Origin of the sequence: Schaalia vaccimaxillae DSM 15804 (genome assembly GCF_000420425.1) — a bacterium.
GTDB lineage: Bacteria > Actinomycetota > Actinomycetes > Actinomycetales > Actinomycetaceae > Pauljensenia > Pauljensenia vaccimaxillae.
On sequence record NZ_ATUX01000009.1, the window covers coordinates 1 to 206,018 of the forward strand.

Genomic DNA, 206,018 nt, shown 5'->3' on the forward strand with positions numbered 1-206,018 from the left:
GGGGCCGCAACCCGTCAACACAATGAACGACAAGTTGCGACCCCCCCTTGCTTTTGTTTCCAAAACACCCACAACAAACAACACAAAGCACACGAGCAGCCAGACACAGACAACCAACATCAACACGGGTGGGGGCGGGCGAAGGCGCGCCGACGTAGGCGGAGGGTTTCCAAGCGTACAACGCGCACAGAGTGTGGTAGGCAGATGCGCTCCCATTCGTATCAATGTGAATGTGTCCGTGTATAGGATTTACTTGTTGAATCCGTTCCATTGAAAGGAATAGATCATGGATCTCAATTCGCTCAAGCAGCAGGCCGAAGGTTTGCTCAAGGATGAAGCAAAAACGGACGCGGTCCTCGATGCTGCTGCCGATGCGGCTAAGAAGGCTACCGGCGGCAAGTATGACGACAAGATTGTCTCGGTGCGCGACGCAATTGACGGAAAAGTCGGCGAGGAATAATCGCTCTGGCAGCTCCGCGCTGAATGTCGAAGGAAAGGCTCGCTCAACTTGAGTGAGCCTTTCGTCATATGTGGTGTGCTGGAATGTGCAGCCCTGCCTATTTGCTATTGGGACTAATTGCCCATATAGTAGTTGATAATTCAACAAACCTACTTGAGGAGTTCCTATGACTCGCATTGCTGTTGTTCTTGGTTCCGTTCGCCCGAATCGCATTGGCGCCGACGTTGCTCAGTGGGTCGTTTCCGAGGCGAACACTGTTGAGGGTGTTCAGGCGGAACTCGTCGACCTTGCCGACTTTAAGCTGCCACTGTTTGCGGAGCCGATGTCGCCGGCTATGGCTGAACCTAAGGATCCGGAAGGTGCGCGTTTCAATAGCACCATCAAGGGCTTCGATGGGGTCGTGTTTGTTACTCCCGAATATAACCATGCAATTCCTGGAGCTCTTAAGAACGCCACTGATTTCCTCCAACCCCAGGCACTTGCGCACAAGGGTGTTGGAATCGTGTCTTACGGTTTCGCCTCCGGCGTGCGCGCAGCAGAGAATCTGCGGCTCGTTCTGGCTAACTTCGAGGCTGCCATCGTTAATTCCCAGGTCATGCTCTCGATTCCCGTTGACTTTGAGGATATGAGTATCTTTAATCCTGCCTCACATCATGATGGCGAGGTTTCCGCAATGGTTGAGGCGATCGTTGCTCGTAGTGAGGCCTTGGCTGATCTTCGCTGACTGATCTCTGCACTAGCCTTTTTGGGCCCTGGGTCGTAACGATCCAGGGCCCTTCGTGTGTTCAGTCCTCGGTGTGTTCAGCCAAACCGTGTGACTGTGTGGGTGTGATGTGTGGGAGTTTGACTGCTTGAGTGAGCCGCGATTCGTGTGTCGTCGGTGGCTTGCGGCTGGTGGGCTAGGGGTTATTGGGCGTTTAGGTCGCAGGTGAGGGCAACCTCAGAATTGAAAAGTATTCTCAATTCGCTTATAGTTTCGGGTGCCCGAAAAATTGCGAGAATGAAGAAGAAATGATGAGGACAATCCACACTCACGACCAATTCCTACGCAGCGCCACGGCCGCAACTATCGCCATGGGTGTCATCGGTGCGATGGGATTGGCCGCATGTGCTCCTAGCCAGAATGCAGACCAGTCGAACTCCGCAGGTGCGGGCTCACAAGTCAACGTCGTAGCCACAACCACCCAGATCTGCGACTATGTCACCCAGATCGCCACAGACAACGCCGAAGGCGCCACTCTCGCCCTCGACAAGACAGCAGCGGACGGAACCCGCACTACGGCCGGCGCTGCGGCTGACCAAGCAGAAACGACGCTGGCACTCACGTGCCTCCTTGCGCCCAATGCTTCCGCACACGAACACGAAATGACTCCCGCCCAAACCAAGGCGCTAGCCAACGCCGACATTCTCTTCGTCAACGGCATTGACCTCGAACACTTCCTTGACGATGCGATTGAATCCTCGGGCTTCAAGGGCACCATGACCGTAACAACAGGTGTCCTATCGAGCGCCGACATAGACGATCTTGCCGCTCAAAAGGACAAAGAGAAGGGGCTGCCTTACAAGGTTTCACGCGGCAGCCAAGCTGTTGATGTTGCCGAATGGCCCTTCCCGCCAGAGGATGGAGAAGAAGCAGAGTTCCGCTTCGATCCTCACGTGTGGACCAGCCCCAAGAACGCTGCGATCCAGGTCGCCAATATCGGTGAAGCTCTGTCTGCGGCCGCTCCAGATAATGCTGAGCTCTTTAATACTCGCGTCAAGGCCTATCAGGATCAGCTCACGGCTCTAGACCAGTGGACCGCAGACTCCCTGGCCTCAATCTCTGATGAGCACCGTGTTCTCTTTACCTCCCACGACGCGTTCGGCTACTTCTCGGCTTCGTACGGCATCACCTTCATTGGAGCGGCACTGTCCGACTTCTCTGAACAACAGGATGCAACCGCCGAGCACATTCGACAGGCTGCGCAAACCGTCAAAGAATCCGGCGCCACAGCGCTCTTCGCGGAAAACTCCAACAACTCCAAATCCATCGAAGCAATTGCCAAAGCCGCAGGAGTCAAAGCAGTCATCGGCGACGACGCTCTGTACGGTGACTCCCTTGGCCCTGCTGGATCGCAAGGAGAGACCTACACTGGGTCTATCATCCACAATGTCACCACGCTTGTAACCGCTTGGGATGGTACTCTGGCGCCGCTGCCAGACGTCATCAAGTGAGGACCCGCCGATGACCACCCCGATACTCCACTTCGACTCGGTGAGTCTCGGTTATACTCGAAAACCCGTCGTCACCGGTGTGAGCTTGCAGCTTTATCGTGGCCAAGCAACAGCCCTCATCGGTCCAAACGGTTCAGGTAAAACCACGGTATTGCGCGGCATTCTTGGCGACGTCAATATCCTTGCCGGTCAAGTGGAGGTCGGGGCTCAAGTCATCGGCCTCGTCCCACAATCCGCAGACCTCGACCTCGAATTTCCCATCACTGCACGTGAAGTCGTCACCATGGGCACATACGCGGAACTCGGATGGTTTCACGCGCCCAACCGCGGCCACAAACAACGCGTCGACGAAGCCCTTGAACGGGTCGACATGCTCGACCGTGGCCACATGCGTTTCGGTGCTCTGTCGGGAGGCCAGCGCCAACGCATCTTGCTGGCTAGGGCCCTCGTTGCGCGTCCGCAACTCGTGCTCCTGGACGAACCGTTTAACGGCCTCGACCAACCCAATAGGGACGCCCTCGTGCGCATCATCGACGAAATGACAGACGAGGGCGTGGCCGTCGCCGTTACCACCCATGACCTGTCCCTGGCGACTCGGACCTGCGACACAGCTTTGCTGCTTGCTGGACACCAAGTCGCCTACGGACCTATCGATGAGGTGCTCCGTCCCGAATTGCTTGCCCTCGCCTACGGCGGAGATTCCGACGCGCTGGTTGAAGCTCAGAACGCCCTGGCGCAATGATTGCTGAGCTCCTTTCCGCGCCATATCTTCTGCGTCCGCTGATCCTCTTGACAGTTCTGGCAGTCGTCGCAGGGCCAGTGTCAACCCTGGTCAATCTGCGGCGCCTGGAATTTAACGCCGAAGCAATGGTCCACTCAGTGTTCCCCGGCATCGTTGTCGGAGCCATCGTCGGCGGCACCGACATGATCATTCCGGGAGCCGCCGTAGTTGCCGCTTTCGTGGTTGTCGCCCTGATTTGGAGCTCGCGGCGAGCTAAAGCCTCCGAAGGATTTACCGCCGTCATCCTGGCCGCATTTTTCTCTCTCGGTGTTGTCATCTCGCTCAAAAAGTCCGATATGTCAGGACAACTTGAAGCGCTGATGTTTGGCAGGCTTTTAGAGGTCACTGACCGGCGCCTCCTTCAGGCCCTGATCGTCTGCGTCATCGCGTTGATCATCATTGCTGCGACGTGGAAAGAACAGGTTTTCGTTGCCCACGACCGCCAAGGAGCCAAAGCAGCCGGAATGAACTTGCTGGTGGTCGATATTGTCATTAACGCTGCCATTGGCGCGGTGGTGGTGTCGGCAGCTTCCGCGGTGGGCATGCTGCTCGTTGTGGGATACCTGGTGATTCCGGGAGCTGCAGGTAGGTTGCTGGCCTCCAATGTCCAGGTGATGGCTCTCATTGCTACGTTTGTTGCAATTGCCGGTGGCTGGCTTGGAATGGTGTGGATGCTGGCCCCCAGCCCCAGGCCCGTGTCTCCGCAAGCAGCCGTCGCCCTCGCTATGCTCGCAGTCTTTGCGCTTTGCCTTCTTGTGCGCCTGGCGTGGAAGACGGGGCATGACGGTCCCCAGCTTCGCGATGCCCGGGAGGGTAAGCGGTGACCGGTTTGATGCAGATTTTGACCCTGCCGATCCTCGAAGTGATCCTTGTGGGCGCCCTGGCAGGCCTCGTAGGCGTCCTCGCCGTGCTCAATCAGCGTGTTTTCTTCGCTGAATCCGTCACCCACGGTACCTTCCCTGGCGCCGTCCTGGGCGTGGTCATCGCTTCCACCCTCGGCGGGGGACACGAGGCTGTCTCGGCGGCGCTTTTTGCTGGAGCCTTCATCATGTGTGCGCCACTCGCATGGGTCATGCGTGCCCTGGCCAAGATTCCTGGCATTTCTTCCCAGGCCGCCGCAGGCATTGTGCTGACACTTGGATTCGCCCTCGGTTATTTTCTGGCGACATGGTTTGCCCCGCTGCCACTGCAGGTGGGCTCTTTCCTGACCGGGTCTGTGCTGACCGTCAGTACGACCGATGTGGTGTTGGCTGGGCTCTGCCTTACTGGTGCCCTCATCATTGCCCGAGGACGAGGTCGCACCCTCCTTCAGCACTGTTTCGACCCCACGTCGTTGCCGCCCAAGGTTCGCGCTCGAAGCGAAGCCACAATCCTGGCTGCCATCATGGTGACAGTGGTGGTCCTCATCCCAGCTGTGGGAACTATTTTGTCGATCGCTTTGCTGGCGGCCCCTGCTGCCGGTCTCAAAGACCTCATGCCAACCTTGCGTTCCTATGTGATTGCTGCTCCCATCGCGGGGGCAGGAATCGGATTGGTTGGACTGGCTGCGGCTGTGGCTGGAGACTTTTCAGCCGGAGGATGCATCGGTCTAGCGTCCGGTCTCTTTGTGGTGGTTTGCCGGGCTGTGCGCGCTGTGCGAGGAAGGCAATAAACCGCGCTAATACGCCCACCACAACAATTCGATTTGGTAGCCAAACTCATTGATATGACGCGGCAGCCCCGCAGATGAGACGATGAACCCGTGAGCCCCAAATCTCAGCCGGTCCAACGACCCGCTTCTATCCTGCTTGCTGCCACACCCATCGGCGACATTGCGGACGCATCCGACAGATTCATTCGCGCCCTCGGTGAAGCAGAGGTCGTGGCCGCCGAAGACACACGCAAGCTCCTCGCGCTGGCTTCACGTCTCGAGGTGCGCATCAACGGCAAGCTCATGAGCCTGCACGATCATAACGAGGCCGAACGCGCAGCCTCCGTTGTTGAGTTGGCCCGCGACGGGGCCAGGGTCTTGCTGGTGTCAGACGCAGGAATGCCGACGGTATCCGATCCGGGCTTTCGTGTGGTGCGCGAGGCAGTGGCCCGCGGGGTCTCAGTCTCAGCTTTGCCTGGCCCCTCAGCAGCTCTGACAGCACTGGCCGTGTCAGGACTGCCTTCCAATCGCTTTAGTTTCGAAGGGTTCCTGCCCCGCAAAGACGGGGAAGTCAAGCGTTACTTGAAGGATCTAGCCACCGACCCACACACCATGATCTTCTTCGAATCCCCTAAGAGGGTGAACGAAACTCTGGTGCGCATGGCCGACGCTTTTGGCGGTGGACGCCAGGCGGTGGTGTGTCGCGAACTGACCAAGACACACGAAGAAATCCTGCGCGGGGACCTCAATGCTTTGATCGCCCGCACAGCCGGTGAAGTCTTAGGCGAAATTACGATCGTCGTCGAAGGACACCGCGGTGAAGGCAATGCCGAAGACCACGTCGAGGCCGTCCTCGCCCTCGCGAGCGAAGGCATGCGCCTCAAGGAAGCGGCCGCCGAAGTTGCTGAAGCAACCGGATTGCGTAAAAACGACCTTTACAAGGCTGCGCTGCGACGCAGAGACAAGCCGAAGAAGAAGTAGGGGGCACTCGCTTTTAGAATGCGAGCAGGGAGTCGACCTGGTCGATGCCCGCTTGATCGAGCCTTTCGGTGGCAGCCACTGCCGTTTCTGGCGACACGGGCTCGGTCAGATCTGACAGGATGCGGGCGGTGAAACCCTCTTTCTTGGCGTCAAGGGCGGTCTCGCACACGCAATGAGACTGAGCCAAACCCACCACGTCGACGTCGGTGATTTCGGCGTCGCGCAGAATCTGAGCCAAACTGCGACCGGCCTCGTCCACTCCTTCAAAACCGGAATAGGCCGCGCTGTACTGGCCTTTCTTAACTGCTGCGTCGGCTTTGATCTGGTTGAGCGCCGGATGCAGGCGGGCCTCGTCGCTGTCAGCTACGCCGTGGACAGGCCAGGTGTCAACGAAGTCAGGTTCGTCAGAAAAGTGTGCGCCTGGGTCAATGTGCCAATCCTGAGTTGTGGCAATGAAAGTGTATTCGTTGCGGTGATGAGCAACGAACTCGGCAATACGCTGTGCGCAAGCATTTCCGCCTTCGACCCCAAGGGCCCCGCCCTCGCAGAAAGTGGGCTGAACATCAACAACGATCAGAGCGCGACGCATAAGAATTCCTCCGGCTCGGCGAAGAACAGTGGGCTGTACGCTCAACCGTAGTCGACGATGGCACTTGGGACACGACAATCGAGTGCAGGTAGTCCCGTGTAGCAGTGTTTTCGACGAGGACGGGGCTCAGTGGCTAGTCTTGCCCTATGAGTCGTATTCTGTCTGCCGTCGCATGGCCTTACGCCAACGGCCCTCGCCATATCGGTCACGTCGCTGGATTCGGAGTCCCCTCCGACGTCTTCTCCCGCTACATGCGAATGGCCGGGCACGACGTCCTCATGGTGTCGGGCACCGACGAACATGGCACTCCGATCCTGGTTGCCGCAGACTCTGAAGGTATTAGCGCCCGCGAACTAGCAGACCGCAATAACCGACTCATCGTTGAAGACTTGGTTGCGTTGGGCTTGTCCTACGACCTTTTTACCCGCACCACCGCTGGAAACCACTATCACGTTGTCCAAGACATGTTCACAGTGGTGCGCGACAACGGCTACATGATCGAACAGGTCACCCGTTCGGCAATCTCACCTTCTACCGGACGCACCTTGCCCGACCGCTACATTGAGGGCACCTGTCCGATCTGCGGCACCGAAGGCGCTCGCGGCGACCAGTGCGATGCCTGCGGCAACCAACTCGACCCCACCGAACTCATCGACCCGCATTCGCGTATTAACGGCGAGGTTCCTGAATTTGTTGAATCAGCTCACTGGTTCCTTGACCTTCCGGCGTTAGCCCAAGCTCTGTCCGCGTGGCTTGATGAGCGTGAACAGTCTGGAACCTGGCGCCCCAACGTCATTAAGTTCTCCAAGAACTTCCTTGAAGACATCCGCCCACGCGCAATGACCCGTGACATCGACTGGGGAATTCCGATTCCAGGGTGGGAAGATCAGCCCAATAAGCGCCTCTACGTGTGGTTTGACGCCGTCATCGGCTACCTTTCGGCCTCCATCGAGTGGGCGCGCAGAACCGGAGATCCCGAGGCGTGGAAGAAGTGGTGGACAGACCCCGAAGCCTTGTCCTACTACTTCATGGGCAAGGACAATATTGTCTTCCACTCCCAGATCTGGCCGGCCGAACTTTTGGGCTACAACGGCCAAGGCTCCAAGGGCGGTGAGTCCGGCCAGATGGGCGTGCTCAACCTGCCAACCGAAGTAGTGTCGTCAGAATTTTTGACGATGGAAGGCAAGAAGTTTTCTTCCAGCCATGGCATCGTCATCTACGTGCGTGACATGCTGGAGCGCTACCAGGCGGACGCTCTGCGCTACTTCATTTCTGCAGCAGGCCCCGAAACCTCTGACGCTGATTTCACGTGGGCGGAGTTTGTGCGTCGCACCAATGGCGAGCTTGTTGCCGGGTGGGGCAACCTGGTGAACCGGACGGCATCCATGATCGCTAAGAAATTCGGCGAGATTCCAGCCCCCGGCGAGTTGGAAGAAATTGATCGCAACCTGCTCGATGCCGTTGAAGCCGGTTTTGCCACTGTCGGTAATTTGATTCGTCATCATCGTCAAAAGGCGGCATTGGCTGAGGCGATGCGGCTGGTGGGAGAAGCCAATAAGTACGTCACCGACACTGAACCCTTTAAGCTCAAAGCCCCTGAGCAGCAGGAACGCCTGGGAACGGTTCTTCATACTCTGGCTCAGGTGGTGGCTGACTTGAACCTCATGCTGTCGCCCTTCTTGCCTCACTCCGCTAACGACGTTGACAAGGTGTTTGGTGGCGAAGGCCAGATTGCGCCCATGCCGCATATTGAAGAGGTCGAAGAGCTCGATCCGCAGGTTTTGCCCGAGATTTTTGCAGGCCGAACCACTTACCCGATTATCACCGGCGACTACACGCAGGTTCCGACCTGGCAGCGCCACGTAATCACTGTGGGAACGCCTATCGCCAAGCCGACCCCAGTATTCGTCAAGCTCGACGAGTCAATCGTTGAAGAAGAACTGTCACGGTATGCCGATTCGGTTCCAGACGATGTGACTGGCGCATAAACCTTCAGAGCTGCATCGCAACGCAAGGTTTCAAAGACGGTGGGGTGGTGACCGCTTTCGCGGTCGCCACCCCATTTTCGGATCCCCAGCCAGCACATGAACTGGGGGAGTATGTGGAATTACTTGCGGGTTTCAGCCGTTGAGGGCTGCTCCTTCTTCTTTGAGTGTCCGCCCACGAAGAGAGCCGAGACCACTAGCGTCAACCCCAACAACGCAACCAAGCTGATGAGCAGCAGCGGAATGTCAATTTGTTCCAGAACTGCTAGGGCGATGAGGAAGATACCGGCTAGGCAGACGATGCCTGCCCAGATCATCTGACCAACTCGGACGCCGTTCGCTTCGGCTTCTGGGCGCTCACTCACACTGGGGATTGAGTTAGCTGCCGTCCATACCTTGGCAGGGGAATCGCTTGGGGTTGGATTCGGCGCAGAAAGAGGATCCGTTTGTCTTTCAGACACCCCTGACTGCGGTTGAGAACGAAAGGGCGCATCAGCCTCGTCCATTGACGTGCCCTGGGTGGGCACTGCTTTTGTTTGATCTTGCCCGGCAGGCATAGTCAGTGTCGGATCCGAGGCCGGCGTTGGCATGGTCGACCCGCTACTGAGCACTGACGTGGTCGGGTCACTAGCGGGCATAGGTGTGGTCTGGTCATCCTGCGGCTGACCCTCGACCGGCAGGGACTGGGTCGGATCAATGTGATTGTTGGTAGTCATGATCTTTGATCACTCCTTGTTCTGCTGGGTCGAAGCGGACTGCGAAGAATCCTTGGGAGCCGTAGCGGCACCCGACTGGGTGCTTGGGGGTGCCCCCGATTGGGAAGCTGATTGAGAATCATCCGTGGTTGCGGCTTCTGGCTCCACTGCTGGTGAGGTTGCGAAGTAAAGTTCGTCTAGAGAGACATCTGAACCAATGACCAAAGTGATTCCGTTCTTCTTAGTCCACGTTGGGGACTGAACGATCGCTGTAGTGGCTTGACCATCTTCCAATTCTGTTGAGGAGAGGCAGGGGGCTAGATCATCAATCCAGTCATCTGCGTCTTCGTTTGATGATGAGGTTGTCAGGTTCCCAATGCTTCCGCGGCACACCACTCGCAAGGGCTGGCCCTCGTAGGTCCATATGTCCAGGCCTCTCCAAACGGTCCAGTCCACATTGATGCTCTTTGTGGTTCCTGCGGGAGCCCCAGTCAGGTCGATACTGGCGTATCCGTCCATGTCAGCGGTGATCTTGTCATCTTGCCAAGTGAAAGTGGAGGCTTCGCTAGAGGCAGTTTCCCACATGGAATCCACGTAGCTGGTGGCTGCCGCACCCAAGCCTGCGACGGGTAAAGCGAACATCATTCCTAAGACGGTCATAGTGATCAGCCACCCGGCGCTGCGATCTCGTAGTGAAGCTGAGATGAGCGCAATACCCGCGATGAGCAGGCAGATGCCGCCTCCAATGAGGCCTGTAACAATGACGCGGCCAGTCCAACCGTCACGGCCAAATAGGTACATGAGGTAGAAGGTCACGGCCATAGCCAGCACGACGAAACCGGTCACAACGAGGTTCTCGCGAGCTGAAACCACACGAGGACGAGGTGCCAGCGGGCCAGTCCACACGGCTGGGCGCGGAACCACTGGTGTTGGCGCGTAAGGGTGTTGTGGCCACTGCGCAGGTCCCGGCTGCTGCGGGGACTGGTAGGCGTTGGAGGGCATCTGGGGGGACTGACTGACCGCAGGTCCGTTGTAGCCAAGCCCCTGAGTTGGGTTTTCAGTGAAACCGGCAGCGGGAGACTGGCCTGGGAAATCCTGGGGAGCCTGCGGCATAGGCTGCTGAGAGTGCCCGTATTGGGGCGGAGATGAATTGGTTTTGTCTCGGTTAGAAGCCATGATTGCGACGATCACCAGGCCCGCAACAACTATGAAACCAAAACCGCCAAGTCCCAGTTGGATCGAGGAACCATCAAAGCCGAGGGTCAGGGGGATAACGCCACCTAGGCCGATGATGAAAAGAAAGAATCCACCCAACTGCGCAATGTCGAATCGTCCATTGAACAACTCTTCAAGGTGAATGCGTCCATCACGCTGTTCAGGCAGCAGCAGCCAAGCTGCTGCGTATAGAGCAAGGACTGGCCCAGCCAGAATCATCAGAATGATGGCTAAGCCTCGTACCAGGATCGGATCCCAGCCGTAACGGGCAGCAATCCCCGAGCAGACGCCACCAATGAATCGCGGTTCAGCGCGGTACCAACCTGATTGACGCACCGAGTCGAAGAAACTTCGATTCGAGGTGGGTTGGTAAGGCTGCTGGTTGCGCATCGGTGGGGTCTGTTGATGCCAAGTGTGCTGCTCGCCGGGCCCAGGTTGCTGACCTGGGCCGGGCTGCTGGCTGGGCCCCGCCTGGAAATTCTCGCTCATGATGGGCTCCTTCAATGGGGTGATGAACCGTATGACATCAACTTTGGCCTAACCCGGCAGCAAATGAAATTGGGGGACTCCCTGAAAAGCCCCTGAAAACACTGCCTCAGGGGAAAACCGGACGGCTAAAGATGCGAAGATTTAGGGGTGACGATTCCATCCAACCCCGTAGGGTCTCTGGGGCTGGCCACCAATGGCCAGACACGGCAGTGGGTGCCTCCCACTCCGCGACAACCTGTAGTGCCGCTACGGCGCTCGACCTCTCACTCGCCGGCCATGCCTGCGACGTGGATGGCAGGGGTGTGTGCGGGACTGGCAGTCCACCTGGGCGTGAAAGTCTCATGGGTTCGCATTGGGCTCATCGTTCTGACGATCATGACGCTCGGCCTGGGCGTGCTGCTGTATCTATGGCTGTGGGTGATGGTGCCCAAAGACGGTGCACAGACCGAAACCACAATAGGACGCGGAATAAGTTCCGGGCTTCAGGCTGTGCGCCAAGACCGGCGAGCATCAACCTCGCGTAACCAACTGCTGATCTCCGGCATCCTCATGTTGGCCGTATCATTCATGGCCATTGTCTTGGCGAATGCCGGGGTTGTGGAAGTACGCGACGTTCTCTCCATGGTTATGGTCGTGGCTGGCATCGGACTGATCTGGAGCCAAAGCGGCGACAAAGCCCAATGGGGCAATGGCAAATTCCTAGCGATGGTCTCCGCAGGGGCAACCCTGATGATTATCGGCATCGTCATGATCTTTGGACGCAATGATCCTCCCATCATCCTCCTACGAGGAGGCCTCATCGGATCGGCCGTTGTAGCCGGAGCCCTGTTTGCCTTCGCCCCACTGTGGCTACGAACCAACAAAGACTTGACGGCTGCCAAAGAACAACAGGTTCGTGACGCTGAACGAGCTGACATTGCCGCTCACCTCCACGACTCCGTCTTACAGACGTTGACGCTCATTCGAGCAAGCGCCGACGATCCGACCCGAGTACGCGCTATTGCTTTGTCAGAGGAGCGAGAACTTCGATCCTGGCTCTACACGGGACACGAGGAAGCCGCAGACTCGTTGGCCCAACTCGTGTCAGAAGCCGCAGGCCAAATCGAATCACGCTACGGCATCCCCGTTGACGTCGTCACGGTTGGCGACTTCAAACCCGGCCCAGAAGAAATGGCTCTAGTGGCTGCCCTCAGCGAAGCCGCTGCAAACGCAGTCAGGCACGGAAAACCACCCGTATCCGTCTACGTTGAAGCACGCTCTACAGTCACAGAAGCCTTCATTAAAGACGCGGGAACTGGATTCGACCTCGATAGCATTCCCGCTGACCGCCACGGAGTACGCGACTCCATCATTGGCCGTATGGAACGCAGCGGCGGCACCGCCACGATTACCAAACGGGCCGGAGGAACCGAGGTCGCCCTCGTCATGCCCAGGACCCCCGAATCTTCTAACTAAACGTACGACCGACTTCGACCCACAACCCTAGGATCAACTCATGACTATCCGACTTATTGTTATCGACGATCACGCGATGGTACGCGCCGGAGTGCGAGCAGAACTCGAAGCGTCGGGTGCAGACCTTGAAGTCCTTGGCGAAGCAGCTGACGTTGAAGGAGGCATCGCTGCCTGCCATGAACTCAAACCCGATGTTGCTTTGCTCGACGTCCACCTGCCCGGTGGAAATGGGGGTGGGGGAGCCGAGGTCGCGGCCTCGTGCCAAAACGTCGAAGGCCTGCGTTTCCTTGCCCTATCCGTATCGGATGCACCCGAGGACGTCGTCCAGGTGATCCGTGCGGGCGCTCGCGGTTACGTCACCAAGTCAATCTCGACGCCAGACCTGGTCGAAGCAATCAAGCGTGTCGCTGGGGGAGATGCCGCTTTTAGCCCACGCCTAGCCGGGTTTGTCCTCGACGCTTTCGGTACCGGTGAAGTTTCAATTGCTGACGACGAATTGGACTTGCTGAGCGCCCGCGAACAGGAAGTGATGCGTCTGATCGCCCGCGGATTCAGCTACAAGGAAGTTGCCAACGAACTTTTCATTTCCATTAAGACCGTGGAGACCCACGTGTCGTCGGTGCTACGTAAACTCCAGCTGTCCAACCGCAATGAGTTGACGAGGTGGGCAGTTAAACGCCACATCGTGTGAGTGAATCTGTGCAAGTAACGTCGCTGAGTGTGCGCGGATAGACGCCGTGGTGGGGTGCGAGGAAAGTTCAAGTCGGAGTAAAGTGGTTGTGCGTTGGACTGAGCAGGGCTAAAGCCCACACGACTTGGAGGAACGCATGCATCGAATCGGATTTGACCGAGACAAATACCTCAAGCTTCAATCCGATCACATCGCCGAAAGACGCGCCCAATTCGGCGGCAAACTTTACCTAGAGTTCGGCGGCAAACTCGTCGACGATATGCACGCCTCCCGCGTTCTGCCAGGATTTACTCCCGACAACAAAATCGTCATGCTCACCGAGCTGGCCGACGACGTCGAAATCATCGTGGCCGTCAACGCCAAAGACTTCCAACGTCGCAAAGTCCGCGCAGACTTGGGGACCTCCTACGAGGACGAAATCCTGCGTCACATTGATGCCTTCCGCGACTACGGCCTCTACGTTGGTTCCGTTGTTATCACCCAGTGGACCGACGACAACCGCGAAGCCAAAGCCGTCAAACGCAAGCTAGAAAAGCTCGGTATTAAGGTCTACCGCCACTTCATCATCCCCGGATACCCCAACGACGTGTCGCGTATCGTGTCCGAGCAGGGCTTAGGAAAGAACGAATACGTGGAAACGCAGCGAGACCTCATCGTGGTCACGGCGCCCGGCCCAGGTTCTGGCAAGATGGCGACTTGCCTGTCCCAGCTTTACCACGACCACCAGCGTGGAATTTCCTCCGGCTATGCCAAGTGGGAAACCTTTCCGATCTGGAATATTTCCCTGGATCACCCGGTCAATGTTGCCTACGAAGCGGCGACGGCTGATCTCGACGACGTCAATATGATTGATCCTTTCCACTTGGATGCTTACGGTGTCCAGACCGTCAATTACAACCGCGACGTAGAAATCTTCCCGGTCCTTAACCGCCTCTTCGAACAGATCCTGGGCGAATCGCCCTACAAGTCGCCCACAGATATGGGCGTCAATATGGCAGGCCGGTCAATCAGTGACGACGACGCATGTCGCCAGGCCTCTGAACAGGAAGTGATTCGCCGCTACTACAAGGCATTGGTCACTGAGAAGAAAGAGATGACCGATTCTGTTCAGTCGGATCGGATCGCCCTTTTGATGACCAAACTTGGTATTACCCGCGAAGATCGGCCAGTCGTCAAGCCTGCCCTCAAGGTAGCGAAAGCAACAAAGGCGCCGGCTTCGGCCATTGAACTGCCTGATGGCCGCATCGTCACAGGTAAGACATCTGAGCTTCTCGGTAATTCCTCAGCGATGCTGCTCAACGCCCTCAAACTCCTGGCAGGCATCGACGAAGAAATCGACCTGTTGGCTCCCGAGTCAATCGAACCCATCCAAGCGCTCAAGATCGGACACCTGGGTTCGCGTAACCCGCGCCTACACACGGATGAGGTGCTCATCGCCTTGGCAGTGTCAGCTAACGGTGATGACAACGCTAAGCGTGCTTTGGATGAGTTAGGTAACTTGCGCGGATGTGATGTGCATGCGTCGACGATCCTCGGGCCGGTTGATGAGGGGATCTTCCGATCTCTTGGCATCCAGGTCACCAGTGAGCCCGTTTACGCCACGAAGTTCCTGTACCGCAAGAAGTAAGTCGGTTCGGATTCTTTACTGTGGTCATTCGGACGCACGGTGGTGACGTCAGATGCGCATGTCCTGACCTAGGCTTAGACGGCGATGACTGATTTCACTGCTCTTCCTGACCTTGGCCCCGCAGACCTTCCCACGTGGGACGTCGACGGATATGTGCCGCCCGAAGTGCCCGTCTACGACATTGACGAGGGCGCTTCAGACAGCCTGCCCGAATACAACGGTTCTGCCGGCACCCAAGCGTGGCCGACTGTGGCGGCGCCTGGGGGAGCGGGGAGCAACGAAAGGGCGTCGTCCTCGTGGTCGATGTGGGACGGTGGACAAGGTGGGGCAGAACCTCGGCTACAGGCTGACGACCTGGTTGACGGACTTAACGAGCGGCAGCACGAGGCCGTTATCCACCAGGGAGCGCCGCTACTCATTATGGCTGGTGCCGGCTCAGGCAAAACCCGAGTCCTGACCCACAGGATCGGCTACCTGCTAGCCACCCGGCGGGCCACACCCGGCCAGATTCTGGCCATCACCTTCACCAACAAGGCCGCAGCTGAGATGCGTGAACGGGTCTCAGAACTTGTCGGTGGCCAGGCCCGACGCATGTGGGTATCCACTTTCCACTCGGCGTGCGTAAGAATCTTGCGTTCTGAGCACGAGGCCGCGCGCCTATCGTCCTCGTTCACCATCTACGACGCGCAAGATGCTCAGCGTCTCATCCAGATGATCCTCAAATCCATGAACGTGGACATCAAGCGTTTTACGCCCAAGATGATCGCCGCGAAAATTTCGGACTTGAAGAATGAACTGGTGGGGCCGGGGCGCTACGCCGACACTGCTGGCAAGGATCCCATCTCTAAGATTGTGTCCGAAGCCTACGTTGAGTACGACAAGCGGATGCGCCAGTCGAACGCTTTAGACTTTGACGACCTCATTATGAGGACCGTGGAGGTGTTGGAGAAGAACCCGGCGATCGCCGAGCACTACCACCGACGCTTCCGACACATCCTGGTGGACGAGTATCAGGACACCAACCACGCGCAATACATGCTGGTTCGGGCCCTGGTGGGCACGGGCCAGGACGGCGTGGCTCCGGCGGAGCTGACCGTGGTGGGTGACTCCGACCAGTCGATTTATGCGTTCCGAGGCGCCACAATCCGCAATATTGAAGAGTTCGAGCGCGATTTCCCAGGTGCCCGCACCATCATGCTGGAACAGAATTACCGTTCGACACAAAATATTTTGTCTGCCGCCAACGCTGTGATCGCCCGCAATGAGGGGCGACGCCCCAAGAACTTGTGGACAGCTTCAGGCGACGGGGCCCTCATCACCATGGACGCAGCCGACTCTGAACACGATGAAGCGCGCTTCGTTATTGCCGAGATCGACAAACTCCACGACGATGACCACGACTGGGGCGACATTGCGATCTTTTATCGCACAAACTCCCAGTCACGAGCCCTTGAAGAACTCCTCGTACGCCAAGGCATCCCATATCGGGTAGTTGGTGGCACGCGCTTTTACGAACGGCGCGAAATTAAGGACGCTTTGGCCTACCTGCAGGTGATTTCCAACCCTGACGACACGGTTGCTGTGCGCCGCGTCCTTAACGTTCCTCGCCGTGGAATCGGCGCAAAAGCTGAAGAAGCGATTGTTGCGCACGCCAACCACTACGGGATCTCCTTTGGTGCGGCCCTGCGTCACCTGTGGCTCAACCACGGCAAACCCGTGGGCGAGGCCGAAGGTATCGACGTCCAAGCCTTGGCGTCCAAGCGGGGATCCGCGGTCGAAAGTCTCAGCGACGACACCGCAGGCGAAACTTCCACCGATGCAGGCGAGCCTGGTAGCGAAACGGAGGCGGCGGCCTCGTCCTCGAAGGAAAACGAAGAGACGATCCCTGAAGTTGTTGGCATGACGGCTAGGGCTGCGAACGCTGCAGCAGGATTCTGGGGCCTCATCGAAACCCTGCGCAGCGCAGACCAACAGGGAGCTAACCCTGGCGACATCCTTGAAGAAGTCCTGGATCGCACCGGATATTTGGCTGAACTGCGTCGTTCTGAAGACCCTCAGGATGCGTCGCGCGTAGAAAACCTGGCCGAATTGCATTCGGTGGCTCAAGATTTTGCCCAAGCAGCCCCCCAAGGAGTCCTCGCAGACTTCCTCGAAAGGGTGGCTCTGGTGGCGGACTCTGATCAGGTTCCAGCCGAAGACCAGCGCAGCGGACAAGTTACCCTCATGACTGTGCACACCGCGAAAGGCCTAGAATTCCCTACCGTCTTTGTCACCGGCATGGAGGACGGGACCTTCCCGCATCAACGCTCCTTGGGTGAACAAAGCGAGTTGGAAGAGGAGCGGCGCCTGGCGTATGTGGCCATCACACGGGCCCGCCAACGCCTCTATCTGACGCGCGCCGCTGTACGTTCAGCTTGGGGAACACCTCAGGAGATGCCGCCTTCGCGATTCTTGGATGACATTCCCCCTGAGCTTGTCGACGTGCGCAGATCTACGTCCTCGTCGGAACGCTTGCGCCTGGGCAGATCAGCCTGGGGAGACGGCTGGGGTGGTCCGGCTTCGCGTAGCGCATACAAGCATCGGGGCACCGACCCGTGGGGTGATGACGAGGGCGGCGCTGTCATAGGCGCGGGCGGAGGCAGTCCCCTCGGCAAAATGACGGGTTCGCGTATTGGGACGACAGTTCGGATGAGCGTGAGCCAGCCACAGAGCCAAGAATCTTCTGACGACAAGCCCGTGTTATCGCTCAAGGTGGGAGACCAAGTCAAACACGCCACCTTGGGCAATGGCACCGTTATTGGCTTGGAAGGCCAAGGAGCCAGGACCGTTGCCAAGGTGAAGTTTGGGATGGCGGAAAAGAGGCTCCTGCTGCGTATGGCTCCGATGGAAAAGATCTGAAGGCTGTGTTGTGCAGGTCAAAAGACCGTCCATTCGGCGGTGCATAGTCTGCTTGGCGCAACACATGCGAGACGATAAACCCAATGAGTGACAATACGAATCCGACCGAAGAGACTCGGACCTCGACAACGACCTACGTTGCATCCAGGCCGACGATCCGCATCTCTATGCCCGACGGCTGGGCTCGCGCCGCCCTGTCAGGTATCGAGGTGGCTTTCCTCGGGTGGGCTTTCGTCACTCTCAGCGGTTTTGCGGCTTACGCGTCAGTATCAACCAATCCTTGGCTTGGGTCGGCAACCTGGGAGGGAGTCTTAGGGATCTGTGCAGACGTCTATGCTGCCGTTTTGGGTGGGACCGTCACGGTTGGTGACGTCGGCTATCGGGCGATTCCCACCTTGCTGGGCTTGCTCCTCATCTGTGTGTTGAGGATCCTGCTGCGCTCCAATCTGCGTTTTCCGCTGTCTGCCGTCTGGTTTGCTGTGCCAGGTTTTGCGATCCCGTCACTCATAGTGGTGGCGGCCTCGGCCACTCACACTCACTGGTGGACCGCGATTTTGGGCGCTGTGCTCATCCCCGTTTTGGCGTGCTCGTGGCTCATCATCAGCCATATGGAAGAACCTCCACGGTGGTTGCGCCTGCATCGTTGGGCAAGCGTGGGGTTACGGATGGCGGTGCTTTATACGGCTGCTCTGGTGGTGGTTGGGCTAATCTTCGCGGTCACCGCCATAGTGGTCGGTTGGGAACGAGTCACTGGGATTCACGAACTCTTACTGACCACGTCACTATTCGAGGACGTGCTTGCTGTTGGCGGGCAAGTGTTCTTTTTGCCGACCATTATTGCGTGGGTCCTCGCATGGCTTGCAGGTCCAGGTTTCTTTGTCGGAGCGGATGCGCTTCACTCGCCCTCACACCTCGTCGAAAACGCGATCCCCGGTATTCCGGTACTCGGCATGATGCCGGAAAGTACCCCCGGGTCGTGGGTTGCACTGACGATATTGGCTGTCGGAATTGCTTTGGGCGTGTGGCTGGCGAAAAAGCATCCGTTTGACGACATTCGCCATCAAGCAACTATGGGTGCAGTGGCCGCCGCGGGGATGACAGTTGTGGTGGCCGCCTGGATGTGGTCAGCCACCATGGTGCTGGGCTCAGCCAGGCTCGCCGTCTTTGGTCCCAGGGTTGGGTGGGTGACATTCTGGCTATTCCTCGAGGTCGGTGTCGCAGCTCTCTTGACTAGCGTTGCCCTGCATCCCACCTCTATCGAATTCTTCAAAGAACAGTGGAGGATTTCGCTGACTCCCACTGGGCAACCTGTACCACAACCCGCCGCTTCAGAAAAACCTCTAGCTCAAGCTGTGCTCGTGTCGGATGAAGAACTGCAATCAGCAGACGATGACAATTCGGTGCGAGACCTTGTGTTGGCCCAAAACTGCCAGACCACAGCCGATGAAGATGAAGCCGACGTGGAGGTTTTGAGCGAAGTTGAGGAGCGCAGCCCAGACGACGCCCTGGCCGGCAATAGTGATGAAGCCGTAACTGAGGCAATGATTGTGGTTGATTCAGAAGAAAACTCAACCGTTCGCGATGACGCTGATCGCGATGCGCCAACTCAATCCCTGGAGATCCCATGACGCCCACACTCCAGACCCCGATCCACGCAGCGCGCGTCCTCGTCCTCGTGTCCGGCGAGGGAAGCAATATGCGTGCTTTGGTTGAAGCTGCTGACGAACCCGCGTGGGGCGGCAGTGTCGTCGCGGTGGGCGCAGACCGCGCGTGCGCTGGAATCGACTGGGCGCGCCAGCGTGGGATCCCCGTTTTTGTCCACCCGTATTCGCGCGGAGACGACCGTGCCCAATGGGACGAGCATCTAGCTGGCCTCATGGCCGAATATCAACCAGACCTGATTGTCTGCGCCGGATACCTCAAACTCTTGGGGCCGGCTGTATTGGATAGTTTTGAGGGCCGTATCCTCAACACCCATAATTCCTTGCTGCCAGCATTCCCAGGGGTCCACGGCCCAGCCGACGCCATCGACGCAGGCGTCAAAGTGTCAGGAGCCACCCTCTTCTTCGTTGACCCCGGAGTCGATACTGGACGTATCGTCGCTCAGACCGCTGTTCCTGTCCTGGACGAGGACGACGCCGACAGCCTGCTCAACCGAATTAAAGTTGCTGAACGCGTGCAGCTTGTCGAAGCCGTCGGCAGGCTGATCCGCGAAGGCTGGACCACAGACGGTCGACGGGTGCGCTTTGGGGAATTCTGATTCGCCTAAATCAAGTCCACTGCCACTTGTCCAAGCCCACACCTCAACCTCTGGGGGAGGAGACCCTAGCGGACTACCATTTGAGGTAGTCGCAACTGGCGAGGGTGGGGTACCACCGGGGAGCGGCTGGGATGATCCCGCAAGGCGTCGCCCGCCTGGGCGCCTGGGCATGACACCAACACCGACCATCGGAGGAAACATGTCCGTCCGCCTGGACAACCTCGAAGCCATCGACGTACGCCCCATTAAAAGGGCGCTGATCTCCGTCTACGACAAAACCGGCCTAGAAGACCTCGCCCAAGCGCTGCACGCTGGCGGTGTCGAAATTGTCTCCACAGGCTCCACGGCCTCGTGTATCGCAGACGCAGGTATTCCCGTGACTCCGGTTGACGACGTCACGGGATTCCCCGAATGCCTCGAAGGTCGCGTCAAAACCCTCCACCCCAAGGTCCATGCAGGTATCCTGGCCGATCAACGCAAGGCCGACCATCGTAACCAACTAGTTGAGCTTGGAATCGAAGCTTTCGACCTGGTGGTGTGCAACCTCTACCCCTTCCAAGACACCGTCGCTGGCGGCGGATCTTTCGATGAGTGCGTCGAGCAGATCGACATTGGTGGCCCCTCGATGGTTCGCGCCGCTGCGAAGAACCATCCTGCCGTTGCGATCGTCACCTCGCCCGAACGCTACGAGGACGTCGCCCGCGCAGTCGCGGGCGAAGGTTTCACCCTGGCCCAACGCCAGAACCTCGCGGCTGAGGCCTTTGCTCACACCGCGGCCTACGACCTGGCTATTGCCGGGTGGTTCGCCAACCAGCTGGAACGCGATGACCTGCGTGACCAGCTTGACGAAGCCTGCGAAGAACACCTGGACGCTTCGGATGCTGCGTTCCTGGAATCCTTGGGTTATGTAGCCGACGAATCTGGCGAATATGTTGTTGAAGACGGCGAAGATGCAGACGCTATGCCTGTCTACGTTGCGGATGCTTTCGAACGTGTTGAATCGTTGCGTTACGGTGAAAACCCGCATCAAAATGCCGCCGTCTACCGCGCAATTTCTGCTCAGGAGGAGGCCGCCCTCGACAATAACGAGGACGAGGTGACCCAGGCTCCCGGCATTGCCAACGCCCGCCAATTGCACGGCAAAGCCATGAGCTACAACAACTACACGGACGGCGATGCCGCCCTGCGAGCCGCATACGATCACGACAAGCCGTGCGTCGCCATCATCAAGCACGCCAACCCCTGCGGTATTGCCGTGGCCGACGACGTAGCTGAAGCCCATCGCAAAGCCCACGCCTGCGACCCGGTGTCCGCATTTGGCGGTGTCATTGCTGTCAACCGTCCTGTCACAGTCGAGTTAGCCCAGCAGATTGTCCCGATCTTTACCGAGGTCGTCCTGGCACCCGGGTACGAGGACGGAGCCCTGGAAGTTCTGTCTGCGAAGAAGAACCTTCGCGTCCTGGAAGTTGTTCCCCCGCAGCGTGGCTCCTACGAGTTCAAGCAAATCAGCGGTGGCCTGCTTATTCAAGAAGGTGACGACGTGGACGCTGAGGGCGACGATCCGAAGAACTGGACCCTGGCAGCAGGCCAGGCAGCCGACGCTGCAACCTTGGCTGACCTCGAGTTCGCGTGGCGCACGGTGCGCGCTGTGCGCTCCAACGCGATCCTGCTGGTCAAAGACGAAGCCTCGGTTGGCGTGGGCATGGGCCAGGTCAATCGCGTGGACTCGTGCAAGCTGGCCGTTGAACGCGCCAACACTTTGGGTGGCCGTTCCACAGGAGATGCCGCGAAGGACGCTGCGGGTATTGATTCTGCTGGTGGAGCGCGAGCCGAAGACATGGTCTCGGATGCGCCCGAGCAGCGATCACTGGGAGCAGTTGCCGCCTCCGACGCGTTCTTCCCCTTCGCTGACGGCCTGCAGGTCCTCATTGATGCCGGAGTCAAGGCTGTGGTCCAGCCCGGCGGTTCGGTGCGCGACGCCGAATCCATCGAGGCGGCAAATGCTGCGGGTATCACGATGTATCTGACGGGAACCCGTCACTTCGCTCACTGAGCACCGGTGGGCCGCCTCCCAAGCGAGGCGGCCCGCGTCGCTTAGGACAGCTGTAGTGCTGAGCGAAGGTGTAGCCCTGCGTGAAGCTGCGGTGCGCGAGCGACATGGGTCGGCGCAACGGCGCGAGACAAACAAGCGGTTCCCCGAGCTGTCAGTTATGGTGAATCCGCTATGATCAGATCCCCGCAGCATCCAGTGCAGTCGGCCCCAGATAACCCGTATCGCGCCCTCGCACACGAGCACGGTGTTACCTTGCCGCGTCTGGGTCCAATGCCGCGCAGATGGCTTACTCCCTGGCAGACCTTGCGCGGCCCCGCATGGGAGCTTCCCGCAACGCCGCGTGGTTTCCTGACTGGACTACTGACACGCAGGTGGCTGGCCATTGGACTTGGAATCTGCACAACATCGCTGGGGACCATTTGTTCCGCGCTGGTTCCGTGGGCCATGGGCCATGCTTTGGATGCCGGTTTAACGTCCGGACTGGGAAGCGACCTAGCCTTGTGGATTGGAATCTTCGCAGCCATTATCGTGGGCGTCGCTGTGGGAGATTCGTTGGGGCAGATCACCGAAATCACTACATGGATGGGATCATCCGTTGGCTCGGCACGCTCGGTTGGTATGCGAGGCGGTTTACGAGCTAGGGCTTTCCAACGCGAATCAACCACGGGCGACGTGGTGACTGCCGTGACCTCGGACGCGGTGGGCTTGGGCCGGGCCACAGCCCTCATCCCAGACCTCTTCGCCTCCACCGTATCCACAGCTCTCGTGGCTGTTCTCATGCTGCGCACATCACTCATCCTGGGGCTGATTGTGCTGATCGGCATGCCGCTGCTGGTTGCAGGTCTTGCCCTAGTCGCTCGCCCCCTGCAACGTCAACAAAACCTCGTCAGGGAAGAACAAGGGAAACTGACAACGATCTCCACTGACGCGGTCAAGGGCCTGCGAATCCTGCGCGGAATCGGCGGCGAGGACGGGTACTCAGCGGCCTACAAGAACCAGTCCGCTCGCGTGCGAGCCGCCGGAATCTCCGTTGCGCCAACCGCCGCCATTTTGCGGGCCGTCCGTTCTGCCGCACCTATGCTCTTCTCGGTGGCAGTCATCGCCCAGGGTGCGATCCTCATTGCCGAGGGCGAGATGAGCGTCGGCCAACTCCTAGCCTTCTACGGGTACACGACCTTCCTGCGCCACCCCATTTGGATCATCGGTGACTCCGTTGAAAACCTGACACGCGCGTGGGTGGGCGCCAAGCGCGATGCCAAGCTTATGGGCATCGATGACATTGTGGACGACAAGCCCAAGGCCTGCGAACCGCTCAATTGGGCTGAGGCCGGCCTCGTTGACCCCGTGAGCTCGCTCGAGCTCGCACCGGGACTGACCACCGCGCTGCTCGCGCCCTCGCCACAGGTAGCGCACGCTATTGCGCACAGGCTTGCCCGAGTCGACGACTCCCAGCAATCCGCGCAGGTCACCACTGCGCAGGGCAGCCGCCTGAACTTGCAAGACCTGCCTATTGACCAGGTGCGAGAAGCAATCCTCCTGAGCGAAGAAACGCCCCAACTCTTTGCCGGAAGCTTGCGTGAGAACCTTCTTGCGTCGCGAGCCAGGCCAGCAGCCGACCTTGATGTTGCCGACCTCGTTAATCGGGACGCCCTGATGACGGCCCTGGGAGAAGATGGCGTCGTCACTCCAAGTAGCGATGGAGATCTGGAAGAAGACCACGCCCTCGAAGAAGCTTTGAATGTTGCAGTCGGAGCAGACATCCTTTCGTCCCTGCCCTCTGGCCTAGACGGTGTTCTGACCGAATCGGGACGCAACCTATCGGGCGGCCAACGTCAACGCGTCAGCTTGGCCAGGGCCATTACCCAAGACCCCGCAATCTTGATCCTCATGGAACCGACTTCGGCCCTGGACTCGCACACCGAAGCGATGATCGCAAGCAAGCTTGCTCAGGCACGACGAGGCAAAACCACCCTGCTCATCACCGAATCCCCACTGCTACTCAACCAAGTTGACATGGTTATAGCCGTCGACTCCCACGGCCAAGTCGTCATGCGCGGATCCCTCGAAGAACTCAAATTGCGAGCGACTGGCAACTCTGACATTGCTGGCCTGGTGCCACTGGTGCGTCGAGGAGGCGACAACGCATGAGACTGCCCATCGCCAGCCCTTCGGCCACAACCCGCCGCACCCTCGCACTGCTCAAACACCACGGATGGGCCCTCGCGTGGATTCTTCTCCTCCAACTGGCCGCCTCAGTCACCATCGTCGCCCTGCCGTGGATCATTGGCGACATTGTTGACGGCATTGCGCAAGGCCAACCCATGGAATGGGTGCGCACCCGCATCATCATCGCCGTGGTCATGGCCGGAGTGAACTTTGCCCTCGTATGGCTGGCGGATAGTCAAGCCCGCATCCTGGGAGAAAAAATCTTCGCTGATCTGCGAGAAAAACTCGTCGACTCGGTGGTCCACCTGCCACTGTCGGCCGTCGAATCCGCCGGATCAGGAGACCTGGTTGGCCGCACCACCCATGACATTGACCGCGTCCAAGTGATGATCCGACAGGGCCTATCAGCGGTCCTTGTCCTACTGACAACGACGCTGGTGACACTCATTGCCGCAGTTCTGGTGGAAGTGCGCCTCGCGTGGATTCTATTCGCTGAAATTCCTCTGGTTGTCGCGGTGGCCTCCTACTACATGCCGCGCACCGTGCCCGCCTACCGAGCGTCCTCGGCTGTGGTTGCCGAATTCTCTGGTGTCATGACGGAAACCGTCAGCCACGCCCAAAGCGTTGACGCCCTCAACCTGGGGGAGCTGAGAGGCCGCAAGTTTGATGCTCTACTGGCCGGCATGTGGAGGTTGGAACGCTACGGCGCCCTCATGCGCACCATCCTCTACATCGGAATGATTGGCGTGACCCTGGGGCCAATCCTCCTCATCATTGTGCTCGGAGCTGCGTGGGTACCCGACGGGATCGTGACGGCTGGCGCCGTGACCACCATGGTCATGTACTGCTACCAGCTGCGTAATCCCCTGTGGGAAGCCACCTACTGGGTGGATGAACTGCAATTCGCTTTCACGTCGCTCCAAAGGATCTTCGGTGTTGCCGACGTGCCGGCCGACCGCACCGCAAGTGACGAATCGCCAAGTGAAGGCGAGATTCATGTTGAGGCAGTGGACTACGAATATCGCGCCGGCAAACCCGTTCTGCATGATGTTTCTTTGAGCCTGCGCCCCGGTGAAACCCTTGCAATCGTTGGCCCGTCTGGAGCCGGAAAATCCACTCTTGGCCGCATGATCGCAGGCATCCACCCGCCCACACGAGGACGAGTTACGGTAGACGGCGTTGACCTCGTGAACCTGCCAGAAGACGAACTACACCGCCGCGTCGTCCTGGTCACCCAAGAACACCACGTCTTCGTGGGCACTATTGCCGACAATCTGCGCTTGGCAGTGGCAGACGCTGACGAAGAAAGCCTATGGGCAGCGTTGGAATCCGTGGGAGCCGCGCAGTGGGTGCGTGACGAGGGCGGCCTCGATATGCGAGTAGGGGAGGGCGGGGCCGAATTAGCGCCCTCGCGCGCTCAACAGATTGCCTTGGCTCGCATCGTCCTCATGGATCCACACACCTTGGTTTTAGACGAGGCCACGTCGTTGCTCGACCCGGCTTCTGCAAAATCCGTTGAACGCTCCCTTGCTCAGGTTCTTCGAGGGCGCACGGTGGTTGCCATTGCCCACAGGCTGCACACGGCCCATGATGCTGACCGTGTTGCTGTCATGGTCGATGGGCAGATTGCCGAACTGGGTGCCCACGATGAGTTGGTTGCGCTGGGCGGGCACTATTCCAAGCTGTGGGAAGCGTGGCAAAAGCACTAGGGGAGAAGTCGTGGCGTGTGAGGGGTCGGGGCGACCGGGGTATTCTCCTGGCTCACTTAACTAGGCTTGGCTCACTCAGCCTGCTGGGTTGTCGCGATACGTACGGCAGTGCCCGCGATGATGACGTCAAGTGCGGCAGCAAATGTGATGTCAGGGTCTGCTTGGTCTGCGACGCCCACCCCGGCTGCGACTGCTAACTCGTGCTGTTGCTGGTGGAAAGCGTGACCCAAGATGAAATGCCCCAGAGTTCGGGCCGCAATATCGACTGTTTCAACATCTGCGCCGGCTCGGGTCAGCGGGTCAAAAAGCATCGCGGCCAGGGGAATTGAGGTCAGCCCCAGGGCGGCGGAACTGGAAACCAGTTCGGCTCCGTCGCGGTGGGCCAACAGGCGCTCGCGGATGGTGGATGCGCTGGCCCGCATGGCCTCTTCCCACGAGGATGTCTGTGTAAGGGCAGGCGCGTTGTTTTCAGTCAGGATCTTTTCAGCAAGGCCGGCGAGAAGCGTTTGTTTGTCTGCGAAGTGCCAATACAGGGCCGATGGCTGGACATCGAGGACGGTGGCAAGCCTGCGCATTGATAGGTCGGGGAGGCCTCGCTCATCGAGCAATGCTAGTGCGGCGTCGAGGATGGATTCGCGACTATGGCGCTCCTGAGTTTTCGACTGGCTTGCCTTGGTATTGCGCTTGGTATTTTGCTTGGCGGCTGCAGGCTGGACTTTTGGCACGATGCCACTATAGTGAACACCGTTCACCTGAACACTGTTCAGGAATAAGTTGTGAGTTGATGAAAGGCCACCCAATGAGCTCCCTTGCAATCCCCGCAGCAACCACGCGTACCGCTACGCAGGGCCGCGTCCTGGCAGACCGCTTCGGGGGAACCCTCACCCGCGACATTGCCCTCACCGCTGCCGGAACGGCAGTACTCACCCTCTTTGCCCAAATCGTGGTCCCGCTGCCCTTCACGCCGGTGCCGGTTTCTCTGGCCACCCTGGGCGCCCTCGTCGTTGGCACCACGTTGGGGATGCGCCGCGGTGCTCTAGCCGCACTGGGATACCTGCTGCTCGGCGTGGTCGGAGCCCCTGTCTTCTCCGGAGACAACCAAGGCTGGGCTTTCGCATCCTTCGGCTACATCGTCGGTTACATCGCAGTAGCAGCCGTGTCAGGTCGCCTGGCTGAACGAGGAGCCGACCGCAATATTGTCACAATGCTAGGGTCGGCCCTTGTTGCCTCGGCAAGCGTCTACGTATTCGGCCTGGCTTGGATGATTCCCTTTGCTGAAATGACGCTGACGGAAGGGCTTTCCAAAGGTCTGGTCCCATTCCTGATCGGTGATGCCGTCAAGATTGCAGTGGCTGCTGGCGTATTCCCCGCACTCAACGCCCTCATCGGTCGACGCTGACACAACCGACCTTGCGGCCCGTCGGCAACCAGTCCCTACAAGCCGGCGTCTAGACGTTCGGCTGGGAAAGCGGGCCAAACCCCAGGGATGTGGCTATGAGCCGTCAACTTATTCGTTGGAATCTCAAAAGCCACATGCAAGAACGGGCGGATCTTTTCAGCTAGCTCCTCAGGCTCCTCATCGGACACAAAAATCACCTGAGGGTGGAGCTTCTCGGACTCGACCAGATCCAAAATGGGGCGCGAATCCTCCCACTCTGATTCAACCCAGTACACCGTCCAATCCGGCCCCAAAGGGCCGTCAGCAGAGACGATCAAACGCCGAACTCGACACCCCGGCGGCAAAGCCGTCACCACGTCCTCGTCTAAGTCGATCATCACGTCAGGCCCAGTGACCGCACGCAAAAGCTGATCGGGCACCTGCACAGGCGACCTCGCATAGCGAATCGAACGCGGCACATTCACCAATGCATTGTGGCGTGGAACCTCGCCGAGGCGTCTCATCCAATCTACAAACTTCCACGACAACAGCTCGGGGCGCACATCCAAAGCCGCGGGAGCCTCCCAACGGAATCGGCACACCGCCAAGAACCATTCCAAAGGATCCACAGGATCCAGTAGCAATCCTTCGCGCAAGAACAACGCGCGCTCCATAATGCGATCCCGAATCGGATCGTCAGCCAACTTCCGTGACTTCTTGAGCCTGCGATGGAAACGTTTTTGAGCCAGCGCGTAGTCGTCGCCCTCGAACCACTGGTCGCCCGGCCAATTGTTCAGACGCACAACCTCTTCTCGCAGCGAGAACTGTTCGCCCGAGTGGCCGCGGTGATCCAAGATTTCGTCCCACTCCATGACGCGCTCGAGCGCCTGAGCAAATTGGTTGGGCATTGGCATACTTGGGATGACCTGCAGATCAAATGCAGCCATAGATTCACGCCACTTCCGATAGCCCGCCAAAGTCACGGGTCTGCCCTCAACCTGCTTCCATCGAAGGTCTTGAGCTCGATCCTCAAATGCAGCCGTCCACGCATCTAAAGCTACTGTGAGCTTCTTACGAGGCTCGCGCCGCGCATCAGCTGAAGAAGGACCAACGCCCTCGGCCACGTCCTCGATCCTGGCAATCGCAGCCAAGAGAATTTCGCGGTCTGGCAAAGCGACTTTCTTGCGGCGACACAGCAGCATCGGATCAAGGAATTGGCCCACCACCCATGCCGTGTCAGCAGTGCGCGCCACCTGAGCAACGGCATTGGTCGCTTCGCGCACGCCCTCGTTAATGTCGTCGAGCAACGGCAAACATTCGCGTTCTTGCACAGTGAGTTTGCGTCCATCGGGGGCACGCTTGTGGGCGCCATGCAAACCGAACTCTGTGACGAAAGACGGTGGTGATGTCGGGGGCGACTGAGGGCTCATGGCCGCATTGTCACCCAGTTGGGTAAACGGTGGACGACGTTGCAGTGGCGTGGCCGGAATCAAAGTCTTTTCGCCCACCTGGCGGTTAGGGGACAGCCAAGGAGCGCGTAGAATTAGGTGAGTGAATACTGCTGAACTTCGTCCCGTCCTCGTTGTCGATTTCGGTGCCCAGTACGCCCAGCTCATCGCCCGGCGCGTGCGCGAGGCCTCCGTGTACTCCGAGATCGTCCCCCACACCATGAGCGTGGCAGACATGCTCGCCAAGGATCCGGCCGCCATCATCTTGTCCGGCGGCCCCTCATCCGTGTACGAGGACGGCGCCCCCTCCATCGATCCTGCGGTCTTCGAGGCCGGCGTACCGGTCCTGGGCATCTGCTACGGCTTCCAAACCATGGCCAATGCGCTCGGTGGAACCGTGGGTCGCACAGGCACCCGCGAATACGGACACACCGACGCTTCAGTGGCCGGAGCCTCCTGCCTTTTCGACGGCACCCCCGCTGACCAGGTCGTGTGGATGAGCCACGGTGACGCGGTCCAGGCTGCCCCCGACGGCTTCACTGTGACAGCATCGACCTCGCAAACCCCTGTTGCTGCGTTTGAAGACCGTTCGCGCCGCCTCTTTGGGATGCAGTGGCACCCCGAGGTCGCCCACTCCAAGCATGGCCAGGATGCGCTCAAGAATTTCCTCTACGAGGGTGCGGGCATCGAGCCAAAGTGGACGACCGGCTCCATCGTCGATGAGCAGGTCGCCAAGATTCGCGCCCAGGTTGGCAACGCCCAGGTGATCTGCGCACTGTCGGGAGGCGTGGACTCATCTGTGGCCGCGGCCCTGGTACACAAGGCGGTTGGCGACCAGCTCACCTGCTTCTTTATTGACCATGGTCTGCTGCGCGCCGGTGAACGTGAGCAAGTTGAGAATGACTATGCGCGCGGTATGGGAATCAAGGTCATCACCTGCGACGAAACCGACCGCTTCCTGACTGCGCTGGCCGGAGTGTCCGAGCCTGAAGCCAAGCGCAAGATCATTGGCCGCGAATTCATCCGCAGTTTCGAAGCCGCCCAAAAGCAAGTAATTGAAGCTGTGGGCGCCGAGGGTGGGGAAGTGAAGTTCTTAGTCCAGGGCACTTTGTACCCCGACGTTGTCGAGTCGGGTGGAGGCGAGGGCGCCGCCAACATTAAGAGCCACCACAATGTGGGCGGCCTGCCCGAGGATATGAGTTTCGAGCTTGTTGAGCCTTTGCGCGCCCTGTTCAAGGATGAGGTCCGGGCTGTGGGCCGCGAACTGGGCTTGCCGGACTATTTGGTCAATCGTCAGCCGTTCCCCGGGCCGGGTCTGGGCATTCGAGTGGTGGGTGAAGTGACGCGTGAGCGCCTCGATATTCTGCGCGCTGCCGACCTGATTGTGCGTGAAGAACTCACTGCTGCTGGGCTGGACTTGGAGATCTGGCAGTGCCCTGTGGTGCTGTTGGCTGATGTTCGTTCTGTGGGCGTGCAGGGCGACGGGCGTACCTACGGACATCCCGTGGTGCTGCGGCCAGTGTCTTCCGAGGACGCGATGACGGCGGACTGGACGCGCCTGCCGTACGACGTACTGGCTCGTATTTCCAACCGCATCACGAATTCGGTGCCCGAGGTGAACCGCGTGGTCTTGGATGTGACGAGTAAGCCGCCGGCCACGATTGAGTGGGAGTAATGGGAACGGATTTCTCCCCAGCTAAACATACTAAACTCCCCTACCTAGCTACGCTCGGCAGGGGATTCTTAAAGTCTGTATAAACTTTTCTAAGAGATTTTTTGTTAGTGGAGGAAGGCGGGGCCTCGCTGCTTTTGCCTTAAGTACGCTTAGATGAACTTGCCGAGCGCGTAGGTCTTCTGGGGGGAAGCTCGACCATGCGCACGGAATGCCCATAGCAACGAGAGTGTCGCAACATCAACCTCGAGGGAGCCGAATCCGGCGGCGAGAAACTCTGTCGAGCAGTTCACGTTGGGATTCCCTGCAAGACGAGAATGTTCATTTCGTCCATCCTTGATCGGGTTTCGCGGGGACAGTTGCTATTTCCTCACGAATGTATTGTCGTCCGCGTTTCCGCCATCTGCATTGGTGAACCGCTCAACGTTCATGTGCAGGTCATACTTGTCGCGGAGCTTCGCTATTCGCGTCATCATCGGCGATGCATGGTGCGCGTCGAGCGCATCCTGGTCGGCCCACTGGTCAACGAGTAGAACTATATCGGGGTCGGCCAGCGCCTGGAAATACTCATAGCGCAAGTTGCCCTCCTCGGCACGAACGGCGTCGGCTACGCCGCCGGACTCCATCTCGCGCGCGAAGGCGATCGCAGCGCCAGGCGCGCCCGTGTGGCGTATGTTGATAGTCAGTGTCATCATGTCCTCGTTTTTTCGAAATGCCATCTTACCGGCTGTTTTCCGCCCACTCCTTAAGCTTTGTTTGCGAATCGTGGACTATCGAATTCTTAGCGAGTCCGCCCATGCAGCGACCTCGCCATCCGAAGCTCCGACTGCGAATCGCTTCACACCGATCCACTTAGCATCAGCGCTAATTTCCTTGAGTTCATCTGCTGCCCCCTCGACGCCGCTGCTTTCCGAGGTGCAGAACTCGGCGAGCCTCTTGCCCGACACATCGACGCTTTCTAGAAACGTGCACATCAGGCGCGGTGCCTTGCCCCACCAAATGGGGTGCCCCAACACGACAATGTCGTATGGGGAAAGGTCCGGGATAACGGCCAGTGCAGGCCGCGCCGACACATCGCTCTGCTCGGCTGTCGCCCTGCTAGTCTCATCGCCGTAATCCAGTCCCTTAGCGGTATAGCGGTCCACGGGCTCTATCCCGAAATAATCCGCCTCCAAGTGCGCCGCCAATACTTCGGCAACGGCCTGCGTGTTACCCGTCGCCGAAAAGCATGCCACCAGTACCTTGCCCGTATCGATTTTACTGGAAGCGTTTTTGAATCCTTCGGGCACCGTCGTAGGCGAATTCGACGGATGCGAAGGGGAGGCAGGCCAAGCGGATGCCATGTTTCCTGCTTCCGAATGTTTGGCTTCCGTTGCGTGTTGTCCTTTGTTGCACGAACATCCAAAGAGCGCAAGATCACCGCTCGTCGCCCTCGACGCAGAAACGAAACTTTTCCTGGTATTAGTCATCTCTTCCGCGTCCATCCTCTGCTACCTTTCACCACTGCCTGCTTCTTAGGGAGTTAAGCCAGTTTGCCGTATTCTTCGTCGGAAACGGGTTCGAGCCATTCGGTCGAGGCATCCTTTCCTTCGACCTCTATCGCTAGATGGGAGAACCACGAGTCCTTCGCCGCACCGTGCCAATGCTCCACATTCGCGGGGATGTTCACCACCGTCCCTGGCGACATATCCACTGTCTTTCCGTCGCGCTCCTGGTAGTGTCCGCGGCCGCCGACGCAGACGAGGATCTGTCCGCCGCCGCTTGTCGCATGATGAATATGCCAGAAATTGCGGCACCCGGGTTCGAAAGTCACATTAAATAGAGACACTTGCTCGGTTGAGATCGGCGCGAGGTAGCTTCGGCCTGTGAAATACTGTCCGTAAGGGTTCGGCTCGCCTATGGGGAAGAAGAGGGAGGCCTCGTAGGCTGCCTTGGAGTCTGCCGACGTATCCACATCGTCTGTCCCTTCCCAGACGCTCTTGGCCAGATTGAATACTGCCCACGCCTTCGGCCACCCAGCGTAGAATGCAACGTGCGTCACCACTGCTGCGATCTCGGCACGGGTCACCCCGCGGGCTTTAGCATTCTGCAAGTGATATACCAACGAGTTGTCGGTGACTCCGGACGCCGTGAGCGCCACCACCGTAACGATGCAGCGCGTCTTGATGTCTATGTCTGCGTTGTTCCAGTTCTCGCCGAATAGTACGTCGTCGTTGAAATGCGCGAATTCCGGGGCGAACTGTCCCAGGGCATCGCGCCCTGCCGTCTGAACGATTCTCTCTGTCATTGCTCCTCTTAATACCTGTTGATCCTGCACTTCGCCTTGATTCGCCTGATGCTGTCGGGAAGCTCCTCTAGGGGCATATTGCGCGGCGTGTCGCATGTGCCCGACTCTGCAGCCACGTCGTAGAACCAGCACTTGTACTCGATGAAGTCGCGTGCCAATTTCAGATCCTTGAGCTGCGCGTCAATGGCGGCGTGCCGCTTGTAGACGATGCGCCGACGCTCCTCGATGGTCGAGTCGCCCTCGATATAGAGCTTTATATACTTGCGGATCTCCTTGATGGGCATGCCCGACACCTTCAGGCGTTCCACGAAGCGCATCCACTCCAGATCGTCCTCGTTGAACAGACGACGCCCGTCGTTTGATCGCTTCTGGTTGGGGATGAGTCCGTTTTTCTCGTAGAAGCGTATGGTCGAAGCCGGCATTCCTAGCTCTACCGCGGCGTCGCCTATCGTGTACATCTTGTCCATAGCTATGACCCTTCAATCAGGACGTCAACCTTTCGCCTATGTCCACCAATTCGTATGTTCGGCCGCCTATACCGAGGAGTTCTGCCCGGCTTCAATACGTGGAAATTGATCTTGCTTTTTCGTTAACCACGGCCTCGTCGGCATATACCAAAGAGAGCCTTGCAGATAAAGTTGTCGAACGTCTCCAGCTCGTCAATGCCATTCACCATGGCACCACCAGGATGACGGATGAGAGGGATGGTGCGAGCGTCATGCCGATGCTTTTTCTTCGTTATTTCATCTCCTTTTCCCAGAAGCGGATCGCGTTTATACCAAGTGAGTCCGCAAGTTCCTCGAGCTCGGCGATTTCGATTCCGGTGAGCTGGACAGCGGCCGCAGCAGCAGCGTCGACAACGTGGAACTCCTTCGTGACTCCCACGATAGGAAGGGTGCCCTTCGCGATGGCCCACGCCACCGGCACCTGCGCGAGTCCCACGTCGTGCGCCTCGGCGACCTCGGTGAGCTTGGCATTGAGCACCTCAAGCTTGTCGAGTACGGGATTGTACATTGCCGCGCGCGCCGACCCCTCGGGCATGGGGCGTGCGGTGTCGTATTTACCAGACAGAGCACCCTGCTCGAGCACCATGTACGAGAAGAACACGACGTCGTTGGCCTTGCACCACTCCAGGATGCCCGAGTCGATGGAGCTGCGATTGATGAGGCTCAGGTGGTTCTGCACGGCCCCGAGCTTGAGCCCGTGCTCACGAAGTATCGCGTCGGCCTCTTTGATTTCGGCCAGGTTGTGGTTGGACACGCCGATCATGGGTGCGATGTCGCAGCCCTCGAAGAACTCAGCGAGCGCATGCGTCCATTTGGGTGCCTCGGAGGTGTTGTGCACCCAGTAGACGTCGAAGCGGTCGAGGTCCATGAGGTCAAGCTGCATGCTATGCATCGCGGACACGGGATCTGGTGCCGAGGTGTCCACGCACTGCGGCGTAAGTTTGTCTGACACGAGGTAACTTTCGCGAGGAAGGCCCTTCAGGAAGGCTGCGAGCACTTTCTCGGAGGCCCCCATTCCGTAGGCGTAGGCCGTGTCCCATAGGTTGAGCCCTGCGGACATTGCCGCGTCAAAGACGGGCTTGAGTTCGGTCGGGTCGACGCTGCTTCCGAACGTGCCGTCATTGCCCCAGGCCCACGCGCCCAGTGCGATCTTGGGAAGTTTGATGTTGTCCATGACAAGGTCCTTTGGATTATGTTATGCACTTGTTTGCGACGTCGTTGGATGCATTGTGGGACTTAAACCATGGTTTAAGTCAAGAGATAGTCTTGATCATTTTGGAGATTTGCAAAATACGTTTTTGGAACCGGTAGAGACTTCGCGTTTTCTTGGAACTGGCTACCAACTGTTTTCGTAGGTTGAAGCGTTCACTGCCTGATCGTGTGGCATCAGATGGGTGAGGGAGCATGAGCTGGAAAACTGGGAACTATTGAGTGGGAGTGCGTTCCTAGTTCATTTGCCTATTGCGTTGCGCTGATCTTTCTTTGACAGCTCGAGGCGACGTTTTGGATGAGGGGTTTGAACACTGTAGGCGCAGCTCGGGAGTGCCATGGCAGACGAACCGCCGTTCGAACGCAGCGACATAATATAGATTCTCTCTGCATGTAGATCGACGAGCTGGCCCCTACTGCTGTAGACAGCAGACTGAGCACCACCGCACGATAACGGATAGTCTCGTCCACGAGGCGGTTTTGAATTCTGACATCCTTTTTCAGATGGCAACGGGGGTGGAAGATTGTAGCACACGTTGCTGTGGTCGAAATGCAGACCTATCCTCGCATGACCGCCCATTGAGACCGATATCAAGCAACCCCCGGGTCCGCTATTACAGCGCGGTCGAATTCTTCAGGAGGAACGCGTAAGGAAATATCTCCAGACTTGCGGAACTCAAGGAAGACGGTGTGCCCTCACGGCAAGGAAGCGCAAGATCTGGTATCTGGATCGTTCGAGATTAGTCGCGAAAATACGTAGGGAAGAGGGCGGGAGTCTTCAGAAGAACTATCGAGTTAGACGTATTAAACAAAGCAAATACACGCTGTCTGATGATTTTTCTTCATGAAGCGATTGTTATCGCCGAGGGTTTGTGGAATATACCCTGCGCTGTGTCTCTACGAGCGACTCGGATTTAGAGCTGTTGACGAACGACCTGATGGCAGTGACCGACTCATGGTGCTTGGACTGAGGGATAAACCTCCGCTTCCGTCAGATTCCAGAAGGATGTGGGCAAGGGCGTATGGCCCGATCTCAGCTTGTTCTAGCTTCCGGTTGAGGACTAAGTGGTGCGTCAGAGGTGTTCGTCCTCGTTGATGGCAGCTGACATAGTAAGTCGTGCGCTCTACGAGGGCGGCGCAGGGGGGCTATGGCCAGCAACTCCGCCTGATCAGACCCAGTGACGCGCGCTGATTGGCTGGGCGGCAGCCTCAGACATCACATCCCCATATTCCTTGCCAGCAAGGTGTTGGACAAGGGCTGACGTGCATGATCTGCGGGCAGTAGAGTGAAGGGTAGAGCCGATCAACGATCTAGGAGACTCTCGTGGATTTCACCTCGAATAAGCGCCCCGACGACATGGAGCGCATCACCACCCCCGAACTGGCTGACGCTTTTATTGACGAGGCCGTCCAAGCCGTGCGCGCCCAGGTCGGTGACGGCAAGGTTCTACTCGCCCTATCGGGCGGCGTGGACTCATCCGTAGTCGCCGCGCTACTCATCAAAGCAATCGGCAAGCAGCTGACCAACGTTCACGTCAACCACGGCCTGATGCGCAAGGGTGAATCCGAGGAAGTCGTGGAGGTCTTTGAAAAGGGCATGGATGCCAACCTCGTCTATGTTGAAGCCTCTGACCGCTTCCTCGCGCTGCTTGACGGCGTTGAAGAACCCGAAACGAAACGCAAGATCATCGGCAACGAGTTCGTCAACGTCTTTGCTGAAGAGGCCGCCAAGCTTGAAGGTATTGGTTTCCTCGGCCAGGGCACGATCTACCCGGACATCCTCGAATCCGAAGAGGGAGTCAAGGCTCACCACAACGTTGGCGGACTCCCCGAGGATCTCCAGTTTGAACTGGTTGAGCCCGTCAAGCTGCTCTACAAAGACGAGGTCCGCGTCGTCGGCAAGCAACTGGGCTTGCCCGCGTCAATGGTGGACCGCCAGCCCTTCCCCGGTCCCGGACTTGGGGTCCGTTGCCTGGGCGCAATCACTCGTGACCGCCTGGAAGCTCTGCGCGAGGCCGACGCCATCGTTCGTGAAGAGATCGAGGCCGCGGGCTTGGACATTTGGCAGTACTTCTGCGTGGTTCCCGACGTGCGTGCCACCGGTGTGCGTGATGGCAAGCGTGCCTTCGACTGGCCGGTCATCATCCGCTGCGTCAACACGGTTGACGCCATGACAGCTGAGGTTCCGGAACTGGAATGGCCGCTGATGAAGAAGATCACCGCGCGCGTCCTCGACGAAGTGCCCGGGGTGTGCCGCGTCGCCTACGACCTGACTCCTAAGCCGATTGGCACCATTGAGTGGGAGTGAAGTAGCCCAGACCTTTTAACGGTGGGGTTCGGACGCTGTCGTGTCCGAACCCCACGGTTTTTAAGACTTATTGCGCAGAGCCTTGACCTGGTTGAGACGCTCGGACATCCGTGACTCGTGACCTTCAAGGGTGGGGGAGTAATACTCGGCGTCCACCAGAGAATCAGGCAGACACTGCATGTCTGTGGCAACCTTGTCGTCCTCGTAATGAGCCAAGCGATATCCCTGGCCGTAACCGAGCTCCTTCATGAGGCGAGTCGGAGCGTTGCGTATCACCAGGGGAACGGGTTCAGCCCTGGAATGCAACGCATCTTTCTTCGCGCGCTCATAAGCGATGTAAGAGGAATTCGACTTGGGAGCCAAAGACAGATAAATCACCGCTTGTGATAAGTGAACTGAACATTCGGGCATCCCAAGGAAATGGCAGGCTTGGAACGCGTTGATCGCAACATTTAGGGCATTCGTGTCCGCCAAGCCAATATTCTCGGACGCAAAACGGGTGATCCGCCTGGCCACGTAAAGAGGGTCTTCACCGGACTCCAACATTCTGGTCAGCCAGTACACGGCGGCATCGGGGTCAGAATTGCGCATGGACTTATGCAGAGCCGAAATAATGTTGAAGTGTTCTTCCCCGTCCTTGTCGTAGAGTAAAGACCTTTGAGACGTGCATTGACTGACGATCTTCTCAGTGACGGTGATGATGTTCCCTTCGCTGTTAGCGTTAAGGACCACCATCTCAAGTGTCGTCAGGGCTGAACGTGCGTCCCCGTTGGAAAAGACCGCAATCGCTTCAAGCAGTTCCTCTTCAATCAATACCTCTTGATCGCCAAATCCGCGGGGATCATGCAAGGCCCGGGTCAAAAGAGCGACGATTTCGTCCAGAGACAATTCTTTGAGAACGAATATCTTGCAGCGAGATAGAAGCGCACCATTGACCTCAAAAGACGGATTCTCTGTGGTGGCACCGATCAGCGTGATGGCGTCCTTTTCAACGAAGGGTAAGAAAGCGTCCTGCTGGGCCTTGTTGAATCGGTGAATCTCGTCAATGAAGAGGATCGTCCGAGTGCCAACCTGTGCTGACACGTCTGCGCGCCGCATGATTTCGCGGATTTCCTTGATGCCGCTATTGACCGCTGAAAAGTTAATGAAGTGAGCGCTGGTCTGCTCGGCGATAACCCGGGCCAGAGTGGTCTTCCCGACCCCAGGTGGTCCCCAGAACACCATCGAAGGAGTGTGATCAGCCTCGATCATCCGCCGAAGAACTTTCCCCTCGCCAATGAGGTGGCTTTGGCCGACGACTTCCTCTAATCGACGAGGGCGCATCCGATCGGCAAGTGGGCGGTTGGGGTCAGAAATGGTTTCGAAAAGCGAATCTTGAGAGTTCATGAGAACCTCTTAACTGGTGGCGGCGCGGCGACTCAAACACTACAATATAGAACACTTGTTCGATTTTCTATTTTTGGTGTCGGGAGTTCTGATGAACGGCAAGGAACTGCTGGATCGAGCGGCCCAGCGCGCCCAGGAATTACCCACCTCGACTCTGTCCCAGCCCTTCGGGGAAGACTGGGATGTCTGGAAGGTCGGCGGCAAGGTCTTCATGCTGTGCACCGAGGTCAAGGGGCCGGCGATGATCACAGTCAAAGCGCGGCCATCAGACGGGCGCCAATTGTGCGACGCCTACGCAGACATTAACCCGGGCTATCACATGAACAAGAAACACTGGATCACCATCACCCCCAATGGAACAGTGGACCCTGAACTCCTTGATGACCTCATCGCTGAGTCCTATCTGCTTGTCGTTGAGGGTCTGCCCCGAAGGGCGCGACCAGTCAATCCCGACACTTTCGGCAGCTAGAACACTCAAACGTTTCTGTGGCTCATGCTCCAGCGCAACCGTTCATCGATGGCAAAGCGGAAAATCATGCGTAATTCCGCCAGTCACAGGGTCTTCAAGACTTTAGCTGGCACTCCGCCAACAACCGTCCTAGCTGCAACATCTTTGGTAACAACCGCTCCTGCTGCCACAACCGCGCCCTCGCCAATAGTCACCCCGGGAAGAACAGTGACGTTGGCTCCCAGCCACGCGCCCTCGCCGATTCGCACTGGTGCCGGCAATAAATTTGCGCGCCGAGCCGGTTCCAACTGGTGATTGAGGGTGGCGATGACGCAGTTGTGGCCGATTAGCGTCCTGTCTCCAATGAAAATGCCGCCTTGGTCTTGGAATCTACAGCCAGCATTGATGAACACCCCGTTACCCAGATGAGTATTGAGTCCGCAGTCCGTGGTGAAAGGTGGGAACAGTCCCACGTCCGCAGGGACCGGTCGCATGAAGAGGCGCTCAAGTTGGGCGCGAGTATCAGAAAGACTGAGGAACTGAGCGTTCATGCGTGAGGTAAGGCGCATAGCGCGTTCAGAAGCAGCTGTCACGAGCTGTTGAATCCTAGAGCCTGCTTCAACCTCGCGACCAGAATTCAAGTATTCCAGGAGTTCGCTGATTTGATCAGGGGTGAGCTCGCTGCTGTCTTCGTACATGCTGTGCTCCTTAGGGGTCTTTCGAGTCGCTGAGCAATTGGCGTGAATCTACTTGAGGTTCTCAGCGAAGAATGATTCAAGTTTCGCAAAAGGAATCGCGTCTTTGCCGCCGCCGTCGTAGAGGTCGGTGTGGGTGGCTCCCGGAATGATCATTAATTCCTTATTGTCGCCCGTGAGCAATTCGTATGCGCCCTCGCTGAAGTAGAGCGAGTGAGCGTCAGAGCCGTGGATCAACAACACGGGGGTGTCGATCTCGCTGGCCATTGATAGCAGCGGCTGATTCATCAGAGACATTGTTCCAACAACCGTCCAGCCCTCATTCGAATTGCCGGAGCGTTCGTGGTATCCGCGCTCAGTCTTGTAATAGTCGTAGTAATCCTTGACGAAGAAGGGTGCGTCCTCGGGAAGTGGATCAACAACGCCGCCTGCGCGCGCGTATTGGCCGGCCGCGAAGTCTGCTGTGCGTTGAGTGGCCCAAATCTGTCGAAGCTTGTCGCGCTCCTCCTTAGAGTCGGTGCTGGCGAAATATCCTTCCCTGGCTGATCGGCTAAGGTCGTACATGGTTGAGGCGACGGTGGCTTTGATTCGAGGGTCGAGGGCGGCCGCGTTGATTGCCATTCCACCAAAACCGCAGATTCCCAGAATGCCGATCTGTTGGGGATTGACGAGGTCGGAGTTGGAAAGCCAGTCGACTGCGGCAAGAAAATCTTCGGTGTTGATGTCAGGAGAAGCCGTGAAACGAGGCTGTCCACCCGATTCGCCTGTATAAGACGGGTCGAATGCGAGCGTGACGAATCCTGCTTCGGCTAGGCGCTGGGCGTATAGGCCTGAGCTTTGCTCTTTGACAGCTCCGAAGGGGCCGGAAATAGCGATGCCAGGCAGTTTGGTATTGGCGTCTTGAGGTACGTAGAGGTCGGCTGCCAAGGTAATGCCATAGCGATTGACGAAGGTGATTTTTGAATGGGAAACCAGGTCGCTCTTCGGGAAGGTTTTGTCCCATTCGGATGTGAGGTTGAGTTGTTCGGGAGTGAACATTGAGATTCTCCTGATGGTCGAGACCGCAATTTTCGAGGTCGTTTGCGGTCATGTAGTCTCAGGTCTAGTACCTCAAGCTAACTTCAGGTCAAGGGGAAATGGGGGCTCTATGTATTCCATCGGCGAAGTATCCGAAATGTTCAACCTGCCGGTGTCCACGCTGCGCTACTACGACAAAGAAGGACTCTTCCCAAGCCTGGAACGCAGAGCTGGAAACAGACGCTTTTCTGAAGAAAACCTCGATGCGTTGCGAGTCATCGAGTGCCTCAAATCCTCCGGGGTCCAAATCAAAGAGATCAAAGAATTTATGAGATGGTGCCAGCAAGGACCCGCCACCTATCAGCAGCGCAAAGCGCTCTTTGAGGCCAGGCGCGACCTCGTCCGCAAGGAGATTGCTCAACTACAAGCAACCTTGGCGACCCTCGAATACAAATGCTGGTACTACGACCAAGCCCTCAAGGACGGTAACGAAGAACGGCTAGCAACCATGACGCCGACTGACCTTCCGAAAGACGTTAAAGCACTATACGAGGCGAGCCGATTAGCGCCGTCCACCACGACCAGTTAACTGCCCGGCCGCGCGCCTGACCGCAATGACTCTGCAACTAACAGCTGGACACTGCTTCTCTAGAGGAGTGGATGCTCTCGTGATCGAGTAGCCACCTTTTGCGGTCGATTCCACCCGAATATCCAGTCAGCGCCCCCGAAGAGGAAACCACCCGGTGGCAAGGAACGATGATCGATAGAGGATTGCGCCCTACCGCGCCTCCAACAGCCTGTGCCGACATGCGAGGCGTCCCCAGCTTCGCTGCAACCCTGGCGCCCAATTGTCCATAGGTTGTCGTCTCTCCAACGGGGATTTTCTTGAGTTCGGCCCAAACTAACTGCTGGAAGTCTGTGCCTACCGGAGATAAGGGCAAATCGTTGGGGGAGGGGGTCCCACCTGAAAAATAATCGTCAAGCCAAGCCGCGGCCTCGTTGAAAACAGTCAGGCTCTGCGTTGGCGTGGATTCGTTCACGAGGCCAGAGCCGAAGTGCTTTTGATCGTTGAACCAGCAGCCCACCAGCGCGTCCTCATCACCAGCCAAGGTCAATGGGCCCAGAGGGGAATCAGGATAAAACGTACGAACAATGGGCATACCGGCAATACCTCCATTTCTGACGCGCTAGGGCAAAGCGAGTCCACATTTCAATAACGTTTCATGAGCCGTCTCAAACACGCTATACCCATGGCGCGGCACCGACCAGCCGGTAACCTTATATAACCGATCAGTCTCCATCGAGGAAGAGCAGTGCTGGATAAGATTGCCGGATTCATCGTCGACAGGCGCGGCCTCGTCGTCTCCGTCATGGCGTTCCTGACAATTGTCGCCAGCATTTTCATTCCTCGCGTCGGTGTTATCACTGACCAAGCAGAATTCTTACCCTCAGATTCCCAGATGCGGCGTGGCCTCGACCTGATGGACCAGCAGTGGCCCAACGACATTCAACCGCGAACCGTTCGCGTCATGTTCACCGGCCTCGACGAGGACGAAGAACAAGACATCCACGACGAACTTGCCGAAATCCCAGGAGTGAGCCAGGTTGAATGGGAGGCGGGCGCTCCTCAGTTTCACTCCGGTGAGCACACTCTTTACATCGTCAATACCGAGTATGACTACGACTCGCCACAAGAGCTTGCCATTGAGCAAGCGATCCACGATCGTTACGGCGACGACAACATGGTCATGCGCAATGACAACCCATCTCCAGCCAGCGAGCTACCTACATGGATCCTCATTGCCGCCATCGGCATGGGCGTCATCATCCTCTTTGTCATGTGTGCTTCGTGGCTCGAACCCATACTTTTCCTAGCCGCCATCGGCATGGCCGTGTTACTCAACCTTGGAACCAACATTTTCCGAGGCTCAATCGCGGAAGTCACCTTCACCATCGGTGCAATCCTGCAATTAGTCCTGTCGATGGACTACTCGATTATTTTGATGAACCGCTACCGGCAAGAAAAAGCGGCGGTTCAGGGGCGCGCCAACGCTATGAAGAAAGCGCTGCGCCACTCCTTCTCAGCGATCTCATCAGCATCGGTGACTACTGTCGTCGGACTGCTCATGCTGTGCTTCATGTCGATGACTATCGGCGCAGACCTGGGTATCGCACTTGCCAAAGGCGTCTTCATCTCGATGATTTGCGTCTTCACAGTTCTACCCGCGCTCATCTTGTGGAGCGACAAACTCATCGACAGGACAACCAAGCCTTTCTTCGAACCCAATCTCAAGAAACTTGCCGGATTCGAATACCGCTTCCGTTGGCCACTCACCGCAATCTTTGCTGTCCTTTTCGTCGGCTCCTACATTCTGTCCAGCCAAACACCCGTCGTCTATACGCTGGCCAAAGAAGACCCGGTCGCCGAAGTTTTTCCCGTCGAAAATGAGATGGTCTTCCTCTACAAAAATGACGCACACGACAGCGCCGCAAAATTAGCTGACGACATCGAGGACGAGGACGAAGTCAGGGCCGTAGCGTCCTATCCGTCGACGCTCGGGCGCCAACGCACCATAAGCGAAATGACCGACATGCTCGACACCATGGGCGCGCGCGGGCAATTCGACGCAACCACCCTCGGCCTCGTCTACTACTTCGCTCATGACGGTGCTGGAGTCGAGTCGATGACGGTACCGGCATTCGTCTCCTTCTTGACCGATGACGTTGCTAAGAATAGGACTCTGTCGCGGTCCTTTGACAAGAGCAACTTCAGTCAGATTGAAAAGCTCAAGAAATTTACTAACCCCACCGAGCTGACGGCCCGAAAAAACGCCACCGAGCTCGCACAATTTCTTGGCCTTGGACAGGATGAAGCCACACAGATCCTGCTGGCTTACTACATTGCTCATGGAGTCGCCGACCCTGGCACAATGAGTTTGCCAGGCTTCGTATCCTTCGTCACCGGTGAGGTCGCCCGCGATCCCGAATACGGCCAAATGTTCGACAGGGCATCGCTGCGCCAGCTCCGGCAACTATCCACCTACACCGATGCTGCCCAAATGACGAGGCAAGCAGATGTTTACGACCTCGCCGAGTTGATGAGAATGGACCCGCAGGATGCGGCGTACGTCCTCATGTACCGTGAAGCGATCCAAGGAAACTACGCCGGCGAGACGATGACACTACCCACCTTCGTCTCCCTCGTACGAAACGATGTCGCAACAAATCCTGAATTCTTCGAACAGATCAACGCTGAACAAGTTCAAGCTCTCGACCAGCTAGCCCCACTGACCGAAAAAACGCGCCTCACTACGCCACTGAACGCACAAGCTCTAGCTTCTGCGCAGTCCATGGACCCCGCCCTCGTTGGCCAAATCTTCGCTCTCAAAGCCATGAGTGAAGGACGTGATCCGGCATCGGTGACCACCATGTCCGTTCACGACTTCACCACGTTCCTGGTTGACTCCGTCCTCGCCGACCCCAGTTCGCCAGCCGCCGCAGCCATCCCATCTGCCGAAGCTGCCCGCCTCAAAGAGGCCAAGAAAATCATGGATCTGACGGTGAGCGAAACGCAGATGACTCCTGTGCAAATGGCAGGGCTGACCGGTATGGATCCCGCGCAGCTTGGACTGCTTTACGCCTACGGAGCAATGGAAGAAGATGCGGAATCCTGGAGTGCCAGCCCGCACGAGTTCATCCACTTCCTGCTCGACCAGCAAGATACTTTCGGTGATCGAATTGCTGATCAGGCAGACCAGCTGCAAAGCCTGGCCGCCATCATCGACACATCCATTGCTTCCACGCAACTGACACCATCAGAACTGGCTGGATTGCTTGGAACAGACGCAGATCAAGCTCGACAGCTCTATCTTCTCCACATCTCGCGTCACGGTGACACCACATCCTGGGGAATGAACGTCCAAAACTTCCTTGGTTTCATCGTCGATGAGCTTTTGACCAATCCTGATCGTGCGAAGGCTTTTAGTGCCAGCGAAGCTAACCAGTTGCGGGGCATTCGTGCATTGGTTGACGCAGTCGTTGGGGGTAAGTCCCTTCCTTCCGCGGAAATGGCAGGGCTTTTTTCCGGCCTTGAACGTAGCGTCGATGCGCAGACGGTTGAACTGCTCTACCTGCTACGCGCAGTGATGACCGAGGCCGATCCATCCTGGACGCTCTCTCTTGATGAACTCTTCGATCACCTGCAGTCTGACGTGTTGGCTGATCCGCGTTTCGACGGCCTGATTGACGAGGGGACGCGCGACACAATCGCTCAAGCTGAAACCCAGATCAACGAGGGGCTTGAGCAGCTTGTTGGCCCGCAATGGTCCCGACTGGTCATCACCACCATCTTCGAAGCCGAATCGCCCGAGACCAGCCAGTTCGTTGACATGCTCTTCAAGCGTTGTCGGTCAGACTTTGGCGGCGATTGCTACCTCGTTGGTAACTCCATCATGACCTACGAGATGAGTGAATCTTTCGGGTCCGAAAACCTGATGATCACTCTTTTGACGGCGTTGGCGATCTTCATTGTCGTTGCCCTGACCTTCCGGTCGTTGTCGGTGCCGCTTCTGCTCGTGCTCTTGGTTCAATGCGGTGTGTTCATAACTGTGACAACCATTGGCTTGCAGGGCTATGACAACTACTACCTCGCGCAGCTCATGGTCCAGTGCATCCTTATGGGGGCCACGATCGACTATGGCATCGTATTGACGACGTACTACCGGCGAAGCCGCAAGACCATGGGGATTGCGCACGCGTTGTCGGCCTCGTACGACGGGTCAATCCACACGATCTTGACGTCGGGTTCCATCATGATTTTCGTGACCGGCATCTTGGGGTATCTTTTCGAGAACCCCACCATTGCTCAGATTTGCCGGACGATTTCCATTGGCGCATTGGCAGCAACGTTGCTGATCATCGTGATCTTGCCGGGGCTGTTGGCTGCCTTTGACTCTGCGGTGGCAGGCAAGGGGAGGCTACGAGGGCGGCATTAGGCGGTCTGCGTGTCAGTGAGCACATCGGAGCCGGTATGGATGCGCTGGCTATTTCGGTGAATCAGTCAACGGTGACGACCTGTGAACGTACGATCCACAGGCCGAAACGGTCGAGGGCGCGTTGCAACTGGTCTTGGCTCGCCTGACCGTTGCGAGTGAGTACGCAGTAGCGTTCTTTGGCTTCGTGGCTTTCAAGGTTCGTCTCTTGGAAACCATTGCGTTTGTAAAACGCTAGGCGGCGAACACGTTGTTCGTAGTTGTCAAAGCCTTCTTCGACTGGCTCGATTTCAAGGACTTGAGTGTGGTCGTCATAGCGTTCGCCGAAGGCGTCGAGGATGCGGGACCCGTAGCCGCGTGAACGCCTAGTGTCATCAACGGCTAGGAATGCCAGATAGGCCAGGTTGTCGGTTGCCATGGAGTAGGTCAATCCTGCAACTTTGTCTGGTTCAGCCGGATCGAACCAGGCGAGGAAGTCGCACGAGGGGCGCAGTGCGTTCAAGCGTAAGAGAGGCAAGGGCACTTGTTCCGAGGGCGGAAAAGCTCGCTTATACAGGTCGCGGACTTGCTGACTCGTCGAACCAAAGCTTGGGACAGGCCGACAAATGAGCGAGGGCGAAGCAGGCGTGGTCATGGGTAGAGGATAAACATAGCCGCGGTTGAGTGCCTGGTTGGGGCACTAGTGATGCTTATGGACGTCCCTCGGGGAACTTTTGTGCGTCCTTCGCGGGAGTTTTGTGCGTCCCTCGCGGGGGAGGGGAAGAGTCACACGATCTTGATCAGGGTCCTTTCAGGGCAGTGGGGTAGGGTTTTTGACGGCACGATTCAGGAACCTGAAAAATCGAAGGGTGCTTCATGCTTGAGCTGCGCAACATTACGAAGGCATACACCACCGCTTCTTTAACGCAGGTCGCCCTCGACAACATTTCCGTCGCCTTTAGAGACAACGAATTCGTTGCAATCCTTGGCCAATCCGGCTCAGGAAAAACCACCATGCTGAACATCGTCGGCGGGCTCGACCACTTCGATAGCGGCGACCTCGTCATCGATGGAATCTCAACGAAAGACTATCGGGACCGCGACTGGGACTCCTACCGCAATAACCGCATTGGCTTCGTCTTCCAGTCCTACAACCTCATCCCGCACCAAAGCGTCCTCGCCAACGTCGAACTGGCCCTGACACTGTCGGGAGTCTCTCGCAAAGAACGACGCGCACGCGCCCTCGACGCCCTCAAAGAAGTCGGACTCAGCGACCACATCTACAAGCGTCCTTCCCAAATGTCGGGCGGTCAGATGCAGCGAGTAGCCATCGCGCGCGCCCTCGTCAACGACCCAGAGATCCTGCTCGCAGACGAACCAACCGGCGCCCTCGATTCCAAAACCTCCGTGCAAGTCATGGACCTGCTACGAGACGTCGCCAAAGACCGCCTCGTCATTATGGTCACGCACAACCCTGAGCTGGCTCGCCAATATGCCACTCGCATCGTCGAACTTGCCGACGGGCAAATTGTTGCCGACTCAGCGCCCTTCATTCCGGGCACCGAAACTATCCGTCAGGCCAAAGCTCCCAGGAAAACCTCAATGTCCCTGTTGACGGCGCTATCGCTGTCTGCCAATAACCTCATGACGAAAAAAGGACGAACCGTCATGACGTCTTTCGCTGGATCCATTGGCATTATTGGGATCGCAGCCATTCTCGCCCTCGCCAATGGAGCCAACGACTACATTGCGCGCACGGAAGAAGAAGCACTGACCTCCTACCCGCTAACCATCCAGAAAACGGCCATGGACATGGAAGGGATGCTCGCTGGCCCAGCCAGCCAAGACCAAGACGACAGTGAACAAAGCGGCGAAACATCCACCGACAGCGGCACGCAAACAAAAGCTCGAGTCAAGGTTAGTAAAGGCTTCACCGAAACAATGAACTCGGCCAAAACCAACGACCTGAAGACCCTCAAATCATTCTTCGACGCTAATGGTGGCAAGATCAACGACTACGTCGAAACAATCGAATACTCTTATAACGTCACCCCTCAGATCTACCTCGAAGACACCACAAAAGGCGTCGTCCAGGTCAGTCCAGAACAGGCCTTCGCCACGCTGTCCTCCGCCTACGGATCGGGGGCATTTCGAGGCTTCGTCTCGACAGAGGCCTTCGGGCAACTCCCAGCGTCAAAGTCCCTCTACGAAAATAAGTACGAAGTCGTAGCAGGGCAGTGGCCCGACGATGCAGACGAACTCGTCCTCGTCCTTGATTCAAACGGATCAATGCAAGACCTGTTCGAATACGCCCTGGGACTACGCGACCACGCCGAACTCGACAAAATGATGGAGGACTACTACTCGGGGCAGATGGGCACACGCCCCGGTGGCTCTCAGCTAGATGCCTCTCAGTCAGCCCAATCGGGTAGCACCGCCGACGCGGATAACGCAGCGACGTCTAGTCGTAGTAGGAACGACAGCTACACCTACGATGACATCCTTGGCATCACCTACAAACGGATCAACCCAGCAGAGAAGTATGTCTACGACGACACCTACAAGGTGTGGACTGATAAATCTAACGACCTGGCCTTCATCAAAGACAAGATCGCTCACGGCCAAAACCTGCGCATCACGGGGATCGTCAAAGCCACAGATGATGACGTCACCACTCTTCGCCAGGGCATCTTGTACACGCCCGAGCTCACCGAACAGATGATCCAAGAAGCCCAGTCTTCCCAAATCGTCAAGGAACAGCTCGATCAACCACAAAGGGACGTCTTCACAGGGAAAACCTTTGACCAGTTAGCTCAAGAAGCTAAAGAAGGCGCCCAATCTGACTTTGACATGACCTCGCTGTTCAGCATTGACGAAGCGAAAATTCAGGCTGCATTCCAGGTTGACCCGAATGCTTTGCAAATGGACCTGTCTGGTTTGGACTTGTCGGGTATGGATACCTCGGCGCTGGATATGAGTGATTTCCAGATGGACTTGGCTGACATGGACTTGTCCGGCATGGATTTGTCACAGGCTATTGATCCCGACGCTTTTGACCTGTCAAAAGTCAACTTGGGGGACTTGTCGCAGATATACCCGCAGCTTGCTCAGGTCGACTATGTGACCATCATTCAGTCCGCCTTGGCTGACGGCGCCGTGGGAGATACGGCTGGTGAAGAACTGGGACGGGTCGCAACCCAAATTGCCGACGGTTACGCCGCTTATGCAGCCACCAACTCTGATTCAGACGGAGACGGAACACCAGATGTTGATGCGGCTCAACTGGTCACTGATTATCTCCAGACCCAGGAGGTTTCAACCCTCTTACAAAACACCGCCTCGTCTGACCGAGTGATCGATTCCGAGAAGCTGACGGCAAACTTGGCTCAAGCACTTGGGGAAGATCCAGCGATCGAAGGGATCGCTCAGACAGTGGGCCAACGTCTGGCCACCAGCATCGGAACCCAGATTGCCGCCCAGCTGGGCTCGGCGTTGTCTTCGGGTGTGAGCGACATGATCTCGACCTATATGACGTCGGCGATGACGTCAGCCATGTCGGGCATCATGCAGGCCGTCCAAACACAGTTGACCAGCCAAATCGAAACGGCAATGGCAGGTTTTGCGCAGTCCATGGCCAATGCAATGAGCTTTGACCAGAAAGCTTTTGCTGACGCCTTCCAAGTGAACATGGATGAAGACGACCTCGCTGCCCTCATGTCAACGATGATGCGCACGACCGTCAGCTCCTACGAATCGAACTTGGCCAAGCTGGGGTGGGGCGACCTGAATGAACCCAATGACATCAGCATCTATCCCACGTCTTTTGAAGATAAAGACCAAGTGAAGAAGATCCTCGACGACTATTCACAGGCGAAAATCGCTGCCGGCCAGAACGCGCAGGCGATTACATACACAGACATGGTCGGCATGCTCATGTCCTCTGTGACGCGCATTATCGACATTATTTCGTGGATGCTCATCGCATTCGTGTCGATCTCCCTGGTGGTGTCCTCCATCATGATTGCGATCATCACCTACATTTCGGTGCTCGAACGCAAGAAAGAGATCGGCGTTTTGCGATCAATTGGGGCTTCGAAGAAAGACATCAGTCATGTTTTCAATGCTGAAACTGTGATCGAGGGCTTGCTCGCAGGAATTATGGGAGTGGGGATCACTTTGATGCTGTGCGTGATAGCCAACGTCATTGTGTCCCAGACACTCGGCGTGGACAATATCGCCCAACTACCTGTCAGCGCCGCGATGGTGCTCATTTTGATCTCTGTGCTGCTGACTTTGGTGGCGGGTCTTTTGCCGGCTCGTAAAGCGGCGCGCGAAGATCCGGTGGAAGCGCTACGGTCAGAGTGACGTCGCTGTCTAATGGGAGGAACCAGTTATGCCTACGCCTGCAAAGCTTGCCACCGATCGTCGTGTTGCTGTTCTGATTGCCGATGGCCTGGAAGAAGTTGAAGCCCTTGCCGTCGTCGATATTTTGTTCCGCGCTGGGATCCGCGCCGATATGTTGGCGGTGGGGGAGTCGCTGCAGGTGACGTCCTCGCATCTCATTTCTTTCACCTGTGACGAGCTACTGAGTAATGTTCAGCTGTCTGACTATGAGCTGGTGTTCCTGCCCGGAGGAATCCCTGGGACGCCGAACCTCAAAGCCTGCCCTGCTGTTGTTTCCGAGGTCGAGCGCCGAGGAGCCTCGGGGCAGTGGCTTGCTGCGATTTGTGCGGCGCCCTCAATTCTTGCCGAGGTCGGAGTTTTACAGGGGCGTCGGGCTACGGCGAATCCTGGGTTCATGGATGCTATTGATGAGGGCGGTGCCACGTCATGTGAGGACGCTATTGTTGTTGACGGGCACATCATCACGAGCCGCGGCATGGGAACCGCGATTGACCTGGGCTTGCAGATTGTCCGAGTTTTGCTCGGCGAGGACGCGGTTGAGGCTGTCAAGAAGGGCATTGTGTATCAAGGCTGAGCGAGGGGTGCATTTTGTGCGTCCTTCGCGGAACTTTTGTGCGTCCCTCGTGGAACTTTTGTGCGTCCCTCGGGGGAAGGGAGTGGGGATAAGACACGAGCGGAAAGGAAGACGAGGCGGGGTTAGGGTAGAGACGTGAATCCTCAAGACTTTTCCGCACTCGCGGCCTCGCGCCACTCTGTGCGTGACTTCCAAGCCACTCCTGTGCCCCAAGAAATTTTGGACCGCATCCTCGCCGATGCTGCCCAAGCTCCTTCCTGGTCGAACACTCGCCCCTACATGATTGCCTTAGCGCAAGGCGAACAGGCCGAGCGTCTACGCGCCGCTTACGTTGCCGAGTTCAATAAGACCCTCGATGTTCAGCACGGACAGCGCGGAGCCAAAACAAAAATGGTGCTTTCGGGCAACGTCCCCGACGGCGACTACAAAGTCTGGGCACCCTACCCGCCAGACCTGCGCGTTCACAGCGTCCAAGTCGGCAAGAGCCTCTACCGACACATGAATATCGGGCGCGAAGACCGTGAGGCACGCGATCAAGCCAGCCGCAGGAACTGTGAAGCTTTCGGAGCCCCAGTGATCGGCTTTGTCTTCATCCATAGTGGTCTCATGCCCTTTGCTGCGCAGGACGCCGGGCTTATGCTTCAAACGCTGTTCCTGTCTGCCAAAGCCAACGGCGTTGACTCATGTCCTATTGGAATCCTTGCCACCTGGCGAGGTCCCGTAGATGCCGAGTTTGAAATCCCCGAGGATTACAAACTCATCACCGGATTCGCCCTCGGCTACGCATCCGACGCGCCAGTCAATGACTTCCGGGCCGAACGCCGGCCGATCAACCTGGTGCCTGCAAAAACCCACTGAAGCTATACCCGCTCGCATGCAAGTGGAACCAACAAGCTGGTGAGTAGCTGAAACTCAAGGAATATGAGCAAGAAGAAAACGCGTACCTGGCCGCAAGAACCTGAACCGCTGACACGGGCAGTCATGGACAATCACACTCATCTACCCGTCCATGAATTAGAGATCCCCAAAGCGGACGGCATCCGATTGAGCTTGCCCGATCAGATTCAACGGGCCCGAGCGGCCGGCGTCACTCACCAGATTTCTTCAGCTTGTGAGCTACCTGACTTTGATCCGATGCTCGACATTGCCCGCCAACACGAGGGCATTCGCGTCGCCCTCGCTATCCATCCCAACGAATCGGCACTGCACGCCGGACACGCAGAACCGTCTCCCGATGGACTGACTCCGGAACAAAAGGACTACCACATCCCCCTCGTGGAAGCACTCGTCGAGGTCGAGCGACGCCTCGCCGACCCAATGGTCGTAGCAGTCGGAGAAACCGGCCTCGACTTTTTCCGAACAGGCCCCCAAGGACGTCAAGCACAGGCTGACTCTTTCAGAGCCCACCTAGAGATGGCGAGAAACGCAGGACTCCCACTGCAGATCCACGACCGTGATGCCCACGAGGAAACCCTTCAGATCCTCGCCGAGTCAGCAGGTCCGGATCAGCAGATCGTATTCCACTGTTACTCCGGCGACGCCGAGATGGCCCAAAGCCTCAAAGACAACGGCTGGTACGCCTCATTCTCGGGAACCATTACCTACCCGGCCAACGAACACCTACGCCAGGCGCTCGCGGTCCTTCCTCGTGAATTGGTCCTGGTTGAAACCGATGCGCCTTACCTGACTCCGGCACCTCATCGAGGTAACCCAAATTCGTCCTACGTCATGGTTCACACTGTTCGTTTCATTGCTGACCTGTGGGGTGTGTCAGAAGACCAGGCTTGCGATCAACTCATGGCTAATTCGCAACGCGTTTACGGCATTTGGTGAGCACAGGCAGGGGCTGGAGCTACACCTATGCCTTGGTGAGGTATTGGCGAACTCCCTATCTGTGGACAACCTGTGAAGTGGTGAGACCGCACACGAAGGTTCGCCATTGTGGTCACGGATTGGTTACGGTAGTTCAGTTAAGTCCGGTCCCGGACGACCGAGGCGCGAACCGCCTCGTCGTTTGATTCCGGAAAGTACGAACTCTGGAGCCACGTGATTTCGCATCCTTCCCGCCGCACTGTCATCGCGACCGCATCTGTCCTCGCTCTGCTAGTGACGGGTACGGCCGGAGCCTCTATGGCAGCATCACATCGCGATGTCACGATTGAGGTCGATGGAGTGGCGGCTCCTGTCTCAGGGTTCTTTGCGGACGTTGAAGGTGCTCTGCGAGCTGGTGGTGTCCAGGTTAGTGAGCACGACTTGGTAGCTCCCCAAGCCACTGCTGCTCTGAGTGACGGTGAAACCGTTGTGGTGCGCACAGCCAATCAATACATGCTCAAAGTCGACGGTGAACCCATCACAGCCTGGTCCACCGCGCAAAGTATCGATGGAGTCCTCGACTCTGTCGAAGCTGACGGATCGATTGTTATGGCGGCGGATCGTTCGGTGACACGCGACACCTTGCCTGCTTCAAGTCAGGCATCTACCCTTGCCGTCGAAGCGGACGGCAAATCCATCGAGGTCGAAATGACACCGTCGGACACGGCTGACTCGTTGCTTGCCAAGGCCCAGATCGCCACCTCACCTTTGGATCGCGTCGAATTCGTGTCAGAAAATGGCGCGATGCTTTTGCGCGTCCAGCGAGTGACGCGAGGTCACGTCACAGAAACTGAAGCAGTGGCGTTTACAACTGAGGAACGCTCCGACGATACGATCTACGAGGGCGAAACCCAGGTTCTGCAAGAAGGAGCCGATGGCTCGGTGACAACAACCCGTTATCGCGAGACGGTGGGCTCAACGGTTCTCGTTGATGTGGTGGTGTCCCAGGATAAGAAAGAACCAACGAACAAAGTTGTTGCCGTGGGCACCAAGAAACGTCCTGTTGCTGCCGCATCGACGTCTTCTTCAACCAGTTCGTCAGCGAGTTCGTCCTCCAGCGCCGCGTCAGGCTCCTCAGCGGTGTCCGGTGACGTGTGGGCAGCGCTTGCTCAATGTGAATCCGGTGGTAATCCGGCCACGAACACCGGTAACGGCTACTACGGTATGTATCAGTTCTCTCTGAGCACCTGGCAGGCAATGGGCGGTTCGGGTCTACCTTCCAATGCTTCTGCCGCTGAACAGACCGCACGAGCTCAGGCGCTTCAAGCCCGGGCTGGGTGGGGCCAGTGGCCTGGCTGTGCCTCACGACTGGGACTGCTGTGACTTCGAGGTGCTTGGGGCTTGACGTGGCTGAAATGAGAAGGGGAGGCGCGCAACTTTGAGTGGCTTCTTATCCCAGCTGTTAGCTCGCGTCGCCTCGGCCGGCAGACGCATCATCGCTTTCAACCCTTCTCGACGTTGGGTTTCTTCAGCGGCACTGAGCGCCGCAACGGCAGTGATCTTGACCGCGGGTGTGAGTACAGGTGTTTCTCGCACTGAAGTGACCCTGGAAGTCAATGGCGTTAGCCAACCCATCGTTATTTGGGGTGGCGGGGTCGACGAAGTCCTACGAGTCAGTGGCGTTGAACTGGGCGACCATGACCTGGTTCAACCATCCTTGGGAACACCCTTAGCCAAAAATGACACGGTGATTGTGCGCACCGCCAACGAATACACCATCACAGTTGATGGGCGTGCACGGACAGTCTGGTCCACTTCAAAATCTGCTGACGCAATCCTCGCGGACTCCGTTGGTCTCGGTGGCGACGTAACTCTTGCAGCAGATCGATCAAATAGTCGCGCTGCTCTGACTTCTCTCGTGTCACGTCCTCGAACAATCCAAATCGCGGCAGATGGGATCATCCAGGAAGTCCTGGCGCAGCCCGGCGCCGATGCGCATGCAGTGCTGGCATCTTCGGGGATCGACGTGCGACCTTTGGATCGCGTGAAGATCTCACATTCTGAAGAAGGCTCCCTCAAGATCGACGTGACCCGCGTTGATCGAGGACAAGCAACCCAAACGATTGAGATTCCTTTCGACGAAACAACGAAAGAAGATGGAGCCTACTTCAAGGGCGAATCCGTTGTGACATCCAAGGGCGAAAAAGGCTCAGCCGAACAGGTTGTGTGGAGTGAAACTCTCGGAGGCGAGGCCACACACTCTGTGATCGTTTCTGAGCACGTCACCAAGGAACCGCAAGCTCAGATTCGTGCGCAAGGCACCAAAGAAGTAACGCCTGAAGCGCTGATCACTGCTGGCCTAGATCCCAAGGCAACTTTGGAAGAGGGGACCGAGGCCGACGGAACAACCTCGGTTCGCTATCGCGCAAAACTGGGCACCCTTTCCAGCGATGCGGAGATCAATGCAATCGTCGGCGGACTGGATTCTACACAGGCAGCTGCAGCCGCGGCGGCGGCACAGTCGGCGGGGGTTCCACTCGTGTACTCGGGAGAGGACCCCAAGGCCATCGCCCGAACAATGGTGGCTGCCCGTGGCTGGTCTGATTCTGAGTTCCAATGCTTAGTCACACTGTGGAACCGCGAGTCCCATTGGAACCCGTATGCTGAAAATGCGTCCTCCGGCGCCTACGGTATTCCTCAGTCTTTGCCCGGATCGAAGATGGCTTCAGCTGGAGCCGATTGGAAGACTAACCCCGCCACCCAAATCACCTGGGGCTTGGGCTACATCGCCGGCCGCTACGGAACTCCGTGCAGCGCCCTGGGACACTCGAACTCGGTGGGTTGGTACTGAGTTCAGCAGGTTGTGTTTGCGAGGGATAGCCCCGCATCCTAGAAACGCGGCGGGTGTTTCCCAAATAGGTGCATTCTTGGTCACAACCTGTTAAGGTGTGATCCACACATCAAGTGCTAGAGCTTAGAGAAGGGCACGGTCAAGCTGACCGTGCCCTTTTTCGTGCCCTGATCCCGAAGGAGTGATCAATTGTGTCCACGTTTCGTACAGCGAAATGGGTCCGACTGGTTGTCTTGGCCCTAGGAGTTGGAGTAATTTTCCAACTCCCATACATCCGTGAAACTTTTTATGTCCCGCTGCAGAATGCCCTGCAAGTTAACGATGCGCAGATGGGCGCTCTTAATGCAGGATTTGCTATGACCGCGACAGTCTCCTACTTTTTGGGTGGATTTGTTGCAGACCGCTTCTCCTCAAGAAAACTCATCGCATTTTCACTTATTAGCACGGGCCTACTCGGGCTATGGTTCGCTTCTTTCCCAGGCTATGACATCAGCCGACTTATTTATGTCCTCTGGGGCGTGACAACAATCGTTACGTACTTCCCAGCGCTCATTAAAGCAACCCGCAATTTAGGTGGTAGTGACGAGCAAGGTCGAATGTTCGGCTTCCAGGAAGGACTCCGAGGTCTGGCAAACACTCTTCTTGTGTTCGGAATGCTCGCGGTATTCAATGCATTCGGGGGAGGTGTTACTGGAGTCTCATGGGCCATTTCTGTGTGTGCCATCTCGAATATCGTTATCGGAGTACTGTCCTATATTTTCCTTGCGGATGACCTGCCGGCTGAAAATAGAGAAACCGTAAAAGAGCTGGCCTCTGGAATCGTTGAGGTATTGAAGAATCCGCGAATATGGCTAATTACCGCGGTCGTCTTCACTACCTACACGGCCTACGGTCTGATTGCCTACGCCAGTCCTTACATAGTTCGATTCGCTGGTGCTTCCGAAGAACTGTCGGTGACGATTGGTGGAACCCGGTATATTATTCAATTCTTCGGCGGAGTTCTCGGTGGAATACTGGCCGATAGGATTGGTTCCAGGCTGAAGGTCATTATTGCTGGATATGTAGGAATCATTTTAACTTACGGTCTCTACTTTGTTATTCCTGCAACTCAGGCGGCTATTCCATTCCTGATTGCTAACTTCATGTTGGGTATGTTCGTCATCTATGTCATGAGATCTCTATATTTTGCGATTATCGACGAATCTCGAGTGCCTGTCCGCATTACCGGACGAGCGTCGGGTGTTATTACTGCGCTTGGCTATACGCCCGATCTCTTCACTTTTATCATGGTCGGTTCATGGATGGACTCGTTCGGTCGAATGGGCTTCCAAATGACTTTCGGTTACGCGATGGCGATGGCAGCAGTAGGCATGGTGCTGGCCATTATTCTTTTCCGCTCTATTCAACGAGGCGCACAAGGAGCGCCAGATCCCAATGAGACAATGGAGGTCGTCAAATGAACATCAAAGATTTTTCCCTTGATTTCTTCAAGCTCGCAGGTAAGAAAGCAATTGTCACTGGCGGAAACACGGGTCTAGGCAGTGCTTTTACCCTCGCATTAGCGAAGGCTGGGGCTGACGTCTACATCCCATCCATTGCACCTGATGACGGTGTCATTCGGCAACTAGTCGAAGATGAAGGCCGAACTATGGTCTACCGGGAAATAGATATTACTGCTGAGGGAGCAGCAAAGACCATCGTTGATGATTGTGTGCAGCAGTTAGGGGGAATAGATATTCTGGTCAACAGTGCAGGAATGTGCAATCTTGCAACTGTTGAGGAATTTGATCGTGCTCAATGGGATCCGATGATTCAGCTTAACTTGACGGCTGCTTTCGATCTCAGTCACGAAGCTATACGGTTCATGATCCCGCAAAGATCCGGGAAGATTATCAATATCTGCTCTCTGTTCTCATTCTTAGGTGGGCAGTGGTCGCCAGCCTATGCTGCAACTAAGCATGCCCTGGCGGGCTTTACCAAGGCATACTGTGATGAACTGGGTCAATACAATATCCAGGTTAACGGTATCGCTCCAGGTTATTACGCTACCGCGATCACGGAGACTACTCGCTCTAATCCAGAAACAAATCAGAGGGTGCTCGATCATATTCCCGCAGGGCGTTGGGGGGAGCCACAGGATCTCATGGGAGCGACGGTATTTCTGGCATCGCAGGCATCGAACTACGTTAATGGGCAACTTCTTGTCGTAGATGGTGGTTATCTTGTCCGCTAAGAAAGAGCCATTGATCCTTGCGATTGACGGAGGTTCGCAGAGCACTAAAGTCTCACTGTTCAGTCTTCAAGGTGAACTCATATGTCAGTATTCGGAGAAATTGCAGCCAATGAGGCTAGCACCAGATGGAGTTGTCGAACATCCCGACGATGACTTGTGGACTTCACTTATAGCTGCATGTCGTGGGCTTTGGGAGATTTTTGATGGCGACCGAAATGACATTATCGGTGTAGGCCTCTGCACCATTCGGTTCTGTAGAGCCTTATTGAAGTCAGATGGAACGCTTGCACAGCCTGTTCTTAGCTGGATGGATCAGCGAGTGTCACGTCCTTATGAGCATGTGAATCCAAAAGTAGCCTGGGTGACAACAAGTAGTGGTTATATCACCCACCGGTTGACTGGGGAGTTTAAAGACACTGCAGCCAACTACGCAGGGCAGTGGCCTCTGGATCCCCACTCTTGGAAGTGGTCAGAAGATTCGAAGGTCTGGAAGACTCATGCTGGGTTGAACCGATCGATGCTATTTGAACTAGTTCAGCCCGGTGCGGTCGCCGGTCAAATCACCGAGCGAGCATCGCAAGATACAGGTATCCCCGCGGGTCTTCCTGTGGTCGTAACCGCAAATGACAAGGCCGTCGAAGGACTGGGAGGAGGCCTCCTCGAAGACAATGAAGCATTGGTATCTCTGGGGACCTACATCACAGGAATGATGCTGGGCCGTGACTACGTTGATGACTCAAAAACGTACTGGTCGAACTACTCAGCGTTAGCAGGTAAATACCTCTATGAGAGCGACGGTATTCGTAGAGGAATGTGGACCGTAAGCTGGTTGGTCAGTCTTCTAGGCCCGGAGTTTGCTGATTCGTGCGGAGCACAAGGAATCTTACCTGAGGCAAAGCTGGATAAAGAGGCGAGCCTAGTCAGCGTGGGTAGTGATGGCTTAATAGTTGGATTAGATTTCCTTGCACCTGCGGATCGGCCGCATCTCAAGGGGACCTTCATCGGGCTAGATGCACGTCATACGCGCGCGCACATGCATCGCTCAATTATTGAAGGCATTGCGATGACCATGTCGAGAAATGTGAGCAAGATGGCTGCAGAAAGAGGGATTTCACTTGAACGGCTAATTCTCAGTGGTGGAGGCGCGAACAGCGAATTGATGTGCCAGATATTTGCTGACTGTTCTGGTCTTCCGGTGGTGCGAAATGTGAACAGTGGAGGGGTGGGGCTAGGAAGCGCCATGCTCGTAGGGATAGCACTGGGCTACTTCGCAGATGCTGCTTCCGCTGCTACGGCATTCGCCCGTCGTGGGGATGAGTTTTATCCAAATGCAGAGGCTCACAAAACCTATCAGAAAGTTATAAGTTCCATTCAACCACAAATTTCAGCCACACTCGACCCTATTTATAAAAATACATACAAGATCTTTGGATAGGAGATATTATGGAACGCCAAATGATTGTTGACATGTTAAGGCAAATGCTGCCTGAGAATCGCGTCATTACTGACAAAAAGACGCTTGAGAAAAATTCGATTGACAGATTCCGAAAATATGAAGACATTAAAGGGGTTTATACGCAGCCGCTGCCGGCAGCTGTGGTTAAAGTAGCTGATGCGGACGAAGTCTCTAAGGTCTTGTCATTTGCGAACCAGCACGGAATTAACGTTGTTCCTCGGACAGGTGGATCAGCCACTGAAGGCGGACTAGAGACTGCGGTAAAAGATTCCATCGTAGTCGATGGATCGTTAATGTCGAAGATTCTGTCAATTGATCCCACCGATATGCAGGTAACTGCACAGTGTGGAGTTGTGCTCGAAACTTTAGAAAATATTTTGCGGGAGCAGGGATTCACAACTGGACATTCTCCTCAATCTAAGCCCTTAGCTATGATGGGAGGACTTGTCGCTACTCGAAGCATTGGCCAATTCTCAACTTTATATGGTGGCATCGAAGATATGGTCGTTGGCCTTGAGGCTGTACTACCGGATGGGACCGTCACAAGGATTAAGAATGTTCCTAGACGTGCTGCAGGTCCCGATATTAGGCATATTCTAATTGGTAATGAAGGGTCTTTAGCTTTCATTACAGAAGTTACAGTCAAAATCTTCAAGTATCGTCCCGAAAATAACATATTCCTTGGGTATGTGATCGACGATATGAAGACTGGATTAGAAATCTTGAGAGAAGTCATGGTAGAGGGTCTGAGGCCTTCTGTTGCACGTCTTTATGATCCAGAGGATGGGCATTACTACTTCTCGCATTTCGCGAATAATAGGTGTGTTTTAGTCTTTATGACAGAGGGTGAAAAACAGATCTCAAAGTACACAGCAGAAGCGATCGATACGATCGTCCGCGCGAACAGTGGCGCTGCTCAAGTGGAGTCAAAGCTTATCGAGGACTGGTTCAATAATTTGAATTGGGACGTCAGTAAAGTTGAAGATGAGCGCCAGCAAATTCTTGAGACTGACAATATCGGTTTTACGACTGAGGTGTCCGGCTCATGGAGCGTTATCCATGATATTTACGTCGCCTGCATGGAAAGAGTGCGCAAGGAGATTCCTGACATCACGATGCTGGGTGGGCATTCATCTCATAGCTACATCAATGGCACAAATATCTACTTCATGTATTACTACGACTTGGTGGATATCGAGCCGGAAGAAGAGATTGAGAAGTATCACGACCCGATCAATAAGATTATCGTGGAAGAAACTTTGAAGCTTGGTGGTTCCATGGTTCACCATCATGGAATTGGTAAGCATCGAACCGCGTGGGTTGAGCAGGAGCATGGGTCTGCCTACGTGTATCTGACGAAACTGAAGGAGGCTTTCGATCCGAACGGCATCATGAATGCTGGGACGGTCTACCCGCTCGAAAAATAGTCGAATAGCTGGCTCTTGGGATTCCCTGTTTTGGGATATCCATGGCTCCGCAGCGCTGTGCCATCTGTGGTGTGTCACAGCGCTGCGGGCTGCATGGTTTACTGAGCACAACCTTTTGGTTCGGCAGTCAGGGGTCATATGAGGAGGATTAATGAGCGTCGAAGCTGGATCGGACTCAACGCGTGGTTCGCAGACCAAGATGGGCATCAGTCCGGCAGTTTTTGGGATTCCGTGGCTGTTGCTTGCCACCATCGCTGTAGTTGCCCTCGTGAGTGGAGAGGTGTTTCTGCGAGGCCTCAATCTATCTACCAGCTTCATACTTGGTAATTTTGCGTGGCTCTTTAACTGGACCGCATTGGCCTGTCTGATTGTAGTAATCTTTGCCTATTTCTCTCCGTTTGGCCGCCTGCGAATAGGTGGTTCTCGTGCCCGAGCAAAAATTTCTTTCCGCTCATTAATTTGGATCGTTCTCTGTACGATGATCGCAGCAGGCCTGCTATTTTGGGCGGCAGCAGAACCGATATATCATTTGTCGACTCCGGCATTGTCAAGTAGGGCAGTTCCGGGGAGTCCAGAGGCGATATTATTTGCAATGAGGACGATGTTCCTCGAATGGACATGGGCGCCTTTTGCGATATACACTGCATTTTCGCTGATTTGTGCGTACGTGTTTTTCAATCTTGGTGAGAGAATATCGGTAGGGTCGATACTTGTTCCCCTATTTGGGCCAAATGTTCAACGCGTCAGTAGAATTGTGGATATCGTTTGTTTATTTTCCCTCGGCGCTGGAATGGCTGCAAGTCTAGGGACTGGTACCATTACTATTGCTGGTGGCATATCCAGTCAATTTGATATCCCGTCGAGTCCGTTGCTCTGGGGCATCATTATTTTTCTAATCGTTTTAATATTTGTTTTCTCTTCAATTACTGGTGTTATGAAAGGCATTCGCCTACTCTCTTCCTTTAACTCGAAGATATTTTTTGGTATTTTAGTATTTTTTGCTCTTTTTGGCCCAACTGTCTACTCGTTATCGATTGGCACTGAACGCTTTGGTTCTTACTTGTCAAACTTTTTCTTCGATATTCTAAATACGGGGACTGCATTTGAAGACGGGTGGAATCAATCGTGGCCGGTTTTCTACTGGTGTAATTGGCTGGCATGGACTCCTGTTACCGCAACTTTTATTGCCTCGATTTCTCGCGGCTTTACCATGAGGCAACTTATTTCCGCAGGCTTAATTGTTCCGTCCGTGTTCTCTATGCTTTGGATTACCCTGGTTTCCGGAGCCTCAATATACTACGAGACACAAGGTGTTGATATATCCGGATATATGGCAGCCAACGGACCTGAGTCCGCGATTTACATCATCTTTCAACAGCTTCCCTTTTCTAGAGTCGTGATTCCGATTTATCTGTTCATCGTTTTTATTTCGCTCGTTACGGCGTCGGATTCAAACACCACAGCCGTCGCCGAGATATCTACGCGAGGGACATCGTTGATGGAAGACAAGAAGAACATGCCCGCTTTGTTCGTCAAGATCATCTGGGGTGTAACGATAGGCCTAGTTGCATGGTTGGTGATATCCTACGGAGGGGTTGAAGGGATTAAAGCCGCTTCAAACCTTGGCGGGTTCCCAAGTATGTTCCTAGTGATTTTGGGGCTCATCTCCCTCGTTGTCGTAATGTCGCGCATCGGCGGTAGATCTTCCAAGAATCTGGAGACTGTTGATCCTGCTGGATTTTGGTGATAGTAGTGGCGCAGGAGCCTTGGTGCATGCAGAAGTGTCGACCGCAAAATTAAATCTAAAGGGGGAGCGTGGAAAAGAGCACTGAACAACTATTAAGTCTACTCAAGTCGTACCCTCTCATTCTGGGAATTGACTCAGAGGACAGTTTGGAAGCTGCTTTGCTTCACGAGGCACCTGTCGTGCTTACTTTGGGTGGAACTGTTGGCGGGATCGCTGAAGATGTCGCGCGCCTCAAGTTGGCTGGGAAATATGTCATTGTGGATATTGATTTAATTGATGGGTTAGCCTCGAGGCCATCCGCTGTGGATTTTCTCATGCGGCAAAATGGCTTTGATTCTGTGCTGAGCACTAAATCAACACTCCTAAAATATGCGTCAAATTTTAATGTCACGACAATACATCGCATGTTTGTAGTGGACTCTGCTGCTTTTCGTTCCACCGAAGGGCAGTGGCAAAATAGTGGTGCAGATCTTATAAATATCCAGCCAGGTTGGCCTAAAGTGATTGATTGGATTCGTGGACGAAATATCGGTCCGATTATCGCCTCCGGGCTCGTGTGTGACTGGAAGTCAGTTACGGGATGCTTGGACGCGGGGGCAGTAGGATTTTGCACCACAGACAAGGAAATCTGGGCAGGAGCTTCTGCTTTCTGGAAAAGGTAATTCCTGACCCCTTAGAACACATCGCTTGGCGTGATGGGTGGAATGTTCGTATTAGTTAGATCATCCGAAAATTAAGAACACTTTCTATCGACTAGACTCTCCCCGTGACCCAACGCCGAAATCGCCGTTCTTCCGCGCCTCAGCGCCGTACCGATCCGACATTGCCTTCAGGAGTACAACCATCGGATTCGGGTCTGCTTGGCCCCCTGGAGGTTCGGGCAATCGCCGAAGCTCTGGGGATCCGACCGACGAAGGTGCTGGGCCAAAACTTTGTCCATGACGCGGGTACAGTGCGCCGCATTGTGCGCGCCGGTGGAGTCGAAGCCGGCGACGAGGTTATTGAGGTGGGTCCGGGCCTTGGCTCGTTGACCCTGGCCCTCCTTGAGACTGGAGCTCGGGTGCGAGCTGTCGAGATTGACCCGCCTTTGGCTTCAGCTCTGCCGGAAACGATCCGTGCCCGCATGCCCGAGGCATCTGACCGCTTCCACGTGGTCAATCTGGACGCCACCAAGATTTCAGGTGTTGAGGACTTCGGTGTTGACTGGCCTGCCCCCACCAAGCTCGTCGCCAACTTGCCGTACAACGTCGCAGTTCCCGTTCTTCTCGCCATGCTTGAGTCTTTGCCTTCGCTGACTGATGTCCTGGTGATGGTCCAGTCCGAGGTTGCTGATCGGCTTGCCGCAGGTCCCGGTTCGCGCACCTACGGGGTTCCGTCCGTCAAGGCTGCCTGGTATGGCGAGGTCGAACGTGCTGGCACAATTGGCCGGACGGTGTTTTGGCCTGTTCCCAACGTCGATTCTGCCCTCGTGCGTTTACGCCGTTCGGGTAGCTCGCGCGGCGATGGTGCGCTGCGCAGGGCCACCTTCGAAGTCTGCGATGTGGCTTTTGGTCAGCGTCGCAAAACGTTGCGCGCAGCCTTGAAAACGTGGGCTGGCACTGCTGAAGCCGCTGAGGCCCTTTTAGACCATGCTGGCGTCGATCACACCGCCAGGGGAGAAACCTTGAGTATTGACGACTTTGTGCGCCTGGGACGCGGGGTCAATGAGCTGCGTGCCTCGGGGATACTCGCGCCACGGGTTGATCCGCGAACCGGCCAGTCCAGCGCTGCGGCTGGCACACTCCCTGGAGCTCGAGATGCGTGATGTCGTCGCCTCCGCACCCATCCTTGGTGTGGACGGGTCGACCAAGAAAGAGGTCGTCAGGGTACGCACCTCGCGAACCCCTGGCGTTCGGGTTTTTCTTTCGTCGATGAACGAGGGCGAGCCGCTCGCCCTCGTCACACAGGCCGTCAAAATAATGCAGCGCCTGGCAATGGCAGGACCGTGGGCGCAAACAGCTGCCGGAGTGCACGTCGAGGTCGAGCAAGCCTACGAAGGGACTGGCCTTGCTGCAGACCTGATTCAGACCGTTGAGGCTGCGGACGCAGCGGCCGCCCTCGTAGCATGCAATGCACTGTGGAACCTCGCATTGCGTGAAGCCCAGCTTTTGGCGTTGGCTCAAACGCTTAACGACCGAGTTGCGTCAGTTCTTTCCACCGTCCAAATCGAATCGAACGAGGCTCTTTAATGGCACACCTGCTCGGAACCCAATACGTGGCGGCAATGGCAGGCTCACGCAAGCTCCTTGAAGACGTCACTGTTGGCCTCGAAGACGGCTCCCGTGTGGGCATCCTTGGGCCAAACGGCGCGGGCAAGTCCACTTTGCTGCGCCTCGTTGCTGGCATCCAGAGCCCCGACGGGGGAGGCATCACTCGGCGCGAGGGCGTGCGGGTCGTCGTCCTAGACCAGGCGGATTCCCTTGACCCACACGCAGGCGTGCTCGACGTCGTTCACCCGGGGCTTGCAGAATACGAATGGGCTTCGGATGCGCGCATTCGTGATATTCATGCGGGTCTGCTGGCTGACATTGATCTGCGAGCTCAGGTGGGAACACTGTCGGGTGGGCAGCGTCGACGCGTGGCCCTGGCTCGCGTGCTGGCCGCCGAATCGGAAATTGTCTGTCTGGACGAGCCGACGAACCATCTGGACGTTGAGGGCGTCGCATGGCTGGCCGAACACCTCAATGCTCGCTTCGCTAAACCCGGAGCTACGGGCTCCCTTCTAGCTGTCACCCACGACCGTTGGTTCCTTGATGCTGTGTGCGAACACATCTGGGAGGTTGTCCCTGGCGTTGATCCCGGTGGAGACCGCCCCCAAACAGCCGGACATGTTGAAATCTATGACGGGTCGTATGCCGCCTATACGCTGGCTCGAGCAGAACGCATGCGCCAAGCCGATGTTGCCGCGCAAAAGCGAGCCAACCTCTTAACCAAAGAATTGGCGTGGCTGCGCCGAGGTGCCCCTGCGCGCACATCAAAACCAAAATTCCATATCGCGACCGCAGAAGCCTTAATCGCGGACGTACCACCGCCTCGTGACCAGGTCGAATTGGTGAAGATGGCGACGGCGCGCCTCGGCAAAGACGTCCTCGACATTGAAAACGTCACCGTAGAGTTCACACGCCCTGACGGCACAACAAACCGGATTTTTGACGACATCACCTGGCGCTTAGCCCCCGCTGAACGCGTTGGCATTGTCGGCGTCAACGGCGCTGGCAAGACGACACTGCTCAACCTTTTGCGCGGCAATCTCGAACCAACAACTGGCCGAGTCAAGCGCGGTAAAACGGTTGAAGTTGCCACCTTGTCCCAAGACACCCGTGAGCTCGATGACCTGGCAGATATGCGGGTCGTTGACGCGGTGGCAGACGTTGCCCAGGTTGTCGTTGCCGGCGGGCGTGAGATCACGGCAACGCAGATGACTGAACGTATGGGATTCACCAGGCAGCGGGCATACACCCGTATCTCAGAGATTTCTGGTGGGGAACGTCGCCGGCTCCAACTCATGCGCTTGCTTATGGCTGAACCGAATGTGTTGCTATTGGATGAACCAACCAACGACCTTGACACGGATACGTTGGCAGCAATGGAGGATCTTCTCGATTCCTTCCCGGGGACTCTGGTGGTTGTGTCCCATGATCGGTATTTGCTTGAGCGTGTGACTGACCACCAGATGGCATTGCTCGGCGACGGTCAGGTGCGGGCGTTGCCAGGTGGCGTGGAGCAATACCTTCAGTTGCGTAAAGGTGCCAACGAGGCCGAGGCGCGCACCCCCACTGTTTCAGCGTCTGAAGTCTCCTCCAGAACACAGGGGGCAGCTGCGCCTCAGTCCTCTCAGACCGACTCTGCTACCCGCCGGGCAGCCAAGAAGGAAGCTGATCGTATCGAGCGGCAACTGGGCAAGCTGCGTGGCCAGGCAGAGAAGTTAGAAAAGCAACTGGCGCTTTTGTCTGAGCAGATTGCAACTGATCCTTCGAAGGTTAATGAGCTCACTGCTGTTTCAACCGAGCATTCGGCGGTTGCGGGCCAGATCGATGAGCTGGAAGAGGCGTGGTTGGAAGCGGCGGAGCTATTGGACTGACCTGTCGGCCTCGATCGACATGCATTGCGTGGGCTTAGTGGGCAAGATCAGGCAAACCTACTCGATTTACGCAACTAAAGCGCCTTAAAATGTTGTGTAATTAGTGATGTGAGTCGTGTTTATTAATTCCTAATCGCCCTATTTGCTAATCCGCTCTGACCTGCGAAAACATTGATGTTCTGGACTCTTGCAAAAATCGGCGTTCCAATGGATTTAACGCACAGGCCTACCGCCAGTGCTCCGTTGATCACGAACACCAATTTCAAGGAGAGACCGACATGGATACCACGCAGATGCCTCGAGTTCTCGACTGCTCCGTCGAGAGCTGCTCCTACAACAAGACCAAGAGCTGCGGCGCAGCAGCCATCACCGTTGGCTACGCTCAGACCTGCACCACTTTCATCCCGCTATCCATCAAGGGTGGACTGGACACAGTCACCTCAGTGGTTGGCGCATGTCAGAAGGCAGACTGCCTGCACAACTCTGCCCTGGAATGCACGGCTGACCACATCCGCGTAGGTGCAACCACCGCCGACTGCCTGTCCTTCCAGACGGCTGACGTCTGATCCACTGACTTCTGCCAAGCAGAATTCGTCTGCCAGGATTTCAGCCACAATAACGGCGCCCAGAACCATCTGGGCGCCGTTTTCTACGCCAGGAGAAGACGCGAGAGTGAATAAATCGCTGGATGAGAGCGGGCGCATGTCAGAACTGTTGGCGTACCCGAAGAGTGGGCTCCTGGCGCAAATTCCGAACGCCATTCCACACCAGGTTGACCACGTGGGCGGCGACCTCGTCCTTCTTCATGCGCCGGTCATCAAGCCACCACTGACCCACCTGAGCGATTAGACCGACGAGCATCTGGGCGTACAAGGGTGCCCATCCGGCATCCATTTTGGAACGGTCGAATTGCTCGGCAAGTAGGTGCTCAACTTTCGTTGCCACATCGCCCAGCACCGAAGAGAAAGACCCCTGAGTTCGATCAGTAGGTGCATCGCGGACCAAAACGCGGAACCCATCAGTGTTTGACTCGATGTAATCCAATAGCGCCAACGTGGCATTCTCAAGCACCATACGGGGGCGATCAGAAGACTCCAAAGAACGATGCAAAGAATTAACCAGAGACTGCACTTCGCGATCAACAACCACCGCATACAGCCCCTCTTTGCCGCCGAAATGCTCGTAGACAACGGGCTTCGAAACCTTGGCTTTCGATGCGATCTCTTCCACGCTTGTCGCATCAAAACCCTTTGACGCGAAAAGGGAACGCCCCACTGCCACTAATTGTTCGCGGCGGGCAACACCGCTCATCCTCGTTCGCTTCTCAGCCATGGCGTAAGTATTCCATTACACGTTTGGTGACCCGTGATTCAGGAAGAAAAATACAGCAGAGAGCGCATGGTCACATTCCTCGAATCGGGATTTGGGCCACTCATGTGGCACAATCGTCTCAGCGTTCCGCCCTGGTGTAACGGCAGCACATGGGTTTTTGGTGCCTTTGGTCCGGGTTCGAGTCCTGGGGGCGGAGCTGACGCCGGGAGCGGCCCGGCAACTATCGGGAGGAACCCGTGACTCTTCCTGCTGCTGTCATCGTCCTGGCTGCCGGCCAGGGAACCCGCATGAAGTCCTCTCTCCCCAAAGTTGTTCACCCCGTTGCAGGCCTATCTATGATCGGCCACGCGCTTCGGGCTGCAGATGGGCTGAGTCCCAAGCATCTCGTTGCGGTCGTACGTCATCAACGCGATGTGGTTGCCGCAGAAATCACCAAGGTCATGCCACACACTGTTATTGCCGACCAGGACGAAATCCCCGGTACAGGCCGAGCTGTCCAGTGCGGCCTAGAGACCCTTGAAGAACAAGTCGGACAGGTCCACGGCACCCTCGTCGTGACATATGGCGACGTCCCCATGCTGTCGACTACCACCTTGGCTGAACTTGTGGCCGTCCATGAAGGCTCCAATCATGCGGTGACAGTCCTAACGAGCCGCATAGACGACCCCACCGGATACGGGCGAATCATTAGGGACGAGGCCGGAATCGTCACCGCCATCGTCGAGCAGAAAGACGCGACCGAAGAGCAAGCAGCCGTTAATGAAATCAACGCTGGTATCTATGCCTTTGATGCAGACTTCCTACGTGAATCCTTAGCCAACGTTGGGACAGCTAACGCCCAAGGCGAGGTCTATCTGACCGATGTGCTCGCCGCGGCGGCACCCGCCGGACGCACCGCGGGCGCCCTCGAACTTGCCGATTTCTGGCAAGCTCAGGGCTGCAATGACCGCGTACAACTGGCTGAACTTGGCGCAGAATTCAACCGTCGCATCTGCGAAGCCCACATGCGCCAGGGTGTTTCCATCATTGACCCCGTATCCACGCGGATCGACGTCGATGTTCGTATTGGTTCGGACACGACGATCCTTCCGGGAAGCTATCTCACGGGGCATACCACGATCGGATCTGAATGTGAGATCGGTCCCGCTGCGATCCTGAAAGCCGCAGAAGTGGGCGATCGGACAGTTCTTCCATCCTCATGGGTGGAAAACGCCAGCATCCCAGCCGATACGATGGTCGAACCATTCAGCGTCATCGGACGGGCCTGAGGGCTCTACCGACCACTGGAACTGCGCCTTAGGGGAGGAACGTCGCATGAGCGGATTGGTTGCAACTGGCGAGAAGAGCCTTGTCCTCGTGTCAGGACGCGCTCACATGGATCTAGCGAACCGAGTGGGTGAAGAAATCGGCTGCGGTGTTTCGCCGTTGACGGCCTACGACTTTGCTTCCGGTGAGATCTACGTGCGCTTCAATGAGTCAATGCGTGGAGCCGATGTCTTTGTCCTCCAGTCTCACGCAGGTGACATTAACAAGTGGCTCATGGAGCAACTACTGATGATCGATGCCGCCAAGCGTGCATCAGCTAAGCGCATCACTGTTGTTTCGCCCTTCTATCCGTACTCGCGTCAGGATAAGAAACACCAGGGCCGCGAACCTATCTCGGCCAGGCTCATCGCGGACTTGTATAAAACCGCAGGTGCGGACCGCATTATGAGCATCGACCTGCACGCCTCCCAGGAGCAGGGCTTCTTCGATGGCCCGGTGGATCACCTCTTCGCGATGGACGTGCTGGTCGACTACGTGCGAGGACGCCTCGACCTGAACAACACGGTGATGGTGTCCCCTGATGCTGGCCGCATTCGCGTTGCCGAGAAGTGGTCGCGCAAACTGGGTGGTTGCCCCCTTGCCTTTGTCCACAAGACCCGTGATACCACTAGACCCAACGTGGCGGTCGCTAACCGAGTCGTTGGCGATGTTGATGGCAAAGAATGCATCCTCGTCGATGACATGATTGACACCGCTGGCACAATCACCGAGGCCGTCAAGGTCCTCACTGATGCAGGTGCCAAGAAAGTCATCATTGCTGCAACCCATGGCATCTTGTCTGATCCGGCTGCTCGCCGACTCTCCGAATGCGGAGCAGACGAAGTCGTGGTCACAGACTCTTTGCCGATCGCTGCAGAAAAGCGTTTCGACAAGCTGACGATCCTGTCGGTTGCGCCTCTGCTGGCCCGTGCCATTAAAGAGGTCTTCGAAGACGGATCGGTCACATCCCTCTTCGACTGATTTCAACCTGAGGCCACCATCGGGTAGCCTGAACGCGTTGCTCCGGCGAGGGCGGATCCGATCCGCCGTTATCGACAGAGTTTTCCGGGCCTTGCGGCTCACGGATCTTCTTCGACGCGTCGGTGCGTTGAAAACCAAGAAGAACCTGGAGGAAACTCATGAGCGATAACCCTGTACTCGTCGCCACGACCCGCACCGAATTCGGTAAGGGTGCTGCCCGTCGTGCTCGCCGCGCCAAGCTGGTCCCCGCCGTTCTCTACGGCCACGGCGCAGAGTCCGTCCACGTTGACGTTCCCGAACACGACCTGTTCCTCATCGTTCGTGGTACCAAGAACGCCCTCGTTGAGCTCAAGATCGACGGTGACACCCAGCTCGCCATCGTCAAGGACGTTCAGCGTCACCCCGTCAAGCGCAACCTCCTGCACGCTGACTTCCTGGCCGTCAAGGCTGGCGAAAAGGTCGACGTTGAGGTTCAGCTGGTCGTCGTGGGCGAGCCCGCCCCCGGTACCGCCTACAACACCGAAGTTTTCGCGATCGCAGTGAAGGCTCCCGCCACCTCGATCCCGGAGACCATCGAAGTGTCTGTCGAGGGTCTTGAAGCTGGCTCCGTTGTGCGCGCCGGTGACCTCGATCTGCCCAAGGGCGTTGAGTGCGAGCTTGATCCCGAGGCCGACATTGTCACCGTTTCTGAGATCGTCGACCAGACCGAGGATGAGGGCGAAGCTGAAGCTGGCGACGATGCCGAAGCTCCTGCCGCTGAGTGAGCGAAACATTGAGCTGAACTGTTAACCAGCTGTGAAAGAGGGGCCGCGCAGGACGTGGCCCCTCTTCCTATTGGATAATTTCGAGCATGTTTGAACAATTACACGTCATTATTCCGGCTGGGGGAGCTGGAACTCGGCTTTGGCCTCTTTCGCGTCGCAGTCGGCCAAAGTTTCTGCTGGACCTAGATGGATCTGGACGATCCTTGTTGCAGGCAACCGTTGAACGCCTCGAACCTGTCGCCGCTTCAATCTCCATCGTCACCGGTGGTACTCACCGAGATGGCGTGCTCGAACAGCTTCCTGACTTTTCGACGCATGCCCAGGGGGAGAGGACCGTGGTGATCGAACCGTCTGGCCGTGACTCTATGGCTGCCATCGGTTTGGCCGCTTATGTGATCCGTGGGCGCTTTGGGGACGACGCAATCATTGGTTCTTTCGCTGCAGATCATTTGATTGCTCGACCAGAGCTTCTTCTTCAGGCGGTTGATGCTGCGGCCTCTGCTGCAGCTGAAGGCTTTGTGACAACAATAGGCATTACTCCCACCGGCCCTTCGATGGCCTATGGGTATATTCAGCCCTCCCTTCCTTTGACGGCGTCGCCCGGTGCTGAAAGGGTCTTAACTTTCGTTGAAAAACCTGATGCGCAAACAGCCGCGCGGTATGTTGATGAAGGTTTTGTCTGGAATGCCGGAATTTTCATTATGAAAGCCGGGACGTTGGTTTCGCATCTGGCGCGCCTCATGCCTGACATGCACAAGCGTCTGAGCGATATCGCTCATGCGTGGGGTAGCGATGACTATGAGGACGTATTAGCTGAGAACTGGCCACATTTGACCAAGATCGCGATCGATCATGCGATAGCGGAGCCGGTGGCGGCTGATGGTCGAGTGGCAGTTGTGCGAGCTCACCCAGACCTGGGATGGACTGATTTGGGGGACTTTGCGGCTCTTGCTTCATTGTCCTCACAGATGGGTGATGCCACGCGCATTGATGCACATCGTGCATATGTCTTCAATCGAACGAGCCAAAGCGTTGCGGTGGTGGGAGTGTCTGACGTTGCAATAGCGCTGACTCAAGACGCTGTCCTCGTTACTCGTCTTGACCGCGCTCAAGACGTCAAGAAGGTTGTTGACGACCTCAATGATTCGGGGCAACAGCTCCTTCTCTGACCCGAATCTATGTCTAGCTCGTGTGTTCGGTTTGAAACTTTCGTGGGGCCAAGCGCACAACCCACACAAGTGCGACCACTGGTAGCGTGGAAGCTTGAACAAGCAACCCTTGGAGGGGATTTCGTGAAGAAGTCGTACATGGCAGCAGTCTGCGCTTTCGCAGCATCTGCAGCAGTTTCTGGCTGCTCCGGCGAGCCACAGCTCAGCTCAGCTGAATATGGGACTGCCGAGGCGAAAGTATGCGTGGCCGCGTCAAACTCGGAAACCGAACTTCTGGGCGGCGCTCGCTTCGTGCAAGCAATCGAGAGCGGCGTCGAAGAACTTGGTGGGCGCGCCACCGACGTTACGGTCGATAACGATGCGCAGACTCTGATCAGTAGCGGCTGCACTGTCATTGTCGGTACGGATCCTTCACAGCTCTCCCAAGCTGCACGAGCCAATGAAAATATTTCCTTTGTCTTGGTGGGATCATCTTTCCTCGATGAAGAGGGTGCCAAGACAGAGCTCGACAATGGTTTAGCCGTCGATTTTCGGATGGATGAGGCCTCATATCTGGCTGGCTATGCGGCCGCAGGGATGACAACCACCGGCAAGATCGGCGTCGTTGGAGGAGAAAATACTCCGTTGACGTGGGCGACCATGGATGCGTTCACCCAGGGGGTTGACGCCTATAACCTGGCTAACGGTACGTCGATCATCGTGTCTGGATGGGACAGCGTGTCTCAGAAGGGCTCAATTTCATCAACTCCCGAGGCGGCCAAAGAGCAAGCCCAAGTCATGATCGCTGACGGCGTGGACATTATTTTGGCAGCAGCTGGTGATGCCAACACGGGTGTTTCCGAAGCTGCAGCCGAATCTGACCAACCCATGATGCGTGTTATTACGACACAGGCCAGCATTGGAGACACCACGTCGGCACCGGCTGATTCTGGCCAATCAGCAGACTCAACGCAATCTGGCCAGGAAGCCCAGTCCGGCCAAGAGCCACAATCCGGTAGGGCTTCGACAGGAGACAAAACCGAGTCAGCTCAGTCCGCATTACAATCAGGGAATACGACTCAGTCGTTGTCCTCGTCGCAGGCAAAGACGATGCTGGCCCACCCGTATGAGTTCTCCGACGAGTACCTCAAGTCGGTCGGTGCCAATGTCTTAACCGGCGTCGTCACGGATTTCGAAACGGTGATCGCTGACGTGCTGGCCGCCGCAGTTGACGGCAAGACCGGCCAGACCACGCAGCCTTACGACCTAGCATCCGGCACGGTCGCCCTCGCAGGCTTTGGGGCCTATGACCCGCTTATTTCTGACGACCTGCGTAATGCGCTCGCGCAACAGTATACGCAGATCGTCGGCGGGCAAGTCACCGTCACCACGGCCTTCGACGTGACGGACAGGGACGAGGACTAAGCGGCGTTCGTCATGAAACCAGCCTCGTCCTATCCTCGCCAGGTTGACGCGACAACCTGCGGCATCGCTTCCTTGGCGGTAGTGGCTGCTCGGGCAGGGAAAGACTCGGATTATCTGCGCGGTGATAGGCAACGCATCGCGCGCACTCAGGTGGCGTTGCACGAGGTGGCAGCCCGAGTGGGCTTGCCATGGCCGAAAAGTTTAGGAACCTCACCGTGGGCACTGGCCCGTTTAGCTAGGCGTGCCACAGGGCTGCGTTACAAGGTGGTGACCGGGGAAAAAATGGGCCCGGCGATTGATGAGAGCTTACGCAACGGCCTGGATGTTTTCGGCTACACGGGTGGGTCAGACAAACCTTTCGACGATCTGATTCCCAGGCATGTGATTGCGATTCTGGCCGGAGATGATGGTGACGCCGCAGGTGTTTATTCGGTTTTTGAGCCGTCGAGCGGGCAGGTCTTTAAGGTGAGGGCGCGGGCAGTGTTGGAAAGCCAGGAAGAAGCCCGCCCAGCCTTGGGATATTGGCATCGCATACTTTTTGCCCTGACTCCTGTTCAAGAACGCTAAGATTCACGCGAAGCGCTGGGTGCTGCTACAGCCCTCCAGGCTGCGATTTTCACGTCGGGCATCATCGAAAGTCGCAGCCAACATGACGGCGGCAGAAATCCCGTCGCTATCGCGGACAAACGCAGGGTCTGTGCAATATCCGTGTTCACCGTCGTAGCCGAAAACCATGCCTCGTGTTCTTGCAATGTTTTTCATCCCCGCTTCGGTGCGAGTTGAAGACACCTGATGAATCTTCGCAACGTCATCTAAAACGTCAGAACAATCAGTTGTTGAAACTAAGACCGCGTCCTCATCCATCGCGCGGGCTCGCGCAATTCGGTCGCCCAATATCCGTGCGACCTCGTCACTGGAGAGCCGGTGCCAACGCCCGGGCGTCGAAGAGTTGGGGATGGCCGCCCAGAGTCGTTCCCCGTGCGGATCTGTGACGAGGACGAGGCCAGCTTCGTCGGTTCCAACTGCTTGCAATGCTGCATTGATGTCGGCGTGGGCTTCGACTTGAAGAACATTGAAGCCTGCTCGCTCAAGGACACCACTGAGGAGCCCATCCACGCTGTCTGTTGTCGGCGCATAAGCGATCTTGAGGCTGCGGTCCTTGGCACCGTGGTTGGAGATGATTCGGTCAATGTAGGCGCCGATCATGCCTTCACCGACCTGTTCCCAACCAGATTCGGCTAACTGTACTGTCTGCGCGGAAGCTGCGGTCTCAATGGCACTGAGGAGTTCAGTTTCGTTGACACCCGCCACGCGCACGCCCTCGGAAATAGGGTCGGCGACCCGCCCTCCAAAGAAGACAGTGCATTCGTGGCCAATGGAAGGACTAGGTCCTGCGCAGATCATGACCGCCGCATCCGCTAAGAGCATCCGGACGGTGAAAGCAATGATCGGTGTGGGCAAGGGCCTGGGCATGAGGATCGTGTGACCGCCGGCGCCCTCGATTACTGCAGCCGCGTCGAGGGCCAGGGACTCGGACCCAGAATCGAAACCAACAACGACCCTGAAACGCCCTCCGGCTGTGTTCGTTAGGAAAGTTGAAACACCAGCGGCCATAGAGATTGCGGCATTGCGGTTGTGCAGAGGCAGCGTTGTTGACATGCCTTAAGGCTAGCGGGTGGAGCGAACTCAACGAAGCTGTCGCTATTCTGACGGTACGCTTGCATGCGATTGATGAAGCACCGACCTCGTCTGGAGGACCAATGAGCGGCGAAGCCCGGCGTAAGAGTTACCACCGTGGACCAGTGATCCTGCGTGGAGAAAAAATCCCGACGCAGACCTCAGACACTAGGCTATTGGACTCCCAGCATTCCTCGGACTGGCTGCATGAGGATCCGTGGCGAGTCCTGAGAATCCAATCGGAGTTTGTCGAAGGCTTCGGCGCGCTTGCCGAGGTCGGTCCCGCAGTATCGGTGTTTGGTTCGGCTCGCACCGGCGAAGGCACCGAAGTTTGGGATAAGTCCTACGAGGTAGGTCGGCTCCTGGTGGACGAAGGCTATGCGGTCATTACGGGCGGCGGCCCTGGGGCGATGGAGGCTGCGAACAAGGGGGCGTGGGACGCCAAGGGCACGTCGATTGGACTGGGGATTGAGCTGCCACATGAACAGTCGATGAACCCCTGGATCAACATCGGAATCAACTTCCGTTACTTCTTTGCCCGCAAAACCATGTTTATGAAGTATTCGACGGGCTTCATTGTCATGCCCGGTGGGTTTGGAACCATGGATGAGCTTTTTGAAGCATTGACTTTGGTCCAGACCGGAAAAATCGAATACTTCCCCATTGTTCTCGTAGGGTCCGACTATTGGACAGGCCTAAAAGAATGGATCGTTCAAACGATGGTTGAAGAAGGAACGATTAGCGCTGGTGACATTGACTTGATGCCCATTGTTGATGATCCTGCCGAAGCTGTGCGTCTTGCGACGCGCGGCTGAGAGTCCTTGTGGAGGGGCCTGAGCGCCCCTTTTGACCAGGATGAACACCCAGAAATGTGAGCCTGGTCGACTTTGCAGCGTCTCTCGCCCACTTTACGGGTAAAATAGGTGAGTCCGCTGCGGCATGAAGTAAGCCGCCAGCCCAGCACAAGAGGAGTGCATCAATGGCAGCCATGAAGCCTAGGACCGGAGACGGACCACTGGAGGCTACGAAAGAGGGGCGCGGCATCGTCATGCGCATCCCGAGCGAAGGCGGCGGCCGTCTAGTCATCGAGCTGACCCCGGATGAAGCCACAGAGCTCTCCGCAGCTTTGAGCGAAGCGGTCTGAACCTGTCTTTCCTCGCAGTGGCGAGGACGAAGCCCCCGACACCATCGGTGCCGGGGGCTTGCGTTTGGAAACTTGTCATCGGCTACCGTTTAACTGCAACCGTCAGGCCATCGCCTACGGGCAGCATGCATGCCACAAAATCTTCTGAGTCGCGCAGGAAGTGGACAACCTCGCGGGCCACCACCGTTTGAGCATCCCTGCGTGCAGGATCAGCCACTTGGTCATGCCAGAGCGAATGAACGAAAGCGATCAAACCACCGGGACGCAGAACCCGCACTGCGTGATCAAGATATTCGGGAGTTTCTGAAATGTCGGCGTCCAGCACCATCATGTCGTAGCCGCGAGCAGCCATTCGTGGCAGCACATCCAAGGCGCGGCCTGCAATCAGGCGCGTGCGTTGGGCTGACACTCCAACAGCAGTGAACGCCTTACGCGCGTGCTTATGGAACTCGACCTCTTGATCAATGGTGGTCAACACGCCGTCGGCGGCCATGCCGTCGAGCAGCCACAGGCCAGACACGCCGGTACCGGTTCCCACTTCGAGGACGGCACGAGCCCCCGACACTGCGGCCAACATGCGCAGGGCGGCACCCGTTCCGGTAGAGACCGGTTCAGCTCCCAGCTCAACGCCGGTGGCTCGGGCGTCAGCGACGACATCGCTTTCGGGAATGTAATCCTCTGCGTACACCCAGGTCTGGGCCTTATCAGCCATCGTGACCGCCTTTCGAATCGGTGATACGTCAACACCCTAGCGCCCGCAGCGCCCAAGTGGTGTCAGGCTCTCAGTGAAGAATTGGAGAAACTCCCAAGGGGCGTCCAGCAAGTCCGCGTTCGCGGGCGCCGAGCTTGCCCGCGAGCGATGCCAGGACCTCGGCGGCAGGGCCGTCAGAGATGGAGACAGGCTTGCCCTGGTCCCCGCCCTCTCGCAACTTGATGTCGAGCGGCACCTCGGCCAACAGCGGAACCTCGTAACCCAGGTGAGCGGTCAGACGCGATGCGACAGACTTGCCGCCTCCCGCACCGAAGATCTCCAATCGCGAGCCGTCTTCTTGTGGCAGGAAGGACATATTTTCGATGACGCCAACAACCTTTTGTTCAGTCTGGGATGCGATGGATCCAGAGCGCTCAGCAACTTCGGCTGCGGCAATCTGAGGCGTGGTGACCACGAGGATTTCTGAGTTGGGCAGCAGCTGGGCAATAGAAATCGGAACGTCACCAGTACCCGGAGGCATGTCGATGAGGAGCACATCCAGGTCACCCCAGAACACGTCTGCGAGGAATTGCTGAAGGGCGCGGTGCAACATGGGCCCACGCCAAATGACGGCCTGGCCGTCGGGCACGAACATGCCAATAGAAATGACCTTGACGTCGGCAGCGCCAACTGGCGGAATGATCATGCCGTCGATCACCTGAGGTTCGTGGTCAACGCCGAGCATGCGCGGGATAGAGAAACCGTAGATGTCGGCATCCATGACGCCCACTTTGAGTCCCGACTGAGCCATTGCTGCAGCAAGGTTGGCAGTCATTGAAGACTTGCCCACCCCACCTTTACCTGAGGTCACAGCGATGACACGCGTCAGTGAGCCTGGCTGAGCAAAGGGAATGTCGCGTTCAGCTTTGCCGCCGTTGAGTTTTTCGCGCAGCGCCTTCTTCTGTTCGTCGTTCATCACGCCCATGGTGACGTTGACAGTTTCAACTCCATCGAGGGCTTGAACAGCTTGGGTGACGTCGGCGGTAATAGTGCCTCGCAGCGGGCAACCGGCCGTAGTTAATAAGACCTCGACGTTGACGGTTGCACCGTCAACGGACAGGAGCTCGGGCGAGACCATATCGAGGTCGGTGATGGGGCGGCGGATCTCTGGATCAATGACGCTTTCAAGTGCGGTCATGACCTGTTCAACGGTGACAGACATGGTCTTATCCTACGTGCCTGGCGCAGGCGTTGCTTTCAGGAGTTGGGGTGCTGATCTTCGCCACTTGTGTTTGTATCAGCCTCCGCAGCGGCCTGTTCTGCGGCCAACTCCGCTAAGGTTTTGCCTTCTGCTGTCGCAGAAGTCACCTGCTCTGCGGTGTCTTCAACTTTGGCAGAGAGCTCTTCGCGCAGATCGTCAAGCATGTCGCGCAACTCTGAGCGCACGAAGTCACGGGTGGCCACGTCTTGGAGGGCGAGGCGCAGGCCAGCAATTTCGCGCGTCAGATATTCGGTGTCCGTCAGGTTGCGTTCGGCTCGTTGACGGTCCTGTTGAGCTTGGACTCGGTCGCGATCATCCTGGCGATTTTGAGCCAAAAGAATCAGAGGAGCGGCATACGAGGCCTGCAAGGACAGCATCAGGGTCAAAGCTGTGAAGCCCAGGTCGGCGCGGTCAAATTGCCATGCTTTTGGAGCCAGGGTGTTCCAGGCAAGCCAGATGGCAACGAAGATCGTCAGGTAGATGAGGAATTGTGGGGTGCCTGAAAAACGGGCGATGCCTTCTGCTCCGCGTCCCACACCCTCGGATTCCAAGTTGATCCGAGGAAGGCGGAAAGAGCGCTCTTTGGGGGTGTCAAGACGATCAGCCATCGATGCTCCTTGCCATAAGTCGGTCGGTTACCTCGTCGTCGAAGTCTCGCCAGTCCTCAGGTAGGAGGGCGTCGAGGACGTCGTCGACAGACACTGCGCCGAGCAGGTGCTCGTCCTCGTCGACAACAGGTAGGACGGTGAGGTTGTAGGTTGCCAGAAGTCGAGTGACTGTGGCGATGTGAGCTTCCGGAGACACCGCCTCAATGTCACGATCAAGAATCGTACCGAGCAATGTCTGGGGGGGCTCGCGTAAGGCACGCTGGATGTGAACCATGCCGAGGTACATGCCGGTAGGGGTTTCCTGCGGCGGCCTCGTAATGAACGCAACCATAGCCAAGGACGCAGGCAGGTCCTCTCTGCGCACGTCAGCCAGCATCTGGGCCACAGTCGCATCAGGCCCGAGGATTACTGGTTCGGTGGTCATGAGGGAGCCTGCCGTGGATTCCTCGTAGCTGAGCAGCCTGCGCACGTCCTTAGCTTCCTCAGGTTCCATGAGGGACAGCAGTGTTTGCGCTTGGGCTTCGGGAAGTTCAGACACGAGGTCGGCCGCATCGTCAGGCTGCATGACGTCGAGGACGTCGGCGGCGCGGTTGGCTTCCAAACCGGACACGATGGCCACGCGGTCATCGTCACCCAGTTCCTCAAGAACGTCAGCTAGGCGAGAGTCCGGCAGCTGTTGCGCAATGGCCATCTGCCGTTCGATGGGTAGGTCGTGCAAGAAGTCAGCTAAGTCCGCGGGCCGCATGTCTTCTGTGTGCTGGAGCAATGCGGTTGCCGCCTGGTTCGAGTCGGCTTTGAGCAGGCCCGAAACTTCGGAAGCGCTGACTGTGAGGGTTTCGCCTCCGCGAGAGAAAATGGACGCCGACTTTTGGCGCTGAACGTGCAGTTTAGAGATCACCCAGTCACGAGGGCGGCGCCGTTCCATTGCGACGTCGAGGATCTTGACCTGTCCGGAGCCGTCATTCATTGTCACGACTCGGTCGAAGAGTTCAGACAGCACCATGGTTTCCAGAGGGCGTTGTTTGAAGGTGCGGATGTTGAGCAGGCCCGTGGTGATGACTGAGCCCGCCTCAATAGAGGTGACGCGGGTCAGCGGCATAAAGACGCGTTTGCGCGGGCCGACCTCGACAACAAAGCCGATAACGTTGGCGGGGGAGTTCAGTCGGAAGGTGACGACGACATCGTGGATTTTTCCCACTCGATCCCCCAGAGGATCGAATACGGAGGTGCCAGCGAGCTTGCCAATGTAGACGCGACGCCCTGCGGTTCCAAGTTCCAATGCTGCGCTGCTCATAGGAACAGCTTAGGCTTTTAAGTGGAACATCCTCATGAACGGATGGAAAACGGGTCCGGTCTCACGTTGAAGGAAGAACACATGGCTCCTAACGCTTCCGCTTTACGCGCAGGTATGCCGACGATGCCCTCGGGAACAGAGGTGGCCTCATATAAGACCTACGCAGAAGCCCAAGCTGGTGTGGACTTCCTATCTGACAACGAGTTTGACGTCAAAGTCATCACGATTGTCGGAACCGACCTTCACCTGGTTGAACGCATTACGGGGCGTTTGACGATGGCGCGTTCTGCGCTGTCGGGGGCCACCTCTGGCGCAATGTGGGGAGGTTTCATGGGACTGATGATGTCCTTTGCCTCGCAAAACCAGACCGCACTCATGTGGGTGTTCTTCGGCATCCTGGGCGGTGCCCTCATCGGCACTGTGATGGCAGCCCTGTCCTACGCAATGTCTGGCGGTCAGCGCGACTTCACTTCGCAGTCCCAAGTGGTCGCGTCACGTTATGCGGTACTAGCTTCTGGAGACGTCGATCAAGCCTTCACTTTGCTGCAGCGCACTCCCGGCAACCAGATGCGCCCCCGGCCTGCGCGCGTGCGCCCTCAGTCCGATGGACCCACCGAATACGGTTCACGCCCAGACGAGCAACCCCGCTTTGGTGTGCGGACCGGAGGCACAACCTCTCCTGCTGCACAAGCCGTAACAGCAGACGACACACCCCAAACAGATGCGGAAGTGGCTAGCTCCCAAACCGTTGAAGCGCCGAATACGTCAGAACCATCCGACGCATCGTCAGATCAGACTGGTTCGTAAGCTCAAATTCAGCGGCCCTGAACCTGAGCGATCCACCTCTCCACATCCGCAATGGTGCGAGGAATGTCCTCCGAGATGCGTGTAACTGAACCATCCTCATTTACCATGACGTCGTCCTCGATACGCACGCCAATACCTCGGTATTCCTCAGGGACAGCAAGATCATCGGAGCGGAAGTACAAGCCCGGCTCAATGGTGAAGGTCATTCCCGGTTCCAGTAAGGCGTCCTGGTACATTTCGCGACGCGCTTGAGCGCAGTCATGAACGTCCAGACCCAAGTGGTGGCAGGTGCCGTGGGGCATCCACCGGCGATGCTGCTGGCCCGAAGCCGACAGGGACTCTGCCGCTGAAACGGGCAACAATCCCCACTTTTCCAGCCGATCTGCGATCACCTGCATGGCTGCGTCGTGGACGTCGCGGAAACGGCAACCCGGTTCGTTGGCGCGTGCCAAAGCTGCCTCGCAGGCATCCAATACAGCCTGGTAGACGCGCCCCTGAACCTGGCTGAAAGTCCCGTTAACGGGCAGGGTTCGAGTGATGTCAGCGGTGTAGAGCGAATCGACTTCGACACCCGCATCAACGAGCACCAGGTCGCCCTCGTGAACCGGACCATCATTGTCAATCCAGTGCAACGTGTTCGCATGGTTGCCTGACGCCGCGATGGTGTCATAACCCAAGCCATTACCTTCTTCGCGAGCCACCGCACCAAAGGCGCCCTCGATCACGCGCTCTCCGCGCCGGTGCCCCACAGCCCGCGGCAACACCCTAATAATGTCGTCGAATCCGGCCTTCGTGACCTCAACGGCCCGACGCAATTCTGCTAATTCGTATGCGTCCTTGCACAGTCGGATTTCAGAGAGACGTTCTTCGAACTTCTCGTCGTCTTCGCGCGCGTCCTCGCCAAAGGGCAGATCAGACTGGATGCGGATATCCGTGACCATCTCTTCGATGGCCTGGTCGACCCCGCGCACAATACGCAGATTAATCTGGCCGGCGTCCTTTGACAGAGCGTCGCGCAGGTTGTCAATGTGTTCGCAGCGCAGGCCCGTAGCCGCAGACATTTCCTCTAACGAGGGACGGGCTCCCACCCAGAACTCCCCGTACCGGGCGTCAGAGTAGAACTCCTGGCTTGAACGCGAGGACCGCGGTTTGAAGTAGAGCACAGGCTCATGGGCTTGGCCCTCGTGCGGTTCAAGGACGAGGACGGCGTCGGGTTCTTTCTCTCCACCCAAGCCGGTCAGGTGCGCGAAAGCCGAGTGTGCGCGGAAACGGTAATCGCAGTCGTTGTTACGCACCTTGTATGTGCCAGCGGGAACAACTAGACGATCGGTTCCAAATGGGGATCCGGCGGCTGCGGCTCGGTCAGCCAGATAGTCGGCTACCTCGGCGCGTTCAGGCAGGTCGGCCGGACGAGGGCCCCAACTTGAAGCCATGAACTCACGGAATGCCTCAGTATCAGGGCGCCGCGAGCGGCCCTCAACGCGTTCAGCCATGGACGCGGGGGCCTCGTCTGGGGAAGAAGTGATGTTCTGCGAATCAGTCATGCCTCCATCATGCATCATGAGACGGCCCGCGACTTGACGGCTGCTCGACCCAAACCCACGTGTCGACCAGAATCCAGCGTGATGGCGCACAGGATTGGTGCGGCGGGGAGCGGATGGATACCCTCGAAGCATGGAGCGCATCGATCCCCACACTCACTCTGCGTGCTCTGACGGAACAGACACCCCCACTGAACTCATGCAAGCCGCCGCCAACGCTGGCCTGAGCATGATCGGACTGACCGACCACGACACATTTGCAGGGTGGGAGGAGGGCGCTGACGCCGTCGAAACCACGGGGGTTGGCCTACTACGAGGCGTTGAAATGAGTTGCTCAGCCGACGGGATCACCGTTCACCTGCTCGGCTACCTACCAGATCCGACAAACTCCCAACTGCTTGAAACCTACGCCCAAGCCAAGGAATCACGCGAAACGCGTGCCCAGCGAATGGTTGAAAACCTCTCCGCGGACTATCCGATCACCTGGGAACAGGTGCTCGCCCTCGCCCCAGATGGAGGCCCGATCGGACGCCCCCACATTGCTGACGCCCTCGTAGCCGTCGGAGCATTCCCCGACCGCAGCGGCGCATTCGAATACGTCCTGCATCCGCGTGGCCCGTACTTTGCGCACCATTGGGCGCCGCACCCGGTAGAAGCCGTCCGTCAAGTCATTGAAGCCGGGGGAGTGGCTGTTCTGGCTCACCCGCGAGCGCGCAAACGCCAAAAGCTTCTAGCAGAAGACGTCATTGACGCTATGGCTGAGGCCGGGCTTTTCGGGATTGAACGTGACCACCGAGACCATGCGCAGACTGACCGAGAAGACGTAGACCGGATTGCTGGGCGGCTAGGATTGCGGATCTTCGGGTCCTCGGACTACCACGGGACTGGAAAACAGAATCGGCTGGGAGAAAATCTCACAGACCCTGTAGTCATCCACGAGATTATTGAGAGGGGCAGCCAGGAGGTGTTGCGTCCATGAATATCGAAGATTTCTTCAATGTCACCCTATTTACAACAACATTTGCAACGCTTTTCGTCATTCTTGACCCGCTAGGTAGCGTTCCGGTATTTCTTGGGCTCACGTCGCGCCTATCTTCGGCTGCTCAGCGTAAAGCCGCTGCGCAAGCAACTTTTGTGTCCATCAGTGTGATCTTGGCATTTGCAGTTTTAGGCCAGCAGATCCTGTCCCTGCTGCAGATTTCCATGGAAGCATTGCAGTTGTCCGGCGGTGTTTTGCTCTTCCTGGTTGCAATGGAATTGCTCACGGATAAAGGTTCGGAAGAACCTGACACCGGAGATGACCGAGTCAACGTCGCCCTCGTCCCTTTGGGGACACCTTTGCTGGCAGGACCTGGATCAATCGTGGCAGTCATGGTGTCGGTGGCGCACGCGAATTCATCAGCCCCCGGGTGGGTTGCCGTCATCACCGCAGTTGTCTTAGCTCACCTGATCCTGTGGGCAACCATGCGTTTTTCCCTTGAGCTTTCAAAGCTCTTAGGGCCGGGCGGCATCATGTTGCTGACGAAGATATCCGGTCTGCTTCTGGCAGCAATTGCCACGCAGCTTGTGATGGAGGCAATTTTTGCGTTCATCACATCGTCGAACATCGTGTGACGAGGGCGAGATCTGCACGAAAGTTGGCGAAAAGGCGAATATTCATCCAATGTGTGTGAAAACGTTTGGCATACGGCCTCTATGGCGCCAACCAAAGTCGTGAGATTACTCAAATAGCCGAATCGCCTTATAAACAGGATCTTCGGTAGTCTGCAAAGGGACAGTTCAGCCAAGTGTGCCGCGACCGCGGTACCGACCGAATATGCCATAACAGGGGATGACTATGACTCTGAAAGACACTTTCGCCTCCCAGGTCCGCTCGACCTCGGGCCGACCGGTCGTCGAATCAACATCGATGGAGGTCTGGCAAGGACTGTCAGCCGCCATCGTCGACCGCATCGCCGACAACTGGGATGCCACATCCAAGAAATACTCGGCTGGACGCCAAGAACACTACTTCTCCGCCGAGTTCCTCATGGGACGAGCCCTGCTCAACAACCTGTCCAACCTCGGCCTCGTTGAAGAAGCACGCGAAACCCTGGCCGCATACGGCCAAGACCTCAGCATCGTCCTCGAAGAAGAACCCGACGCAGCACTGGGCAACGGCGGTCTGGGCCGTCTGGCAGCATGCTTCCTTGACTCTTGTGCCACCCTGAACCTTCCGGTCACCGGGTACGGCATTCTCTACCGCTACGGACTGTTCAAGCAGCTCTTCGACAACGGATTCCAAACCGAACACCCCGACCCCTGGATGGAAGAGGGGTACCCCTTCATTATCCGCCGCGAAGAACAAGCACGCATCGTCACCTATGCCGACCTCGTGGTGCGTGCCGTCCCCTACGACATGCCGATCACTGGCTACGGCACTAAGAACGTTGGAACGCTTCGTCTGTGGCGAGCCGAACCCATCGAAGAATTCGACTACGACGCCTTCAACTCGCAGCGCTTCACCGACGCCATCGTTGACCGCGAACGCACCAACGACATCTCCCGCGTCCTCTACCCCAACGACACCACCTTCGAAGGCAAGGTCCTGCGCGTACGCCAGCAGTACTTCTTCTGCTCTGCATCCCTGCAGTCCATCATCGACACCTACCGCGCAGAACACGGCGACGACCTCGCAGGCTTCGCAGACTTCAACGCCATCCAGCTCAACGACACCCACCCGGTGCTCGCCATCCCTGAACTTATGCGCCTGCTCATGGACGAACACGGCATGGGCTGGGAAGACGCGTGGGAGGTTGTCACCAAGACCTTCGCCTACACCAACCATACGGTGCTGGCTGAAGCCCTCGAAACCTGGGAAATGACGATCTTCGACCGCCTATTCCCCCGCATCGCTGAAATCGTGCGCGAAATCGACCGTCGATTCCGCCTCGATATGGCTGAGCATGGCCTGGAGCAGGGAACCATCGACTACATGGCTCCGGTTGCCGGCAACACCGTGCGAATGGCGTGGATTGCCTGCTACGCCTCCTACTCGATCAATGGTGTCGCGGCCTTGCACACCGAGATTATCAAACGCGAAACCCTGGGCGAATGGCATGCCCTGTGGCCCCAGAAATTCAACAACAAGACCAATGGTGTCACGCCGCGTCGCTGGCTCAAGCAATGCAACCCGCGTTTGGCCCAGCTTCTTGACGACGTCACCGGTTCGGACGCATGGGTGACCGACCTGTCCTCACTAGCCCAATATGCGGCAGCTGCGGAAGACGACACGGTTTTGGATCGTCTCACCGCCATTAAGCATGAGAACAAGGTCGACTTCGCGGCGTGGATCAAGGAACACGAAGGCATCGATATTGACCCAGACGCGATCTTTGACGTTCAGATTAAGCGCCTGCACGAGTACAAGCGTCAGCTCCTGAACGCCTTCTACGTCCTCGACCTGTACTTCCGTATTAAGGACGATCCGAGCCTGGATCTGCCCAAGCGGGTCTTCGTGTTCGGTGCCAAGGCTGCTCCCGGATACATCCGAGCCAAGGCCATTATCAAGCTTATTAATGCCATTGCAGAGCTGGTCAACAATGACGAGGATATCGACGGCCGCATCAAGGTTGTGTTCGTCCACAACTACAACGTGTCGCCCGCCGAGCACATCATTCCCGCTGCCGACGTCTCCGAACAGATTTCAACAGCGGGCAAGGAAGCGTCGGGCACATCCAACATGAAGTTCATGATGAACGGCGCGCTGACTCTGGGTACGCTCGATGGCGCAAACGTTGAGATCCTTGACGCTGTGGGTGACGACAACGCCTATATCTTTGGCGCCACCGAGGACGAGCTTCCTGAACTACGTCAAAGCTACGATCCGCGCTGGCATTACGAGAATGTCCCCGGCTTGCGTCGCGTCCTCGATGCCATGGTTGACGGAACCCTGGACGACAACGGTTCGGGTTGGTTCCATGATCTGCGCAACTCGCTGCTTGAATACGGCTACGAACCTGCAGATGTCTACTACGTCCTGGGAGACTTCGAGGCTTACCGCGAGACCAAGGACCGCATGGCTGCTGACTATGCGGATGCGCGCGGCTGGGCGCGCAAGGTCTGGGCGAATATCACCGCTTCGGGGCGTTTCTCTTCTGACCGCACAATCCGCGACTACGCCGACGAGGTGTGGAAGCTGGAATCCAGCCCCATCGACTGATTCGCTGGAGCTTATGGGCTGACTGGTCCTAGGTTAAACGACGAGCCCGCTGCGCAAGTGATGCGTGGTGGGCTTCGTTGTGCCTTAGTCTGTGCTTGCCCGGCAACGCTTGGGGCTGTGTGTGTAGCATGCAAACCCCATGCCAGTGTGCGCCCACGTTCGGGGGCGAATCAGTGTCCGTTCACGTGTTTTCATCTCGGCACGCCTTTTGCGTGTGGCGGACCCACGTCAAGGGTACGTCCTGCTCAGGCGGGCTGGACTGCAGCCTCCCAAGAGTCGTAGCTGCCGCCCTCGTCCTCGGCGAGCTTCGTCAACAGTTCACGTGTGCTACGAACCGAATCCCAATCGACGCACAAGTCTGACCGGCTCAGGATCACCACTTGTCGTCCGGAGAGTTCATCTGTGTGGATTTGGCGCATGAGCGGCCAGCCGAGTTGCCGAGCTTCTCGTACGGCCTCGCGCGCGGCCTCGGTGGTTGAGAAGGACAGGTAGTGGATCCATCTGCGCGGCAAGGTGAGATCAGAGCGTTCGGCGATGAAACGGATTTGTGCATCATCGTCCTCGTTACCGGAGCTGGGAGGAGGTTCTGGCGTAATCGGCTCTTCGATTGGCGAGGCAGATGGCTTGTCTTTAGCGTTGCCGTGACGTCGGGTCGAGATGAAGTCGAAGATACCCATGGGGTGACGCTAGCACCTGCAAGTCTTCGGGGCGGGCCGGGGTTTAGTGCACGAAGTGGTGCGTGAGAGGAGGGGTGGGCGCGTGGTGGTCGTCTTGCGTAGTACTTGGTGCGCGAGGGCGGGGAGGTTTGTGGCCTGTTGCGCGAGGATGGAGTTGTGCGAGAGAGGTGTGTGCGCGTAGCTAGCGCAAGTCGGGCCCAGGACCGTCCTCGTGAAAAGAGAAGACCGGAACTCAACGCCGACTATGCAACTTAACCTGGCGAATCAACTGTCGAACCTTGCTCAACAACACCTCCGGCTCCGCAAGATCTGCCCAATGCACACGCATCACCGTCCAACCGCGGTCCTCCAGGAACTCCTGACGTTCAAATTGATCACCCCACGCGATGGCCCGGTCCTCTTGAGTCCAGCCATACTTGCCGTCACCATCAAACTCGAGAGCAATCTTGAGCTGAGGAATCGCAAAGTCCAGGTAGAAGCGATAATCCCTGTTCGCTACCAAATGCTGAACCTCAACACCTTTGATGCCGCCCGAACGCAGCAACCACAGCAGCCGCGCCTCCGGCACAGACTCACAGCGAGCTTCCGCATTACTGACAGCCCACAAAGCCTGCGCCCTCCGTGGGGTATGCGCGGGCAATTCCGCCAGGATCTGCGAGAGTTTACGTTTCGTCGCTTGTTCCAGTTGGAAATGGTACCGACGTCTAGCGCCACCGGGAACTGCTAAGCGGCGCAAAGCTGAGCAAATCGCGACAAATCCCTCCTGGTTGGGGTGCAAGCAGCTACAGGACAAAATTACTGCTTCTAAGGCTTGAATATTGTCCTGAATGGGGTTTGCAGGAAAATCCACGGGCCAGGTGAGCGGACTGTGAAACAGCGTTGTTGTCTCGGGTGCAATGACTTGACCGTCGAGGAGGACGGGCGGCAGTCTGGTCGGCTTGGATGTGCGGCGGGCCGAGGATGTCAGGTGAATGCGAGCCGGGGGAGTGGCGAGCGGAAGATCCAAAATGAGTGCGGCGCTCAAGCCTGTAGCGCGGCACGTCTTGCGTGTTGAAAGCACCGCCCACGTTCTGGCTATTGCCACGACTTGGCGACGCTGCCAGTCAGTGCGTAGGGAACGGAGCAGATCGGTGGGCAGCCAAATTCCAACATGGATGAGGATGGCATCGCGAGGGCGTTTACGCGCAGAACGCGTCGAGTGGATGAGGGAATTGCGTATCAAGGTAGAGGAGGGAGTGTCCATACGTCCTTCCTGGTGAATGTGTTTGCGTTTCGGTTTCGAGGAGGAGCTTGCAGGGAAGTGTGCGGAGCGTGGTTGCGGGGATGGCGCGGGAGGATGTGCTTCGTCCTGGCTTGGCAAGGATGCGTTCGCGAGAGCACTACTCATCACCGTACGGTGCGCAGACTGCTCCACGGAAGTTATCCACAGGCTGCAGTGCGGCTAGGAGTGACGGGCAAGATGGCCCGGGGTCCGGTGCACGAAGTGGTGCGTCAGAGGATGGTTTGGGCACGTGGTGGTCGTCTTGCGTAGTACTTGGTGTACGAGGTCGGGCCCAGGCCCAGCGCTTGACGTAGGACCTTATTTTGCGAGAGTGGATTGACTGTGCGGAACCTGAGTGAGACGAGGGTGCGCCTCATCTGTATTAAGAGATTGACACAGTTGGCAAACTGTGTCACTGTATTACTGTATTAATACAGCAAGTGAGGGGACTGCCGATGCGCATCGACGATACCCGCCCAATCTGGGTCCAACTCGCACAAGAATTCGCAGGCAAAATCGCCTCCGGACTTTGGGCCAGCGGAACCCGGATCTCCAGCGTGAGAGAACTCGCCGGCGAAATGGGTGTTAATCCCAATACCGTGCAGCGAGCACTCGGACAACTGGATGCCGATGGCCTCACCGTCACTGAACGGACCGCCGGACGCTACGTAACAACAGATCAAAACACCATCGCTCAGGCGCGCCACCAACTCGCCTCGAACACCACAGACGCCTACATCGCAACTATCGCCAGCCTCGGCCTCGAACTTGACGAAGCCACAAAACTGCTGGCAGCGCGATGGGTTGAATACCCACAAGGAGACGCATCATGACCAGCGAATCCCTCTCCCGTCATCGAGACACCAGCTCAGGAGAACCGTACAGTTCTCCACTGATCGACATCGCCGCGCTGTCAAAAAACTACAAAGGACAGCCAGCGCTCCAAGACTTCAATCTCACCCTCTCAGCAGGTCACATCGTCGGGCTGCTTGGAGCCAATGGCTCGGGCAAAACCACGCTGCTGAAAATCCTGGCGGGCGTCCTCGCTGACTGGACAGGCAACGTACGCATCGCAGGGCACAAACCCGCACCCGCAACCAAAGCCATCGTCTCCTACTTGCCCGATGCTGACTTCCTCAATCCGGACCTGACCCCTTCTGCTGCCATCGCCTACTACCAGCGATTCTTCGCAGACTTTGATGCGCAAAAGGCCGCAAAGCTTGTCGAATACTTCGCGTTGCCGGCTAATCGGACTCTCAAAGAAATGTCGAGGGGAATGGGGCAAAAACTCCAGATCGCCCTCGTTATGTCCCGTAACGCCAAGGTCTATCTTCTGGACGAACCTCTGTCCGGCGTCGATCCTGCTGCCCGAGATGTCATCCTCCAAGGCATCCTCACCGACTTCAATCCTGAATCGCTCATGCTCATGTCCACGCACCTGATCGCCGACGTCGAAGCCATCATCGACACCGCGGTATTCGTCAAAGAAGGCAAGGTCTTGCTGCATGCAGACGCCGATGATCTACGCAGCGAATCGGGACTATCTTTGGACGCTTTCTTCCGACAGGAGTACCGCTGATGCTTGCTGCACTAATTAAGCAGGAATACCGAGACAACACTAAGCACGTCTTCAAAATCATCGCAGCCATCACGGTGATGCTTGTGCTTGCCTGGGTGGTGTCTATGACAGAGCTACCCGTGATCTCAGGTTTGGCTGGTTCCTTCGTGCCGCTGGTCTCAATAGCGTTGCCAGCTGCTGTTATTGTGCAGCTTGCAGGATCTTATTGGCAATCAATGTATGGGCCGCGAGGCTATGCCACCCACTCCTTGCCAGTACCGGGACGTCAGTTGTACTGGTCCAAGACCATTGTCGCTATTAGCTTCGGGCTTGTTGCGACGATCCTGGCTGGAGTGGGGATGGGACTGTCTCTGCTGGCCGGGGCCATTCGCGGCGGCGCGTCCCTAAATGATGCCGTTTCGGCGGCCTTCGACCAGATCGGGGCAATACCCACAACGTTCCTTTGGTTTGCGGTTTTGAGTATGGTTGGATCTTTGAGTTTCGCAATCTTGTCGATCTGGGCGATCATGAGCATCGGTGCCCAAGCAAAGTGGAACCACATGGGGTTTGGAGCTCCGCTGGTCGGTCTGATTCTTTACTATGTGGTGTCCCAGGTCATCAACATGTTTGGGATACTGGTGATCCCTGGCGGTATCAATATGACGACGGGGGAGTTCTCCGGTGAAACGATGTTGACGGGCCTGCTGGAGAGTTTCCCTGACAGCGGCGCGGTAACAACGCTTGGGTTAGGTTTTGTGCCACTACAGATTGCGTTGACGACATTCCTGGTGTGGTGGGGAATCCGGTCGATCGAGAGGCACACGTCCTTGCGTTGACACGAGTCACTTCCCCTCCCGATCATCAACTTGGGCGTCCCTCGCGAGACTTATGGGCGTCCCTCGCGAAAAGTGTTCGGGGGAGGTGGAACAGGATGACGAGGGCGAGACTGAGCCAGCGTGAGCAATAGCCCCACAAAAATACAGACGAGGGCGGAACCGGTTCATGGTCCCGCCCTCGTTTGCTTACATTTAGCCGCGGCGCTGTGGCCGCAAGCAACTCATCCTTCTGAAGAAGCTCCCGAGCCAGCCGCCCCCTTACGACGGCGAATCCGCTTACGAGCAGGCTTGGCCGCATCTGCACTGCTGCGCGGTTCAGCCGAATGCTCGCCGCGCCCTCGGCCTCGCGTGCCGCGATCAGAACGGCCCTGCTTACCGGGATTAATCACCTTGTCGCCGTCGCGTGACTTGCGGTTACGATCCCCCGAGTGGACGCGGCCCATGCCACCCTTGGGCGCTCCGCGGCCACCTCGGCCACGGCCTCGACCGCCGTCACGAGGGCGTGACGACGGACCGCCCAAATCTTCTAACTTCTCTGCGCTCAAACCCGCAAGAGTGCGCTTAGCGCGCGGCAGGCGGCCAGTCGTACCTTCAGGAATATCAAGGTCAGTAAAGAGATGCTCAGAGGTGTGGTAGGTCTCCAAAGGATCGGGCACACCCAAGCCCAGGGCCTTCGAAATGAGCGACCAACGAGGTGTGTCATCCCAGTCCACGAAGGTTACGGCAGTGCCGGAGTTACCTGCGCGGCCCGTGCGGCCAATGCGGTGGATGTAGATCTTCTCGTCCTCGGGGCACTGGTAGTTGATGACGTGGGTGACGTCGTCAACGTCAATACCGCGGGCAGCCACGTCGGTGGCAACCAGGACATCAACCTTGCCATTGCGGAAAGCACGCAAAGCCTGTTCGCGCGCGCCTTGGCCAAGATCGCCATGCAGCGAACCCACGGCAAATCCGCGATCCGTCAAATCCTCTCCCAGACGAGCAGCTGTGCGCTTCGTGCGGCAGAAGATTATGGAGCGACCTCGCCCTTTCGACTGTAGGATGCGGGCCACGACCTCAACCTTGTTCATCGCGTGAACTCGGTAGATCACCTGCTTAACGGAGTTCACCGTCTGATTTTGATCCTCGGGGTCCTGAGCGCGGATGTGCGTGGGGTGTTCCATGAACTTACGAGCCAAAGCTACAACAGGCCCAGGCATGGTGGCTGAGAACAGCATGGTGTGGCGGTTCGACGGTACACGCGACAGGAGAGTCTCAACGTCTGGCAAGAAGCCGAGGTCGAGCATTTCGTCGGCCTCGTCCAATACGACAGTTTCACAGCCAGACAGGTGTAGATGCCCCTTGCGCAGTAGGTCGATGAGGCGCCCGGGCGTTCCCACAACAATGTCGGCGCCCTTTTCCAGCGCTTCGATCTGAGACTCGAAAGCGACGCCGCCGTAAATTTCAACAATACGAGTATCGAGGTAGGCGCCAGCGGTGCGCAGGTCCGAAGCCACCTGCTTGGTCAGCTCTCGCGTCGGCAAAATGATGAGCGCCTGCGGTGCCCCGGGGTTAAGGAGTTCGTCGTAGCCAGGCTCGCCGGGGGCAATGACATCTTCGAGGACGGGAATACCAAAGCCCAGGGTCTTGCCCGTGCCGGTCTTGGCTTGGCCGATGATGTCGTGACGTTCAAGCGCAGGAGGAAGAGTCAGAGCTTGAATGGGGAAGGGGTGAGTGATCCCCTTATCTTCGAGGGCGTCAACAATGGGGTCAGTGACGCCGAAGTCAGCGAAAGACTTATGTTCAAGGTCCTCCTCGCCAGAATCAATGACATCGGGGGTGGCTTCTTCAATTTCAGGAAGAGCAACCTTAATGTCGCCCAGGCGCACGACTCCAGCGGAGTATTCGGCGGCCGTAGTCTTGGCGGTAGTGGGGGCAGTGTTCTCAGCTTGAGGTGTGTTTTCGGGCGCGGACGTTTCGGGTACATCGGTCCCGTCATGCTTCGTGGCAGTCACGATCAGCCTTGTCTCCCGGGTCAATCTCCGGGGATCGGGGTGGCAGCCGATCGCGCATTTTCTCAGCACCTGCAGGCGCGCATTCTCATTCGCATAACAAGCGACCGGTCAGCCGTGGTCCCTGCCATTGTAGGAGGAAAACCGAGGCTGACCGGTCGAATAGACGATCTATGACCAAACGCTCGTCATGAAATCAGGGCGAAGATGGCCCAGGTCAGAAGGAACCCAACGAGGGAACAAACAGTAGACAGTACTGTCCATGTCCTTAAACCGTCTTTGACTGACAGACCCATATATTTCGTCACAATCCAGAAGCCTGAATCATTGATATGGGACAGGCCCAGCCCCCCAAAACCAATGGCCAAGGTCATGAGGACGATTTGCACAGGCGAATAACCAGCATCAGCGATGGGTTGAGCCATTAGGCCGGCGCTGGTCAAGATAGCCACTGTTGCGGAACCTTGTGAGGCGCGCAATGCCAGACAGATGAGGAAGCCCGCCAGAACGAGCGGCATCTGGAGAGCGACGAGCGCTTTAGACAGAGCATCGCCGATTCCTGAAGCAACGAGTACAGAGGCGAAAACCCCTCCAGCTCCAGTCACGAACACAATGACAGCCACATCCGGTAAAGCTGAATCCATCACAGATCCGCGTTTTTGGAGATCCCATCGTTGTTGATGTCCGACAACAATCGAGGCGACGATGACAGCAACTAACAGGGCGACTAGGGAGGATCCAATGAGACTCAACCACCTTTGGGCAGTGCTTCCCTTTTCGAGCACCATATTCGATACAGTTCCGCCCATGATTTGAAGGATTGGCAAGAGGATCAGGATGACAACTGTTCCTGCTCCGAGAGACCTGTGCTTTGGTGTTAGAACTGCGTCGGCACCAACTGATCCAACTGATCCCACGTGTTTGAGTGCTGGCGAACCCTCGAGAGTGTATTGATCGACGCGGAATAGTTTGGCGACGAAATGGCCGACAAGGACTGTTACTGCACACAGGGGAAGGCCGATGAGGATCATCATCCCTGTGTCTGCACCTGTGATACCAGCTGCTGCCACGGGACCTGGGTGTGGAGGTAATGCGACGTGAACCGTGAGCATTGCAGCGGCAACAGGAAGGCCAATCTTTAACGGATTAATACCTGCGATGCGCGCAAATCCAAACACGATCGGGGCAAGAATGATGAAACCGACATCGAAGAACACTGGGATACCGAGAATGAACGAGGCCGCGACTACACCGCCGATAACTCGTTTTTCACCGAGTTTCTGAGTGAATGTTAGGGCTAGTCTGTCCGCTCCGCCAGATATTTCGATAATGCGCCCGAGCATTGCGCCAAGTCCGACGACAATCATGACTGAGCCGAGGGTTTTACCCATCCCCTCCTGCAGAGTAGACACGATCTCTTCCGGCGCAATTCCTGTCACTAGGGCAGTCCCGAGGGACACGAGGAGCATTGCTACGAAGGCCGACATTTTGACATTGATGACCAGTAGTAGCAGAACGATGATCGCACCAATGGCGATTCCTAAGAGCAAACCGGTTGACATGGGAATCACCTCGATGGCGCGACAACTCGAATGATCGTCGAATCATCGTCCCCGTCGCGTCCCTGCGCTGCTCCCAAGAGGTAGAGCTGTTCGGCCGCTGCGGCAAGAGGGACGGAAATACCGGCTTTCTTTGCTGCTGCGGTGACAATCCCCATGTCCTTGGTGAAGATATCGAGTCGTGACAAGACCTCAGGATCGTGTCCTTCGTAGGCTTCAATGGCTCGTGGACCGCGGTTGCCGAGCATGAACGAGGCGGCTGCTCCAGCCATGAGAGCTTCAAGAGCCTTCCGTTGATCCAGTCCCAGCCGACCGGCGAGGGCGAGGGCTTCTCCTGCTGCGGCAATGTGGACACCACACAGTAACTGGTTGACGGTTTTCATAGCTTGCCCTTTGCCTGGTGTATCGCCAACGAGCACCAGAGTTCCGGCCATTGTATTAAGCACAGGTTGTGCTTTTTCCCAGACGTCGGCAGAGGCTCCGCATGTGACGAGGAGGTCGCCTTCCCCGGCCCGAACTGGACCGCCTGATACGGGTGCGTCGACTAGACCGATGCCCGCGTCGGCCAACTTTCTTGCGACCTCTTCGACGGCATCAACGCCGACAGTCGATGTCAAGATGATGACTGATCCTTTGGCGAGTACGGTGACAATGCCGGATTCTCCATACAGGACGTCTTCGAGCTGTTCACTGTTGCGTACTGCGATCAGAACGACATCTGCATCGCGGCAGGCATCCTGCGGGTCCAATGCGATGGTGATCCCTGCAGTGGCAGCGGCATCACGTCTGGCCTCGAAGACATCAAAGCCAGTCACAGGGAACGATTGGGCGAGATTAGTTGCCATTGGTAGCCCCATAGCTCCTAGTCCGAGGACTGTTACTGAGGTGGACATAGTGGGCTCCTAGAAGTATTAGAGAAGTATCGGAGTAACGTAATTGGGGTAAAGGGTGCGGCTTTTATTGCAGGAGTTTCTCGACGACATCGGCGAGGGACTGATCGGTGCCGACGTTGCCAGCGAACACGATGTAGGGAATACCTTGCGCAAGGCCGTCCTGGGACGACCACATGGACACGATGCCGGGAAGCATTGGTCCGATGACACGGGCTCGGCGGATCTCAAGTGCTTTTGATGCTACGTCTGAGGAGGTGATGCCACCCTTAGCGACGACGAAACGAGGCGAAGTGCGTCGGGCAATGCCGTTGACAACCTCGACGATGGCGCTTGAGATTTTACGAGCATGAGCCAGTGCTGTTTGCGCATCGAATCCCGAAAGCAGCGCGCGTGAGGTGCGCAAGATGACGCTGGAGGTGTCTAGAGCGTTTGCGCCTTCGTTGATGAGTTCATTGATGTGGGTCTGGGCATCTTCATCGTTGATGATCCGAGCGGAATCGATCACCAATGTGCGGGCGTCGAGTCTCTGCGTCAGATGGTCAAGTTGGCGGGCTGTGACGCCGACATGAGAACCGACGACGACGAGTCCTCCGACTGTAGCTTCTCGGCCACAGCGAGATGCGTGGATTTCTTCCGGGGTCAATGGTGGGTGGATTTCCTGACCGATGCGTTCGCGGCCGAAAGGCGGGCCAACGCGGTAGATAAAACGTGAGCCCAGGTCTTCGGCTCGTATGAGTGCCAGTGCGAGGGCGCGCATGTCTTCCAGCTCGACGATATCGACTGCGATGGGCTGGGCCCCGTGGGCGGAACGTAGGAGGTCGACGGTTGCATCCGGGTCTGTGCGTAGCGTTTCGATGTCAATGAGGATGACATCGGTGGCGTCAAATTGTCCTTGGCTTTTTTCTTCGACCCAGCTTCTGAAATCCGAGTGCGCATATCCGAATGTGTTGTCCTGGGCGAATTCCGACTCAGCTGCAGGCAGATATCCAGATTGAGCATTTCCGGCGTAGTGAATGCCGTGCACGCTGATTCTTCCCGCCTCGGGGAATGCGGGGACGAGGATGACGCCGTCGATCGTCGTACCTGTGGCGTGCCGCAGGACGTCGGCAATGGTGTTGGTTTCTAGTGGGAAGTGGCCCCGCAGAGTCGAATCTGATCGGGAAATAAACGTGATGTCGATGCTGAGGATTTGGCTTGCTTCAAGTGCAGCCTTAACGACTTCACGGTTGACGCGTTCGGCGTCAGTTGGACTCAAGGAACGTGAGTTCGTCATCACGTAAACGCTGGGTTTGCCGGTCTCAAGGGCCCAGACGAAGTCGTGAACCTCCCACGAGGTTAAGACGGGTAGGTCGCAGACGGATTGAGTGCCGGTCGGGTCGTCATCGAGAACGATATTGACTGGGTTACGCCTGGCGTTGCTTTGGGCTTCGCGAACTTGCTGAGCAGTGATCGGACGCACCGGGGCAGACTTTCAAGAAGGGCTTGACGTGAAATCAATGGCATATTCACTCCTTTGTGACGCCTTACTTCAAGTCCTCAGACCTCTGAGGACTTGAAGGTAATTTACGCGCAATCGTAAATATCGGCAACTACTTGGAGAAAAGCTCTTTGAAATGCGCCAAATTTGGGCACAGCAGTGCCTAACAGATCCACCTGGTTCTACAAAAGAGGATGTTCTGTGTGCTCTTCGGAAGTGCTTGCCAGTAGATCAAGACGAGTTTGAGTCATGTGCGCCCTCATTGCATCCTTTGCGCCTTCTTCGTCCTGAGAGCGAATCGCTTTGAGAATCAACCGATGGTGCTCCTGCGCGCGTGACCGGACCTTCGGATGAGAAGCAGTGACGACTCTAGAACCTCTCAGAGCGCCCTCTAGGGGTGCGAAAGCCGCGGGGATGAATGGATTTGCCGACGCAAGGAGAATTTGACGATGAAACTCAAGGTCGAATTTAACCACAGCATCGACGTCGTTGATATCGCCAGCCTCCTGCATCGCATTGAAAGCCTCGTCTAACGCTGATAGATGAGCATCCGTCCTATTTCGAGCGGCCAATCCGGCTGCCCCGACTTCAATCATTCGACGTAGTTCAACGAGGCGAAGTCCCACTGTGCGGTCCGATGACTCGGCGGCGGTCAAGTAGACGAGGGACTCTAAATCAGTCCACCTATGACGCGGTGCTACAAAGGTTCCACGCCCTTGAATGACGTTGAGAACGCCCCTGTCGCGCAGAATCTTGACGGCCTCACGCACCGTGAGCCTGGATACTTCGAGATCCTGGGACAGATCCACTTCGCCTGGCAACGCGTCACCCTCAAGATACGTTCCTGTGGCTATTCGGTCGATAATCACATCAACGACCTGTCCAACTAGATCTGTACGCATTCTTCCTCCTGAGCGGATTTTGCCACAGTCGAGTAGTTAATGGTTCGTGACATGGCGCCGCTGAGGGTCTAAGGAGTTTTAGCTTCGTAGGAACTCCAAAGGGATTACCCTGGGGGCATGGCTGATGAATACGAACCCGTATCGGGCGCCGACGCAGACGTCGTTGGCCTTTTGGCGTTCTCCGCGCTCGCGGTAATGACAAGGCTCGCCAAGGATGGTGACCAGTCGCCCACGATTGCAGCGCATATCGAACACGCTCGTATGTCTAAGCGCGCCTTTGAAATCTTTGAGGAGCTTGAAGTGTGGTCGGCGCACCGCGGCGTCGATCTGCCAGCAGTGGCAAGCGAATATTCGGGCCTCTATGACGATTTGGATGCCCGTACTCGCCCCACGACGTGGGCAGAGCGTTCAACCAAGACCTATGTGACGGTTGGAATTATCGGCGACATGCTGGCAGAGATCTCTCGCAGACATGAGCTTTTTGGTGTCGCAGATGGCCTGTGGGATTTGGGTCAGGGAGAGTGGGTGCGCACGCACCTCGGGCCGCGCATTCTGGCTGACCAGCAGCTGGCAGCGCGTTTGTCCCTGTGGGCTCGTCGCGTTGCAGGCGAAGTGATCGGCCTCGTGCGTGCGACTCTCTTCACTCACCCGGATTTGGCAATGACTCCCGAGGCGATGGACGAGATTGCCGAGTTTGTGACGACTCGCCATGGCGAGCGTATGAAGGAATTACACCTCAAGCCGTGATGGCAGGCAGGCACAATGACGCGGGTGTGCGCAGCCAAATTGGTGGCGCACACCCGCGTCTTTGTGTTGTTAGGCGGAAGGTTGACTAGGAATCAGATCGTGATCAGGAATCAGATCGCAAAGCCTACTCGGCGTTCTTGCTGGTCAGTGACTTGAATGTAGGCGACAGCTCGGCCGGGGATGAGGGTGCGCTGTCCCTTAGTGTCCGTCAGTTCCAGGACAGTGTTTTGGTTGACAGCCTCAGTCAGTCGTGAAGCGAGGGCGTCCTCGTCGATGGGCAGTTCGAGGGTGATTTCGCGGGCGCTACCGACCAATCCCACAGTGACGTTCATTCGAATCTCCTTGAAATAGAAGTGACTCCTTAATGCTAAGTGCCGCAGATGCCCATGCACTCTGCAAGTATTCAGTCATGAGCGAAATTGATGTGCAGCTACGTGCCCGACCCGCGCGCTGGGCGACGCTACCGACTCCAGATGCCAGCCAACAAGCTGTGCTCGACGCGGCAGCCACATCCTCTGTTGTTGTGCGGGGGGCTGCGTCCTCGGGCAGGACGACGACGGCCCTCATGGTGCTGCGCGCCGCAGCCCAAGCTGGACAACAGGCCATGCTTTTGGTTCCTGATCGTGTACGCGCGGACTATTTGACGCCCAAGGTGCAGGCAATTTTGCCTCATAGTGTCAGGCCGGTTAGAACCCCTGCATCACTGGCGTATCTGATTGTGTCGACGTGGCGCACGCACAGACGTGAACCGTTGGGAGGAGTCGAACTCATTACCGGGGCTCAACACGATCAGCTTTTAGCCGATTTAATAGCACGCACGCCGGCTCCGTGGCCAGAGTCGATAAATGAACAGATGCGTGCCATGCCGGGCTTTCGCGCTGAACTTCGTGACCTCTTCGCCCGCGCGGGTGAGGCGGGTCTTGATGGTCAGGATTTGATCCGTGCAGGCCACGAGTTTGGCCAAGAGCAATGGGTGGGCAGTGGTCATCTGCTCGTCGAGTATCTTCAGGGTGAAGCAGCAGATATTGAGTATGAGAATGTCTTGTCTGTAGACCTATCGAGGATTCAAGGGCTGGCCGCGTCGACCATCGATTCGTGGGCTGACCTGGCACCCCAGCGCGGGGTGAGTGCAAGCGTTCCAATTCCTGATGTGCTAGTCGTTGATGATCTTCAGGACTGCACTGCTTCTACCGTGTCCTTGCTGGAAGCTGCTGCACGTCAAGGTACTCGAATCGTGGCGTTGGGCGACTCCGATGTGGCAATCGCTGGCTACCGCGGGGGCGAACCCCACCTGGACTTGCGGTTAGCCCGCGCCCTCGGCGTCCCGATCATGACGTTGGCGCAAATCCATGACCAACCCGTTCTGGTTCGCGACCTGGTCACGGGCATTGCGGGAAGAATTACCCAATCCGGACCGATAGACCGGCGCTTAGCAAAGGCATCCGCAGAAGAAGGTCTACCCGAGGCCGTAATTGATGCGCACCTGACGGCCTCAAACCCACAACTTGGTGCTCTTTTAGCTCGTATTTTGCGGGCTCATCATCTTCACGATGGTGTTGCCTGGGCAGACCAGGCCGTCATTGTCAGATCGGCGTCCATGGCTGAGGAATTCACGCGGTATCTGCGCCGTGGGGGAGTGCCGATTGCTGGGGGTAGCCAAGCCTTCGACTTTGCATCCCAGCCTGTGACTCGTACGCTGCTCGAACTTGTTCGGATGCCTGACAGCCAAGACAAACGCGATGACGAGAAGTCTGCGAATGCGTTGGTGACCTCGGCCTTTGTTGGCCTTGATCAGCTTCAAATCCAGCGGCTTTTGCGTTCAGCCAGGGCGCGCACTGAGGGAAACACTGCGATCGGACTGACCGACCTCTTAAACAACGACGAACTATGGAACAGGTGGGCAGGGACGGAGCGCGCATCGAAACTGTCCCGAGCATCGGCAATGTGGGAACTGCGTTCTCAGGTATGGTCAATGCGGCCACGCGCAGCCCTGTGGCAGATGTGGAATGCAGCATCAGTCGCGGATGAATGGAAAGACAAAGCCATCGTGGGGGATGCGGAATCAGCCTGGTATGACGACCAGCTTGATGCCGTTGTCGCGCTCATGCGGGTGGCTGATATTTGGGAGCAACGCAACGTGGTCGGCAGTGCGCACGATTTTGCTCTCCAATTACTGTCGGGCGCCGTCCCCGTGGACACGATTTCGCAGGTCGGAGTCAGGCCCGAGGGCGTCCATGTGCTCACTCCCGCTCAGGCTGTCGGCAGACGCTGGCCCGTCGTCTGCATTGCTGGCCTTCAAGACGGAGTTTGGCCAAATCTTCGTTTACGTAGCAGAATGCTTCGCGCCGATCTTCTGGCCGATTTAGATGCCGGGCGGTTCTCGGTTGCCGTCGATGGAAAACGCGAACTCATCGACGATCCTAGGAGCGCCCGCCGCGCCGTCCTCGACGATGAATTACGAATGCTTGCATTGTCACTGTCCAGAGCGACCCAGCACATCCACCTCGGTGCGGTCCGTACGCAAGATGCTGCGCCTTCTGCTTTCTTCGACATCCTGGCTCGCTACTGCGACGTCGAACGCAACGAAGATGATGTCATCGTCTTGGAAGAGGTGCCCGCTCCTCTTGACTTGTCGGGCCAGGTCGCTCAGCTGCGCCGCGACGCCGCTCAACCAGAAAGGGGAGCGGACAAGGAATCAGCAGTGCGACTACTCGCCTTACTGGCTCACGAGGGCGTCCCCGCAGCGCAGCCGCAGCGTTGGCTGGGATCTGGCGGGGCGTTGTCAACCGAAGAACCTGTTGCCGGAGACGTTGTTTTATCCCCATCAGCTTTCGAGACTGCGATCCAATGCCCGCTCAAATGGTTCTTCTCGCGAAAAGTCAATGCTGAACCCAAGGCGGATGCGTCCCAGCAGTTGGGAACGTTGATCCATGACATCGCTGAAGCAATGCCGCATGGTACAGCTGAAGAGATTCTTACCGAACTTGAGAACCGCATCGGCGAACTAGAAATCGATGGAGAAACGTGGTTGGGTGGCCAATCCCTCAACCGTGCGCAGTCCATCGCCCTGGCACTGGCAGACTATATGGCGGGTGTTCCTGGTGAGGTTGATGTCGAGACTGCGATAAGTGCCCAGGTTGAAGGAATTACCATTCGAGGGCGCATTGACCGCATCGAACACGTTGATGATGGTGTCAGAGTCACTGACATTAAAACTGGAAAGAAAAAGCCAACGAAGAATGAAGTCATTGCCAATCCTCAGTTGGCTGCCTATCAACTGGCTTTGCAAGCTCAAGGTTACGACGTTCGCGGCGCAAGAATCGCCCATGTAGGAGAAGGGAAGAATTCGACTCTGGTTCAACCTGAACTCCAAGGAGAAGAACGCGAAGAATGGTTGAAGAAGATTCGCCACATCAAAGACTTCGCAGCCGGCCCAAGCTACTTGGCGACGCCATCGGCTCAAGCCTGTCAATTCTGTTCCTTCACGGCTTTGTGTCCAGCGAAGCAAACGAGTACTCGAGCAGTTGAGTGAGGATGTCGAAAACTATGGAACTTTCAGCTCTTCAGATTCAAGAACTCGTTGATCCAAGCAAAACCCCGACGCCCGAGCAGATTCAGATCATTGAATCGCCCACGCGTCCTCTGCTGGTGGTCGCCGGCGCTGGATCGGGTAAGACCGAGACCATGTCTATGCGTGTCCTGTGGCTCGTTGCGAACCATCCAGAAATTGAGCCCGACGCTGTTCTTGGACTGACGTTTACCCGCAAAGCCGCCGGCGAACTAGGGGATCGGCTACGCGAACGATTGCGTTTGCTTGGCCCCAGGTTGGGGTGGGAACAAGAGGACGAGGCCGAACCTACATCCTCCACTTACAACTCTTTTGCGGAACGCATTGTTTCTGAGCATGGGCTCAGGATCGGGGTCGATCCCGACTTCACAGTCTTGGGGCAAGCAGCCGCCGTACAGATGATGACCGACATCATCTCCACGTGGAAGGGCGATTTACATTCGGATAAAAGCCTGGCCACACTGGTTCAAGCTGCGATTAAACTCGCCGGACAAATCGGCGAGCACAGGTATTCAATCGAAGAAGCGCGTCTGGCGTTGGAACACTTCGGGCACGAATTAAGCATTGTTGGCCATGGCAACGGCGACGCGCGTTGTGCGCGTGGCGCTAATGACACGCGCATCAGTCTTCTGGGACCAATCGAAGAATTTGCTCGCCGTAAACGCGACGCGGGATACGTGGATTTTTCGGACCAACTAGTCCTCGCACACAGAATCGTTCAAGAAGCACCGGCTGTGCGCGAGTTGATCCGCAAAGAATACAAGGCCGTCCTGCTCGACGAATTTCAGGACACTTCGGTCATTCAGATGGAACTGTTGGCAGCACTGTTCCATGATCATCCAGTCACGGCCGTCGGAGACCCGAATCAAGCTATTTACGGGTGGCGTGGAGCATCTGCTTCGTCATTGGAAACCTTCCTGGAACGCTTCCAAACCGAAGCTGAGCCGGAGCCCGAACAGACCCTGACGCTTTCGACGGCGTGGCGCAATGATCAGCAGATCCTTGTGGCTGCTAACGAGATTGCTACGCCGCTGAGGGAGCACTCGCGGCGGGCAAAATCTCCTATTCTCAACGCCAGGCCGGGGGCGGACAGGGGACAAGTTGAGGTTGCCTACGTTGAGAACTACCAAGCCCAACTCAAAAGGGTGGTCGATTTCGTAGAAACACACAGGGTAGGTATCGGCAAGAAGCGCCCGAGCGTTGCAGTATTGAGCCGCAGGAGAGCCCCTTTCAAAGATATTGAACGTGCACTTAAAGAGCGAGGCATACCGACCCAAGTGGTTGGGCTTGGTGGCCTATTGGATCAGCCTGTCATTGTCGATCTGCGAGCAGTCCTCCAATTGTCTAATGATCCACGCCAGTCCCCCTCTCTCATGAGACTGCTGGCCAATCTCGACCTGGGTGCTTCAGATTTGGTTGCTCTGGCAGATTGGGCGGCGTATCGGGCTCGGCAAGAGGGAAACGATCCGTATACGGCGATCCTGCTTGATGCGGTGGACAGTCCACCCCAGCCTGGTTGGTCGGCTGGGCAGGGGCGCCCAGCCTTGTCTCAGATCGGATGGGAACGTATTTCCCTGCTGGGAAGACGGCTGGCAGCTATCCGCGAAGGAGCAGGGCGTGGGCTGACAGAACAAGTTGAACGAGCCATGACCATCATGGGGATTGTCGATGACGCGATTGCTGATCCTCTGACTGCAGGTGGGCGCGAGTCCCTCGATGCATTCGTTGACGTGGTGGTCAACTACGAGGCTGAGACGCCGGGAGCAAGTCTTTCGTCGTTCCTCACGTGGTTGGCTGCTGTTGAGGAAGAAGAGTCCGGGTTAGACATGGCAACCGCCGAACCGGATCCTGATGCCGTTCAGATCATGACAATCCACGCGGCTAAAGGCCTGGAATGGGACTCTGTTGTTGTCTTTGGCATGTCTGATGGCTCTTTCCCCAAGCACTCCGGCAAGTCCGTTGACTGGCTTGAAGAACCGCCAGGCGATGTGGGATGGGTGAATGCGATTTCAGAGCTGCCGCATCCTCTACGAGGAGACTCGAAGGATCTGCCCCCATTTGCCATTGAGCTAACGGAGGGCAGAACGCCGTCTGCACAATTCAGCAACTGGTTGAAGGACCACTACAAGCCATCGATGGGCGCTCACCTGGAAAGGGAAGAACGCCGCCTGGCATATGTTGCTATGACCAGGGCGCGTCACAACCAGCTCCTCATTGGCTCGTGGGTGAATACCGCAAAGACTCCGCGAGATCCTTCCCGCTACCTGATGGAAGGCCGCCGCGCTCTCATGCGCGTCCTGCAGGCGGATATTGATGCCGAGAACCAGGCAGCTGCGTCGATGGATACTTCGTTGGCAATTGGGGACGCTGCGATGTCACCCGCGGCTACTTGCGGCTCGCCCATAGACCAGCCGGTGGGGGCCACCAGTGCTCAAGACGAGTTGGCACAACTTCAATCAGCCATTGTCGAGTGTCCGCCAAGGGATGAAGCAGAGATGCTTTTACCCGCTGAAGAACCGGCGCTCTTCCCGCAGACTCCGGGGCCATCAAGGCTTCGGATGGCCGAAGCTGCCTCGTCTGTATGCGCAGAACTCGCTCAAATGACAAGCGACCAGGACATCTTCGAGATGCTGGCGCAGATCGAAGATGAGCCGTCAGTGCGTGACGTGACAGCGCTGCTCGAGGAACGAAGAACTGCTCACGAAAAGTGCGTTCTCACGATTTGGCAAGACGCGATCCCCGCAACATCGGTGGCGGCTCTACTTGAAGACCCCCAGCAATTCGCATCTGACCTTCGTCGGCCTATGCCGGTTGAACCCTCCGCCTACTCGGAGTTGGGGACAATTTTCCACGCTTGGGTAGAACGTCAATTACGCAGGGGAGCCGAGGAACCGCCAATAGACCCTCTGATTGATGAGTCAGCGTTAGACGAGGAGACGCGCCTGCGCTTAGACAAGCTCAAAGACAACTTTATGTCTTTGGATTTGTCGAGTCTGACTCCGATTGCTTTGGAAGAACCTTTCGCTGTCACCGTTGGTGGAATCAGTGTCCAAGGACGAATCGATGCCGTATTCCAAGAAAAGAGCGGTCGATACGTCGTGGTCGACTGGAAATCGGGACGAACACCGGGAGCTCACACGTCAGCCAAGCAGATGCGCTACTACCTCACACAGTTGCGGCTATACAAGAAAGCTTGGGCGGAGAGGATGAATATTGACCCGGACGAGGTCGACGCCAAGGTCGTATTTATGAACGAGCCGAACATTCTCAACCTGAAACAGGTTGAGTCTATGTGTGGTGACTACGCCTCCCAAGACCTGGCAGATCTAGTGACGGTAGCGATGAATTAAAAAGGACGACAACACAAGGCATCCGCGGGGTCAGACCAGAGGATAGCCATTCGAATCAAGTCGAAGCTTTTCCGTTGCAGGCTCTCCTGCGTCTAATCCCCTCGCCGACTCGTCAAGAGACGGTTGCCTTTCTTGCGTTGTCTCGTCGGCGCTTGGTTCTTCGACCGTGTGTCCTGATTCCTCGTGCCGAGGCTCTGCCGTGTCAGGCTTTAATGGGGCGATCGGTGCTTGAGGTGTCACGAGCTGATCCTCGCCTAGGTCTTGCGACAGCTCACTGAGCATCTGGCGTGCTTCTTCAACGATCGATCGATCTTCGGCATGTAGGCCGTGGACCAGCCAACGTACGATAGCGAGTTCGGATAGGAGCTGAGCGCGGACGAAAAGCTGGAGGTCGACGCCGTTGCGGTCTCGCGTGTAGGCGTTGCTGAAACCCTCGAGGAACTCTTCGGTAGAACGAGCCAAGATCCATGCGATGTCTTGGGCTGGATCACCCACATGTGCTGACGAGAACCCTGTCATTGCTGTCACGGCACCGTTGTCAACGATGATCGCTTTGTCTTGAAGGTCTGCGTGGACGGGTACGGATTGAAAACGCCACAGGGATAAATCCTCAAGAGCAGCTTCCCAACGGTCCCATAGGTTTGCTGGGATCAAGACCTGGGCTGCGGCCTCGTCAAGGAGTGCCAATTGACGTTCGCGACATTCACTGGCCGAATAGGAGGGCAGGTCCAGCAGGGTGTAGACGGATTTGGGCAGATTGTGCAGTGCAGCCAAAGCTCGCCCCAAGGATGCTGGCAATACGTGGTGATCCTCGAAGTCGAAGTCTTGCATGTTACGTCCACCCAGATCTTGGTGGACGATGACACGGTCGCCCTCGGGCGTGCGCGTACTGCCGTGGATACGCGGAACATCGAAAGGAATGCGTTTGGCGTCCCGTGCTTTGGCCAGATGGTCAAGGACTCCCGACTGAGCATCGATATCGAGGCCGCCCACAGTGTCGTGAGGACAAGAAACCGTCCAACGATTGCCTTGACGGTCGATGAGGCCTGTTACCGACATGACTTCGTCGCAGTACTGGGGTGGCTTCAATCCAGCGACTTGCAGACCGGGGACGGCTGCAGTGGCAAGGGCTGCCAATTCGAGGGGAGTCTTCGCGCGATTCACCCCATCACGGTACATGCGCTTGGCGCGCCTGATTGGGAATCTCGTCGGGGTTTTCCACAGCTTGAGGCAAAGTCTTGTTCTTTATAGGGAGACACTGCTAACTTTCAACCGATCGGTCAGCAAGTTGGTGTTCGTGCAAGAGAAGGGATCTGAGCATGCAGGCACACGCCTTAAAAAACCACGTGCAGTGGATCCGCGAACGGCTTGCGCGCCGCGGAATTGATCCAAATACGCACACTGATGCGACGCTCGCCCTCGTCGAAGAAGCCATTGACCAGCTGTCTGAACCATTGACACCAGTCGAACGTGATGAGCGCATACGCGAAATCATGTCCGAAGTTGCCGGACTTGGCCCCATCCAAGGTCTGCTCGATGACCCCGAGGTTGAAGAAATCTGGATCAACTCTGCTTCTAGAGTCTTTGCCGCTCGAGCTGGTGTTGCTGAATTGACCACCGTGATCTTGTCCGATCAAGACGTTCGTGAACTCGTTGAACGAATGCTAGTGCACTCAGGGCGACGACTGGACCTGTCTCAGCCTTTTGTTGACGCCACGCTCAGGGGCGGCGAACGACTCCACGTGGTGATTCCACCCGTAACCGGACGGCACTGGTCAGTCAATATTCGCAAGCATGTGCAATGGGCGCGCAGCCTCAATGACTTGGTCAGTGTCGGCATGGTGCCCCAGCCGATGGCCCAATTCCTTAAAGCAGCTGTGGCCTCTGGCCTATCAATCTTGGTTTCCGGTGCAACCCAGGCTGGTAAGACCACCCTACTGCGGGCGCTAGCAGGCGAACTTCCTCGGTCGAGGAGAGTCATCTCCTGCGAGGAAGTATTTGAACTTGGGCTGGCCAACTGGGACTGCGTTGCCATGCAGACTCGCCCAGGCAATATCGAAAATCGCGGAGAAATCACGCTGCGCGACCTGGTCCGAGAGTCACTCAGAATGAGACCAGAGTGCATTATCGTCGGTGAAGTTCGAGGTCCTGAAGCACTCGATCTGCTCCTCGCTCTTAACGCCGGAGTACCGGGCATGGCAACCGTTCACGCCAACTCGGCGCGCGAAGCCCTCGACAAATTGACGGTTCTGCCCCTGCTAGCTGGGGAAAACGTGACCACCGGATTCGTTGTTCCCACATTGGCGTCCAGCGTCGACCTCGTGTGTCAGGTAGAACGCGATGCCACCGGCAAACGCAGACTGAGCGAAATCGTGGCAATACCAGGCAGAACTGAGGGCACGCGCATTGAGGCATCGGAATTGTGGCGCTTCAACGGAACGACACTTGAACGCGGCGCGGGAGGCCTAGACATGCACGACCGCTTCGCAGCGGCAGGCTTCGACCTCGCCGCCCTCCTGGCAGGACGAGCCTCATGATTGCCGTCATCCTCGGACTCACTTTAGGGATCGGACTCGTCCTCGTCGCTTCAGTGTGGGTGGGAGCACCGCACCTGCACATCGCCCGTCCTCAATGGCTCATCCGTTGGGATGATCAGTTGGTGCGCGCGAGCGTCCAGGGATTGACGGTTCGTCGGCTGGTGGGATTATCCCTGGGTGCTGGACTCGCAGTCTTCTTCCTGGTATTCGCATGGACCGGAGTAATTGCAGTATCTGCAGTTATCGGGATTATCGTTGTCCCTCTGCCGCAAATGTATCTCTCGTCTGTTGCCAGGCGGCGGCTGCGCCAGATGCGCGAAGGATGGCCCGATGTCATTGATACCCTCGTCGCGGGAGTGCGCTCAGGGGCTGGACTTGCCGAATTGCTCTCGGACTTAGGGACGTCCGGTCCGGTAGCTCTTCAACCTGCTTTCCGGGCTTTTGCAAGTGACTATCGGGCGGAGGGTCGTTTTGATATAGCTCTTGACCGACTCAAAGCCAGACTTGCTGATCCGGTAGCAGACCGGATTGTTGAAGCTCTTCGCCTGGCGCGCGAGGTCGGAGGTTCAGACCTGTCAATCCTCCTGCGAGATCTGGGAACTTTATTGCGAGAGGACGCCCGAGTCAGGGGAGAATTGGAAGCCCGTCAGTCCTGGACTGTCAATGCTGCGCGATTGGCGGTGGTGGCGCCGTGGCTCGTCCTCGTCATGATCTCCGCTCAGCCTCAGGCCGCGGCCGCTTGGAACTCCGCGCAGGGTGTCGGGGTGCTGGCGGCTGGAGCCGCATTATGCGTGGTTGCGTATCTGCTCATGCAATACGTTGGTCGCCTGTCCTCTGATCCGAGGACGATGCGATGAATGCTCTGATGTCATCACTCGTAGTCCCAGCGATCGTTGGAATCGTCGGCGCTTCTGGGATTTTCTGGCTCATTGGTGCCGTCGATGCGCGCCGACCGAATTTAGCTCGGCGTGTTGCCCAAGGAGCCGTTCAACCTGGCAGGACGGTAGCTAGAGATTCCACCGACACGGTGGCATGGATCAACGGCGTCTTAGAGGCGCTCGGTTCGACAACATCTTCTGTTCAACGCAGGCTGCAGCTTCTTGGACAGAATGAAGACGTCGGGCCGTTCCGCCTTCAGCAACTCATTTGCAGTGTGACATGCATGGCTGTCACCGTCGCCGCCTTGATCCCTGTCCTTGCATCGCGAGGACTGTCGGGCATGCCCGTCGTTATTGTGTCTGGGGCAATTGGAGCTCTTGCAGGATGTGCTCTATGGGATCGTGTTTTGACCTGGAGGGCCACGTCCCGCCAGAAGCGGATCGAGTTGCAAGTACCCGACGCTTCCGAATTGTTGTCACTAGCTGTGGGAGCCGGCGAATCGATTCCCAACGCTTTGGAGCGCGTCGCAAGCATCTCTACTTTCGATCTGGCCACTGAACTCAGTCAGGCAGTCGCAGACATGAAGACGGGGTCGCCCTCGACACGCGTTTTGGCGGAATTGTCCGCCCGCAATAATTCTGCGGCCCTGGACCGGCTCTGCCAGACACTCATTACGTCGATTGAGCGGGGAGCTCCCTTAGCCCAGGTACTGCATGACCAGGCTCGCGACATCCGAGAATCGTCACGCCAAGCACTCATGGAAGAGGGCGGTAAACGCGAGATCGCCATGCTTTTCCCCGTGATTTTCCTGATCCTGCCAGTCACGATCCTCTTCGCTCTCTATCCGGGCTTGATGGCTCTGGATATTTCCCCCTGAAGCCGCACGACCCATTTCAACCAGTCCCCAAGGAAAACCAAGAACCAGGAGTGAATAATGGACCTGTTCCATTCAAAAATCTTTTTGCTCAAAGCATTCATCGCGTCGTTCTTCGTCAGTGACGACGATGAGCGCGGTGATGTGCCCGGCTGGGTGCTCATTACATTGATGACGGCGGCTCTTGTCGTTCTCATCTGGGGCGTTGCTTCGGATCGTCTGATCGAGATCTTTAATCGTGCATTGGACTCCGTCTCAGGAATCTGACCGGGGAAACATCTGGCGAGGCGAATCTTGGTGCGAATACGGCAGTGGATTGCACTGATGCGGTCAGGGGACTTTAAGCGATCCTTGGGTGACGATCGAGGCTCTGAGGTTGTTTCAACGGTGCTGCTCCAAGGCCTAGTTATGCTGATCGTGTTGGCATTGCTTCAAATGGGGTTTGCTTTACATACCCGCAATATGGCGATCAGCGCGGCAGGTGAGGGAGCCCGACGTGGAGGTCTGTTGGGCGGCAACTCCCAAGAAGCTATTGCTCGCACAGATGAAATCTATTCATCTGTAGTGGGAGCGTCGTCGCAGCGTCAGATTTCGGCCTCGTATTCGACCCAAGCAGGGCGCGAAGTGATCGTTGTCGAGCTGACAGCCGCTCTGCCTATCCTGCTCAATCTGGGCCCTCAATGGCTGACGGTGCGCGGAACCTCAATTGTTGAGGGTAACGATGAACGTTGATCGGGCTCGCCGCCAGAAGAAAGGTTCGATTGTGAGCGCTGTTCACAAGTCGATTCTTCACCGCCGTCTGAGTGACCTCTACAAACGATCTGTGCGAGACGAGGGCGAGGCCACTGTCGAGTTCGTCGCATTGATGGTGATTGTCGTCGTCCCGGTGCTGTACCTCATCCTGGCTCTCGCACAGGTGCAGGCCAGTGTTTTGGCGTGCGAGGCCGCCTCCCGAGAGGCCGTGCGGATCTTGGCGCAGGATCCGGCCGAAGAAGCGGTTGCGAGAGCTCAGGTTTCTCTGGCTTTCCAGGACTTCGGCGTCGACGAGGGGGTTGATACAACCATTGGATGCCAAGTGTGTTCGGGTGCGAATCGGAATGTGACCGTCAGCGTGCGCACCAGTGTTCGTTTGCCGTTGATGCCAGATTGGGTCAATGACCGCGCGTGGATCCCGGTGACTTCAACAGCGAGTGCCCCAGTTGAAGGAGTAGTAATCCAATGAGGGGAATGCGCAGCCGATTGATGACAAGAAAAGGGCTGGCCGATGATGACGGGCGCATTGGGATGCTGCTCGTGGCTTGCGTTGGCGTTGTTGTAGTTTTCGTTCTGATTTCGATGGCCGTCACCTCCGTTGCCATTCAAGACCGCAGGTTGATTGCCTGTGCAGACAGGGCTTCAAGCGCGGCTGCTGGTGCGATCGATGGGGACAGTTTCTACATTATGGGCGCGGACGAGCTGGTGCTTTCTGAAAGCGGGGCGGTGGCCAGCGCTACGAGTGCCGTAGAAATAATGTCTGATTCGTCATGTTCAGTAGGGGCCGGCGTTGAAATTATCGACACGGTGATCGTAGGTAACGAGGTCTTTGTGACTCTTCGTGCACAGTCTGTACTGCCGGGACTTCCGAGGGGATTTTCCGGTGTTGCGGCGCCGATTCTAGAGCGCACATCATCGTCGATTATTCGGTGAATTATGTGGGAGAGAGCCTTAAAGAGGTGAGGCCGTTATTGATTTTCCTCCTCGTGAGCCCCCGCTGAAAAGTCCGCGCCAGAATATGGAAACTTGTTTTCATGACAAGGTAAAGACTGTCAAAATTTTGGCTATGGGAAATCTTGACATCAATCGTCTGTCCGAATCGCTTCGTCCCGTCTATCAGTCCGTCGTGGATCGGGACCCCTCGCAGCCCGAATTCCACCAGGCTGTCTTCGAGGTCCTGCTGACCATTGCCCCTCTTGCTGAGCGCAAGCCGGAATACGCTGATGCTTCGATCTACGAACGCATCGTTGAGCCCGAGCGCCAGATCCTCTTCCGTATCCCGTGGACCGATGACGCAGGAAACGTCCACGTCAATCGCGGCTACCGCGTCCAATTCAACTCCGCCATCGGCCCCTACAAGGGCGGCCTGCGTCTGCATCCCTCGGTGAACCTGTCGATTATTAAGTTCCTGGGCTTTGAGCAGATCTTCAAGAACTCACTGACCGGTCTGCCTATTGGCGGCGGCAAGGGCGGCTCCGACTTCGATCCGAAGGGCAAGTCTGATGCCGAAATCATGCGTTTCTGCCAATCCTTTATGACCGAGCTACACCGCCACATCGGCCCCGACACCGACGTTCCCGCCGGCGATATTGGTACGGGCGCTCGCGAAATTGGCTACATGTTCGGCCAGTACAAGCGCCTGACCAATCGCTTCGACGCGGGCGTTTTGACCGGCAAGGGCTTGGCATGGGGCGGCTCCCTCGCCCGTACCGAAGCCACCGGTTACGGTCTGGTGTACTTCGCTGAAGAAATGCTCAAGACGAGGTCTGATTCCTTCGAAGGCAAGAAGGTCGTCGTTTCCGGTTCTGGCAACGTGGCAATCTACGCCACCGAGAAGGTCCAGCAGCTTGGCGGCACCGTCATCGCTCTGTCTGACTCCTCCGGTTACATCGTTGATGAGGCCGGTATTGACCTCGACCTCATCAAGGACATTAAAGAGGTGCGTCGCGGACGTGTCTCCGACTACGCCAACGAGCGTTCCAGCGCCAAGTTCATTTCCGATGGTTCCATTTGGGATGTTCCCTGCGACATCGCTCTTCCTTGCGCCACCCAGAACGAGCTTCCGCTGTCGGGCGCGCAGGCGCTGATCAAGAATGGCGTCCAACTGGTCGCCGAGGGCGCGAACATGCCCACTACTCCCGAAGCAATCGAGGCTCTCCAGGAGGCGGGCGTGGCTTACGCACCCGGCAAGGCTTCTAACGCTGGTGGCGTGGCTACTTCGGCTTTGGAAATGCAGCAGAACTCGGGCCGCACCCAGTGGCCTTTCGAGGAAACTGACTCAAAGCTCCACCAGATCATGGTGAACATCCATGCGGCTTCGGTTGAGACTGCCGAAGAGTATGGCGTGCCCGGCGACTATGTTGCGGGCGCGAACTTGGCTGGTTTCGTCAAGATCGCTGACACGATGCTTGCCCACGGAGTCATCTGATTTAGCGTGGTCGAGGGCTGATAGTTCAGCTGTTCGAGTGGGGGCCGACATCCTTGCGGATGCCGGCCCCCACTGAGTTTGCGATGCGCTGAGCCGCGGTCGTCCTCGTTACCCCTGTCTTCACTCTTGCAGCGAATCGATTAGGCTAGACGGGTGGCCACTGAATTTGCTGAAGAAATCCAAAACCTGCGCACCACGATGGACAACGTCATCGCGGTCGTCCAGCCCGACAAGCTGCGCGCCCAGATCGAAGAGTTTTCATCCCAGGCAACCGCTCCCGATCTGTGGGACGATCCGGCCCATGCTCAGGAAGTGACTTCAGCGCTGAGCCACCGCCAATCGGAGCTTGACCGGGTCACCAAGATGGTGGACAGAATCGACGATCTTGAAGCCATGGTTGAGATGGCAGGGGAGGATCCTGACGAGGCCGAACTCATCCTTGAAGAAGCGCAAAACGACCTCGATTCGCTCAAGAAAGACATCTCCGAACTTGAGATTCGCACGCTCTTGGACGGTGAGTACGACGAACGCAACGCCGTTATTACGATTCGTTCGGGCGCCGGCGGTGTCGACGCCGCTGACTTCGCTGAGATTCTGCTTCGCATGTACCTGCGTTGGGCCGAACGCCACGGCTACCCGACGAAGGTCATGGACACCTCCTACGCTGAGGAAGCCGGCCTGAAATCAGCGACCTTTGAGGTCCAAGCCCCTTACGCCTACGGTACTTTGTCGGTTGAAGCTGGAACTCACCGCCTCGTGCGCATCAGTCCCTTCGATAACCAGGGGCGCCGTCAGACGTCCTTTGCTGCGGTTGAGGTCATTCCGCTCATTGAATCCACTGACCATATTGAGATTCCTGAAAACGAACTCAAGGTCGATGTGTTCCGCTCATCAGGTCCTGGCGGTCAGTCTGTGAATACGACGGACTCGGCTGTACGCATGACTCACATCCCTACAGGCATCGTCGTGTCAATGCAGGACGAAAAGTCCCAGATTCAAAACCGCGCTGCGGCCCTGAGGGTTCTGCAATCCAGGCTCCTAGTCTTGCGCCACGAGGAAGAACAAGCCAAGAAGAAAGAGCTCGCTGGCGACGTGAAAGCATCGTGGGGCGACCAGATGCGTTCCTACGTCCTCCAGCCCTATCAGATGGTTAAAGACCTGCGCACCGAGTTCGAGTCAGGCAACCCACAAAACGTTTTTGACGGCGATATCGACGGTTTCATCAATGCCGGTATTCGCTGGCGTAAGAACCAACAAAACGAGACCGAAGGCTGAGTAGCGCAACACCGACATCGGGTGATCCACTCGAGATGTCGGCCGATGTCGCTCGTGGCTTCGACCATCTTGCTGTGGTTCGCGCAAGGCGCCAATCATCCTCGTGTGCCGCAGGTGATGAACCTGGGATCGCACAGGATGCGTGTCGTTAGGCCCGCCTAGGCAAGGCGGTGCCTACTCTGATCGGGACCGTAACCCCGATCTGGAACGGAATCATGATTCGATTCGACGACGTCACCATGGTGTACACGCCCGGTGCACGCCCCGCCCTGGACCACGTGTCCCTTGAGGTCGAACGAGAAGAGTTCGTCTTTCTCGTCGGAAAATCCGGCTCCGGAAAGTCCACTTTCCTTCAGCTTGTCATGCGAGAAATGAAAGCAACGTCAGGCAAAGTCTGGGTTCTGGGCCAGGATGTGTCCAAGCTATCGAACTGGTCTGTGCCGAAACTACGCCGTCAAATCGGGACGGTTTTTCAAGATTTCCGGCTGCTCCCGTCAAAGACCGTGTACGAAAATGTTGCTTTAGCGATGCAGGTCATTGGCAAAACCAAGCACGCTATCCAAACTCAGGTTCCCGAAGCCCTCGACCTCGTAGGGCTTTCCGGTAAGGAAAAGCGACTGCCGCACGAACTGTCTGGCGGCGAAGAACAGCGTGTTGCGATCGCGCGCGCAATGGTCAACCGTCCCGAATTGCTGCTAGCTGACGAACCGACGGGCAATCTCGATCCCGACACGTCGCTGGGCATCATGCGTCTACTTGACCGCATTAACCGTGCAGGAACCACTGTTGTTATGGCCACCCACGACGCTGACATCGTTAACCAGATGCGCAAGCGCGTCATTGAATTGCACGATGGCAACGTGGTCCGTGACCAGTCCCGCGGCGTCTACGGATCGGCCAGGTGACACGATGAAGCTACGTTTTATTTTCTCCGAGGTCGGCAAGGGCCTGGCTCGTAACCGCGCAATGTCTGTTGCGGTCATCCTCGTCACCTTCGTGTCCTTGCTCTTTGTGGGCGTCGCTGGCCTGGCTCAAATGCAGGTCTCCCGAATGAAGTCACAGTGGTACGACAAGATCGAAGTGTCGGTGTACATGTGTGCCATCGACGACTCGGCGGCGTCGTGCAACGGTCAAGAAGCAACCGAAGAACAGATCGCTTCCGTGCGTAAGAAACTCCAGTCGGCCGAGATGTCCACCTATGTGGAAAAGGTCTACGAGGAATCCAAGGAAGAGGCGTACGCGAACTTCCGTGAACTTTACGGGGACCTAAAGATTGGTCAGTGGACCAGCGTTGACATGATGCAGGTGGCGTTCCGGATCAAACTCATTGACCCGGAGCAATATTCGATCATTAAAGAAGAGTTCTCCGGTGTCGATGGGGTCGCCGAGGTTCGAGATCAACGTGAGATTGTTGAGCCTCTATTCAAGGTCATTGATTCTGCGCGCAGTTTGGCGCTTGGTCTGGGTGCGGTCATGATTGTTGCTGCAATCTTGCTGATTTCGACAACAATCCGCCTATCTGCAATGAGCCGCGAAACTGAAACTCAAATCATGCGCTATGTCGGCGCATCGAACCTGTTCATTCAGGCTCCATTCATGATCGAGGGTGCCCTTGCTGCCGTCGTTGGCGCGGTAGCTGCCATTGGCGCACTTTTTGCGGGCGTCCATTTCCTTATCCAGGGCTGGCTGGCACCGGCCTTCCAATGGACGAGCTTCATCTCATCCACCGAGGTGTGGATCATGACGCCGATTTTGATTCTGGCTGCGGTGCTGTTGGCGCTCTTTGCTTCAGCTTTGTCGTTGGCGAAGTACACGAAGGCATGAGTAGGAGGAGCATCGTGTCGATCAAGAAATCTTCGCGTAGACGAGGACGGGCCTGGCTCGTTGCTTTGACTGCCATGTGTCTGGGCGCCAGTCTGGCACCTGGATCGTCCCAAGAAGCATGGGCTGATGAGGATCGCGATCGCGCTGCACAAGCAGTGGAGGACGCGTCGCGAGATGTTGATAACTTGCGCTCTCAGATCGAGGGCATCGATGCCCATCTAGCAGATATCTTTATCGAATTGCAGGGGCTGAATGAGCAGATTCCTGTTGCGCAGAAGGCACTATCTGATGCTGAATCTCGGTACGAGGCCGCGAGGCGTCAGCATGAGGTCGCCCTCGCACAATTGGAGTCTGCTCAGGCAGAGCACGATGATTTGGCGGCGAGCGTGCAGGAGGCAGAGCAGCACCAGTCTGAGGCCACTGCGGCCATCGCTGACTTGGCACGTCAGATGTACAAGAATGGTTCTGCCTCTGCTGTCACTGTTGCTTTGACTGCTAAGGGAACGGCGTCGATTGATCAACGTACTGCCGCGGCCGAGGCGATGAGTCGTTCTCAATCTCAAGCACTTAATGCTGCCCTCGACGCTCAGGCGACTCAGCGCAGTCAGGTGGCTCGTCAAAAGGCGATCACTGAGAGGATTGCCAAGCTTGAGGCGACGGCCCAGAAAGCCTCCGAAGAGGCTGGTATTGCGCAAGAGGAGGCTCGCAGCAAGGTCAATGAGTTGGACTCGTTGAAGTCGGCGACACAGGCGAAACAGGCTGAGTGGGATTCGATGAAGGGCGAAGCTCAGGCCCAACTTAAACAGGCTGAGGTCGACTACGCGGCGAAACAGGCTGAGCTCGCCAAGATCGACGAACAGAACCGATTAGCGAATACCACCTACTCCACTAGCGCTGGCGGCTGGGTAAATCCGGTCAACAATATGACTGTGACCTCGCCTTTTGGTTGGCGTATGCATCCTGTGCTCGGCTATCAAAAGTTCCACCAGGGAGTCGACTTCGGGGCCATGTGTGGTGACAAGATTTATGCGGTCGCAGATGGAACGGTGTCGACTGTGTCATCGAATGTGTCAGCTGGCAACTACATCGATGTCAACCATGGAATGATTGGCGGGGTCTCGACGCTCACTGAGTATCTGCATCTTCAAGCAACCTATGTGTCGCCTGGCCAGTCTGTGCGTGCGGGCGATGTTCTTGGTGAAGTAGGAATGACTGGTTATTCCACCGGATGTCACTTGCATTTCGGCGTGATGAATAACGGTAGCTATGTTGATCCGATGAACTACTTCTGATCGCGCTAATATGGGTGCCCGCTGCTCATTCGGGTGGCTGAGGAGTCAGGCTAACCAGGTCGTCCTCGTTCGACTTAATGCAGAAGGGGGTGCGTCGTGCCCAAGGACTGGAAGAAACCGAAGATGACCGAAGGGGAACGTCGCAAGGCTGCCTCCGACGCGAAGAAAACGGTCGCTCGCAATAAGAAAGCTCGCCACGACTATCTCATTGAGGACACGTGGGAGGCTGGGCTGGTCTTGTCTGGTACGGAGGTTAAGGCCCTGCGAATGGGGCGAGCTTCCTTGGTGGATTCGTGGGTTGAAGCTAAAGATGGCGAAGCCTGGTTGTATGGCGCAAATATTCCTATGTATGCGCAGGGGTCGTGGAACAATCACGCTCCAACCCGCAAGCGCAAATTGTTGTTGCACAAGTCGGAGATTGAGCGCCTTCAACAAAAAGTGATGGTCAAGGGGTACACGATCGTTCCTTTGGAGCTGTATTTTTTGGGTGGGCGCGCCAAGGTCGAAATTGCGCTCGCTAAAGGTAAACAGGAGTGGGATAAGCGCCAGGCTTTGCGCGAGGCGCAGGATAAGCGCGAGGCGCTGCGTGAGATGCGCCGGTACACAAAGCAGGCTCGTCGGTAGTTTTCCGCGAAATGGTTCTATATCTTTCGCCAGCCCTTGAATATATTTGAGTGGCGCGATACTGTGATGTGTCCGGTCATGTGCGGCCGGGGAGTTGAAGAACTCAATAGGGGATGATCGGTTTCGACGGTGGTCGTCGATCGAGGGGAAGCGGGCCGAGAATGTGCGCTCAACTCGTTAACGCTGCGTGCAAACCAATAGGTGCCGAACAGAACCGCACCGACTACGTTCTCGCCGCCTGATATCGCCGCGTGAACCTTTAGTCCGTCAGCCCAGGTGGTGCTCCCAGCCTGGTGTCTGGCGTCATTCAGGGAGCCACTGGGTGCGGGTCATGTCGGTGGGCCCGTTCCGACATTTAATCGACTGAGCTCATCGGCAGCAGGCCTGCATGACGTCGAGAGCTGAGAAATAAATAGCAGGATGCGCCCGGAGAAGACCTCGGGGCCGGCCATCGGACGGGGGTTCGATTCCCCCCATCTCCACACAGGGAATCCCAGAACCGCATGGTTCTGGGATTTTCTGTTGCTATCAAGCCGTTTTTGGAGCATTGTGTCTAGCATCCAATAGCGCACAATAGGGCATGAAAGGGCATCCTTAGTGGCACGACGGTGGCACGGGATGTGGCACGAGATTGCGTGCCAGATCATCGAGGAGCAATATGCGGCTCGTCTTAAAAAGCGTGCGCGGCATTGGGATGGTCGCAGCTTGAGTATTAGACAGGTTGAATTCAACTCTTATCCCACGGGACGGGTTTTCTGACTGGGTATCGCCGATCTATTTTAAATGAGTAGCAGACGACCGGGGTGTCGTCAGTCAGATCTACCAAACCCATGTCACTGACGTATTCAGGGGAACGCCAAAAACGTTCGTGTTCTCTGCGCCAATGCTGGGCATCCGTATAGCCCTCGCCTTCAGCGATCGCGTGCTGATCAGTAATGTCACCGAGGCGTGTGATCCTGACGTCAATTATGCATGTCACGCACACAATATTGTCGTGTGAATCAACTACTGCTTCGAGAGCTTCGAGGTCTGTTAATGGATTTCGTTCCGGCTCGAATTCGGCGAGCAGACAGCTTGTGCTGGTTTTGGTTCCTTCGATAATCGCTTCCACGAGAGAGTCACGAAGAGGGCCAGGGTAGGCGTACTCGCCGCGTGGGATTTGAGCCAAGGGTGGGTGGTTCTCAGATCTTTCAGCGCTACTTCGAGGTTGCGGATCAATTGGCTTGGAGTGCGTCATGGACAGGACCTTTCAACAGGTGAGTTGGGGCGTAGAGCAGAGGACAGGCACACGGGCTCGATCAACAGTCATCGTCTTTCAATACTGAACCTCAGCATCTCCTCATTTCAGCGGATATTCTCATGTCAATACTGCAGCGACCAAAGGAGACCGCTATGCCAGAGCTCGACGACGTCAATGTTGGTGAAAAGGTTGAGGTGCTCGGCGAAGAGTATGAGCGAATTGAACCCATCGAGGGCGATAACTGGACTGACGAGTGGCGCAACACGCAAACTGATGAGCACCTGTCGAACTCGGCGATTGAAACGATGGCTAAGTCCGAGGACGACTGATCGCCCTCGTCGGAACTGCCGGACGGCGGCGAGGCACCCGCTAGACCTGCCGGATCCTGCGCGCGAAACCCACACAGGAAACTCATAGGTGGACCCAACGACTTCTCAAGGTTGCCCGCTTAACTTTGTAGTCATCACAAAGGAATACGGCTCCGGATCACGGTGATCCACTCGAAGGAGCCGATGACACCTCTGAGGAGATCGCATAGGGAAGACTCGCACTGTGTTGATGGGATGCAAGAAGGGCTCGGCCGTAAGGCCGGGCCCTTCTTGTGTGTATCCAGTCCAAAGCCTCAGCTAGGACTTGGAATAGAAACTCAGTCCACCTGATCCAATCGGCGAGACCATGCGGTGCGGATCGGGTTTGCATCTGCGACGAGAGCATTGAAACGCTCGTCAGCAATATCGATGACCTCGCCCAGAGCGAAACGAGCTTCGCGGGTAGGGGAGGACTCGACGCGCTTCCAACCAGACTCAATCAGCTGGGAACGATCAGCCAAGGTCGTCACGCACATGACTAGAGGACGGTTGAACTTCTCGCGATATGCGCTAGCGATGGCACGCAGTTCCTTCTCCTCGTGATCGTCGAAGGAACCCAAGGACAGTGCCGCGGTATCAGCGTGGGCCTGCTCATCGCCTGCTTCGGCCAGTACGAGGTCGACGATGTCGGTGTAGCCCGACAACAATTCTTCCTTCTCCTGGTCGGAAGCGGCGATGACCTCGTCCTCGAAAGCCTGACGCAAATCGTTGGCGGTAGCGAAGGGACGGTGTTCCCAGGCGCGCTCAACCGGCCATGCCTGGCCGGAGAACATCGAAGAGAAGGCAGAAACGAACTGGTCGCGCTCCATGCCGTTGACTTCGTCCAATGACACGGGCTTTCCGTCAACCAGGGCAACGGCAGGAGTATCTGCCTTGCCAATGTGGAAGAATATGAGGTTGAGGAGGACCGCGCTCAGCGCACCAATGGTCACGCCCGAACCGAAAATAATCTGCAGCCACGAGGGCATACCCGCAGCGATACCAGGCTTGAAAGTCACCAGCATGGCCAGGCCAACCGATATGGACACGATTGTCGCATTGCGGTTGTCGCGCATATCAACCTTGGACAGGGTCTGGATGCCAACCACCGCAACGGAAGCAAACATCGTCAGCGAGGCTCCGCCAATGACGGGTGTGGGGATGGCCGCGACGACAGCAGCCGCCTTGGGCAACAGTCCGAGGATAATCATGATGACGCCAGCGAGAGTCACCACCCAACGTGACATGACGCGGGTCAGGCGAACGAGGCCGACGTTTTGCGCGAAGCAGGTGTACGGGAAAGAGTTGAGGATTCCGCCGAGCAGAGTGGACAGGCCGTCTGCGCGCAGCGCTGCAGCAATGTGCTTGGGCGTGATGCGTTTGCCCACGACCTCGCCAGTGGCAAAGACGTCGCCGGTGGTTTCCACGGCGGTGACGGCCATGACGATCACCATGGACAAGATGCCGGTGGCGGAGAACTGCGGGATCCCGAAGAAGAATGGGGTGGTGATGCCAATGGCCGCGGCTTCACCAACGCCAGAGAAGTCGGTATCACCCAGCGCAGCGGCGACGCAGGTTGCAACAACCAGGCCAATGAGCACCGAAATCGTTCCGATGAATCCCTTGAAGACTCGTTGGACGATGACGATCAACGCAATCGTCAACGCCGCGTAACCAAAGCCCTTGAGTGTCAGCTCATTGATTACGGCTTCGCTGGAGCCTTCTGGAGCATAAGTCCCGTAGGAGACGATGTCGCCGGCGGACACGCTCATGAGCGTCGTTCCCATGATGGTCAGCAAAGTGCCGGTCACGACCGGCGGGAAGAATCGCAGTAGCTTGGCGAACCAGGGAGCTGCAATGAAAGTGATGATGCCGGCGGCAATGATCGAGCCATACATGACGGGCAGCCCTGCGTTGCCCCCTTGGCCGCCCGAGGCTGCCAGGCCGATAGCGATCAGCGGCGACACCGCGGTGAAAGTGACACCCTGGATCAGCGGCAAACGCACGCCGATCTTTGGGCCGAGGCCGGCCGACTGGATGATGGTGGCGATACCGCAGGTGAAGAGGTCAGCGTTGATGAGGTGAATCGTTGTTTCGGCATCCAGGTTCAGCCCCTGCGCGATGACGAGGGGGACAATCACAGCTCCCGCGTAGAACGCGAGGACGTGCTGGATGGACAAGACTGTGAGCTTGCCGACTTGGGGTACTTGGTCGACGGGATGCTTCGAGGAGGCGGATGCCCCCTCGAGAGTCTTCGAAGAGCGAGCCATGCTGTTCTCCTGGTAATGGAGTGAAGGGACGTATCTATTATTCGATGGATACTGGTGTTGCAGAGAATCTCGTGTCTAAACTCGCAGGGACCTAGGTCCTTTGTGGGGCTGGAAGTAATTTCAAAGCGATGTGAATTAGTTGAACTTCTCCCGTCGTGCGGAGTCTCTTCCGAGATGCAGCAGTGTGCGACCAAGAATTTGTCTGGGCAAAAGTTCTGCATAGTGATTTGCTCAATGGCGAAGTTTTCGCTGAGGCTAACGCTTGCCCAATGTGTTGACAGTTATGATCAGGCTAAACGCACCTATTGCCGCAGTAAGTGTCGGGGACGACTTTGGACAAGGAGGCCAATATGAGCAAGCGATCGCAGAATCGTCCGCCCGCCATGATGGACGTGGCTGCGCTCGCTGGAGTCTCCCATCAGACGGTCTCCCGAGTTCTCAATGGCACGGGAAAGGTTGCTCCGGACACTCGTGAGCGGGTGCTGGCAGCGATTGATCAGCTTGGGTATCGGCGTAACTCTATGGCGCGTGCATTAGTGACACGCAAGTCGGGCATCATAGGTATCGTCACTACGACCTCTCCTCACTACGGTCCATCTTCTATGCGTGTGTCCATCGAAGTTGAATCTCGGCGCGCCGGTTACAGCACCAGTGTGATGACGTTGGAAGATTTCTCGACTGTGTCTCTTTCGAACGCGATTGATCATTTTCTTGGGTTGGCTGTTGAAGCAATCATTGTTATAGCGCCTGTTGTGGAACTAGCCGCCACTATCCAGATGGTCCGTTCTCCTGTTCCGATTGTTGCTGTTACTGCGGCTGAAGATGTTGTTACCGAGAGGATTCGTCTGATTCGGGCTGATCAACGTGGGGGAGCACGTCAAGCTGTTCGTCATCTTTTAGACCTTGGACACCGCGATATTGCGCATATTGCTGGCCCGCAGGATTGGTTCGAAGCGAGGATGCGTTTGGAAGGGTGGCAGGCTGAACTGTCTGAGCATGGCCTCCCGGAGAGGCTTTCACATTATCGCGGTTGGGAGGGGACCGTTGGTTATGAGGCGGGGTTTAGGTTTATTCGTGAGGGCCTTCCAACTGCGATCTTTTGTGCCAATGATGAGGTTGCTCTTGGTTTGATTAAGGCTTTGGACGAGGCCGGATTATCAGTACCCGACGATGTGTCGATTGTCGGTTTTGATGATGAGCCGAAAGCAAAGTTTTTTCGTCCTGCATTGACAACTGTTAGACAGGATTTCTTGGATTTGGGGCGACAAGCCTTGGCAGCTGTTATGTCTGCGATTGGTGGGATTGATGAGGCCGAGCCGATTATTCGCCCAACTCATCTTATAGTCAGGGATTCGACTGCTCCTTTGCCGTGACGCTCTATTTCCTTTCGCTAGGAATGCTCAGTGAACGGTATAGGTCAGATCGGTGCTCTGCTGACTTGGCTGTACCGAGGCCAATTGGAATGCTTGATTGTTATCTAATGGTAATCCTAGTGGTTTGCGCCACTAATAAGTGAGCGTTAACCTCAAGGAAGTGGCAATCTGTTGTTGAGCTGTTGCCATGATCGCTTGGTACTCAATGAGGAGCAAACCATGAAAGAAAAACACTTTGCATATCGCGGTGGATTCGGTTCAATCGCAATGCTTGCAGCGGGATCATTCCTGCTAACGGCATGCTCTGGCGGAGGAGCAGGGTCCACATCGGACGGTGTTTCTTCGGGGGCTGTGTCAAATGAGGAGATCACGGTAGGTGTCGCAATGCCTACCCAGACTTCCGAACGTTGGATTGCTGACGGCAATGCAGTCAAAGAAGGTCTTGAGAAGGCTGGATATAAAGTAGACCTGCAGTTCGCCAACGATGATATTCCGACTCAGACTCAGCAGATCGATCAAATGATCACTAATGGAGCGGATATCTTGGTCATCGCCTCCATTGATGGAACGGCGCTATCGAGTCAGCTTGATGCCGCAGGTGCGGCCAATATTCCTGTCGTGTCGTACGACCGCCTTATTCGTGACAACGAGAATGTTGATTTTTATGTCTCATTCGACAACTACAAAGTCGGTGTTGCGCAAGGCACGGCATTGCTCTACGGCCTTGGCCTGACAGACAAGGAAGGCAAGAAAGCCAATGACGCACCAAAAGGGCCGCTCAATATCGAACTTTTTGCAGGGTCTCCCGACGATAACAATGCCGGTTTCTTCTTTGACGGCGCAATGGATACCCTCAAGCCGTTTATTGACGACGGAACGTTAGTTGTCAAGTCGGGCCAGACTTCTTTCGACCAAGCGGCTACTCTTCGCTGGTCTCAGGAGGCTGCTCAGAAGCGAATGGAAGACCTTTTGACATCGACCTACGGCGGGGGATCTGAACCGCTCGCGGGAATCCTGTCGCCCTTCGATGGTATTTCCCGCGGCATTCTCACAGCCCTACAGGGCGCGGGCTATGGCCCTGCCCTATCCGATGGGCTTCCTGTTGTCACAGGACAGGATGCTGAGATTGCCTCTGTCAAACTTATCAATGATGGAGTCCAGCAATCGACAATCTTCAAGGATACCCGCCTGCTTGCTGCGCAAGCAGTGAAGGCGGTTGAGGCAATCGGTTCGGGTGCAGAACCAGAAGCTAACGACACTGAAACCTACGATAACGGCGTCAAGGTTGTTCCTTCGTTCCTGCTTGAGGTTCAGACCATCTACCGTGACAATATTGAATCCGACATTATCGGATCGGGTTACTACACGGCTGAAGAAGTCTCAGCAGGCGTCTCTCAGTAAAGAAGCCGGTGGGTGGATGATCGCAAATCATCCACCCACCGCCCATCCCTGGCGAATATGGAAGAAAAATGTCGTCGAATATCTTAGAGATGCGCCGTATTGATAAGGGCTTCAACGGGGTTCCTGTGCTCAAGCAAGTCAACCTTGAAGTTCGGCGCGGCGAAGTTCATGCCTTGTGTGGAGAAAACGGTGCTGGTAAATCAACACTGATGAAAGTGCTATCCGGTGTCTACCCGCGAGGGCAATATGAAGGGCAAATCCTCTGGGAGGGGAAAGAGGTTTCTTTCTCGTCGATCAAAGATTCTGAGCATCTTGGGATCGGGATTATTCACCAGGAACTTGCTCTCGTTCCCTACCTATCGATTGCTGAAAACCTGTTCCTCGGAATGGAGAAGCCTCGAAAGGCTGGGCTGATCGATTGGCATGAAGTCAACCATCGTGCCGAAAAAATCCTGGCACGAGTCGGACTCAAGGAAGAAGTTACTGTCAAGATTGGGCAGCTTGGAGTTGGAAAGCAGCAGCTTATTGAAATTGGTAAGGCTCTCTCCAAGGATGTCAAGCTTCTAATCCTTGATGAACCCACGGCAGCGCTTAATGACAACGACTCAGCTGTTTTCCTTGACCTCGTCCGTCAGCTTCGCGACTCCGGTGTATCAATCGTGATCATTTCCCACAAACTCAACGAAATCGCTGAGATTGCTGACCGAACAACTATTTTGCGTGACGGGCAGACGATTGAGACTCTTGACATGCGCGACCCGACTTCTACGCAGAATAAGATCATCTCGCTGATGGTTGGGCGCGAACTATCGCAGCGTTATCCAAACCGAGACTCGCATATCGGCGAAGAACTTTTTCGAGTGGAAGACTGGACCGTTTACCATCCCACGCAACAGGATCGCATAATCATTAAAGACGCTTCTTTCAATGTGCGCCACGGTGAAGTTGTTGGTATCGCGGGACTCATGGGTGCGGGACGTACTGAACTCGCAATGAGCATATTTGGCCGATCCTATGGGCGAAACATAACGGGCAGGATTTACAAAGACGGAAAACAGATCGAAATTAATACGGTTTCCGATGCTATCAAGCACGGTATTGCCTATGCGACCGAAGACCGTAAGCAGTACGGGCTGAACCTTATTGACGATATTCGACACAATATTGCCGCAGCCGGTCTGTTCAAACTATCCAAACGAGGAATGGTCAACGGTAACGAGGAACTCGCTGTTGCAAACGAATATAAAGAACGGATAAATATTCGTTCGCAGTCAGTCCTGCAGATCACTGGTTCATTATCAGGCGGAAACCAGCAAAAGGTAGTCCTGTCGAAGTGGCTGTACACGGACGCAGATGTCTTGATTCTTGACGAGCCGACGCGCGGCATAGATGTTGGTGCGAAGTTTGAGATCTATACGCTGATTAATCAGATGGTGGCTGAAGGCAAAGCTGTGATCGTGATTTCTTCCGAATTAGAAGAGGTTTTGGGTATATCGGACCGCGTCTATACGCTCGCATACGGGCGTATAACAGGCGAGCTCTCAGTAGCAGAAGCCAACCAGGAAAATCTCATGGAACTTATGACAATTGAACCTTCGAGGGAGAAAGACCAGTGAGCAATACTCAAAATTTCGGCGCGATGATCAAAGGCAATCTTCGCCAAAGTGGTATTTTCTTCGCTTTCTTTGCCATTGTCGTTCTATTTGCGATACTCAATCCTTCATTCTTAAGCCCAGGCAATCTCACGAACATTGTCCTGCAGTATTCCTACATCCTCGTCTTAGCCATTGGCATGCTTTTCGTCATTGTTTTGGCACAGATCGATCTTTCGGTGGGGTCAGTAGTCGCGGTGACAGGTGCGCTATCCGCCGTGCTCGTGATCAAACACGGGATGCCGTGGTGGGTGGGGGTTCTTGCGGCGATTGCACTGGGGCTCATCATTGGGGCGTGGCAAGGATTCTGGGTTGCATACGTTGGGATTCCCGGCTTCATCGTGACCCTGGCGGGAATGCTTCTGTTTCGAGGACTGACCTTCCAGATTCTGGAGAATGTCTCTTTGTCTCCGTTCCCCAAGCCCTACTACAACATCGCAAACGGCTTCTTCAATGGTCTGTTGGGCGGTAATGGATTCGATGTACTGACGCTTCTGATCTTCGCTTTGGGGGTCGCGGGTTTCGCAGTCCAGCAGTTCCGTGCGCGTCGGGCGCGCATGTCATACAACCAGGTTGTCGAATCTATGCCTTTGTTTATCGCCAAGATCGTAGTCGTCGGTGCCATTGTCATGTGGTTTGCATATCAGCTTTCCATTTCTCGTGGCCTACCGTTGGTCCTTGTGATTTTGGCGTTGCTCGTCCTCGTTTATGGCACATTGGCGAACTCGACTCTTTTCGGTCGTAACGTCTACGCAATCGGTGGGAATATTGCCGCATCGCGTTTGTCAGGAATCAATGTGCGGTCCGTGACCTTCTTGACATACGTGAATATGGGCTTCCTGGCAGCTGTTGCAGGCGTCATCTATTCGGCGCGTATGAACGGTGCACAGCCTGCAGCGGGTAACATGTTCGAGCTTGACGCTATCGCTGCCTGTTTCATTGGCGGTGCTTCGACAACCGGTGGTATCGGGCGCATCTCTGGAGCTCTCATTGGCGGTCTCATTATGGCTGTTATGTCTAATGGCATGCAGTTGATGGGTGCGTCAACATCGACTCAGCAGATGGTCAAAGGCATGGTGCTGCTGCTTGCAGTTGCCTTTGATGTATGGAACAAACGTCGCGCAAGCTAACGTCAGTTTCCGATTCGAGTAGCGAATGGGAAAACTACCGATTGAAAGGTTGAATATGGATCACCGCGATCCGAGTACCTGGGATGCAGACTTCGCCGCCCGCGTGCGCGAAACCCGCGAAATAGTCTCTAAATTGCATGCCGAGCTCCCGCGCTGGGAACTTATCGTGTGGACAGCTGGCAATGTTTCCCAGCGAGTGAAAGGTCCTGCGCAGGACGGATCCCAGGATCTGCTGGTCATTAAGCCATCTGGCGTCAGCTACGACGATCTCACGCCCGAGGCGATGGTGGTGTGCGACCTTGATGCCAACCTTATCGAGGGCGAAGGCTCGCCCTCGTCAGACACCGCAGCTCATGCATACGTCTACAAGCACATGCCCGAAGTTGGGGGAGTAGTGCACACTCACTCCACCTATGCCACCGCTTGGGCAGCGCGCGGAGAGGAAATTCCTTGCGTGCTGACGATGATGGGCGATGAGTTTGGTGGCCCAGTCCCCGTTGGCCCCTTTGCTCTTATCGGCGACGATTCAATCGGACGCGGCATTGTTGAAACTCTTTCGGAGTCACGCAGCCCTGCCGTCCTCATGCAGAACCATGGTCCTTTCACCATCGGCAAAGATGCCAAGGCTGCGGTCAAAGCTGCCGCGATGGTCGAAGAGGTTGCCCGCACTGTCCATATTGCCAAGCAGCTTGGCGAGCCGATCGAGATTCCGCAAGACAAGATCGACAGCCTTTATAACCGTTACCAATTTGTCTACGGGCAGCATGATGCTGCGAGCGAAGAAGGAGACAAGTGATGTCCAGCTTCTACGAAGGCCGCGAGGTCTGGTTCTACACCGGCAGCCAGGATCTGTATGGTGAAGAAACCCTGCGTCAGGTCGCAGATCAGTCTCAGGAAGTTGTGCGTTTGCTCAATGAGTCAGGTTTGATGCCTGCTCCTATCGTGTGGAAGCCGGTCTTAAAGGACTCCGATTCCATTAAGCGTGCAATGCTCGAAGCCTCGGCCGACGAGAAGGTCCTGGGTGTCATTTCTTGGATGCACACCTTCTCACCTGCCAAAATGTGGATTCGCGGGCTAGAGGTTTTGTCCAAGCCGCTGCTGCACCTGGCCACCCAGGCAAATGTTGAGATTCCCTGGGACAGCATTGACATGGACTTCATGAATCTCAACCAGGCAGCTCATGGCGACCGCGAATATGCGTACATCCTGACGCGGCTGGGCGTTGCTCGTAGCACCGTCGTCGGGCACGCCTCCAACGAGTCCACCGCTAAGCGAGTGTCAGAATGGATCCGCGCCGCTGGCGGTTTCGCTGCCACATCCGAACTATGTGTGGTGCGTTTCGGCGACAACATGCGTAATGTCGCGGTGACCGAGGGCGATAAGACCGAGGCCGAACGCCGCCTCGGTGTTTCCATCAACACATGGGGCGTTAACGATCTAGTGACCGAGGTCGATGCGGTGGCTGAAGAAGATATCGACGCCCTTGTTGCCATCTACGAGTCCGAGTACGAGGTCGAGGAAAGCCTGCGTAAAGGCGGTGACCGTCACGAGTCGTTGCGTTATGCCGCGCGCGAAGAGATTGCTATGCGCAAGTTCCTCGAGGATCGTGGGGCGAAGGCTTTCACCACGAACTTTGAGGATCTGGGTGGGTTGCGCCAGCTTCCGGGTCTAGCGGTTCAACGCCTGATGACGGATGGATACGGTTTTGGAGCCGAGGGCGACTGGAAGACTGCGGTCCTCGTTCGTGCAGCCAAAGTCATGGGTGAGGGACTCGAGGGCGGAGCCTCACTGATGGAGGACTACTGCTACAACTTCGTTGAGGGTCACGAGATGGTTCTTGGGGCTCATATGCTCGAGATCTGCCCGTCGTTGACTGCTCGTAAGCCTCGTATTGAAATCCATGCTCTTGGTATCGGTGATCGTGAAGATCCAGTTCGTATGGTCTTCAATGCAGATCCGCGGCCCGGCGTTGTCGTCGCAATGTCGGATATGCGTGATCGTTTCCGGCTCACCGCCAACGTGGTCAACGTTGTTGAACCGCCTCACGATATGCCCAAGTTGCCGGTTGCTCGCGCAATGTGGGTTCCTGAGCCAGACTTCTACACCTCTGTTGAAGCGTGGCTGACTGCCGGAGCTGCTCATCACACATGTATGTCGACTCAGGTCGGTGCCGATGTGTGGGAGATGTTCGCCAAGATTGCCAAGATGGAACTTCTCGTCATTGATAGCTCGACAACGCGTCGTGACTTCAGTGCTTCAACCCGGTGGAACCAGGCCTATCACCGCCTCGCAGAGGGGTTGTGAGGGGCTAACTTTTAGTCGAAAACGCCCCCTCCAAGGCCTTGGAGGGGGCGTTTTCCTCCCAAAATGCGGATAGATTTCACGAAATCGGTGAAATCACGCCCCAAACCTGACAATTTGCCGTTCTATTCCGTAGTGTTTCCCCGTGGCCATTTTCAACGGCCCCCAAGAACGACAGGAATGAGGTTCCTACATGTCCGTGAATCGCACCGAGCTTGTTGCCCAGATCGCCGAGCGCGCCAACCTGACCAAGGTTCAGGCCGACGCTGCCCTGGGTGCTTTCCAGGATGTTCTCGTCGAGGCTCTGGCCAAGGGCGAGGCCGTCAAGGTCACCGGGCTGCTCTCCGTTGAGCGTGTTGAGCGCGCCGCCCGCACAGGCCGCAACCCTCGCACCGGCGAAGAGATCCAGATCCCCGCTGGTTACGGCGTCAAGCTCTCGGCTGGCTCGACCCTGAAGAAGGCTGTCGCCAAGTGAGTCTGATCTGAAGACTAATAATCGAGGGGTGGGTGCAACGGCACTCACCCCTCGATTTTCTTTAGTCGGTGATCTCCAGCAGCGACTGCCTGCACAGATGTAAGCCACCGAGAACTCCCGCTTGAGCGCCCGACGTGGCTGCTTCAATCGTTAAGGTCCTGGTAATCAATGGGTGGCATCCGGTGTAGAGAGAAGCGCGTACTGCCGCCAGGAACGGGCTGATGGTGGACAGGCGCCCCGAGATAAAGACTGCTTGGGGGTTGAAGAACCCGACGACTGTAGACAGTGCTTCGCCCAGGCGTGAACCTGCCAATCGCATGAGGGCGACTGCTTGGGGATTCGCGTCCAAAGAGGCATTAATGAGGTCCTCGTATGTGGCCTCGGATCCCGATATCTGCTGCCATTGCTGTGTCAGCGCTCGCCCGGAAACAACTGTTTCGAGACACCCGCTTTTCCCGCAATCACAGGCCATGTCGCCGAAAGCAGACATACGCACGTGGGCGATGTCGCCAGCAGCGCCGCTGGCTCCGCGGTGAATGCTCGATCCAATGATGAGGCCTGTTCCTAATGCGGACCCAGCTTTGACGGTAACGGAATCAACGAGACCCGAGTGGGCCAGATGTTCGCCCAATGCCATGAGATTGGCGTCGTTTTCGACCAGGACGGTGGTGTTGAATCGTTTTTGGATGTGGTCGACGACGGGGTAGTGGTGCCACCCCGGTAACCGCGATCCCGAGTCAATCCATGAATGCGCGTGATCAATGGGCGCAGGTAATCCAATGCATATGGCGCCGAGCGGGGTTTGGGGGCTGTGCTCATCGATGAGCTGGGTGAAAGCGTCAGCTAAAGCATCCAGAGTGAGCTGAGGTCCCAGAGAAGTGTCGATCTGCAGGTCGCACTCGGCAATGATTGAAGCGTTCCCGTCCGCGAGGGCGATCCGAGCGTGACGTGTCCCTAAGTCTGCTGCTATCAAGTTGAGTTGGGTGCGGGCATAGTGGAGTTTCTTTGATGGGCGTCCTCCCGTTGAAGGGGTTGTGATTCCTTCGAAGATGAGGCCTGCGTCGATGAGCTCGCGGGTGCGCAGGGAAACTAACGAGGCGGAGGCTGGCAGGAGATTCATTAGTTCTCCTCGCGTTGTTGCTTCTCCAGTCTTGACGAGGTTGAGGATGCGGTCGTGGATGTCGAGGAGCGCATGGGGGCGGTCCTTGTTCATAGTGGCTCCCTTTCGTCCAGTAGGTCATTGACTTTTTGCAATAGTTATTGAAGATTCGTTGCCGGCGGCTCTTGTTATAGAACTGTAAGCTTTGATTTTGTGAGAGTTTTTAATTTTGATCTAGTATCTTCTCTATTGGAACAAAGGTGCTCTAATAATGCAAGAGATTGGAATAAGTGTTCATGACTCGACCGACAACCCCTGAACAGGCTGCAGCACAGGCCTGGTTCGATCACGAGCGCTTCGGTCTCTTCGTGCACTTTGGGCTCTACTCGGTTGCAGCACGCCACGAATGGGTGATGACACGCGAGCGCACCCCGGTCGCTGACTACGAGAAATACGCGGACTTCTTCAACCCCGACCTCTTTGATGCTCGCCAGATAGCGCGTCTGGCTCAAAACACCGGTATGGGGTACGCGGTTCTGACCACTAAACATCACGATGGATTTTGTCTCTGGGACTCCAAGGTCACCGACTACACCTCTGCCCGCCATCAAGGTCGCGACCTCGTAGGTGAATGGGTCGAGGCTCTGCGCGCGGAAGGCCTGCGCGTTGGTCTCTATTACTCCCTCCTCGATTGGCATCATTCCGACTTCACGTACGACTTCCACCACCCCAGACGTGACGACCCAGATGCCCGTGAGCCTCACCCCGAACGAACAATGCAGGCCTACCGCCAGTACCTCAAAGACCAGGTTCGAGAACTGCTGACCAACTACGGCCAAATCGACTACCTCTTCTTCGACTTCTCATACCCGTGGGAATCTGAAGGGTGGAAAGGTAAAGGCAAAGACGACTGGGGATCACAAGAACTCCTCGACATGTGTACCCAGCTGCAGCCGGGCATCATTGTCAATGACCGGCTCGACATCCCCGCCGACCTCGTCACCCCCGAGCAATACCAGCCATCTGCCCCCATGCAAGTAAATGGCAAGCGAGTGCGGTGGGAAGCGTGCCAAACACTCAACGGCTCATGGGGATACGACCGCGATAACTTCGACTACAAGAGCCCTGACATGCTCGTGCGCATGTTGGTCGACACTGTTTCCAAGAACGGCAATCTCATCCTCAACATCGGACCCGATGGCCGAGGCGCGGTCAGCTCCGCTGATGAGCAGGCGCTGGCAAGCATCGGACAGTGGATGAAGCTGCACCGAGAATCGATTGTGGGAGCCGGAGTTGCCGATGGATTCCAAGCACCCGAAGGCACAGTTCTAACACGCAAGGCAGACCGGCTCTACGTCCATCTCCTTCACTGGCCCTTCGGACACCTCCACCTGCCCGGACTCCAAGGAAAAGTCCGTTTCGCTCGACTCCTCAACGACGGCTCCGAGATCCGAACCTATCACCTTCCGCCTGAAGCAGAAGCACTGACTACCGAACCCGGTGGTCAGCCGGAAGGGACGCTGACACTGGTGCTACCCGTACGCAAACCCGACGTCCTCGTACCAGTCATCGAACTATTCCTCAACGAATCGGAAGAAGAAACACTTCCCCGTTCATAACAACCATCGCATTTCGCTACCTCAAAGGAGAGACACATGAAGATGCGCACTACCGCGGTTGCCCTGTCGACCGCAATGATCGCCGCCCTGGGACTGGCCGCCTGCTCCGGGGGCTCGGACTCAGCCAACTCGGGTTCGAGCGGCGACAAAGTGAAAGTCACATGGAACATGTGGGCCGGATCTGAAAACGATGAAAAGTGGGTCTCTGATACCGCTGACATCGTCAGATCGCAAAATCCCGACATCGAATTGGACACCCAAACCGCTTCCTGGGGTGACTACTTCACCAAACTCACCGCCAATGCTTCAGCAGGGCAGATGTCATGCGTGACCTCGATGAATGGGCAGCGCATCTCGACATTCCATGAACTGCTATCGCCCCTGACCGAAGAGGATCTCAAGACCGCTGGCATCGATGCAGCGAACTTCTCCGACGGCGCCCTGGACATCCTCAGCTACGACGGCAACCTCTACGGCATTCCCTACGACGTCGCCGCAATGATGGTGTACTACAACAAGGACATGCTGGCCGAAACCAACACCCCCGAGCCAACGTCCGACTGGACCTTTGATGATTTTGTAGCCACCGCAAAGGGAGCGACCACCGACGCTCACAAGGGCTTCGGTATCGGCATGGGCGAGTTCCAGTGGATGGCCCTGCCTATCGCCAAATCCGGCGTTCAGCCCGTCGACGAATCCGGCAACCTACAGCTGACCGATCCCGCCTGGGTGGAGGCTGCCCAGTGGTACACCTCCCTTGTGACAAAGGAAGGCGTTGCTGACCCGGTTCCGTCCGCATCTGAAATGGGCTGGGGCGAAGAACAGTACTCGAACGGAAACGTCGCGATGGCTGTTGACGGCACCTGGAACGCTCAGGGCTACTTCACCAACGAAGCGGGCTTTAAGGCCGGCGCCGTGCGCCTTCCCAAGGGTGAGAACGGTTCAACGGGTCTGGTTCTCGGCTCCGGCTACGGCATCGCCGCATCCTGTGAGGGTGCTGAGCGCGAGGCCGCTCTCAAGGTCCTGGGATCCCTGGTCTCCAAGGAAGCACAGGATCTCATTGCTTCCTCCGGTCGTTCCTACCCGTCCTTGAAGGAATCGCAGCCCCTCTACTTCGAGTCCCTGGACGAGTCCTACCGCGAAGAGGTTCGCGCGGCGTTCGACGCAGCCTTCTCGGGTACCGTCGGCCAGAATTCGACCGCTTCGTGGGTCCAAGTCAACGAATACTTCTCCCCGAACCTCGTGTCGGTCTACTCCGGCGATATGCCGATTGAAGAAATGTTCGACTCGGCCCAAAAGCAGTTCGGGTCTAAGTGATCCGTCGCTGAACTGAAAAGAAACCCTGATGCCTTCTTCACCCGCTCAGCGCCCACGGCGCTCCAAGCTGGCGAAGATCGAGTCCCGCCAGGCGCTGGTCTTTGCCAGCCCAGCCCTGGTGGGGCTCGCCCTCTTCACCATCATCCCGGTGGTCTTGTCCATCGTCATGAGTTTGTACGACTGGCCGGCTTTTGGCCAACGCAGCTTCGTCGGCCTGGAGAACTACAAATACCTTGTTACTGAGAGTCCAGACTTCTGGCCAGCCCTACGCAACTCTGTGATCTTCACGGTCCTGTACGTTCCTGCAAACATCATCGTCTCGCTGACAATGGCTTTCATCGTCGGCCCCCGCATTAAAGGACGCAACGCCTTCCGTGTTCTGTTCTTCATCCCGGTGGTCACCCCGATGGTGGCCAACGTGCTGGTGTGGAAAATGCTGCTGCAACCTCAGGGGCTTTTCAACGGTATCGCTCAAGGATGGTTCGGAATCGAATTGCCGTCCTTCCTCGCAGATAAATACTGGGCGATGATCATGATCGTTGTCATGTCAGTGTGGCAAGGTGCCGGGTACAACATGCTGATCTTCTCGGCCGCCCTCGAGCAGCTACCTGACTCCGTTATGGAAGCCGCTCGCATTGACGGCGCGACCGGTATGACGATGCTCTTCAAAGTCATCCTGCCGATGATTTCGCCGTCGATCTTCTTCGCGGCGGTCATGACGATCATCTCCTCGCTTCAAGTCTTCGTCCAGCCCCAGATGCTCACGGGTGGTGGCCCCGGTAATGCGACTCTTCCTCTCGTCATGTTCATCTACAACACGGGCTTCAAGTTCCATCAACTTGGCATGGCCGCAGCAGCAGCGTGGATCCTATTTGCCCTCGTCATCCTTGTGACGGCATTCCAGTTCAAGGCCCAGAAGAGGTGGGTGCACTATGAGTCTTAAAACCACTGCTGCCGGGCGAGTGAAGACCAAGCCCGCCACACTGAGTAAAGTTGGTCTGTTGGGTGGACAACCCACGCGTGGAAAAGACTTCATTGCGCATGTCATTGTCTGGCTTGCTGCTGTCTTCTTCGCCTCTCCGCTGATCTACGCATTCTTCTCATCCCTAAAAGCTAAGGACGAGATCTACGCTGTTCCCCCGACCCTGTTTGGGGATCGGATCCGGTGGGAGAACTACGTTGAAGTCTTCACCTACGGACCGTTCTTACGCTACATCGGCAACTCCTTCCTCATTGCCATCTTGGGAACGATCGTTGTCCTGGTCGTTTCCTCCACCGCGGGATACGCCTTCGCTCGACTTCGTTGGCGAGGACGAGAAGCTGCCTTCGTCGCTTTCTTGGCGACAATGATGATCCCCGCGGAAGTCCTCGTCATCCCGATGTTCATCCTCATGCAAAAGTTCGGATGGGTGAACACCTACCAGGCACTCATCCTGCCTTTTGCGTTCGGAGCCTTTGGGACATTCCTTATGCGACAGTTCATGCGCGGCATCCCCTACGAGCTCGAAGAAGCAGCGCGCGTTGATGGGGCAGGACCTTTCAGGACATTCGCGCAGATCATCCTGCCGCTAACGAAGTCTGCGATTGCCGTTCTGGCGGTGTTCACATTCATGAGCTTTTGGAACTCCTACCTGTGGCCTCTGATTGTCACGGTCGACTATTCGAAGCTCGGCACACTGCCGGTCGGACTTGCGTCCTTCTCTTCGCAGAAGGGAACCCGCACAGAGCTGCAGATCGCAGCCTCGATGATCTCCATGATCCCGACGACGGTGCTCGTCGTCCTCTTGCAAAAACACCTCATTAAAGGCATCTCGATGTCTGGAATGGGCGGGCGCTGACCTCATCTGTCTACCAGGTCGGCATGCGGTGCAACGAAGCGACCACCTGCCGGCCTGGCCTCGCCCCACACTCTTAGCTGGAGAAAGCATGACCAACCGTCCCCGGATTGCCGTGTGTGGCATCCACATTGAATCCTCAACATTCACCCCCTACCTTTCCACTGCTGACGACTTCACAATTACCCGCGGAGACGATCTTCTTGCCAGATACTCTTGGCTAGATGCGCCGTGGGCCACCAGCGTGGAATGGATTCCGATCCTGCACTGTGGCGCACTTCCAGGCGGAGTCGTTCGGCGTAGCGACTACGACGCGTGGAAAGAAGAAATTGTCGATGGGCTTTCCCAGGTTGGTCGCCTCGATGGCCTCTTTTTTGATATCCATGGCGCCATGTCGGTTGAAGGCCTCGACGACGCTGAAGGTGATCTGATCTTGGCAATCAGACAGGTCATAGGCCCAGATCCAATGGTGTCGGCCTCAATGGACCTGCACGGTAACGTGTCAAACATCCTCTTCGATCACTGCGACATCCTCACCTGCTACCGCATGGCGCCCCACGAAGACGCCCTCGAATCGCGTGAGCGAGCAGCCCGCAATCTGTGTGAGCGCCTCCTCAATCGGCAACCAAAACCGGTCAAAGCCCTAGTACACGTCCCGATCCTGCTGCCTGGTGAAAAGACTTCGACACGCATTGAACCCGCGAAGTCCTTGTACGCGATGATCGAACCCATCGAAGCTATGGAAGGCATCCTCGACGCGGCCATATGGATTGGCTTTGCTTGGGCAGACCAGCCTCGATGCAAAGGCGCTATCGTTGTCCAAGGTGATGATGCAGAGTTGGTTGAGCGCCAAGCGCGTATCCTCGGGCAAGCATTCTGGGACCGCCATGACGACTTCGAATTTGTTGCCCCCGTGGCATCGATGCAGGAATGCCTCGACTTCGGTTTGACGGCTCAACGTCCATACTTCATCTCTGACTCGGGTGACAACCCGGGCGCTGGGGGAGCAGATGACGTCACAGTCGCCCTCGAAGCTCTCCTCAATTGGGGCCCAGTCCAAGACGCATCCCTGGACGTCATCCACGCGTCCATCGTCGACCCTGCCGCTGCCCAAGAGTGTTGGCAAGCCGGTGTCGGCTGCGAGGTCGAGCTCGAAGTTGGTGGGCACATTGATACTCGCAGCCCCGGTCCCCAGCATGTCACCGGTATGGTTCGGGCGCTCGCGGACGATCCGCGCGGTGGCCACACAGCGGCCGTGACGACGGGCGGTTTAACACTGATCGTGACAACAAACCGCAACCAGTACACCGAATTCGAGCAATTTGAACGCTTGGGGCTCGACATCACTCAAGCCGATGTTGTTGTTGTCAAGATTGGGTATCTCGAACCCGACTTGTACGACACGCAGCGTGACTGGCTCATGGCATTGACTCCTGGTGGAGTTGATCAGGACTTGATCCGCCTAGGGCACCACCACATTGAACGTCCCATGTTCCCCTTCGACCAGGACATGGATCTGGGCGAGCTGAATGTACGGGTTGTGTCGCCATGATTGCCCCATGCTTCGGCGGTATCGACGTCGGCGGTACCGCAATTAAATGGAGGATCGTCGATGAGACGGGCGAACTTGTTGACGAGGGACAAGAAAGAACTTCGCCTCACGACATTGCCGTTCAAGCTCCTCAAATTGCTGCTGATGTTGCCCGGAAACATCCACGTTTGGCGGGGATCGGCATCATTTGTCCCGGAGTCGTAGACGAGGGCGCAGGCCGCGTTGTTTTCGCTTCGAATCTGAGTCTTGCTGGCGTTGAGCTAGCGAGCCTGGTCGAGGACGCGACCGGTGTGTCAACTCGCCTGATGCACGATGGCCGAGCCGCCGGATTGGCAGAGGGGCTCATGGGTGCGGGACGCGGAGCTTCCTCATTCATCATGATGCCTATTGGAACCGGTATTTCGGTCGCTCTTATGCTGGGCGATAGTTTGTGGGCGGGGGCAACGTTTTGTGCTGGAGAAATTGGACATTCGCCGATTTTTCCCGAGGGCGAGGCATGCCGGTGCGGCCAGCGCGGCTGCCTTGAGGTCTATGCCTCAGCCAAAGGTTTAGCTCGCCGCTATCGCAATGCAACCGGTGCCGATATTGGTGCTCGGGCCATTGAAAGACAGCTGGGGATCGACCCGAATGCGACGAGGGTGTGGGATGATGCCGTCTACGCGTTAGCAGTATCTCTCACGCAATTAACACTGACGGTGGACCCGGAGCGCATCATCATTGGTGGTGGCTTATCCCATGCAGGCTCCAACTTGTTGTCTCCGCTGCGAGAACGCGTGAGGGCCATGCTCAAATGGCGCGATGCCCCGCCTATCGTTGGTGCTGAGCTTGCGGGAGATGCTGGCAGTTGGGGAGCTGCAATTCTGGGGGCAAAGGCCGCAGGTTCCACCAGCTACATGACGTGGAGGATCACGGGTGACAGTCGTTGAAATATGCGTCGAGGACGCCGCAGGTGTGGCGCTAGCCAGGGATGGGGGAGCAGATCGGGTTGAGCTGTGCCGCGAATTGACCTGCGGGGGATTGACACCTGACTTCGGCATGGTTGAACAGGCGCTCCAATATGCTCCGCTCGGTGGCATGCAGGTGCTGGTGCGCCCTCGTCCAGGAGACTTCGTGCATACGCCAGAAGAAATCGAGCGGATCGCAGCGGATATTCGGGCTTTGGCAGTTATCGGCGAAGGAGCCCGAATCCCAGTGGGCTTTGTGGTTGGGGTCTTGGGCCAGGACGGCACCATTAACCGCGATGCAGCTCAGCGATTACGCGAGGAAGCAGATGAGGCACCTTTGACGTTCCATCGGGCTTTCGATTGCGTGACTAACCAAGAGGAGGCTCTTGAGGAACTGATGAATCTTGGTTATGACCGCATTTTGACCACTGGTGGCGATCAAAGTGTGGCGCAGCCTCAACGTCTGCGAAAACTGGCGAATATGGCAAACGACCGTCTGATCATCCTTGTGTCAGGGGGACTGCGAGCACACAATGTGGCAGCTATTGCGCGCCAAAGCGAGGCTCGAGAGGTTCACATGCGTGCGCCTGCAGAAAATGGTTCATCATCAAGTACCGATGGGGATGAAGTCCGCCGGATCATGGCAGCATTGGGGCGCGGAGTTTAATCACATGCTCTCGATGAGGGCCTTGAGATCGAGGAGACTCCCATAGGGGGTCTTACAATGGGACCATGCGTGACGCCCTCGATGAACCTATCGGACCAGGTGCCCCCGGCAACCCTGGTGGTCCTTCGACCCAGTCTTCGACTGGCCTGCTTGAACGCACTGAGGTCGAGCAGGAGAAATCCCCCGGTGACGGTGATCGATTCGCTCACTTCGTGCGTAAAGACAAGGCTGATTCGTCAATGATGACCGGCCAACCGGTGGTCGCTTTATGCGGCAAGGTGTGGATTCCAACTCGAGACGCTTCGAAGTATCCGGTGTGCCCAACATGTAAGGAACTGCGTGACTCAATGGGTAAGAATGGTCGGAATTGGCCTTTTTCTGACGGGTCGGGAGGCTCTGACAAGTGAGTCCGGCTCAGGATCGGATCCCGGGCCCAACTCATGCGTCTTCTTCGGCTGCGCGCGCAATGCCGCCAGCTTTTCCGGATCGGGCTCCCAGAGGATCGGCTGGAAATCTGCGCGCTTGGCAGGCAGAAGCACTGGCACAGTACATGCAGACGTCGCCCAAAGATTTCTTGGCAGTAGCAACGCCGGGCGCAGGAAAGACCACCTTCGCTTTGCGAATCGCCGTCGAACTCATCGGCCAGGGTATCGTCGACAAACTCACGGTTGTGTGTCCCACGGAGCATCTTAAGGGGCAGTGGGCTGAAGCTGCGGCCAGGGTGGGAATTCACATTGATCCAGCGTTTTCGAACTCCCAGGGACGCGCAGGATCCCACTTTGACGGTGTTGCCGTGACCTACGCTCAGGTGGCGTCAAACCCGATGGTCCATTCGGCGCGCACTCGCGCCTATAAGACCTTGGTGATTCTGGACGAAATCCACCATGCAGGCGATGCCCTGTCGTGGGGTGATGGAGTGCACGAGGCTTTCGAGGACGCCGTGCGACGCCTGGCCTTGACGGGTACGCCCTTTAGATCTGACACGTCTCCCATTCCCTTTGTCCGCTACGTCGAGGACTCGCAGGGTATCCGCAGGTCTCAAGCCGATTACACCTATGGTTATGGCGACGCTTTGCGGGATCGAGTGGTGCGCCCAGTGCTCTTTATGTCGTACTCGGGACAAATGTCGTGGCGCACGAGCGCAGGCGATGAGGTATCTGCCCGACTGGGAGAACCTCTAACCAAAGACATGGCGAAGCAAGCGTGGCGAACGGCGCTCGATCCGAAGGGCGAGTGGATTCCTGCGGTTTTGCGCGCTGCCAACCAGCGTTTGGAGGAAGTGCGTCGCCAGGTGCCAGATGCCGGTGGACTGGTCATTGCCTCAGACCAGACTCAGGCGCGAGCCTACGCCCGTCATTTGCGGATGATCACCGGTAAGGCAGCAACCTTGGTGTTGTCTGACGATGCTGACGCCTCTGATCGTATCGACGCATTCCGCCAGTCTGATGACAAATGGATGGTGGCTGTGCGCATGGTGTCCGAGGGCGTGGATGTTCCGCGATTATCCGTGGGTGTGTACGCGACGAATACCTCGACCTCTCTATTCTTTGCCCAGGCTGTTGGCCGTTTTGTGCGCGTACGTAACCGGCGCGAAACGGCATCGATTTTCATTCCATCTGTGTTGCCGCTACTGACGTTGGCGGGCGAAATGGAAGTCGAGCGCGACCACGCCCTCGACCGTCCGAAGAAAGACGAGGCCGACGAGGACTCCATGTGGAATCCCGAGGACGCGCTCATGGCCCGCGCCAACCGGGCCGAGGGCGCATCCGATGATCTTTTGAGCCAATTTGAGGTATTGGGATCTGACGCAGAATTTGACGGGGTTCTATTTGACGGAGCCGCGTGGGGATCGGGCGCTGAAGTCGGATCCGAAGAAGAGCAGGAGTACCTGGGCATCCCAGGTCTTTTGGACGCTGACCAGGTGACTACCCTGCTGAGGGCTCGCCAAGCTGATCAGATTGCAGCGCAGAAGAAAACGAAGGCTGCAGCTCAGCAGCGAGAAGAAAACTCGGGAATCTCGGAGCACCGTCGCCGCGCAGCCAAACGTAAGGAATTGCAGCATCTGGTGTCGTCGTGGTCTCGCAGATCTGGCGACACCCACGCGGTCATTCACAGCCAATTACGTCAACGCTGCGGTGGTCCGGAGGTTGCCCAAGCAACAACGGACCAAATTGACGCGCGCATTGCTCTTTTGCGAGAGTGGTTCGTGGGTCGACGCTGAGTCTGCCGGCAGGGAATGGCAGACGCGAATATGCGTTGGCTTCGCCGACGGGACGACCCGTCGAGTGCCATCGCCTGGGGACGGCCCCGAGAAAGGGGAGGCCCATGGCTTGGGTAATCCTCATTGTTTCTGGAATGTTCGAGGCCGTGTGGGCCGGTGCGCTGGATAAGCTCAGCGAAGGATTCAAGTGGGTTCCGCTTCTGGTGTTCCTCGTTGGCGCACTTGTGTCCATGGGTGGACTCATGGTGGCCATGAGAGATATCCCTGTGGGCGCGGCCTACGCAGCGTGGGCAGGCGTTGGCGCGGTGTCGACGGTGACCTACGCGATCCTGTCGGGCGCAGAGGCTGTCTCAGTCCTCAAAATCCTATTGGTGCTGGTCATCATTGCCTGCATTGCAGGCCTACATGTGATCGAAGGTTAAACCTGGACGAGCAGCCCAGGAGCCTCAAACAATCTTCTCGTAGCGCGTAGGAATTGCGGTTTCGCCCTCGGACAAGCGCCACGCCTGGTAGGGAAGCTCGTTGCGCGAACGAATATGGCGCTCCTGGGCCTGCTCCAGTGCTTCCACTCCCCACAAGTCAGCGTTAATAGCGCCGTCAACCACCAGGGGAATCTGCAAGGGGCGGGCGCCCTGGGCTTCGAGGGTTTTCTTGGCTTCATCCTCACTGTCGCCAACGACAAGGAGTTCTTCGGCGGCGTAGCCGTCTTCGTCCAAAACACGGCCAGCAGTCTTCTTGCCTCCAACCGTTGACTTCGATTCGGACTTCTTGGCAACCGGGATGGCGTTGCCGTCCTCGTCATAACGCACAACCAGCTTGTAAACCAGCGCTGCGGTGGGCACACCCGAACCGGTGACGAGCTTGGTACCCACGCCATAGGAGTCAATGGGAGCAGCTCCCAATGCTGCAATCGCATATTCATCGAGGTCGTTGGTCACGGTGATCTTGGTTGACGTTGCACCCAACGCGTCCAGCTGCCCGCGGACCTTGAAAGCTGAAGCTACCAAGTCGCCCGAATCCAAACGAACTGCGCCCAATTCTCCGCCCGCAGCACGTGCAGCCTCAACGGCATTGATCACACCCTGCTCGACGTCATAGGTGTCAACGAGCAAAGTAGTGGAGGGGCCGAGCTTGGCAATCTGAGCGTCAAAGGCTTCGCGCTCAGAATCGTGCAGCAAAGTGAAGGAATGAGCGGCAGTACCAATTGACATGATTCCATAGCGCTTGGCCGCTTCCAGATTGGATGTTCCTTTGAAACCGCCGATGATGGCAGCCCTGGCAGCCGAAACTGCAGCGCGCTCGTGCCCGCGCCTAGCCCCCATATCCATGCAGGGGCGGCCGTGCGCTGCGATTGTCATTCGTGATGCTGCCGACGCGATAGCGCAATCGTGGTTGAGAATCGACAGAAGCAGTGTTTCCAACAGGGTACATTCCGCGAAAGTACCCTCCACGGTCATCAGTGGCGACCCGGGGAAGAAACATTCGCCCTCGGCGTATCCGCGGATGTTGCCAGAAAACCGGAAATTTTTGAGGAAATCCAGGGTCTCGGCTGAAACGATCTTTTGAGCGTGGATCCAGTCGATTTGGTCGGGCTCAAACTCGAAGCGTTCCATAGCTTCTAAGACGCGTCCTGTGCCTGCTACAACGCCGAAACGACGGGTCGCGGGCAGTCGACGTCCGAATACCTCAAAGGTAGAGGGGCGAAGAGCCGTACCAGCTTTGAGCGCAGCATCGACCATGGTCAGTTCGTACATATCCGTTAGCAGTGACGTCGAATTTGAAGCAGGCATATGAACAACCTACCGGTTCGCTGAGGTTGACGGCGGACGAAAGGAGTGAAATGGCCAAACCGTACACGTCGATGGGCTGGCCTGTTTAGGGTGTCAATATGTCGACGGGTATCACCATGCGTCTCCAGAAAGAAGCTTCCGTGTCTGCGCGGGCGTTCGGAAAGTGGCGAACAGTGGTGCTTAACGATCCGATCAACCTCATGGACTACGTGACGCACGTGCTGCGCCGCCACTTTGGATACTCCTGGGAAACGTGCGAATCGTTGATGATGCAGATTCACACGAAGGGCAGAGCCGTCGTGTCTGAAGGCCTCAAAGAACGTATGGAAGCCGATGTTGTTGCCATGCATTCCTACGGTTTACACGCCACTTTGGAGCCGGTTATTGACGGTGGAGATTCGCAATGATCGGTGCCTTCACCTGGGATGAAGGAGCATATCGAGCTCGCATGAGCGCCGACTACAACGTCATGCTTCGTCAGCTCATTCACGAAATTCTCATTGTCTTAGATGAGCCGGGCTCTCACGCAATGGGCACGATGGTGGCGGCCTCGACCTCGCTGGAAACAGACCGTGATGCGCCAGTAGAACGGGCGCTCGGCTACCTACTGCCCACGATGAGTTCTGATCCGCGCACTGCCTCAGAATTACGGGCAATGACCGAGGATCATTTGCGCGGCGAAAAGTCTTCGCGCCTACGCAAAATGATGGAGTCGTTGCGCCAAGCCGCTGAGCACGGTGATGAAGAGATTTGTCTCGAGGGCAAGGACGTGTGGGAATGGCTGGCAGCGCTCAATGATGTGCGTCTCGGTTTGGCGGGAGAACTGGGGCTGGACACCGATGCTGATGCCGACAGAATCGTCGACTTAGCAATGGCGGAGCCAACTGGCCAGCGTGATCAGAGTGCCGCCGCCGTGTACATGCTCCTCACCTGGTGGCAGGATTCACTACTGCTAGCAATGAAATCGAGGCCCTTGGAGAACTAGTGTCCTTTCTATGGACAACGCGCCAATCGGCATTTTTGATTCGGGCCTGGGAGGCCTCACGGTTGCGCGCGCCATTATTGACAAATTGCCAGACGAACAGATCCTCTATCTGGGGGACACTGCTCGAACTCCTTACGGTTCGCGCCCCATTGCCCAAGCCAGAGCTTTTACCCTGACCTGTTTGGACGAGCTGGCATCCCGCGGCGTTAAAGCCATTGTTATTGCCTGCAACACTGCGACGGCAGCAGCACTATCAGATGCCCGTGAACGCTACTGGATTGACGCTCAGATTCCAGTCATTGAGGTGATCACTCCTGCCGCCCGCCAGGCTGTGTCCACAACGCGCAATGGCAAAATCGGCGTAATTGCCACCGCTGCCACCGTTCAGTCGGAGGCGTATCTCAATGCGCTCGCCGCAGTTCCAAATATTGAGGTTCATCAACAGGCATGCCCGCGATTCGTAGAGTTTGTCGAGGCCGGTGTCACCACCGGAAAAGAGCTTGAAGACGTGGCGCGAGAGTATCTTGCTCCGCTCAAAGAAGCGGGCGTGGACACCCTCATTCTGGGATGCACACACTATCCGCTTTTGACGGGCGTTATTGGCCGTGTGATGGGCCATGGCGTGGCCCTGGTGACCTCATCTGAAGCCACCGCCAACGTGACCTATAACGAACTTACTGATCGTGGTCTGCTTCATGACCCGTGGGCGGATGGGCAAGGGCCACAACATCAATTCCTCACCACTGGTTCCGGAACGAAGTTCCCGAAGCTGGCGCGTCGTTTCCTTGGCCCTGAGGTTGGCCAGGTTGACCGAGTCAACCTGCAGGCTCCAGGGGTGATCGCATGAAACTGACGGTTGTGGGATGCACGGGTTCAATGTCGGGCCCGGCCTCGCCTGCGTCGTGCTATTTGGTTCAAGCGATAGGCGAGGATCCCGCCACGGGCTTAGAGCGGCTTTACACGGTGGTCTTGGACTTGGGACCCGGTGCTTTCGGTGCGCTGTGGCGTCATGTTGACCCGCGTGAACTCGATGCCGTGTATTTGTCTCACTGTCACGCCGATCACATGGGCGACATTATTTCCCTTCAGGTGCACCGACGTTGGGGCCCTGGGGTGGGCTTGCCTGCGCTGAAGGTCTTAGGGCCAGAAGGCACCTTGGATCGCATTCGTCAGATCGACGGGGGAGAAGATCCGGGTGATTTTTCCCTGGAATTTGACGTTGAGACATTGAGCGCGGGCGCGGTTTTTGAAGTTGGACCGATGACTTTAACCGCGTTCCCAGGTGTCCACACCGTTGACTCTTTTGGCGTACGCATCGATGGGCCTTCCCAGGAGGATCCGAAGGGTCAAGTGTCGCTGTTCTACACCGGGGATACTGACGAATCTGAGTCGATTGCCCGCGGAGCGCGCAGTGTGGATCTGCTCTTGTCGGAAGTCGGTTTTACTCAAGCAGACACTGCCGAAGGAATCCACTTAAACGGTGTGAAAGCTGGGGCTTTAGCCGCTGACGCACAGGTCGGTCGCTTAGTGGCCACACATATTCAGCCCTGGACTGACCTAGGTGTTGTTGAGGCGGAGCTGCGCCAAACATGGTCTGGACAGCTCGATTTCGCGGCTGCGGGAGCCATCTACTCGATCTGAGACTGTGCGTTGCATTGGGCTCAGGTGCAGGGGTTAGTCTAGGACGGGTTGAGTTCCTCGCGTGAGTGCCACCCATCGGAAGAGTTGTTCGGCTACCTGCCTGGCAGGTAGCTGGTCTTTCCAGCCTGCGTTTTTATGGCGTAGAAGGATGCGGCGCACACCCAGGCCGGGCAGGGGAGTGACTCGCATTCCATCTGTCGATATTCCCTCGACTCCCATCGCTGGTTCGATAGTGGAGCCGATTCCGGCTCGGATCATTGAGTGAGCCGCTTCGTAATTTGTGTACGAGAAGGGCACCCACTTTGGATGAGACAGATTGGAAGCGACGCGATCCATGACGTGGGCGCCGATGGAGCCGGGCGCCACGCGAAGCCATTCGATCATGTCCAAGTCGCGTTCGGATCCGACATGTGGGGCGGATTCTGGCGTGACGAGGACCCATGGTTCGTCAATGAAGGGTTCGTCGGTGTAACCGCGTACGGGCGGTCCGGGTTCGGAGTCCCGCTCAATGACGAGGAGGTCGTAGCGTCCTGAACGCAGAGCTGCCATTCCGGGGAGTTCTTCTGTTTCTGCGAGGTGAATTTCAACGCCTGGCAAGGCGGCTTTGAGGTGGTCAACGAAGGGCAACAGGACAGTTCGTAGGACTGATTGGAAGGCGCCGATAGTGACGACGCCCGTCACTTGTCCTGCTAAAGGTAGAAGGATTTGCGCGGTTTCTTGAAGCTCGTTTTCTATGCGTTCTGCAGTTTGAACGAGGACGCGACCTGCGGGGGTGAGTATGGCTCCTGAAGGGGTGCGTTCGATGAGTTCGAGGCCGACTTCGTTCTCAAGTTTTTGGATCTGCTGCGACACGGCTGAAGGGGAGATAAAGAGCACATCTGCCGCTGAAACGATGCCTCCTTCTCGTTCGACGGCGAGCAAAATGGGGAGTCTGCGCGGATCGATATCCACAGCGCCTCCTAATTAAGAAAAACTGCATCAGATATGAAGATTGGTCCAATTGTACTGGATTAGTTTCCGGGCCAAGATATGGCCATGGAAATGACGCTTTATGAGGCTGCGATGATCCTTGGCTGGCTGGGAGCAGCCTGCTCCATGTGTGCTTACTACCTTGTGTCTTCTGGGCGTTTTGCCGCAGACTCACTGAGGTATCACGCGCTCAATATCTTCGCGTGCTTCATGCTTGTCATCGCCTGCCTGTCTACCGGGTCTTGGCCCTCAATGGTGACGAATCTGTTGTTCATTGCTATCGGTGTGCGTATGACATGGAGGGTTCGAGATCGTCTTTTTGCTCGTCTGCGCTCCGTGGTCACTTTCCCGGTTCGACAGCTTCGCCAGTTGCGATCCCGTCATCGGATCGTAACCATGCGGACCGTTCGCAACGGCTGAAAATCTGCACAAAAGATGGGACAATTTTTTCATGCGATGGGCAAAGGGGCCCGTCTCATCCAGCAGTGAGGAGTGACCGTGACAGCCACAAGCACATCATTGATCGCCCGACTGCGCGCCTGGGCAAAGCCGAAGATCCAATGGCGAAACCAAAAGCGCGACGAAGTGCAATTCGTTCTCGACCGACCGCTCATGGGCAACCTCGTTGCCCGTTAACGAAAAGCGCACTTCCAGTCACGAACCGTAAACCGCCCTGGCATTAGCCAGGGCGGTTCGACGTTCCGCAGAGCCAAGCATTCTCGGCGCGCTCAACTAACCTCGCAATGCCTCGATGATCGTTGGAGCCAAACGCCTAAAGGCAATCCCGCGGTGGCTGATCGCATTCTTTTCATCAGCACTCATTTGAGCCGTCGACACATCAAACCCATCCGGAACAAAGATCGGGTCATAACCGAATCCGCCATTGCCGCGAGGCTCGCGCAGGAGATGTCCTTGAACTTCCCCGCGCTCAACGAACTCTCGACCGTCGGGCAAAACCAGAGCAGCAGCCGAAACAAAGGCAGCTGAGCGCTGCTCATCGCGCACATCTGAAAGCTGGGACAATAGCAAGTCGAGGTTAGCTTGATCATCACCATGACGGCCACACCAACGAGCCGAAAAAATACCCGGGGCCCCACCCAGGATGTCAACGGCGATCCCAGAATCATCCGCAATCGCTGCCAGCCCCGTTGCGCCAGCCAGGTGGCGCGCCTTGATGAGCGAATTCTCCTCGAAAGTAGCGCCGTCCTCGATAGGTTCTTCCACATCGAAATCCGACATCCGCGCTACAAGCCCAGGACCAAAACCCTCCCAGGCGGGAGCCAGGATTGCTTCCAACTCGCTGATCTTGTGAGCATTGCCGGTGGCAAAAACCAGACGCGGCGTACTCACAGCGTCACCTCAATGCGCTGCCCGCTGGCAGCTGCAAGACACTCGCGCTGAGCTTTGGCCAGCTGAGCATTGCCCAAGGTCGCCAGATCAAGAAGCTGACCCAATTCGTCGCGATTAAAAGGAGCGTGCTCAGCCGTGCCCTGAACCTCGATGAACTGGCCATCGCCGGTCTGGACAACATTCATATCCGTTTCAGCGCGAACATCTTCGACGTAAGGAAGATCCAACATCGCCCGCCCGTCAATGATCCCCACAGAAATCGCCGAAACAGAATCGGTCAGAACCTGCTTGCCTGCCTGGGGCACGATAATCCCCTGCTCGGTACCCCAACGAACCGCCTCAGCCAAAGCAACGTAGGCGCCCGTGACCGATGCGGTACGAGTGCCACCATCGGCGCGCAAAACATCGCAGTCCAGAACAATCGTGTTCTCGCCAAGAGCCGACACGTCGATGATTGCGCGCAGCGAACGTCCGATTAGGCGCGAGATCTCCTGGGTGCGCCCAGAAACCTTGCCTTTAATGGACTCACGTTGGGAGCGCTCCGACGTTGCGCGAGGAAGCATCGAATATTCGGCCGTCACCCAGCCTTCTCCCGATCCCTTGCGCCAACGGGGCACGCCCTCGGTCAGTGAAGCGACGCACAGCACGCGAGTGTCACCAAATTCGACCAGAACCGAACCTTCACCCGTCCCTGACCAGCCGCGGGTCATAGCAATGGGACGTAGTTGGTCAACCAAGCGCCCATCGGCGCGCAAAACATCATCAGTCATAGTGCTCAGCCTAGCCGAGGGTTATACGGTGGAGACATGCGACTTGAGCTGCCCCTCTCCCGTGGACGCGTCGACCCCCTTGTCCCGCTGCGAGAACTCCTCGATCCTTCGACGCTTGTGCGCAAGGGGCCAGAAGCGGCCACTAGTGTCGCCCCAGCAATCACACAGGTTCAGACTTTCATTGTTGGACCGCGAGGCGAAATCGCCCTCGTATCCGAACAAGACGGCTACCCCCAGCGCCCGCCGCACTTGTACCGACCCCGCCACGCCGAAGCGTTGAAACTCCTTGACGAAGGGTGCGACAGCTATTTCATCGGCGCCACCGACAACCACATTGCACGAGTAGCTATTGTCGTTGATCCCAGAGCTCACGGTCAGGGGACTGGTGACGACAACTCAACCGCGAACGAGCAAGACAACGACCAGAAGGCACCTACGTTTGCCTGGGCATGGGCGAACCTACGATGGGCTGGATACCTCCTAGAACCCGACGAATCAGCGCTCGCGGTCAGCGCCGTGTCACTAGCAGCGTGGCATCGGATGTACCAGTTCTGTGCTCAATGCGGATCACCCGTTGGCGTAGTCAACGGCGGCTGGGCATCTCGGTGCTCGGGTTGCGCCAAACTGGAGTTTCCTCGCCACGATCCCGCCGTAATCGTCCTCGTAATCGACGGACACGACCGGGCGTTACTTGCCCACAATGTCAATTGGGAGGGCAACTTCGCGTCGACAATCGCAGGTTTTGTCGAGGCCGGCGAATCACCTGATCTTGCCGTGGCTCGAGAACTCATGGAAGAAGTGGGGGTACGGATTTGTGAACCCGAATATGTGGGTACGCAACCTTGGCCTTTCCCCCGCTCTCAAATGCTTGGATATGTTGCCAGAACAGTAGATGACACGGTTGAGCCGGTGCCTGATGGAGAAGAGATCGAGTGGGCGGCCTTCTACAGCCGCGAAGAATTAGCACACGCTATTGAGCAGGAACAATTGGTGCCTCCTGGTCGCAGTTCCATCGCTTACGCGATGCTGCGCGAATGGTATGGGGGAGAACTTCCGCAACCGCCCAACGCTTCAGATCCGTTGCGTTTGCCGTGGTGAAGCTGGTGTCCACAGGTTTGTCTGCTGTTCGCTTGTCCACAGGTGATACGCACACGAGGGCGGTCCATGGGATGATCCGACTATGACAGAACTACCGGCGAGCACATTCTTGGACGCACTCGACGAGGACCAACGCGCCGTAGCCACCCAAGTGTCCGGGCCGCTTGCAGTACTTGCCGGCGCAGGAACTGGAAAAACCCGTGCCATCACTTATCGCATCGCATACGGGGCTCGCGTGGGGGCTTTTGATCCGGCAAATGTTCTGGCCGTGACCTTTACTCGTCGTGCAGCCTACGAAATGCGGCATCGCCTGGCGCAACTGGGTGTTCCAGGCGTTCAAACTCGAACATTCCATGCGGCTGCTCTGCGCCAGCTTCAATACTTTTGGCCGACGGTCATTGGTGGTCCCGTACCGCAGATCGTTTCGTCCAAAGCCTCTTTGGTTGCCGCTTCGACAGCTCGGCTAGGTATTCGCGCAGACAAGACAACGGTGCGTGACCTGGCAGCGGAAATTGAGTGGGCAAAAGTATCCATGGTGGATGCGGAACATTATGAGCGCAAAATCCGGCGTGAGGGCCGAGAAGCGCCCGGAGGGCTGAGCAGTTCCGATATGGCCAAGCTGCTTGATGTTTACGAGGACGCCAAGACTGAACGCGGATGTATCGACTTTGAAGATGTCCTGATCAACATGTGCGGGATGCTTCAAGAGCGTCCCGAGGTCGCATCAAAGGTCAGAGCCCAGTACCGCAACTTCGTCGTCGATGAGTTCCAAGACGTTAGTCTTCTTCAACATCGCCTGCTCGACCTGTGGTTGGGCGGCCGCCACGACGTGTGTGTTGTTGGCGATGTTGCGCAAACGATTTATTCCTTTACAGGAGCTACACCGAAATTCCTCATTGACTTTCCGAAAGAGCATCCGGGTGCGCGGGTCTTGGAGTTGGTGCGTGACTACCGCTCAACTCCCCAGATTGTTTCCATTGCGAATTCGCTCATGGTTGGGGCGAAGAAGACTACGGGTGCGGTCCGTCTGGTCGCTCAAAAGCCGTCAGGTCCCGCGGTCGCATTCCGCACCTACAGCGATGATCGCACCGAGGCTGAAGGGGTAGCGGATCGAATTACTCAGCTGATCGCGTCGGGAACTCCCGCTCACCAGATCGCCGTTCTATTCAGAATGAATAGCCAGTCTCAAGTTTTTGAAGAGGTCCTCGCCTCGCGTGGTATTCCGGTTGCAATGTCGAACTCCACGCCTTTCTTCATGCGAGAGGATGTTCGGCAAGCCTTGTCGGCTTTGCGGGCCGCAGCCCTGGCTGACGGCCAGGGCGGATCGCCTGAAGTCATTCAAGTCGTTCGCGACGTCATGGAAAGTATTGGCTGGACCGTGGATATGCCTGCTGGCGGTGCGGGTCAAGAACGGTGGGCTAATCTCAACGTGATTGTCCAGTGGGCCGAAGACTCCACGGCAAAGGACCTCTCAGGATTCATCGCGCAACTCGAAGAACGCGCCCAGTATCAGGTTGAACCGGATCAGGCCGGTGTCGAATTAGCTACGATCCACACCGCAAAGGGGCTCGAATGGGAAGCGGCGTTCCTTGTTGGTGTTGCTGAAGGCTTATTGCCCATCAGCTACGCGAAAACGCCACAAGCCCGCGAGGAAGAACGCAGGCTGCTCTACGTGGCAATTACTCGCGCTCGGCATGTGTTGGAGGTGTCGTGGGCGCGTGCCCGCACGGAAGGTGCACGAGGAGGGCGATATCGCTCCCGACTGCTTGACGGTATTTGGCCTCAGGAAGCACCCCAGGTACGCGTTCCCGCCCACGCTCACTCATCTCGCGCGTCGGCGAAACAAAAGAACCGCGCCTTTGAGGAAAGTGAATCGGTCGAAACCGTTGAATTATTTGGTCGGTTGAAGACCTGGAGATTAGCGACCTCGAAAGCTGGATCGATCCCGCCCTACTCGGTGTTTACGGATCAAACCTTGAGAGATGTTGCTATAGCCCGTCCCAAAACATTGAGGCAACTACGGATTATTTCTGGCATTGGGGATGTGAAACTGGAACGGTACGGCGCTCAAGTGTTGGCTATCGTCCGGGGAGAAGACGTTGGCATTGAAACGGATACATCAGCCTGACCGACATTCAGATGTGGCAGCCTGTGTTCCTATTTTGGCTCTATGCCACCTCATCAACTGGTCGTAAAAACGGAACTCCGGACGCTCCGCAACTGCACATGCGGTGGGGAAGATGGCTTTCGGTGTGCTCGACGCTGCCATCTAGTCCGACCCATATTGATGACTGGCAGTCATCGGTGTCTAGACGGCCATCTGCCCAATCTTCAATGAGTGCAGCGATGCGGACGCCTGCACCAACATGGCTAACAAGTGGGGCGCTTGCCAACGGCCAGGATCGTGCCTCGTGCAGATGGGTGAGCCTGAGAGGATCCTCGGCAAAACGCTGAGCCTCGACGCATAGGTGGCAGCATGTGGAGCCTGGAATGACCAGGGGACCGACCTCGTATCCATGTTCCATACGGGTTATCAGCAACTGGGGTGCGTCTTCTGCATTCAAGACTGTTGTGATTGCTGGGTCGATACAACGATTGCCGCCCACCAGAACCAGATCTGCGGGCCCACCAAAACCTCGGGTGGTTTCCGGTCTTCTACGTTCAATGAACTCGTAGCAGGCAGCGGATCTGGTGGCGGCGAAATACCCGCCACCTAGTGCGTCGTTGAGGTCTGCGTCCACCGGTCGTGAATCTGCAATAGCCAGCGAAATATCGAGGTGGCCGCCCAATGTGCATATTGCGAATAATGAGGCGGGGGTAGCGGTTTCGATCCGAATCTTCACAGAGCGTGGGTGGCGCTTGTCGGCGACGAGGCCTGCATCTTGTAGGAGCGCTTCGAATTGGCGTGCTCTGGGTGGGTCATTGACGAGTAATTCTGATTCGTTGAAGTTGCCACGCTTTCGATGGCTCGCTGAGTCAGCGAGGCAGGCGAGCCACTGCTGTTCGGTGGCATTGAGGCCCTCTAGCCTCACATGGTGCAGCGGATCGGCGCCGATCTGCATACATCCAGGTCCGGACCATAGCAGAGCTGTCCCATAACGCAGTTTCATAACGAATCCTTCCACTCTGTGTCGGTTCGTTACTTATTCTTCGGCAGGGGCAAGGCCTTTTTCTAGCGCGCGGTTACGCCTGTGGATAGTCAGGATCCTATGGAGTCGACGAATCGGGATCCTCTTCATGTCCCTGCTCAAGCTTGGAGATGTCGCTTGTTTCCTCACTTGCCGAAGGATCATCCTGGCCAGATGTAGGCTCAAAACCAGCACGGCGCAAAGTCTGAGCCTCTGGATCGTCTTGCGGGGAGAGGCCCTGCGCCCAACCGAGAGTTCCGTCGAGGAGGGACTCCAAGTCCGCGTCGATATCAGCGTCTTGTTCCATTGCGGCTCGACGCATCGTCAAGAAAGTGTCCGGAGAATCCAATTCGATGGCGGTGGGCACCATATCCGGGTGGTTCCACAAAGCCTCGCGGGCTTCTAGACCGCCGTCGGCTTGGACAAGATTGAAAATTTCGGCGGCTCCTCGTGCTCGACGAGGACGCATTGTTAGCCCGATGAGCTGGCCCAACATCTCCTCGGCAGCTCCACCAGCTGCGCGACGCCTGCGCATCATCTCGCGCAGTTGGTCGGCGTGCGGCAAGTAGGGTGCGACCGCCTGAGCTGTTGTGACCTCGACCCATCCTTCAACCAAGGCCAATAGCGTTTCAAGCCTTTCCAAAGACGAGCGCTGGGCGCTGGATTGCTGCAGAGAGAAGACGCCTCCTGACATTGCTTGCTCGATGGAGGTCGGATCGGAAGGATCGACGCTTCGTGCGGCCTCGCCAATCGCCTCCATGTCGACCTCGATTCCCGACGAGTACCGTTCAACGGCGCGCACCAAGTCTCCTTGGAGCCACTGAACGGAAGAAAAGAGGCGGCGATGAGCAGCCTCGCGCACCGCAATAAATTGCTGGACTTCTTCGAAAGGAATGTCGAGGCCGTCGGCGAATCCCACAACATTGTGCGCAACCATGGCCGAAACAGAGGATTCAGCCAAGGGGATACCAACGTCGAAGGTGCCCATGGCTTCCTTGGACAGTGCAGCCAGAGCGTTCCCGATCTGAGCTGCGAACATCATTGCTGAGAGTTTTGGCAGCATCTGTTGGGTTTGGCTGAGCATCGCCGCCATACCAGAGGGCATGGACTCTGGATCCATGCCGAACCCGCCCTCGCCGAATTGCCCTGACAGCGCTTGGGTTAATGCTCGCGAGACATTGCCTGCGACGGGTTCGCAGATCCGCTTCCACATAAGTAAGGTCTCGTCGATCCATTCGACGCGGCTCCACACTTTTCGGGATACGGGAGCGGGGGAGAAGTCGGTGACCGCGTCGAGCCACAGATCAGCAACGGTCATTGCTTGACGCGCTCTTTCTGCTTCGGCGGCTGTGGGTTTGGGATCGCCAGCGTTGAAGGCCTGCTGCTTGGCAGAGTCCTGAACCATCCGCCAGTTGACGGGGCCATCAGTGGTATTCATGAGGAACTGAAATTGGTTCGCGGCCTGGGCAAGACGAGCAGGATCCGAGAATTCTTTCGGAAGATTTTCCGGGTCAAAGCCCTGGGCGCGCAGAGCCCGCGATGCTTCCTCAGCTGCTTCGGCGCCGAGCATCTGGCGCAAGAAGTCGTCGAAGGGGCTGCCGGAGTTTGCGTTGTGTTCCTCGCTCATAATGAAAACTCTATCGGCGTTCGATGGGTAAGCGCTGCGTGGCAGATGAATATGCGCTGAAAGCGCAATGACAATTCATCGGGAAAGCATCTCGGAGTCGCCCTGAGCCCTCTCAGCTTGTAACAATGGCCAACGTGAATGACCAGGATCAAACGGCAGACAATGTAGGCGGCCTCATTTCGGATAGCAGCCGGACCAACACAGCGGGCCGCGATGGCTCACTTGCGGGACGCGCAGTACCGGCTAAGTTATTTAGTCGCCACGGACGCAAAGGCTCAGGCGTTGGGCGAATGCTTGTGTCCGCCCTCGTAGCACTAGTGGTGGTCGCGATCCTCTTCGTCATTCCTATGCCCTACGTTGTCAATAAACCTGGGCCTACTTTCAACATCCTTGCTTCCACTGGCGACGATGTGGCGATGATTGAAATTTCTGGAACGGACCCAGAAACAGGAGGGCAAGTCCAACTCGACGAAACCGACGAGGACGGTTCACAGTCTGAAGGGGCGCAGGCCGATGGCCAGCTTCGCATGGTGACTGTCTCCGAATCGGGAGGTCCGGGCTACCGCTTGAACCTTGCAGAACTGATCGCAGCAAAGCTGGATTCTCGCAATGAGATTTTCAACTATTCGGACGTGTATCCGGCAGAGGTGACCGGCGACGACGTCGAACAAGCGCAGTCCTACCTCATGGCTTCATCGCAGTCGACCGCAGAAGTTGCCGCCTTGGAATACCTCGGCTGGGAGGTGCCCGCCGAAGTCACGATTGCTGGTGCGGTTGAAGGTAGTGACGCCGAAGGAAAAGTGCGCGAGGGCGATGTCCTGCGCTCAATTACAACCCCTGATGGAACCAGTCAGGCGATCACGTCGGCGTCGAAAACTTTCGCGATTATGGCGCAAACCGAGCCGGGGACTGAGCTGGGCGTGAGCGTCGAGAGGGATGGGAAACCCCAAGACTTGCGCATCGTTTCCCAGGGGGCCGAGGGCAAGAAAGGGTCGAAGCTTGGACTCTACCTGTCTTTCGACATCGATATGCCTGTGGATGTGACCTTCAATTTGGCTCGAGTGGGAGGCCCCTCAGCGGGAACGATGTTTGCTCTGGGAATCATCGACCGCCTGACCCCTGGTGATATGACTGGGGGAGAGGTCATCGCCGGCACCGGCACCATGAGTTACGACGGCCAGGTCGGCGAAATCGGTGGTATCCGCCAGAAGATGTGGGGTGCCGTGCGAGACGATGCCCAATGGTTCCTAGCACCTGCAGCCAACTGCAACGAGGTCGTGGGCCATGAACCTGACGGCCTCAGTGTCGTCAAAGTTGAGACTCTTGAAGACGCCGTTCAAGCCGTGGAGGCTATTGCTGCGGGCAAAGGCCAGACTCTTCCAACCTGCCAATAAACCAGCCAATCATTGTGGCGGGGCATTGGACTTCGCTACAGAGTTTTACTCGTCCTCAGATAAAGAGGCCATGATCGCATCGACCAGGTTGGGTACCAGTGCAGAGCCTTGTCCCACCTTGTCATCCGAATCAAAAGCTCGGGTTCGCACCGCGCACCAGGATTCCCCCGTGCGCAACGCCCCTACCGCCAAACGTACGTCGGTGCGCGACGGGTGGTTGGAAATGAACTGAAGTGCTTCTTCGGGGTCTTCGGGAGCTTGTTCTTCGACCTCGGGCGGCACAATGACGCGCTCAACGGTGATCGCTGCCCCTGCCACCTCTGGGGGCCAGCCCAAATGGCCCAGCAATTCTTCGAGGTCGTCCTCGGGCAGGTCCTCTTGGACGATGGCAGAAAGATGATCGGGGGAGCCATCCCAACCTGTTTTGAGTTGTTCGGCAATATCGGTGGGAATATCGGGCTGAGCTACGAGATCAGCGGTCGGAACGAGGGCGTATAACGAGGGTGCGTGGTCCCATCCGACTCGGGCTGCGCTGCGTTCAATGTCGACGATGACATTGGCAAGGGCGATCTGGCGGGCAGTGGGCATGGAAGTTTCGCTCATGCATTCATCGTCTCATGGTCGCTGTGGCCGCTGCTTGATGGTGGCTGTGAGTTGTCAGCAGTTGTCAGCGCAACTTGTGAAGGTGGGTTATTCCTCGACGAGCGCCTAGCCGGGGCTTCGATAGACTTGGGCACAGTCCGTCCACGAAGCGACTCTGAGAGATGGTGACGCGCTTGAGCACCTTCCCCATGTTCAACCAGGAGCCCCGCCCCGACCGTAACAGCGGCGACGATGGCCCCCGTAAACCGCAGCAACAGCGAAAGATCGGCCCACTAGGGATCACTGTTGTGGTCCTCGGCCTGCTGGTCGCCCTCGTCTACGCCGCATCAAGCGTGTGGACCGAGATCTTGTGGTTCCGTCAGATGAGCGCGACTCGCATCATTTTTACGCAGTGGGGTGCCCACATCGGGCTGTTCGTTGTTGGATTCGTCGTTGTTTTCCTCATCACCTATTTGACAATGCGAAGTGCCTACAAGCATCGCTCAGCGTCAACTAGGGGAGAGGCTTCTGCGAATCTGCGTGGATACCAGGAGGCTTTCGAGCCTCTGCGCGCCCTCGCTTTCGTTGCTGTGGCGGGATTCTTTGGCTTAACGAATGGGGCGAACCTGGCAAGTCACTGGCAGACATTGCTCCAATTCATCAACCAAACGCCTTTTGGTGAGACTGATCCGCAATTCGGCCACGATGTTGCGTTCTTCGTGTTCACTCTGCCTGCGCTCAAGGTCTTGGTGTCTTTCCTGCTCAATGCTGTGCTGATTGCGTTGATCGCCGCGATCATCGTCCACTACCTCTACGGAACGATTCGCCTGGCTCCACGCCCGCATGCCTCGAAGCCTGCTCGATTACAGACCGGCCTATTAGCGGCGGTTGGGTCCCTGTTGATCGGCGCAAATTACTGGCTGGGACGCTACGAACTGTTGACTAAGCAGTCGGGCAATATTGACGGCGCCATGTACGCCGACGTTAACGCGACTCTGCCTGGTCAGTCGATCCTCGCGGTGATCTCTGTACTGGTGGCTGTGCTTTTTGTTGTCGCCGCTTTCCGCGGTACGTGGCGCCTGCCGGCCATCGGTGTGGCAGTGACTGTCGTGTCCGCCCTCGTCGTTGGCATGGCCTATCCAGCGCTGATTCAGCAGTTCCGCGTGACGCCAAACGAACGCGCATTGGAAGCTGAATACATTCAGCGCAATATTGACGCCACCCTCAAGGCCTACGGTTTGGATGATCTTGAGGTCACCAACTACGACGCGAAGACCACCGCTGAGGCCGGCCAGTTGCGTGAGGACTCCGAGTCCACGCAGCAAATCCGTCTGCTGGATCCGCAGGTCATTATGAAGACCGTTCAGCAGCTCCAGCAGTCACGTCCCTACTACAGCTTCGACTCAGGCATGTACGTGGACCGTTACACGATTGGTGACGAAACCCGCGACACCGTCGTGTCAGTGCGCGAACTGAACCTGGCGGGCCTGTCCGCTGAGCAACGTTCGTGGGTCAATATGCACACTGTGTACACCCACGGCTACGGCGTTGTTGCAGCGTACGGCAATACGTTGACCGGCCAGGGCTTGCCGTCCTACTGGGAGCAAGGGGTTCCGTCCTCGGGCGAAATGGGAGACTACGAGGAACGCGTGTACTTCTCCCCGAACGCACCCCTGTATTCGATCGTCGGTGCCCCTGAAGGCGCAGATCCGCAGGAACTCGACTACCCGGATGACAACGCCAAGGGAGGTCAGGTGTCAACGACCTTCAAAGGCGATGGTGGCCCCAGCGTTGGCAACGTATGGAACAAGCTGCTGTACTCAATCAAGTTTGGTTCGACGGACATCTTCTTCTCCTCTCAGACCAACTCTGAGTCGCAGATTCTTTACGATCGTGACCCGCTTCAACGCGTGTCAAAGGTGGCGCCTTATCTGACCTTGGAACAGGATGCGTACCCGGCTGTCGTTGATATGGACGGGGACCCGAGCACGCCTAAGCGCCTGGTGTGGATCGTTGATGCTTACACGACCACCGATCAGTACCCGTACTCGCAGCATGAGACCTTCGAAGAAACCACAGTGGACTCCCAGTCCACCGAGGTCGGAGCCTACGTCCAGGCAGAAACCGTGAACTACATGCGTAACTCAGTCAAAGCCGTGGTTGACGCCTATGACGGTTCGGTGCACCTGTACGAGTGGGATGAACAGGATCCGATCCTTGACACGTGGATGAAGATCTACCCGGATTCGGTGGAGCCGATCTCCAATATTTCCGGTGATCTCATGAGCCACCTGCGCTACCCGGAGGACCTCTTCAAGGTTCAGCGTCAGCTGCTCACCAGCTACCACGTGACGAACGCATCCGACTTCTATGCCGGTGGCGACCGTTGGCGTCTGGCCGAAGAGACTGCAACTGCGGTAGATGGTCAAGGCAATCTGGTGGGTGCTGAGGGTGGATCGTCCTCGAACGCGCAGCCGCCCTACTACCTGACCATGCAGATGCCCACTCAAGACAGCGCGGAATTCTCACTGACGTCCGTGTTTGTGCCTGGCGGTGAGTCCAAGCGTGAAGCTATGGCTGGATTCCTCGCTGTTGATTCCGAGACCGGTAATGAGGCTGGCAAGGTACGTGAAGGTTACGGCAAGTTGCGTCTGTTGGCGTTGCCTTCGTCCACGACTGCCCCTGGCCCCGGTCAGGTTCAGAATGCCTACGATTCGAATGAGCGTATTGCTACGCAGTTGAACCTGCTGAACCAGGCAGACTCGACGGTTATCCGAGGCAACCTGTTGACCTTGCCTGTGGGCGGTGGTCTGCTTTACGTCCAGCCCGTGTACGTCCAGGGCACAGGTTCGGCGTCCTATCCGGTTCTGCGGTCTGTGCTCACGGCTTTCGGTAATCAGGTGGGCTTTGCTGCCACCCTGGAAGAGTCCCTTAACCAGACTTTCGGTGGTGATGCGGCGGCCACAGTGGCAGGCACTGACGAGGGCGACGGTTCTTCCTCCGGTGACGAGGCCGAGGACAGCGTCACGCAGACTGTGCAGCAGCGCCTCACTTCGGCTTTGACTAATGCCTCTAAAGCCATGGTGGAAGCAGATGAAGCGATGAAGGCTGGCGACTGGGCTGCCTACGGTATGGCTCAGGACAAGCTGGATGCGGCGTTGAAGCAGGCGCTGGATGCACAGAGCCAGATTGATGGTTCTGCTGCTGGAGCCGTGGCTGGAACGGATGCTGGCGAAAACGGTGCTGGTGGTCCAGATGGTGGCGCTGACGCTTCGCAGTCAGGTGACTGACCGGAAAGCGGCTGGGTTGTAACAGCGTCCGCTAGTACGTGAAGCAGGGCCGGTGATCGCATTGAGGTGCGGTCACCGGCCCTTGGCGTAGGGGTGAGCTACGGGTTGGGATAACAGCGTCCAACGTGGTTTGTGCGGAGCCATCACAGTGCCTGGAGACGAAGGTCACCGGCCCTCGATTGGCCCAAATCAGTGGAGCAGGGCTAAAGTAGTAGTCACCGACGCGGGGTGGAGCAGTTCGGTAGCTCGCCGGGCTCATAACCCGGAGGTCGCAGGTTCAAATCCTGTCCCCGCTACTAACACCGCAAGGTATTGGTCCCCGATCCAATTTGGGTCGGGGATTTTGTTTACCTGTGTTCTGTTGCCCACCGGGCATTTAGGTATTGCACATGCCAATGATCGCAAACACCTGCTTTTGCGTGGTCTCAACCGCGAGGGACGCACATAAATTTCCCGAGGGACGCATTGTCGAATCAGGGCTTGATATACGCCAAACCTTGCTGTGTGAGTTCACCGATGGCGGGGATCGCTGCGGGAACTGTTCCGCACCATGTGGGTAGAGATTCGCGCGCGATTTTATGGTTCCTTATTGATCTCTCACATACGACAAAGGCTGTTCCGTGGTCTGCCGCTTTTTTCATTGCCTGGGTCCAGTCGTTGTCTCCTTGAAGAACATAGATCGCTGTGCCATTGATGACGACAATGATCTGGTCTGCACGATTCTGTTCAATCATATTGTTGAGGTTGCTCAATGCAGCTGGCCAACGATCTGCCTCAGTCATGTGGAGAAGGAAAGATTTCACGGGCTCGATAGTATTCGGCTGGTTGGGGGCGAATCAATAGCGCCGATACAACCATCAACCTTTAAGCGCTAGGTTCGCTCTGTCCATGTATTACCGACCACCCACTTGGTGGTGCCGGAAGAGCCAGGCTGCACAGGGCAGACAGATAGCAATCAGAGCGATGTAAAGGACTGCGCCGGCGGTTAAATGGTCGATTACAAATCCGCCGATATCAAAAGATATGTATGAATCGAACAGTCCAGAAATTGACGAAACCCCGTCAATCGTTAAGGACTTCATTTTCCGCCATTCTGGAGAAGTGCCTAATCCCAGTAATGGCAGGAAAATAATGAAAGCAATCATTGCTGCGGTCGTCAGAGCAGAAACGAACTTTGCTGACAAGGCAACGGCAACTGCAGCGATTGCTAAAGCTATGACGAGTAAAAGAACCAGACCGATACCGGTTGCCTGACTTAGGGTTAGATTATACGGAGCGGTCGGCACGTAGCGTTGAATTGGTAAGGAAGCCCCCTTCGGTCCGATCAAGGCTAGTAAAGATCCAACCAACGTCAGTGACGCAATCACTTCATAAATGGCGGCATATAGCATCGCGGCTATCAACTTCGCAGTTACCAGTGTTGTTCGGCCTCGTGCAGAAGCCAGAATGACAGCGTCGGTGCCGTCACGGTATTCGCGTGAAAACACCGAGGCCAGGGTAATACCGATTCCGAGGATCGGGACACACAGGAACCCTAAACAATCGAGGACCTGTAACCAGCCAAATCCTGAGCCGTAGGCGAATGGAGTGGGAACAGACTTCAGCTTGCCCATCCAGAATTGCCTTTCGGCTGGCGAATAGATGAAGCCATCTGCGGCAGCGCGATCGAATCCGGATTCAACCTGATAGTGCAGTTGCTGATAAAAGTCCAGCTCTGAGTTTTCCATTGCTGACATGGCGTCTTCAACCCGATACCCTCCCTTCATCCATGGCGACAAAATGTACATCATGTCGACTTGATCAACCTCGTCTGCAAGTTTTCCGCTGGTGGGTTGACCGGCTTCAACCCAACGGCGTACTTTCTCGTACTCATCCGACAGTCGCTCGGTAGTCAGTGGCCCAGCATGAGATTCTGCAGAGCGGTCAGTGGCAATCATGTCTGTCGATTCAGTGACGTTCATAACTGCGACGAATATCAGGAAAAGCAGGATTGATATGTTCAATGCACGGGTGAACCAAGTGTTCAACAGCTTCTTGACTTCGAAGGCCACTAGCTGCTTCATCGCTTATCCTCCGGTTCGTTTGTCGTAGTACCCGCCTGGGTTTCGTTGAAGGCATCGAGGTAATAGTCCTCAAGAGTTGGACTTATGGATTCGGCGTCTGGTGTGGGCGGATAGGGGCCGACCGTGCGAATTATGGCGTTCCCGGTGGGCGAATACCTCAGATCGGTGATGCAATGTTCTAGATCGATTCTGTTGAGTTCGCTGGGTGAAACCTCCGTCCGCCAAGTCCTTCCCTGAGCGAGTGCAGCGACCTGCTCAGGTGTTCCGTGGGCAGTGAGGGCGCCGTTGTTCATGATGATGACCTGATCCGCAATTGTGTCGACGTCCGAGACAATATGGGTGCAGAGAAGCACGATGCGATCCTGCGCGATTGTTGTCACCAGATTTCGGAAGCGAACGCGTTCTTTTGGATCGAGTCCAGCGGTCGGTTCGTCAAGTACTAGGAGGTCTGGATTGGCAAGAATGGCTTGCGCAATACCGAGGCGTTGCTTGAGTCCTCCCGACAAAGTACGGATTTTTGCATGGCGTCGATCTTCGTTCAATCCCACGCTTTGTAAAGCCTGTGAGATGTATTTTCTTGCTTCGCCCTTCTTCATTCCTTTGAGGCAAGCCATGTAATTCATGAAGTCTTCAACTGTGAATTCTGGATAGTAGCCGAAATCCTGCGGGAGATAGCCTAGAAGGCGTCGGTACTTTTCACCCATATCCAATATGGATTCGCCAGCCCACAACACTCTTCCGGATGTGGGGCGCAGGATTGAACAGATGATGCGCATCAGAGTGGTTTTCCCAGCACCATTAGGACCCAGTAACCCATAAATTCCAGGGGTCAAGGTCAGGCTCAGATCGTCAACAGCCGTAGTCGTTCCGTATTTTTTCGACACATGCTCGATTGACAGAACCATGAGTGGATATCCTTTCTCAATGACTTAGGAATGCAGCTGAAGGCGGATTTCGGGTAAACCTGGGATTTGAAGCGGAGCCTTCGAAGTGGCTTGGCTCAACCAAGAAAAAAGTTCTCGGGCTAGCCAGAACACAGAGAGCGTCACGGCACAGACCCAGACGCCTGCCGAAAGCATGCTGAATGTCAGCGGTAGAACTTCTGCCGTCAGAATGCATAAAGCGAAAACAAAAGCTCCCCAGGCAAAAGTGCTGGTGATGACGGCGTCGCGCGGACACAATCTGCTAATGGTTAAAGCTCCCGCAGTTAGTGCGAAATACGGCGTAAACGACATTGCAATCAGAACAATGAAAGGAGTGGGTTCTAAGAACGAGCAGATCACTGTCGTTACGAAGAGGAAGAGACTGCTGGTAAAACCGGTGACAATTAGCTTGCCAAAGGCTGCTGAAGCGTCATTGAAAGGGCAGACGGCTTCCAGCTCGCTTAATCCCGTGGCGTAACTACGGGGTAGCTCGATGACCCCCAACAGAGCAATGACTGCTCCTGCAGTAGAGAGCAGATTCTGGACTGTATCCGGTGAGTGTGTCGCTTGGACTGCGATGATAATGAGAGTGGCAACTAAGAGTTGTAACAGGAAAATTCGCAGCCGGATCCACCGAGCCTGTTCTGCAAGAAAACCTAGTGTCACCACTAAATCAATCTGTCTTACGGGTATGGGGGTATTGCGAAGGGCTTGGAGTAGGGCCTCAAAGTGTTCTGGACGGGCCAATGGTCGTTGCTGTTCAAAATGATCTCTGAGGAACGTCTCGATTTCTGGGTTGTTCTTCTTCATCGGTGTGCTTCTTTCGAGTGAGGAGCTGCGTCGTTCACACTGAGAAGCTCGGCGAGCATATTCAGTGCTTGACGCCGTCGACGTGCGGCAGAGAATCGGGAAATCGACAAGACCGCTGCGGTTTCAGACATAGACAGGCCGTAGCTGTAGATCAGTTCGATAACATCGGCTAATTCTTCTGGCAGACTGTCGATGGCGAGACTGATTTCTGATGAATCTGAATTCTGAGGTAGAGAATCAGGTAGGGGGTCAGTTAGTACACGTTTGCGTGCTAAATCGATGCAAACATTGCGAGCAATGGTCATAACCAAAGCAGAATTTCTGCCAATGTTGTGCACACCTGGAGCGGCTTTGACGAGGCGTAAATAGACTTCTTGCGTTGCATCTTCGGCCTCTGCTTGCGTATAAGTGCGCCTGCGGCAATATGCGAGCACATTCGGATAGGTCTCTCGCGCAATAGCCTCGATTTGGTCGCTTGTCAGCACAACATCACCTCCTGTATCAAATAACGCAGCTGAGCAGGAAAATGAGCGCTGTTAATGCATTTTTAGGCGTGGTATGAGTCACAAACGGGGTGGCTTCCATGTACTTGGGTGAGATTGTCCAAGTAACAAGAAACCACTGATGCCACGCGCAGATTAGAAGCATCGATGCTTGCGAGGTGTTGGTGCAAACCAGATTTCCTCATTAGCCACACCAGGAGCAAGATGGACGGGTGCGCAAAGAACTCACGTCCTATCTACCAGGTGTCCTGATTAGCCTCGTCGTCGCCCTCGTCGCAGTGGCTATCAACCAGCGCTTCGCAGTCTTGTCCTCAATGGTGGTGGCGATTGTTATCGGGGTTCTACTGCGCAACACCAACCTCTTGCCCGCCCAGGCAGATGCGGGCCTGAAATTCACCGCGAAGAAGATTCTGCGGCTCGGCGTCGTCCTCCTCGGACTGCGCCTTTCGATCCCAGCCGTCCTGTTGCTGGGGTGGCAAGCCATCATGGTGATCGTGGTGACGGTTGTCAGCGTCTTTGCTGCCACGATCGCCCTGGGACGCATTATGCGGATCTCACGCGCCACCACAATCCTGACAGCAACAGGCACCGCAATCTGTGGAGCTGCAGCAGTCGCCGGAATGAGCGCCGTCATCCGGCCCGAAAACAAGTCCGATGACGTCGAGGACGCCGCCACCACCGCAATCGCTTCGGTAACAATCTTCGGCACCCTCGAAATCTTCCTTCTTCCGCTTCTCATCCAAGCTCTATGCCTGCCAACGACCCCCGCAGGAGTGTGGACGGGTGCCGCCGTGCACGAGGTCGGACAAGTCGTCGCAACCGCAGGATCCATCTCCCAACAGATCCTCGACGTTGCAGTCGTCGCCAAGCTTGGGCGTGTTGTTCTACTGGCCCCGCTGGTCGCCCTCATGGGGGTGGTGGAGTCTCGGCGCATCGACCGCAACCGCCAGACGTTCGCCAACACGACGGTCTTGATCACTGACCCCAGCGATCTCCAGACACCACAGCAGACTCGCTCCAAGACCCCGATTATTCCGCTCTTTGTTCTGGGATTCCTCGTGATGGTGTTGGTCAGAGCCTTGACCGATACGATGGTTGATCCAGCAGTTTTTGATCACTTCAACACCGCCGCCACTTTCCTACTGACCATGGCCATGTTTGCTATGGGCTCTGATGTGCGCCTGGGACGCATCCTCAAAACCGGCCTGGGAGCCTTGAGCCTCGGATTAGCGGCAGGCCTCGTATCCTTGCTTGTTTCTCTCGCAGGGGTGCTGCTTCTCCTAGCGTGAAGTGTTCTGACGAGCGCCACGCATTCACCCCTTTTGTCTGCGCTTCGTGTTCCTAGCTGCTCGAGGCCGCAGGAATTGATGGATAGGAGTGCCCTGAGCCTCGCACAGAGACTTGACAAGTCAGCTGCGGCGCAAAACCTCACGCAATTTAACCCGCGATCCCATGCGCATGACAGCGCGCGTGTAGATCACTGCACCCAACTTGACCAAGAGGGGAATAACCACCAGACACAGGGCCACGGCAATGCCTTGCTCCATCCATGAAGACACTCCGAACACCAGACGTGCCGGCATGAGGAAGATGCTCAAAGGCGGAATGTAGCTGAGGATTCGCCAAATCGAACCATTCGGGTCGCTTGCCAGCATGATTGACGCGAAGTAAGGAGCCATGGCTAGGAGCATCAGCGGCATGGTCACGTTACCGATGTCTTCTTGGCGCGAAACCAAAGCACCGGCTGCGCCAAAGAGGACCGCATAGAATGCAAAGCCCACAACCATCCAGACCAGTGCCATAACAATGACTGCATCCAGAGGAATAGCTTCAGTGGGTAAAACGCCGGTGACAGCTGCGGTGATGCCGGCAGACAATCCGATGAGCCCATAAGACACGATCACTGCGGTACCAATACCGATAACTTTTCCTGCCAGCAACGAGGTCGGGCGCACACATGCTAAAAGGATTTCAACAATACGGCTGGATTTCTCCTCAACGACCCCCATTGCGATCGCACTCCCTCCCCCCAAAATGACAATGAAGAGCAGGATGTTAATAGCCATGAGTACGATGTATCGAGCACCAAAAGCCTCATCAGCGGAGCTCGAAGGTTCGAGAGCGGTCACCTGGGGAATTGCTGTATTCAAAGCCGCGCTAAGTTCTGTGGTGGTACCACCCAAGCGAGTGAACTCTTGAGCAAGCGCACTTTCCTGCAAAGCAGCAGTCAGGCCACTGTTGACAGCTGAAGGCACGTCCTCGCACACGAGTAGTGCGACGGGAGTGGAGCCCACATTCACGAGCGCATCGATGCGGGCGGCCTCGTCCTCGGGCTCGTCGCACAGTAGCGGTGCTAACGCATCAACGTTGGCATCACTGGCGGCGATCGAAACCGGCATGCCCGATACCGTCACTTGCTTCATGTGAGACTCAATGGCAGTTGTGACCTGCGGATTCGAACCCACAATGGTCATCCGGTAGGGCTCTTGGGAGCCGCCACCAAAGATCGAGTACGCGACGATGCTTAGGACAGCCACTGCCAACATGATCATCGTGGAGATCACTGATGACTTTTTGAGCAGGTGGGTGCGAAGCTCTCGGCCTGCTACTAGTTGGATTTCTGCAGCCGCCGACATTGCGCCAGCCGTTTTGGGGCGTCGGGTAGGTGTAGAAGCCATAGTTAGTTCTCCTTCGCCTCGGTGTGAGCCGAACCGTCAGCCAAAGCATCGCGGAAAATTTCGGTCAGAGGCCGACGAACCGGGCCCAACTCTCGGACATGTCCCAGGCTTTGGGCGGCAGCGAGCAACGGCTGCTCGTCGTCCCCACCAGCCGTAATCGTCACCTGCCCCGACTCGTCAGCGGATACGTCCTCGTTCGGCAGGCCAAGTGACAGCCCTGGGGTCACGGGGGAAAGAGGATCAACCACGACTCGCCACCGAGGCTCATCCGTCGCCTGTAATTCAGCAATAGTCCCGTCAGCAACCAAGCGGCCCGCGCGAATGATGACAATGCGGTCGCACAAACGCTGGACAACATCAAGTTGATGGGAGGAGAACAGAGTCGGCACGCCAGCGCGGGCGCGATCTTCCAGCACCTCGCTCATCACGTCCACGGCCACGGGGTCGAGGCCAGAAAAAGGCTCATCCAAAATCAATAATCCTGGGTCAGACACCAGGGCTGCGGCCAGTTGGACTCGCTGTTGATTGCCCAGACTGAGTTTTTGCACATCGTCGCCGCGTCGTTCGCTAATCCCCAGACGTTGCGTCCATTCCTCGGTTGCACGCCTCGCTTGGCTGGCATTCACTCCGTGGAGTCGGGCGAGGTAGGTGAGCTGTTCGCCCACTTTCATCTTCGGATACAGGCCGCGTTCTTCAGGCATGTAGCCAATGCGGCGCCGCATCGAAGCATCCAGGGGTTTGCCTTCCCAAGAGACGCTACCGGCATCAGCTTCCAACACTCCCATGGTGATACGCATCGCTGTGGACTTGCCGGCGCCGTTGGCTCCAACGAAACCTACGATTTCGTTGCTGCCAACACTCAATGAAAGGTCAGAAAGGGCTTGGATTGAGCCGAAACTCTTCGTCAAGCCTGACATGGTGAGCATGGGTACTCCTGTCTGGTTGAAAATGTGCCGCAATTATTGCACGGGGGTTAGGCGCACCTGGGCGGATAACCCGACCGGGAATCAGGCATATGATCGATAGTTGTGACCCACCCGAACCCTGGCACTGACCAAGCTGCTTCCAATACGCCCCACGTTGCGAAACCTTCGCAGTGGCCACGAGGCCGCAGCCTCGCCCTCGTCATTATCACGGGAGTATGTGCTGGTTTTCTTTCCGGACTCTTCGGAGTTGGTGGCGGATTGGTGATAGTTCCGGCGCTCATGGCGGTGTTGGGTATGGATCAGCGCCGCGCCTCGGCAACCTCTTTGGTCGCGATTGTTTTAACCGCCGTGGTTGGTGCGATTTCCTACGCTTCGACGGGCCAGATTTCGCTCATTGCTACCGCGTTCGTCGTTGTAGGAGCGCTGGTGGGCTCTCAAATCGGAGTATGGCTGCTTCGCATACTGCCCGACAAAGTACTGCCATGGATTTTCGTTGGCTTCGCCGTTTTTGTCATTGTTTCCCAACAATTCCAAGTGCCGGTGCGCGAGGGCGCGATCAGCATTGACGTGTGGTCGTGCGCCGCCATGATCCTGGTGGGTTTGCTATCTGGAATCCTCTCGGGATTGGTTGGCGTGGGCGGAGGAGCAGTGATCGTCCCCGGGTTGGAACTGGTTGTGGGTGCGGGAGACTTGCTGGCGCGCGGCACATCCCTGCTGGCGATGATTCCCACCGCTTTGGCTGGAACCTACACGAACTTTAAGCACCGCATGGTTGATCTTTGCGTCGGCGTCTTGGTAGGCATTGGAGCAGCCGCAACCGCGCCCGTTGGAACCTGGATCGCAGGCCTCATCAGTCCCGAAACGGGCAACATCTTGTTCGCAATCTTCTTGGTCTGTGTCATTGCAAATACTTTGCGCAAAGCCAGGAAGCAGGCCAAAGTCAAGGGAAAGACCGTTTAGTCGGTGACGATTTCAAGTCCCGTCGTTGCTGCAGCCTCTTCAACACCGCCGATATTTGTCACCTGGTTAAATCCCTGATTCTTCATGAGCTCCAACGCTTGCCCAGCACGGTTTCCACTGCGGCAATACAGCGTGTAGGTGCCGTTGGGGTCCAACTGGGTGATCTGTTCTTGGAAGTCGGCCGAATTGAAGTCGATATTGATGGCGCCTTCAAGGTGACCTTGCGCGAATTCTTCCGGGGTGCGCACGTCGATGAGCGTTCCCAGTTCTTCGGCGGTCATAGACGAGGACGAGGCTGACTGCGTCGCCCCTGGGGTCGAGTCAGCGCTGGAGTTGGTGGTGCACGCTGACATCGAACCCACGATGAGGACACCGAGGGTGAGAGACGTAAAAACGCGGGTCAGTGACTTGGCCACAGTCAATCTCCAATCTGTCCAAGAGAATTGCTCTCATAGTGTGCCAGGTTGTACATGGAACGTGCACTAGAGGTGACTGCATTCGGGTTTAGTCTGGGCGGGTGCTGTTCCTGTTCGCCGGTATTTTCGTCGGCTTCCTCATGCCCTTGCAGACCGCGATCAACTCGCGGCTGCGCGCCGCCGTGACATCTCCAATCTTTGCCTCTCTCATCAGCTTTACCGTAGGCACGGTCGCTCTGATCCTGGTGGTGAGTATCAATCCGGGTGATCCACTGGGGATCATTTCTATCGCCTCTTCGATTCCCTGGTGGCAGTGGCTGGGCGGTGTTATGGGATTGATCTTCCTGACGACGAATATTTTGATCTTCCCACGCTTGGGCGGAGTTGAAACAGCGATTTGGCCTGTTCTTGGAGAGATCCTGGCCTCTGTGGTGATCGACCACTTCGGGTGGCTTGAGGTTACTGAGCGTCCAGTGAATCTGTTGCGCGGTATCGGTTTAATCTTTGTTATTGCCGGAGTTCTAGCGGCGACGGTCCTCAAAGATCTTCGCAATCGTCCCGCATACGCTCCGGCAGTGGTGGGCGAGCAGGGGCTGAGCCGGTGGCTCTGGCGTTTCGCTGGACTCTTTGCCGGCGCCTGTTCTGGTACGCAAGGCGCGGTAAACGGCGCCCTGGGGCGGACGGTTGGTACGCCCGTGCAGGCCGCCCTCGTATCTTTCGTGGTTGGCACGGCCGGCCTGGTGGTGCTGGTGGCTTTGCTGCGTCAATTCCCGGTGCGTACCGCCGCCTGGAACGATCACCCCAAGTGGATGTGGATCGGTGGGCTATTGGGAGCGGTCTTTGTCTTCACCATGGCAGCCCTGGTGCCGCGCATTGGTACGGGACCGGCAATGGTTGCGGCTTTAACTGGGCAGACAGCCGGGTCAATCTGCGTCGATCACTTCGGGTGGCTCGAGGCGCCTCACAAACGGGTTGTACCCGTACAGCTGGTCGGTCTTGGCGTCATGCTTGCGGGTGTCTTGGCCGTGCAACTTGGATGAATGGGGGCTGCTGCGGTCCAACTTCACCAACAAGAACGGTCCAACTTTGGCATTGGGCCTAAGTTTTCATCGAAAAATAGCCGAAGTATTCCCGTCGTGATGTGTAGGTATCCGAACCAGAAGAAGCGCCGGACAGACCCGTTGGAGACATTCTTTGGCACGGCAAGACTGACAACTGAGCGATAGCGTCGCTTGAAATCGACGACATCACGCACCGACAGAATCTGGCACAACGCGACACAAATACGACTAGTTATGCGTCTACAAAGGCTCTCGCTATGGAAGAATTGTCCGCCTTCGTAGCGAAGGGGAAGACGACATCCTATAACCAGATCACGACGGTTTCCGCGCAGGAAGTCATTCGCGTGGTCATGGCCTATGCCTTTGACAGGGCGCGTTTGAAGTATGGCTATAAGGTGCTTCGAGGTGCGGACTTTGATCGCCGTGGCGCAGTGGATGACGAGCTACGCACCCAGCGATTCGATACGCTGAAGACGAAGCTGCCGGACGTTCTGGATGTGCACAGCTGGCACGAGTTCCTGAAGGCGATTATGAACGCTGGCTATCTCTTTGGGGATTTGATTCTTTCAAGCAACGCAATCTTTTACAGCTATGCCTTCTACCTGACCGCAAAACATCGGTTCCACGCATCCTACAACGAAAATATGCATCTGACTTCGCTGTGGTTCTTCTATGCGTCACTGATCTCTTTGTATACGGGCTCTTTCGAATCAACCGTCGAGGGGCATCTGAACAGCATAAAGGGACTTAGCTCGTTGGAAGAATACAAGCAGTTCATCCTGTCCAGAGTAAACGAGCGCCCGACGAACGACTACTTCGACATTACGCTGCTTGGCTCAGAGGGGCTTGCGGTTTCTGGCAGGGGCAACAATGCGTGGAACGCCTACGTGGCATCTCTGAACATCATGGATGCGAAGATTCTGTTCTCGAAGAGCAATCTGCTGGTGTCAAAGCTCTTCGAGCCGGGGACGGACGGCAATAGAAAATCCCTCGAAAAGCATCATCTGTTCCCGAAGGCATATCTCAAATCGCTGGGATACTCCGACTCGAAGATAAACCAGATGCCGAACTACGCCTTCATCGATTGGAAAGACAACATGGACATCCTCGACGATGCGCCCTCTGTCTACTATCTGATTGTCTGCGAAGGCAAATCTGAGGCAGAGATCCTTCGCATGGAGTAGGAAAACGCGCTGCCGCACGGCTGGAAGAATATGTCTTACGAAGATTTCCTTGTCGAGCGCAGGAAGCTGATGGCAGCAAAAATCAAAGCAGCCTTCGAGCATCTGAAGAAGAACGTCGGCTAAGGGGCTTTGAGTAGAGAGGTTTTAATGAATGGGTGCAACGAATTACACGAAGAAAATCATCGATGACTACTGCGTTCTGGACACGGAGACCACGGGGCTCTCGGCGTATTACGACGAAGTCATCGAAATCGGGATACTGCGAGTCCGGGGCGGTGCTGTGGTGGATCAGTACGCTCAGCTGATTCATCCCGAGTACCTGATTGACGGTTTCATTACTGCACTGACCGGTATTACGAACGAGATGGTAGCCGGAATGCCGTCAATTGCCGAAGTGAAGGACGCTGTCCTCTCGTTCGTCGGCGACGACATCATCGTCGGCCACAATACGTCGTTCGACATCCGTTTTCTCAATGCGGGCTTCGCTGAAGAGATAGAGAACGAGTACATGGACACGATGCAGTTTGCCCGTAAGGTGTATCCGGAATTAGGGCATCATCGTCTTTCCGACTTGGCGGAACACCTCGGCCTATCCAACAATGAGCACAGATCGATTGCGGACTGCATAACGACGCAGGAGCTATACGAGACCATCAAGAAAACGATGGCCGAGAAGAATCTAAGAATCGAGGATCTGTGGGGCGGACATAAAGGCGGAGGCCACTCTAAAGGAATCGACATCAGCGCCATTACGCCGACCACGGTGGAAATCAACGAGGACAGCTTCTTCTATGACCGACACGTTGTTTTCACCGGCAAGCTGGAAAAGATGGTCAGGAAGGATGCCATGCAGATCGTTGTCAATCTGGGCGGCATCTTGGACAACAGCGTCACGAAGAAGACCAACTACCTGATTCTTGGGAACAACGACTATAACGCCATTCTTCATGGCGAGAAGTCCTCGAAGCACAAGAAGGCGGAGCAACTCAAGCTGGAGGGCAACGACATAGAGATCATCGACGAGTTCACTTTCTACGACATCTTGAGCGATGAGGGTGTGTGACGAGCAGGTCTGAACCTTTTAACGATTCGATACTTTTTAACGATTTAAGAAAGGGGTGTCTCTATTGAGCACAGCAATCTCAAGAGCATATGATTACCGTGCCGAACGGCACCCTTATTCGCGTGCGCCGAAACGCGGAAAAGCTCAGAAACCACGCGGTTTGCGGGCTAATGGCACATGCTCGGCTTGTATCAAAGATTGGAACTTGTTAGACCCGTGCGCGGGGTCGGGCGCGCTGCTGTTGAAGTTCGCGAAGGTGCTGGGCAAGGACAATGTTGACGGGTTCTACGGTCAGGAGAGCAACCTGACGACGTACAACCTGTGCAGGATCAACATGTTCCTCCATGACGTGAACTTCGCGGACTTCGATATCGCCCACGGCGACACGCTGCTGGAACCGGCGTATTGGGATGACGAGCCCTTTGACGAGATCGTATCGAACCCGCCGTATTCGACGAAGTGGGTGGGTAAGGATGATCCGGCGCTCGTCAATGATCCGCGTTTTGCGCCTGCGGGTGCGCTGGCACCGAAGTCGAAGGCGGATCTGGCTTTCACCATGCACATGCTGCATTGGCTGGCAGTGGATGGGGTGGCGGCGATCGTTGAGTTCCCGGGCGTTCTGTATCGAGGCGCGGCGGAGGGGAAGATCCGACAGTACCTGGTGGACAACAACTACGTGGATGCGGTGATCCAGTTGCCGCCGGACCTCTTCTTTGGGACCACGATCGCGACGTGCATCATAGTGTTGAAGAAGTCGAAGACGGATAACAAGGTGATGTTCGTTGATGCGTCGGCCCAGTTCGTGCGTGAGGGGAATAAGAACAAGCTGGCACCCGAGCATCAGCAGATGATCGTCGACGCGGTGATGACTCGCCAGGAGAACCAGTACATGACGGCTTTGGTTGATGCCGAGGCGATTGCGGCCAACGGGTACAACTTGTCGGTGTCTAGTTATGTCGAGGCCGAGGACACCCGCGAGGCCGTCGATATCGTTGCATTGAACGAAGGAAATCCGAGGGATCGTCGCTCGGCAGCAGATCCTGCGCGAGCAGATTGACGCCATCGTCGACGACCTGCGCAGCGAATTCACGCCCGGCGGCGTCATCGAGTCGGAAGAGCAGAAGAAGAGATTCGTTGAACTCTTCGGCTCGCTCATGCGCTTGCGCAACATCCTCACCTCCTTCGGACGAGTTCGCCTCCGACGACGTCATCCAAGACGGAGAGTTCCAGGACTACCGCTCCGTGTACGTCGACCTCTACCACGAGATGCGCCCGAACGCGCAAGCCGAACGCGAGAACATCAACGACGACCTGGTCTTCGAGATCGAACTGGTCAAACAAGTCGAAGTCAACGTCGACTACATCCTCATGCTCGTCGAAGAACGCCGGGCAGAACGCGGCGACGGCGACGACAAGGAGATTCCCGTCGACATCCGCCGTGCCGTCGATTCCAGCCCCTCCTTGTACAACAAGCGCGACCTGATCTTCGACTTCGTCGATGCCGTGTCACTGAACGGCAATGTCACCGCCGAATGGAAGGAGTTCATCAGCCGTCGGCGCATCGAAGAACTCAAACACCTCATTGCCGCCGAGAACCTCAAAGAGGTGGAAGCTCAGTCCTTCGCCAGCGACGCCCTGAGAATGGGCTACGTCTCGGAAGAAGGAACGGCGATCACTCGGATTCTTCCTCCTCTGTCACGCTTCGCTAAGACCGGAGGAGCAGCTCGAGCGCAGAAGAAACAACGAATCATCGAAGCACTGCGAACCTGGGTTGACCGATTCGGCGGCCTCGGCATCGCCAGCGACGACCTTGACGATGAGCAGCTCCGCGGCCCTTACGCCCTGAGAAGGTCCCGATAGATGTGATCGTCGGCGTCCGAGAACACGTTGAAAACGACGCGCATCTCGGTGCCGCGGGCATCGAGCCACTCGCGAACAGTAGTGACTGCGACGCGCGCCGCGGCATCCTGGGGATATCCGAACACCCCGGTGCTGATGCAGCAGAAGGCAATCGAATCCAGGCCTCTGTCCAACGCGATGTCCAGGCAACTCGTATAGCACGAGGCCAAGAGGCGACGGTGCTGCTGCGTGGGCCGCCCGTTCGCGATCGGCCCGACCGTGTGAATGACATGCCCGGCGGGCAGGTTGTACGCGGGCGTGATCTTCGCCGTGCCCGTCGGCTCGTCATGCTCCTGCTCATCCATGATGCGCGCGCATTCGGCTCGCAACTGAACGCCCGCGAACGTATGAATCGCATTGTCAATGCACGCATGCCCCGGCGCCCAACAGCCGAGCATCCGGCTATTCGCCGCGTTGACGATCCCATCAACCGCCAGCGTCGTGATGTCACCCCGCCACACGGACAAACGCGGATCGATGCCGCTGGGACGCGCATCCTCCAACGAGGCGATCCCCGCCCGCGCGATCAACCCCTGCAGCAACTCATCCTGCATGGCCAGCCACGAGGCGCCAGTCGGGCCGGGGGCGCGCGTATTGACCAGGGCTCGGAAAGTCCCCCAGAGCGCATCCGCGCTCATGGAGTCCAGCGGCTCAATGCCCCGCTCGGCGCACAAGCCTGCGACCAGAGCGTGCAGCAGCGTCTCCTGGCGGCTCGCATCCATGTCAGTGCTCCTTCCCGGCCAACGCCAGAACCTCGTCGAGGACGACATTGAGGTCGCCATCGATCAGAATGGACCGCTCGCCGATCTTCGCGGGCGCATACGCATCGCCCAGATTGGCGCACACATACGAAGCCTCGGGATTCGCATACACCGCACGCCAGAACGGGTACTTGATGATGCCCGGAGTATTCATTCCCACGCCCAATTCCATGTAGATGACCCGCCCACCCCGATGCGCCTCAGTGAAACGCCGGTAACGGGCGGCGGCCTCGTGCCACCCGGCATCCTCGACGAACGTGGAATCCGTGCGCAGATTCATCGACATCGGCCCCGAGCACACTGGACACCTGGGCACCAACTCCTCCGGCACCTCCATCAGCACACCCCCGTCGGGCACCGTCACATCGCCCCCGGCGCTGATCTGCACACCCTGGGCCTCGATCATCCGACGCACGGAATCGTAATTGTGGTACGTCCTCAGGCGGCACGGCTCGCTGCACTGCCACAACCCGTAATCGCCCTGCGTGTAGAACAGTCGCTCCTTGGCGAAACCAGCCGACTGGAACTGGTGATCGACATTGGTGGTCAGGACGAAATAGTCTTTGCCGTCCACCAACCGCAACAGCTTTGCGTAAGTGTCCTCGGGCGGCTGGATGTACCGGTTGCACCAGATGTGGCGGCTCCAGTACGCCCAGCGCTCCTGCGGCGAGGGGAACGGGAAGAAGCCCGCCGAGTACATGTCGCGCAGCCTGTATTTCCCGATGAAATCCGGGAAGAGACGTTCGAAGCGCTCCCCGGAGTAGGTCAGCCCCGCAGCGGTCGACAGCCCTGCGCCGGCACCCACGACCACCGCATCGGCAGCCTCCAACTCATCGACGAGGTCGCCGAGCGACGCGCTGCAATCCTTCTCTCGCATGGTTGTCCTCCACTCTGTGCCACGATCATCGTCGCGCCTTCGGCTGCACGTCACGAAACTGGTCGGAGACCCGATTTCAGAACTTGCCGTTGTCGTTGCGGCGGGCCGATTCCGAAGCGATGGTCTCCATGACATCCCAGTGCTCCGCGATCCTGCTGTTCTCCACCCGCCATAGGTCGTAGTAGCTGGTGGGAACTCCGCCGAAGGTTCCCTCGGAAACGGCTAACACCATGTCACCCTGGGCGAGCACCATGTGCACGGTGTCGTAGACCATCGCGATGCCCTGCTCGGCCATGGCGGCCAGCGCTCCGCCCAAACCCGACAGGCCATCGGCGATATCCGTGTTGTGCTGGATGTAGACGTCGCCGTCGAAGTAGCCGGGGGTCTTCTCCGGATGCTGGTTCTGCATGACATCAGCGAGGAAGTCCCGCACGACCTGACGGTTGGCCTCGGTCAGATCCAGATCCCGGGCCTGGGTCTGGCCGTCGATCTGGGAGCGGCCCGACGGGTTGGGCGAGGTGGCCAGCGGGGCGAGGTTGTCCCAGTGCTCGCAAATCAGGCCGTTCTCATCGAAGCGGAAGATGTCGAAGGCCACCTGCTCGCCGGCGCCTGCGAAGTTGTAGACGGTCTGCAAGAACACCTTGTCGCCGTCCTCGTACGCGCGGATGTTCTTCACGGTGGTCGGGACGGGGGCACAGGCAAGGGATTCCACGGCTCCGACGAAAGCGTCTCGCCCGGTGCCGTATGCCAGGTTGTGCTGGATGTATCCCTCGGCCAGGAGAGAGGCGGCCTTGGCTGAATCGCCGGTGGCGAAGGTCTGGATCAGGGCCTGGGCTGTGGTGATCTGCATAGACATCGTGTGGTTCCTCTTCGTTGTGCGGCGAGGCGCCGCTCTTGGTGTTCCGACAATGGGAAGTATTCAAGAAGTGGTACCGTTTGGGAAGTAGGCACTATAAAGTCATGTAGGTACCTAAAAGTAACTTATGCTGAATCCGGCCAATCCCATACGAAAGGAACCGAGAAAATGGCATCGCCAATACTCGAGGACCTGCCCGCGTGCCCCGTTGAAACCACCCTCACCCTGATCCGCAGCAAATGGCAGATCCTCATCTTGCGCGACCTGTTCGCCAACGGCACCCTGCGCTTCAAAGAACTCCAACGATCAATCGGGAAAGTCTCGCAGAAAGTGCTGACGGAGAACCTGCGGGCGATGGAGGACTACGGCCTGGTCCACCGTCAGGTCTACGCCGAAGTGCCGCCGCGCGTCGAGTACTCGCTGACTGACCTGGGCAAAACCCTCCAACCCGTTATCGACGCGATGTGGGCATGGGGGGAGGGCTACAAGGAACGGCTGCGCTCAGGAATCGACGAATCCGCCGAGGCCCTCACCGCACCAACAACCACACCGTCATGACGATGCCGCCCACCGCGATGAGCCAGCGCAGCATCGCCTCGGAGAAGAACTTCTGAACATACGGACCCGCGTACCCGCCGATCAACGACCCCACGCCGATGATAATCGCCACGTGCCAATCCACCTGCCCCTGAATGACGAACAGCACCGACGCCCCCAGATTCGCCAGCGCCAGCAGGGGAGTCTTGACGATGACGGCCTCATGCGTGGTGAACTCCCCGCCCAACGTGCATACCGCCACGAACAGCACGCCCACACCCGCACCGAAATACCCGCCGTACACGGTGACGACGGCGAGCAGTCCGTAGAACAACGTCCGCTTCATCGGACGCCCGCCGCTGAGCTTGGTGAACCACGGGTCGAAAAGCACCGTCAACGCGCCCGTGAGCACCAGCCACGGGGCCACGGCCTCGAACACGGACGGATCCATCACCAGAACCAGCAGGCCGCCCAGGGCCCCGCCCAACGTGGACAACATCGAAAGCCACCCCATGGGATAGGCCGTGATCCGCTTGAGGTCCTTCCACGCCGCGATCGTCGACCCTAGGCCTCCACCGAGCAGCCCGACGGTGTTCGATGTGTTCGCCAGCACCGGCGGAATGCCCAGGGCGATGAGCGCCGGATACGACACCAGGGACGCCAAGCCCGCCAAGTAGGACAGCAGCCCCGCGCCGATGGCGGCGGCCAGCAAGAAAGCGTCGTTGATCACCCACCCGAGCTTATCGGTCCAGTCGGCTCCGACGAGCGCACTCCACACAATTTTTCCGCTGGTTTTCACCATAAAATGAGTCCCCGCCCTCAACGAGGAGGGCGGGGACTTTCACCGCTGACCGGACCGTAGCCCGAACCGTTACAGCGTCACAGACTCGCGATCACTTCGCGGCCGACGGGCGCGTCATGTCCATCGGAACAACCCAAGCGTCGAACTCTTCGTCGGTGACGTAGCCCAGCTCCAGAGCAGACTCGCGCAGCGACAGCCCCTTCTTGTGGGCGTTCTTCGCGATCTTCGAAGCCTTGTCGTAGCCGATGTGACGGTTCAGAGCGGTCACCTGCATGAGGTTCGTATCCAGGTTGTGCTGAATCTTCTCCAGGTTCGGCTCAATGCCGTACGCACAGTTCGTATCGAAGGACACGCAGGCATCGCCGAGCAGCTGGATCGATTCCAGCACGCACCACGCCATAACGGGCTTGAACACGTTGAGCTGGAAGTTACCTTGCGAGCCAGCAAAGCCGACGGTCGCGTCGTTGCCGAAGACCTTGGTGGCCACCATCGTCATCGCCTCACACTGGGTCGGGTTGACCTTGCCAGGCATGATGGATGAGCCGGGCTCATTCTCAGGGATGATGAGTTCGCCGATGCCGTTACGCGGACCGGATGCGTACCAGCGCACGTCGTTGGCGATCTTCATCAGGGCATCGCCCAGCACGCGCAGCGCGCCAGAGACGAGGACGAGGGCGTCGTGAGCTCCCAGAGCGGCGAAGAGGTTGTCGGCCTGGGTGAACTCGATACCGGTCTCTTCGGAGATCTTCTTGGCGGTCAGCACACCGAAGTCGGGGTGGGCGTTCAAACCCGTACCAACAGCGGTGCCACCGATGGCTAGCTCGCGCGCACGTGAATCGGCGTAGCGGATACCGTCGAGGGCAAAATCAATTTGAGCGACCCAACCGGAGAACACCTGGCCCAAGGTGATGGGGGTGGCGTCCTGGAGGTGGGTACGGCCAACCATGACGATGTCAGCGAATTCCTTGGCCTTCTTGTCGAAGGTGTCGCGCAGCTGCATAACGCGCGGGTACATGCGCTGCAGTTCGTCGACGACGGCGATGTGCATAGCTGTGGGGAAAGTGTCGTTGGAGGACTGGCCGCGGTTGACGTGGTCATTGGGGTGAACGGGGCTCTTTGAACCCATTTCGCCGCCAGCCATTTCGATGGCGCGGTTAGAGATCACTTCGTTGGAGTTCATGTTCGACTGTGTGCCAGAACCGGTCTGGAACACGACCAGCGGGAAGTGTTCATCAAGCTCGCCCGAGATCACCTCGTCGCCGGCCTTTGCGATCAGGTCGGCGATGTCCTGGGGGAGTTCGCCCAGTTCGGCGTTGGCCAATGCAGCGGACTTCTTGAGGACGCCCATCGCCTTAATGAGGGGACGGGTGAGAACGAAGGTCTCACGTCCAATATCGAAGTTGTGCAGGGACCGCTCAGTTTGAGCTCCCCAGTAACGGTCGGAGGCAACCTCGACGGTTCCCATGGAGTCGGATTCGGTACGGGTGTTCTGTGCCACTAGGGGCTCCTTCGCATAGGCAACGTACGCGTCCAAGCCTACCGGTTAGAGCCGCTGATAGCGGGGCCACTCGTCCTATTGCGCGAGGGTGTCAGCTGGCTTTCGACCAATACGACGCAAGCCAGGGTGGAACCAACTAATGGAACAGGACAAAACCAGCAAAGCCAGGGCGAGCAACAGGGGAGACAACGGCTGCCATCCGTACAACGCCGTTGCCGTGACAGGCGCAAAAATCCAAGTGACAGCACCGGTTGAGTTGACGACACCGGCAACGCCGCCTTGTTCTGCTGGGGTCACAGCTAGGGAAGCACCAGCCGTAAAGCCAGGGCTTGCTAGCCCGTTTGCGATGCCCATACTGAATGCGGCAATAGCCATGAAGGTGAGGGAATGGGAAAAGGTCAGCAGAGTCAAGGCTCCAACACCGATAGTCATACCCGCGCGCAGTAGGCGAAGTGGCTTCCAACCCAGGCGCGGAACCACGACAAGCTGCATGAGCATGGCACCGGCCGCTGTAGCTAACAGCATGAGAGCGGTGGGCGACACGGCTTGTTCTGGCGTTAATCCTCCCCGGTCTTGGACCAGGAAACCGGCGGTGATTTGAAGAACCCCAGACGCAAAGAAGAAACCGAAGATCCCACAGATCCACGGCAGCAGTCTTTGGTCGCGCCATGACACCTTTGGGGGCAAAGGAGCATCCTGCGATTCGTTGCCGGTGGAGTCGTCAGTAATGGCCGGGCTGCCCGTGGAGACCTTGGTGGAATGGGCAAGGGGCTGGATGGAACGAACCTGTAGTTCGCCGTCGCGCGGAATCCATATGGCCGCGATGATCAAAGCAATGACAATGAACCACGGGGTTGCGTGGACTGGGCCGTAAATCCACCAGCTTCCCAAGGCTGATGACACGAGCGACCCGATCATGATTGACAGATTGATAGCCCCAGAAAAGGCCGACATGCCTTTGACTCGCGACTCCTCATCAGGAGTGACCTCAGCGACTAAAGCCTGACCCGTGGGCGGGATAGCGGCGACCGCAGAACCAAAGAATGGGCCCCGAGCGAGCATAACGGCTGCTCCTGCGCCAACAGCTCCAAGCATGCCTGCGGCACGCAGCCCCACAGCAGCAGAAAATAAGGATCCGGCAATGAAAGCCAGAACCAAGGCCCACAGCAGCACCTTGCGTCGACCCCACGAGATCGACCGACGCCCCCAGAACTGGCTGAGTAGAGTCACCGCCACGGCAGCCAGCGAAACCGCCGCGCCCACGATCCATTCTTTCAATTCCAACGCCCGTGCCAATGGCCCAATGGATACATTGAGCATGTTCTGAGCGGTGTAGGTGAAAAGAGCAATCGCCAGAAGGGCGCGCAGGGTTGGATGAGCCAAGATGGGGGAGCGGGACATGAGCGCCATCCTAGCGGGAGGCTACCCGCCTCCTCGCATGCCTCCCCTTGATGTGATTCCGGCAGTCTTTGTGCGCCTTGGGTTTTTAGTGACAAAGCGTCGCAACACTTTGGGCTCTAAAGGCGTAAGTTCTGTCCTGGAAACAGAAGAAAGTAAAGGGAGGAAAAGTGAAGATCCTGGCAGTGCACTCCAGCAGGTTCGGCCACACCGCTGCCATCGTCGGCAGGGTTGGGGAAGTCCTGCGCGCATCAGGTCACGACGTCGAAATCCGCCCGATTGACGCCATCCGAAAGCTCGACGACGAGGTCGACGCCGTCCTCGTTGGGGCATCTGTGCGTTACGGCTTCTTCTCCCCGAAAGTCTGGTCTTTCGCCAAAAAGAATGCTGCTCGGCTCAACGCCATGACCACAGGATTTATCGGCGTGAACCTGGCGGCTGCAAAACCTGAAAAGAAGCAACCTCAGGACAACGCATACGCCAGGCGATTCCTAGAAGGAACCCCGTGGCACCCCACCACCGTCAGACTTTTTGCTGGTGAACTCGACTTCCGCCTCTATAACCGGGCGGATTCCGCCATGCTCAAGCCGATTCTGAAGGCCTCAGGTAAACCTTGGGGGCCCGATGTGCACATTGATTACACGGATTGGGAAGAGGTTGAAGAATTCGCTGTCGAATTCACACGTCTGCTCAAATGAAGCGATCCGAGCGCTTCACCCAGTAGTCGACTCTCCATTTGCAGTCTCCTGATAGGGGCTGCCAATCGGCATCAGACCGCGACGGATCAATCATCCATACCGTTTCGTCAATGATCGGTGCGCGAACAACCTCTTGGGGTGCCAGTGTGGTCGCAAGATCCAGGTCCAAACGAGTGACAACGAGTTCATCGACCAAGCTCATCGTCTGTTCGTAGAGCTGAGCGCCTCCAGTAATCCAGATGGTTTGGGCACCGCTTTGAGCTGCCGTCGATCGAGCAAGAGACAGGGCCTCATCCAACGAGGCGACCGCGAGGGCACCCTCGGCCTCGTATTCCCGATTGCTTGTCACCACGATATTTGTCCGCCCGGGTAGGGCGCCCCCCAAGGCCTCCCAGGAACGCCGCCCCATAATGATGGGACAACCCATGGTCGAGGCTTTGAAATGCTTGAAATCTTCTGGAACTCGCCACAACATCCCCGTGCCACTGCCCAGAATGCGAGTGCGATCCTGAGCCCAAATTGATGCCAGACGCACGCTCATACCGCCACCGGAGCCTTGATCGTTGGATGATGCTCATAGCCTTCGATCACCACGTCGTCGAAGGTGTAGTCAAACATTGACGCAGCCTTGTTCAACTTCAAAGTGGGGAAGGGGTAAGGATCGCGCGACAGCTGCTGGGCAACCTGTTCCACATGGTTGGAATAGATGTGGCAATCGCCGCCGGTCCACACGAAGTCACCAACTTCTAGGCCCGCTTGTTGGGCGAACATATGGGTGAGCAGCGAATATGAGGCAATGTTGAAGGGAACGCCCAAAAACATGTCAGCACTGCGCTGATACAGCTGCAAACTCAAACGACCGTCGGCAACGTAGAGCTGGAAGAAGGCATGGCAGGGCTCCAAAGCCATCTGCTCCAAATCCCCAACATTCCAGGCCGAGACGATCATGCGGCGCGAATCAGGGTTGGTTTTCAAAGTCTCTAACACCTGAGAAATCTGATCGATCTGACGTCCATCCCCAGCGTTCCATTTGCGCCACTGCACACCATAAACGGGGCCGAGTTCGCCGTCCTCATCAGCCCACTCATTCCAAATGCGGATCTTATTGTCTTGAAGCCACTTGACGTTCGAATCTCCAGACAGGAACCACAAAAGTTCGCCGACCACTGACTTCACATGCACACGCTTGGTCGTAATCAAAGGGAAACCCTTCGACAAGTCGTAGCGCAACTGGCCACCAAACAACGAGGTCGTGCCCGTACCCGTTCGATCCGTTTTCAGCGCGCCTTCGGTGGTGATGCGGGCGAGCAGGTCCTCATACTGACGGTCAACGGGTGCAATGCTCATGGGCAGGTTTCCTTCACAAAATAGGGCAGATCGGGCAAGAGGAATGGGACTACAACCTAGAGTCTTGGCTGCGGGAGCGCGGCGCAGTGAAACCCGAATCGCCCTCGTCCTCATCCGACAGATCCAGATTTTCATAACGGCTCGAGTCTTGCGAATCAGCAACCTGCACATCGATCACCGTGGGCTCGGGGAAAGAATTCGGGACAGGCCCCAGAGCAACAGACAACCCCTCGATTGCAGTGTTTGCCATAGACGCGCCCACACCCCAACCAACGACGGCACCAATACCAAAGGGAATGAGTCGTCCAACAGTGGATACTGCCGCAGACTTGAGAACCTTACGCTGCACCCACTTCATCATGAGCTTGTTAAAACGCTCAGCAGAGATCGTGCGGATATTGAGGAAAGAATCGCGGAACCACGACACCGCCTGCACACCGACTTGAAGCGAGATGACTTGAGCACCCTCTTGACCAGTCAGGGCAGCCAACACCAAGGCAGTTCTCTTAGCTGGATCCTTAATGTCAATGCCGTATAGGTGTGCCACCACCATGCAGTGGTGGGCGGCCTCGGACACGAAGGCAACGAGCTGAGCGCCGGAAGCACCAAAAGACACGGCAGTCCCGATCCCCGGCCATGCAGCGACACCACCGACAGCAGCAGACTCAACCGTAACTCGTTTCTTGAATCGCCGATTCTGAATCTGTACTAGCTGCTCAGGAGTAGCATCGGGGTACTTTGCCCGCAGCTTTTCCGCAGAACTGGCAGAAACGTTGTAGGGAACGTCTAAAGCCTTAGTCCAAGTGGTCGCAACAGGACCTGACTCGCTCATCTCAAGCCTCTCCGACTTCTTCAGAGGTGAAAGTCTTCGAATAGGGAACTTCGTGGGCAATGGTGTGGCCGATTGTGCAGTTGCGGTCAATGGCACCTTCCGCGCGGCGAATAAGGTCCTTGACTTCCTGCTCACTCAGGCCAGACAAATCTTGAACCATCTCGACCTCAAAAGACGTGAAACGGTCCTCCTCTTCGTTGTATTCTGCGGCAACGCCGATAAATTGCTCGAAATCTTCGCCCAGGCGATCCGTCATCCGCTTATCTGACGACATGGCATTACACCCGGCAATCGCCAATTTCATCAGGTCACCGGGAGAGAAACGACCGGGGCCGTCGCCGACGAGTACCTCAGCGCCGCGGCTATTGCGGGCGACGTATTTGCGAACGCCTTGGCGTTCGAGATAGGTCGATGGGCCAGTAGGGGCTGCATTGTGGGTTGAATCAGTCATGTCACCATTGTCCTTGCCAACTGCTTGACGCGCAGCATCAATCTGTCCGCTCAACGCGGAACCACTTCACCCTCTGAGGCCTGCCAACCACCTGGCTGCAAGGCCCGCCTCCGCTTCAACAACCGCTTCCGCGCGCGAAATAGCCTCTTTCTCAATTTTTGATCCGAAAAAGGGCACCTTCACCACGAAGTCGCCGCGAGCATCACGAACGCAGCCCTCATCAACGTCGGCCAGAGTCGACTCAAGTTTCACTTCAACCGGAGCCCCCTTGCACACCAGCGAGGTCGAGGCTTGCGCCCCTCCTTCCGTGCGAGTCCAACACTCCTTAAAAGTGAAGGTCACTCGGTCAGCCACCAACGCGCGGCCTGCCGCCGGAATGAGCTTCGGGTCAACCTCGCCGCGAACCTGCACGCATGTTCCCGTTACCTCGATATCCAAGGGACCCGCACAGGCTTTCGCGAAACGCGATTGAAGAAACTCCGCGTCCAATGACATGGCGATAACACCGTCAACGTCGGTGGGGTAGGTGACGCTCTGTCTGAACTTCATCGGGGCCTCGCTATCGTGGCGTAAGTGGTCGTCACTAGATTGTAGGTAACAGCACCCTCGTTTCTGGCCTCGCCGAAGAAGCGCGTCGAAGGCCACTAGACTTTGAGACATGAGAAGCCTGACCCAGCTCGCCGAAGAGGCATCGACGACTCCGCTGTCGGACAAAGACATCGAATGGCTCCATCTCCTCTTGGCAGATTGGCAGGTCCTTGCTGACTTGTCGGCAGCTGACCTCGTCTTGTGGCTGCCCACGGATGATGACCGGTTCATTGCAGCCGCCCACTGTAGGCCTGCCACTTCAACCACCGTCCATGCCGACGACATCATCGGACTACACCTTCCGGCCGCGCGCGAGATCGAACTACGGCGAGCCATCGCCACCGGACAGGTTGTGCGCGCATCAGCAGCCCGCTGGGCAGGAACCTATTCAATGATGGAAACCTGTATTCCCGTCAGCCACGACGGCAGAATCATCGCGGTTGTCACGCGAGAAGCCAATATCTCCTCACCCAGATTGGCATTGGGATCAGAAGGGTGGCCAGGGGTCGCTGCTGACACTCTGTGCCACATGATGGCCCGAGGTGAATATCCATACGACTCGACACCAACCGTTTCGGCCCATGGTGTTCCTCGCGTCCTCGACGGAGCGCTGATGATTGACCCGGATGGCAGAATCCTCCACACCACCCCTAACGCGGTGTCCTGCTTGCGTAGGCTAGGGATTCGCTCCCAGGTCACCGGCAAGATTCTGGCTCAGGAGATCATCGATGTCATCGGAGATGAAACCCTCATTGAAGAGTCCATGGCAGTAGTTGTGATGGGGCGAGCGTCGTGGCGCGTCGAAATTTCTGCACACGCCTCAACCGTCGTTGTCAGGGCCCTACCGTTGATCGATGGGCGCAAAAGACTCGGCGCTGTCATCTTGACGCGAGACGTTTCTGAAGTGCGACGCCACGAGCAAGAACTCATGACCAAAGATGCAACGATCCGCGAAATCCACCACCGAGTGAAGAACAATTTGCAAACAGTTTCGGCGCTGATACGTCTGCAGTCGCGCCGATCTGAAGAGGCCGCTGTCAAGCAAGCTCTAGCCGAGGCTGAGCGTCGCGTCCAAGCGATCGCAACAGTGCACGCAGCCTTGTCCCAAAATGTCGATGAGGCTGTTGATTTTGACGAGGTCGCGCGTACGGTGGTGCGAATGTCCGGCGCCGTTGCTTCTACCGATCATGCGGTTGAAGTGATCACCACCGGCAAGTTCGGGGTGATCCAAGCGGACCAAGCTCAGGCTCTTGCCACGGTTCTCAATGAGTTGGTTGCCAACTCTGTGGAACACGGTTTAGCAGATCGCGATGGTCGTATTGAGGTTCATGTTGAACGCCACGATGCCCAAATGACAGTGACGGTATCCGACGACGGTGCGGGTTTTGAACCGGGCACTCCCATGAGCGGTTTGGGAACACAAATTGTCCAACAAATGGTGCGAGGAGATCTGCGCGGCAAGATCCAATGGGATTTGCGCGAGGGCGGGGGAACTGTTGTGACAATCCACATCGACTTGGATTTGGTTGAACGCTAGGCGACGAAATTTGTCGCGAATAGAGCGTAGGTACTAACGGCTGAGGGAAACTTTTCCTCATGGGCGAGCAGCAAAATAAACAGTTGTGGGGATAGACCAGCGGCCTATCCCCACAACTGTTGAGACTATGTTCAAGAAGCGCGGCGAGCGCGGGCAGCGCGTCGTTTGAGCGAGCGTCGTTCTTCTTCGCTCATTCCGCCCCACACACCCGAATCCTGGTTGTTATCGATGGCCCATTGCAGGCAGATCGCTTCGACCGAGCAGCTGTGGCATACGGTCTTGGCTTCAGCTGCTTGAGCGATAGCCGGACCGGTGTTCCCGATGGGGAAGAACAGTTCGGGGTCAACACTCAAACAGGCAGCTTTGCTGCGCCAATCCATTTTTCCAGCTCCTTAGATCATGCGATGAAAATAACCAGCCCCGACGTCCAGGTCGTCCGGGCAACTGGACAAGTGTCAGATAAATAAAGCGCCCGGGCAAGAGTTGGACGGCACAGTTTCGCAAGATTCGTTGTGCAAGTCGTCACGTTACGATTCTTTTGTTGAAACCTCGCGTTTCCTGGGCATTCATATTCGCGAAATATTCTTTCAACATCCTGAAGAGAATGCGCCACGAGATTCGCATTAATCCCGTGAGTTTTGATGAATTATTCACGTCCTTATTCGCAAATTCTCTACGGCGTGCAACTCTCACCTGTTTAGTCACCCCAACAGACACTGCGCCCCTGAGAACTCATGCAAATCGAATACGGTCAGCCCAGCCGCGATCGACGAGCACCCCCGAAGACTCATCCCACTGCTCAGCCAGCAAAGAAAACGGTGAATTTCGTGCATTTTGCGTCAGAGAGCGCACAACATCAGAGCTTGGATCCAATGCAAGGACTCTGGCTGAAGACCACCTCTCAAACCTTGGCCACGCGCTCGAAGGCAAAATCTGTATTGACTCGAAAGGTGGCCACTCGAGTATCTGGCCAGTTCTACGCAGCATTGATTCACAGGCGGACGGTTCGTCGCTAATGATCACCCACGGTGACGGACCATCTGGTGTCCACTCAGCCCAGTGATCTCCGACGAGCACCTGAATACCAGCCGAACCGTCTTCGTGAGAACCGATGTCCCCGCGTCTACCTTTCGTCGCCCCAGTCCAGGTTGCCACATGCCAGTTTTCGTTACCTTGTCTGGACTGCGCACCATTCAGATCTGCATCCAACGTCGTCGGAACCGCAACAACTTTCCCGCCATCATCCGCGGTCTGCTTGAGCAAGAGCTCGTGGCGGCCACGAAGAACCGTCGTAGTTCCTGATAGTCCAGCCCTCCACGCCGATTCCAGACAATCTGGACGCAATAGTTCAGTGGATGCAGGAATGCGCCAACCTTGGGAACCAAAACGTCCCGGAGTTGCGCACACCAGGACAATTCCGGCGTTGCGAGCATCATCAAGGAAACTCGCCCACAGTCTTTCGCAGCGCGGATGCCCAATTTTTGCGGCTACGGCATCCAAAGTTGAATCGACATGATCGAGGGCGATCACGCTTGGTCCGTGCTGGCCAGCATGACTGAACAGACGGATGATGTCCGCGCTGGCAGTGGGCACTATTTGACTCACTGATTCAGGATTCGGACTCCACGAGCAGTGATGCAATGAAAGTCTCTTGGCCAGCGCAATACGTTGCGCGATTGCACTCACCCAAAGGCCCGCCTGCGTGGTCTCATAATCGGGCGTAGATATCCGAATCCATGCCCCATCCCAGAGCCACACACGATGGTGCCCTTCTTCAATTCCGTCGATTAATCCGAGCCGAATACCAGCCTCACCACATGTATCAATTCGTTTATCCTGTAGCTGTTCCTGCCAACCCCAGGCATCCAGGTCCAACCAGCTCAGATCCTGCCCGATTCTGGCAGGCCACAACTGCTGGCACGCCTTGGTGTACTGATCAGACTCAGCTTTGAGGTCTTCAATGAGGCGTTGCGGATCCTTCACCAGAGCGAATTGAATCTCACCGTGGTCAGCGATGATTGCGCGTCCGGGAATTTTTGGCAGTTGTGCGGCACTGGAATCTGCAACCATGTCAATTGAATCTGCGTCAGAAAGGCAACGCAGTGCTACTCGTAATTCCATATTCGCCCTCATCGAAGCTGTGATGGCACCGGCCGGGCGTTGCGTTGCTGCGATCAGATGTAACCCCAAAGAGCGCCCCTGAGCCGCCAGACGCAACAAAGTATCTAAAGCCTCGGGATGAGTATCAGCCAACAATCGGAACTCATCGATCACGATGAGAATCCGCGGTGGAGGCGCAGCCAGCGATGGATTCTCAACACGGGCACGTTGCCACGCACCCAAGTCTTGGAATCCCAACTCCATGAGGAGGGTCTCACGGCGCGAAAGAAGAGCTCCAATGCCTTTGAGTGCTCTATCTGTGGCAGTTGGATCTAGATCAGTGAGCACAGCTTCGACGTGTGCCAGACCAGAGAAACGATTAAAGGCCGCTCCTCCCTTGTAGTCGATGAGCACCAAACGAAGGGATTGAGGCGAATATGACTGACACATTGAAAGAAGCCACGTTGTTAAGGCTTCCGACTTTCCTGAACCTGTACATCCAGCAACTAAAGCGTGAGGCCCATCCCTGACCAGGTCCACGATGAGGGGGCCGTCCTCGTTAATGCCGACAATCGCAGCCAAACAATCCTCGCGGTCAATACCAGCCTGGACATTCATCTGGTGCCCTTGGAGATCCTCTAAATAGACGTGTTCGGCTATTCGATCTGTGGGCTCGTACCTAGAAGCGACCTGCCACCACCACAATGGGCTTACAGTGCGCCGGTGGGCGGTTAAAGCGAAGTCACACCACGTGGGTAACGATTCGAAAGTGGCAGAAACAGCAATATGAACCGCTTGCGAAGAGATGCGTCCGTTCGGACAGGCAAGACACTTTTCATGCGAGCACAGGTGGATGGGGCTACCGCCGCCTGCAAGAGTCCAGATCGATCCATCCTCACAGGTCACGGTGGCTCCTCGTAGGGCAACGGCGATCTGGGCAGCCAGCCACCGGGCTGATGAGGAAGCCTCGCAGCCTGCAAAACCTGGGTGCCGGCAATGCAACCCGGCCAACTTTTCGTCGTCTAAGGCTCCAGCGATGACGACTTTGGCAGTGCGGACGCCGGGACGACTCACCCAGAGCGGTAGTTGCTGAGCTTCTTTCACATCAGTGTGCTCGCGACTCAAAGATTCCAGTACGAGGGCGAGAAAAGCGCCGTCGGCCCGTAAGAATCGGCCTCGAATACGCCGAAGACCGTACACGACTAAAGCGACGAGGCCGATAGATATCGAAATCGCCACCAAGACCGCAGATCCCGACGGTAGGAGAGTCGCCAGACGCCACATCAGCAGAGCTGTCATCGATACGGCAGACAGAGTAAACAAGAGTTTTGAACGCTGCGCGCCCTTGGCTGGAGGGTGCCAGGTCAAGGATGTGGGGCGCTCGCGGACTTCGAATGTGTCTTCGCCGATATCAAAGCGTTGTCCTGGTCCCAGTTTAGTGCTTGTGCCCGGCCGAAGGCGCATTTTCCAGCCTCCGTATATATGAACCTTCACCGGATGGGTACTTATGGTTTCCAACTTGATCTCGCGACGATCCGGCAGCTGAGTGATTTTGGCATGGTTTCGCGACACTTGAGGGGCCGTGAGAGGAATTGTTCCTTGCCGGCCAAGTACGCCGTGAACCGGCACAATTGCACCAATGTCAGGGCCGCTGACGCATGCTAAATGCAGCGGTGAGCTCAGGGCTTCGTGAATGTGGGCGGATACGTCCATGGGCAACCTCCTGTGCCCAGAATGACTGTCGGCACCACACCAGTCACCTTGGCATCGGTGGGTTGTGGATGAACTCAAGGCGTTGCGCCCTGTGGACAAGCATCAGCTCCGCGCAATGCGACAATAGGACTATGACGCCCTCGGATGGAATATCACTCTTCGCGCCTCTTGACAACCGGGACCAGGCCCGGGCCAGGCACGCCGAATTGGCGGCCTTGATTGATCAGGCTCGCAGTGCCTACTACGACCGCGACGATCCGGCCCTGTCAGATGCAGAGTATGACCAGGCCTACCGTGAATTGGAATGGATCGAAAAAGAATTCCCTGAATTTGCGGGACCAGATTCGCCCACCATGTCGGTAGGGGGCACCGCCTCGCAGGCGTTCGCGCCTGTCCAACACCTTCAGCAAATGACCAGCCTGGACGATGTGTTTTCTCTCGAAGAACTTGCGCAGTGGAATCGCAGGGTTCACAACGATCTAGGTATGGATGAGCTTGCGATGACTGCGGAAGTCAAAGTCGATGGTTTGGCGGTGAATCTGCTTTACATTGACGGGTATCTGGAGCGGGCTGCAACTCGTGGCGACGGATACGTCGGCGAGGATGTGACGGCAAATGTCTCGACCATTTCATCTATTCCGCATGAGCTTGAAGGCCAGTCCTATCCGCACAGGATTGAGATCCGCGGTGAGGTGTATTTTCCAGTGGCTGACTTTGCCGAGCTCAATGTAGCGCGCGTCGAGGCGGGGGAGAGGCCATTCGTTAATCCTCGCAATGCCGCGGCCGGATCGCTGCGTCAAAAGGATCCGAAAGTGACTGCGTCGCGGCCTCTGGCGATGATTGCTCACGGAGTGGGTTTCGTCGAGGTGGATGGCCCCGAGTCGGTCTCGTTTTTTACTCCGCCCACGACCCAGCACGGCTGGTATGAACAACTCCAAGAATGGGGACTTCCGGTTTCGCCGTACACGGTCTTGGTTAACGGCCAAAAGGCCGTCGAGGAAGCGATTGCTCAGATTGGGCAAAAACGTCATTCTCTGGTGCATGAGATTGACGGAGTTGTCGTTAAGGTTAACGATTTGGCCCTCCAGCGCAGCCTCGGGTCAACATCGAGGGCGCCGCGTTGGGCGGCGGCGTATAAGTTCCCTCCAGAAGAGGTTCACACTCGGCTCTTGGACATCCGCGTACAGGTGGGGCGCACCGGACGCGTAACTCCATATGGCGTCATGGAGTCCGTGCTCGTTGCAGGTTCAAATGTCTCTCGGGCGACCTTGCACAATGCGCAAGAGGTTGCCCGAAAGGGAGTCCTCATCGGTGACCTGGTCGTTCTACGCAAGGCGGGTGACGTAATCCCAGAGATCGTTGCTCCTGTCGAGTCTGCCAGGAACGGCACAGAAAAGCCTTTTGTCATGCCGACGCAGTGTCCTTCGTGCGGTACGACTATCGTCGCTGAAAAAGATGGAGACGTGGATCTGCGATGCCCCAATAAGGCTGGTTGTCCCGCCCAGATCACTGAACGTCTCGCTTTCATCGGCGCTCGACAGGCCTTAGATGTTGAAGGTCTAGGTGATGAGTCCGCTTTGGCGCTGACACAACCCGAAGCCGCCCGTGATGAGGTAGCTGCAGCTCTGGTCGCGGGCCACGGTGTCATCCTGGAGGACGGCTCTCGTGTCGTCCTCGACGATGCGCAAGAACTCCCTCACGCCGAGCAGCTCAAAATCGCCGATTCTTTACTTCCTGATGCACAAGCTCCCGTTTTGACAACAGAGGGCGCTCTCTTTGAATTGACGGCGCCACTCTTGCGCGACGTTTTTGTGTGGCGCCCGGTTCGTGAGCGCGGTGAAAACACGGGCGACTGGATGCAGGTCCGGTATTTCTGGTCAAAAGCATACAAGATCAAAAAGACGGCGACGGGCGTCCAATCTGAAGCGATTGATACCACGCCCTCGAAGATTTTGACCGACATGCTCGCCGAACTTGAAAAAGCCAAGATGCAGCCTCTATGGAGGGTACTCAATGCCCTGTCGATTCGTCACGTCGGCCCCACAGCTGCGCAGGCGCTTGCCGGCGCCTTTGGTTCCATGCAGGCACTACAGGAGGCATCTGTTGACGACTTGTCGCAGGTTGATGGCGTTGGAACTGTGATTGCGCAGTCTTTGAGGGAATGGTTCGACGTCGCCTGGCATCGCGAACTCCTGGATAGGTGGGCCCAGGCAGGGGTGCGAATGGCAGATGAAAAGAGCCAGGACATTGAGCAAATCCTCGCCGGCTTAACGATTGTTCTCTCCGGCGCAATGCCAGGGTTTGACCGCGAGGGAGCCAAAGAAGCCATCACTGCCAGGGGAGGAAAGGCGGCGGGTTCCGTATCGAAGAAAACGAGCCTGGTGGTAGCCGGCCCGGGCGCCGGTTCAAAAGCAGCTAAAGCTGAGGCGCTTGGAGTGCCTCTGATTGACGAAACTCAATTCGCCGCCTTGCTGGAGGGAGGCCTGGAGGCTGTCGGCGTCGAATAGGAGGCCTAGCCGACTGAGGCCACACAGTGCGCGTGTCAGCACCTGTTCAGGCGTTTCTTTGCTGACAAGTTAATGGGGCCTACACGACCAATTCGAAGGGGCGCAGTAAGCGTTCCCCGATTTTGGTGAGCAGAGTTCGGTTCTGCCACTCTTGGATCGTCAGGCGCCGTGAGGTTGTCAGGTCATTGACAAAAATTTCTTCCATACGCTCTGCGAGGTCTTCGGAATAGAACTGTAGATTGACCTCGTGATTGCCGCGCATAGACAGCCGGTCGATGTTTGCCGTTCCAATGGTTGACCACTTACCATCAACGGTCATTGTCTTGGAGTGCACCATCGCGTGCTGGTATAGCCAAATTTCGATGCCCTCTCGCAGCAGTTCACCGAAGTAGGGGCGAGCCACCCAGTCAGCCATGATGTGGTTGGAGTACTCGGGGATGAGCACTTTGACTTTGACACCGCGCCGAGCAGCGGCTTTAAGTGCGGCTAGTAGCTCGCGGTCAGGAATGAAATAGGCGGTCGTGATGAGGATGTGGTCGGTGGCCCGTTCCATCGCGTCGATATACATGCCGCGGATTGGGTACAGCAGGCGATGAGGAACATTGAATGCCGCTGTGACGTCAGATGACCACTTGCGGGCCCCACGATCGGTAAGGCGTGGAGCGTTCTTTGGCCGGTAGTAGTTCCAAAAATCGACGAATCCGTTTTCGAGTTCCCATACTGCGTCTCCAGTGACTGCAACGTGGGTGTCACGCCATTCGTCGGCGAAGGGATCGCCGATGTTGTATCCGCCGACGAAGCCAATGTGTCCATCGACAACCAGAATCTTGCGATGATCTTGGCCGGTATTGCGGATATTGAAGGTGAAGAGGCCAGACCGAAGCGCTGGGAAGCGGCGCACATGCAGGCTGGGGATCTCAGGGAAACGGTAGAAACGAGGATCCTGGTTCAAGACGCCAAAGCCATCCCAGACACAGAACACATCAACTCCGCGGCGAGCTGCGGCCACGATTGCGTCTTTGAATCGTTGGCCCCACCCGTCTGAGCGCCAAATGTAGGTCTCAAAGAAAATGTAGTCCTCGGCATTGTGAATCGCGCTGAGCATGTCTGCGTAAAGGGAATGGCCGTCGGTATAGGTCCGAGCCATGCTCGAATCGATCTTTGTGTCCGCTGGGTCCAGAGTGGGGAAGTCCTTGCGTCCGCCAGGAATACGTTTCTTTCGCATGGAGTCCACGGCGTGGACGGCAATAACGGCTCCTACTTGGGCAACACCTAGCGCCAGAAGTGAACCTTTAACGATTCGTCGAGTCTGGTCGGTGAATTTGCGCCGAAAACTAAGAGCCATGCGCCCAGAATACGTTGCCCCGGCCTCGTTTGCGGTGCTGAAAACGGCATCTGTGTGGGAAGAGGTGGGAGGTGGTTGGCTGAGCCGGGTAGGATGCGAACCATGCCACGCATTAGTACTGAAGAGGTCGCCCGCGTTGCCGGGCTGGCCCATATTGCCCTCACCCCTGAGGAGATCGAGCGTTTCGCTGGGGAACTTGACGTCATTGCTGACTCGGTTGCCAAGGTGTCCGAGGTTGCGACTGACGAAATCCGAGCGACCTCGCATCCGATTCCTCTCACCAATGTCCTGCGCGAGGACGTTGTCACGTCGACTTTGGACCGTGACGAAGTTCTAGCTTGCGCACCGGCTGCCGAAGACGGAATGTTCAAGGTGCCGCAGATCCTGGGGGAGGAATGATGAAAGATCTTCTGACTAAAACCGCCCTTGAACTGGCTGACATGCTTGCGTCTGGCCAGATCACCTCGGTGGAGTTGACGCAGGCTTGCCTGGATCGCATCGATGCATTGAACCCGAAGATCAACGCGTTCTTGCATGTCGATCGCGAGGGCGCCTTGGCAACAGCGGCCGACGTTGATGCGCGGCGCGCTGCAGGCGAGAAACTTCATCGTCTTGCAGGTATCCCGATTGCGCTCAAAGACAATATGGTTGCCCGCGGCATGCCTACCACGTGCGCCTCGAAGATCCTTGAAGGTTGGTTGCCTCCCTACGATGCGACCATTGTTGTCAAGATTAAGGAAGCGGGTCTGCCCATTGTTGGCAAGACCAATATGGATGAGTTCGCAATGGGTTCGTCCACCGAACATTCGGCGTTTGGCCCGACTCTGAACCCCTGGGACGTCGAGCGAATTCCTGGTGGTTCAGGCGGCGGTTCTGCGGCTGCGGTTGCAGCCTTCATGGTGCCGCTCGCCCTCGGATCTGATACCGGCGGTTCTATTCGCCAGCCCGGCGCAGTGACCGGAACCGTTGGCGCCAAGCCCACGTACGGGGCTGTATCGCGCTACGGCCTCATTGCTATGGCGTCCTCCCTTGACCAGATTGGTCCCGTAACTCGAACAGTTGCAGACGCTGCAGCGTTGACCGAATTGGTCGGCGGCTTCGACCCCCTCGATTCAACGTCGCTCAATGAGCCGGTTCCCGCACTGACGCAAAGCGTTACTGAGGTCGCCCAAGCTAAGTCCATTGAGGGCCTGCGAGTGGGCGTCGTCAAGCAGTTGACGGGGGATGGCTACCAGGACGACGTACTGGCTGCCTTTAACGACACCGTGGATCAGCTGCGCGAAGCCGGAGCTGAGGTTGTGGAAGTGTCCTGCCCGAGCTTCGACTACGCTCTGGCCGCTTACTACCTCATCATGCCTGCTGAGGTGTCCTCCAACTTGGCCCGCTTCGACGGTATGCGCTACGGCATTCGAGTCGAACCTACCGAAGGGCCCGTGACCGCAGCCTCCGTTATGGCAGCAACGCGTGAGGCTGGTTTTGGTGATGAAGTTAAGCGCCGCATCATCCTGGGCACTCATGTCCTTTCTGCCGGATACTTTGATGCCTACTACGGTTCGGCTCAAAAGGTTCGCACCTTAATCCAAGACGATTTTGCTCGCGTTTTTGAGCAGGTGGACGTCCTCGTGTCTCCGACGGCGCCAACAACCGCTTTCAAGTTCGGCGACAAGATCGACGATCCGATGGCCATGTATCTCAACGACGTGGCCACAATTCCGGCAAACTTGGCTGGCGTGCCGGCAATGAGCGTGCCTAACGGTTTGGATTCGCAAGGTTTGCCCGTCGGATTCCAGATCATCGCACCGGCTCATGCCGATCAGAAGATGTACGAGGTCGCTCAGCTTGTTGAATCGCTGAGTGATGACATTGCCGGAGCATGCCCGGCTGCACAGTGGGAGGAGAAGTGATGAGCGAACTCATGAATTACGACGAGGTCGTCAAGAACTTCGACCCCGTCCTCGGTATTGAGGTCCACGTCGAGCTTGGTACCAAAACCAAAATGTTTGACGCTGCCCCCAATGAATTCGGAGGCGAACCCAACACCTTCGTCACTCCCGTGTCGCTGGGGTTGCCCGGTTCTTTGCCTGTCGTCAACCGTACGGCCGTTGAATACGCCATCAAGATTGGCTTGGCCCTCAACTGTGAGATCGCCGAATACTGCCGTTTTGCACGAAAGAACTACTTCTACCCGGACCTGACTAAGGCCTTCCAGACTTCCCAGTCGGATGAGCCGATTGCAGCCAATGGCTACGTTGATGTTGAGCTCGAAGACGGCTCCATGTTCCGCGTAGAAATTGAGCGCGCGCACATGGAAGAAGACGCCGGTAAGAATACTCACATTGGTGGTGCGGATGGCCGCATCCAGGGAGCCGACTACTCCCTGGTCGATTACAACCGCGCGGGCGTGCCCTTGGTTGAGATCGTCACCCGTCCCATCGAGGGAGCAGGGGAGCGTGCCCCCGAGGTTGCCGCAGCCTACGTCAAGGCGCTGCGAGACATCTTCCGCGCCCTGGGAGTATCCGAGGCCCGTATGGAGCGGGGCAACGTGCGCGCCGACATTAACGTGTCGCTTCGCCCGACCCCCGAGTCGCCTTTGGGGACGCGCACCGAAACGAAGAACGTCAACTCTTTCCGCGGCATTTCTTCGGCAGTGAAGTTCGAAATGCAACGCCAGGGTGCGATCTTGGCTGGTGGAGGTTCTATCGTCCAGGAAACTCGCCACTATCACGCAGAAGATGGCACGACCTCTTCGGGCCGTGAAAAGTCCGATGCAGAGGACTACAGGTACTTCCCCGAACCCGACCTGGTTCCTGTTGCGCCCTCGCGCGAATGGGTCGACGAGATCCGCGCATCCTTGCCGGAGTTGCCGGTGGCCAAGCGTCGCCGTCTGCGTGAAGAGTGGGGATATTCGGATATGGAAATGCGCGACGTTATTAACGCCGACGCCTTGGAAATTATCGAGGCAACGGTGGCTGCTGGTACGGATGCTGCCTCAGCCCGTAAGTGGTGGATGGGCGAGCTATCACGCAAAGCCAAAGAGAATGAGGTTGGACTGGCTCAGATGCCGGTAACTCCAGCCCAAATCGCTGAACTGCAGTCGCTGGTAGATAGCGGCAAGATCAACGACAAGTTGGCTCGCCAGGTGCTTGAAGGTGTTTTGGCTGGTGAGGGTTCGCCGACTGAGGTTGTCGCTGCTCGCGGCCTTGAGGTTGTTTCCGATGACGGTGCTCTGACGGTAGCAGTCAAAGAAGCCCTCGATGCCAATCCTGACATTGTTGAAAAGATCAAGGGAGGCAAGGTCCAGGCAGCCGGCGCCCTCGTTGGTGCAGTTATGAAGACGACGCGTGGGCAGGCCGATGCTGCTCGCGTGCGCGAACTCATCATGGCGATGGTGGGAGCCTGATCTGCTCTTAAACATCTAAGCGGTCCGGTGATCCTGGAATACCAGGACCCGGGCCGCCGACGCATTTAAAGCGCAATTGCTACCTATTTGCGCCTTGCGAAGAGCTAGCTCAGTGCGTGTTGTGAAGCTCCGGTCATCGCCGCAATGACGTCCTCGTAGCTGGCTTGAGCCGCATCGAAGATGCCATTGATCCGTCCGTGGCGCAGCACCACGATTCGGTCTGCCACTGCGCGGACGTCGGTTAAATTGTGGCTGATAAAAATTACGCCCATGCCTAGGTCGCGTAACCTGGAAATATGGGTTAAAACTTCTGCAGTTTGCGCGACTGACAATGACGCCGTTGGTTCATCGAGTAGAACAATTCGAGGATCTGCAACGAGTGTTCGTGCAATAGCAACGCACTGACGCTGGCCAGCGGAGAGGTCGTGTAGCGGGGTGTGAACGTCTGGAATCCGGCTGCGTAAAGTGTCGAGATATGTGCGCGCGCTGCGTTCCATGAGTCGCTCGTCGAGTAGGCGCGTGCCTTCGTAGATTTCGCGTCCAAGAAAAATGTTGGCGGTCACGTCCAGGTTGTCGCATAGCGCAAGTTCTTGGAAGACTGTGGCGATGCCTAAGTCAAAGGCTGCACGTGTGGAGGGGATGGCCACGGGATGCCCGTCAATGAGGATTCTGCCCTCGGTGGGTTGGTGAACCCCAGCAAGCATGCGTGCGATTGTGGACTTTCCTGCCGCGTTATCGCCGACGAGGGCGACGACTTCGTGTCGATGCAAGTCCAGGTTGACATCGACGACGGCTTCAACGCCTCCGAAGTTCTTTGTTACGCCCTCAAGCCGCAGGAGTGGAGCGGGGGTGTTCGGCATCGGTTTCTCCTGTCTTGGACGATGGGCGGGGAGTTTGAGATTGGCTGGCGTCACGAGCCAGTGCGAGGGCGCCGAGAACTTCAGCACGCCCAGCCAAACTGGTTGTCATGACGGTGACATCATCTAGATATGGCCTGCGTTTGAGGGCTTCTTGAACGGGGGTGAGCAGGAGGTCGTCGGTGAGCGCAAGTTCTCCTCCAAGGACGATATGAGTGGGGGCGTGCATGACGGCCAGATTGCCTAAAACCTTGCCGATCGTTGATCCAGCATCGGCCAGTACTTGGCGGCAACCGGCATCTCCGGTGCGAGCAGCGTTGACGAGGTCGGACAGGGTGTTGACATTGTGGTTGAGGCGCAGTGGTTCAAGGAGGGCGTCGATGCCGACGACTGTTTTGAGGCAGCCCCGACCTCCACACTGACAAATCAGGCCTTGCGGATCGACCTGGACATGCCCAATTTCCCCAGCTCGTCCTCGGTGTCCTCGGTGGACGCGTCCCCCTGCAAGAAGACCGGCACCCACAGAATGTGACATGTGCAGGTAAATTGCGTCTTCTACGCCACGCAGATTTCCGTATCGTGACTCTCCGATGAGGCCTGCGTTCGCGTCATTATCGACGAGGACGGGTACCTGGAGGCGTCGTTGAAGTGTTGCTTGAATAGAAACTTCATCCCAACCTCCGTGCTGGCTTTGGATGCTCGATAGTTCGCCCGTTTTCCCATTAACGGGTGCTGGGAGGCACACGCCGACCGCGTGGACGTCTGTGAGGGATGAACCGACTTCTTCGGTCAGCTCCATAACGAGCAGTGCTGCCCGATCCAGTGTGGTGTCGACCCGATGGTCCTGTGGCAGGGGGAGGAGTTGATCGGCGTGAACATCTCCTGACTCATCTGACACTTCGATGGTCATGTGTCGTCTGCCAATGTGAATGCCGACGGCTAGGCCCGAGGATGAGGCCATTGAGATTAAGTGTGCTCGCCGTCCTGAACGCACGGTGGTAGCAATGCGTACGACATTGTTGGCAACCAATTGCTTGACGATGTTGGACACCGTTGCCGAGGACAGGCCTGTGGCTGTCGCGAGTTCAACCTGGGTAATTTGCCCGTATTTCTTGACGTTTTCGATGATCCGGGCAGCGTTCGCTTCACGCAAAGAGGATTGTGATCCCGGAGCGGTGTACGTCGAGCCCATATGTTCACGTTATCAGGGTGAACACGCCATTCACGTTTAATGCGGCCGTCGACAAGCATATGGGTTGAGTTTCGAGACGTAACGATTAGATCACGGTTGAGTTTAAGACATTATCTCAATCGGGAAATGCCTCTAGTGTGAACGCAGGCACGGGCATAGGCGCCCAGGTCCCGAATCGAAAGAAAGGGAGGAGCCATGACTGACACAGACGTCATTCTTGAAATGAGTCATATCGTCAAGGAATTCCCAGGTGTACGCGCCCTCGATGATGTGACAATGCGTGTTCGTAGAGGAGACATCCACGCCATCTGTGGAGAAAACGGCGCTGGCAAGTCAACCCTCATGAAGGTGCTCTCAGGAGTCCACCCCCACGGTAGCTATGACGGCAAAATACTTTTCGAGGGCAAAGAATGTGCCTTCAACGGGATCAAAGCCTCCGAACGCGCCGGCATCGTCATCATCCACCAAGAACTAGCGCTCATTCCTGAACTCTCCATCGCCGAGAACATTTTCCTCGGATCAGAAATCACCCGAGCAGGGCTCATCGATTGGCAGGAAGCCCAGACGCGTTCGATCGACCTCCTTGCCAGAGTCGGACTCGAAATTGATCCGAAGACACCGATTAAGAACCTGGGTGTTGGCCAGCAGCAGTTGGTCGAAATTGCCAAGGCCCTATCTAAGGACGTCAAGCTCCTCATTCTTGACGAGCCGACCTCTGCTCTCAACGAGGAAGATTCTCAAAACCTCCTCAACCTCATGCTTGGGCTCAAATCCAAAGGCATCACCTGTTTGATGATCTCCCACAAACTTAACGAGATCGCCCAGGTGTCCGATGCAGTTACGGTCATCCGTGACGGAAAGACCGTGGAAACATACGACGTCATTGCAGGTGAAGTTGATGAGGACCGCATTATCCGAGCAATGGTTGGCCGCTCAATCGAAAATCGATACCCCGAACGTAACGCCAACATTTCTGACGTCCTCATGCGCGTACGCAACTGGACCGTCGAATCGGAACTTGTCCCCGGACGGCTCCTCGCAAAGAACGCCTCCTTCGAAGTACACAGAGGCGAGGTTGTTGGTTTCGCGGGTCTCATGGGAGCGGGACGAACTGAACTCGCCCGCTCCATTTTCGGTCGATCTTTTGGACGATACCTGGGCGGAACCCTCGAACTTGACGGAGAAGAACTTGAACTCACGTCGGTTTCTCAGGCAATTTCAAAGGGCATTGCTTATGTGCCCGAAGACCGCAAGCAACTCGGACTCAACCTCCTAGACTCCATTCAATCCACAATCGTTTCGGCCAATCTCGGAGACATCGTCTCGGGAGGTCTGCTCGACCTCGACAAAGAAACAAACGTGGCCGAACGCTTCCGCAATGACCTACGCATTAAGACACCATCGGTTCACACCGGAGTCGTCACCCTGTCGGGTGGAAACCAGCAAAAGGTCGTCCTCGCCAAGTGGATGTATCCCGATCCCAAGGTGCTCATCCTTGACGAGCCCACTCGAGGTATCGACGTGGGTGCGAAGTACGAGATCTACAAGCTCATTCATGCCCTTGCCGATCAGGGGCGTGGCGTCATCGTTATTTCTTCCGAGTTGCCCGAGATCCTGGGCATCTGCGATCGGATCTACACCATTTGCGAGGGCGAAATTACAGGTGTCGTTGATTCCGCCCAAGCAGACCAGGAATCGTTGATGAGACGAATGACCACTTCCAGCCGCACCCGCGACGACGTCCAATAAGCCAGTTCCAACGCACAGTCCACAAGGAGACTTCCGTATCATGAAATCCTTTAAGCAGGTCTTCGGGGGCAACCTCCAGCAGTATACGATGGTGCTGGCCCTCATCGCACTCGTCCTTGCCTTCCAGGTCATCTCGGACGGGCGCATGCTCACGTCATCAAACTTCCAGAACCTCGTATCTGGCAACGCCTACGTTCTCATCCTCGCCATCGGCATGGTCATGGTCATTGTTATCGGCCAGATCGACCTCTCCGTCGGTTCAGTGGCAGGCTTCGTCGGAATGATCATGGCTCTGACTATTAGAGACATCGGTCTGCCGTGGTGGCTTGCTCTCGTTGTTGGCCTCCTCATGGGCATTGCGATTGGAGCGTGGCACGGATTCTGGCTGGCAAAAGTTGGGATTCCCGGCTTCATCACAACGCTTGCTGGCATGATGATTTTCCGAGGCGCCGTGATTTGGGCATCCAACTCCATTTCTGTCCCCGTGCCCGATGAGTTCAAGTTCCTTGGTGCCGGATACCTGCCCGAATGGGGTCCAGCCTGGACTCAGTTGAACAACTCGACGCTTCTTCTGGGCCTCGCGGCCATCGCGTGGTTCGTGTGGTCTGAATTCCGTCGTCGTAATCGCGCAGTACGCAATGGTGGGGAAATGCCCCTGTGGGTGCCGATTGTGCGCTCGGTTCTCGTCTCTGTTGTCATCGCCTACCTGACCTACCTTTTTGGCCACGGCCGTCCCGGAACTTCCTTCCCCGTTCCCGGTCTCATCCTGGTGGTTCTCGTGATCATCTACCACGTCATTACTCAGCGCACCAGATTCGGGCGCCATATCTACGCAGTCGGCGGCAATAAAGCAGCGGCGGCTCTGTCTGGTGTGAACACCTCACGCACCTACTTCCTCGTCATGGTCAATATGTCCTTCCTTGCAGCCCTTGCGGGAATCCTCTTTGTGGGCCGATCAACCTCCGCAGGTCCCTCGGATGGAACCATGTGGGAACTTGATGCCATCGCCGCAGTCTTCATCGGCGGCGCCGCTGTATCGGGCGGTATCGGCACGGTTGTCGGCTCAATGGTTGGCGGCCTCGTCATGGCTGTTCTCAATAACGGCCTGATGCTCATGGGAGTCGGAGCTGACAAGACCCAGGTGATTAAAGGCCTCGTGCTGCTCGCTGCTGTCGCGTTCGACGTCTACAACAAGCAGCAGGGCAAACCGTCCATCATCGGTCACCTGTCGAAAGGTGCGAAAACGCAAAAAGCTGAGGACGCCCAGAAAAACAGCTGAAGCAAGACTTCACTCCATTCGTGCAACGAGGCGCGAAAACCATCGGGCACCAGCCCATCCATGTAGGACGAAACATAAACACAGATCCTGGTCAATGACCTGGAGCACGTCGAAAGGAAAACCAATGAAGAGGAAACTCACCGGCCTTCTGGCTGCGGCTGCTGCAGCTACCGTGGTCCTCACCGCATGCTCAGGCGGTGGCCGCGAAGGTACCACAGAGACTCCATCTAGCGGTGACAGCACGACCACGGCTACTGCCGGTTTCGATGCCGACGCAACTATTGGCGTGGCCCTTCCTTGGTTGGGTACGCAGAACTGGAAGGAGGCCGAGACGATGTTCAACGATCAGTTGACTGAAGCCGGCTTCACTCCGCTGATCCAGTCAGCCGATCAGAAGGTGCCTCAGCAGCAACAGCAAATCGAAGCAATGATCGAACAGGGTGCGAAAGTGATCGTCGTCGGGCCCGTTGATGGTACTCAACTGGGTTCCGTGCTGGATAAAGCCAAAGAAGCTGGGGTCGCGGTGATCGGCTACGACCGCCTCATTGAAAACACTGCTTCTGTTGATGCCGTCGTTCAGTTCGGCTCCGTTCGTACCGGCGAACTTCAGGGGCAAGCACTGCTTGATGGTCTGGCTGAACTTAAAGGCGAAGGCCCGTACAACATCGAACTCTTTGGCGGTGGTCCGGCCGATCCAAATGCGCCTAATTTCTTCACAGGCGCAATGAAGGTCCTTCAGCCCAAGATTGATGATGGCACGCTTGTCGTTGTTTCGGGCCAGACCGACTTCACCCAGGCAGCAACTCCCGACTGGGACAACGCCAAGGCTCAGTCTCGTATGGACTCCCTGCTGTCAGGCTTCTACGCTGACAAGCCGATCCATGGTGTGCTGTCGCCCAACGATGGTATTGCGCGCGCGATCTTGACATCTTCTGAGCAGGCAGGGCAGGAACTTCCTGTTGTTTCCGGCCTCGACGCTGAAAACGAATCGATTGTGGCGATCTCGGAAGGTCGTCAGTACTCGACCGTTGCCAAGCCCACGCAGGACCTGGTTGCCAAGACTGTTGAGCTCATCAAGGCCCTTCAAGCAGGCGAAGAACTGCCCGCTGCCACTGAGACCGCCAACAACGGAAAGGTGGATGTGTCGATCTACGCCCTCGATCCTGTGGTCGTCACCGAGAAGAACCTCAAAGACGTCTTCGCTAACGACCCTGATCGCTTGGCTTTGATCAAATGACCGCAGACAAAAGTAGGCGTCACAAATGAACTCAATCCGAAGTACTACTGGCCCAATTGTTGCTGGCGTCAGTGATGACCCGGATGAGTTCTGAAGAGCCTTTCGCCCGCCTGGCTTCGGCCAGGCGGGCGAAACTTTGATCCCCACTAGTGCAAGGACCGACAGGCATTTCATCTCGGACTGGGTCTAGCTCTGTCGCTTACCGGACTTTCGTCCGGGTGTTGAGCACTATGAGACTAATTCGGGTACATAGAGGAAGATATAAGAGTCTCCAGAAGCTGGGGCTTGAGTCCCAATCGAACAAGGACAGCACATGCGTACTTCCCCTTCATACACCGCCTCCTACCGCGTCACCGTTGACGAGTCGAAGACGAAGATCGCCGAAGTCGTTGATGCTGTCGGTAAGACCGGGGCCGAGGTGAGGGGATTCGACGTTGCGGATTCTGATCGCGGCCAGCTCGTTATCGACCTCACCTGCAATATGGCCTCATCTGAGCATCGCCGAGAGGTCCGCTCTGCGTTGTGTGACTTGCCGGGAGTGAGTGTCTCTTCAGTCGCCGACCGAACCTTTATGGCACACGTGGGTGGTAAACTCGAAGTCGCCGCAAAAATGCCGGTCCGTAATCGTGATGATCTTTCCCGCGTGTACACCCCCGGTGTGGCCCGTGTCTGCACGGCCATCCATGACCAGCCGCTCAAGGCTCACATGCTGACAATGAAAGCCAATTCGGTGGCTGTTGTCTCCGACGGTACCGCAGTCCTCGGATTGGGCGACATTGGCCCCGAAGCTGCTCTGCCTGTCATGGAAGGCAAAGCCGTCCTCTTTAAGGAATTTGGCGGCGTCGACGCCTGGCCGGTCGTCCTCGATACGAAGGACACGGAAGAAATCATCTCGATTGTCAAGGCGATTGCGCCCGCTTACGGCGGCATCAACCTTGAAGACATCTCAGCGCCTCGGTGCTTTGAAATTGAAGCCCGTCTTCGCGAGGAACTCGACATCCCCGTCTTCCACGATGACCAGCACGGCACCGCCATCGTCGTCCTGGCCGCACTCATCAACGCCCTCAAACTCGTTGGTAAGAAGATTGAGGATGTGCGCATTGTCGTGTCCGGTGTGGGAGCAGCGGGCAACGCCATCATTCACCTACTTCTTGCCCAGGGAGCCAAGGACATCGTGGGCTACGGCCGTACAGGTGCTTTGGCAGCGGACGATACCGAAGGCATGCACCCGTCACGCAAGGCTCTTGCGGAAGCCACCAACCCGCGACTGGTTCATGGCACCTTGCAGGAGGGCCTCAAGGATGCGGATGTCTTTATTGGCGTATCGCAGGGCAATATCTTGACGGGCGCAGACATTGCCACAATGGCCGATGATGCGATCGTCTTCGCTCTGGCCAACCCGACTCCGGAGGTGGATCCCATCGAGGCCGCTGAGCATGCTGCCATCGTTGCTACCGGACGCTCTGACTTCGCGAATCAGATCAATAACGTCTTGGCGTTCCCTGGACTCTTCCGCGGTCTTCTCGATGCGAAGGTTTCTGAAATCACCACCGAGCTTTTGCGAGTAGCGTCGGTTGCTATCGCCGAAGTTATTTCCGAGGACGAACTGTCCGCGAACTACATCATCCCCGGCGTCTTTGATGAGCGGGTAGCGCCCGCGGTCTCACGTGAGGTGCGTAAGGCTGTCCGCGACCTGCCGACCATCCAGATCCCTGATCAGGAGGGTGTGCAACTTTCACGGTGACTCGGTGCTCAATGCTGACTAGCTGTGTTCGGGCGGCTCTGTCCTCTTAACGAGGGCGGGGCCGCCTTCGTCTTGCGGGCTTTGCACATCGGGGTGAAGGATTCGCAGTGCGTGGCTAAAGCTGCAGTTCCGGGTAGAAATGCTTTTGGGAGTAAAAGTGCACTTCCGACGTGGCGTGAGCAACGATTTTTGGCGAAATCATGGAGACCTGCCTCTCATTGCGGGGCTGAATTGGTGACGTGGTGCATGAAAATAGCCGCTTCAGGCACAGTGCGAAACATGTAATAGCTGAGAAAACGTTGCTATTTCAACGAAATGCAAAGAGTGGAGTGCGAGGCGAGGGCGATTTGACGGTTTGTTGGTGGGTCGTTAATGTATTCCTCGTTGCGCCGAACGGCAGCGATGATTCTGAGTGGAGATTCGTGGGAACTTGGCGTGGGCGTCTTCCTTCGTGGTGAACCTTTTGGGGTTTGTTGTGTTGTGTTGGTGTTGTTTGTGAACTCGATAGTGTGTTTGTTTGTTTTTATGCCTGTTTTTTGTTTTTGAGTTGTTTTTTGGTTGGGATTTTCCTGGGCTGGCTTTTTTGGTTGGTTTGGGGTTTTCTGAATTTTTTTTGTTTGGAGAGTTTGATCCTGGCTCAGGACGAACGCTGGCGGCGTGCTTAACACATGCAAGTCGAACGATGATGCGGTGCTTGCACCGTGGATTAGTGGCGAACGGGTGAGTAACACGTGAGTAACCTGCCCTCTTCTTTGGGATAACGGTCGGAAACGGCTGCTAATACTGGATATTCACTTGCCTTCGCATGGGGGTGGGTGGAAAGGTTTTTT

182 protein-coding genes, 2 tRNA genes, 1 rRNA gene, 1 other RNA gene, 1 pseudogene and 1 riboswitch are annotated in these 206,018 nt (G+C 56.8%); of the genes and pseudogenes, 120 read left to right on the top strand and 67 right to left on the bottom strand.

Going from position 1 to position 206,018, the window contains the following annotated elements; genetic code table 11:
• The first annotated feature begins 286 nt into the window (after nucleotides 1–286).
• The 7 genes from G439_RS0107915 (at nucleotide 287) to rsmI (ending at nucleotide 6,066) form a co-directional block, all read left to right on the top strand.
• On the top strand, nucleotides 287–460 hold the full coding sequence (locus G439_RS0107915) for an Rv0909 family putative TA system antitoxin (protein ID WP_022868644.1): 174 nt from the start codon (nucleotides 287–289) through the stop codon (nucleotides 458–460).
• Nucleotides 461–626: 166 nt separating this feature from the next.
• On the top strand, nucleotides 627–1,184 hold the full coding sequence (locus G439_RS0107920; protein WP_022868645.1) for an NADPH-dependent FMN reductase: 558 nt from the start codon (nucleotides 627–629) through the stop codon (nucleotides 1,182–1,184).
• A gap of 290 nt (nucleotides 1,185–1,474) precedes the next feature.
• Nucleotides 1,475–2,674: a metal ABC transporter substrate-binding protein gene (locus G439_RS0107925; RefSeq protein ID WP_040434903.1), complete on the top strand. Its 1,200-nt coding sequence runs from the start codon at nucleotides 1,475–1,477 to the stop codon at nucleotides 2,672–2,674.
• Nucleotides 2,675–2,684: 10 nt separating this feature from the next.
• Nucleotides 2,685–3,416 (top strand): metal ABC transporter ATP-binding protein, encoded by a 732-nt coding sequence (locus G439_RS0107930; RefSeq protein ID WP_022868647.1) that lies wholly within the window; start codon nucleotides 2,685–2,687, stop codon nucleotides 3,414–3,416.
• Nucleotides 3,413–4,279 carry a metal ABC transporter permease gene (locus G439_RS11605; RefSeq protein ID WP_022868648.1) on the top strand — a complete coding sequence of 289 codons (867 nt, stop codon included), beginning with the start codon at nucleotides 3,413–3,415 and terminating at the stop codon, nucleotides 4,277–4,279. The genes G439_RS0107930 and G439_RS11605 overlap by 4 nt, the downstream gene beginning before the upstream one ends.
• Before the next feature lie 8 nt (nucleotides 4,280–4,287).
• Nucleotides 4,288–5,106, top strand: a complete 819-nt coding sequence (locus G439_RS0107940) for a metal ABC transporter permease (RefSeq protein WP_040434907.1) — start codon at nucleotides 4,288–4,290, stop codon at nucleotides 5,104–5,106.
• Nucleotides 5,107–5,196: 90 nt separating this feature from the next.
• Complete coding sequence (gene rsmI / locus G439_RS11610) at nucleotides 5,197–6,066, top strand: 16S rRNA (cytidine(1402)-2'-O)-methyltransferase (protein ID WP_022868650.1); 870 nt, start codon at nucleotides 5,197–5,199, stop codon at nucleotides 6,064–6,066.
• 13 nt (nucleotides 6,067–6,079) lie between these two features.
• Here rsmI and G439_RS0107950 read toward each other — a convergent pair whose 3' ends face one another.
• Nucleotides 6,080–6,655 carry an isochorismatase family protein gene (locus G439_RS0107950; RefSeq protein WP_022868651.1) on the bottom strand — a complete coding sequence of 192 codons (576 nt, stop codon included), beginning with the start codon at nucleotides 6,653–6,655 and terminating at the stop codon, nucleotides 6,080–6,082.
• A 146-nt stretch (nucleotides 6,656–6,801) separates the two neighbouring features.
• Here G439_RS0107950 and metG point away from each other — a divergent pair, with 146 nt between their 5' ends.
• Nucleotides 6,802–8,643: a methionine--tRNA ligase gene (metG, locus tag G439_RS0107955; RefSeq protein WP_022868652.1), complete on the top strand. Its 1,842-nt coding sequence runs from the start codon at nucleotides 6,802–6,804 to the stop codon at nucleotides 8,641–8,643.
• 119 nt (nucleotides 8,644–8,762) lie between these two features.
• Here metG and G439_RS12235 read toward each other — a convergent pair whose 3' ends face one another.
• Both G439_RS12235 and G439_RS11620 read right to left on the bottom strand, forming a co-directional pair.
• Nucleotides 8,763–9,356: a DUF2339 domain-containing protein gene (locus tag G439_RS12235; protein WP_022868653.1), complete on the bottom strand. Its 594-nt coding sequence runs from the start codon at nucleotides 9,354–9,356 to the stop codon at nucleotides 8,763–8,765.
• 9 nt (nucleotides 9,357–9,365) lie between these two features.
• A complete protein-coding gene (locus G439_RS11620; protein ID WP_022868654.1) occupies nucleotides 9,366–11,039 on the bottom strand; it encodes a PspC domain-containing protein in 1,674 nt (557 codons plus the stop codon).
• A 147-nt stretch (nucleotides 11,040–11,186) separates the two neighbouring features.
• Here G439_RS11620 and G439_RS0107970 point away from each other — a divergent pair, with 147 nt between their 5' ends.
• From G439_RS0107970 to G439_RS0108010, 9 genes are all read left to right on the top strand, one after another.
• Nucleotides 11,187–12,494 (top strand): ATP-binding protein, encoded by a 1,308-nt coding sequence (locus G439_RS0107970; protein WP_341532751.1) that lies wholly within the window; start codon nucleotides 11,187–11,189, stop codon nucleotides 12,492–12,494.
• 40 nt (nucleotides 12,495–12,534) lie between these two features.
• A complete protein-coding gene (locus G439_RS0107975; protein ID WP_022868656.1) occupies nucleotides 12,535–13,185 on the top strand; it encodes a LuxR C-terminal-related transcriptional regulator in 651 nt (216 codons plus the stop codon).
• A gap of 136 nt (nucleotides 13,186–13,321) precedes the next feature.
• Nucleotides 13,322–14,812: a DUF1846 domain-containing protein gene (locus G439_RS0107980; protein WP_022868657.1), complete on the top strand. Its 1,491-nt coding sequence runs from the start codon at nucleotides 13,322–13,324 to the stop codon at nucleotides 14,810–14,812.
• A gap of 84 nt (nucleotides 14,813–14,896) precedes the next feature.
• On the top strand, nucleotides 14,897–17,710 hold the full coding sequence (locus G439_RS0107985) for a UvrD-helicase domain-containing protein (RefSeq protein WP_022868658.1): 2,814 nt from the start codon (nucleotides 14,897–14,899) through the stop codon (nucleotides 17,708–17,710).
• A gap of 83 nt (nucleotides 17,711–17,793) precedes the next feature.
• Nucleotides 17,794–19,338: a cell division protein PerM gene (locus G439_RS11625; RefSeq protein WP_022868659.1), complete on the top strand. Its 1,545-nt coding sequence runs from the start codon at nucleotides 17,794–17,796 to the stop codon at nucleotides 19,336–19,338.
• Nucleotides 19,335–19,970, top strand: a complete 636-nt coding sequence (gene purN / locus G439_RS0107995; protein WP_022868660.1) for a phosphoribosylglycinamide formyltransferase — start codon at nucleotides 19,335–19,337, stop codon at nucleotides 19,968–19,970. The genes G439_RS11625 and purN overlap by 4 nt, the downstream gene beginning before the upstream one ends.
• 81 nt (nucleotides 19,971–20,051) lie before the next feature.
• A riboswitch (ZMP/ZTP riboswitch) is annotated at nucleotides 20,052–20,138 on the top strand.
• A gap of 31 nt (nucleotides 20,139–20,169) precedes the next feature.
• Nucleotides 20,170–22,023: a bifunctional phosphoribosylaminoimidazolecarboxamide formyltransferase/IMP cyclohydrolase gene (gene purH / locus G439_RS0108000; protein WP_022868661.1), complete on the top strand. Its 1,854-nt coding sequence runs from the start codon at nucleotides 20,170–20,172 to the stop codon at nucleotides 22,021–22,023.
• A 171-nt stretch (nucleotides 22,024–22,194) separates the two neighbouring features.
• Nucleotides 22,195–24,171 (top strand): ABC transporter transmembrane domain-containing protein, encoded by a 1,977-nt coding sequence (locus G439_RS11630; protein WP_083940835.1) that lies wholly within the window; start codon nucleotides 22,195–22,197, stop codon nucleotides 24,169–24,171.
• A complete protein-coding gene (locus tag G439_RS0108010) occupies nucleotides 24,168–25,898 on the top strand; it encodes an ABC transporter ATP-binding protein (RefSeq protein ID WP_022868663.1) in 1,731 nt (576 codons plus the stop codon). Before G439_RS11630 ends, G439_RS0108010 begins: the two co-directional genes overlap by 4 nt.
• Before the next feature lie 71 nt (nucleotides 25,899–25,969).
• Here G439_RS0108010 and G439_RS0108015 read toward each other — a convergent pair whose 3' ends face one another.
• The gene (locus G439_RS0108015; RefSeq protein ID WP_243442569.1) at nucleotides 25,970–26,623 is read right to left on the bottom strand and encodes a TetR family transcriptional regulator; all 654 of its coding nucleotides are present in this window, start codon (nucleotides 26,621–26,623) and stop codon (nucleotides 25,970–25,972) included.
• A 74-nt stretch (nucleotides 26,624–26,697) separates the two neighbouring features.
• Between G439_RS0108015 and G439_RS0108020 the strand changes: the two genes are divergently transcribed.
• Complete coding sequence (locus tag G439_RS0108020; protein WP_022868665.1) at nucleotides 26,698–27,297, top strand: biotin transporter BioY; 600 nt, start codon at nucleotides 26,698–26,700, stop codon at nucleotides 27,295–27,297.
• A 35-nt stretch (nucleotides 27,298–27,332) separates the two neighbouring features.
• Here G439_RS0108020 and G439_RS0108025 read toward each other — a convergent pair whose 3' ends face one another.
• Nucleotides 27,333–28,706 carry a hypothetical protein gene (locus G439_RS0108025; protein ID WP_022868666.1) on the bottom strand — a complete coding sequence of 458 codons (1,374 nt, stop codon included), beginning with the start codon at nucleotides 28,704–28,706 and terminating at the stop codon, nucleotides 27,333–27,335.
• A 121-nt stretch (nucleotides 28,707–28,827) separates the two neighbouring features.
• On the opposite strand from G439_RS0108025, the gene guaA (G439_RS0108030) reads away from it, so the two are divergent.
• On the top strand, nucleotides 28,828–30,399 hold the full coding sequence (guaA, locus tag G439_RS0108030) for a glutamine-hydrolyzing GMP synthase (protein WP_022868667.1): 1,572 nt from the start codon (nucleotides 28,828–28,830) through the stop codon (nucleotides 30,397–30,399).
• A gap of 149 nt (nucleotides 30,400–30,548) precedes the next feature.
• Here guaA (G439_RS0108030) and G439_RS12630 read toward each other — a convergent pair whose 3' ends face one another.
• The 6 genes from G439_RS12630 to G439_RS0108060 form a co-directional block, all read right to left on the bottom strand.
• Entirely contained in the window at nucleotides 30,549–30,689 is a 141-nt protein-coding gene (locus G439_RS12630; RefSeq protein WP_022868668.1) for a hypothetical protein, read from the bottom strand.
• 69 nt (nucleotides 30,690–30,758) lie between these two features.
• Nucleotides 30,759–31,091, bottom strand: coding sequence for a putative quinol monooxygenase (locus G439_RS0108040; protein ID WP_207382274.1), 333 nt, complete (start codon nucleotides 31,089–31,091; stop codon nucleotides 30,759–30,761).
• Nucleotides 31,092–31,166: 75 nt separating this feature from the next.
• Nucleotides 31,167–31,880 carry a flavodoxin gene (locus tag G439_RS11635; RefSeq protein WP_083940837.1) on the bottom strand — a complete coding sequence of 238 codons (714 nt, stop codon included), beginning with the start codon at nucleotides 31,878–31,880 and terminating at the stop codon, nucleotides 31,167–31,169.
• Between the two features lie 38 nt (nucleotides 31,881–31,918).
• The gene (locus G439_RS0108050) at nucleotides 31,919–32,683 is read right to left on the bottom strand and encodes a carboxymuconolactone decarboxylase family protein (RefSeq protein WP_022868671.1); all 765 of its coding nucleotides are present in this window, start codon (nucleotides 32,681–32,683) and stop codon (nucleotides 31,919–31,921) included.
• An 8-nt stretch (nucleotides 32,684–32,691) separates the two neighbouring features.
• Nucleotides 32,692–33,150, bottom strand: coding sequence for a MerR family transcriptional regulator (locus G439_RS0108055; protein ID WP_022868672.1), 459 nt, complete (start codon nucleotides 33,148–33,150; stop codon nucleotides 32,692–32,694).
• A gap of 271 nt (nucleotides 33,151–33,421) precedes the next feature.
• Nucleotides 33,422–34,363, bottom strand: a complete 942-nt coding sequence (locus G439_RS0108060; protein ID WP_022868673.1) for an aldo/keto reductase — start codon at nucleotides 34,361–34,363, stop codon at nucleotides 33,422–33,424.
• Between the two features lie 1,359 nt (nucleotides 34,364–35,722).
• Here G439_RS0108060 and guaA (G439_RS11640) point away from each other — a divergent pair.
• On the top strand, nucleotides 35,723–36,706 hold the full coding sequence (guaA, locus tag G439_RS11640) for a glutamine-hydrolyzing GMP synthase (protein WP_022868674.1): 984 nt from the start codon (nucleotides 35,723–35,725) through the stop codon (nucleotides 36,704–36,706).
• Nucleotides 36,707–36,766: 60 nt separating this feature from the next.
• Here guaA (G439_RS11640) and G439_RS0108070 read toward each other — a convergent pair whose 3' ends face one another.
• Nucleotides 36,767–38,092 carry a replication-associated recombination protein A gene (locus G439_RS0108070; RefSeq protein ID WP_022868675.1) on the bottom strand — a complete coding sequence of 442 codons (1,326 nt, stop codon included), beginning with the start codon at nucleotides 38,090–38,092 and terminating at the stop codon, nucleotides 36,767–36,769.
• A 91-nt stretch (nucleotides 38,093–38,183) separates the two neighbouring features.
• Between G439_RS0108070 and G439_RS0108075 the strand changes: the two genes are divergently transcribed.
• Nucleotides 38,184–38,561: an MmcQ/YjbR family DNA-binding protein gene (locus tag G439_RS0108075; protein WP_026459533.1), complete on the top strand. Its 378-nt coding sequence runs from the start codon at nucleotides 38,184–38,186 to the stop codon at nucleotides 38,559–38,561.
• Between the two features lie 83 nt (nucleotides 38,562–38,644).
• Here the strand turns inward: G439_RS0108075 and G439_RS0108080 are convergent, their stop codons facing one another.
• Entirely contained in the window at nucleotides 38,645–39,238 is a 594-nt protein-coding gene (locus G439_RS0108080) for a DapH/DapD/GlmU-related protein (RefSeq protein ID WP_022868677.1), read from the bottom strand.
• Nucleotides 39,239–39,286: 48 nt separating this feature from the next.
• Nucleotides 39,287–40,273: an alpha/beta hydrolase gene (locus G439_RS0108085; protein WP_022868678.1), complete on the bottom strand. Its 987-nt coding sequence runs from the start codon at nucleotides 40,271–40,273 to the stop codon at nucleotides 39,287–39,289.
• 109 nt (nucleotides 40,274–40,382) lie between these two features.
• Here G439_RS0108085 and G439_RS0108090 point away from each other — a divergent pair, with 109 nt between their 5' ends.
• Entirely contained in the window at nucleotides 40,383–40,841 is a 459-nt protein-coding gene (locus tag G439_RS0108090) for a MerR family transcriptional regulator (RefSeq protein WP_026459535.1), read from the top strand.
• A 37-nt stretch (nucleotides 40,842–40,878) separates the two neighbouring features.
• On the opposite strand, the gene G439_RS0108095 is transcribed toward G439_RS0108090, so the two are convergent.
• On the bottom strand, nucleotides 40,879–41,412 hold the full coding sequence (locus G439_RS0108095) for a methylated-DNA--[protein]-cysteine S-methyltransferase (protein WP_022868680.1): 534 nt from the start codon (nucleotides 41,410–41,412) through the stop codon (nucleotides 40,879–40,881).
• A 153-nt stretch (nucleotides 41,413–41,565) separates the two neighbouring features.
• On the opposite strand from G439_RS0108095, the gene G439_RS0108100 reads away from it, so the two are divergent.
• On the top strand, nucleotides 41,566–45,246 hold the full coding sequence (locus G439_RS0108100; RefSeq protein WP_022868681.1) for an MMPL family transporter: 3,681 nt from the start codon (nucleotides 41,566–41,568) through the stop codon (nucleotides 45,244–45,246).
• Nucleotides 45,247–45,307: 61 nt separating this feature from the next.
• Here G439_RS0108100 and G439_RS0108105 read toward each other — a convergent pair whose 3' ends face one another.
• Nucleotides 45,308–45,877, bottom strand: a complete 570-nt coding sequence (locus G439_RS0108105; protein ID WP_022868682.1) for a GNAT family N-acetyltransferase — start codon at nucleotides 45,875–45,877, stop codon at nucleotides 45,308–45,310.
• Between the two features lie 221 nt (nucleotides 45,878–46,098).
• Here G439_RS0108105 and G439_RS0108110 point away from each other — a divergent pair, with 221 nt between their 5' ends.
• From G439_RS0108110 to G439_RS0108185, 16 genes are all read left to right on the top strand, one after another.
• Nucleotides 46,099–49,587, top strand: a complete 3,489-nt coding sequence (locus G439_RS0108110) for an ABC transporter ATP-binding protein/permease (protein WP_022868683.1) — start codon at nucleotides 46,099–46,101, stop codon at nucleotides 49,585–49,587.
• Between the two features lie 28 nt (nucleotides 49,588–49,615).
• On the top strand, nucleotides 49,616–50,200 hold the full coding sequence (locus tag G439_RS0108115; RefSeq protein ID WP_022868684.1) for a DJ-1 family glyoxalase III: 585 nt from the start codon (nucleotides 49,616–49,618) through the stop codon (nucleotides 50,198–50,200).
• Between the two features lie 135 nt (nucleotides 50,201–50,335).
• Nucleotides 50,336–51,058, top strand: a complete 723-nt coding sequence (locus G439_RS0108120; RefSeq protein ID WP_022868685.1) for a nitroreductase — start codon at nucleotides 50,336–50,338, stop codon at nucleotides 51,056–51,058.
• 63 nt (nucleotides 51,059–51,121) lie between these two features.
• Nucleotides 51,122–52,033: a TatD family hydrolase gene (locus G439_RS0108125; protein WP_022868686.1), complete on the top strand. Its 912-nt coding sequence runs from the start codon at nucleotides 51,122–51,124 to the stop codon at nucleotides 52,031–52,033.
• Between the two features lie 213 nt (nucleotides 52,034–52,246).
• The gene (locus tag G439_RS0108130; protein WP_022868687.1) at nucleotides 52,247–53,395 is read left to right on the top strand and encodes a resuscitation-promoting factor; all 1,149 of its coding nucleotides are present in this window, start codon (nucleotides 52,247–52,249) and stop codon (nucleotides 53,393–53,395) included.
• A 55-nt stretch (nucleotides 53,396–53,450) separates the two neighbouring features.
• Entirely contained in the window at nucleotides 53,451–54,863 is a 1,413-nt protein-coding gene (locus G439_RS0108135; protein ID WP_022868688.1) for an aggregation-promoting factor C-terminal-like domain-containing protein, read from the top strand.
• 191 nt (nucleotides 54,864–55,054) lie between these two features.
• Complete coding sequence (locus tag G439_RS11645; RefSeq protein WP_022868689.1) at nucleotides 55,055–56,323, top strand: MFS transporter; 1,269 nt, start codon at nucleotides 55,055–55,057, stop codon at nucleotides 56,321–56,323.
• Nucleotides 56,320–57,096 (top strand): SDR family oxidoreductase, encoded by a 777-nt coding sequence (locus tag G439_RS0108145; RefSeq protein ID WP_022868690.1) that lies wholly within the window; start codon nucleotides 56,320–56,322, stop codon nucleotides 57,094–57,096. Before G439_RS11645 ends, G439_RS0108145 begins: the two co-directional genes overlap by 4 nt.
• Complete coding sequence (locus G439_RS0108150; RefSeq protein WP_207382275.1) at nucleotides 57,086–58,531, top strand: FGGY-family carbohydrate kinase; 1,446 nt, start codon at nucleotides 57,086–57,088, stop codon at nucleotides 58,529–58,531. The genes G439_RS0108145 and G439_RS0108150 overlap by 11 nt, the downstream gene beginning before the upstream one ends.
• 8 nt (nucleotides 58,532–58,539) lie before the next feature.
• Nucleotides 58,540–59,979 carry an FAD-binding oxidoreductase gene (locus G439_RS0108155; protein ID WP_022868692.1) on the top strand — a complete coding sequence of 480 codons (1,440 nt, stop codon included), beginning with the start codon at nucleotides 58,540–58,542 and terminating at the stop codon, nucleotides 59,977–59,979.
• A gap of 151 nt (nucleotides 59,980–60,130) precedes the next feature.
• Nucleotides 60,131–61,726 (top strand): BCCT family transporter, encoded by a 1,596-nt coding sequence (locus tag G439_RS11650; RefSeq protein WP_022868693.1) that lies wholly within the window; start codon nucleotides 60,131–60,133, stop codon nucleotides 61,724–61,726.
• Between the two features lie 68 nt (nucleotides 61,727–61,794).
• Entirely contained in the window at nucleotides 61,795–62,388 is a 594-nt protein-coding gene (locus G439_RS0108165; RefSeq protein WP_022868694.1) for a glycerol-3-phosphate responsive antiterminator, read from the top strand.
• 104 nt (nucleotides 62,389–62,492) lie between these two features.
• Nucleotides 62,493–63,530: a 16S rRNA (adenine(1518)-N(6)/adenine(1519)-N(6))-dimethyltransferase RsmA gene (gene rsmA, locus G439_RS11655; RefSeq protein WP_022868695.1), complete on the top strand. Its 1,038-nt coding sequence runs from the start codon at nucleotides 62,493–62,495 to the stop codon at nucleotides 63,528–63,530.
• Nucleotides 63,523–63,954 carry a hypothetical protein gene (locus G439_RS0108175; protein WP_022868696.1) on the top strand — a complete coding sequence of 144 codons (432 nt, stop codon included), beginning with the start codon at nucleotides 63,523–63,525 and terminating at the stop codon, nucleotides 63,952–63,954. Before rsmA ends, G439_RS0108175 begins: the two co-directional genes overlap by 8 nt.
• Nucleotides 63,954–65,846, top strand: a complete 1,893-nt coding sequence (locus tag G439_RS0108180) for an ABC-F family ATP-binding cassette domain-containing protein (RefSeq protein ID WP_022868697.1) — start codon at nucleotides 63,954–63,956, stop codon at nucleotides 65,844–65,846. The genes G439_RS0108175 and G439_RS0108180 overlap by 1 nt, the downstream gene beginning before the upstream one ends.
• Nucleotides 65,847–66,124: 278 nt before the next feature.
• A complete protein-coding gene (locus G439_RS0108185; protein ID WP_022868698.1) occupies nucleotides 66,125–66,412 on the top strand; it encodes a DUF1540 domain-containing protein in 288 nt (95 codons plus the stop codon).
• Nucleotides 66,413–66,551: 139 nt separating this feature from the next.
• On the opposite strand, the gene G439_RS0108190 is transcribed toward G439_RS0108185, so the two are convergent.
• Nucleotides 66,552–67,178: a TetR/AcrR family transcriptional regulator gene (locus G439_RS0108190; protein ID WP_022868699.1), complete on the bottom strand. Its 627-nt coding sequence runs from the start codon at nucleotides 67,176–67,178 to the stop codon at nucleotides 66,552–66,554.
• Between the two features lie 125 nt (nucleotides 67,179–67,303).
• On the opposite strand from G439_RS0108190, the gene G439_RS0108195 reads away from it, so the two are divergent.
• The 3 genes from G439_RS0108195 (at nucleotide 67,304) to G439_RS0108205 (ending at nucleotide 69,464) form a co-directional block, all read left to right on the top strand.
• Nucleotides 67,304–67,374: transfer RNA gene (locus tag G439_RS0108195), tRNA-Gln, on the top strand.
• A gap of 40 nt (nucleotides 67,375–67,414) precedes the next feature.
• Nucleotides 67,415–68,446, top strand: coding sequence for a bifunctional UDP-N-acetylglucosamine diphosphorylase/glucosamine-1-phosphate N-acetyltransferase GlmU (locus tag G439_RS0108200; protein ID WP_022868700.1), 1,032 nt, complete (start codon nucleotides 67,415–67,417; stop codon nucleotides 68,444–68,446).
• Nucleotides 68,447–68,492: 46 nt separating this feature from the next.
• Nucleotides 68,493–69,464 (top strand): ribose-phosphate diphosphokinase, encoded by a 972-nt coding sequence (locus tag G439_RS0108205; protein WP_022868701.1) that lies wholly within the window; start codon nucleotides 68,493–68,495, stop codon nucleotides 69,462–69,464.
• On the opposite strand, the gene G439_RS12530 is transcribed toward G439_RS0108205, so the two are convergent.
• Nucleotides 69,445–69,624 (bottom strand): hypothetical protein, encoded by a 180-nt coding sequence (locus G439_RS12530; RefSeq protein WP_131333598.1) that lies wholly within the window; start codon nucleotides 69,622–69,624, stop codon nucleotides 69,445–69,447. The two genes, G439_RS0108205 and G439_RS12530, sit on opposite strands and share 20 nt — an antisense overlap.
• Here G439_RS12530 and G439_RS0108210 point away from each other — a divergent pair.
• The 4 genes from G439_RS0108210 to G439_RS0108225 all read left to right on the top strand — a co-directional run bounded on the left by G439_RS0108210 (nucleotide 69,623) and on the right by G439_RS0108225 (nucleotide 73,368).
• Nucleotides 69,623–70,228: a 50S ribosomal protein L25/general stress protein Ctc gene (locus G439_RS0108210; RefSeq protein WP_022868702.1), complete on the top strand. Its 606-nt coding sequence runs from the start codon at nucleotides 69,623–69,625 to the stop codon at nucleotides 70,226–70,228. The genes G439_RS12530 and G439_RS0108210 overlap by 2 nt on opposite strands.
• 86 nt (nucleotides 70,229–70,314) lie before the next feature.
• Nucleotides 70,315–71,397, top strand: a complete 1,083-nt coding sequence (locus G439_RS0108215) for a mannose-1-phosphate guanylyltransferase (protein WP_022868703.1) — start codon at nucleotides 70,315–70,317, stop codon at nucleotides 71,395–71,397.
• 123 nt (nucleotides 71,398–71,520) lie between these two features.
• Complete coding sequence (locus G439_RS12240) at nucleotides 71,521–72,801, top strand: BMP family lipoprotein (RefSeq protein WP_165544533.1); 1,281 nt, start codon at nucleotides 71,521–71,523, stop codon at nucleotides 72,799–72,801.
• Nucleotides 72,802–72,813: 12 nt separating this feature from the next.
• The gene (locus G439_RS0108225; RefSeq protein WP_022868705.1) at nucleotides 72,814–73,368 is read left to right on the top strand and encodes a hypothetical protein; all 555 of its coding nucleotides are present in this window, start codon (nucleotides 72,814–72,816) and stop codon (nucleotides 73,366–73,368) included.
• Between the two features lie 3 nt (nucleotides 73,369–73,371).
• On the opposite strand, the gene G439_RS0108230 is transcribed toward G439_RS0108225, so the two are convergent.
• Complete coding sequence (locus tag G439_RS0108230) at nucleotides 73,372–74,460, bottom strand: phosphohexomutase domain-containing protein (protein WP_022868706.1); 1,089 nt, start codon at nucleotides 74,458–74,460, stop codon at nucleotides 73,372–73,374.
• A gap of 101 nt (nucleotides 74,461–74,561) precedes the next feature.
• On the opposite strand from G439_RS0108230, the gene G439_RS0108235 reads away from it, so the two are divergent.
• Together G439_RS0108235 and G439_RS12415 are read left to right on the top strand one after the other, a co-directional pair.
• Complete coding sequence (locus G439_RS0108235) at nucleotides 74,562–75,293, top strand: LOG family protein (RefSeq protein WP_022868707.1); 732 nt, start codon at nucleotides 74,562–74,564, stop codon at nucleotides 75,291–75,293.
• A 164-nt stretch (nucleotides 75,294–75,457) separates the two neighbouring features.
• A complete protein-coding gene (locus G439_RS12415) occupies nucleotides 75,458–75,622 on the top strand; it encodes a DUF3117 domain-containing protein (protein ID WP_022868708.1) in 165 nt (54 codons plus the stop codon).
• A gap of 82 nt (nucleotides 75,623–75,704) precedes the next feature.
• On the opposite strand, the gene G439_RS0108245 is transcribed toward G439_RS12415, so the two are convergent.
• From G439_RS0108245 to G439_RS0108260, 4 genes are all read right to left on the bottom strand, one after another.
• On the bottom strand, nucleotides 75,705–76,334 hold the full coding sequence (locus tag G439_RS0108245; protein ID WP_022868709.1) for an O-methyltransferase: 630 nt from the start codon (nucleotides 76,332–76,334) through the stop codon (nucleotides 75,705–75,707).
• 70 nt (nucleotides 76,335–76,404) lie between these two features.
• The gene (locus G439_RS0108250; RefSeq protein ID WP_022868710.1) at nucleotides 76,405–77,535 is read right to left on the bottom strand and encodes an Mrp/NBP35 family ATP-binding protein; all 1,131 of its coding nucleotides are present in this window, start codon (nucleotides 77,533–77,535) and stop codon (nucleotides 76,405–76,407) included.
• A gap of 35 nt (nucleotides 77,536–77,570) precedes the next feature.
• A complete protein-coding gene (locus G439_RS0108255; protein ID WP_022868711.1) occupies nucleotides 77,571–78,182 on the bottom strand; it encodes a DUF1003 domain-containing protein in 612 nt (203 codons plus the stop codon).
• Entirely contained in the window at nucleotides 78,175–79,476 is a 1,302-nt protein-coding gene (locus G439_RS0108260; RefSeq protein ID WP_022868712.1) for a magnesium transporter MgtE N-terminal domain-containing protein, read from the bottom strand. The genes G439_RS0108255 and G439_RS0108260 overlap by 8 nt, the downstream gene beginning before the upstream one ends.
• Before the next feature lie 81 nt (nucleotides 79,477–79,557).
• On the opposite strand from G439_RS0108260, the gene G439_RS11665 reads away from it, so the two are divergent.
• Complete coding sequence (locus tag G439_RS11665; protein ID WP_022868713.1) at nucleotides 79,558–80,283, top strand: YflT domain-containing protein; 726 nt, start codon at nucleotides 79,558–79,560, stop codon at nucleotides 80,281–80,283.
• An 8-nt stretch (nucleotides 80,284–80,291) separates the two neighbouring features.
• Here G439_RS11665 and G439_RS0108270 read toward each other — a convergent pair whose 3' ends face one another.
• Nucleotides 80,292–81,827, bottom strand: coding sequence for an aminopeptidase P family protein (locus G439_RS0108270; RefSeq protein WP_022868714.1), 1,536 nt, complete (start codon nucleotides 81,825–81,827; stop codon nucleotides 80,292–80,294).
• Between the two features lie 130 nt (nucleotides 81,828–81,957).
• Here G439_RS0108270 and G439_RS0108275 point away from each other — a divergent pair, with 130 nt between their 5' ends.
• From G439_RS0108275 to G439_RS0108285, 3 genes are all read left to right on the top strand, one after another.
• The gene (locus tag G439_RS0108275) at nucleotides 81,958–82,803 is read left to right on the top strand and encodes a PHP domain-containing protein (RefSeq protein WP_022868715.1); all 846 of its coding nucleotides are present in this window, start codon (nucleotides 81,958–81,960) and stop codon (nucleotides 82,801–82,803) included.
• The gene (locus G439_RS0108280) at nucleotides 82,800–83,438 is read left to right on the top strand and encodes a MarC family protein (protein WP_022868716.1); all 639 of its coding nucleotides are present in this window, start codon (nucleotides 82,800–82,802) and stop codon (nucleotides 83,436–83,438) included. The genes G439_RS0108275 and G439_RS0108280 overlap by 4 nt, the downstream gene beginning before the upstream one ends.
• A gap of 223 nt (nucleotides 83,439–83,661) precedes the next feature.
• On the top strand, nucleotides 83,662–86,025 hold the full coding sequence (locus tag G439_RS0108285) for a glycogen/starch/alpha-glucan phosphorylase (RefSeq protein WP_424133833.1): 2,364 nt from the start codon (nucleotides 83,662–83,664) through the stop codon (nucleotides 86,023–86,025).
• A 245-nt stretch (nucleotides 86,026–86,270) separates the two neighbouring features.
• On the opposite strand, the gene G439_RS0108290 is transcribed toward G439_RS0108285, so the two are convergent.
• Both G439_RS0108290 and G439_RS12245 read right to left on the bottom strand, forming a co-directional pair.
• Nucleotides 86,271–86,702 (bottom strand): ribonuclease E inhibitor RraB, encoded by a 432-nt coding sequence (locus G439_RS0108290; protein ID WP_022868718.1) that lies wholly within the window; start codon nucleotides 86,700–86,702, stop codon nucleotides 86,271–86,273.
• Nucleotides 86,703–86,934: 232 nt separating this feature from the next.
• A complete protein-coding gene (locus G439_RS12245; protein WP_022868719.1) occupies nucleotides 86,935–87,945 on the bottom strand; it encodes an endonuclease domain-containing protein in 1,011 nt (336 codons plus the stop codon).
• Nucleotides 87,946–88,418: 473 nt separating this feature from the next.
• Here G439_RS12245 and G439_RS0108300 point away from each other — a divergent pair, with 473 nt between their 5' ends.
• The 3 genes from G439_RS0108300 to G439_RS0108310 are packed head-to-tail and all read left to right on the top strand — an operon-like array spanning nucleotide 88,419 to nucleotide 90,357.
• Nucleotides 88,419–88,796, top strand: a complete 378-nt coding sequence (locus G439_RS0108300) for a GntR family transcriptional regulator (RefSeq protein WP_022868720.1) — start codon at nucleotides 88,419–88,421, stop codon at nucleotides 88,794–88,796.
• A complete protein-coding gene (locus tag G439_RS0108305; RefSeq protein WP_022868721.1) occupies nucleotides 88,793–89,542 on the top strand; it encodes an ABC transporter ATP-binding protein in 750 nt (249 codons plus the stop codon). Before G439_RS0108300 ends, G439_RS0108305 begins: the two co-directional genes overlap by 4 nt.
• Complete coding sequence (locus tag G439_RS0108310) at nucleotides 89,542–90,357, top strand: hypothetical protein (protein ID WP_022868722.1); 816 nt, start codon at nucleotides 89,542–89,544, stop codon at nucleotides 90,355–90,357. The genes G439_RS0108305 and G439_RS0108310 overlap by 1 nt, the downstream gene beginning before the upstream one ends.
• A 221-nt stretch (nucleotides 90,358–90,578) precedes the next feature.
• Here G439_RS0108310 and G439_RS11675 read toward each other — a convergent pair whose 3' ends face one another.
• The 5 genes from G439_RS11675 to G439_RS0108335 all read right to left on the bottom strand — a co-directional run bounded on the left by G439_RS11675 (nucleotide 90,579) and on the right by G439_RS0108335 (nucleotide 97,179).
• Nucleotides 90,579–92,351 (bottom strand): DEAD/DEAH box helicase, encoded by a 1,773-nt coding sequence (locus G439_RS11675; RefSeq protein ID WP_022868723.1) that lies wholly within the window; start codon nucleotides 92,349–92,351, stop codon nucleotides 90,579–90,581.
• Between the two features lie 185 nt (nucleotides 92,352–92,536).
• Entirely contained in the window at nucleotides 92,537–93,910 is a 1,374-nt protein-coding gene (locus tag G439_RS0108320; protein ID WP_022868724.1) for a GntP family transporter, read from the bottom strand.
• Between the two features lie 5 nt (nucleotides 93,911–93,915).
• A complete protein-coding gene (locus G439_RS0108325) occupies nucleotides 93,916–94,800 on the bottom strand; it encodes an NAD(P)-dependent oxidoreductase (RefSeq protein ID WP_022868725.1) in 885 nt (294 codons plus the stop codon).
• 64 nt (nucleotides 94,801–94,864) lie between these two features.
• Complete coding sequence (locus G439_RS11680; RefSeq protein ID WP_022868726.1) at nucleotides 94,865–96,259, bottom strand: four-carbon acid sugar kinase family protein; 1,395 nt, start codon at nucleotides 96,257–96,259, stop codon at nucleotides 94,865–94,867.
• 200 nt (nucleotides 96,260–96,459) lie between these two features.
• On the bottom strand, nucleotides 96,460–97,179 hold the full coding sequence (locus tag G439_RS0108335; protein ID WP_022868727.1) for a FadR/GntR family transcriptional regulator: 720 nt from the start codon (nucleotides 97,177–97,179) through the stop codon (nucleotides 96,460–96,462).
• Between the two features lie 117 nt (nucleotides 97,180–97,296).
• Between G439_RS0108335 and G439_RS0108340 the strand changes: the two genes are divergently transcribed.
• Nucleotides 97,297–97,926: a ferritin-like fold-containing protein gene (locus tag G439_RS0108340; protein ID WP_022868728.1), complete on the top strand. Its 630-nt coding sequence runs from the start codon at nucleotides 97,297–97,299 to the stop codon at nucleotides 97,924–97,926.
• A 110-nt stretch (nucleotides 97,927–98,036) separates the two neighbouring features.
• Here the strand turns inward: G439_RS0108340 and G439_RS0108345 are convergent, their stop codons facing one another.
• The gene (locus G439_RS0108345) at nucleotides 98,037–98,258 is read right to left on the bottom strand and encodes a DUF3107 domain-containing protein (RefSeq protein WP_022868729.1); all 222 of its coding nucleotides are present in this window, start codon (nucleotides 98,256–98,258) and stop codon (nucleotides 98,037–98,039) included.
• 77 nt (nucleotides 98,259–98,335) lie between these two features.
• Between G439_RS0108345 and G439_RS0108350 the strand changes: the two genes are divergently transcribed.
• Nucleotides 98,336–101,458 carry a UrvD/REP family ATP-dependent DNA helicase gene (locus G439_RS0108350; protein ID WP_026459542.1) on the top strand — a complete coding sequence of 1,041 codons (3,123 nt, stop codon included), beginning with the start codon at nucleotides 98,336–98,338 and terminating at the stop codon, nucleotides 101,456–101,458.
• A gap of 14 nt (nucleotides 101,459–101,472) precedes the next feature.
• Entirely contained in the window at nucleotides 101,473–104,844 is a 3,372-nt protein-coding gene (locus G439_RS0108355; RefSeq protein ID WP_022868731.1) for an ATP-dependent helicase, read from the top strand.
• Nucleotides 104,845–104,874: 30 nt separating this feature from the next.
• Here G439_RS0108355 and G439_RS0108360 read toward each other — a convergent pair whose 3' ends face one another.
• Complete coding sequence (locus G439_RS0108360) at nucleotides 104,875–106,008, bottom strand: phosphotransferase (protein WP_131333600.1); 1,134 nt, start codon at nucleotides 106,006–106,008, stop codon at nucleotides 104,875–104,877.
• A 155-nt stretch (nucleotides 106,009–106,163) separates the two neighbouring features.
• Here G439_RS0108360 and G439_RS0108365 point away from each other — a divergent pair, with 155 nt between their 5' ends.
• The 14 genes from G439_RS0108365 to ssrA all read left to right on the top strand — a co-directional run bounded on the left by G439_RS0108365 (nucleotide 106,164) and on the right by ssrA (nucleotide 117,815).
• Nucleotides 106,164–107,381, top strand: a complete 1,218-nt coding sequence (locus G439_RS0108365; protein ID WP_022868733.1) for a TadA family conjugal transfer-associated ATPase — start codon at nucleotides 106,164–106,166, stop codon at nucleotides 107,379–107,381.
• Nucleotides 107,378–108,238 carry a type II secretion system F family protein gene (locus G439_RS0108370; RefSeq protein WP_022868734.1) on the top strand — a complete coding sequence of 287 codons (861 nt, stop codon included), beginning with the start codon at nucleotides 107,378–107,380 and terminating at the stop codon, nucleotides 108,236–108,238. The genes G439_RS0108365 and G439_RS0108370 overlap by 4 nt, the downstream gene beginning before the upstream one ends.
• Nucleotides 108,235–109,137: a type II secretion system F family protein gene (locus G439_RS0108375; RefSeq protein ID WP_022868735.1), complete on the top strand. Its 903-nt coding sequence runs from the start codon at nucleotides 108,235–108,237 to the stop codon at nucleotides 109,135–109,137. Before G439_RS0108370 ends, G439_RS0108375 begins: the two co-directional genes overlap by 4 nt.
• Nucleotides 109,138–109,194: 57 nt before the next feature.
• Nucleotides 109,195–109,401 (top strand): hypothetical protein, encoded by a 207-nt coding sequence (locus G439_RS0108380; RefSeq protein WP_022868736.1) that lies wholly within the window; start codon nucleotides 109,195–109,197, stop codon nucleotides 109,399–109,401.
• A gap of 57 nt (nucleotides 109,402–109,458) precedes the next feature.
• A complete protein-coding gene (locus G439_RS0108385) occupies nucleotides 109,459–109,866 on the top strand; it encodes a TadE/TadG family type IV pilus assembly protein (RefSeq protein ID WP_022868737.1) in 408 nt (135 codons plus the stop codon).
• A 31-nt stretch (nucleotides 109,867–109,897) separates the two neighbouring features.
• Nucleotides 109,898–110,356 (top strand): 1-hydroxy-2-methyl-2-(E)-butenyl 4-diphosphate synthase, encoded by a 459-nt coding sequence (locus tag G439_RS0108390; protein ID WP_165544534.1) that lies wholly within the window; start codon nucleotides 109,898–109,900, stop codon nucleotides 110,354–110,356.
• The gene (locus tag G439_RS0108395; protein WP_022868739.1) at nucleotides 110,353–110,820 is read left to right on the top strand and encodes a hypothetical protein; all 468 of its coding nucleotides are present in this window, start codon (nucleotides 110,353–110,355) and stop codon (nucleotides 110,818–110,820) included. The genes G439_RS0108390 and G439_RS0108395 overlap by 4 nt, the downstream gene beginning before the upstream one ends.
• Before the next feature lie 133 nt (nucleotides 110,821–110,953).
• Nucleotides 110,954–112,315, top strand: coding sequence for an NADP-specific glutamate dehydrogenase (gdhA, locus tag G439_RS0108400; protein WP_026459548.1), 1,362 nt, complete (start codon nucleotides 110,954–110,956; stop codon nucleotides 112,313–112,315).
• A 153-nt stretch (nucleotides 112,316–112,468) separates the two neighbouring features.
• Nucleotides 112,469–113,590, top strand: a complete 1,122-nt coding sequence (gene prfB, locus G439_RS0108405) for a peptide chain release factor 2 (RefSeq protein WP_022868741.1) — start codon at nucleotides 112,469–112,471, stop codon at nucleotides 113,588–113,590.
• A 215-nt stretch (nucleotides 113,591–113,805) separates the two neighbouring features.
• On the top strand, nucleotides 113,806–114,495 hold the full coding sequence (gene ftsE, locus G439_RS0108410; protein ID WP_022868742.1) for a cell division ATP-binding protein FtsE: 690 nt from the start codon (nucleotides 113,806–113,808) through the stop codon (nucleotides 114,493–114,495).
• A 4-nt stretch (nucleotides 114,496–114,499) separates the two neighbouring features.
• Nucleotides 114,500–115,414 carry a permease-like cell division protein FtsX gene (gene ftsX, locus G439_RS0108415; RefSeq protein WP_022868743.1) on the top strand — a complete coding sequence of 305 codons (915 nt, stop codon included), beginning with the start codon at nucleotides 114,500–114,502 and terminating at the stop codon, nucleotides 115,412–115,414.
• Between the two features lie 14 nt (nucleotides 115,415–115,428).
• Nucleotides 115,429–116,706 (top strand): M23 family metallopeptidase, encoded by a 1,278-nt coding sequence (locus G439_RS0108420; RefSeq protein ID WP_022868744.1) that lies wholly within the window; start codon nucleotides 115,429–115,431, stop codon nucleotides 116,704–116,706.
• Nucleotides 116,707–116,802: 96 nt separating this feature from the next.
• Complete coding sequence (gene smpB / locus G439_RS0108425) at nucleotides 116,803–117,330, top strand: SsrA-binding protein SmpB (protein WP_026459550.1); 528 nt, start codon at nucleotides 116,803–116,805, stop codon at nucleotides 117,328–117,330.
• Nucleotides 117,331–117,439: 109 nt separating this feature from the next.
• Nucleotides 117,440–117,815: a transfer-messenger RNA gene (ssrA, locus tag G439_RS12420) on the top strand.
• A gap of 242 nt (nucleotides 117,816–118,057) precedes the next feature.
• Here ssrA and G439_RS0108430 read toward each other — a convergent pair.
• Nucleotides 118,058–118,567 (bottom strand): ASCH domain-containing protein, encoded by a 510-nt coding sequence (locus G439_RS0108430; RefSeq protein WP_022868746.1) that lies wholly within the window; start codon nucleotides 118,565–118,567, stop codon nucleotides 118,058–118,060.
• A 155-nt stretch (nucleotides 118,568–118,722) separates the two neighbouring features.
• Between G439_RS0108430 and G439_RS12635 the strand changes: the two genes are divergently transcribed.
• Nucleotides 118,723–118,899, top strand: a complete 177-nt coding sequence (locus tag G439_RS12635; protein ID WP_022868747.1) for a hypothetical protein — start codon at nucleotides 118,723–118,725, stop codon at nucleotides 118,897–118,899.
• 317 nt (nucleotides 118,900–119,216) lie between these two features.
• Here G439_RS12635 and G439_RS0108440 read toward each other — a convergent pair whose 3' ends face one another.
• Nucleotides 119,217–121,187 carry a solute carrier family 23 protein gene (locus tag G439_RS0108440; protein ID WP_022868748.1) on the bottom strand — a complete coding sequence of 657 codons (1,971 nt, stop codon included), beginning with the start codon at nucleotides 121,185–121,187 and terminating at the stop codon, nucleotides 119,217–119,219.
• Nucleotides 121,188–121,537: 350 nt separating this feature from the next.
• Between G439_RS0108440 and G439_RS0108445 the strand changes: the two genes are divergently transcribed.
• The 7 genes from G439_RS0108445 to G439_RS0108475 all read left to right on the top strand — a co-directional run bounded on the left by G439_RS0108445 (nucleotide 121,538) and on the right by G439_RS0108475 (nucleotide 129,519).
• The gene (locus G439_RS0108445; RefSeq protein ID WP_022868749.1) at nucleotides 121,538–122,560 is read left to right on the top strand and encodes a LacI family DNA-binding transcriptional regulator; all 1,023 of its coding nucleotides are present in this window, start codon (nucleotides 121,538–121,540) and stop codon (nucleotides 122,558–122,560) included.
• Nucleotides 122,561–122,779: 219 nt separating this feature from the next.
• On the top strand, nucleotides 122,780–123,961 hold the full coding sequence (gene chvE / locus G439_RS0108450) for a multiple monosaccharide ABC transporter substrate-binding protein (RefSeq protein WP_022868750.1): 1,182 nt from the start codon (nucleotides 122,780–122,782) through the stop codon (nucleotides 123,959–123,961).
• 68 nt (nucleotides 123,962–124,029) lie between these two features.
• Nucleotides 124,030–125,577, top strand: coding sequence for a sugar ABC transporter ATP-binding protein (locus G439_RS0108455; RefSeq protein ID WP_022868751.1), 1,548 nt, complete (start codon nucleotides 124,030–124,032; stop codon nucleotides 125,575–125,577).
• On the top strand, nucleotides 125,574–126,743 hold the full coding sequence (mmsB, locus tag G439_RS0108460; RefSeq protein ID WP_022868752.1) for a multiple monosaccharide ABC transporter permease: 1,170 nt from the start codon (nucleotides 125,574–125,576) through the stop codon (nucleotides 126,741–126,743). The genes G439_RS0108455 and mmsB (G439_RS0108460) overlap by 4 nt, the downstream gene beginning before the upstream one ends.
• 55 nt (nucleotides 126,744–126,798) lie before the next feature.
• The gene (locus G439_RS0108465; protein ID WP_022868753.1) at nucleotides 126,799–127,539 is read left to right on the top strand and encodes an L-ribulose-5-phosphate 4-epimerase; all 741 of its coding nucleotides are present in this window, start codon (nucleotides 126,799–126,801) and stop codon (nucleotides 127,537–127,539) included.
• The gene (araA, locus tag G439_RS0108470) at nucleotides 127,539–129,047 is read left to right on the top strand and encodes an L-arabinose isomerase (RefSeq protein ID WP_022868754.1); all 1,509 of its coding nucleotides are present in this window, start codon (nucleotides 127,539–127,541) and stop codon (nucleotides 129,045–129,047) included. Before G439_RS0108465 ends, araA begins: the two co-directional genes overlap by 1 nt.
• 190 nt (nucleotides 129,048–129,237) lie before the next feature.
• Nucleotides 129,238–129,519, top strand: a complete 282-nt coding sequence (locus G439_RS0108475; protein ID WP_022868755.1) for an HU family DNA-binding protein — start codon at nucleotides 129,238–129,240, stop codon at nucleotides 129,517–129,519.
• Between the two features lie 61 nt (nucleotides 129,520–129,580).
• Here the strand turns inward: G439_RS0108475 and G439_RS11685 are convergent, their stop codons facing one another.
• Nucleotides 129,581–130,732 carry an ROK family protein gene (locus tag G439_RS11685; protein ID WP_022868756.1) on the bottom strand — a complete coding sequence of 384 codons (1,152 nt, stop codon included), beginning with the start codon at nucleotides 130,730–130,732 and terminating at the stop codon, nucleotides 129,581–129,583.
• A gap of 182 nt (nucleotides 130,733–130,914) precedes the next feature.
• Between G439_RS11685 and G439_RS11690 the strand changes: the two genes are divergently transcribed.
• The 10 genes from G439_RS11690 to G439_RS0108530 all read left to right on the top strand — a co-directional run bounded on the left by G439_RS11690 (nucleotide 130,915) and on the right by G439_RS0108530 (nucleotide 141,195).
• Entirely contained in the window at nucleotides 130,915–132,237 is a 1,323-nt protein-coding gene (locus G439_RS11690; protein ID WP_022868757.1) for an alpha-L-fucosidase, read from the top strand.
• 36 nt (nucleotides 132,238–132,273) lie between these two features.
• The gene (locus tag G439_RS0108490) at nucleotides 132,274–133,554 is read left to right on the top strand and encodes an ABC transporter substrate-binding protein (RefSeq protein ID WP_022868758.1); all 1,281 of its coding nucleotides are present in this window, start codon (nucleotides 132,274–132,276) and stop codon (nucleotides 133,552–133,554) included.
• A gap of 28 nt (nucleotides 133,555–133,582) precedes the next feature.
• Nucleotides 133,583–134,497: a carbohydrate ABC transporter permease gene (locus G439_RS0108495; protein WP_022868759.1), complete on the top strand. Its 915-nt coding sequence runs from the start codon at nucleotides 133,583–133,585 to the stop codon at nucleotides 134,495–134,497.
• Entirely contained in the window at nucleotides 134,487–135,392 is a 906-nt protein-coding gene (locus tag G439_RS0108500; protein ID WP_083940839.1) for a carbohydrate ABC transporter permease, read from the top strand. The genes G439_RS0108495 and G439_RS0108500 overlap by 11 nt, the downstream gene beginning before the upstream one ends.
• Before the next feature lie 88 nt (nucleotides 135,393–135,480).
• The gene (locus G439_RS0108505; protein ID WP_022868761.1) at nucleotides 135,481–136,941 is read left to right on the top strand and encodes a M81 family metallopeptidase; all 1,461 of its coding nucleotides are present in this window, start codon (nucleotides 135,481–135,483) and stop codon (nucleotides 136,939–136,941) included.
• Nucleotides 136,938–137,867 (top strand): ROK family protein, encoded by a 930-nt coding sequence (locus G439_RS0108510; RefSeq protein ID WP_022868762.1) that lies wholly within the window; start codon nucleotides 136,938–136,940, stop codon nucleotides 137,865–137,867. Before G439_RS0108505 ends, G439_RS0108510 begins: the two co-directional genes overlap by 4 nt.
• Nucleotides 137,854–138,552, top strand: coding sequence for a copper homeostasis protein CutC (locus G439_RS0108515; protein WP_022868763.1), 699 nt, complete (start codon nucleotides 137,854–137,856; stop codon nucleotides 138,550–138,552). The genes G439_RS0108510 and G439_RS0108515 overlap by 14 nt, the downstream gene beginning before the upstream one ends.
• Nucleotides 138,553–138,617: 65 nt before the next feature.
• The gene (locus G439_RS0108520; RefSeq protein WP_022868764.1) at nucleotides 138,618–138,959 is read left to right on the top strand and encodes a DUF3039 domain-containing protein; all 342 of its coding nucleotides are present in this window, start codon (nucleotides 138,618–138,620) and stop codon (nucleotides 138,957–138,959) included.
• A gap of 59 nt (nucleotides 138,960–139,018) precedes the next feature.
• Entirely contained in the window at nucleotides 139,019–140,773 is a 1,755-nt protein-coding gene (locus G439_RS0108525) for a DEAD/DEAH box helicase (protein ID WP_040434937.1), read from the top strand.
• A gap of 104 nt (nucleotides 140,774–140,877) precedes the next feature.
• Entirely contained in the window at nucleotides 140,878–141,195 is a 318-nt protein-coding gene (locus tag G439_RS0108530) for a DMT family transporter (RefSeq protein ID WP_022868766.1), read from the top strand.
• A 24-nt stretch (nucleotides 141,196–141,219) separates the two neighbouring features.
• On the opposite strand, the gene G439_RS0108535 is transcribed toward G439_RS0108530, so the two are convergent.
• Nucleotides 141,220–142,563: a nicotinate phosphoribosyltransferase gene (locus tag G439_RS0108535; RefSeq protein ID WP_026459557.1), complete on the bottom strand. Its 1,344-nt coding sequence runs from the start codon at nucleotides 142,561–142,563 to the stop codon at nucleotides 141,220–141,222.
• A 98-nt stretch (nucleotides 142,564–142,661) separates the two neighbouring features.
• Between G439_RS0108535 and clpS the strand changes: the two genes are divergently transcribed.
• From clpS to G439_RS0108555, 4 genes are read left to right on the top strand one after another with little or no spacing between them, the layout of a single operon-like run.
• Complete coding sequence (gene clpS, locus G439_RS0108540; RefSeq protein WP_022868768.1) at nucleotides 142,662–142,970, top strand: ATP-dependent Clp protease adapter ClpS; 309 nt, start codon at nucleotides 142,662–142,664, stop codon at nucleotides 142,968–142,970.
• Nucleotides 142,967–143,548, top strand: coding sequence for a DUF2017 family protein (locus tag G439_RS0108545; protein ID WP_022868769.1), 582 nt, complete (start codon nucleotides 142,967–142,969; stop codon nucleotides 143,546–143,548). The genes clpS and G439_RS0108545 overlap by 4 nt, the downstream gene beginning before the upstream one ends.
• A gap of 10 nt (nucleotides 143,549–143,558) precedes the next feature.
• Nucleotides 143,559–144,395 (top strand): glutamate racemase, encoded by an 837-nt coding sequence (gene murI, locus G439_RS0108550; RefSeq protein WP_022868770.1) that lies wholly within the window; start codon nucleotides 143,559–143,561, stop codon nucleotides 144,393–144,395.
• On the top strand, nucleotides 144,392–145,189 hold the full coding sequence (locus G439_RS0108555; RefSeq protein WP_022868771.1) for an MBL fold metallo-hydrolase: 798 nt from the start codon (nucleotides 144,392–144,394) through the stop codon (nucleotides 145,187–145,189). The genes murI and G439_RS0108555 overlap by 4 nt, the downstream gene beginning before the upstream one ends.
• A 33-nt stretch (nucleotides 145,190–145,222) precedes the next feature.
• Here the strand turns inward: G439_RS0108555 and G439_RS0108560 are convergent, their stop codons facing one another.
• The gene (locus tag G439_RS0108560) at nucleotides 145,223–146,140 is read right to left on the bottom strand and encodes a LysR family transcriptional regulator (RefSeq protein ID WP_022868772.1); all 918 of its coding nucleotides are present in this window, start codon (nucleotides 146,138–146,140) and stop codon (nucleotides 145,223–145,225) included.
• Nucleotides 146,141–146,224: 84 nt separating this feature from the next.
• Between G439_RS0108560 and G439_RS0108565 the strand changes: the two genes are divergently transcribed.
• Nucleotides 146,225–146,578, top strand: coding sequence for a CBU_0592 family membrane protein (locus G439_RS0108565; protein ID WP_243442570.1), 354 nt, complete (start codon nucleotides 146,225–146,227; stop codon nucleotides 146,576–146,578).
• A 78-nt stretch (nucleotides 146,579–146,656) separates the two neighbouring features.
• Nucleotides 146,657–146,794, top strand: a complete 138-nt coding sequence (locus tag G439_RS12640) for a hypothetical protein (protein WP_022868774.1) — start codon at nucleotides 146,657–146,659, stop codon at nucleotides 146,792–146,794.
• Between the two features lie 96 nt (nucleotides 146,795–146,890).
• Here G439_RS12640 and rdgB read toward each other — a convergent pair whose 3' ends face one another.
• Both rdgB and rph read right to left on the bottom strand, forming a co-directional pair.
• Nucleotides 146,891–147,508: an RdgB/HAM1 family non-canonical purine NTP pyrophosphatase gene (gene rdgB, locus G439_RS0108575; protein ID WP_022868775.1), complete on the bottom strand. Its 618-nt coding sequence runs from the start codon at nucleotides 147,506–147,508 to the stop codon at nucleotides 146,891–146,893.
• Nucleotides 147,505–148,278 (bottom strand): ribonuclease PH, encoded by a 774-nt coding sequence (gene rph, locus G439_RS0108580; protein WP_022868776.1) that lies wholly within the window; start codon nucleotides 148,276–148,278, stop codon nucleotides 147,505–147,507. Before rph ends, rdgB begins: the two co-directional genes overlap by 4 nt.
• Before the next feature lie 36 nt (nucleotides 148,279–148,314).
• Here rph and nudC point away from each other — a divergent pair, with 36 nt between their 5' ends.
• Both nudC and G439_RS0108590 read left to right on the top strand, forming a co-directional pair.
• Nucleotides 148,315–149,376, top strand: a complete 1,062-nt coding sequence (nudC, locus tag G439_RS0108585) for an NAD(+) diphosphatase (RefSeq protein ID WP_022868777.1) — start codon at nucleotides 148,315–148,317, stop codon at nucleotides 149,374–149,376.
• 82 nt (nucleotides 149,377–149,458) lie between these two features.
• Nucleotides 149,459–151,504 (top strand): ATP-dependent helicase, encoded by a 2,046-nt coding sequence (locus tag G439_RS0108590; protein WP_022868778.1) that lies wholly within the window; start codon nucleotides 149,459–149,461, stop codon nucleotides 151,502–151,504.
• Nucleotides 151,505–151,544: 40 nt separating this feature from the next.
• Here the strand turns inward: G439_RS0108590 and G439_RS0108595 are convergent, their stop codons facing one another.
• Both G439_RS0108595 and G439_RS0108600 read right to left on the bottom strand, forming a co-directional pair.
• Entirely contained in the window at nucleotides 151,545–152,486 is a 942-nt protein-coding gene (locus tag G439_RS0108595) for a hypothetical protein (protein ID WP_022868779.1), read from the bottom strand.
• Nucleotides 152,487–152,583: 97 nt separating this feature from the next.
• Nucleotides 152,584–154,131: a zinc-dependent metalloprotease gene (locus G439_RS0108600; RefSeq protein ID WP_022868780.1), complete on the bottom strand. Its 1,548-nt coding sequence runs from the start codon at nucleotides 154,129–154,131 to the stop codon at nucleotides 152,584–152,586.
• 134 nt (nucleotides 154,132–154,265) lie between these two features.
• Between G439_RS0108600 and G439_RS0108605 the strand changes: the two genes are divergently transcribed.
• Nucleotides 154,266–155,525 carry a YlbL family protein gene (locus tag G439_RS0108605; protein ID WP_243442571.1) on the top strand — a complete coding sequence of 420 codons (1,260 nt, stop codon included), beginning with the start codon at nucleotides 154,266–154,268 and terminating at the stop codon, nucleotides 155,523–155,525.
• A 45-nt stretch (nucleotides 155,526–155,570) separates the two neighbouring features.
• Here the strand turns inward: G439_RS0108605 and G439_RS0108610 are convergent, their stop codons facing one another.
• Nucleotides 155,571–156,128, bottom strand: a complete 558-nt coding sequence (locus tag G439_RS0108610) for a PPA1309 family protein (protein WP_022868782.1) — start codon at nucleotides 156,126–156,128, stop codon at nucleotides 155,571–155,573.
• 188 nt (nucleotides 156,129–156,316) lie between these two features.
• On the opposite strand from G439_RS0108610, the gene G439_RS11695 reads away from it, so the two are divergent.
• Both G439_RS11695 and G439_RS0108620 read left to right on the top strand, forming a co-directional pair.
• Nucleotides 156,317–159,397, top strand: coding sequence for a UPF0182 family membrane protein (locus G439_RS11695; RefSeq protein WP_131333606.1), 3,081 nt, complete (start codon nucleotides 156,317–156,319; stop codon nucleotides 159,395–159,397).
• 222 nt (nucleotides 159,398–159,619) lie between these two features.
• A tRNA-Met gene (locus G439_RS0108620) sits at nucleotides 159,620–159,693 on the top strand.
• 177 nt (nucleotides 159,694–159,870) lie between these two features.
• Here G439_RS0108620 and G439_RS0108625 read toward each other — a convergent pair.
• The 5 genes from G439_RS0108625 to G439_RS11705 all read right to left on the bottom strand — a co-directional run bounded on the left by G439_RS0108625 (nucleotide 159,871) and on the right by G439_RS11705 (nucleotide 163,678).
• Entirely contained in the window at nucleotides 159,871–160,200 is a 330-nt protein-coding gene (locus G439_RS0108625) for a DsrE family protein (protein WP_022868784.1), read from the bottom strand.
• Between the two features lie 90 nt (nucleotides 160,201–160,290).
• On the bottom strand, nucleotides 160,291–161,460 hold the full coding sequence (locus tag G439_RS0108630; protein ID WP_022868785.1) for an ABC transporter permease subunit: 1,170 nt from the start codon (nucleotides 161,458–161,460) through the stop codon (nucleotides 160,291–160,293).
• Entirely contained in the window at nucleotides 161,457–162,365 is a 909-nt protein-coding gene (locus G439_RS11700; RefSeq protein ID WP_022868786.1) for an ABC transporter ATP-binding protein, read from the bottom strand. Before G439_RS11700 ends, G439_RS0108630 begins: the two co-directional genes overlap by 4 nt.
• Before the next feature lie 24 nt (nucleotides 162,366–162,389).
• A complete protein-coding gene (locus G439_RS0108640) occupies nucleotides 162,390–163,193 on the bottom strand; it encodes a hypothetical protein (RefSeq protein ID WP_022868787.1) in 804 nt (267 codons plus the stop codon).
• Entirely contained in the window at nucleotides 163,190–163,678 is a 489-nt protein-coding gene (locus tag G439_RS11705) for an RNA polymerase sigma factor (RefSeq protein ID WP_022868788.1), read from the bottom strand. Before G439_RS11705 ends, G439_RS0108640 begins: the two co-directional genes overlap by 4 nt.
• A gap of 230 nt (nucleotides 163,679–163,908) precedes the next feature.
• Between G439_RS11705 and G439_RS0108650 the strand changes: the two genes are divergently transcribed.
• A complete protein-coding gene (locus G439_RS0108650) occupies nucleotides 163,909–164,985 on the top strand; it encodes a YeiH family protein (RefSeq protein ID WP_022868789.1) in 1,077 nt (358 codons plus the stop codon).
• A 120-nt stretch (nucleotides 164,986–165,105) separates the two neighbouring features.
• Here the strand turns inward: G439_RS0108650 and G439_RS0108655 are convergent, their stop codons facing one another.
• Both G439_RS0108655 and G439_RS0108660 read right to left on the bottom strand, forming a co-directional pair.
• Nucleotides 165,106–166,374 carry an ABC transporter permease gene (locus G439_RS0108655; protein WP_022868790.1) on the bottom strand — a complete coding sequence of 423 codons (1,269 nt, stop codon included), beginning with the start codon at nucleotides 166,372–166,374 and terminating at the stop codon, nucleotides 165,106–165,108.
• 2 nt (nucleotides 166,375–166,376) lie between these two features.
• Nucleotides 166,377–167,300: an ABC transporter ATP-binding protein gene (locus tag G439_RS0108660; protein WP_022868791.1), complete on the bottom strand. Its 924-nt coding sequence runs from the start codon at nucleotides 167,298–167,300 to the stop codon at nucleotides 166,377–166,379.
• A gap of 102 nt (nucleotides 167,301–167,402) precedes the next feature.
• On the opposite strand from G439_RS0108660, the gene G439_RS11710 reads away from it, so the two are divergent.
• Complete coding sequence (locus G439_RS11710; protein ID WP_022868792.1) at nucleotides 167,403–168,260, top strand: sulfite exporter TauE/SafE family protein; 858 nt, start codon at nucleotides 167,403–167,405, stop codon at nucleotides 168,258–168,260.
• Here G439_RS11710 and G439_RS11715 read toward each other — a convergent pair.
• A complete protein-coding gene (locus G439_RS11715) occupies nucleotides 168,257–168,676 on the bottom strand; it encodes a rhodanese-like domain-containing protein (RefSeq protein ID WP_022868793.1) in 420 nt (139 codons plus the stop codon). The two genes, G439_RS11710 and G439_RS11715, sit on opposite strands and share 4 nt — an antisense overlap.
• 101 nt (nucleotides 168,677–168,777) lie before the next feature.
• Between G439_RS11715 and G439_RS0108675 the strand changes: the two genes are divergently transcribed.
• From G439_RS0108675 to G439_RS12425, 5 genes and pseudogenes are all read left to right on the top strand, one after another.
• Nucleotides 168,778–169,716 (top strand): DMT family transporter, encoded by a 939-nt coding sequence (locus tag G439_RS0108675; RefSeq protein WP_022868794.1) that lies wholly within the window; start codon nucleotides 168,778–168,780, stop codon nucleotides 169,714–169,716.
• A gap of 278 nt (nucleotides 169,717–169,994) precedes the next feature.
• A complete protein-coding gene (locus G439_RS0108680; protein ID WP_022868795.1) occupies nucleotides 169,995–170,921 on the top strand; it encodes a hypothetical protein in 927 nt (308 codons plus the stop codon).
• Between the two features lie 151 nt (nucleotides 170,922–171,072).
• Nucleotides 171,073–171,984 (top strand): exonuclease domain-containing protein, encoded by a 912-nt coding sequence (locus G439_RS0108690; protein WP_022868797.1) that lies wholly within the window; start codon nucleotides 171,073–171,075, stop codon nucleotides 171,982–171,984.
• Between the two features lie 211 nt (nucleotides 171,985–172,195).
• Nucleotides 172,196–173,069, top strand: a pseudogene (locus tag G439_RS11720) (type I restriction-modification system subunit M); the annotation flags it as partial.
• 49 nt (nucleotides 173,070–173,118) lie between these two features.
• Nucleotides 173,119–173,844 carry a type I restriction endonuclease subunit R, EcoR124 family gene (locus G439_RS12425; RefSeq protein ID WP_131333602.1) on the top strand — a complete coding sequence of 242 codons (726 nt, stop codon included), beginning with the start codon at nucleotides 173,119–173,121 and terminating at the stop codon, nucleotides 173,842–173,844.
• Here G439_RS12425 and G439_RS0108700 read toward each other — a convergent pair.
• From G439_RS0108700 to G439_RS0108710, 3 genes are all read right to left on the bottom strand, one after another.
• The gene (locus G439_RS0108700; RefSeq protein ID WP_022868798.1) at nucleotides 173,820–174,605 is read right to left on the bottom strand and encodes a protein-ADP-ribose hydrolase; all 786 of its coding nucleotides are present in this window, start codon (nucleotides 174,603–174,605) and stop codon (nucleotides 173,820–173,822) included. The two genes, G439_RS12425 and G439_RS0108700, sit on opposite strands and share 25 nt — an antisense overlap.
• A gap of 1 nt (nucleotide 174,606) precedes the next feature.
• On the bottom strand, nucleotides 174,607–175,521 hold the full coding sequence (locus G439_RS0108705) for an SIR2 family NAD-dependent protein deacylase (RefSeq protein WP_022868799.1): 915 nt from the start codon (nucleotides 175,519–175,521) through the stop codon (nucleotides 174,607–174,609).
• Between the two features lie 76 nt (nucleotides 175,522–175,597).
• The gene (locus tag G439_RS0108710) at nucleotides 175,598–176,377 is read right to left on the bottom strand and encodes a nuclear transport factor 2 family protein (RefSeq protein ID WP_022868800.1); all 780 of its coding nucleotides are present in this window, start codon (nucleotides 176,375–176,377) and stop codon (nucleotides 175,598–175,600) included.
• Between the two features lie 168 nt (nucleotides 176,378–176,545).
• Between G439_RS0108710 and G439_RS11725 the strand changes: the two genes are divergently transcribed.
• A complete protein-coding gene (locus G439_RS11725; protein ID WP_022868801.1) occupies nucleotides 176,546–176,935 on the top strand; it encodes a winged helix-turn-helix transcriptional regulator in 390 nt (129 codons plus the stop codon).
• Here the strand turns inward: G439_RS11725 and G439_RS0108720 are convergent.
• From G439_RS0108720 to G439_RS0108730, 3 genes are all read right to left on the bottom strand, one after another.
• Nucleotides 176,907–177,716 carry a sulfite exporter TauE/SafE family protein gene (locus G439_RS0108720; RefSeq protein ID WP_022868802.1) on the bottom strand — a complete coding sequence of 270 codons (810 nt, stop codon included), beginning with the start codon at nucleotides 177,714–177,716 and terminating at the stop codon, nucleotides 176,907–176,909. The genes G439_RS11725 and G439_RS0108720 overlap by 29 nt on opposite strands.
• Before the next feature lie 91 nt (nucleotides 177,717–177,807).
• A complete protein-coding gene (gene fumC / locus G439_RS0108725; protein ID WP_022868803.1) occupies nucleotides 177,808–179,214 on the bottom strand; it encodes a class II fumarate hydratase in 1,407 nt (468 codons plus the stop codon).
• Between the two features lie 75 nt (nucleotides 179,215–179,289).
• Nucleotides 179,290–180,615: an MFS transporter gene (locus tag G439_RS0108730; RefSeq protein WP_026459563.1), complete on the bottom strand. Its 1,326-nt coding sequence runs from the start codon at nucleotides 180,613–180,615 to the stop codon at nucleotides 179,290–179,292.
• A 167-nt stretch (nucleotides 180,616–180,782) separates the two neighbouring features.
• On the opposite strand from G439_RS0108730, the gene hemG reads away from it, so the two are divergent.
• Entirely contained in the window at nucleotides 180,783–181,310 is a 528-nt protein-coding gene (gene hemG, locus G439_RS0108735) for a menaquinone-dependent protoporphyrinogen IX dehydrogenase (RefSeq protein ID WP_022868805.1), read from the top strand.
• On the opposite strand, the gene G439_RS0108740 is transcribed toward hemG, so the two are convergent.
• From G439_RS0108740 to G439_RS0108760, 5 genes are all read right to left on the bottom strand, one after another.
• Nucleotides 181,303–181,851 carry a dihydrofolate reductase gene (locus G439_RS0108740; RefSeq protein WP_022868806.1) on the bottom strand — a complete coding sequence of 183 codons (549 nt, stop codon included), beginning with the start codon at nucleotides 181,849–181,851 and terminating at the stop codon, nucleotides 181,303–181,305. The two genes, hemG and G439_RS0108740, sit on opposite strands and share 8 nt — an antisense overlap.
• Entirely contained in the window at nucleotides 181,848–182,651 is an 804-nt protein-coding gene (locus G439_RS0108745; RefSeq protein ID WP_026459564.1) for a thymidylate synthase, read from the bottom strand. The genes G439_RS0108740 and G439_RS0108745 overlap by 4 nt, the downstream gene beginning before the upstream one ends.
• A gap of 55 nt (nucleotides 182,652–182,706) precedes the next feature.
• Entirely contained in the window at nucleotides 182,707–183,489 is a 783-nt protein-coding gene (locus G439_RS11730; protein WP_022868808.1) for a hypothetical protein, read from the bottom strand.
• A gap of 1 nt (nucleotide 183,490) precedes the next feature.
• Nucleotides 183,491–183,940, bottom strand: coding sequence for an OsmC family protein (locus G439_RS0108755; protein WP_026459565.1), 450 nt, complete (start codon nucleotides 183,938–183,940; stop codon nucleotides 183,491–183,493).
• A 66-nt stretch (nucleotides 183,941–184,006) separates the two neighbouring features.
• Complete coding sequence (locus G439_RS0108760; RefSeq protein ID WP_022868810.1) at nucleotides 184,007–184,489, bottom strand: DUF2505 domain-containing protein; 483 nt, start codon at nucleotides 184,487–184,489, stop codon at nucleotides 184,007–184,009.
• A 109-nt stretch (nucleotides 184,490–184,598) separates the two neighbouring features.
• On the opposite strand from G439_RS0108760, the gene G439_RS0108765 reads away from it, so the two are divergent.
• Nucleotides 184,599–186,065, top strand: coding sequence for a sensor histidine kinase (locus G439_RS0108765; RefSeq protein ID WP_022868811.1), 1,467 nt, complete (start codon nucleotides 184,599–184,601; stop codon nucleotides 186,063–186,065).
• Between the two features lie 131 nt (nucleotides 186,066–186,196).
• Here G439_RS0108765 and G439_RS0108770 read toward each other — a convergent pair whose 3' ends face one another.
• The gene (locus G439_RS0108770; protein WP_022868812.1) at nucleotides 186,197–186,445 is read right to left on the bottom strand and encodes a WhiB family transcriptional regulator; all 249 of its coding nucleotides are present in this window, start codon (nucleotides 186,443–186,445) and stop codon (nucleotides 186,197–186,199) included.
• A 352-nt stretch (nucleotides 186,446–186,797) separates the two neighbouring features.
• Nucleotides 186,798–189,629 (bottom strand): FtsK/SpoIIIE domain-containing protein, encoded by a 2,832-nt coding sequence (locus G439_RS0108775; protein WP_165544535.1) that lies wholly within the window; start codon nucleotides 189,627–189,629, stop codon nucleotides 186,798–186,800.
• A 380-nt stretch (nucleotides 189,630–190,009) separates the two neighbouring features.
• Between G439_RS0108775 and ligA the strand changes: the two genes are divergently transcribed.
• Entirely contained in the window at nucleotides 190,010–192,385 is a 2,376-nt protein-coding gene (gene ligA / locus G439_RS0108780; protein ID WP_022868814.1) for an NAD-dependent DNA ligase LigA, read from the top strand.
• Between the two features lie 79 nt (nucleotides 192,386–192,464).
• Here the strand turns inward: ligA and G439_RS0108785 are convergent, their stop codons facing one another.
• A complete protein-coding gene (locus tag G439_RS0108785) occupies nucleotides 192,465–193,730 on the bottom strand; it encodes a phospholipase D-like domain-containing protein (RefSeq protein ID WP_022868815.1) in 1,266 nt (421 codons plus the stop codon).
• A 102-nt stretch (nucleotides 193,731–193,832) separates the two neighbouring features.
• On the opposite strand from G439_RS0108785, the gene gatC reads away from it, so the two are divergent.
• Genes gatC through gatB form a run of 3 tightly spaced genes read left to right on the top strand, consistent with a single transcriptional unit; the run spans nucleotide 193,833 to nucleotide 197,130 of the window.
• Nucleotides 193,833–194,129, top strand: a complete 297-nt coding sequence (gatC, locus tag G439_RS0108790; RefSeq protein ID WP_022868816.1) for an Asp-tRNA(Asn)/Glu-tRNA(Gln) amidotransferase subunit GatC — start codon at nucleotides 193,833–193,835, stop codon at nucleotides 194,127–194,129.
• On the top strand, nucleotides 194,129–195,634 hold the full coding sequence (gene gatA, locus G439_RS0108795) for an Asp-tRNA(Asn)/Glu-tRNA(Gln) amidotransferase subunit GatA (RefSeq protein ID WP_022868817.1): 1,506 nt from the start codon (nucleotides 194,129–194,131) through the stop codon (nucleotides 195,632–195,634). The genes gatC and gatA overlap by 1 nt, the downstream gene beginning before the upstream one ends.
• On the top strand, nucleotides 195,634–197,130 hold the full coding sequence (gene gatB, locus G439_RS0108800) for an Asp-tRNA(Asn)/Glu-tRNA(Gln) amidotransferase subunit GatB (protein ID WP_022868818.1): 1,497 nt from the start codon (nucleotides 195,634–195,636) through the stop codon (nucleotides 197,128–197,130). Before gatA ends, gatB begins: the two co-directional genes overlap by 1 nt.
• Before the next feature lie 104 nt (nucleotides 197,131–197,234).
• On the opposite strand, the gene G439_RS0108805 is transcribed toward gatB, so the two are convergent.
• The gene (locus G439_RS0108805; RefSeq protein ID WP_022868819.1) at nucleotides 197,235–197,990 is read right to left on the bottom strand and encodes an ATP-binding cassette domain-containing protein; all 756 of its coding nucleotides are present in this window, start codon (nucleotides 197,988–197,990) and stop codon (nucleotides 197,235–197,237) included.
• Nucleotides 197,956–199,179, bottom strand: a complete 1,224-nt coding sequence (locus G439_RS0108810; RefSeq protein ID WP_022868820.1) for an ROK family transcriptional regulator — start codon at nucleotides 199,177–199,179, stop codon at nucleotides 197,956–197,958. The genes G439_RS0108805 and G439_RS0108810 overlap by 35 nt, the downstream gene beginning before the upstream one ends.
• 195 nt (nucleotides 199,180–199,374) lie before the next feature.
• Between G439_RS0108810 and G439_RS0108815 the strand changes: the two genes are divergently transcribed.
• From G439_RS0108815 to G439_RS0108835, 5 genes are all read left to right on the top strand, one after another.
• Nucleotides 199,375–200,928 (top strand): sugar ABC transporter ATP-binding protein, encoded by a 1,554-nt coding sequence (locus G439_RS0108815; protein ID WP_022868821.1) that lies wholly within the window; start codon nucleotides 199,375–199,377, stop codon nucleotides 200,926–200,928.
• Between the two features lie 40 nt (nucleotides 200,929–200,968).
• A complete protein-coding gene (gene mmsB / locus G439_RS11735; protein WP_022868822.1) occupies nucleotides 200,969–202,207 on the top strand; it encodes a multiple monosaccharide ABC transporter permease in 1,239 nt (412 codons plus the stop codon).
• Between the two features lie 124 nt (nucleotides 202,208–202,331).
• Nucleotides 202,332–203,444: a substrate-binding domain-containing protein gene (locus G439_RS0108825; RefSeq protein ID WP_022868823.1), complete on the top strand. Its 1,113-nt coding sequence runs from the start codon at nucleotides 202,332–202,334 to the stop codon at nucleotides 203,442–203,444.
• A gap of 313 nt (nucleotides 203,445–203,757) precedes the next feature.
• Nucleotides 203,758–205,188, top strand: a complete 1,431-nt coding sequence (locus G439_RS0108830) for an NAD-dependent malic enzyme (protein ID WP_022868824.1) — start codon at nucleotides 203,758–203,760, stop codon at nucleotides 205,186–205,188.
• Between the two features lie 614 nt (nucleotides 205,189–205,802).
• Nucleotides 205,803–206,018: ribosomal RNA gene (locus tag G439_RS0108835) — 16S ribosomal RNA — on the top strand; the annotation flags it as partial.

Excerpts from the sequence above, each read along its gene's own strand:
- G439_RS0107915 (WP_022868644.1), top strand. The coding sequence starts at position 287 with ATGGATCTCAATTCGCTCAAGCAGCAGGCCGAAGGTTTGCTCAAGGAT.
- G439_RS0107920 (WP_022868645.1), top strand. The coding sequence starts at position 627 with ATGACTCGCATTGCTGTTGTTCTTGGTTCCGTTCGCCCGAATCGCATT.
- G439_RS0107925 (WP_040434903.1), top strand. The coding sequence starts at position 1,475 with ATGAGGACAATCCACACTCACGACCAATTCCTACGCAGCGCCACGGCC.
- G439_RS0107930 (WP_022868647.1), top strand. The coding sequence starts at position 2,685 with ATGACCACCCCGATACTCCACTTCGACTCGGTGAGTCTCGGTTATACT.
- G439_RS11605 (WP_022868648.1), top strand. The coding sequence starts at position 3,413 with ATGATTGCTGAGCTCCTTTCCGCGCCATATCTTCTGCGTCCGCTGATC.
- G439_RS0107940 (WP_040434907.1), top strand. The coding sequence starts at position 4,288 with ATGCAGATTTTGACCCTGCCGATCCTCGAAGTGATCCTTGTGGGCGCC.
- G439_RS0107950 (WP_022868651.1), bottom strand. The coding sequence starts at position 6,655 with ATGCGTCGCGCTCTGATCGTTGTTGATGTTCAGCCCACTTTCTGCGAG.
- metG (WP_022868652.1), top strand. The coding sequence starts at position 6,802 with ATGAGTCGTATTCTGTCTGCCGTCGCATGGCCTTACGCCAACGGCCCT.
- G439_RS12235 (WP_022868653.1), bottom strand. The coding sequence starts at position 9,356 with ATGACTACCAACAATCACATTGATCCGACCCAGTCCCTGCCGGTCGAG.
- G439_RS11620 (WP_022868654.1), bottom strand. The coding sequence starts at position 11,039 with ATGAGCGAGAATTTCCAGGCGGGGCCCAGCCAGCAGCCCGGCCCAGGT.
- G439_RS0107975 (WP_022868656.1), top strand. The coding sequence starts at position 12,535 with ATGACTATCCGACTTATTGTTATCGACGATCACGCGATGGTACGCGCC.
- G439_RS0107980 (WP_022868657.1), top strand. The coding sequence starts at position 13,322 with ATGCATCGAATCGGATTTGACCGAGACAAATACCTCAAGCTTCAATCC.
- G439_RS0107985 (WP_022868658.1), top strand. The coding sequence starts at position 14,897 with ATGACTGATTTCACTGCTCTTCCTGACCTTGGCCCCGCAGACCTTCCC.
- G439_RS11625 (WP_022868659.1), top strand. The coding sequence starts at position 17,794 with ATGAGTGACAATACGAATCCGACCGAAGAGACTCGGACCTCGACAACG.
- purN (WP_022868660.1), top strand. The coding sequence starts at position 19,335 with ATGACGCCCACACTCCAGACCCCGATCCACGCAGCGCGCGTCCTCGTC.
- purH (WP_022868661.1), top strand. The coding sequence starts at position 20,170 with ATGTCCGTCCGCCTGGACAACCTCGAAGCCATCGACGTACGCCCCATT.
- G439_RS11630 (WP_083940835.1), top strand. The coding sequence starts at position 22,195 with ATGATCAGATCCCCGCAGCATCCAGTGCAGTCGGCCCCAGATAACCCG.
- G439_RS0108010 (WP_022868663.1), top strand. The coding sequence starts at position 24,168 with ATGAGACTGCCCATCGCCAGCCCTTCGGCCACAACCCGCCGCACCCTC.
- G439_RS0108020 (WP_022868665.1), top strand. The coding sequence starts at position 26,698 with ATGAGCTCCCTTGCAATCCCCGCAGCAACCACGCGTACCGCTACGCAG.
- G439_RS0108025 (WP_022868666.1), bottom strand. The coding sequence starts at position 28,706 with ATGAGCCCTCAGTCGCCCCCGACATCACCACCGTCTTTCGTCACAGAG.
- G439_RS0108040 (WP_207382274.1), bottom strand. The coding sequence starts at position 31,091 with ATGATGACACTGACTATCAACATACGCCACACGGGCGCGCCTGGCGCT.
- G439_RS11635 (WP_083940837.1), bottom strand. The coding sequence starts at position 31,880 with ATGGACGCGGAAGAGATGACTAATACCAGGAAAAGTTTCGTTTCTGCG.
- G439_RS0108050 (WP_022868671.1), bottom strand. The coding sequence starts at position 32,683 with ATGACAGAGAGAATCGTTCAGACGGCAGGGCGCGATGCCCTGGGACAG.
- G439_RS0108055 (WP_022868672.1), bottom strand. The coding sequence starts at position 33,150 with ATGGACAAGATGTACACGATAGGCGACGCCGCGGTAGAGCTAGGAATG.
- G439_RS0108060 (WP_022868673.1), bottom strand. The coding sequence starts at position 34,363 with ATGGACAACATCAAACTTCCCAAGATCGCACTGGGCGCGTGGGCCTGG.
- G439_RS0108070 (WP_022868675.1), bottom strand. The coding sequence starts at position 38,092 with ATGAACTCTCAAGATTCGCTTTTCGAAACCATTTCTGACCCCAACCGC.
- G439_RS0108075 (WP_026459533.1), top strand. The coding sequence starts at position 38,184 with ATGAACGGCAAGGAACTGCTGGATCGAGCGGCCCAGCGCGCCCAGGAA.
- G439_RS0108080 (WP_022868677.1), bottom strand. The coding sequence starts at position 39,238 with ATGTACGAAGACAGCAGCGAGCTCACCCCTGATCAAATCAGCGAACTC.
- G439_RS0108085 (WP_022868678.1), bottom strand. The coding sequence starts at position 40,273 with ATGTTCACTCCCGAACAACTCAACCTCACATCCGAATGGGACAAAACC.
- G439_RS0108090 (WP_026459535.1), top strand. The coding sequence starts at position 40,383 with ATGTATTCCATCGGCGAAGTATCCGAAATGTTCAACCTGCCGGTGTCC.
- G439_RS0108095 (WP_022868680.1), bottom strand. The coding sequence starts at position 41,412 with ATGCCCATTGTTCGTACGTTTTATCCTGATTCCCCTCTGGGCCCATTG.
- G439_RS0108105 (WP_022868682.1), bottom strand. The coding sequence starts at position 45,877 with ATGACCACGCCTGCTTCGCCCTCGCTCATTTGTCGGCCTGTCCCAAGC.
- G439_RS0108110 (WP_022868683.1), top strand. The coding sequence starts at position 46,099 with ATGCTTGAGCTGCGCAACATTACGAAGGCATACACCACCGCTTCTTTA.
- G439_RS0108115 (WP_022868684.1), top strand. The coding sequence starts at position 49,616 with ATGCCTACGCCTGCAAAGCTTGCCACCGATCGTCGTGTTGCTGTTCTG.
- G439_RS0108125 (WP_022868686.1), top strand. The coding sequence starts at position 51,122 with ATGAGCAAGAAGAAAACGCGTACCTGGCCGCAAGAACCTGAACCGCTG.
- G439_RS0108145 (WP_022868690.1), top strand. The coding sequence starts at position 56,320 with ATGAACATCAAAGATTTTTCCCTTGATTTCTTCAAGCTCGCAGGTAAG.
- G439_RS0108155 (WP_022868692.1), top strand. The coding sequence starts at position 58,540 with ATGGAACGCCAAATGATTGTTGACATGTTAAGGCAAATGCTGCCTGAG.
- G439_RS11650 (WP_022868693.1), top strand. The coding sequence starts at position 60,131 with ATGAGCGTCGAAGCTGGATCGGACTCAACGCGTGGTTCGCAGACCAAG.
- G439_RS0108175 (WP_022868696.1), top strand. The coding sequence starts at position 63,523 with ATGCGTGATGTCGTCGCCTCCGCACCCATCCTTGGTGTGGACGGGTCG.
- G439_RS0108180 (WP_022868697.1), top strand. The coding sequence starts at position 63,954 with ATGGCACACCTGCTCGGAACCCAATACGTGGCGGCAATGGCAGGCTCA.
- G439_RS0108185 (WP_022868698.1), top strand. The coding sequence starts at position 66,125 with ATGGATACCACGCAGATGCCTCGAGTTCTCGACTGCTCCGTCGAGAGC.
- G439_RS0108190 (WP_022868699.1), bottom strand. The coding sequence starts at position 67,178 with ATGGCTGAGAAGCGAACGAGGATGAGCGGTGTTGCCCGCCGCGAACAA.
- G439_RS0108205 (WP_022868701.1), top strand. The coding sequence starts at position 68,493 with ATGAGCGGATTGGTTGCAACTGGCGAGAAGAGCCTTGTCCTCGTGTCA.
- G439_RS0108210 (WP_022868702.1), top strand. The coding sequence starts at position 69,623 with ATGAGCGATAACCCTGTACTCGTCGCCACGACCCGCACCGAATTCGGT.
- G439_RS12530 (WP_131333598.1), bottom strand. The coding sequence starts at position 69,624 with ATGAGTTTCCTCCAGGTTCTTCTTGGTTTTCAACGCACCGACGCGTCG.
- G439_RS0108215 (WP_022868703.1), top strand. The coding sequence starts at position 70,315 with ATGTTTGAACAATTACACGTCATTATTCCGGCTGGGGGAGCTGGAACT.
- G439_RS0108225 (WP_022868705.1), top strand. The coding sequence starts at position 72,814 with ATGAAACCAGCCTCGTCCTATCCTCGCCAGGTTGACGCGACAACCTGC.
- G439_RS0108230 (WP_022868706.1), bottom strand. The coding sequence starts at position 74,460 with ATGTCAACAACGCTGCCTCTGCACAACCGCAATGCCGCAATCTCTATG.
- G439_RS0108235 (WP_022868707.1), top strand. The coding sequence starts at position 74,562 with ATGAGCGGCGAAGCCCGGCGTAAGAGTTACCACCGTGGACCAGTGATC.
- G439_RS12415 (WP_022868708.1), top strand. The coding sequence starts at position 75,458 with ATGGCAGCCATGAAGCCTAGGACCGGAGACGGACCACTGGAGGCTACG.
- G439_RS0108245 (WP_022868709.1), bottom strand. The coding sequence starts at position 76,334 with ATGGCTGATAAGGCCCAGACCTGGGTGTACGCAGAGGATTACATTCCC.
- G439_RS0108250 (WP_022868710.1), bottom strand. The coding sequence starts at position 77,535 with ATGTCTGTCACCGTTGAACAGGTCATGACCGCACTTGAAAGCGTCATT.
- G439_RS0108255 (WP_022868711.1), bottom strand. The coding sequence starts at position 78,182 with ATGGCTGATCGTCTTGACACCCCCAAAGAGCGCTCTTTCCGCCTTCCT.
- G439_RS0108260 (WP_022868712.1), bottom strand. The coding sequence starts at position 79,476 with ATGAGCAGCGCAGCATTGGAACTTGGAACCGCAGGGCGTCGCGTCTAC.
- G439_RS11665 (WP_022868713.1), top strand. The coding sequence starts at position 79,558 with ATGGCTCCTAACGCTTCCGCTTTACGCGCAGGTATGCCGACGATGCCC.
- G439_RS0108270 (WP_022868714.1), bottom strand. The coding sequence starts at position 81,827 with ATGACTGATTCGCAGAACATCACTTCTTCCCCAGACGAGGCCCCCGCG.
- G439_RS0108275 (WP_022868715.1), top strand. The coding sequence starts at position 81,958 with ATGGAGCGCATCGATCCCCACACTCACTCTGCGTGCTCTGACGGAACA.
- G439_RS0108280 (WP_022868716.1), top strand. The coding sequence starts at position 82,800 with ATGAATATCGAAGATTTCTTCAATGTCACCCTATTTACAACAACATTT.
- G439_RS0108285 (WP_424133833.1), top strand. The coding sequence starts at position 83,662 with ATGACTCTGAAAGACACTTTCGCCTCCCAGGTCCGCTCGACCTCGGGC.
- G439_RS0108290 (WP_022868718.1), bottom strand. The coding sequence starts at position 86,702 with ATGGGTATCTTCGACTTCATCTCGACCCGACGTCACGGCAACGCTAAA.
- G439_RS12245 (WP_022868719.1), bottom strand. The coding sequence starts at position 87,945 with ATGGACACTCCCTCCTCTACCTTGATACGCAATTCCCTCATCCACTCG.
- G439_RS0108300 (WP_022868720.1), top strand. The coding sequence starts at position 88,419 with ATGCGCATCGACGATACCCGCCCAATCTGGGTCCAACTCGCACAAGAA.
- G439_RS0108305 (WP_022868721.1), top strand. The coding sequence starts at position 88,793 with ATGACCAGCGAATCCCTCTCCCGTCATCGAGACACCAGCTCAGGAGAA.
- G439_RS0108310 (WP_022868722.1), top strand. The coding sequence starts at position 89,542 with ATGCTTGCTGCACTAATTAAGCAGGAATACCGAGACAACACTAAGCAC.
- G439_RS0108320 (WP_022868724.1), bottom strand. The coding sequence starts at position 93,910 with ATGTCAACCGGTTTGCTCTTAGGAATCGCCATTGGTGCGATCATCGTT.
- G439_RS0108325 (WP_022868725.1), bottom strand. The coding sequence starts at position 94,800 with ATGTCCACCTCAGTAACAGTCCTCGGACTAGGAGCTATGGGGCTACCA.
- G439_RS0108335 (WP_022868727.1), bottom strand. The coding sequence starts at position 97,179 with ATGCGTACAGATCTAGTTGGACAGGTCGTTGATGTGATTATCGACCGA.
- G439_RS0108340 (WP_022868728.1), top strand. The coding sequence starts at position 97,297 with ATGGCTGATGAATACGAACCCGTATCGGGCGCCGACGCAGACGTCGTT.
- G439_RS0108345 (WP_022868729.1), bottom strand. The coding sequence starts at position 98,258 with ATGAACGTCACTGTGGGATTGGTCGGTAGCGCCCGCGAAATCACCCTC.
- G439_RS0108350 (WP_026459542.1), top strand. The coding sequence starts at position 98,336 with ATGAGCGAAATTGATGTGCAGCTACGTGCCCGACCCGCGCGCTGGGCG.
- G439_RS0108355 (WP_022868731.1), top strand. The coding sequence starts at position 101,473 with ATGGAACTTTCAGCTCTTCAGATTCAAGAACTCGTTGATCCAAGCAAA.
- G439_RS0108365 (WP_022868733.1), top strand. The coding sequence starts at position 106,164 with ATGCAGGCACACGCCTTAAAAAACCACGTGCAGTGGATCCGCGAACGG.
- G439_RS0108370 (WP_022868734.1), top strand. The coding sequence starts at position 107,378 with ATGATTGCCGTCATCCTCGGACTCACTTTAGGGATCGGACTCGTCCTC.
- G439_RS0108375 (WP_022868735.1), top strand. The coding sequence starts at position 108,235 with ATGAATGCTCTGATGTCATCACTCGTAGTCCCAGCGATCGTTGGAATC.
- G439_RS0108380 (WP_022868736.1), top strand. The coding sequence starts at position 109,195 with ATGGACCTGTTCCATTCAAAAATCTTTTTGCTCAAAGCATTCATCGCG.
- G439_RS0108385 (WP_022868737.1), top strand. The coding sequence starts at position 109,459 with ATGCGGTCAGGGGACTTTAAGCGATCCTTGGGTGACGATCGAGGCTCT.
- G439_RS0108395 (WP_022868739.1), top strand. The coding sequence starts at position 110,353 with ATGAGGGGAATGCGCAGCCGATTGATGACAAGAAAAGGGCTGGCCGAT.
- gdhA (WP_026459548.1), top strand. The coding sequence starts at position 110,954 with ATGGGAAATCTTGACATCAATCGTCTGTCCGAATCGCTTCGTCCCGTC.
- ftsE (WP_022868742.1), top strand. The coding sequence starts at position 113,806 with ATGATTCGATTCGACGACGTCACCATGGTGTACACGCCCGGTGCACGC.
- ftsX (WP_022868743.1), top strand. The coding sequence starts at position 114,500 with ATGAAGCTACGTTTTATTTTCTCCGAGGTCGGCAAGGGCCTGGCTCGT.
- G439_RS0108430 (WP_022868746.1), bottom strand. The coding sequence starts at position 118,567 with ATGACGCACTCCAAGCCAATTGATCCGCAACCTCGAAGTAGCGCTGAA.
- G439_RS12635 (WP_022868747.1), top strand. The coding sequence starts at position 118,723 with ATGCCAGAGCTCGACGACGTCAATGTTGGTGAAAAGGTTGAGGTGCTC.
- G439_RS0108440 (WP_022868748.1), bottom strand. The coding sequence starts at position 121,187 with ATGGCTCGCTCTTCGAAGACTCTCGAGGGGGCATCCGCCTCCTCGAAG.
- G439_RS0108445 (WP_022868749.1), top strand. The coding sequence starts at position 121,538 with ATGAGCAAGCGATCGCAGAATCGTCCGCCCGCCATGATGGACGTGGCT.
- chvE (WP_022868750.1), top strand. The coding sequence starts at position 122,780 with ATGAAAGAAAAACACTTTGCATATCGCGGTGGATTCGGTTCAATCGCA.
- G439_RS0108455 (WP_022868751.1), top strand. The coding sequence starts at position 124,030 with ATGTCGTCGAATATCTTAGAGATGCGCCGTATTGATAAGGGCTTCAAC.
- G439_RS0108465 (WP_022868753.1), top strand. The coding sequence starts at position 126,799 with ATGGATCACCGCGATCCGAGTACCTGGGATGCAGACTTCGCCGCCCGC.
- araA (WP_022868754.1), top strand. The coding sequence starts at position 127,539 with ATGTCCAGCTTCTACGAAGGCCGCGAGGTCTGGTTCTACACCGGCAGC.
- G439_RS0108475 (WP_022868755.1), top strand. The coding sequence starts at position 129,238 with ATGTCCGTGAATCGCACCGAGCTTGTTGCCCAGATCGCCGAGCGCGCC.
- G439_RS11685 (WP_022868756.1), bottom strand. The coding sequence starts at position 130,732 with ATGAACAAGGACCGCCCCCATGCGCTCCTCGACATCCACGACCGCATC.
- G439_RS11690 (WP_022868757.1), top strand. The coding sequence starts at position 130,915 with ATGACTCGACCGACAACCCCTGAACAGGCTGCAGCACAGGCCTGGTTC.
- G439_RS0108490 (WP_022868758.1), top strand. The coding sequence starts at position 132,274 with ATGAAGATGCGCACTACCGCGGTTGCCCTGTCGACCGCAATGATCGCC.
- G439_RS0108495 (WP_022868759.1), top strand. The coding sequence starts at position 133,583 with ATGCCTTCTTCACCCGCTCAGCGCCCACGGCGCTCCAAGCTGGCGAAG.
- G439_RS0108500 (WP_083940839.1), top strand. The coding sequence starts at position 134,487 with ATGAGTCTTAAAACCACTGCTGCCGGGCGAGTGAAGACCAAGCCCGCC.
- G439_RS0108505 (WP_022868761.1), top strand. The coding sequence starts at position 135,481 with ATGACCAACCGTCCCCGGATTGCCGTGTGTGGCATCCACATTGAATCC.
- G439_RS0108510 (WP_022868762.1), top strand. The coding sequence starts at position 136,938 with ATGATTGCCCCATGCTTCGGCGGTATCGACGTCGGCGGTACCGCAATT.
- G439_RS0108520 (WP_022868764.1), top strand. The coding sequence starts at position 138,618 with ATGCGTGACGCCCTCGATGAACCTATCGGACCAGGTGCCCCCGGCAAC.
- G439_RS0108525 (WP_040434937.1), top strand. The coding sequence starts at position 139,019 with ATGCCGCCAGCTTTTCCGGATCGGGCTCCCAGAGGATCGGCTGGAAAT.
- G439_RS0108530 (WP_022868766.1), top strand. The coding sequence starts at position 140,878 with ATGGCTTGGGTAATCCTCATTGTTTCTGGAATGTTCGAGGCCGTGTGG.
- G439_RS0108535 (WP_026459557.1), bottom strand. The coding sequence starts at position 142,563 with ATGCCTGCTTCAAATTCGACGTCACTGCTAACGGATATGTACGAACTG.
- clpS (WP_022868768.1), top strand. The coding sequence starts at position 142,662 with ATGTCGACGGGTATCACCATGCGTCTCCAGAAAGAAGCTTCCGTGTCT.
- G439_RS0108545 (WP_022868769.1), top strand. The coding sequence starts at position 142,967 with ATGATCGGTGCCTTCACCTGGGATGAAGGAGCATATCGAGCTCGCATG.
- murI (WP_022868770.1), top strand. The coding sequence starts at position 143,559 with ATGGACAACGCGCCAATCGGCATTTTTGATTCGGGCCTGGGAGGCCTC.
- G439_RS0108555 (WP_022868771.1), top strand. The coding sequence starts at position 144,392 with ATGAAACTGACGGTTGTGGGATGCACGGGTTCAATGTCGGGCCCGGCC.
- G439_RS0108565 (WP_243442570.1), top strand. The coding sequence starts at position 146,225 with ATGGAAATGACGCTTTATGAGGCTGCGATGATCCTTGGCTGGCTGGGA.
- rph (WP_022868776.1), bottom strand. The coding sequence starts at position 148,278 with ATGACTGATGATGTTTTGCGCGCCGATGGGCGCTTGGTTGACCAACTA.
- nudC (WP_022868777.1), top strand. The coding sequence starts at position 148,315 with ATGCGACTTGAGCTGCCCCTCTCCCGTGGACGCGTCGACCCCCTTGTC.
- G439_RS0108590 (WP_022868778.1), top strand. The coding sequence starts at position 149,459 with ATGACAGAACTACCGGCGAGCACATTCTTGGACGCACTCGACGAGGAC.
- G439_RS0108595 (WP_022868779.1), bottom strand. The coding sequence starts at position 152,486 with ATGAAACTGCGTTATGGGACAGCTCTGCTATGGTCCGGACCTGGATGT.
- G439_RS0108600 (WP_022868780.1), bottom strand. The coding sequence starts at position 154,131 with ATGAGCGAGGAACACAACGCAAACTCCGGCAGCCCCTTCGACGACTTC.
- G439_RS0108610 (WP_022868782.1), bottom strand. The coding sequence starts at position 156,128 with ATGAGCGAAACTTCCATGCCCACTGCCCGCCAGATCGCCCTTGCCAAT.
- G439_RS11695 (WP_131333606.1), top strand. The coding sequence starts at position 156,317 with ATGTTCAACCAGGAGCCCCGCCCCGACCGTAACAGCGGCGACGATGGC.
- G439_RS0108630 (WP_022868785.1), bottom strand. The coding sequence starts at position 161,460 with ATGAAGCAGCTAGTGGCCTTCGAAGTCAAGAAGCTGTTGAACACTTGG.
- G439_RS11700 (WP_022868786.1), bottom strand. The coding sequence starts at position 162,365 with ATGGTTCTGTCAATCGAGCATGTGTCGAAAAAATACGGAACGACTACG.
- G439_RS0108640 (WP_022868787.1), bottom strand. The coding sequence starts at position 163,193 with ATGAAGAAGAACAACCCAGAAATCGAGACGTTCCTCAGAGATCATTTT.
- G439_RS0108655 (WP_022868790.1), bottom strand. The coding sequence starts at position 166,374 with ATGGCTTCTACACCTACCCGACGCCCCAAAACGGCTGGCGCAATGTCG.
- G439_RS0108660 (WP_022868791.1), bottom strand. The coding sequence starts at position 167,300 with ATGCTCACCATGTCAGGCTTGACGAAGAGTTTCGGCTCAATCCAAGCC.
- G439_RS0108680 (WP_022868795.1), top strand. The coding sequence starts at position 169,995 with ATGGAAGAATTGTCCGCCTTCGTAGCGAAGGGGAAGACGACATCCTAT.
- G439_RS0108690 (WP_022868797.1), top strand. The coding sequence starts at position 171,073 with ATGGGTGCAACGAATTACACGAAGAAAATCATCGATGACTACTGCGTT.
- G439_RS0108700 (WP_022868798.1), bottom strand. The coding sequence starts at position 174,605 with ATGGATGCGAGCCGCCAGGAGACGCTGCTGCACGCTCTGGTCGCAGGC.
- G439_RS0108705 (WP_022868799.1), bottom strand. The coding sequence starts at position 175,521 with ATGCGAGAGAAGGATTGCAGCGCGTCGCTCGGCGACCTCGTCGATGAG.
- G439_RS0108710 (WP_022868800.1), bottom strand. The coding sequence starts at position 176,377 with ATGTCTATGCAGATCACCACAGCCCAGGCCCTGATCCAGACCTTCGCC.
- G439_RS11725 (WP_022868801.1), top strand. The coding sequence starts at position 176,546 with ATGGCATCGCCAATACTCGAGGACCTGCCCGCGTGCCCCGTTGAAACC.
- G439_RS0108720 (WP_022868802.1), bottom strand. The coding sequence starts at position 177,716 with ATGGTGAAAACCAGCGGAAAAATTGTGTGGAGTGCGCTCGTCGGAGCC.
- G439_RS0108730 (WP_026459563.1), bottom strand. The coding sequence starts at position 180,615 with ATGTCCCGCTCCCCCATCTTGGCTCATCCAACCCTGCGCGCCCTTCTG.
- G439_RS0108740 (WP_022868806.1), bottom strand. The coding sequence starts at position 181,851 with ATGAGCGTGCGTCTGGCATCAATTTGGGCTCAGGATCGCACTCGCATT.
- G439_RS11730 (WP_022868808.1), bottom strand. The coding sequence starts at position 183,489 with ATGAGCGAGTCAGGTCCTGTTGCGACCACTTGGACTAAGGCTTTAGAC.
- G439_RS0108755 (WP_026459565.1), bottom strand. The coding sequence starts at position 183,940 with ATGACTGATTCAACCCACAATGCAGCCCCTACTGGCCCATCGACCTAT.
- G439_RS0108760 (WP_022868810.1), bottom strand. The coding sequence starts at position 184,489 with ATGAAGTTCAGACAGAGCGTCACCTACCCCACCGACGTTGACGGTGTT.
- G439_RS0108765 (WP_022868811.1), top strand. The coding sequence starts at position 184,599 with ATGAGAAGCCTGACCCAGCTCGCCGAAGAGGCATCGACGACTCCGCTG.
- G439_RS0108770 (WP_022868812.1), bottom strand. The coding sequence starts at position 186,445 with ATGGATTGGCGCAGCAAAGCTGCCTGTTTGAGTGTTGACCCCGAACTG.
- G439_RS0108775 (WP_165544535.1), bottom strand. The coding sequence starts at position 189,629 with ATGCGCCTTCGGCCGGGCACAAGCACTAAACTGGGACCAGGACAACGC.
- ligA (WP_022868814.1), top strand. The coding sequence starts at position 190,010 with ATGACGCCCTCGGATGGAATATCACTCTTCGCGCCTCTTGACAACCGG.
- G439_RS0108785 (WP_022868815.1), bottom strand. The coding sequence starts at position 193,730 with ATGGCTCTTAGTTTTCGGCGCAAATTCACCGACCAGACTCGACGAATC.
- gatC (WP_022868816.1), top strand. The coding sequence starts at position 193,833 with ATGCCACGCATTAGTACTGAAGAGGTCGCCCGCGTTGCCGGGCTGGCC.
- gatA (WP_022868817.1), top strand. The coding sequence starts at position 194,129 with ATGAAAGATCTTCTGACTAAAACCGCCCTTGAACTGGCTGACATGCTT.
- gatB (WP_022868818.1), top strand. The coding sequence starts at position 195,634 with ATGAGCGAACTCATGAATTACGACGAGGTCGTCAAGAACTTCGACCCC.
- G439_RS0108805 (WP_022868819.1), bottom strand. The coding sequence starts at position 197,990 with ATGCCGAACACCCCCGCTCCACTCCTGCGGCTTGAGGGCGTAACAAAG.
- G439_RS0108810 (WP_022868820.1), bottom strand. The coding sequence starts at position 199,179 with ATGGGCTCGACGTACACCGCTCCGGGATCACAATCCTCTTTGCGTGAA.
- G439_RS0108815 (WP_022868821.1), top strand. The coding sequence starts at position 199,375 with ATGACTGACACAGACGTCATTCTTGAAATGAGTCATATCGTCAAGGAA.
- mmsB (WP_022868822.1), top strand. The coding sequence starts at position 200,969 with ATGAAATCCTTTAAGCAGGTCTTCGGGGGCAACCTCCAGCAGTATACG.
- G439_RS0108825 (WP_022868823.1), top strand. The coding sequence starts at position 202,332 with ATGAAGAGGAAACTCACCGGCCTTCTGGCTGCGGCTGCTGCAGCTACC.
- G439_RS0108830 (WP_022868824.1), top strand. The coding sequence starts at position 203,758 with ATGCGTACTTCCCCTTCATACACCGCCTCCTACCGCGTCACCGTTGAC.